This window comes from Rurimicrobium arvi, assembly GCF_039540495.1.
In the GTDB taxonomy this organism is placed as follows: Bacteria; Bacteroidota; Bacteroidia; order Chitinophagales; family Chitinophagaceae; genus Rurimicrobium; species Rurimicrobium arvi.
The window spans coordinates 355741-586426 of the sequence record NZ_BAABEZ010000022.1 but is presented as its reverse complement, the minus strand read 5'-3'; the positions used below and the strand labels follow the sequence as shown (position 1 = coordinate 586426).

Sequence of the window (230686 nt, the reverse complement as noted above, 5' to 3'; positions counted from 1 at the left end):
ACTAAGTACATTTTTTTCATTCACTTCAAAAAATGCTGGAATACACAAAAAATGGTGAGGATGGGAAGCTATATCAATGGATAAAAAATATCAGGTGGGTATCAGGGAAAGACAGTGTGTTTGAATACACCAAAGGCGCAAACGTTGTTATTGGTCACAGATCTTGAAAGTTAATAAAACGAAATAAAATGGAAAATTCGTATTTGTCTTTTGTCAAACAGAATGGCAGGCAATTGTCAGAAATAAATCCAGGCAGTGAAGAAATAGCATTAGATATTAAGAACGCTCTGAAAGCATTAGAGTTATTGAAAGAAAACCAAATTGCTGTTTTAGGTGGTGATATACTTACCGAAGAGAATGACGAACTAATTTATGCATATCAACTTTGGGGCGGGGAATATCAGTATTTGAATTGGTACTGTGATCAGAACCCTAATGAAAGCGACGAGGAGTATTTGCAAAGGAGTTATGCTAAATCAATAGAAGGCATAAGTGATGCAGTTAAAATCGCAGATAAGTTCAGAGCGAAATGTTATATAGTCTTCGTAACTGCATAATTGTTTTCTCAAATAATTATAGAGAGTTGGCAAGCATTATTTTAAAACCGTGGCCAGAGTAACGATTAACTATGTACGATAAAAGCGATAAACGGCGGTTATATTGGCTTATTGACCAATATCTGTCAGACAACCTTGATGAAACAGGCTTTTGCGATGAGTTTTATTATTCTTATGATTTAGAAGTGGATCGTAAGACCCTAACGGATATTGAAAAAATAGCTTTCGCTTCTTTAAGTAAAGTTTCGGATCGATTTTCTCCGTACGAAGAAGATCATAAATTAGATCCAAGAGCATTTTCAACAGTAAAAGAATTGAAAGAGAAAATAATTGAAACTAAAGCTATTTTACAGAAACAAAACACTTAATGGCGGCTGTCGCATATTTTCAAACGTTTACATCAAAGTCGCTACTAAGAGCCTTGTTAACAACATGAATTTATTATAAAAAGCTCGTTTATATGGTTTGCTTTAAAAAGTTATTACAACCAAATTGTCATTCGATAAAAGCAATTATTTTATTTTTATCGATATTTAGTTTTTATGGAGCATCAGCCCAATCCACCTGTAAAATCCTGTACAGTTACGATCTGGGTGGCAACCGCATTCGTCGTGAATTCAACTGCGATGCTCCTCCAAATCCGTGGGACAATCCGGTAAGGCCGGATCACACCTTACTTTCTTCCCTAAGTCCTAATCCGACAAGTGGAGGATTGACAGGCGTGTTTACCGATCCCGTACCTACAGCCACCGTACAAATAACCGATATGGGAGGCGCGGTTTATTTCACGCAAACTTTCACACAAACTACGTCCGTTTTTACCATGGATATTTCTCCGGCCGTACCGGGAACTTATCTTGTTACAATTTGGGCATTAGGTATTGTTGAAGGTTACACAATTATCAAAATGTAGGGATGAACAGATTTTTCTCCGGTCTGATGTTCGCTATTGCAGCATTGCTGTCGTCTTGCAAAACATACCATCTCACAACTGACAGCCTGCTCCAACAGTTTGCAGATGTAAAGCCCGAAACCAAAAGGAATTATTTTGGCGTATTTCCTTTGCTTTTTCAAGGAAGTGTTACAGGTAATTCACTAAGGCAGATAAAAGTATTGGACAAAAACAACAAGGTGCGGGTGTTGCGTATAACGAATCATACAGGAATTAAGCTAACCACGCTGGACGGAAAAAGCAGGATATTTGTTTTCGATACCCTCCTCATTAAGGATAGCACCATCACCGGTAACCGCTCTCACATCTTCCTGCTGGATATAAAACCCGTGAAACTTGCAGACATTGCGAAAATTGAAATACAGCGATGACCTGTTGTTTGACTCCAATTAAAAGATGATCAACATTTAGATAATGACTCCATATTTACTCTTTCTGCTCGTAATAGCTGGGCTACTGCTGTATGCCCGCAAAACTTATTACCTCACAACTGACAGCCTGTTACAACAGTTTGCAGATGTGCGGCCGGAAATCAAAACACATTCTTTGGGTTTGCCTCCTCTTTTTATTCATGGTAGCGTCACCGGTAATTCTTTGAAACAAATAAAGGTGTTGGATAAAAGTAATAAAGAACGGGTATTGCGTATCACCAATCATACCGGAATTAAACTAACTACCCTGGATGGAAAAAGCCAGATATTTCTATTCAATACCCTGCTCATCAAGGATGGTATGATAACGGGTAAGCGCTCACGTCTTCTTAAACTGGATATCGAGCCGGTAAAGCTGACGGATATTGCCAAAATGGAATTACAACGCTGATACATTTTTTAACCTGAGCAACAAATGAAGTTTTCTGTCTGCATGGCGGCAGTCTTATTCCTTTGGGTACTGCAACCTTCATTTGCCCAATCGCCGAAAGAAGGTGATCACTACAGCAACGATGCTTTTTTTATCAACTTTGAAAAAGGCGATACGCTTTCATTTGCATTACCAAAGCTCTCTGGACTGGGTACGGTTACAGTTGCCGGAAGAGGCAGGTACACGATTAATCGCAAGAAAAATTGCATTACCGTACAATTATTATTGGGGTACATTCCTACTCGAAATTATAATGAAATATATAAAGTTTCAGGTGAAAGGTCAGATGGTTATACCGAGTTTATATTTGATAGTACTTCTGCCGCACTATTTCCTAACATTTCATATTTCGATAAAAGAAAAAGACCTCATTATTTCAAAATCGATTCCACAGGCCGTTTAGTAGTTGAGATAAAAAGTTCTGTTTATGGAGGAATTGTTGATATCACTGCAGCAGATGCAGACGAACTTGTTTTGCCTGCGGAACAAATCGTGGGAAAATCTATCTATATCTCTCTTGCGAAAAGTTCGCCTAAAACACTTTCTTATAGTAGTATTATTGCTCCCCCGCTGATTTACCACATTAGTTTCATTCTGCAAAGAGATTCTATGAGTGTAAATTTTGTTAATAAGGAACCTATTGTACTCCTGGTCAAAAATGCCAATTAATCCAGTAAGGGTAGAATACCGTTGCTGACTGTCGAAGGCATTTCCCTTAACCGAAAGACTCAAACAGATCCAGCATGGTTTGCAGGGAGTGTTCGGAGTGCATACGCTCGCCATTATCCAGCGACTCCTGCGCTATTTTCGCTGCACGTTGACGCATCTGCATTTCATACGCTGCAATAGCCTCCTTAAGATTGCTGTGGTTTGTTTCACAAAGGCACTCGCTCAGCTCCAGCGCATCCAGCATGGCCATATTCACTCCTTCTCCTGCGAAAGGGGGCATCAGATGAGCCGCATCGCCGAGCAGTGTAAGGTTGTCCTGCGCCTGCCAGTTCTGATCCGCGGGCATACAGTAAATAGGGCGCGGGATCAGCGGTATTTCTGTCGCCTGCAGCAGCTCCTGCCATAGCGCTCCCCATGTGTCATATTCTTTGCGAAACCAGGTGCTCAGCAGCTCCCTGTCGGAGCAGATCGTTTTGTATTCCTGTAGCGTATGTTCCTCCGCTTTAAATGAGATGTAAAAGCCCATGTGTCCGCCGCCCTTGGACCCCATCAGCAGACTTTTATGTTTCCCGAACGCCATGATCTTGCCTCCCTGCATCAGTGCATGTATCCGGGGTGCCGTCTGTGCCGTATCGTGTATCAGTCCTTCGAGCATGATAATGCCCGTATAAAAGGGGCGGATGTCCGTAAGATAAGGCCGGATCTTTGAGTTGGCCCCGTCGGCGCCAATCACCACATCTGCATAGTCGGTGCTGCCGTCTTTGAAGCGCAGCAGCCATCCGGTGCCTTGCTTATCCATAGACAGGAAATGACTATTCCATACCACGGTATCCGGGTTCAGCGCATCGAGCAGCATGTTGCGCAGTGGTGCACGATCGATCTCCGGTCGGAAGTGCGGGTTGCCGAAATCGGCTTCCGGTTTTTCATGATGATCGTTCAGGCGGATGTTGCCCTGGTTGTCGGTGATCAGCATCCTGTCTGCACCCGGGCGGTAGTGTTGTTTGAAGGCGTCCATCAATCCCGCTTTGCGCAGCGCTGCCAATCCCGACCCGAAGTGAAGGTCCAGCGGAGAGCCCACCATGCGGGAATTCCGGTCGATATCGCGCTCGTATACTTTAACCGTTACCTGGTGAAGCTGCAATAATTTAGCGAGCGTGAGTCCGCCCGGTCCGCCGCCGATGATGGCGACTTTTTTATCTGTGAGTAACATAATTCTGTATTGATTTTACAGGGCAAAATTATTCACGCGCTATGGCCGATAATAGAATAAATCGGTCGTTTTGATTTCTGAACAGTTCTTTGGGGATCACGCCGGAGAATTTTTTCACTTCGCGGATGAAATGCGCCTGATCGGCAAAATTGAGTTCCGGGAACAACCTGCCTCTGGCAATATGCTCCAGCGAAGCACGGAATCGCAGAATGCTGCAATATGCTTTCAGGCTGATGCCAAACTGCTGATTGAAGTAGCGGTTGATCTGCCGGCTGCTCCAGTACACCCGTTCCGACAATGACTGCACACTTGCTGCACCATGGGAAGCATGAATCAGCTCGTGCAATCTGCGTTTCCGCTCGTCCATGCTTGCGGGCAGCAATGCCAGCAGCGATTCCTGCGCTTTGACGCAGAACGCATCAAAATCATCCAGGTCTTTCTGCCCGAATCCCATAAAATCTTCCGGCATCTGCCGTGCTGCATCGGGTAAGCCGGCCACATCCGCCTGCAGCAGGTATTCGGCTCCGGGCAACCGGAAACTGATCGCAAACATAAGCCGTCTGGGAGGGATCACTGCTTCCACCGCGTGTGTACCCAGCCCGATCAGGATGATGCCGAACGGTTCTGTGGCAGATTGCGACAGGAATAAATCGATCCTTCCGTCAGGAAGACCCATTACGGGTTTCGCCTCATCCGATGCATTGTACAGCATCCAGAATGAGTCGACGAACTCACGGAGAGCGGGGTGGGGAGCCACCTGCCTGTATTGCAGATCCTGATCCATAATGCGTTTGCAGCAATATTAATGTCCAACTTCTTCTGCAAGCCCTATGAGCAATCCGTCTGCACTGCGGACGTAGCAGAGCCGGTAGCTATTTTCATAATTGACTACCTCGTCCACGAGTGTTACCCCCAGAGCGTAGAGCCGCGTAAGCAGATTGTCCAGATCTGCCACCGTAAACATCAGTCGCAGGTAACCGAGCGCATTTACCGGCGCATTGCGATGGTCGGCTATAACATCCGGAACAATGAAGCGGGACAATTCTATGCGGTTGTTCCCGTCCGGAGTTGCCATCATGGCGATCTCCACCTGCTGGCCATGAAGGCCGGTTACTTTCCCGGACCAGTCGCCTTCTATGACGCTGCGCCCTTCCAGCTTCAGCCCTATCTCGGAGAATAATGCTATAGCATCGTCGAGCGAGGCCACTACGATACCCATGTTATGGATTCTGGGAAAAAGACTATTGTTCATGCCGTTTGTAGTTATGTGTTATTAAATGCTATTCCGAAAACGCTTTAAAGTCTCGTCCATCGTACCGGTACAGACCACAATTGCGCGTACCGAACCAAATGTTGCCTTTACTGTCCGCCAGCATACTGAAAACAAAATAATCGCTCATGCCGTCTTTGCTGCTGAAATGGGTAAAGACCGGCGCTTTGTAACGCCATATACCATCTTTGCTGTTTACAGTGGATAACTTTTCTTCACCATTGAACCAGATATTACCGGATGCGTCTGCCAGCAATGCATTGCCAATACCTGATCCGGATGTGAACGGCTGAAACCGGCTTCCGTCAAACACGAAATTTCCGTGACTTCTGCCTCCCAGCCAGATTTTTCCGGATGCATCCGAAAGTATATTTCTGATCCACCCGTCTCCGTTTGGTCTGGATGCAGAAAGCGTTTGCCGCTCCAGCCGGATCAATCCCTCCATAGCCGGCGGACCGGAGCCCATCCAGATAACCCCGCTGTTGTCTTCCAGCATACACTGAACGGAAGCCAGACTAAGGTGCTGCGTGTTTTGAATAGATGTATCATCAAGCACCCTGGAAAAATTACCGGATTTGTAACGATACAGATCCTTTGATGTGGCGATCCAGATAACACCATTTCTGTCGCGCAGCAGCGACCATACAGGATCATGATCTTGCTGTGCTATCATTGATATACCACCGGCGCGGAATACGTTGATTGCTACCGGTGAAAATTTTTCCCCGTCAAAAAGGCTCAGTCCTTTATCGGTGCCGAGCCATATATTCCCCCGGGCATCCTCCAGCATGCACCACACAATATTACTGGCAAGTCCGTCTCCCGTGGTGAATTGGGTGAATACGCTGCCATCATAGCAAAATACACCTTCCCCGGTGGTGCCAAACCAAAGATTGCCTTTACTGTCCTCGAGCATACAATGTACATTCTGTTCTTTGCCGCTGCCCTGTGTTTTCCGCAGCATATTGCCCTTTGCTGTAAAAGAAGCAGTATGGCCCAAACTGCTTTGTGCATCGCAGGAAATGACGCTGAGCAGAAGAGAGACTGAGCAGTAATATAAAATGGCCGATAGTCGCCCGGGCTTCATAAGGAGTAGGATTAGATACGGGAAGATACGTCTGAAAAAGGACTTCCTGCACGGGCAAACTGATCCCGCTTGCTTACATTTGGGTTGTGCGATTTGATACATTCCTCCCGGTTCCCGAACTGCGCCCCTACGTGCGGCACTTTGTAGTGTCGGAGAGTGGGGAAGCACGCAGCTACAGGGTATTTCCGGAGACAGGGCTGGTAATGGGATTACAATACCGCGGATCATTGTTTTTAATGAATGGTTCGGAAGAGCAGTCCCTGCACCGGGCGGGTATTACCGGGATCACCGATCGTTACCGCACGTTCCGGAATGCTGCCGGCATCGGTACCATACTTGTATATTTCACGGAGACGGGCTTTGCATCTTTTGGTACCACTGCCACGCATGAGCTTTATAACCTCAGTACATCGCTGGAGGATATTTTCAGGCGTTCTGTGATCGCAGCTACGGAAGAACACCTCAGCGAGTGCAATACAGATGCCGAACGGATATCGGTGACAGAGCGTTTCCTGCTGTCGCAACTACAGCGGCGCGAACCGGACAGACTCGTTGCGGAAGCTGTCCGCCTGATCCGGTCATCGGGCGGGACGATCCGTATCCGGGAACTGAATGAAAAATTATATATCAGTCAGAGTCCGCTTGAAAAGCGCTTCCGCAGTATCGTGGGTACCAGTCCTAAAAAATTTGCTTCCATTGTGCGCTTCCAGTCGGTACTGCGGCAGATCCGTACTGCAGGCACACTTACCGATATGGCATATGAGCATCACTTTTTCGACCAGGCGCATTTTATCAAAGATTTCCGGCGTTACACAGGTGACAGCCCGGAGCATTTCCGCAGCCTTTTGTAGAAAAACGATTTTTTACAATTCCGGATCACTTCCCCGGAGCACTTTTGCGCTGTAACCGGTAAGCAATGGTGCCTGCCGCAATTTTAATCAAAATCTATAACATGTTTACAGTAGCACAGCTCAAAGCAGCACACAGCAAAGTACGGTCAGGCGCGGATTTCCCCGCTTATATACGCGAGATAGGCAAGCTGGGTGTCCGTTGGTACGACACATTTGTCATCGATGGTAATTCTATTTATTATGGCGAGGGGGATCACGCTGTGCCCACCGGCGCGCGTTATGCATCCATCAGCATTGCCGATAACTGCGACGCGGCTCAGTTCCGCGCAGATCTGCTCGCGCATCAGCAGGGCAAAACGGATTTCTTTACTTTTTGCAGCGACTGCGCGCGCTCTGGTGTAGACAAATGGGTGATTTGTATGGATGCACTCACCTGTACCTATTATGATAAGGCGGGAAATGAAGTACTGGTGGAAATGATACCGCAATAGGGTGGATGCGGTTTTATTTGCAGAGCAGTAGTGGAGCGCAGCAAAGAACCAGACTGAGACAGATGACTATCTGCAGCAAGAGCTTTGCCCGTAAAGGTCACCGGTATGTATGCTTTCCGGTGATTCAATTGGGCGGTAAATGGCTATACGATCAGGGATTTCGCAGCGGCCACGTGATTGATATTTTGTACCAAACCGGGGAGATCGTTATCAGAATCTCCGATATGCAGCGTTTTGACGGACTTGAATAAGAACAGGGAGTCCGGATAGAGGAGCGTTTACGGCGATAGACCACCCGCTGTTCCGGAAGGCTTCCCGCCGGTGGTGGCGGGTTTGCCGGGGAAAATGCAGCAAAGCCACCCTGTGAGGAGTGGCTTTATTTTGATTGTTAATCGTTTAAGAAGCTTATTTATAGCTCAGGTTTCTTGCCTTCAGCTCCGCTTCGAGCAACTTTTTGTTTTTGCTGCTGCGTGTCAGCAGATACACGAACAGAAGCGGGAACAGGGTAAAGAAGGTAATGCCGTTCTTCACCGCTCCGAAGATCACGATGCCAAGAGATACGCCAATGAGTACGGCGTTCATGATGGTATTGGTCTTTTCTTTCCGGTAGGTCAGCAGCAGGGTTTCGTCGTTTAGTGCACTGTAATTCATTTTATACGATTGGTTTGTTGGTTTGCGGCAAATGTAGGTCATTGACGCAATTGATCGGTTGTTGCATGGCACAGATTATCAGTGATTGGCGTACGCAGCGGTATTCAGGCAGGATAGAGTACCAGCTCCGACGATACAGTTAAGTACTTGGCTATTGCGCTGATCAAAGCGAGGTAAACATAAAATAAGTAAAAACCGCGAGGTTTATGTAAAATCTCGCGGTTTTGATCGGATTCGTAAGATCTGAAGACCTTCAAAGGCCGGAAGGTCTGGGCAATCCGGTATGTGACGCAATGTTCTATCCATAAAAAACCACCCTGTGCAGGGTGGTTTTTACGCAATTGGGGTATTGCAGTTCTATTCCAGGTCGAAAGTCTCGGTAAACTTCGTGGTGAAGTCACCGGCTTTGAATTTTTCGTTGCGCATCAATTGCTGATGGAACGGAATGGTTGTTTTAATTCCCTCGATCACATATTCGCTCAGGGCGCGCTCCATGGTGCTGATCGCCTCCTCACGTGTCTGCGCTACGGCAATGATCTTGGCGATCATACTGTCGTAATAAGGAGGGATGCTGTATCCGGCATAAATGTGTGAATCTACGCGCACGCCATGTCCGCCCGGTGTATGCAACACCTTGATGAGTCCCGGACTCGGACGGAAGTCGTTGTACGGATCTTCGGCGTTGATACGGCACTCGATGGCATGCATCGTTGGTTCGTAGTTTTTACCGCTGATGGGGATACCTGCTGCAATCTTGATCTGTTCTTTGATCAGATCGAAGGTGATTACTTCTTCGGTAACGCAATGCTCTACCTGGATACGGGTATTCATTTCCATGAAGTAGAAGTTGCGGTATTTGTCTACCAGGAACTCAATCGTTCCCACGCTTTCGTAATTGATGGCCGAAGCGGCTTTGATGGCAGCTTCACCCATTTTCGCACGCAGCTCCGGAGTCATGAACGGTGAGGGAGATTCCTCCACGAGCTTCTGGTGACGGCGCTGGATAGAGCAGTCGCGCTCACTCATGTGGCATACGGTACCATATTGGTCGCCGGCTACCTGTATCTCGATATGGCGCGGTTCTTCCACGAACTTCTCCATATAGATACCATCGTTCTTGAACGAAGCCGCAGCTTCTGCTTTGGCCGTATTGTATGCTTTTTCGAGTTCGGAATCATTCCATACCACACGCATACCTTTTCCGCCGCCGCCGGCAGTGGCTTTGAGGATTACAGGGTAGCCCACTTCGGGTGCGAGCTGCCGTGCATGTTCCAGGCTTTCGAGCAGTCCGCCGGAACCGGGAACACAGGGAACGCCTGCGGCCAGCATTGTTTCTTTGGCGGTGATCTTATCGCCCATTTTGCGGATCATCTCGGGGGTGGGACCGATAAATTTGATGCCGTATTTACCGCAGATTTCCGCGAAGTCGGCGTTTTCGGCGAGAAATCCGTAGCCGGGATGAATACCATCGGCATTTGTGATTTCTGCCGCAGCCATAATGGCCGGTATGTTCAGGTAAGATTCACCGCTGGCGGGTTTTCCGATACAAACCGCTTCGTCGGCAAACTTTACGTGCAGACTGTCTTTGTCGGCAGTAGAGTAGACCGCTACGGTTTTGATCCCCATCTCACGACAGGTACGGATCACGCGCAAGGCGATTTCCCCACGGTTGGCAATGAGTATTTTCTTAAACATTAAAGATTGTTTTGAGACCAGTAAATAATCCGTGTACGGGGTACGATTAGTTCATTTCCACGAGGAACATCGGCTGATCGTATTCGATCGGGGAAGCATCATCTACGAGTACTTTCACGATCTTACCGCTTACTTCGGATTCGATTTCATTGAACAGTTTCATCGCTTCGATGATGCACAGTGGCATACCCGGCTTAATCTCGTCGCCTACGTTGGCGAAAGACGGCTTGTCCGGCGATGGGCTGCGGTAGAAAGTTCCGATCATCGGAGATTTAATGGTGTGCAGGTTTTCGTTGCCTGCCGGAGCAGCAGCCGGTGCGGATGGTGCAGCCGGAGCAGCAGACTGGGCCGGAGCGGCAACAGGAGCAGCCATTGGAGCCTGCATCATGGCAGGAGCAGCCTGTGCTACATATACGGGGGCAGTACCTGCGGTACCTTCCTGTTTGATAGTGATTTCGAAATCACCGTTTTTAATGCTGAGTTCGCTGATATTGGATTTGTTGATCGTTTTGATCAGCTCTTGTATTTGTTTGTATTCCATCTGGAAATGTTTTTCTGTTTTTAAAAGGCAATTAACGGATGGTGGGGATATCAGGCTTTTACGCGCTCTACGTAGGAACCTGTTTTCGTGTCGATCTTGATCACATCTCCTTCGTTTACGAACAGCGGTACCATTACGGTTGCGCCTGTTTCCACTGTTGCAGCTTTCAGTGTACGGGTAGCTGTATCTCCTTTCATGCCCGGTTCTGTGTAGGTGACAGCCATGGTTACGCTTGGCGGCAGCTCAATCGTGAGCGGCAATTCTGTTTCCGTGTTGACGAGCACGAAGCACTCCTGTCCGTCTTTGAACAGTTCAGGACGATCGATCATTTTTTCATCGATGACGATCTGCTCAAACGACTCATTGTCCATTACATTGAAGCCGGTTTCATCTTTATACAGGAACTGGAAGTTGCGGCGTTCCACGCGAACCGGGTAGATCGTTTCACCAGAGTTCCATGTTTGTTCGATAGTGCGGGTGTTGTCTACACCTTTGAGCTTAGCCCAAACTTTAGCTGCCGCGCGAGCGGTTTTGTTTTGTCCGAATTCGATTACAGAATAAAGGCTCCCGTCAATTTTCAGGATCAAGCCGTTGCGCATATCTGCTGTTGTAGCCATAAAAGTATTTTGCTTAGGTAAGAAAATTGTCGGCAAATGTAATGATTTACCGGATAAACTGACCATGGAGTACTTAAAATGATACCCTGTCCCATAAAAGAGTGTTTTTTGCTGAAAATGAGCTGAAAGCGTGTGCCGGCGCGATTTTTATCTGCATTTTCGTTCTTTTTATCATATGTAGCTGTACCTTTGCAAAAATTTTAAATTCCCCTATGAAAAAGACAGCAGCAATTATGTTTGCATCAGTGGCATTGTTTGCTACATCCTGCAAGAAGGACAAGAAGAACAGTGAACTCGTTGGTTCCTGGAAAGAGACTATGGAGCGTGAGGTAACCTTCCGTAATGGTGTACAGGAGTCTGATGACACTACGTTGAACACCGAAACCGTTTATCAGTTTAAAGATGATAATACGGTTAACATAAGCGGCGGCGGTCTCTCTTTCTCCGGCACTTACAGTGTTTCCGGCAACCAGCTCACAATGACAATTTTGTCTATTCCTATTGTTTCCACGTACACCGTATCAGGAAGTAACCTGGAGTTTCACAACGAAGATGTGACTACAGAAGGTTCCGACCAGGTGAAAACAGTTACGTACACTTACGCTACAAAACAATAAGTTGCAGCGCATTATTGAAAATAATAAAGCCCGGAATATTCCGGGCTTTATTAATATATGGTATGGCTGGTATTAACCTTTAGCCAGTTCCAGTTTAGAATCCAGGGTTACTTCGTTACCCAGCATAGCGCTTTCTTCGCCCACTCCGAAATCGGAACGTTTGATCACACCGCTTACTTTAAATCCTGCCATTGTTTTTTTGCTCATAGGGTTTTCGCCTGTACCGTTCAGGGTAGCGTTGAGGGTAACCGGTTTGGTAACACCGTGCATGGTCAGGTTGCCGGTAACAGCATATGTTTTAGCACCTGTTTTCTTGATAGAAGTGCTTTTGAAAGTCATCGTTGGATATTTCGCTGCATCGAAATAATCTGCTCCTTTGATGTGATTGTCGCGCATATCGTTGTCTGTGTTCACAGAGTTGATGTCGGCAGTAAGCTCGATCACCGCGTCTGTAAAGTCAGGCTTGGCACTGGTTACTTTCACGTCAAAGTTTTTGAACAGTCCGTCTACTTCGGAGATTTTCATGTGTGTGATGGAAAATCCGAGTTTGGAGTGAGCTTTATCCAGAGACCAGGTCTGTGCAAAAGAAGCGGAAGCTGTCAATAAAGCGGTACCGCAGATCAGAAAGAATTTTTTCATTGTAGAAGATTGTTTTACGATTGAGGATGCGAAGTTAAGTAAATAGGTTTCCATTTGATACTCCTTTCCTAAAGTATACCGGTTTCTGTAAGTAAACTGAATAGTCTAATTTTATCCTTTAAACAATCAAACACATGGATCAAGCCGGTATTTTAACCAAAGAAGAGTGTACCAAATCGCTTTTGCCGATAAAAGATGCACTGGAGGTGATCAACGGAAAATGGAAACTGCATATTATAGGTTCGCTGCTGCACGGTGAAAAACGCTTTAAAGATCTGCAAAGAGATATAACCGGCATTACTGCCAAGATGCTGTCGCAGGAGCTGAAAGCGCTCGAAATGCACGAGCTCATCAGTCGCACGGTATATGACTCTTCACCGGTGGTGGTGGAGTACGCCCTCACTGAGTACGGACACACGCTGAAACGCCTGATGGATGAACTGCGTGTATGGGGAAGTAACCACAGGAAACGTATTATGAAGAAATCGGATGCGGTATAGTTAATTCCTTATATTTGTCGCCATCAGTCAAGAGAAAATTAAATTTCGATGAAAAAACTTTTATGCGCAGCGGCGCTGGCATTCTTTTCCATGGTTGCAAAGGCAGCTCCCGGAGACACAACATGGGTTCAGGCTCATTATGGCAAATGGCTGGACTACTACAACAATTTTGATACAACCGTAAAATTCCCCGACGGGACGACTAAATACCGTAAAATTATTATGGTGTTTACGCTCGGTAAATATGCTTGTCCCGGTACGCCTACCTATTGCAGCGACTGGGATTACACCGTACAGACTTTCCTGATGAATAAGCGCGGCGACTCCCTGGAGCTGGGCCGTCTGATCACACCTTACGGTAAGGGAAGCCGCATGGGGTCTACCGTTACCTGGAATCAGCCTTATTACTTTGACGTCACCGATTTTGCGCCTGCACTCGTCGATTCCAATACCATCCGCATATTGTATTCCGGCTACTCGGGAGGCTTTACAGCCGATATCCGCTTTGCGATGATCGAGGGTACACCGGAACGTAATGTACTGGCTGTGCAAAAACTGTGGGCGGGAAGCTTTGCCTACGGCAGCACCACCGACCCGATCGATAATCACTTCCCGTCCAAAACACTGAACCCTCCTGCCGGTACCGATAAGGCACGCCTGGCGTTCAATGTTACCGGCCATGGCGCAGATCCTAATTATTGCTCTGAATTCTGCTCCAAATATTATCGTGTGATGAAGAACAGCACTATGCTGGCGGAAAAGCAGATCTGGCGTGATAATTGCGGTTTCAACAACCTGTATCCGCAAAGCGGCACCTGGGTGTACGACCGTGGTAACTGGTGTCCGGGTGCGCAGGTATATACCATTTATCATGATATCGCAGCCGCAGGAACGAGTCCTTTCGATCTCGCGATCAACTTTGAACCGTATTCCTCTTCCGGTTCGGCTTCCTACACCACCTATGCAACCGCTATCTTCTACGGCCCGATGAATAAGACGCTTGATGCTTCTCTGGAAGATATCATTGCTCCGTCTGACGATCCGAACCATTTCCGTGCGAACGTCCGTACCGGGTATACAACGATCAAACTGCGTAACTCCGGCAGTACGGCCATCAGTTCCGTAACATTCGAATATGGAGTGACCGGCTCACCTTTGCGTACTTATACATGGACTGGCAGCCTGGCTGCCCAACAGGATACGGTAATTGACCTTCCTTTTGTAAACTCATTGTTGTCTGCAACCGGAACCACGCTTCCTTACGAAGTAAATATCCTGAGTGTAAACGGCGGAGCGGATGGAGATGCGACGAACAACCGCTTCACCAATACCTTTACTCCTGCCCCGGAGTGGCCGACTTATTTTGTTGTAAACTTCCAGACAAATGCCTCAACGGTAGGCGCTACCAGCGAAACCTCCTGGCAGATCACGGATATGGCGAGCAATGTAGTTGTCGCTTCGCGTACGGGTGCTGCTCCCAATACTTTGTATAATGATACCGTAAGATTAGGTACCGGTGTTTATAAGCTGAATGTAAGTGACGCAGGATGCGACGGACTCAGTTTCTGGGCAAATCCTTCTGCCGGATCCGGATTTTTCCGTATCAAACCCACACCGTTCACCACACAGGCGGTTGGCGGCTATTACGGCGGCGATTTCGGTTGCGGATTCGATCAGTATTTCCGCGTAGGGGTGCCTACTGCAATAAAAGAACTGATGAGCGGGGCGACAAGCGGAACGATGTCCGTTTATCCTAATCCGGCCAATGCGCGCATTTCTGTTTCGCTGGATCTGACCGGCGCTGTAAACGGTACGCTTTCCGTATGCGATTATACCGGAAGGGTAGTGTACAGCCGTCCTGTAAACCAGCCCAATACGGAACTCGATGCGTCGGGACTGACAAACGGAATGTATTTCGTTAATTATGTCCCTGCGGAAAACGGAGCGCAAAAGCTTCAGGCTAAAGTCGTAATTTTAAGGTAAATCCGAACATCATGAATATCCGTTTTGCTGTGTGTGGCCTTTTTCTGTCGGCGGGACTGCTCAGTTCCTGTACGAAGAAGAACGGTGAGAATCAGAATCTGGACCCGAACAACAACCAGACCTTCGATATTATGTCGACAAAATCAGGTTCCTGGTGGCTGTACAATGCAGACGACGGATCGGTGTTTTACAGATATGCCACAGATAAGGATACTTCGAAAGACGCGATCCTGTATAAGTATTACTTCCGGATAGACACTACATCGCGCCTCAGGGAGCAGATACCGGAATTCTTCGGTAAGAACTCCGGAAAGTATATTTCGCTGATCGACCTGGACGGTAAACAGAAGAATTATATTACTTATGTGATCCTCAAAGAAGGAGCTTATGTAGGGCAATCGTGGGATAATACAGAGCGCCGCAAGATAGAAGGTGTGAATGTGGATATGCTGATAGAGAGCGAGGTGAAGAGCGTCTCGGATGTACTGGTGCTGAACGGTCATACTTATGATTCGGTGATCCATGTGTATAACAACCTGAAAGCTAAAATTGTGGGAACACCCTTATATACCGATTGCGGGGATTTGGATGTATGGTTCCGCATCGGAGTCGGGATTCTAAAAGAAAATGGTAATATAGATATTTCGCCTGCCGGCGTGTCGCTGCTATCGAAGACCTACAAAGACTATCTTCTGGAATTCCACGAGGAGCCATAGAGTAAAAAAAATAAATATTTTTAGGGGAATTGAAAAATTCCCCTTACTTTTGCGCTCCAATTCTCAAGATTGCTCTTATTATAAGTTTGCATTTGGGAGATTTGTTTTATACAATTCGTTAACACCAAAAAAGAAAGAAACATGGCAAAAGAAATTACAGGCTATGTGAAGCTGCAATGTAAAGGCGGCCAAGCAAATCCGGCACCTCCAATCGGTCCAGCACTGGGTTCCAAAGGGGTGAACATTATGGAGTTCTGCAAGCAATTTAATGCGCGCACACAGGACAAAATCGGGAAAGTACTTCCTGTTCTGATCACTGTATATGCAGACAAATCATTTGATTTTGTAATCAAAACTCCTCCTGCAGCTGTTCAGCTGATGGAATTGTCAAAAATCTCCAAAGGTTCCAAAGAATCCAACCGTCAGAAAGTTGGTAAAGTTACATGGGCACAAGTAGAGGAAATCGCTAAAGACAAAATGCCGGATCTTAACTGTTTCACCCTGGAAAGCGCTATGAAAATGGTGGCTGGTACTGCGCGCAGTATGGGTCTCACAGTTGAAGGTGCAGCTCCCTGGGCTAACGCTTAATCCTGAACGGTATTCCTTATCTTAAAAACATTGTAACAATGGCAATCACTAAAAAAAGAAAAGCCGTAGAGGCGAAAGTAGATAAAAACAAGTTCTACTCTCTTACTGAAGCTAGCACTTTGGTAAAAGATCTGAACTGCACCAAATTCGACAGTTCTGTTGATGTTCACATCCGTCTGGGTGTAGATCCTAAGAAAGCTGACCAGGCATTGCGCGGAACAGTTTCCCTTCCTCACGGAACAGGTAAAACAAAACGCGTATTGGTTCTGTGTACTCCTGATAAAGAAAACGAAGCAAAAGCTGCTGGTGCAGACTTCGTGGGTCTGGATGAGTTCGTTCAGAAAATTGAAAGCGGATGGACTGATGTGGATGTAATCATTGCCACTCCTTCCGTAATGCCTAAAATCGGTAAACTGGGTAAAGTACTGGGTCCCCGTAACCTGATGCCTAACCCTAAAACCGGTACCGTTACCAACGATGTTGCTAATGCAGTAACAGACGTTAAAGGTGGTAAAATCGCGTTTAAAGTAGACAAAGCTGGTATCATCCACGCTTCTGTAGGTCGTATCTCTTTTGAGCCTGCTAAACTTGCAGAAAATATCCAGGAATTGATCAACACGCTCGTGAAAATGAAACCTGCAACCGCTAAAGGAACTTACCTGAAAGCTGTGAGCCTGGCTACAACCATGAGCCCCGGTGTACCGGTAGATACAAAATCTGTAGTCTAAGCCGCGGTCGTTTCAATTATTCCTAAACAACAAAAAATTTAAAGCAATGACAACTGCTCAAAAAACAGAAGCAATTGAACTGTTGAAAGAAAAGTTTTCTCAATACAGTAACTTTTATATCACCAACACCGAATCTCTGAGTGTAGCTCAGGTGAGCAAGCTGCGTCGCGTTTGCTTTGAGAAGAACGTGGAAATGAAAGTAGCTAAAAACACCCTCATCAAAAAGGCTATGCAGTCTCTGAACGATGAGAAATATGCAGGTATCTATGATGCACTGCACGGTGTAACCGCTCTGATGTTCTCCGACTCTCCGAAAGAACCTGCTGTAATCATCAGCTCTTTCCGTAGCGAAGAGAAAAACGAGAAACCACTCCTGAAAGCTGCGTTTATCGGCGAAGATATCTTCATGGGCAACGACCAACTGGACAACCTGAAGAACATCAAAACCAAAAACGAACTCATCGGAGAAGTTATCGGTTTGCTGCAATCTCCTGCACGCCGCGTAATCGCAGCATTGCTGCATAACGCAGAAAAACAAGGAGAAACCGCAAGTGCAGAATAATCTGCATTTGCCCTTAATCTGGCTTCCAAGCTCAACTATATTTTAAAAATCATTTCGAAACAAACATTAAAACATTATAACAATGGCAGACATTAAAGCATTAGCAGAACAACTGGTTAACCTGACTGTAAAAGACGTTCAGGAACTGGCAGACGTACTGAAAGCTGATTACGGAATCGAACCAGCAGCAGCAGCTGTGGTAGTAGCAGCAGGTGGCGGCGCAGGTGCAGGTGCAGCAGCTGAAGAAAAAACTGCTTTTGATGTAATCCTGAAAAATGCAGGTGCATCTAAACTGAACGTTGTAAAAGTAGTTAAAGACCTGACTGGTCTGGGTCTGAAAGAAGCGAAAGAACTCGTTGACGGCGCTCCTAAAGCTCTGAAAGAAGGCGTAAGCAAAGCTGAAGCTGAAGATATCAAAGCTAAACTGACTGAAGCTGGTGCTGAAGTTGAGATCGCTTAATTATTTTCTCTTTTACAAAAAGCCGGTGAACATGATTGTTTACCGGCTTTTTCTTTTTACCCTTTTATTGATAAAAGCGCTGTACTTTTGAACGACCAATCATACAGAAAACAACCTCTTAATGAAACGATACTCTGCCGCAGAAGTAAGCCTTTTATTACCCGATTGGGAATACAGCAATGAAGGAATCGAACGCGAATTTAAATTTCAGAATTTCAGCGAAGCATTTGCCTTTATGACGCGTGTAGCCATGCTGGCCGAATGTGCGGATCATCATCCTGACTGGAAGAATTCGTATAACAAAGTGCATATCCGCCTGACCAACCACGCCGAACAGGCACTTACCGAAAAAGACCTGTTGCTGGCAGGAAAGATCGATCTGCTGCTGATGGGTAAATAATGCAGTCTGCTCTGTCAGGATTCTTCATCGTGATGATCCTGAATAGTGTAGGATACTGCCTTGTTGGCCGGTCTGATAGGTCTGCCTGTAAAGTCGCTCCACACTTTCGTGAAAGCTGCCCCGAAATACAGGATCATGGAAGAATAGAAGACAAACAGCAACACAAGCACAAAAGAGCCTGCCGCACCGAATACCCGGTCGATATTGCTGTTGACCAGCAGTACTTTTAAAATCCATTTGCCCAGTGCAAACAGTAATGCCGTCAGAATGGCGCCCGTTATGCCCGGTTTACGCTCCGGCCGTCCGTCCGGCACATAGAACAGTAATACGCCAAACCATATGGTGGTTACGCTTACCGATATCAGGAACGATACAAAGCCTGTGAATACAATACCCGTACCGGGTATAAGCTCATCAATGTTGCGCCCGAATAGGAGCTGAAGGCTCTCCAGAAGTCCGCCCGCAACGAACAGAACGCCCGTCAGCAATATCAGTATCAACGAATGGAAACGGCTTGTAAGCGAACTTGTAAACCGTTGTCCCGGTTTCAGCCGGATCAGCCATAATTCATTCATCGAATTTTTAATTACGCGGAACAGGGTGGTGGCGACAAAGATCATAAACAGAGATCCCAATATCATTTCCAGCGGCGTATTCACCAGACCGCGAAAGCCGCGCACTGTCGTTACCAGTTGCGACATTCCTTTTTGTCCCAGAATTGCCGACATCCGGGTGAAAAATTCATGGCTTATCGTCTTCCGGTTTATTACAAGACTCAATACCTGCACCAGGATAATGAGGATAAACGGTAATGCGAATGTTGCGAAGAAAGCGGTTGCGCCCGCCAGACGCAGCGGGTCTTTCGACGAAAGAAGCCGGAACGCCAGCAGGAATTGTCTGGCAGCGGATTTAATGGAAACCTGCATGCCGCAAAAATAAGCAAAACCATATGCCGTACCATGTACACCGGCATAATCGTACGTGAAAATTGCCGCCTCTGAAGGTATATTTGTATATTGTTACTTATGTTTTTTAAAATGAACACGTAACACCGCTTATTATCATGAACAGAACACTACTTTTTACGCTGTTTTGCTGCTGTATGATGCAGAGTGCCGTAAGCAGTGCTCAGATAGTATCAGGCAATTGCTATATGATGGGCAATTATGTGCAGACAAGCATTTCGGGCAATGGCCGGTTATATACCGCAGCAACCCCTCCCGCAGGGTATCAGTCCTCTTATGATGGCGGATTGGGTTGGGTGATCGACCTGGATAGAGATGGCTGGACAGTGGGTAATCCGCCTTACTTTGGTGATTGGTTCCGTTGTGGAGCTCCTGTAGAAGAATGGTACCTTCAGGTCGGGAGTACGGTGTGCCATCCTGATGCCTCGGATTCCACCATCACACCGGGTGCCATTAAAGGGGAAAACTATTATTTTAAAGCCAGCGGTTCCGGCATAGTCGGCAAATGGCGTGCAACGCTGGGGGATCTGTTGCTCGAGCAGGATTATACATTACCTGCCGACAGCTTTACGATACAGACGCAGGTTCGCATCCGTAACACAGGATCTGTAACACTTAAAGATATCTATTACATGCGCGTTACCGAAATAGACTTTCCAGATCCGCGTTACCCATTTACAGGAAAGGAGTTGATTTCGCATAACAGAATCAAGCAGCAACCCCCTTCCGGTAAGGGATTGGCATGGGTTCAGGAAACTGCCGATACCGGATCTCGCGGACAGATGAATATGTTCACCGTAGATTGCCGTGCAAAAGCGTTTATTATTTTTGATGCTTTACTTCCTTTTACCAGTCCCGATACGATTTATCAGGGTATAGGAGGCGCCTCGCATTATTACTATACTGCCGGTGATTATGTGTACAATGACCTGGGTATGGGATTGGTCTTTAAGATCGATTCGCTTCGTGCAGGGGAAAGCACTTCCCTGTACTTTGTGTATAACGCCGATTCCCCGGGTGTTGTTTCCGGTACATCCGGAACCACTTTCCGTCCATCCTGGAATATTATGGGTAAGAGCTATAAAAGCCGCGACACGGTGGGAGCCTGTCCCGGAACGATCCTGACAGCGACGATTGGTCTGCCGGGCAGCAGCGACTGGACCTGGGATGCGGATCCCACACTTGCGTTCCGTACCGGTGTTTCGAATAATATCAGTGTGGGCAAAGATACCATTACCTATCGAGCTATCCGCAGCGGATCGGGCTGCGTGGATGCCGACACCCTCATCGTTACGATTGCACCTTTTATCGTGGACAAGCCGGTTATTATGCGGACGGGCGACCGTTTAACGACTACCAAAGCGTATAAGTTTTACCAGTGGATACGCAATGGTGTGGACATCCCGGGAGCTACAGCCTTTCATTACGATATTACTATGAAGGGGTGCTATTCGGTGAGAGTGACGGATGCAAATGGTTGTATGTCTACTTCGGATACGTTGTGCGATGGCTTGTCGGTGGAAGATTTCAATATGACAGGTAATCCTGTTGTTTATCCGAATCCGGTTTCGGATAAGCTGATGATCCGTTCGTCTGTGCAGCTGAATGCCGCAATTGCCGATATAACCGGGCGTATACTGATCACCCGCGAGCATGCGTCCGAGATAGATATGCATCTGCTGAACGAGGGAGTGTACCTGCTTTATCTTTATACCGACGATGGCAAAGAACGCAGGGTATTCAGAATCCTGAAGGAACATCAGTAGCGTTACTGAAATCTGGAACACAATGGCTGCGGAATGTATCCGCAGCCATTTTTATTTGGCGCGGTGAAGCAGAAGTGATCGGTGCAAAAAAAAGCTGCCTCGCAGGGAGGCAGCTCTGTATTATCAGTAAACAGTACTTCAGGATTACTTCATGATATCCATTTCCTCGATGAGGTTGTGGGCGCCTCCCAGCTTATCGATCAGGAACAGGATAAAACGTGCATCACATACGATCGTGCGTTTGTACTTTTTGTCGAAAGCCAGATCTCCGCTCATCGCTTCCCAGTTGCCGTCAAATGCGCAGCCTACAAGTTCGCCTTTGGCATTGATTACCGGACTTCCTGAGTTTCCGCCGGTGATGTCGTTATTCGTGATAAAGCAGGTATGCAGGGATCCGTCCTGATCTGCATATACACCGTAATCTTTCTTTTTGTACAGGCGGATCAGATCCTGAGGCAGGTCAAATTCGTCATCACCCGCTTTATATTTGGCCATCATACCATCCATGGTTGTGTAGAAATTGTAGGAAACCGCGTCCTGTGGCTGATAGGCGAGTACCTGACCGTAAGTGATACGCATGGTTGAGTTGGCATCGGGGTAGAACAGTTCATTGCGGTTCATCTGCATCAGCCCTTTTACATACGCCTTACTCAGCGATTTCTTTTCTTTCGCCATTTCTTCGTATTTCGGCATGTAATAGGTCTCAAAATTATTCACGATGCTCGCTGCGTATTGTACAGCAGGATCGTTCTCCAACGCTTCAAGGCTTGGGTGTTCGCAGAATGCATTTACTTTCTTTTCGTCCATCAGGAACGTTTTTCCATACACATAGTTCGCATACGCCCTGAAAGTCTGATCTGCATTTTCATTGCCGTATTTTTTAAAGATTACGCGCTGGAAGATGTCCGGATGTTGTGATTTGGGCACTTCTGTATAATACAGGCGTGTCATTTCCGCGAAGAGTTCTTTGTCGGTAGCCTCATCGTAATCTTTAATGTTTGCTTTGAAAGCTGCCTGTAATTGTTTGGTGTACTTTTCGATAGAATCTTTTTCCGGTGTTTTTGTCATTACCTTCAGCAGCGGAACGGCAGCAGATGCAATGCGTGCGAGATTGGTCGCCTTGAATGCTTCGGAATAATACACAGTGTGCTTTGCGTAAGGCTTATAGTCGGCATACATGTTCTGGTAGTCATTCATCAGACCGTCGAAACCTGCATCGTTTTTTGCGTTCCATTTCGCAAAAGCTTTTTCCTCCGCTTTCTTCTGATCCACCACGTTCAGGCGTTTCAGTTGCTCCGTCTGTCCGATATAGTATTTCCAGTAGTTGGCAATACTTGCATAGCGGGAAGTCAGTTTCAGATAAACGGACTTATCCGCATCCATATGACGCTTCATGATTTCCAGTCTTTTGGTACGGATATCAACAACGGCAGGATTCGTTTCTTTGATAGCGAGGTCAATACCATAAGAAACTTCATAGCGGTTGGTGCGGCCGGGGTATCCGAAGATCATCGCGTAATCTTTTTCTTCCACGCCATTGATGGAAACAGGCAGATGCCATTTCGGGCGGAACGGTACGTTGTTTTTATTGTAAGCGGCCGGTTCATTGTCAGCGTCTGCATACACGCGGAAAATAGAGAAATCGGCAGTGTGGCGCGGCCACATCCAGTTGTCGGTATCCCCGCCGAATTTGCCCAGAGATTTCGGGGGAGCGGCTACGAAACGAACGTCTGTGTATTTTTTATAAGTGAGCAACAGGTATTGGTTCCCGTTAAAATACTCCTTTACATTTGCCACAAGCTTACCGCCTTTGGACGCTTCTTTTTCAATTGCCTTGATCGCTTCTTCGCGCAGGCGGTTGGCCTTATCTCCTTTTGCATTACCTACCGCATCATTCAGCTCTCCGGTAACATCATCTATACGTTGCAGGAACAGGGCCGTAATGCCTTCGGCAGGCAGCTCTTCCGCCATGTTTTTGGCCCAGTACCCGTTATCCAGGTAGTTTTTCTCCACGCTGCTGAGGGCAGCAATAGCGCCGTATCCGCAGTGGTGGTTGGTCAGCAGCAGACCTTTAGACGAAATGATCTCACCGGTACATCCGCCGCCGAATTGTACGACTGCATCTTTCAGTGAAGCTTTATTGATGTTGTAGAGGTCATCTTTACTCAGTTTGAGGCCGAGCCGTTTCATTTCCTCGTAGTTTTTTCCGATCAGGGAAGGAATCCACATTCCCTCGTCGGCACGCGCTATATGCAGCGACAATACCGTACAGAAAAGCAAGAACAGTTTTTTCATTGTTTGTTTGCGAAAAGTGTTTAGAAGAGTGCGAAGATATTAAACCCGGTCCAGATTTGAGGGGTTATGGGGTGGGTGATTTGCCGTTCTGTAAATCTTCTGCATAAAAAATGCCTCCCCGGAAATGATCCGGGGAGGCGTTTTTGAGTATGTGTATCATCAGAGATTGAACTGAATACCCTGTGCCAGTGGAAGGGTGGTGCCGTAATTGACCGTATTGGTTTGACGGCGCATGTAAGCTTTCCAGCTGTCTGAACCGCTTTCACGGCCACCGCCTGTTTCTTTTTCGCCACCGAAAGCTCCGCCGATTTCCGCACCGCTTGTACCGATATTTACGTTTGCGATACCACAATCGCTTCCTGCTCCTGAAAGGAAGCGTTCAGCCTCACGGATGTTCAGCGTCATAATGGAAGAAGAAAGTCCCTGCGGCACACCGTTCTGCAGCGCGATCGCTTCGTCCAGATCCCTGTATTTCATCAGGTACAGAATGGGAGCGAACGTTTCATGCTGAACAATTGCCCAATGATTTTCCACTTCATAAATGCAGGGTTTTACATAGCAGCCGCTTTCAAAACCTGCGCCCTCGCAAATGCCTCCTGCAACGACTTCAGTGCCGCCAGCCTTTTTCACTTCGGCTATTGCATGCAGGTAATTATTTACCGCGTCTTTGTCGATCAGCGGACCCACATGGTTGGCTGCGTCCAGCGGATCGCCGATGCTGAGCTGTTTGTAAGCCGCCGCAAGCTTCGCCTTGAAATTGTCGTACACCTTTTCGTGGATGATGAGCCTGCGGGTGGTGGTGCAGCGTTGTCCTGCCGTTCCCACTGCGCCGAACACGCAACCGATGATGGCCATGTCCAGATCTGCGTGCTCAGAAATAATGATGGCATTATTGCCGCCGAGCTCAAGTATCGAGCGGCCCAGACGCGCCGCAACTTTTGCCGCCACATCTTTACCCATCCGGGTGCTGCCCGTAGCGGAAACGAGCGGAACACGTGTGTCATTGCTCATCAGTTCGCCAATATTGCGGTCACCGATCACGAGTCCGCTTACGCCTTCCGGCACATTGTTCTCGCGGAAAACTTTAGCGATCAGTTTCTGACAGGCTACGGCTGTGAGTGGCGTTTTTTCAGAAGGTTTCCATACGCAGGTGTCGCCGCATACCCACGCAATAAAGCTGTTCCAGCTCCATACGGCAACCGGGAAGTTGAATGCGCTGATGATACCCACAACACCCAGCGGATGCCATTGTTCGAAAAGACGGTGCTGCGGACGCTCGCTCTGGATGGTAAGTCCGTAGAGCTGGCGGGATAATCCTACTGCAAAATCCGCGATATCAATCATTTCCTGCACTTCGCCGAGCCCTTCCTGCAGACTCTTACCCATTTCATACGAAACCAGTTTGCCCAAAGCCGCTTTATGTTCGCGCAGTACATTTCCGATCTGGCGAACGATCTCGCCGCGTTTCGGGGCCGGCCAGTTGCGCCATTCTTTAAAAGCCGCTTCTGCCGCATTTACAACCTCATGGTAATCGGCCTCGCTTCCGGCTTTTACAGATGCGATCAGTTTGCCATCGGTAGGAGAGTAGGAGTCGATATTGCTGCCTTTTGCGGATATCCAGTTGATTCCGGTAGACGCGCCGTCGTTTATAGTCTGAATGTCGAGTTCTTTCAAAAAGTCGAGCATAATTTCGTGTTTTTTAGATGCTGCAAAGGTAAGCCAGTCTGCCCAGATAAACTGCCGCATAAAAAAAGAAGCCATCAGGCTTCTTCTTTTATTTTTTGTGCTTTCTGTTTGATTTTCTTTGCCGCAAACCGAAGGGCAATGTTTAGAGCCTTCCATTTTACATATCCGAACGCAACGTCCTTCAGCACGACTCCGGCAACCTTTCTGGCTCCCGTCTGCAGGCCTCTTCTCAGCAGAAAAGGAACCGCAAATTTCGAAGCCATTTCCACTACCGGGGCCAAAGCAGCATTGCCGGTGAGTGCTCCTGAGATAAATCCGATACCCTCCTGCAGCAGACCCGGGCGTTGTTCTTCGCGTTTGCTGATTTCGGCAGCCTTGCGGCGCGCTTTCTTTTTTATTTTAGCCCTTTCGGCCTGCAAGTCATCGAGACTATTCAGTTGTTTTCGGTAAAACATAGGAGAGATATTTCAGAATGCCTTATTTCGTCTTGTTTTTGGAAGGAGTACCTTCTTCTTCGTCCTGTTCTTCCTCGTCATCATCGTCTTCCTTACGCTCTGTAAGTACGGAGATGAAAACGCTGGTGAATTTGCGCAGTATTTTTTTGCGCATTGCAAACAGTATCAGCAGCAAAGCCAGATAGAAACCTGCTACTGACATATATCCGGAGATATAGCTGTGCATCAGCTCGGAAAGCATCTCTGCAGTGCCGAGTCCGATAAACAGAAATACACCAAATCCCAGTAACAGCAGTAATACTGAAAATATCAGAAAACTCATTGCTCCCGAAGCGCGCTCGATAAATTCGAGTTGCAACAGGCGAAACTTAGTTTCTACCAGATTGGTGATCCTGTCTTTCCATTTTTGAACGAAGTCGAGCAAAGTGCAGTTATTTAGGCGTTAAAAATATCCTCTTCGAGTTCTTTACCTTTTTTATTCAGTTTACTTTTAAGATCGTTGAAACGGTCTTTCAAACCTGCCATGTCTTCAGCACGTTTGTCTTTGTCTGTTGCGAGAACATAACCGAGCGCTGCTCCGATAGCTGCTCCGATAATAAGCGTTGCGATTGTTTTTCCTGATTTTGCCATTGCTAATGAATTTTGATAAGTAAATGATGAAACGAAGGTAGTATGCACCCGTATATATTTAAAGCGTTTAATGTTTTCTTAAGATATTCGTGTTATTGAAAGCTATTCACCTGTATATACCTGTTTTGCAAAAAACCTCCTTTGCATTTTGATAATAAAAAGGCTATTTTTGCTCGCTTTTTAAAAAACACTTCAAACAATGGGCGTATTAGTCAATAAAAATTCCAAAGTAATCGTACAGGGTTTTACCGGTACTGAAGGTACATTCCATGCTACACAAATGATCGAATATGGAACAAATGTGGTAGGTGGTGTTACTCCGGGTAAAGGAGGATCAACGCACCTCGACAGACCCGTGTTCAATACTGTAAAGGATGCTGTGGAGCAGGCTGGTGCTGATACGTCAATCATTTTTGTACCGCCGGCATTTGCTGCGGATGCGATCATGGAAGCTGCTGACGCCGGTATTAAAGTGATCATCTGTATTACAGAAGGTATCCCGGTTCAGGATATGGTGAAAGCGAAAGCTTTTGCTGCTACCAAAGATTGCCGCCTGATCGGTCCTAACTGTCCGGGTGTAATTACGGCTGAAGAAGCAAAAGTAGGTATCATGCCTGGTTTCGTATTCAAAAAAGGCCGTATCGGAATCGTTTCCAAATCCGGTACCCTCACTTATGAAGCTGCCGATCAGACTGTTAAATCCGGTATGGGTATTTCCACAGCGATCGGTATCGGCGGAGACCCGATTATCGGTACTACCACCAGAGAAGCGGTGGAATTGCTGATGAACGATCCGGAAACAGATGGTATCATTATGATCGGCGAGATCGGTGGCGGAATGGAAGCAGAAGCCGCACGTTGGCTGAACGACAACATGCGTAAGCCTGTTGTTGGGTTCATCGCAGGTCAGACTGCTCCTGCGGGACGTCGTATGGGTCATGCCGGTGCAATCGTTGGCGGAGCGGATGATACTGCTGCAGCTAAGATGAAGATCATGTCTGAGTGTGGCATCCACGTTGTGGCGAGCCCTGCGGACATCGGAAAAACAATGGCTTCCGTACTGAACAAATAGTTTTCAATTTTTATACAAAAAATACGAACAGCCGCACTAACAGCGGCTGTTTTTCTATCAACCAAGGTTCAAGGTCATGGTGTATCACGTAATCGGTCTGATGTCCGGAAGTTCTCTCGACGGGTTGGATATCTGTTATGCGCAATATGAAGAGATACGAGGTAAATGGAGTGCTCAGATCCTCGCTTCCGAATGTGTTGCTTACAGCGAAGAATGGCAGCGGAATTTACAAGCGGCAACTACTATGGCCGTTCCGGATTTCCTCCGTTTGCATACTGCTTACGGCAGGTATACGGGCGAACAGGTACGTGCGTTTATTGAGCGTAACGATCTCGAACATAAGGTGCATTTTGTGGCTTCCCATGGTCATACCATTATGCATGATCCGCTTGCAAAGACCAGCTTCCAGCTGGGGGACGGTGCCTCTGTTGCGGCGACACTCGGCCTGCCGGTAATTTCTGATCTGCGTGCTATGGATGTGGCATTGGGCGGACAGGGTGCACCCATTGTGCCGATAGGGGACAAATTGTTGTTCGGTGATTATGCATTACTGCTGAACCTGGGTGGTATCGCCAATATCACATTGAATGAAGGACAGCGCCTGGCTTTTGATATCTGCGTGGCAAACCAGGCACTGAATGCAGTGGCGGCGAAAGCCGGACTGCTGTATGATGAAGGAGGTAAACTGGCAGCATCCGGCAAATTAGTGAGTTCTGTATGGGATACTCTTTGCGCATACGATTATTATTCCGCGGAAGCGCCGAAGTCACTCAGCAACGAACAGGCGATGGAGATGGTTGCGGCATTTACCAATAGTAATGATCATAGCATTGAAGACCGGCTACACACGCTCGTGCAATTAATTGCAGCGCAGATTACCGCTGCTGTTACACGTATATTGCCGGATACCGATATACCTCGTCGCATGCTGGTAACAGGTGGCGGCGCGTTTAATGAATACCTGATCTCTGTACTGCAACATCAGTTGGCTCCGCTCCGCGTAGCGGTTGAAATTCCCGACGCGGCCGTAGTGCAGAATAAAGAAGCGCTGGTAATGGGCCTGATTGGTATCCTGCGCTGGCGCGAGGAGGCAAACGTAGAAGCATCCACTACCGGCGCAAGCCGGGACAGTATCGGCGGCGCTTACTGGATGGGCGCTTAGTACTGTCCGGTAGACAACAACACTAATGTACAGGCTTCCATCGTTTCGATGCCCGCAGCATTTGCGCGCGCTTCCAGATCAGGATTTTCTGTGCCCGGATTGAAAATGATCCTTTTGGGGTGCAGCTTAATGATGTAATCATAATACGCCTGTTGATTGCGCGGGTTCAGGTACAGCGTTACTGTATCTATATGCTCAAAGGGTTCCGTTTCTTTCTGAATAGCCACATCAAGCACCTTCCCCTCTTTATTACCTATCGCAAGTACTTCATGCTGATGCGCCCGTAACCTGCGTATTGCCATATTTGAGTAGCGGTCAGGGTTCTCAGAAGCTCCCAGTACAAGTGTCTTTTTTATCGTATTCATACGGCATGATTATATCTGCTAAGTTGCGGAATTTTCCTGTCAAATATTGCCAGTGATTTGATAAAGTCTGTTTGATCGTCGCTTCACTGATCCGCGTGTTAAGGCTAATCTAAGGAAAGAGTCCGCTGTCTCAATCTGCATTAAACCTTAAACGTTTCGAACGATCTTTAGAGATGAAACCAAAAAACTGACGATTATGAAAAAGGTAATTTTCGGTCTGCTGCTGCTGAGCAGCATGACGGCCGGCACGCAGGCAGATGCACAGGGACGGGGTCACGGTCGTGGCAGGGGAAACGGGCACCGTCGTCCCGCTAATGTTACCGTTATACAGACTTTACCTCCAGGTGCGAGGGTGTACCATTATCAGGGAGCGGATTATCATTATGTTTCCGGTCGTTATTACCGTCAGGGACCTTCGGGTTATACCGTGATCGGAGCGCCGCCTGTAGGTTTTGAAGTGGACTTTGTTCCGACCGGTTACCAACGCAGGGTATACCAGGGAGTACCATACTATTATTCCGGTAATGTTTATTACCGCGAGGCACGCCCCAACGTATATGTTGTTGTGGGACGTCCCTGGTAATTGTAAAGGCCGGAGCGATCCGGCCTTTCTCTTTACTCAAATGCAGCGGTTGTTTTTATAAAAGCCGCCTTTATCTGTTCATTACACAGATTGCCGATGCTGCCCTCATGCGTGTGCTTTACGGTCCGGTTTCCGGGCTGAAAGGTACCTTGCTCCACTTCCTGTCCCACCATCTTATAAGCGTCCCGGAAGGGGATGCCACTCATCATCAGTTCATTTACGCGCTCAACCGTAAACAGGTACGCGTATTTCGGTGCTTCAAGAATACCCGTTGTCACGAGCATATGGCTTAACAACAATATTGCTGCTTCCATGCAGGAGCGAAGCTCTTGTATCGCGGGAAACAACATCTCTTTGGTGAGCTGCATTTCCCGGTGATAGCCGGATGGGAGATTTGCCAGCAGTAAGGAAAACTCGTTGGGCAGCGCCTGTATCCTGTTGCATTTGCCCCGGATGAGCTCGAATACGTCCGGATTTTTTTTGTGCGGCATGATGCTGCTGCCGGTTGTATATGCATCCGGGAAACCGATAAATCCGTAATCCTGCCCTGCATAAAGACATATATCCATGCTTAGTCTGCCCAGCGTGGCGGCGATGGCGGCGATGGCGACAGACACCGTCTTTTCGGTTTTCCCTCTGCTCATCTGCGCGTAAATACTGTTATAGTGCAGATCGTCGAATCCGAGCAGTTCTGTGGTGCGCGTTCGGTTGAGGGGCAGGGAAGATCCGTATCCTGCTCCGCTACCCAAAGGATTTTTGTTGGTGATACGGTATGCAGCAAGTAACAGCAGCATATCATCGGATAAAGCTTCGGCATAGGCGCCCAGCCAAAGTCCGAACGAGGAAGGCATTGCGACCTGAAGATGTGTATATCCCGGCATCAGCACTTCTTTATATGTTTCACTTTGCTGTTGCAGGGTTTCAAACAATTGTGTGCTCAGCGCTTTGATTTCCAGCAATGCCTGACGCAGGTACAATTTGATGTCTACTGCCACCTGATCGTTCCGGCTGCGGCCGGTATGTATCTTTTTCCCAGCTTCGCCGATACGCTGCGTCAGCATCCATTCGATCTGGGAGTGGATGTCTTCGCAATCTTTTTCAATACTGAAATTGCCGGCCGCTATTTCCTGCGCAATCTCTGAAAGGGCTTGCCCGGCCAGCAGAAAATCCTGTGTTTCGAGCAATCCGCATTCGTGCAGCATGCGGATATGGGCAAGTGTTCCCTGAACATCAAAGGCCGCCATCTGGAGATCAAATTCCCGGTCTCTGCCTACGGTAAACTGCTCGATCTGCGCGACTGTTTCGGTATTGTCTTTTTGCCAGAGCTTCATAGTACTTCGTTTAAGAGTTGTATGTAAATGTCAATACCGTCCGTTATTTCTTGCGTGTAAATGAATTCATCTGCGGTATGACTGCGTGCGGAATCTCCCGGTCCGATCTTTAAAGCGGGGAAAGGCATCAGTGCTTTATCCGACAGGGTTGCGGAACCGATAATATTACGGCCGATTTTTTTACCTGCCTGTACAAGCGGATGCGATTCCTCCATTCGGGATGGTTTCAGACGCAGACTCCGCGGTGTCACTGTGGCACTGATGTTTGCAGCTATTGTATTCAGTATGTCTTCGTGGGTGTAGCAATCATTCACACGTACGTCCACTGTGAACTTACAGGTTGCCGGAACCACATTATGCTGTACACCTGCCTGAATCATTGTTACGCTCATTTTTACTTTCCCCAGCAAAGCAGATACCTGCGGGAATTCGTAAGTGCGGAACCATTCGATGTCTTTAACCGCTTTGTAAATAGCGTTTTCCCCTTCCTCACGAGCCGCATGTCCGCTGCGGCCGCTGCATTCGCAGTCGAGTACCAGCAATCCTTTTTCCGCCACGGCCATTTGCATCTGCGTAGGCTCGCCAACGATTGCATAAGTGATGTTTCCCAATTCAGGCAACACAGCTTCCACGCCATTAGTGCCGGAAATTTCTTCTTCGGCTGCAGCAAGCAATACCAGGTTGGCTTTCAGGTCGGTTCTTTCGTAAAAGTGCAGGAATGCCGCGGTCAGGCTCACGAGACAACCGCCTGCATCATTGCTGCCCAGCCCGAACAGTTTGCCTTCGTCCTCTACGGGATTAAACGGATTGAGCGTATAGTCTTTGTTGGGTTTTACGGTATCGTGGTGCGAACACAGCAGAATGCTTGGTTTACGCGGATCGAAGTGCTTATTGGTTGCCCATACGTTATTCATTTCGCGGTGAGGATTGATACCGTGGCTTTGCAGGAAGCTCTGCAGCAATTTGGCAGTTCCCTGTTCTTCCCTGCTGAAGGAAGGAACGGTGATCATATGTTTCAGGAGCGTGATGGCGTTCTGGCTGAGTTGAGAAATATCGGTCATATTATTTGTGTTCCTGTTTGAGCGTTGATTAATTCGGAAAGATGCTGTGCGTACCCGATACTTACTTTGGTTACGCCACAGTCAATTGCTTTGAACGCATTGTCCAGCTTGGGGATCATACCCCCGGAAATAACGCCTTCTGCTTTCAGTTCTTCATACTGGCTGCGGTTGATTGAAGGTATTGCGGATGCTTCGTTCGCCGGATCGCGCAATACGCCCTGCTTTTCGAATCCGTATACCAACTGCACATTTGCGGATTGTGCGAGCGCCTGCGCTGTCTCCCGTGCAATGGTGTCTGCATTGGTGTTGAGTAATTGACCTTTCCCGTCGTGTGTGATCGGGGCCAATATGGGACAGATGCCATTTTGCAGCTGTTGTATCAGCCAGGATGTATTCACTCCATCTGATCGGATGTCCCCTGCGAAGCCGTAATCAATCGAAGCTGCCGTACGCTTTTGCGCGAGCAATATATTCGCATCCGCGCCACAAAGTCCTATCGCATTACATTGCCTCGACTGAAGCGCTGCAACAAGCTTTTTGTTCACGAGTCCCGCGTATACCATTGTTACCAGGTCAAGAGTTGCTTCGTCTGTAATCCTGCGCCCTTCGTGGTACACCGGTTCTATACCCATCGACTTTCCGATAGCGCTGGCGATTTTTCCCCCGCCATGCACCAGTATCTTAGGTGCATCCAATGCTGCAAAAGCGTCCAGCAGCTGGTTCAGACTGTCCGGGTGGTCGATGATATTGCCTCCGACTTTGATGACGAATATGGTTTCCATTATAAAGATTTTAGTATAGAAGCAATAACGGCCTGAGCTGCCCAGACCCGGTTTGCCGCCTGAAGCGGTACGATGCTGCGCGGACTATCGAGCAATTCATCACTCAGTTCCACGTTGCGTCTTACAGGAAGACAGTGCATGATATGTGCAGCAGGTGCATGAGCCAGAGACGAAGCGCGCAATTGCCAGTCTGACTGTACAGCGGGCATTGCACCATAATCGTTATAACTGCTCCAGTTTTTTACATACACGAAATCTGCGTCTGCCAATGCTTCCTGCTGATCGTACACTAATGTTGCGTTTCCCTGGTATTCCGGGGCGAGTTCATAGCCCTCCGGATGGGTGATCACGAAATCAACATCCCGATGCAGCACATTCATCCATTGTGCAAAAGAATTCGGCACGCACTGGGGTAATGGTTTGATATGCGGTGCCCAGCTCAACACCACTTTGGGTTTGCGACCCGGAACCGATTTTTCGCGGATGGAAATTGCATCGGCCAGGCTCTGCAACGGATGCAGTGTAGTGCTTTCGAGGCTGATCACTGGTTTGCCGGTATGCCGGATCAGGGATCGGATCATCGTATCTTTTTCGTCTTCTTCCTTATCGGTAAGTGACGGGAAGCTACGTACGCAAATGATATCAAAATAGCTGCCCAGCACGGGACCCGCATCTTTGATATGCTCGACGGTACTGCCGTTCATCACCACGCCATCGCCTGTTTCCATTTTCCAGCCGTCTTTATCCAGGTTCAGTACAATAGCATCCATGCCCAGGTTTTGCGCCGCAATCTGGGTGCTGAGACGGGTGCGCAGGCTGGGATTCATAAACAGCATGCCAATCCTTTTCCCTTCACCCAGCAGTTTGTCGGCCCGCGGTGATTGCTTATAGTATAATGCGGAGGAGATCAGCCGGTCAATTTCGCTGGCATCCGGTGCGGCAATAAAATGTTTCATTTGTTCTGGTTGTTTTGGATTTCGCTGATAACAGTACGGATTGCGTGGAGTAATAAATCAGCTTCCGTACGGCTTATATTCAGTGCAGGCAGGAGCCGGATCACAGACGGTTTTGCCTCCCCCGTAAAGATGCGGTAATCATCCAGCAGTGTCTTGCGTAACGTCTTGTACTGTTCCGGAACATCAAATCCGATCATCAGGCCTCTTCCGCGTACATGCTGCAGCGCATCGATGGATTTTAACTGTGTCGTCAGGTAGTTGCCGATTGTTTCGGTATTTTTGATAAGGCGTTCCTTTTCCATTACCTCAAGTACAGCAATCGCGGCCGCACAGGCGAGATGATTGCCGCCGAATGTAGTGCCAAGCATGCCGTATTTCGCCTGTATATGTGGTGCTATCAGTATACCTCCGATCGGGAAGCCGTTTCCCATGCCTTTCGCCATTGAGTAAATGTCTGCCTGAATGCCAGCGTGGTCATGCGAAAAGAACTTTCCGGTACGGCCGTAACCGCACTGCACGCTATCCGCAATGAAAACCGCGCCGTACTCGTCGCATAAAGAACGTATGGTCTGAAGAAACGAAGGGGTAGCTTCGATAATACCACCCACGCCCTGGATGCCCTCCACAATTACGCCTGCAATGTCCTGCCCGTTGGTGCGAAAATATGCGGACAACCGTTCCTCATCATTGAACGGCAGGAATACGATGTTCTCCGTAATATTTACCGGTGCGGAAATGGAAGGATTGTCTGTTGCACTTACAGCCAGAGAAGTGCGTCCGTGAAAAGCTCCGCTAAAAGCAACGATCTTTTTACGACCGGTATGGAAAGATGCAAGCTTCATGGCGTTTTCGTTGGCTTCCGCCCCGGAATTACACAGGAACAGTTGGTAATCCTGTTTCCCGGATACCGCTGCAAGTCTGTCCGCCAATTGCTGCTGGAGCGGGATACGGATCGAATTGGAGTAAAATCCGATATTGTCCAGTTGCTGCTTTATTGCTGCAACATAATGAGGGTGTGTATGACCGATGGAAATTACGGCATGGCCACCGTAGAAATCGCAATAGCGGTTGCCGTGGTCGTCCCAGACATAGGAGCCCTCACCGCGGGTAATGGTTATATCGTTGATCGGGTAAACATCAAATAATTTCATGTCAGAATGCGCTTGCTTTTAAGTGAAGTCCGGCTGTTTCTTCGAAGCCGAACATCAGATTCATATTTTGTACGGCCTGTCCCGAAGCTCCTTTCAGGAGATTGTCGATGCAAGCGTGGATTACAATTTTATCGCCCACCCGTTCCGTGTAGATCAGGCAGTTGTTGGTGTTTACAGATTGTTTGAGATCAATCGGCGAATCAGACAAATGTGTAAACGGATGATCCGCATAGAATGACCGGTATTGCTGCATTGCTTCTTCCTGCGACCAGTCCGAACGCGTGTATGCCGTGAGATAAATCCCTCTTGCGAAATCACCTCTCACGGGTACAAAATTGATGGGCGGCACATTGGTCTGAAACGTTTCCAGGGTTTTCCCGATCTCATACAGGTGTTGATGCTGCAATGTTTTGTAAGCCTGTATGTTATTGCTTCTCCAGGAAAAATGGGAGCTGGCCTGTAAGGACTGACCCGCTCCTGTTGCCCCGGTGATGCCGAACAAATGAACTTCCTGCATACACTGAGCTGCCGCGAGCGGTAACAAAGCCAACTGGATCGCCGTGGCAAAACAGCCGGGATTCGCTATGTGCTGTGCTTCCCGTATTGCTGCCCGATTAGCTTCGGGCAATCCATAGCAAAAAGTACGCCCGTCTCCGGTGCTTGCCCAGCGATGATCCTGCGACAGGTCGATGATGCGTGTGTTTCCGGGGATTGCGTGTTCCGAAAGCCATTTTTTCGCTTCACCATGTCCTACGCAGAGGAACAATACGTCCACATCATCCGGCAGCTCACTACTGAAACGGATATCCGGCCAGCCAAGCAGATCGCGGTGAACAGAGCTGACTGCCTGTCCGGCATGACTACGGCTGTGCACAAACCTGATCTGTACAGCAGGATGCTGCAAGAGGATGCGTAACAGTTCTCCGCCCGTATACCCTGCGCCGCCGATAATGCCTGCATTTATCATAGTGTTATTCATGATTCCTGGTTCTGACGTTGTGTGGATTGATAAATACCTATCTGGTTACCGAATATCTTCGCGAAAGATTTTACGTCTTCGCCATTCCAGGCTCCGTTCATTTCTCCGTAAGTGCCGAAGCCTGAATTCATGAGGTCGTAGGAAGATTCGATGCCATTCAGGATATAGCGATGTGGCGCAAGGGTGATAAATACCTTACCGCTCACATGTTTCTGTGTGTCAATGAGGAAAGCCTCTATATTGCGCATAGACGGATCCAGCATCAATCCTTCATGAAGGAAATTGCCATACCATACCGAAAGCTGGTCTTTCCAGTACAGTTGCCATTTTGTAAGTACATGCTTTTCCAGCAGGTGGTGCGCTTTGATGATCAGTATCGGCGCTGCAGCTTCAAAACCTACGCGGCCTTTGATCCCTATAATTGTATCACCCACGTGAATATCTCTGCCTACACCATAGGGTTGCGCGATCTGCTGCAATGTCTGTATCGCAATTACGGGATGCGCGAAGGGCTGCCCGTCAATAGCAACCAGTTCCCCCTGTTTAAATTCAAGCGTAATGTTCCGCTCGCCGGTTGCCGTAACCGGCGTGGGCCAGGCTTCTTCGGGAAGGTATCCGTGAGAGCTGAGTGTTTCCGCTCCGCCTACAGAAGTACCCCATAACCCTTTGTTGATGCTGTATTTGCTTTTGCTGAAGTCCATTTCCACACCCTTATCTTTCAGGTAGGCGATTTCCTGTTCGCGGCTAAGGCGCTGCTCACGGATAGGTGTGAGTATCTCCACCTCAGGAATCATACCCTGGAATATCATGTCGAAGCGCACCTGGTCGTTACCAGCCCCAGTGCTGCCATGCGCTACGCAGTCGGCCCCGGTTTCCCGGACATAGTTTGCGACGGCTACAGCCTGTACCATCCGTTCTGCGCTTACACTAAGCGGGTAGGTGTTGTTTTTCAGAACGTTTCCGAAAACCAGGAAGCGGATAAAATCTTCATAATAATTGCGCGTAACGTCCAGCACTTTAAAAGATGCGACGCCCAATGCTTTTGCCCGCTCTTCAATTGATGAAAGCTCTTCTTCGCTGAATCCACCTGTCTGGACGGTCACGGCATGCACCTCCAGTCCGAGGCTCTTCAGGTATATTGCACAATAAGTGGTGTCGAGTCCGCCACTGTATGCCAGTACTGCTTTTTTCATTGGGGTTCGTTTATTTTAGAGATTTAGAAGAAGATTTGTACTGTGCCAGACGGGGTTTCTTGCCGCTGCGGGAACGATGTTTTGCTTCCGGGGCTGCTTTCTGAACGGAGACCGGTTTTTCTGAAGCATCATAGAGCATAGCCGTGCACAGGCAGTTTTTACGCTGTTTGCTCACAAGAATGTCGTAGTTCACACAGCTTTTGCAACCGTTCCAGAAAAGCTCATCCTGTGTGAGCTCAGAATAAGTTACCGGTTCATAGCCCAGTTCGCTGTTGATCTTCATCACTGCGAGTCCGGTTGTAAGTCCGAATATTTTTGCATGCGGGTATTTCTCCCTGCTCAGTTCGAATATTTTCTGTTTAATGAGTCTGGCGAGGCCATACTTCCGGAATTGCGGCGCGACAATCAGGCCGGAATTGGCCACATATTCGTCATGGCTCCAGCTTTCAATATAGCAGAAGCCGGCCCATTCGCCCTGTTCATTCAGAGCGATCACCGCCTTGCCTTCCGTCATTTTCGCTTCCAGGTATTCGGGAGTGCGACGTGCTATCCCGGTGCCACGCGCCTTTGCCGAAGAGGCCATCTCTTCGCAAATGGCCGCGGCATGACTGATGTGGTCGCGCGTAGCAACCAGCACCTTAAATGCTTGTTCCATTTATGTACCAATAAAAATATGAGAGTATTACTGCAGACTGTCCGTTGGGCAGTTGCAGCTCATTCGTGTTTTGAAAGCGTTACGCTTCATCAACGGCCTCGGCCGAAGGAATAGCAAGGTATCAACGTCGCACCCTGTAGGATACAGCAGTGGAATAAAAACCTGATCCGTTTAAGGATTCAGTAAAAAACCCGCATCCGTAAACAGTAACCCGTACTGCCATAGTGGACGATATGAGGGAGGTTTTTTTCATTTTCGTTGTTACGGTAAATAAATTGTGTCTGAAAAATTTTTACAAAGAAAAATCATTTCGAACAATTGCCGGTGTTTTTTTTATGTTATCAATCCGAAGGAAATGCTAAAGTGCTTTGCAGTGGCGGGTTTTAAGATAAAGGGTGCTTTTTTTAAGGTAAGTTGCCTTTTTCCAGCGGGGAAGGTGGTATATTTAAAGACTGAACCGTAGGCATGACAACAATTCTATCCGAACAAACTTTCATTTTTATTACAGATGCTGAGTTCGGCATTTTACAATGTTCGGCAGCAGCTGCACAATGGTTAGATCAGCTGATACCGGGTTGTGACGGTGATTTACTGTCTGTTCCTGCAATAGCGGAAAATACAGATAACATACGTGTCGCGCTCGCCAACGGAGCGCAAGCCTCGTTCAGTTTCTCTGCTTCAGGCAGGCAATACCATGTTGTTTGCGCAGCAGTTGGCGCCTGGATCCAGGTGCAGATACATCCTTCAGAGCCGATGCTTACCAACGAAGATTATAAGAAGGCACTCGAAGTTTCAACGAACGCAATCATTATTCTGCATCCGGTTTTCGACGAGTCGGGCACGATAGTGAATTTCGTTTTCCGTTACGGTAACCCGACATACCTGAAGTTTAAGGGGATTACGGAATGTGCCGGAATGCCTGTGTTTTCCGGCGATGTTTTTTCCAATAGTCACTTTCACGTCTTCCGGAGTGTGGTGGAGACAGGTGTGAAGCAGAGCTATGAATTCGACTACCTTTTTGAAGGAGATGTACATGTGTTTTCCGCGCGTGTGATGAAGATGGGCGAAGGGTTACTGGTAGCCAGTGAAGATATTTCCGAAAGGAAACATGCGCTGACTGAATCCCGCCAGAATTCGGAGTTCATCCAGTCTGTGTTCGATACGAACCTGGTGCAGATGTCCGTGATGAAAGCGGTCAGGAACGAGTCGGGTGAGATCGTGGATTTTCAGATCACACTGGTCAATAAGGAAGTTGTAAGAGAAACAGGAAGAGCCGATCTGGTCGGGAAATTGTATGTGGAAGAATATCCGGGCGTTAAACGTACCCGGATTTTTGAACAGATGGTGCAGGTGGTGGAGACGGGTGTGCCGATACAGGACGAATATTATTATCCTTACGAAGGATTCAATAAATGGTATTCCTGCATGTTCGTTAAGTTCCACGACGGGGTGGTGGCCACTAATCTGGATGTTACACAACGTAAGCATGCAGAAGAGGAGCTGTATAAGAATTTTTCTTTACTGCAGTATGCGGAAGAGCTTGCGCATTCAGGCTCCTGGGAATATGATATTGTACGGTCTTCATTTACCTGGTCTGCAGGCATGTACGAATTGTTTGATGTGCCGGAAGGCATGAATATACGTCCCTCTTCATTGCTGCGGCTTGTTGTTCCGCAGGATCGGGAGAATGCAGCGGATTTTATCCATAATCTCCGGGAGGTGCATCAGGATTCCGAACATACTTTCCAGGTAGTGCACAAAGGAACAATCAAAAGTGTGCGTGTGTCCAGCCGCGTGGAACGGAACCATAAAGGTGTCCCCGTGAAGGTGCTGGGCATCGTGATGGACATTACAGCTGCGCTGCGCGCGGAAAGAGAACTGAGGGAGCTGAATGCGATGCTGCGCGAGCAGAACCGTACGCTGGAGATCAAGAACAATGAATTGGCGTCGTTTGCATTTATTGCCAGCCACGACCTGAAAGAGCCTCTGCGTAAGATCATGTTTTTTTCAAATCTCCTGCGCAGTGGTAACGACATCGGCACGATGTCTCCCAAAGGCCAGCTGTATCTGGAGCGGATGGAAACTTCCGCCCGCCGCATGTCGTTCCTGATTGACGATGTACTGGCACTGTCGCGTTTGCAGGTGTACCGCGACGAAAATGAATGGGCCGATATGACCGCCGTTATCGATGATGTATGCACGGAACTGAGTGAAGATATAGCACAGGCAGGCGCCGAGATCCGGTACGATCATTTGCCGAAGGTGTTCAGCAGTACCAAATACCTGCAATATCTGTTTAATAACCTGCTCGGCAATGCATTGAAATTCCGTCATCCCGACCGTAAACCGGAGGTCAGTGTGACTGCCTCCGAGGAACGGCACAATCTGGACGACCGCGGAATACGCTCTTTCCATGTTGTACGCGTTGCCGATAACGGTATCGGATTCGAGCCCGAATTCAACGAAAAAATATTCCGGATCTTCGAACGGCTGCATACCCAGGAAGAATATCCCGGCAGCGGCATAGGCTTGTCTATCTGCCGCAAGATCATGGAAAATCTCGGCGGTTCGATCCGTGCATCCGGTTATCCCGGTGAAGGTGCGTTGTTTACCTGCTATTTCCCGTTGCCCTGACGAAACAGGCTCCTTTGTGCCTGTTTACGGTATATTTGTGTTCAACTGTATTGACCATCCTTCTCATCCTTCCGGTTTATGAGCGACCACGCTGCTGTAACAGCTTACCTTAATCAGTATTTCCCACAGTTCGACCAGAGTCTGCGCGATATCATTGCAGAACGTTCTGTGCTGCGGCATTTTGAGGCCGGAGAAGTGATGATGCATAAGGGACAGTATATCCGTTCGGTTATGCTTATTGCAGAAGGTCATGTAAAACTCTATCGCGAAAGCGAGGACGACGGCAGTGAGTTTTTCGTGTATTATCTGGAACCCGGCAATGCCTGTGCTCTGTCTATGGTGTGCGCTGCACGGCAGGAGACAAGCGAAGTGATGGCCAGAGCTATCGAAGCGACTACCGTAATATCGATACCCATTTCCATGATGGACGATCTTATGCGCCAGCATCGCTCCTGGTACTATTTCGTGCTGGAAACCTATCGCAACCGTTTTGAGGAATTACTGGAAGTGGTCGATAATATTGCATTCCGGAGTATGGATGAAAGGCTTGAATTCTACCTGAAAAAGCAGGTAAGCGAACTGGGTTCCCGTCAATTACGTACCACCCACCAGGAAATTGCCAACGACCTCAACAGTTCCAGAGAGGTGATATCCAGATTGCTGAAGAAAATGGAGCATCAGGGCAAGGTGCAGCTCAATAAAAATTACATCGAGTGGATCGCTTAATGTGATCAATGTTACCATGTAGCAGATTGCGGGAGCTCACCTTTGCACGAAATCTGTTATATGCTTATACCTGGTTATGCCGCTGCCTTACTGATTGGTGTCTCCCTCGGCCTTATCGGTGGTGGCGGTTCAATTCTTACCGTTCCCGTACTGGTATATCTTTTCGGGGTAGAACCTTTACGCGCTACCGGCTATTCTCTTTTCATAGTGGGCGTTTCGAGTCTCGCAGGGGCCGTCAATAATTTCCGTAAAGGATATATTCATCTCAGAACGGCTTTCCTGCTCGGCATTTCTTCAATAGTCACCGTTATCATGGTGAGGCGTTTATTGCTGCCTGCTATCCCTGAAATATGGTTCACTAGCGGATCTCTGGTCGTTACCAAATCACTTGCAACGATGATCGTTTTTGCGGTATTGATGTTGTTTGCATCCTTTTCCATGATCAGGACAAAAGTTCCGGTTGTGACCAATCACGGCGTGAACCGCCTTAATGCAGCCGGTTTGGTGCGTCTCGCCGCGTATGGTGTGCTGATCGGTATGGTAACCGGATTTCTGGGCGCCGGTGGCGGTTTCCTGCTGATTCCCGCACTTGTTTTTCTGGTAGGCCTGTCGATGAAAGATGCGATCGGTACATCGCTGCTCATCATCGCTATGAATTCGCTGATCGGGTTTGCCGGAGATTGGGGCACTTACGCCATACAATGGGAGCTTTTACTCACAATAACGTTCCTCGCGATTGCCGGCATTATTATCGGTGGTATCCTAGGGCGGCATATAGAGGGCGCAAAACTGAAAAAAGGTTTTGGCTGGTTTGTGCTGTTCATGGGAGTGTTTATTATCGGTCGTGAACTGCTAAAATAAAGGTCATTATGTGACTAAAATCACTCTTTCCCTGTTTTTTTCGCGCCAATTTTGCTTTTACAAACACACACAAATAAGAACAGTTATGCAAATAGAACAAATTTACACCGGTTGCCTTGCGCAGGGTGCTTATTATATTGAAAGTAATGGAGAAGCCGTAGTAATAGATCCGCTCCGCGAAACGGAACCTTACCTGAAACGGGCAGAGAAAGATAACGCCAGAATCAAATTTATTTTTGAAACACACTTTCATGCCGATTTTGTGAGTGGTCATCTTGACCTGGCAAAAAAGACCGGAGCGACGATTGTGTATGGTCCTACAGCGCACCCCGATTTCGATGCTCATATAGCTGCGGACGGAGAGCAACTGAAAGTAGGAGATCTCACATTTACCGTACTGCATACCCCCGGGCATACAATGGAAAGCTCCTGCTTTCTGCTGACCGATAAGGATGGAAAAGACGTCGGATTGTTTACGGGTGATACCTTGTTCATCGGCGATGTGGGACGTCCGGATCTGGCACAGAAAGTGGTGGCCGATCTTACCCAGGATAAACTGGCCGGACTGCTGTACGATTCGCTGCACATGAAAATTCTTCCGCTTGCAGACGATATAATCCTATATCCGGCACACGGCGCAGGATCGGCCTGCGGCAAGAATATGAGTAAGGAAACGACAGATACACTCGGACATCAAAAGCTTACCAACTATGCATTGCAGCCGATGAGCCGCGAAACTTTTATCAAAAAAGTAACCGACGGACTGATGCCGCCTCCCGGATATTTCCCGATGAACGTCATGATGAATATTCACGGATATGACAGCATTGATACGGTACGTGAACGTGGACTCAGAAAGCTGAATCCTCCGGAATTTGAAGCCGCTGCAGATGCGACAGGTGCTGTTGTACTGGATACACGTGATCCGCTTGTGTTCGGAGCATCTTTCGTGCCTAATTCGATCAATATCGGTATCAATGGAAATTTTGCACCCTGGGTGGGCGCACTCATACCCGATATACAACAACCGATACTTATCATTTGTGAGCCTGGGCGAGAAGAGGAAGTAGTGACAAGACTGGCGCGTGTGGGATACGATCAGACGATCGGATACCTCGAAGGCGGAATAGAGGCATGGAAAAAAGCGGGTATGGAAACGGACAGTATTGTCAGTATAAATGCTCATGAGCTGAAACAGCGCTCGGAGGCGGATCCCGAATCGACCATCCTGGATGTGCGTAAACAAAGTGAATATCTTTCAGAACGCGTGATCGGAACGGAAAACGTGCCACTGGATTATATCAATGAGCATCTGGCAGAACTGGACAGAGATAAAAACTACTATGTACACTGTGCTTCCGGTTACCGCTCAATGATCTTCTGTTCCATCCTTAAAGCACGGGGCTTCGACAAGCTGATAAATGTGGAGGGCGGATTTAAGGCATTGAAGGAAAGCGGTGTTTTCGCAATCAGCGATTACGTATGTCCGACCACCTTACTTTAATAAATCAAACAATCAATATGGGATTTTTATCTGCAATATTCGGGAGATCTACAGATTCCGTGAAGCTCAGCGAATTGCTGCTTCAGAAGCCATTTCTGGTAGATGTTCGTACGCCAGCGGAATTTTCGTCCGGCAGTGCAAAAGGCGCCGTAAATATTCCGCTGGATCAGATTCCGGCTAAGATCGCCCGGTTCAAAGGAAAGTCGCGTGTCGTCGTTTTCTGCCGCAGTGGAAACCGCAGCGGACAGGCCAAGGCATTGCTGGAGAAGGCTGGCATTTCCCACGTAACCAACGGCGGTTCACTCGGCAATGTGATCAGCGCCCAGCGTATATAAAGAGATTCAAATGATACGCCGCTACACCGGCGGGTGAGCGCGCCGGAACGACCTGTTCCATTGGGGGCTTTGGACGGGGAGGGTAGCGGCGTATCGTTTTATAAAACATAAGCGTGTGCAGTAATACACCGGAATTCAGAAATGGCCTTCCGGTGTTTTCATTGAACACTTAAGGAACCTCCGGTGGATGAGAATGACGGCAATAATAAGTTTCGTAAATTTATACCCGGACCTTCAGACGGGAAAGACGGATGCTACATATCGTGTGTAGCATTTAATCGCCCGGAAGTGTTGCCGCATTCTTCTGCGCGCTAAGATTAAAACCATACTGTTATGACATTTCAGGAAATGATACAATCGGAAAAACCCGTGCTGGTGGACTTTTTTGCCACCTGGTGTGGCCCTTGTAAAATGATGGCACCAATTCTCGACGAGGTGAAAAAGAAAGTGGGTGACAATGCTCACATCATTAAGATAGACGTAGACAAAAATCCGCAGGCAGCGCAGGTATACCAGGTAAGCGGTGTTCCAACCCTTATATTGTTCAAGCAGGGGAAAGTGCTGTGGCGCCAGTCCGGTGTGGTACCCGCACGCGAACTTGAAAGGCTGCTGCAGTCAAATGCATGATTTTGTCCGGCAACTATTTATCAAGATTCCGTACTGAACGGAACGGCTCGCCCTGTTACAATTACTAATCGGGTCATTCGGCTGCGTCCGCCCGTTCTGCTTTTCTCACAAGCATACCGAAACTGACGCCCAGATGGATGCTCGGTAGCAGGTCGTAATGGTGATCTGAATAAGGAGTGTAGGATGAATACCGATTATTGTAATAATCTGCCATTCGGGTTGCTCCGTCTTCATTGATCCATTTTACACGAAAACCTAATCCGACGAATAGATTGGTTATGGTGCCGATACGGCGCTTGCCCTTCGATGCGGATGTCACACCGAACAGCAGTTTTGTGCCCAGTACATGATTGCGCGCACTGGTGTTGTATTCCGGGCGTGGAGCAGAACTGCCGCTATAGTTCACCTCTTCATAAAATCGTGTGTTGTGCCACCAATACCTGTAGAAAAACTGGGCATCCAGGTAGAGATCCTGCCGTTTGCTTAAATAATATTTCGTGTTGATGCCCAGCGTAACCGCTTTAAATCGCGGTGTGGTAAAGCCGGGAGTTGAGCCGGCAAAGTAACCGACCATATGATTGGGATTGTCCGGACGGCTGGCGTCTGAGCGGTAGCCTAATGTGAGACCTACGGTATGTCTTTTATAGAAACGCTCTACGGTAACAGGCAGGTCGCGGCACAATAATTGTAAAGGTTGCGTGGTAATCGCCCATCGGACATCAGATCGGGCGTATACAACTGCTGCTTTAAATGTTAAACAGATGGTTAGGATGGAGATGAGTAGTTGGCGCATGAGGTGAGCATTGACAGGTGAATAAATATCGGTTATTTTGATTGAGTTTGGGACAAATATGGCTGATAAGTAACCGTGGCATTATAGTCATACCTGCTGTTTGGTGAAGCCACTACATCCGTAATCCGTTCCGGCACAGAAATTCACAAAGTTGCTGATCTGGTGCCTGCCCCTATGATGAGTACGATTTTCTGATTCGCAACTTGCATCCCAGCGAATCGTTGAATGCGGCAGTTGTATATTCATAGTTCCGATAACGGTGGTATAAGCTATAGCTGCATATATCATACCGCCACTAACGCAAAACAGCTGTGCAACAGGGAATACGATATTACATTTGTTCAGGTGCCGTTTGCTGTTAATGCCCGGCAGTAAACGCCTGACATGCTGAGCTGCGAATCTGCGAAGTACAGTTTCCAGTAGTTTTTAAGACATATAAGTAGATCAATAGCCGAAGTCTGCTTTATATCTGAATATGCACCAGCCTATGGCATTTATATAGGTTATTCTGCGCTAATACATGTCTTCAGCACGTAAGGTAGCAACTGGTTTTTCGTTCAGAAAGCAATAGCTTCTCAAATATGAAGGTTACATAAATACGGCTTTGATTTAATAAATTAATGTTTCAGGAAAGTAACTATTCTTAATTACGTTAAATGTGAGGTGATGTTATTTCCCTTTTCAAAATTTAAAGGACATTTGTTCGGGATGGCTAACGGATATTGTTTAGGGCCTTGCTAAAAACGGATGCCGATTTATTGATAACGCAGTTGATCAATTAGTGATTTTTAAAATTATTCTTATAAAATAATTTGTTTATCAAATTAAAGTAATAATTTGCAATACCGTATAAACCAACGGTATACAACTATGAAGCGAATATTGCTTAGTCTAACACTATCTGGTATAGGACTATTTTGCAGTCCTCAATCGCAGGCCCAATCAACTTATTGGGGTTTTAATTACTCCGATATTTTTCGAACGACAGTTCCTTCGGCATCGGTAGGTACGATGCCTACCCACAGTGTTTCCGGAGGGACGGATTGGCAGAATACCTGTCAGCATTCTATATTTGATGCATCAGGAAATCTTATCTTTATGGTGGATATAAATGGATTTTTTGATGCGTCCGGTGCGAACATTGCTCCATTGCTCGGTTACCGGGGTGAACTGCACAGCGAAATTGAAGTATTTCCTAACGGCAGCGCCTGCGATAACTATTATGTGATTTGCGCGCAAACTGATTTTCCATTTAATTATGTGCTGAAAATCTTCAATGTGGATGCATCCGTCCCCACCGCAATTTCCGTTACCGCCTTACCTGACCTAATTAGCTGGTATGGTAATCCTGATTTCACTTCTGATCCCGCTCATTATGTACATACATGGAACAAACAAGGAGTAGGGTACCCGGTTGTTACGTCTCCGGTTAAATCTGACGGTTCCAGAATTTTTTATACCGTTTGTCGTAACAACGACGGACTTGATGCAGTCGGCAACCCGATAAACCCCAGACTATGTGTCCGGTCCTGGCGGTTTGCGGCAGACGGAACTTACGCCGAACAGCCTGAGGTGAGGCTGGTAGAGCAATCCGGGGCGGCTCCAAATGATGCAACTGCCCACATGACCATTGCAGATATCAGTTCCGATGGAAATAAGATCGCGTATCCAGGGCCTTACGGTTTAAACGTTTATAACGTTATCACAGGCACTGTGATGAATTATCCTATACCTGATTTGTATAATCGTTCTGATCTGGATGTTGCAAGTATTACCGGCATTGAGTGGCTGCCTCAGTTTAATCGTTGGTATGTGTCTTATGTTCACTTGCCTGTTGGTGCACCAAAAGCTGTTGGAAATATGATTTACTTCAACGACGGTAGCACCACAATTAACTCGGTCGGTTTTACTTTACCCGCCGGAACAGGTGCTTCGGAAATAGAATTAGGAAAGGATTTCCGTTTGTATTTTGCCGGCTGCCCCACATGTTCGCTGCCGGGTAGTACACACTTTGTAATAGGTGGCAGTTATGCTCCGGCAGGAGGCAGCCCCGTTACCAGTCCCGGAACGCTTTACTCTTTCGACCCTGGTAATCCTTCGCTTGGTTTCACTTCACACCCCACTTTGGTAAAAGGAAGTACATATAATGGATTTTATTACTACATTAATAACCAGATTGACGGAGAAGATCTGAGTTATTGGAGCGGATCATCATCCAGTATTGTGGCTGATGCAACCATCAATAATCGGGTTAGTCTCACTTCACCCGGGCTTTGCTATCCCGCATCTTCATGGGGTCAGTTACAGATCCTGGACAATAGTTACCTGATCATGGAATTTAAGGACCTTGCCGGTAATCCGGTAACGCTTTCTCCTAAAGAGGAGTATTCTATTTCATGGGAGGAGGTTAATCCATGTGGTTATTCTTCAATTCCCGGATCTGCCTTAAATTATTCGGACACCTGGCACTCAGGATCCGGGCCGATCAATTTAAGCAGCTATGGATCGGGAGCTTTAGGCAGCATTTCTAATTATGGTAAGTATATAGGTGTAGAAATCAAAGTACGAAATAAGTGTAATCCGGCTGATATTCAATCTTATAAAAGTTTGATCATGCTGGACTCCAATGCGCTGGATTGCGATGCCAATTTCAGATTCGAAATGTCAATTCAGTCTTCCGGTACCCCTCAACTGCTTGGAGATATCGTGCCAAGGAAAAACCATCCCGGTTCTACCTATACATTCGATTATGGATTCACCACAACCTCTTATCCTGTTACGAACGTCTACACACCCGGAAGTTATACGGTTTGTCTCACTGAAAATAAAGCCGACGGTTCAAAATGTACCAAGTGTATTGATGTTTGCTATGCTGATCCGTTTCCATCGTCAGCTCCTGCTGCAGGAACTCCCGATTGTAATTCAAATTTTACATTCAAATACAACTATGCCAGTGACGGGTCTCCGGTTGCCAATGGTTCTGTGTTCCTCGATAGCTACCATCCCAGTTCCACTTATTCTTACAACTGGGGCGATGGGACAGTAACCTCAAACCCTATAAGTAAACATTATGCGCCGGGAAATTACACAATTTGTGTTTCTGAATATCCCGCCGCACCAATGAGCTTGCCCTGCATCACTTGTATGGATATCTGCATCAGTGCGGGTGGTGATATTATGTCAAGAACTACGACAGAGCCGATTGCAAAGGGCAACAGCATCCTTGAAGATAAAATGCTGATCAGTCCTAACCCGGCGCGAGATAACACTGATTTGACTATCGAACTGTCTGCTGACCAAATGGTGCAAATTACAATGGCAGATATTATGGGCAGACAAGTAAGCTCAATCCATAAGGGCTACCTGCAAAGCGGTCAGCATAAGTTTAAAATAAACACTGAAAATCTGTCTTCAGGTATTTATCAGGTGCAGCTCACTACCGGAAATAAGGTAAGTACTCAAAAACTTTCAGTCGTTAAATAGAAGTATACGGTTTTATCCGTTTTATTACTGCCCGCCGTATGAATACATCATATGGCGGGCAGTTTTTTTCGCCATTCATACAGATTCGCATAACTCGTGCATTATTTCGTTTATACGGTAATGAACATTTATCGGATAACACGCCGCCATCGTGCAGTTGCTTACCTGCTGTTCTTCGTCGTCGTAGTCGGAATCCTGCTGTATGCAGACGAAGGAGCCTGTCGCATCGACCTGCCACGGCTACAGCCGGAGGAACGGAGACTGTTACTGCTGGAATGTGCATGTTTATGGGCAGGTTTGCTTACTGCCGACCATTTCCTGAGGGTGGTCCGCTATCGCATGCTGTTGGCATTGCTGCCGGGAATGGTAATCGGACTCGTTTATACCGGTGTGATACTGTTGTTCCTGTTCGGGATAACAGCTTTGCTGAACTAGCGGTGTATTGGGAAAATCACCTTATCGTTTGCTGCGCAAGAGAACAAAAGCGGCCAGTGCGATAATGCCGATTACGATTACACCTATATGGATCAGTCAGGTGTGCTTGTACAAATTGTTTTGCGTTTAATATGAAAAGCGTAACTTAGAATTGTAAAACCACGCTTTATGAGAAAACTTATGTTCTTCCTGGCAATGCTGATGTGCTGTACCGGCGTGCGCGCACAATTGGGCTGCTCCGGCGCGTCTATTGTAGTATCTGGTCGTGTGCTGGAGTGCAATCAGAAAATGTACGCTTACCGCTGGGTAAATTGTGCTGATCTTACGAAAGAGCTGACCGATGCATTCGGACAGTCATATTACGTGACGGAAGACGGTGACTATGCTGTAATCGTCACGAAAGATGCATGTACCGATACCCTGGCATGTGTTTCCATATCTGTTTTAGGGATAACCGAAAATAAACAATCACCGCAGATCAGCATTTTTCCCAATCCGGCTTCCGGAGTCCTGCACATACAAAATGCTCAGCTTCGGGGTGGTGTGACCGCTGTTGTGACTGACCTGTCCGGGCGTAGTATATATCAATGCGAAGCATTATTTACAAATGGGGCTTCGTCGTTGCAGGTATCACTGCCACCCGGCAGTTATCTGCTTCATTTGCTCAACCCGGAAATGCAGCAAGCAGTGATTCCCTTTATGATACAGTAACGGCATAGACCGCTAAGCCTCTCAAAATGTAGTTTTTGTTATAGCCAATTCATGCTTTAAGCATAGCGCTTTATATTTAGCTATCCGTCTCTGAAGGAAAAGATGCGGATCATACATGAAGCAGACGTAAAAAGCGTAGAAATTGTCTGTTCAGGAACAGTAAATCGCATAAAAAAGGCACCGACATTAACTCGTCAGTGCCTTTTTTACTGTGTTTTCGTTCAGAAAGCAGGTTACTTTTATCATATCTTTCTATCGCGATCAGCTATGTATCAATAATCGTGCCAAAGCTTGCTAATCAGGCATCTATAATTGGGAGTAATTGTCTTAAAAATATAATTTGTAACTTCTATCTTGGTTTTGAACATGTTAGACTATTCTAAGCATTAAAATTCGATAAGCAGAAAAAATTTTATCGTAAATCCGGATAGAAAAAAAATTAATTATAGCGATTATCAAATGTGATCCAAATATATTTTGAAAATTACACAGTTTATTCGGCTGCATTTAAACGATTCTCTTGTCTGAGGCGCAGTTTTTTTTGTCAAACGAGTGTTTAAATTCCAGCAAAAGATATCATTGCTGCTCCATTTTTTTATGTGGATCCTCATCCCATAGCTCCTGCATGTTTTTGCAATAGCGCTTTACCCAGTTAAGCACAGACACATGACTTACATGGAGCATCTGACCTATGGTTGTCACGCGGAGCCCTTCCAGATATAGAATCAGGGCTGTTCTTTTTTTGTCCGGGGAAATCGCTGTCGACTTGCGTTCTACCGTAAAATTATAGCCGCATATCTTACACTTGTACCTTTGGATCCCTTTTACTATACCGTTTTTGGTATAGTCTTCACTGTTACATTTTACACATTTCATTATTATTTCGGTTTGGCTTGAACTACAATTTAAATGGGATTTACCAGAAAATCCCCATCGGCGCCATATACGTTAAAATAGAGTCTATAGTTTCTTACTAATGATAAAATATAGTATAGATTGATTTTTGAATTTTCAAAGTTACTACATAGAAATCTATTATGCAGTTGAATTATTGCTAATAATTTCATTTGATCCTAATTCGTCTTGCCGGTATTTTCGTTTCACACAACCTGAATGCTTGTGTATTCAATTGAAAACCATAAAATGAACGATTATGATCAAAAATTACCCTCTCCACTTACTCGGACTCCTGCTGCTGTTGCTCCTGCGGCTACCTTCGCAGGCACAGGCCCCGGTCTATGCCGACCAGCTTATCAGTAACAGCTCCGACTTCCAGTTCCCGGAACGCGCCGTTGATGCCAGCCGGACGAACTACGCCTACATTTCCAATCTCCTGACCGTACTCCCGGTGAGCGACATCCGTGTACGCTTCCCGGAATACGGTTACGCAGGGGATGTGGTCAACGTAACGGTACAGGGCAGTGCCGGATTGCTCAGTACCGGTGTGCTGGACCGGCTCACAATTAAGCTCTACGACTCTGCCGGCACAACACCGGTGGCCACCGGGAGCTCGGGAACGGTGCTTTCACTGAGTCTGCTCAGCAATGGTACCTACCAGTACAATGTGCAATTTGTCACAAGCATTGCCGATAACTACAAATTTAAGGAGGCAAAACTTGAGATCAGCAATCTGCTCAGCGTTAGCCTCACTTCTTTCCGCGTGTATGGTTTTCAGATCCAGAAACCCTGTCCGCCCGTTTACGCGAATACGGTAATCGAATCTTATGCCACACCTTTACTCGCTTCCGTAGATAATGCGGACCGTATCACCGACTCCAATCCTAATAACTATGCGTCTTTATACACTACTATCAGTCTGCTTACTATCGGATCGGCAAGGGTAGATCTGGGCTTTCCCGTTTCTGCACGTGCAGGTGACTATGTAGGGTTTACTATTGCTTCCACAACCGGTTTACTGGATGCGGATGTACTTGGCGGACTGACACTGATCACTTACGATGCATCCGGAACCGCACGCGAAACAATTTCCGGAGCAAGTCTGTTGCAACTGAAACTGCTTTCAGGTACGAGTGGCAAATATACTGTAGGTTTTAAAACCAGCCCCGGTTCTTATCGTATTGCCAAAATACGCCTGCTGAAGACAGCGGTGGTGGGCCTGTTATCCACGATCCGGGTGTACAACGCTTTTTACTATTCTCTGAACCGTCCGCCCGTAACCGTATCCGCTTCCGGTCCGCTGAACTTCTGCGAGGGCAGCAGTGTGACGCTCACCGCATACGATTCGCTCGGCGCGGGCAATTACGTATGGAGCAACGGCGCTACCGGCAATTCCATCACTGTTACAGAATCCGGTACGTATTATGTTTCTGTGGAAGATTCTTTCGCATGTACGCGCAGTTCCGTTCCTCTCGAAGTGATCAAAAACCCGTTACCTAACCCCGTGATCACCGGTGATACCGTTCTTTGTGCAACGGGATCCGGTACGATCGGCGTTGCCGCATATTTTGCTTCAGCGCTCTGGAATACCGGCGCTACCACAAAAAGCATATCGGCATCCGTTGGTCGCTATTACGTAAATGTGACTGACACCAACGGTTGTAAAGCTAATGATACGGTAGACGTACGGCCGAACAGGCTGAATATTACGGCCTCGCTAACCCAAGCCACCTGTGCCGGTGGCAGCAACGGTGCAATTGCTCTTACCGTTTCCGGTGGCAGCGGTGTTTATAGCTATCAATGGTCTACCGGTGCATCAACTGCTTCCTTGTCCGGATTACGCCCCGGATTATATTCCGTTAACGTTACCGACAATGTTTATTCCTGTACGTATCGCAGAGACTTCACCGTTACTGCGGCCAATACGCTGAGTCTGCAGCACAGCATCAGCGCTACATCCGGTTGCGGTAAAAGTGACGCTAAGATTTCACTGAACGTGATTGGCGGCGGCGGCTCTTACTCCTACGCCTGGAGCACCGGTGCCACAGGATCGGCTTTATCCTCCATTCCGGCCGGACTTTATACCGTGACTGTTACAGATGCTGCGTCCTCCTGCGTATTGCGTGACACGTTTGGTGTGGATGATGGTACGGCAACGCACACGGTTACCCCGAGTACAACCGCTAATACTTCTTGTGCGGCGCCGAACGGCAGCGCAAGCGTGTCGGTATCCGGAGGCAGCGGAAGTTACTCTTACCTCTGGAGCACGGGTGCCACAAGCGCTTCTGTAAGCGGGCTGCGTCCCGGTAACTACTTCGTGGCAGTCAAAGATGTTACTGCTTCCTGTGTAAAAACGGTGCGTATAACCATCGCCGATAACGCGGCGCTTACGGTAAATGCTACTGTGAAAGCTGCTTCCTGCGGTGTGGCCAATGGTTCTGTTACCATTAACTCTGTAAGCGGTGGTTCCGGTTCCTACACTTACGCATGGGCGGGTGGAGCCACAGGTGCAACGCTGACCGGTTTGCGTTCCGGCGTGTACAGCGTTACTGTTTCCGATGGTGGTTCGTCCTGCACCAGTCAGCAGTTATTTGCTGTAAGCGACAGTTCGGGTCCGGCACTGAGTGCCAGTGTCACACAACCGGATTGCGGAACCAACGGAAATGGCGCTATCAGTGTGGCGTCTGTGCCTTCTAATACCGTTCTGCGATGGTCGAATGGTATTACAGGCAGTTCTGTTTCCGGACTGAAGCCGGGTACCTATTCGCTTACCGCGACAGATACTGTCACACAATGTACTTCCGTGACTTTGTTTGAGCTCCGTGCAAAAACGCCGGTTTCGATCAATGCAACGCCGGTGGCGAATACTTCCTGCCTGAGCGCTCCCAATGGTCGTATCAACGTAAGCATACTCGGTGGTCTTGCCCCTTACACCTATTCCTGGTCTTCCGGAGAATCCACACAGAATCTCAGTGGAAAGGCAGCAGGTAACTATACATTATCCGTAACAGACGCCAATGGCTGCGGTGCAAACATTACCCTGCCACTGCTTACGGATTCTTCCCGCCTGTTGCGTGCTGCTGTGGCTTCGATCACCAAAGCCAGTTGTAATACATCGGCAAGCGGCGCGGTATCTGTAAATGTGAGCGGCGGTGCCACACCTTATACCTACAACTGGTCACCCGGCGGTGCATCTACCAAAGATCTGAGCGGTGTGGTGCCTGGTGTGTATAACCTTACAGTGACAGACGCCTTGGGCTGTACCGCAAATCTCAGTGCTGCGGTAACCATCGATTCGCCTGCGGCGCTTAAAGTGGTGCTTGACTCTACCAAAGCTTCGGGTTGTTCGTCCAGCGCAACGGGGGCTATTTATATCACGGCATCTGCAGGTACGGCTCCTTATACGTACGACTGGCGTAAATCCGGTGTGTTTGTCTCTGCTGCTGCCGACCTCGTGAATGTAGTTGCAGGATCTTATACTGTTACTGTTACCGATGCTTCCGGATGTTCGGCTACATTGAATGCCAGTGTAGGCGTATTGCCCGGAACGATAAACGTAGTTCAGGACTCGGTGAAACGTCCTACCTGTACCGTAAGTGGTGACGGAGCTATTTACACTTCTGTTTCCGGCGGACTCGCTCCTTATACATATTCCTGGTCTTCCGGTCAGACTACCGACGACATCACCGGTGTGAATGCCGGCACTTATGTGATCACGGCTACGGATGCGAATGGTTGTCCCGGTCAGCTGATCGTTACCCTGAACTACGATACCGCAAAAACGGTTAAAGTGGTGACCGACTCACTGCGTGGTGCTGCCTGTGCAGCAGGTACAGGTGCCGCCATTTACGTAACGGCTTCCGGCGGAACTGCGCCTTATGCTTACGCCTGGAGTAGCGGTTCTTCCATGGAAGACCTGATGAACGTTCCGGTTGGTGCCTACCGCCTCACGGTTACCGATGCGAGGGGCTGTAAGGTAAACCTGGATGTGAATACGGCGGTGGATACAGCCCGCTCGCTGCGACTGATTGTAAGCAGCACTGAAGGAGCAGCCTGTATCGGCAGTAAAACCGGCAGCATTAATACGGATGTTACACGCGGAACTGCTCCCTATACTTTCCTTTGGTCTACCGGTGCTGTGGGTAAAACGCTTACGAATGTGGCCCCCGGCAGCTACACCGTTACTGTAATGGACGGAGAAGGCTGTTCTTCTTCGCTGACGACTTCAGTGGGAATTGATACCGCGAAACGCGTACGCATCGCTTCCGATTCTATGCGTGGTGCCGGTTGTGCCGCAGGTAATAACGGCGGTCTCTTCGTAAGTGTGAGCGGCGGTACTCCCGGGTACACGTACTTGTGGTCAGACGGTAGTGTTATGGAAGATCTGGTAAATGCAAAGCCCGGATTATACAGCCTGCGCGTACAGGATGTGTACGGTTGCACCGCAGAATACAGCGGCAATATAACCGTTGATCCCGCTAAGGCGATCAATGTAACCACTGCAACCATTACCGATGCAGCCTGCAGCGGCAATGCTTCCGGTGCGATCGATATCAATGTAAGCGGCGGTCAGGCTCCGTACAGCTACGACTGGTCGAACGGCGCTACTACAAAAGTGGTGAGCGGGCTCGTGCCGGGAAGTTATACAGTGAAAGTGACCGATGCCGCCGGATGTACCGGTGAGCTGAGTGTGAACATTAAAGTGGATACGATGAATAAGATCAAGCTTTCTGTATTGAGTCAGACCGCAGCCCGTTGTACGGGAAGTGCTTCCGGCGCCGTTACCGTGAAAGTGGAGGGTGGCCTTGCCCCGTACAGCTATAGCTGGAGCAATGGCGCCAAAACAAAAGATCTGTCTTACGTGAGTCCCGGCAGCTACCTGCTGACGGTTACCGATGCACAGGGTTGCTCGGCAGATCTGAGCGTGGTGATCGGGATAGACGCATCCAATCCGGTGAAAGCAGTCATTGATTCTGTGAGAGGCGTAGGATGCGGAGACACACTTTCCGGTGCCGTATATGCAAGTGCGTCCGGAGGCGTGCCGCCATACAGCTACCTGTGGTCTACAGGTGCAATCACGAAAGATCTCGTGAATATTGCCAAAGGCTCTTATATGCTGACTGTTACCGACGATGCCGGTTGTTCGGCTGCGGTAAGTGCGGTTGTAGCGCCTGTCTCTGCATTACAGATCTCTGCTTCCGTAACACCGGTGGATTGCTATGGCAATGCAAGCGGTGCGGCAACGGTGCTGGCTACAAATGGCAGCGGTAATTATACCTATATGTGGAGCGATGGCGTAAGCGGTGCTGCCCGTGCAGGACTCAAAGCCGGATCTTACAGCGTTACCGCCACCGATCAGCAGACCAAGTGTACAGCAGACACGAATCTGCAGATCACACAGAATGATTCCCTGATGCTGTCTCTTAGGGTTCAGTCGGATTCCTGTCTGCCCGGTGCAGACGGATCGATCACGGTGCATATCAGCGGCGGAACCACCCCTTACAATTTTGCATGGAGCAACGGATTAGTGTCTCAGGATCTTCAGGGACTCGAAGCCGGAAGTTATACGCTGAATGTTACAGACGCACGCGGCTGTGTTGCGAGTGCTTCCGCTCAGGTAGCCGCCATCGATTGCAATACAGACCTGGTGGTGCATGATGTGCTCACGCCTAACGGCGATGGTATGAACGACGCATTCTTTATTGAAGGCATTGTTTTCTACCCGCAGAATAAGCTGCAGATCGTGGACAAATGGGGCGATCTGGTATATGAGAGAAGTCCGTATGATAACAGTTTCACCGGTATGAATTCTAAAACCGGAGATGCGTTACCAACCGGAACCTACTACTATATCCTGCAATTGAACGCACCCGGCAAAACCAAAGAGCAAAACACCTTTAAAGGAGCCGTATTGCTGAAACGCTAAGTATGCATCCCTCAATCATTAAACGGAACAAAATGAAAAAAGCAAATCTCTATATAGCGCTGGCAGCTTCCCTGATGGCAGCTCCGGCCCTGGCGCAGACAACAGTTGCGCCGCATTATACCATGTTTATGTACAATAAGCTGCTGTACAATCCTGCGTACGCAGGCAGCCGCGATGTGCTTTCGGTGAACGCTTTATACCGCGCCCAGTGGGTGGGTATAGACGGGGCGCCGCGAAATATGGCTATTTCCATAGATGCCCCCGTAGGCAGTTACATGAAGCCATTCCGCCACGTAGCACTCGGGCTCTCGGTATCCAATGAGTCGGCAGGCGTATTGAACAACACAAACTTCATGGCTTATTATGCCTACCGTATAGCACTCGGTAAAACGATGTTGTCCCTGGGGCTGCAGGCCGGCGCTTCGATGATGAGTGCAAAATATGGTGATCTGAACCCCATGCAACAGGGGGATGCCTCGCTCAGTAATAATTTCAAAAACGAATTCCTGCCCAATTTCGGGGCAGGAGTTTACTGGCGTGGCGACCGCTTTTACGCAGGTGTATCGGTGCCGCATATGCTGGAGAACTATTACGACAAGGACAATAAGGTGAATAATGTTCAGAACAACCGGCAGGTGCGCGGGTACTATGCCTCTGCGGGATACGTGTTCAAAGTATCCGAATCGGTGAAGCTGGAACCCCAGGGACTCTTCCGTTATGCGGGTAACGGCAAATACCAGCTGCCTGCCACCGCCGATCTGAACCTTTCCGCAATTTTCTACGACCGGCTGATGTTCGGTGCCACCTGGCGTACAGACAACAGCATTGCGGGTATCGTTCACCTGCAGGTTGCACAGCGCGTTAATGTGGGCTATTCGTACGACTATGCTACAAAGGTGCTGAATGGTTTCACCGGAGGGTCGCACGAGTTTACCGTAGGTTTCGATTTTACCCGCGATCAGAACAAATATGTTCATCCGCGTTTTGTCAGCATGTTTTAAAGTTCACTCCTAAAACCGAAATTTTATGAAATCAGCATATATATACAGTGTGCTTGCCGGGGTGATGCTTTCTTTCCCCGTACAGGCGAAATCGGAAAATTCCGATCTGACCAAAGCCCGCTATCTTTATAATCACCTCGCATTCCACGATGCGATCCCTCTTTATGAAAAGGCAGCCGTTGCGCAGAATGATGCACAGACATACGCTGCACTGGCGGACTGTTACCGGCTCACCCGCCAGATGGAAAAAGCGGCGGCGAGTTATCAGAAAGCCGTGGCAACATCCAACCCTGATCCGATGGTGCGGATGCACTATGCCCAGGTATTGATGAGTCTGCAACGCTATACGGAAGCTGCCGACCAGCTGAAACTATATCTGCAGCAGAACCCCAATGAACGCCGTGCTAAAAATATGCTCCTCGCAGCCGGCAACGCCCCTTCCCGCATAAACGGTATGCCGGAAGGAACCGTAAAACTCGCTGCCTGTAATACGGATGCAAATGAATTCGGCAGTACACTGCGCGGAAAGGAGCTCATTTTTGCTTCCGATACGGTGTTGTTCGGCAAAGACAAGACCGACCATCACAGCGGCAACTCTTTCGTAAACCTGTATGCAATGGATTGCAGTAGCCAGGGCGACTGTGCCGGTCAGGTACACAAAGTGGGCAATAAGGTGAATTCGAAATTCCACGACGGGCCGGCCTCCTTTACCGCAGATGGGAGGGATGCCGTATTCACCCGTACCAATTTTGTGCGTCGCTTCCTCGGAGATGATGTGCAGGAAGATGCGCAGGATGTGGTGCACCTGGAGCTGATGATGGCCAATCAGTATGATTCCGCTTCACAGCAGTTTGGCAGCATCAAACCGTTTCCGTTCAATGATAAGCGGTATTCCAACGCGCAGCCTGCTTTAAGTCCTTCCGGGAATACGCTGGTGTTTGTGTCGGATAAGCCGGGCGGAGAAGGAGGAAGCGATCTGTACTGGTCTAAGAAAGATGCTTCCGGCAACTGGTCTGTTCCGGCAAGTCTGGGCAGCATGATCAATACGGAAGGCGAAGAGCTGTTTCCGTACATGCAGGATGAAAAGACCCTGTATTTTTCTTCGGACGGGCATCCGGGAATCGGGGGTCTGGACATTTATTATGCACAATGGGACGAATCGCGCAGCGCGTTTTCCGAACCCCAGTTGCTGGGCATTCCGTTCAATTCTTCTTACGATGACATGTCTCCCGCATTTTTTGCAGATGGCGCATCGGGTTTCATGAGTTCCAATCGTCCGGCTGCAAAAGCGGGTGACAATATCTTTTATTTCAACCGCAGCACGCTGTTTCTTGCTTTGGATATCGTGGATGAGAACGGAGAAGCTCCGGTGGCGGGTGCTATGGTACAACTGCAGGCAACGGGTGACAAGCGCGAAATGAGCAGTGGCATCGACGGGCATTTACTTACGTCCCTGTACCCCCAGACGAATTATGTTGCGCGTATCCAGCGAGACGGATATGAGCCGCAGGAACTGGCGTTTCTGGCAGCAGGCGCTCGTCCCGTCGATACGATCAGACGGCGTATTGTACTTAAGCCAACAGGCGGTGTGCCTTATCACGGTATTGTGATGGATCGCGCAGGCCGTGTGCCCTTGCCGTATACGGATGTGGTGGTGAAACAACTGGGTGCCAATCCCCATACCGACACCTTACACAGTGACGCGGGCGGCGGGGTAGACACACGCCTTGCGGAAGGGTCGGACTACCAGATATTTGCATTGAAAGAAGGAATGTACAGCGAAGAACGGCTGGTTCCTTTGAAAAATGTACGCCGTGGAACACACCAGCCCCTGAACGACACCATCTTTATGAGCCGTCTGCAGGTGGGCGCTGTGATCAGGATCGAAAATATCTACTATGATTATGATAAGGCAAATATCCGGGAAGATGCCAAGCCGTCACTCGAACGCCTGATCGACGTGCTGAAAGCCCATCCCGGAATGGCGATCCGCATCAACGCACATACCGATTGCCGCGGGGCGGATGCTTACAACCAGAACCTGTCGCAGCGTCGTGCCGCTTCTGTGGTACGCTGGCTCACGGAGAACGGCATCGGTGCAGACCGTATGGAATCTAAAGGGTATGGAGAATCCAATCCGGTTGCGGACTGTAAGTGCAGCAATTGTACCGAAGAGCAGCACCAGGAAAACCGACGCACCGAATTTGAAATACTGAAAATGTAAATAAGATAGTAGTGTGAGAGGAGTAAAAGACGGGCAGTGCTACGGCGCTGTCCGTTCTTTTTTGAAAAAGCGCACAAAATTTCCGCGAAAGAGCTTTTGGGCGTTCCGGCAGCGTCGCCGCAGGGGTGCGGCAGGCAATCCGGTGTTCCGGCAAAGTTGCCGCAGGGGTACGGGGAGCTTTCCGGTGTTCCGGCAAGGTTGCCGCAGGGGTGCGGCAGGCAATCCGGCGTTCCGGCAAGGTCGCCGCAGGGGTACGGGAAGTAATCCGGTGTTCCGGCAAGGTTGCCGCAGGGGTGCGGCAGGAAATTCAGCGCTTCACACGCCGGTATTATGGTGCTTTGTAATGAATTCCCTGAAATTTACCTGAAAATACAAACAGGCGACCGGATTGCTCCGATCACCTGCTGTTTTGTCCACCCTATACATAAAAAGGATCTTTATCCCGTAAGTTCCCCGGTCAGGAGATCCACTTGTCCACTATATTCCTGAAGGTTTCGCGGTATTGCTCACCCACGGGTATTTCTGTTTTCTGAATGAATAAAGAATGTTTTCCGATACTGCTGATTTTATCCAGTGGTACAATAAAAGAACGGTGAATGCGCAGGAAGCGGGAAGCGGGGAGTCTTTCTTCCAGTGCTTTTAAGGATGTAAGGGAGAGCAGGGGTGCCTCGTTGCCCGCAAGGTGGAGTCTGACATAGTCTTTGAGGCTTTCTATATACAGGATATCCTCGTGGCGCACCCTTATCCATTGGTATTCCACTTTGATAAAGATAAAATCGTCGTGCAGCGAAGCGGCGGGCGGTGTTTCGTCTGAGGTTATGAGCTCACGCGCACGGGTGGCTGCCGCCAGAAATTCATTGTAGTCAAAGGGTTTCAGCAGGTATCCTACAGCCTGCACCTTATATCCTTCTATCGCAAAATGCTCATAAGCGGTAGTGAAGATGATCCGTGGCGGATCCTGTTGCCGGGCAAGCAAATGTGCAAGCTCCATGCCGCTGAAGTTGGGCATGTTAATGTCCAGAAACAGGAGTTCCGGTTTTAATTCCGGTAAAAGCTTCATTACCTCAAGTGCGCTGTCGCAGCTTTTCTGCAATTGCATGAAAGGCGTCTGGCGGATAAACGTCTCCACCAGTTTCAGGGCTAATGGTTCATCGTCGGCGGCGATACAGCTGATGTTTTTCATGCGTTCAGATCAATTAACAGGTTCACTTCATAATCTCCGGCAGCATTGATGCCGGTCTGCAGGCTGTGCCGATCCGGATAAAGCAATTGCAGCCGGCGGCAGGTATTGGTGAGTCCGATGCCTCCTTCATCCGTATGCGGATGGTGGTTGTTGTGCACAATGCTGTTGATCACCAGCAGGTGCAGCTTTTCAGCGGACAGGTTCAGCCGTATGTCGATTTCTGTTTCCGTCAGCGCATCCACACCATGTTTGAACGCATTTTCCACAAAGGGTAACAGTACCATCGGTGCCACATAAGATTCCGGAAGGCTTTCGGGCAGCTCGGTATATATTTTCAGTTTGTCGTTCGACCGGATACGCATCAGCGAAATATAATCCTTCAGGAAGGCCAGCTCTTTTGCCAGCGTGGTATGCTCGTCCCGGGAATTGTAAAGCAGGTAACGCATCATGCGGCTCAGTGTGTGCAGGGCCTTACGCGAGTCTTCCACATCGAGGAAGGTGAGCGCATAAATGGCATTTAGCGAATTGAAGAAGAAGTGCGGATTGATCTGCGCTTTAAGCATAGACAGCTCGGCCAGCGTTTTTTCCTGTTGCCATTGCTGCTTGAGTTTTTCGGAACGCTGCCAGTGAATGAGCAATGCCCAGCTGGTGCTGAGCCCAAGTACCAGCAGCGAGATCAGAAAAATAAAATTGTCCGGGAAGCGGGAATGATGTCGTTTGTCGCCCAGTAGAGCCCTCAGTTTTGAGTCGAGCCCCGTTTCCAGTCGGTACACATAGGCAACGAGCTGGATCAGCAGCAGTGCGGCAAACAGCCAGCCGACAAATTGCCCGGGTCGCTTGCGGATGATCGTATGCGGAACGATGATGCGGGCATTGGTATAGAAAAGTGCGATCATCATCAGCAGCACCACCACCTGCCATACCCAGAATGCGGCAGGAATACTTACGTGCCACGACAGCGGAACATAGAACAGCATCTGGAAGCCCAGCAGGAGCCATGCCAGTATGTGCAGCCCTATAGAAAAACGTGTCCTGGATTGTGCCATCGTGCAGAAAAGTAAAGCAATTTACCGCATATCGCACGGTTTGTCGAAAAGGAATCGGCGGGGAAGCCGTTTTAAACCCTGTACCGGCTGTACGGGTCGACGAACGCGCAAATGGTGTTTTCTCTGCACCGATGCACTTGGTCGGCGCGCATTTCCGCTTCATAGATTTATTATGCGGTTTTGTCGGTTCCTGAAGCTGATTGGTCTATTGCGCGGATTTCCGGTGTTTTCCTGTAGTTGTTTTGCATTCAGATCATGCTAAACAAGCGTACTATGAAGTATTTACCTGCCCGGCTGCCTGTAGCCGGCATACTGATAGCAATAAGTGCACTGCTGGGCGGTTGCCGGGGAGCTGCAAAACCCGACCGTAATACAGCCACTCCTCAATTGCCCGTGAGTGAATTGTCCCTGCAGGATATAACCCTTTCCGAGAACTATCCTGCCACCATTCAGGGAGAGGAAGTAGTGGAAATACGGCCTCGTGTGGAAGGCTATCTCGAGGCCCAGTATGTGGATGAAGGCGCGCGTGTGAAGGCCGGACAACCTTTATTCCGGATCAGCAGTCCGCAGTATGAGCAGGAATTGCGCAGCGCCGAAGCCGGAATACTTTCGGCGCAGGCAAATGTGAATGCGGCACAGATGGCCGTAAACAAAACCCGTCCGCTGGTGGAAAAGGAGATCATCAGCAAATACGAACTTGAATCGGCAGAATATACGCTGAATGCTCAGAAAGCGGCGCTTGCTCAGGCTCAGGCCACCCTCGCCAATGCGAAGGCCAATATCGGGTACACGCAGGTGGTGAGCCCTGCCGATGGTATCATCGGTACCATACCTTACAAAAAAGGCAGCCTCGTGAGCGGCAGCTCTGCAAACCCGCTCACCACGCTGGCGGCCGACAAAGATGTATATGTCTATTTTTCGCTCAATGAAAAGCAGTTGCTGCAATCCGGGAACGACAGCAATCTGAGTAACCGTATCGCGCAGTTGCCGGAAGTACAGTTGTTACTGGCCGACGGATCGCATTATCCGCATACCGGCAGGATCCACGCGGCAAGCGGTATCCTGAACACCGCGACGGGCTCCGTGTCCGTCCGCGCGCGTTTCCCGAATCCGGACGGTCTGCTGCGCAGCGGTGGCAGTGCCACTTTGCAGATACCCCACACATACAGGCAGGTAATACTGGTGCCTCAGAGCGCCACTTTCGAACTGCAGGATAAACGCCTCGTATATGTGCTTAAAGACGGCAATCGTGTGATGAGCCGGGCAATTACCGCGATTCCTACCGCAGACGGCCAATCTTTTGTGGTGGAATCAGGGCTGCAGGCAGGGGAGCGCATTGTGACGCAGGGCATTACCGGACTCAAAGACAGCATGACCATACAGGTGCTCGGACATTAATCATTTTTCAAACAACTGATATGGAGCAAAAAACCACCGTATTAAAAGTGTTTATCGAACGACCGGTTCTCAGTACGGTTATTTCGGTACTGATTGTGCTGCTGGGTATATTGGGTCTTGTGGGCTTGCCTGTGGCGCAGTATCCGGACATCACACCACCTACGGTTCAGGTATCGGCATCCTACGCGGGCGCCAATGCCGACGTGGTGCTGAAGAGCGTGATCGTTCCGCTGGAAGAGCAGATCAATGGTGTGGAGGGAATGACGTACATGACTTCCAGTGCCACTAATGAAGGAACCGCCACGATCAGTGTCTATTTTGAAGTGGGTACCAATCCCGACATGGCGGCAGTGAATGTCCAGAACCGCGTTTCCACCGCTACCAGTCTGCTTCCGCAGGAGGTGACGCAGGCAGGGGTGACGGTGCGCAAACGCCAGAGCAGCAACCTCCTGATCACGGCGATCTACAGTGATAATCCCGCATACGACCAGAATTTTCTGCAGAACTATGCCGAGATCAATATCCTGCCGCGTCTCAAACGCATTAAGGGAGTAGGGGATGCAGCCGCTTTCGGCTCACGCAATTATTCCATGCGCATCTGGCTGAAACCCGATGTAATGGCCGTCTACGGTCTTGTGCCATCCGATATCAGCGATGCACTCAGCGAACAGAATATAGAAGCGGCGCCAGGGAAATTCGGGGAGAATGGCGGACAAAGTTTTCAGTATGTGATCAAATATACCGGCAAGCTGAAGTCTGTTTCAGAGTTTGAAAATATCATCCTGAAGGCAGATGCAAAGGGACAGATCCTGCGATTGAAGGATGTTGCAAGGGTGGAACTTGGTGCGCAAAGCTACAGCAGCATAACAGTGGTGAATGGTAAACCCTCGGTGAATATATCGGTAAACCAGGTTGCCGGAGCGAATGCGCGGCAGGTGATCGAGGAGGCGACCCGGGTGCTTGATGATGCGGCCAAAACTTATCCCAGCGGCTTGCACAATACCAATATGGTGAACATCAATAAATTTCTCGATGCATCGATCGAAAAAGTGGTACATACGCTGATCGAATGTTTCCTGCTGGTGTTCCTGGTGATTTTTATTTTCCTGCAGGATTTCCGCAGTACGCTGATCCACGGCATCTCCGTACCGGTATCTATTTGCGGTACCTTCTTTTTCCTGTACCTGTTCGGGTTCAGTATCAATCTGCTTACATTGTTCGCACTGGTGCTGGCAATCGGCATTGTGGTGGATGATGCGATCGTGGTGGTGGAAGCCGTGCATGCCAAGCTGGAAAGCGGCTACACGTCACCTCGTAAAGCAGCTATTGATGCGATGTCTGAGATTTCCACCGCTATTATATCGATTACACTTGTAATGGCGGCTGTTTTTGTTCCGGTTGCATTTATCGGAGGATCAACCGGTGTTTTTTACAGGCAGTTCGGTATCACACTTGCGGTGGCGATTGTGATTTCTGCAATCAATGCGCTCACGCTTTGCCCGGCGCTCGCGGCCTTATTTCTGAAGCCGCCTGCACATGTGTCTGCGGATGAAGCTGCACAGAAGGGCTTTCTTTACCGCTTTGGCGTAGCTTTCAATGCCTCTTACGACCAGCTGCTGGGCCGGTATAAGCGCGTCCTGCAATTCCTTTCGGCACGTAAATGGATCGTTCTTGCCGCGGTGGCCGTCTTTGCTGTCGGATTCGGCTGGATGATGAAAGCAACGCCTTCCAGCTTCGTTCCTTCGGAAGATATGGGCACCATATTTGTGAGCACGAGTATGCCTCCGGCCACTTCGCTTGAACGTACCACTGTTGTCGCAAACCAGATAGACAGTGTTACCCGTTCCATTCCGGAAGTGAATAACGCCCTGCGCATGGTGGGTCAGAACTTTATGGCCGGGTCGGGGAGCGCTTATGCAATGGAGATACTGGAACTCAAACACTGGAGTAAACGTAAGGGCGTGAGCAATGAAGATGTGATCAGCGAGTTGAGACAGAAAACAGCTTTTATCAAGGATGCGAAGATCTTTTTTATGTCGCTGCCGACGATAACCGGTTTCGGAACCAGCGGAGGCTTTGAATTTCAGTTGCAGGATAAGGGCGGGCATACAGCGGATGACTTTTATAAAGTTGCTACCGGCTTCCTGGATGCCTTGAACAAACGTCCGGAAATACAATATGCCGCCACACCTTTCAATCCTGGGTTTCCGCAATATGAGTTACAGGTAAATGTGGCGCGCTGCAAGGAGGCCGGGGTGAGTGTGAATGCCCTGCTGCAGACGATGCAGGTATATTACGGTGCATCCTATGCCAGCAATTTTAACCAGTTTGGAAAGCAATACCGGGTAATGGTTCAGGCAGATACGAATTTCCGTGCCACTCCCGAAGGACTTAATAACATCTATGTGCGCACACAGGATGGTACGCATATGGCTCCGATCACGGAATTCGTCACATTGAAGCGTGTCTATGGCTCCGAAAGTATTTCCCGTTTTAATCTGTTCACTTCAATCTCCGTAAACGGATCTCCCAAACAGGGATTCAGTACCGGCGAGGCCCTGCGTGCCATACAGGAGGTTGCTGCACAAACGCTTCCTGCCGGTTACGGCTATGAGTTCTCCGGTATCAGCCGTGAAGAGCAACAGGCCGGATCGCAGTCGGTGTATATTTTCATGCTCTGCCTGGTATTCGTATACTTCCTGCTGAGTGCGCAGTATGAAAGCTACCTGCTGCCGCTGGCTGTTATCTGTTCGCTGCCGGTAGGCTTGAGCGGGGTATTGCTGTTCATTAATCTCTGGGGTATTGATAATAATATCTATGTGCAGATCACGCTGGTCATGCTGATTGGTCTGCTCGCGAAGAATGCGATCCTGATAGTGGAATTTGCACTGCAGCGGCGCAGGCACGGGTTGTCGTTGTTTGAGGCGGCGTTGCAGGGAGCGGAAGCACGTTTGCGCCCGATCCTGATGACCTCTTTCGCATTCATATTCGGATTGCTCCCGCTCGTATTTTCAAGCGGAGCGGGTGCTAACGGCAATCGTTCCATTGGGGTTGGATCTGTAGGCGGTATGCTTACCGGAACCTTGCTGGGGGTGATCGTTATCCCGGTTTTGTTTATGATCTTCCAGGGTTTGCAGGAGCGCATCAGCGGTACGCCGCAGGAGCGTGAGGCACGCAGGCGTGCAGAGGGTATATAGTTTTTCGTATACAGTAAAGATTATGAAAATGGCATCTATAAAATGCATAAGTGCAGCATTTGTTTTCCTGACATTGTTGGGCTCCTGTGATGTGCTGCATCATTATAAAAGACCGGCTGACCTTCAGACAGAACATCTGTTTCGCGGTCATAACGATCATGATAGTTCCGGAATTGCAGAAATGCCCTGGCGGGAACTCTTTACGGACAGCCGCCTGCGGCAATTGATCGACGAAGGTTTGCAGCGCAATTACGATCTGAAAATAGCGGTTGCCCGCATGGAAAGCGCTGCTGCGTCAGTACAGCAAAGTACTTTAGCACTCCTGCCGAGTCTCTCGGCCAATGCCCAGATGACCCACAGCAAGCCTTCTACCGCTCAGGTGCGGGCAAATGGGGTAAATGTGAGCAGCATTCCTTCCTACAATGTGTATGCGCTCACAGGCACCAGCAGCTGGGAGCTGGATATCTGGGGTAAATTGCGCAGTGCGCGCAGGGCAAATCTGTCGGCCTATCTGAAGAGCGATGCATACCGCAGGGCAGTGCAGACACAGCTGATCGCTACAATTGCAAACGATTATTTCCAACTGCTGGCTTACGATGAGCAGATCCGTATTGTGGAGGCCAGCGTTCAGAACCGCAGTAAGGAAGTGGATGTGGTGCGCGACCTGAAAGAGGCGGCTATCGTTACCGGTGCAGACGTGGTGAACAGTGAAGCAAATGTGTACGCAGCTTCGCTGCAACTACCCGACCTGAAGCGCAGTCGCCGGGAACTGGAAAATGCGCTCAGTATCCTGTTGGCGTTGCCGCCGGACAGTATTGCGAGGGGCAGCTTCGTAGAACAGGCAATAACTGCCGACCTCAGAACAGGCGTTCCTGCAAAACTACTCGCCAACAGACCCGATGTACAGGAAGCGGAATATGCTTTCCGTAATGCATTTGATCTGGTAAATGTTGCGCGCGCGTATTTTTACCCGGCGCTCACCATATCCGGTACTGCGGGCTTTGCCACGGCCAATACGCTGCAGCACTTTTTTGACGGCACTTTCTACGGAAGTATTATCGGCGGCCTTACGCAGCCGATATTCAATCAGGGACAGAACAAAGCCCGGTTGCGTATTGCCAGGGCCACGCAGCAGGAGGCCTACTACAATTTTCAGCTTTCTCTGCTTACAGCGGGTAAGGAGGTTAGCGATGCGTTGTACGCATATGATATGGCAAAGGAGAAGCAGGCACAACGTGGCGGACAGTTGGCTGCATTGGATAAAGCAAGTGATTTTACCAAAGAATTGCTCAAATACACATCCAATACCAATTATACTGATGTGCTTACCGCTGAACAGAACCTGCTGACGGCAAAGCTGAGTGCGGTAAACGATAAGCTGCAGGAGTTGCAGTCTGCTGTAAATCTCTATAAAGCTTTAGGCGGAGGCTGGCGGCAGTAACAGCCGGCGATCAGGCGAGTTTCTTTCGTCCGGCGATCAGTGCCAGGATCAGCAGTCCGATGCCCACACCTGTGATCAGTCCTTTAATACCGTCCGGAACAGGACTCTTCAGAAGTGCTGTTCCGGCTGCCAGCATTGCCAGTCCTGTGTTGCGCAATACAAGGACGGTTTTCGGTTTTTGGTTCATTGTAAAGAATATGGATGCAAATATAGGTTGCAGTTTTTGTGGGGCAAACAAACGAATTTTGACATTAAGCTCCGGAAGCGTTGTCCCGCGCTTACTTCGAAAAGCCGGATAGGGCAGAGTGACCGGAATCGTGAAAATAAAACCGGATTGTTTCGTTACTTTATAGGATGAACCCCGATTTTCATCCCCTTCTTGAAGACGAAAAAGTATTGCTCCGCCCGCTGACGCCCGCCGATTTTGATGCTGCGTTCTCAGTCGCTTCGGACCCGGCTATATGGGAACAGCATCCCCACAAAAACCGGTGGCAGGAACCTGTGTTCCGCGTTTTCTTCGAAGCAAGCCTGGCCAGTAACGGCGCGTTTCTGATCATCGAGCGCAGCAGCGGTGAAGTGATCGGTGGCACACGGTTCTACGAATACGATCAAGTACAGTCTGCAGTAGTGGTAGGAGGCACGTATTTTGCCACGCGCTGCTGGGGCACCGGTGTCAACCGTCGTGTGAAGCAGCTGATGCTGGACTATATATTCGGCTACCTGAACACGGTCTGTTTTTACATAGATCAGTATAATATCCGCTCCCGGACAGCCATTACGCGTCTGGGTGCCACCTTTTGCGGCGAAAAGCCGATGGGGGAGGGTATGACAGATTTCGTGTACCGCATCACGCGCGAAGACTGGCGCATATTGCGAACCCAGCCGCTTTAGGAAGGCACTGCTACAGCCGGGTGCATTTCCAGTTTGTGCCTGAATTTCCGAACCATTCCTTTTATCGCGAGCCTGAATTCAAGGTCGTCAAACTCCTTTAATTCGGCTCTTATAAGTTCATTTGCTGCGGTTGTGAATTTGTCGATGCCGAGCATATACGCATGTAATTTTTTCTTGCCTGCGTTGCTGAGCACGGGATGCAGTATTGTATCGAATAAGTGATCCAGTTGTCGTTCCAGTTTAATAAGTCTTTCCTGCATGGTTATATTGGCTAATCGGGGCGCAATATAGAACGGTATTGTTGCGGGAATATGAAAGAATACGTTAACAACGAACGACTTAAACAAAAATTAAAGAAACAGTCAGAGATTTCTTTTTTTGATCTCGGCCTGGAGCTCTTTATGGGTACGCACATTTACCAATACGATCGGTATCAGCGCAAACGGAATAGCAATCGTGGCCGTAAATCCCCGCCTGGTAAGCAGTACGATCTGTATGAGCAGCACGATGAGGAGTGCAACGGACAATACATAGATGCCTGTTTTTACTGCTTTTTCCTGTTTCAGCAACGTTTCGTCGCTCATTTCCGATGGTTTCATGGTTTTCATTACTGTCGCTTTTACGCGCAAATATCCTTTCTCCGGCTCAGATAACAAGTTTTACGAAGCAGTTTTCTGCACGCTTATTGAATATAGACGTGCATTGTCTACTGGAAAGGAATTGCGCTGTATGCCCCGAAATATCTAAAATCAAATATAGGTTTTATACAGCGTAAAAACTTCATTTCTATCTGATTGTAAGGCTCTATAGATATAAAATTAATAGTTAATTTTTTTGTTTTTTTGATTTGTTTAAGGTTACTTTTGGTCCGGATGTTTTACAGTTCCTGTACTACAGATGTGAGCCGCACAACTAATAGATGCCCGTTATGATCATTGTTAGCCGCTACATCTTATCTACCGCAGCTGAAAGCATTGTTTTCATTGTTCACATTTATCGTATGTTTTATGAAACAAGAAACACTAAACCAATCCAGTTTGTGGAGCATTTCTGGTCTCAAACGCTCCCGCATGTTTTTGTTCTTTCTTTTATCGTTCCTGCTTGCCGGTTTGCCGGACCTGAAGGCGCAGATCTCCGGCCCGGACACGGTTTGTTCCGGGGTGCCGAATCTGTTTAGTCTTGCCGGTACACCTTCCTCTGCTTACACGTACACCTGGACTGCCACGCCTACCGCACAAGCGACCGTGCTGGCAGCCTCAGGTTCGGGAAGCACGGTGCAATGGACCTCTACCGCCGCTACCAGCGGTGTGGTGACGGTTACTATTGTGCGTCCTTCTCTCCCGACTCTTGTATGGACTAAAAATGTAACTGTTTTACCGGAACCGGATCCCCAGATCACTACGAACACCATAGTTGGTTGTCAGGGTGTGAAAGGTGATCGTGAAAAAGGTAAAGTAGAAGGCGATATCATTGATGATGGCGCCTGCATCAAAGTCTGCCAGCGTTCTCATGTACAATACACTGTTGTCGGCGGACAGCCGGGCAGCACATTCCAATGGGCACTCGACATTACCAAAGGCTCTTTCAGCGGACCTTCCACAGGTACTTCTGTTTGGGTTGACTGGGGTTCGAACGTAGGTTTCACTTTTATCAAAGTAAAAGAAACGACATTGGCCGGCTGCGTAAAAGAGAAAACAGTTTGTGTTGAAATTATCGAAAGTCCCGATGCTAAATTCAGTGTAAACGGAGACCTGTATGGTCCCGGTGGTCCCGGAAGCTGCTTTGCTTCCTGTACCGGACAACTGAACCAATTTGCTGATCTTACTCCTGTGTCTCCAACATCTCCGATCGTGTCCTGGCAATGGGATTTCGGAGACGGCGTTTATTCTTCCCTGCAATTCCCTTCTCATGCATACGCTTCTTCCGGTGTTTATACGGTGTTTCTGAAAGTAACCAATCAGTGTGGTTGCGTAGGTGTGTACAAAGTATGTATTGAGGTGAACGATCCGGATAAGCCGCCAATGGAAATTTCCTGTCCTTCTATTATCTGCGGAAAAGGTATTGGCTTCTATACGATCAACAATACATGTCCCGACCTCGTATGGCAGGTAAACGGTGGAACGATTATCAACAGTACTTACAACAGCGTTGAGATCGACTGGAATATGGTAGGTCCTTCCGGATTCGGAGAGATCATCGCCGACCTGTCTGCCTGCGGCGGCAAATGCAGCCCTAAGGTAACAGCCCAGGTTCCGATCATCCAGACAACAGGTACCATTGTTGGTCCTACCACTATCTGTACCGGTAAACAATACCGCTTTGAATTACCCAAATGGCCTGCAACCAATTTCTCATGGTCTGTGTCTCCTTCAAGCGCAGCTACCATTGTAGGGTACAGCCAGAATTCATTTGAGGTATATATTGTAGCGAACGCTCCTTTCACTTTACATTGCGATTACACGAATACACTGATGCTGTGCGGCGGTTCTGCCGACCTGGCCATCAATGTTGTAACACCGCTTACGCTTTCTGCTCCGGAACGTGTTTGTAAAGGAACTTCGACTTCAGTTGTAACCACTGTTCCATCTGCTTCCGGTACATCCTACACTTTCATCGATCCGAACGGCGTGACTTCTTACTCCGGATCGTTTGATGTTGCAGGGGTATGGACGATTCAGGCTTCCAATCCTTCTTATTGCGAGATCGATCCGATTTCCATTACAGTAGTGGATCCTCCTGCTCCGTACACTTCCATTACCGGCGAAACAAAAGTGTGTTTCAATACGCCTTACGTGTACGCTGCGCAAACTTCTGTTCCGAATACCATCGGCAACTGGAGCGTAAGCGGCGGCACACCGGCAAGCACTACCGGTAATTCTGCAACGATTAAATGGACTTCTGCAGGCTCCATAAGCCTCACGCGTTCATGGGCAGATCTTCCCGGCTGTACAAGCACTCCGCTTACCCTGTCCGTAAATCCGGCAACGCCAAGTATCAGTATCAGCGGAGATGCCACACCATGTGCGAATACCACCAAAGTGTACACGGCAACACTTACCGGCGATCCGCTGGATAATATCACCTGGAGCGTAAGCCCTGTAAGTGCGGGTAGTGTCTCTGCCGGTCAGAACACAATGACTCCGACTATTACATGGAACAATACCACGCTTACTTCTGTGGCTTGTACCCTGGTGGCGGTAATAACCAAATGCGGTAACAACGCTACCGTAAACTATCCGGTTACCGTATATGGTATCCCTACAGTAACCGTTACTGCATCCAACTACAATCCTTGTTCCGGTGTGCCGGTTACGTTCACCGCAACGCCTACTCCTTCCTCTGCGTCCATCACATGGGCACTTACAGGAGGAAGTCCATCCAGCGGAAGCGGTACTTCGGCCACTACAACGTTTACCAATCTGGGAACCGGCGACCAATCGTTTACCGTTACTGCAACGGCAACGCTTTCGGGATGTCTGATTTCCGGTACGGCAAACAGCACCGTATTGGTGAAACCGCAGCCGAACATCAATATGTCTCCGGGTGCAGGTTCTTCCAGCACCATCATTACGTGTCCTCCTATCAGCATTCCATTGCTGCTGAGCACGAATGCCACGACTACGATCGACTGGTATTACAACTCTGCGTCTACTCCGTTCCTGAGTGGCTCTACGGCAACGTCGTACACTGCTACAGCTGCGGGTACTTATCGCGTGGATGTGACCAACTCGTCCGGATGTCTGTCCAGTGTTACACGTAACATCGTTCTGGATCCAAGCTGCGGACCTGGTTGTACGCTGCCTGCCAGCGCCGGTGTAAGCAGCAAGAACCATTCCATCACCACCTGTGCCAACAGTGCAGGTCAGGCTGTTGTGGATGTGAACTTCAATGGTGTATGGGGTACTTATATGAGCATGGGCAGCGGAATGAACATCCTGAGCCTGAATGTTACCGGTGGTAACGCTTACTGCTCACTGCCTCCTATTTCATACAGCAGCTTCCCGAATATTCCGATCAGCGGCATCACAATTTCCAAACCCGGCGTTTATCCGATCACCCTTGTTATCGGATATGAAGTTTCGCCTGGCGTTCCATGTTACAAATTTGTAACGGAAAATGTGATCGTTCCGGTAATTGCGGATTTCGACTATGCAACCAATTGCGTCCCCGGAGGCTATACACTTACCCTGAATGAGCAATCTCCAATCCTTACAGGCTACAGCCCTGTTTCCGGTGGCTCTATCTGGAAAGTGAATGGCACTGTGATCAGCTCCACTACGTTCAGCCTGAGTTCTTATACTCCGGGCAGCACGATCACCCTGGAGCATATCATCACTGTTTCCAACGGCAGCAGCTCTTATACCTGCAGCCGCACAAAAACATATGTGGTTCCTGCGGTATTGACGCCTGCATTCAGCATTGCCACTACAGATCCTACCGGTCTCACCAGCAGCAGCTGTGCGGGAAGAGAAGTAGTGTTCACCAGTCTGAACAATACCGGTGTTACAAGATGGACATGGGCTTTCGGTGATGCTACCGGATTCGTGTCTACTTCTTCTGTTACCGCTTCTCGTACGTACAGCAATCCGTCTTCCACTACCACAGTGAATGTGGTGCTGACGCTTACAGATGCTTACGGATGTACGTTCAATACCACTAATTCGTTTACGTTATGGCCGAATACCTTTACCGTAACTTCTCCTTCCACATATTCGCTGGCTGAAGAGATCCGTTGTCAGGGATCTCCGTCTACAGTGACACTGGTGGGTGTAAGCGGTGGCTATGGATCGAATACGTACAATTGGTTTGAGCAGCAAACACCTCTTGCAGCAACCGGAAACCCGATCAGTGTACTGACCGACGGTCAATACTGGACAATGGTGACCGACCTGCATGGTTGTCGTGTTCCTGCGAATCCGACTCCTGCCAAACGTGCCTTCCAGCCGCTGCCTGACGCAACGGTGATGGGCGAGCACGATTACTGTCCTAATGAAGCGATCAAGCTGAACGGTATCAACGGTGGTACTGTTGGCTTCACGTATCAGTGGCAGCAGTTGATCGGTGCAAGCTGGACGAATATCTCCGGTGCTACTGCCGGAATCCTGAATTACCCTTCAGGTCTGCCGGTAGGAACTTACCAGTTCCGCGTGGTGGTGACACAAAGCCTGCCTTCTCCTTACTCAGGAGCCTGTCCGGCTACTTCACCTGCCTTCACGGTAACGGTTCACGGACTGCCAAACATTCCGTTCATCTCAGGTCCTTCTGTCATCAATTGTGCAGACTACAGCCTGAAGCTGAACGTAGCTTCTCCGCAACCGGGTGAAGTGTACAACTGGAGCAACGGAACAGCAGGTAATGCAACTGTGATCAATCACGGCGGACCTTACCGCGTTTGGGCAACCAATATCTGGGGTTGTAAAAACCATTCTGATATCGATGTGCCGATTGAGCCATCCGCTTACTTCTGGCGTTTCCCTCACGGTTGTTACAGCTTCTGTCCGGAAGAACTGCCAAGACGTATCGACGGACCTGCCTATGTAACCTTTGCCGGATGGGATTGGTTGCTGTATGGCAGCGGACTGCCTTATCCTAACGGCAGCTGGGCCAGCTCAGGTACCGGTGTTGTAGATCCGCTGAACATTAACCTCGATCCGACAATGGGCGGAGACGGTAATGGCTCCGGAAATTACTCATGGCGCCTGAACAACGGTATCTGTACTCAGGTATCCGATGAAATGTCCATAGACATGAAAAAACAATGCTGCCGTCTGGATGCCCGTCTGGCATACTTCAATTGCGTATATCCTGCCGGCTCAAGCACACCGGTATATTACGGAGGTATCGACATATTCGGCGGAAAAGACTGCGACATGGCGTTCTACACGATCTATGCTATCGATCCGGCAACCGGACTGGCTGCGGGCACAGTAACGCCTTCATCAGGACCGTTTACGCCCGGTACAACGCTGGCGTTTACCTTCGATCCGTTCCCTGGTGTAACCAGTGTTCAGTTCCAGGTGATCATCAACTGTAACGGACAGAAATGTATCGCTAACGTTGAAAAAGTAGATCTGCAACAGATTCCTTGTAAAGACATCTCCGATTGTCCGATTGACGCTAAATGGGAATACTTCGACTGCAAATGGCCTAAAGGAGCAAGCTCTCCGACATTTGTGGCAGGAGTGGGCGTGAGCAATCCGCTGGGTTGTGCCGCTACTTCATTCACCATTACAGCTGTTGATCCTGCAACAGGATTGCCGAACGGAACTGTTTACACTTCCTCATCAACAATTCCTCCGGGATGGAGCTCTATTTACTTCACTTACACTCCGGCATCAGGCGCAACCGCGGTTCGCTTTATGATCACGTTTGTATGTGATGGCAGAGTTTGTGTGGCGAGATTGGGTGAATTCTACCATATCGACGATCACAGTGTATATCCATGTACAGATTTCGGCAGAATCACAGCAGAAGCTGCTGCGGCCGGAACAGGTGCTACCAGGATGTTGCTCGCGCCTAACCCGGCCAGCGATGAAGTACAGATCTCTTATCAGATCGCCAACTGGAAACAGAGCGATGTGTATCAGGTGTCTGTAGTGAACCTGCTCGGAATTACGGTCGCTACTTATAATGTGCCGAATGCTCAGGGTGTATGGAAATTACCTACACAAAACCTGGTTAGCGGAACGTACATCGTAAGAATGGTGAAAGCAGGTAAAAAAGTAGATGCTCAGAACCTGATCATCACACACTAATTCCTGTGAGTACAATAGCTCAGGCTATTGCAAAAAGCGCCCCGTCATCAGACGGGGCGCTTTTTTTTCTGTATGATGCCGGCAGATATGGTCTCTGTGTCCTTCTGCACTTTTGCGGCGGCGCATCAAATGTTTCGGAGGACAGATCAGGATTATTGTACTTGCCGCAATACCCTTAAAAGATTGATTGATGAACGGATGCACGCAGCTGCGCGCAAGAGATAATTCTGTTACGATACTACCGGACGGATAGCTTTTTACAAGCACAGATCAGCAAAAAAAGTGGCGGTACCTGGTACCGCCACTTTTCAGAGGTTGAAGCTTACAGCCTAATTCTTCAGCACTTTCTTCACGCAATATTTTCCGTTACCTTCCACACGCAGCAGATAAAGTCCGGCAGGTACATTACTCAGGTTGATCTGAGTTTTGCCCGAAGCATTTACTTTGCCGGTACTGATAATCTGGCCTACGCTGTTCAGGATCGTGATATTGCCGGATGACCATTCGTCAGGCGTGATCAGGTCGACTTTGTTTGAGGTGGGATTAGGTACCACCTGTATGTCTTTTCCCGAAACGGCAAGGGCATTTTCCATTGTTTTACGTGCATAGCCGTTTTCTGCGCTGTCGCAGGAAAGAGGACATGCCAGTGGGCCTCCGTAGATTGCGATATCGTCGATTATACCATTGAAATAGTAGGGGTATAAGCCGCCAGGAACGTTGTCTGACGATCCTATGAACAGATCGTCCATGGTAGGCGCTCCGTATTGGTTCGGCCAGATGAGCGACACACGCAGGATGCCATCCACATAAACGTCAAGCTTACCTGTTGGTGCATCATAGCTGACCCATATGCAATACCATTGTCCGGTGGTAATGCATGGATTCGTAACACACGGTGTGGCACCCAGCCAATCGGAACCTGAGCCGGGATAGAATCCTGCGGGGAAGCCGGCAGACACTTCGCCGGTGGGAGTATAGGTATAGCAATCGCTATCCATAGCATTGTCGAATATAATCATAGCATAAACACTGGAACTATATTGGACACCTCTCCAGATAATCGCATTACCCTGGCATGTTCCGGAGTAGAATCCCTGTGGTTGTACCAAAGCCGTAAGCGTCCAGGACTGCAGATCCAGCAGCGTGTTTGAAGGAACCTGAATGTAGCCTGATGTCCCGTCAAACTGGAATGCCGTATTCGGAACACCCAGAAGTCCTGCAGCAGGCGTTACACCGCCCATACGTACACCGGTCAGGCCATTTGCGTCGTCTACGAGGCTACTGTCCGTAAAGTTCCAATGCGCAATAACAGGAGGTTTAGGAGCAGAGCACGATGAACACAATTCTACTTCGTCCAGCAGACCCACCCTCGCAGTGTACAAGGTATATGAATTGAAACTGTAAAGGTTATCATTGTTTTTGTCGGAAAGGAAGCCGGGTCCGCGGCTCTGATAAGAATCCTGAAGATCATATTCACAACCTGTTTTCCCGTTAAAATCTGCTTTTACAAGCCAGAGATCTGTAGATCCGAGCGGCGGTACAGGCTGAGGATCATGATAATTGGTTCCGTAAAGAGCTATGCCGGGTCGCGCGGAAACATTATCGTAATCAATACGCATGACTGTCTGCGCATCTTTTGTTCCGTAAGTGAATTGACCTCCTGTGACGCCATTACCATTCTGGTCCGTACGAATTACCATTGCATCATTGCCTGTAAATACGCCGTTATCGGTATATCCAGCGAGATAATATTCATATCCTCCTGAACCGTTTGCTTCCACGATGTCGCGGCAGTAATCATTGTTGCCTGTAGGACCGCCATTGCTGTAATCAAAACTGTTTGTCCAGGAAACGGCTCCGCTCTGCTGCAATGCCACGAACCAATAGTCTGCATTCACAACTCCGGAAGATGATGTGTTTTTGTAATGTCCGCCAAGCACATAACCCGATTGCATCGGATCCACACTAGGATTTGCCGCATTCTTGATACAGCTGAATCCTTCATCTGTTTTTGCTGTTCCGTAAAATTGTACCGGATTAATCATATTTCCACTTGAATAGTCAATACGCAGCAGGAAGCCATCTGCAAGACCGCCCGCTTTCTGATAATGATCACCCACTACCATCACCTCATAAGTGGTGTTCCGCATGGTGGTTGATTCCACGATATCGAAAGGTATGTCTGTATTTGTGGGAGAAGAGTAATCTAACCGATAGATCTTAGACCAGATAAGCGTACCGGTCTGGCTGATACGCAGCACGAATATGCGGTTGTATCCGCCTGAAATTTCCGTTAGTGTTCCCAGAATGTAAAGATCTCCGGGGGATTGTGCGGAATTGATAATTTTATTGACACGGACAGAATTGTAGAGCGTGGATGCGGGTGCCGCAGCATAATAGCCGGATGCCGTTCCCATCAGGTTGCCCGACTGATCTAATTGCTGATAAAACACTCCGATAGTGGTGCCGGACGCCGCATTGTCTATATATCCCCCGGCTAAGCCATACGTATTTGTTCCGCTTATTTCGACGGATTTTACTTCCCGTATCCGGCTTCCCGTACCTCCGGGTGTAGTGCTCAGTTGGTACACATTATTGAAGAAAGAAGAGGCATTGCCTGATGCATCCGTTCGGGTTGCGGAAAAACAATTGACGGCAGTTGCGGACGGTGCAACAAGAAAGTGACCATCTTGTCCGCCCGCGGATGTATTATGGCCGTCTGTCAGGACTTCACCATTTGTGGTTCCGTATAAGTGTTGAAAAAGCTGGGCCGACGCATGCGTATAGCCCAATGCCAGCATGATTGCTGCGAAATAGATTTTTTTCATTTTATCATTGGTTTTTGAATGTTACAAAAAGGATCCTGCCGCGGTCCGGTAACCGCGGTTTTAAGGGTGAGCAAAAAGAATAGCATTACAAATAGATAAAGAAGTTTCGTTAATTGAAACAGCAAATATTTGTATGCACTTTGCTACCGTATTGTAACATAGAGGGTAAGTGGCTTACAACTAATTTATAGGGTTATTATATTTTTATCAGTACGATTAACACCGATCCCGGTCGCGGTCTGGACTGGCAATTGTGTTATCGCTGTTCGGAATTTATCCGGCTCGCTTTACTGATATGAGTATGGATTTTTGTAAGCCATTTTAATGCGCTGTTCATCGTAGCTGTTTTATTTGAGAACAATGCATTGTAAAAGCTTTCCGCTGCTGTGTGCTTTGGATCGTTGCTCACAAACAACAGATATTTACTGGCCTGCCTGGCGAGTTCTTTTTTCGAACGTACCCTGATCGCTCCGCATTCAATCAGTGTGTTTACAAGTAAGGCAAGTTCCTCGACGGAGAGATAGCTGAATACGGGATGATCCTCTTCCGGTGCGATCATATCCTGAAACTGAATCTCAAGCATGAACTTCAGCTGTTCCAATACGTTCAATAGCAGTGCGGTGTGGATCTGATGCTCATAAAGCAGTGTTTCTATAAGGCAGTTCAGACTTCTGTAATGATGCGTCACATAGAGGCGCAATGAAGTGCTGTCACTGATGCTTTTACGAATGCTTCGGAAATGCCGGGTTAATTCCTGTTTTTTCCTCGACAGTTGCTCCTCCCATTCGCTTAGCGGCGGTAATATATCAGGATCATATTGAAGTTTGGTAATCCATTGGTCGAATGAAGAAAACTGGTATTCCATTGTATAGACGGTTTGAGCAGGTTGCACGCATTGGTTCGGGTATATTCAGGTCGAAAGGGTTTATTTATTTCAGAGATACTAAATTAAACAAAAATATATTTATATGAATTGTATTTACAGAATTACCGCACAAAAAAAAACTGCCGGTTTTCGGCAGTTTTCAGGGAGATGATACTTTACGGGCGCAGGGTCAACACCCCGACGTCCGTTACAGATCCGAATTTCACCGCCACACCCGGAACATCAAGGGTCAGTGTGGAAGCCGTTTCTATATGCAGTGTGTAATTTGCTTCCGGCAAACCGCAGAACATAAAGCTTCCGCTCTTGTCGGGATAGGTGCTGAACGTATCGGCGCCGTTTATTGCATAAACGATCGTGCCGGGATACAGGAATGAAAAATAGCCTTTTATCCTTCCGTCGGTAAGCTGCGTGTAAGATCGGATCACAGGCTTCAGCATATATTTACCCGATCCGGTTTCCACCACCGATTTACCCGCATCGAAATCCAGCCAGAAACTGTAAGCGGTGTTGGCATCCAGGCTCTGATCCACATTCAGTTTCAGTCCGCTTTCTTCCGCAGACGGCGTGTTCAGTTCGTAGACCATCCCTTTTACCATTACCGTATTGCCGGAACCCAGGGTAAGCCGGATCTGGTTGATCCGTCCCGGAGGAATATCCCCCTGGCAAAGCAGTACGTCTGTGCCGTTTCTTAAATCCAGCAGATTGTACATGCCCGGACGCTGAACCGGGATGTCGATCCATCCTTTTGTTTCATGGTTTACGGAAATGCTCTGGATGTTCACATTTACAGCGTCATAATCACCCGGTGCATCCGTGAGCCGGATGGACATCTGTGCATTCTGAGCACTGCTGCCATTATTGTTGTTGTTGTCTTTTTTACAGGATTGGAAGAGTATGCCTCCTGCGAGCGCTACTGCTACAAATAACTTTTTCATACGTTCCGTTTTAGCGTGAATAATGATACGAAGCTAGTAACACGCTATACAGGGTAGGGTAAACGTTATCTTAAATCAATGGACAAAAATTAAAGCCATCCCATATCAGGACGGCTTTACTGTTGGTAATTTAGCCAGGGTGGCTAATAAAAGAGAATGTCCTATTTCACCAGCTTCAGCGTCTCCACATTTCCCTGACCGAAATTGATATTTACCAGATACATTCCGGCGGGCCAGTTGCGTGCGGGCAGCTTTTCGGTAACTGTACCCTGGCCTCTGCTTTCATGATGATATACTTCCTGTCCCAACACATTGACCACGCTTATGGCAACAGTGTTGCTGCCATTATAGGTAAAGCGCAGCATTGCATCTCCATCCTCAACCACGGGATTGGGGTACACGGAAGCTTGCCGGGCAGACGGTGTTTCTTTAATCCCGGTAAAAGTTTCATAATAATAATTGGTACGGTTGCTGATCGGATCGAAGCCGCCGCCTGAATTCAGGTAATAAGGTATTTCACTTACCAGCGATCCCGCGCCATTGTAGGCGTAATCATAGAAATAGTATACCTCCCATTTTGAGGTAGTGGTATTCCAGCGGAGTGCCCCGGATTGTGTGATCGCTCCTCCCGTGTAGCTGTAATAATAGATGTTGTACGCTCCCCAGTTGCCTGTGCCCGGGTCCCAGTAATACTGCACATATTCCGAAATAATGCCGGCACTGTAGATTACCTCGTTTTTGCTGTAAGGTTCCCAGAGTCCGGTGCCGGTATTCCATCTGTAAATACTGTCATCGGCATAAGGGCCGACAGTTGAAATTTTGTATCCACGGCGCAGCGAATTTACCCAGCTGCCCAGTGAAGTGTTCCAGATCTTTGTGATGCTGAGCGTGGAATCTGTGCCGGTATAACTGATATCTGTAAGAGATTGCTTCGTCCAGGAGCCCGCAGTTGCATCCCAGCGTTCGTTTTGCATTTGTATCAGCAGGTCGGAGGCATCCCAGGTGTAAAGGATGCGGGAAGTATTGACCCAGGTTGTGGTCACGCCTGTTGAAGTCTGAATGGTGGCGGAAGCAATATGTACGCCTGTATACGTATAGCTCGTTTTTTGACGCCCGATCCATTTTGCTGCGTAATACAGCTCGAGCGTGGAGTCCGTAAGCTGCGTTCCCGAATACGTCATGGTGGTTCTGGATGCCGTATCCCATTTGCTGCCGGAACTGTTCCAGCGGAACCGGTAAGTTGCATAAATTTTACCGTCGCCATCAAAATAGTTAATGGTTTTGAGATTGGGTACCGCAGTGCCTCCCGAATTCTGGTAATAGGTAAGCACCGATGCACGGTCGTAACTGATCAGCGGCGCGGGCAGGTATTCAGATTTGGAACTGTTGGTCCAGTTCCATTCCATTGTGGCTGAATCGGTAAAAGTATAACCAGTGCCGCTGTAATAATCGAGCTTGGTCCTGGCAATAAGGCGTTCTCCGCTTGCTGTTGTCTTTGCCGTGTGGGTGGCTCCGGGTGAAAACGGAATCGAGGGGAATTGGGCATATGCCTGATGCATCGTAAAGAACAACAGGGACAGAACTGCTTTCCGTAATATTTTCATATAAGGGTGGAATTAGGTTTGCAAGATATACGATTTTCCTTGCTTCTGTTTTGGATATCTATTGTTTTGTGTCGTTAGCGGGTGGTGCCGGCGAAACAGCCCTTCTTGCACCCACTATGTCTATCGATGAGGATTCCGAGGAAATACGCGCTACTTCTTCAGGAGTCAGGCGGATTGCGGCTGCCGCGAGGTTTTCTTCCAGCCGTTCCATACGTGTGGTTCCGGGTATGGGAACAATCCATTCTTCCTGTGCGAGCAGCCAGGCTAGAGCGATCTGCGCGGGGCTTGCGTGTTTTTCAGCCGCGATGTTACGCAGGTACGCAACCAGCTGCTGATTGGCCGCCCTCGCTTCCTGACTGAATCTTGGTACACGGTTGCGAAAATCTGAAGCGTCAAATTCGGTGTCTGCAGTGATGGCACCGGTCAGAAAGCCGCGTCCGAGCGGACTAAACGGAACAAAACCGATCCCAAGCTCGCGCAATACGGGAAAAACTGTTTGTTCCGGTTCCCGCCACCAGATGGAATATTCGCTCTGTAAGGCCGTTACAGGCTGCACTGCATGAGCCCTCCGGATCGTCGTGGCATCTGCTTCGGAAAGACCGAAGTATTTTACTTTCCCTTCCCGCATCAGGTCTTTAACTGTTCCTGCTACGTCCTCAATAGGTACTTCGGGGTCCACGCGATGCTGATACAAGAGGTCGATCGTGTCAATGTTGAGTCTTTTCAGCGACGCTTCTGTCACTGCTCTGATATGTTCCGGCCGGCTGTCGAAACCAGCATAGGCGTTGGCATTCCGAAATCCGAATTTTGTAGCGATCACCAGTTTGTCCCGGCGTCCGGCTATTGCTTTGCCTACGAGTATTTCATTGGTGAAAGGTCCGTACACTTCTGCCGTGTCCAGGAAATTCAAACCCAGATCTGTCGCCCGGTGTATCAGGCGGATCATCTCTGACGGGTCTTTCGGCTGCCCGTACGCATAGCTCATTCCCATACAGCCCAGGCCCAGTGCAGAAACGATGGGGCCGTTGCTTCCTAATTGTCGCATGTTCATACTTGGTCGTTTGTACAAATATCCAGGTAATTTTTCAGTTCCGCAGGATAAATGCCTGCATAGTACAGCAGTCATATTCCAGGCCGCTATTTTCAGTATTTATTAAATTATTAATTGGCTTTCTTTCGCCCTCAGGAGACTAATTTTGCGCCGTACAATCAACAAAAACATGAAACAATTATTCACTATTTTTTCGCTCGGCGCATGCTTTGCGCTGGCGTCCTGCGGTAACAACGCAACCAAACAAGAGTCGGAAACTCCTGAAGACACCACTCAGGTAACCGTTCACACGCTGAAAACAGAAGAGGTCAGCTACCCGGAAGACACCACCACTGCAAAAAGTTACATTGCATACGAGGAAGGTCATGCGGGTAAACTGCCTGTGGTGATTGTGGTGCCCGAATGGTGGGGCATGAATGAATATGCTAAACGACGTGCGCGCGAACTCGCCGGACTGGGTTACTTTGCTGTTGCAGTCGATTTATATGGCAATGGTAAGGTCGCAGATAATCCGGCAGATGCCAAAGCGTTTGCAACGCCTTTTTATCAGAATCCGCAGCTGGCCCTGGGGCGCATACAGGCAGCCCTTGCCAAAGCATTTTCGTATGAAGTGGCCGACTCTTCCCGTACGGCGGCGATTGGTTATTGCTTTGGCGGCAGCATGGTGTTGAATGCAGCCCGCCTCGGTCAGCCGTTCAAAGGTGTGGTTTCGTTCCATGGCGGACTGGCCGGTGTGCCGGCGTCTCCGAAGCTGACAGCACGTGTGCTGGTGCTTCACGGCGGTGCAGATAAATTCGTGTCTGAAGCCGAAGTGGCGGGTTTCCGTAAGCAGATGGATTCGGTAAAGGCAAATTATATCTTTAAAGAATATCCCGGTGCGACGCATGCATTCACTAACCCGGATGCCACAGAAACCGGTAAAAAGTTCAATATGCCGATCAGCTACAACGGAGCAGCAGACACAGCTTCATGGCAGGAAATGAAACAATTTCTCGGTGAAGTGCTACAGTAATATCTGCAACTTTGCCGCATAAAAAAATCCCCGGCTCCGGGGATTTTTTTTATGCGGTATGAGATTCTGCTACAAGTGCATTTTATCTTTCTTAGCCAGCAGTTCTTCCACTGTTTCACGGTACATTTCATCGGGAACACAGCAGTCTACAGGGCATACGGCAGCACACTGAGGCTCTTCATGAAAGCCCTGGCACTCGGTACATTTGTCGTGAACGATATAATAAACATCATTTGCAACCGGTTGGTGTTTTTCATGAGCTTCGGTAACGGATCCGTCAGACAGGGTATAAGCTCCTTTTACACCTGTACCGTCTGCCATAGTCCATTCCACGCCACCCTCATATATTGCATTATTCGGACATTCGGGTTCGCAGGCACCGCAGTTGATACATTCGTCGGTGATTTTTATAGCCATTGGAGAATATTAGTTTGTGATTTCGGCGCAAAGTTACAATTTCGCAGGAAGATTACGAATTTATGGCCGACCTGAATAAAAAAATTGATGCACTCGTTGCGCTCGGAACGTACATGCATGCAAACGAAGCATCCTTCCAGTCTGCCCGTGAGCATGCCATACACGCAAACTCCTGGTTTACGGACGAACATATAGGTATCGCAGCAGCAAATATCTGCCAGGCATTTCTGGACAGGGAAAAGCTCATCAGCTGGATGGCGCAGTACAAACCGGTGGAGCATCCGGTAACCGTCGGGATTACGATGGCGGGAAATATCCCGATGGTCGGCTTTCACGATTTTTTGTGCGCGTATCTTTCCGGTAATCATGCCAGGGTTCGGTATTCATCCAAAGATGCGGTGCTCATCCCGCACATGATGGAGGTAATTGCCGATACTGACCCCGATATCCGTTCCCAGATCGTTTCTGCTGAACAACTGAAGGGTTGTGATGCCTATATAGCTACCGGCAGCAATAATTCGGCACGTTATTTCGAACAGTATTTTGCGAAATATCCGCATATTATCCGCCGCAACCGTACGTCTGTCGCAATGCTCGACGGATCGGAGACAGAGGAGGAGCTGCATGAACTGGCAAAAGATGTATTCTTGTTTTTCGGACTGGGATGCCGCAACGTCACACAGGTATGCGTGCCGCGCGGATACGATTTCGGAAAGCTGTTCCGTGCATTTGAATACTGCTCGCACCTGATGCATCACCACAAGTACCGCAATAATTACGATTACCATCTGGCTGTGTACCTGTTAAACAAAGTGCCGTATCTTACAAACGATTTTCTGCTGATGGTTGAAAATGAATTACCTTTCTCTGCCGTATCCGTTTTGCATTACCGGTATTACGACGATAAAGATGCGCTTGCAGCGTCACTGTCGGCCAGTGAAGACATACAATGTATCGTCGGTAAGGGTCATGTTCCTTTCGGAAAGGCACAACTGCCGGCTCTGGATGATTACGCTGACGGGGTAGATGTAATGCAGTTTTTGACTCATATAAAATAATCTCAATAAGATGGACATATTTACTATAGGACTATTACTGCTGACGGTCGGGGTATCGTTCTGGGCATTTACCGATGCGCACATTCTGAACAAGCTGATTCTTTATCCGTATGTGATGAAGCGTCCGGCAGAATACTACCGCCTGCTCACATCGGGTTTCATTCATGCCGACTGGACGCACCTGATCTTCAATATGATCACGCTGTATTTTGTAGGCGGATATGTCGAATATTTCTTTGTGCAGACCGGCCAGCATGCGATGTTCCTGCTGCTTTACCTGGCAGGTGTGGTGGTGGCTTCGCTTCCGTCGTTCTTTAAACACCGCAACAATCATTATTATCGTTCGCTGGGGGCTTCAGGTGGTACGTCAGCTGTTTTGTTTTCGATGGTGTATATCAGTCCCTGGACGAAAATCACCGTTTTCGTATTCCCGGTATGGGCGATCTTATTCGCTGTATTATATGTTGCCTATTCCATTTACGCGTCTAAGCGCGGACAGGATCATATCAACCATGAGGCGCATCTCTGGGGTGGGGTATTCGGATTCGTATTTACCTTTATTTTTGATCCCACACACGGCCAGTTGTTCCTGCAGCAGATAATGAATCCGGTATTATAATTCCGGATGCCTGGTTGTGAGTCATTTACCTCCGCTGCCGGTATCGTTGGAATGATATCGGCATAACAGATCAGGCAGGGGAATGCCAAATATGATTTTTTTGTTAATTTTACTTTTGCGGGTAGAATATCATACACAATAATTAAACCCGGAGAAAAAAATAGTTGAAAAAATTTTGTTTGGTTTAAAAGAAAGGTCTTACCTTTGCATTCCATTTGAAATTTACATCAAGAAAGAATAATGCCTACAATACAACAATTAGTACGTAAAGGCCGCGAGCAAATTCGCGCTAAATCTAAATCCCGCGCATTGGATGCTTGTCCTCAGCGTCGTGGTGTTTGTACTCGTGTGTACACAACAACTCCTAAAAAACCAAACTCAGCGCTGCGTAAAGTAGCGAAAGTTCGTTTGACAAATAAAGTAGAGGTTATCGCTTACATCCCGGGTGAAGGCCATAACCTGCAAGAGCACAGTATCGTACTGATCCGTGGTGGTCGTGTTAAGGATCTTCCTGGTGTTCGTTACCACATCGTTCGCGGTGCATTGGATACTGCCGGTGTGAAAGACCGTAAACAAAGCCGCTCTAAATACGGTACCAAGAAAGAAAAAGCAAAGAAAAAATAATTCCTAAATCTGTATAATTCTATAAAAGAATATGAGGAAGGCACAAGCCAAAAAGATCCCTTTAGCTCCGGATCCAAAATTCAATGATAAACAAGTAACACGTTTTGTTAACTGCCTGATGTGGGGTGGAAACAAATCCGTTGTTTTGGGTGCGTTCTATGATGCACTGGATAAAGTTTCTAAAATCACAGGTGAAGACGGTTACGAAGTTTGGAAACGTGCTTTGTCTAACGTTACTCCGGCTGTTGAAGTTCGTAGCCGCCGTATCGGTGGTGCTACCTTCCAGATCCCTTCTGAGGTACGTCCCGACCGTAAAATTTCCCTGAGCATCAAATGGTTGATCCGTTTCTCCCGCGAGCGCAACGGTAAAACAATCGCTGATAAACTGGCTAACGAGATCGTGGCTGCTTCTAAAGGTGAGGGTGGTGCAGTGAAAAAGAAAGAAGATACGCATCGTATGGCTGAGGCAAACAAAGCGTTCTCTCACTTCAAAGTGTAATAGCTGATTCGCTATAAACTGATTTCAATATGGAAAACTCCGGATGTTCTCATCCGGAGTTTTTTTATGCCCTCATATGCTCGTTACTTTATGATCGCTATCATCGGTTTTGTATATCTAAGCGCAAATGGCAGAGAAACCTTTGCCGGATAAATGGAGTAACAAGTAACTATGAAAGCAATCAAAATAACACTTCGAATCATTGCCCTCGTTGGGATGCTGGTCGGAGCCGATTTTATTATCCAACGCTACTTCTACGGCCGATCTATTTTAATTGGGAGCATGATTTTGTTTCTGCTTACCTGCTTTTTTCGTTCGAAGCACTCATCCGGATAGTTTGCAGCAGGTTTTTATCCTGAGCATGGCAACTTACGCCGGAAACTACGATATTGCGCAAAAAAAACAGACCCTCAAAGGTCTGTTTTTATACATGTGACCAGTGTCAATTTAGTCTAACGTTACTTTCGCTGCAGCCTCTTTAGCCCGTTCTACTACCGATGCAATATCCGTACCGGCATCATCATAACAAAGCGCCACTCCCATTCTTCTGTAAGGCCGCGTACTGGGTTTGCCGAACAGACGGAAATCCGTTTTCGGAAGCGATGCAATCGCCGCTAAGCCACTGAAAGTGGGCTGCTCCCCGGTATGATGCGCGAGGATCACTGCGCTGGCACCTGCCCGCTCCAGATGAATACCGGAAATCGGCAGTCCTAGTATTGCACGCAGGTGCAATTCAAATTCATTGAAATTCTGCGTGCCGGCCAGTGTAACCATACCTGTATCGTGCGGACGCGGTGATAATTCAGAAAAATACACGCCGTCCTTCGCAAGGAAAAACTCTACGCCGAATATACCGGCGCCGCCCAAAGCTTCCGTTACCTTTCCCGCCATCATTTTAGCTTCTTCCAATGCCGTAACATTTACCAGTGCGGGTTGCCAGCTTTCCTGGTAATCACCGCGCTCCTGACGATGCCCGATAGGCGGACAAAACAGGGTAGGACCCTGATGTTGCGTAACGGTCAATAAGGTAATTTCAGATTCAAAATTGACAAACGCTTCCACGATCACTTCCACCACATCTCCGCGGGATCCCTCCATTGCATATTGCCAGGCTCTGGCAATATCGGCTTCCGATTTTATGGTCGACTGGCCTTTGCCGGATGAAGACATCAATGGCTTTACCACGCAGGGCATACCCACCTCGGATACCGCCTGCTGCAATGTTGCTTCAGACGTGGCATACCGGTAATTGGCCGTACGCAATCCAAGCTCTTTTGTCGCGAGGTCGCGTATCGCTTTACGGTTCATGGTAAAGTTGGCCGCTTTTGCCGACGGGACAACGGTAATGCCCTGCCGCTCATAATCATAAAAGCGCTCGGTACGTATTGCTTCGATCTCCGGAACAATAAAATCCGGACGGTGCTTTGCCACGATTGCGTCTAAAGCCGCACCATCCAGCATATTGATCACCTCGAAGCCATGGGCAACCTGCATTGCCGGCGCGCCCGCATAACTGTCTACCGCGATCACGGTTTGTCCGATTCGCTGTGCTGCAATCACAAATTCTTTTCCGAGTTCTCCCGAACCCAGTAACAAAAACTTCTTATTCATGTGCCGTAATTCGCTGCGTTTTAAAGGGTTTCTTTCAGCCATCCGAAGAATTCACGTTGCCATACGATTGCATTCTGCGCGCGCATGATCCAATGATTTTCGTCCGGGAAATAAAGGAATTTACTTTTCAGTCCCTTCAGTTGCGCTGCCTGGAATGCCTGCTGTCCCTGCTCGATCGGTACGCGGAAGTCTTTTCCTCCCTGGATGACCATAATCGGAGTGTTCCAGTTCTGCACGTAATTGCTCGGGCTGAATTTATTGTAGCTTTTAGCTGCTTTACCGCTCCAATAGTCACCGCCGATATCCCAGTTGGCAAACCACAGTTCTTCCGTAGTGCCATACCAGCTTTTCAGGTCGAAGAGTCCGCAATGGGAAATAAAGGTTTTGAAACGGTTATTGTGGATACCTGCAAGCATAAATACGCTGTAACCGCCGTAGCTCGCGCCTACGCATCCGAGGCGGTTTTTGTCCACATACGGTTCGCGGCTGATATCATCGATTGCAGACAGGTAATCGTCCATCGGCTGACCGCCCCAGTCCTTGCTGATATCAGCATTCCATTTCACACCCCATCCCGGCATTCCGCGGCGGTTAGGTGCGATCACGATATATCCCTGCGCGGCCATCAGCTGGAAATTCCAGCGGAAAGAATAAAATTGGGATAATGCTCCCTGAGGTCCGCCCTGGCAATATAGCAAGGTCGGGTATTTTTTCGCGGGATTGAAATCCGGCGGATAGATCACCCAGGCGAACTCTTCTTTTCCGTCAGTCGTTTTAATGAAGCGCTTCGTGATTTTGCTCATGCGTATGCTGCTGTACACAGCGTCGTTCTCATGAGAGATCTGGCGCATGGCCCCGTTTTCCTTATCCACCGCAAAGATTTCCGCCGCGTGGTTCCAGTCGGTGCGCGAAACAATAATTTCGTTCTTCGTCTCTCCGACGATTCCCGATATGTCGAAATTGCCATTCGTTACCTGGTCGATCACAGGGAGATTACGGCTCATCAGATTGCCCGGAACCTGTACCTCAAATAATTGTTCCGTGCCTTTCCAGGGAGCAGTGAAATAAATGCTGTTGCCGCTTTCCGACCAGCGCAGACTTCCGACCGTTTCGTCCCATTGCGCCGTCATGTTACGCTTGTAGCCGGTGGCCACATCCATTACAACGACATCATTTTTATCCGCTTCAAAGCCATCTGTCTTCATGCTGGTGAACGCCAGGTAGCGACCGTCGGGACTGAACAACGGGTTCATATCATAGCCCATTATACCTTCTGTAAGATTTACAGTGGTATTCGCAGAAACAGTATAGGCATAGATATCGGTATTGGTGCTGATCGCATAAGCTTTCCCCGACTGTTTTTTACAAACGTAGAGCAGTTTCCTGCTGTCGGGAGACCATACAAAATCTTCCGCTCCGCCATGCGGTTTCTGAGGACAGTCGAACTGTTTGCCTTCCAGCAGATCAGTTGCTGTACCGTCATTACCGACCGGTTTTACAAACAAGTGAGAAAAAGTGCCATTGCCCCAGGTATCCCAGTGGCGGTAATTCAGGTCGGTGTAGATCTGAGCGCTTGTCTTGCTCATATCTTTATAAATGTCTTTCCCGAGTGTCGGTTTAACCAGTACACTTTTGCTGAATGCCAGATATTTCCCGTCGGGAGATACTTTCATATTGTCGGCATCGGGAACGGATGGTCCTATCTTTTCCCAGTTATTACCTTCATCTGTACTGCGATAGAGCGATTGTTCGTCGGATGCATACCATACGGCAGCATCCTGCTGGAAGATATTTTTATCTCCTGCTCCGTTGTAAGACGATTTTTTCCCTCCCGTAACAGGGATAAAATAATTGCGTGTGGTTCCTTTTTCCGTGCTGACATCGTACCTGCGCGAACTGATCAGGACACGTTTCCCGTCGGGACTTACATAACCGGCACTAACGCGATTCAGACTCCATAATAATTCAGGAGTCATTTTTTGTGCATGCGCAGTAGCACAGCACAGTGCTGTGAGGAGTAATAATCTGCTTTTCATTATTGTAAAAAAAAGATTGGATAAGACAATTAATATTCAGTTCCCTGGTAATAAAATTTGAACAGGTTCGTACCTACCTGGTACATGATCACATCATAATTGAGGGACCATGTGTTGTCTCCGGGAGAAAGCGAGCTCGTTACCTCGTACACTTCGCCGTTTGAATACAACTTCAATACATTAGTTCTGTCGAAATACGCGACTGAGTGGTATTGAACGCGGTAGTTGGAGGGCATATAAGGCTCAAGTGTTGTGATGTTACCGTCCTGGAAAACCTTACTGTACCCGCTGGGGTCTGAATAGAGGCAGACGAAATCGGTCACGGTGTAATCGGGGCGGAAATAGCCTATTTTGTACACTTTCCCTTTGTGGAATATGTTGAAATTCCCGTCAACGCTTACATAGGCCACCATATCGCATCCTACGGAATACGAAACAGGGGGGAATGGTTCCAGTATCTGGGTGTTTCCGTTATTAAAAACTTTAAACTGGTTTCCGGCATCGACGTAAGCCACGGTATTGCGTCCGGCTTTGAATGAGCTTACGGGGTAAACTTCCTGTGTAAACAGATTTCCCTGGTAAAAGATACGGAACTGCCGGGCGAAGTTGACATAAGCGGCGATATTGCTCTGAACATCAATCTGTGCGATAGAACTGTCCGCTACAAAACCTTCCATCGGTACCACATTCCCGTTATAGTATGCGCTGTATTGCTGGTTGCGGCCGTCGGCGAATACAATAATGCTGTCTCCTGCATAGAATGCCTGGCAGAGACGTGTGAGATTTTTGATCTGGCCCCGGTCGAACACATTCAGGGAAGTGGCATTCAGATAGGTAACGATGCAATCGCTGGACTGGTATCTGTTCGTAATTCCGGCAGTAATTTTCTGAGCACCACCTCTGTAATATATTTTAAAATTCTGTGAATTGTCGATATAAGGAATGGCAATACGTCCTACCTTCACCTCCATCGGCGGGAGGTAATCTATTTTCCTGATGACGCCGTTGTCCCATACCATTACCTGGTTTTGAACATCTGTATAATAGGATAATGGTTGGGCTTTAGCGGAAAAACCAAATGTCAGGCAGGCGAGAAGGGAGGCTTTGCAAAGGTTCATGCAGGAAATTTGAGACAAGATAAGTTTTTTTTAGCAATTCGACATCCCGAAGAAGACTTCAGCCTGCCAGTAAAACGAAAGCACCAGCAGTGGATAGTTGATTTTTAGGGAATAGTGGTTTCTGATTTATTTAATTCATAAGAATGACATTGCTAAACCCAATCGTATTTTGAAAATAAAAAATTTGATTTTTTATTCATTTTTAGCGTCCGGTTTAATAAAAATTTTATTCGGTGTATTTCCTGAAAAAGCTTTTTTTCTCGGCCCGGAACCCTTATCTTTGTGTCAAGTTGTGAATTTAATGGGTTAGTAAGTGAGCCGTCCTAATATCTATTAGGATGGCTTTTTTCTTTTCCGGAAACGCTGATTTTTTCCGCTGGCATAAGCGGGTTTACTGATTCCTGCACAACAATATGTTTTCCCACAGCACATCCGCTGCTTTTTCCCAGGTGTATCGCGCCGCCTCTTCTTTTGTTTTTGAAACAAGTTGTTCTCTCAGTTGCTCATCCCGGTACAGCATGCTCATCTTCTCTGCTATATCGTGGTAATCGTTCGGGTCTGCGATCAGTGCTGCTGCGCCCGCCACTTCAGGCATACTTGATGTGTTGGAAACGATTGCGGGTACACCACACTGAAACGCTTCCACGATCGGTATACCGAATCCTTCGAACAGGGAAGCATACACCAATGCATATGCTCCTGCAGTCACGCGTGCGAGTTCATCTATTTCCAGATAGCCCGGCCATACTACGTCTTCTTTGAAGGGCATGTGCTCTTTCATATCGGCCACCTCTGCATAATTCCATGCGAGTCTGCCCACAATCACAAGTTTCATGTTGCTTCCGTTCCGCTTTTTGAAACGGATGAAAGCTTTCAGGAGATTCACAACATTCTTACGCGGATGCAGTGCGCCGGTGAACAGGAAATACTCACAGCCCTGCGCATATTGTTGTTTGATCTGCTCGCGTTCCTGCCAGGAAACCGGATGGTAGGCATCATGAGCGGCATTGTTGCTTACCGCAATTTTATCCGGGTTGATGTGATACCGGGATGCGATATCCTGCTTGGAAAATTCGGAAACGGTAACAATCCGTTTTGCCTTGCGTGCAAACTTTGGCGTGAAATGTCTGAAGTAAATACTATGGCTTTTCTTCTGATGATCGGGGAAATGCTCAAAGGCAAGATCGTGGATCACGAGGCAGGTAGGCACTTTTGTGGTCATCGAGGCAAATCCGTCGGGACTCAGAAATACATCCGCTTTGTACTTGCGGAGCACATAACTCACGCTCCAGTCCAACCATAAATAGAACAGAACCGGATGCCTTGCCGGAGGACCGATCACTACCGGTGTTACGTTCTTGCCGAAAATAAATTCATCGGAGTAGGGTCTGTCGAAGATGAAGATAAACTCGTGTTCGGGATGTCTGGCCGCAAGAATTTTCAGCGTCTGGTAACTGAACCATCCGATCCCTTCCAGTTTTCCTTTGAGCAATAATCTTGTGTTTACGGCTATCTTCATAATAATATTGCGTGCAAAAGTATATTTTTACTTCCTGTTTTCTTAGTACTTGTCTTAATCCTTTCTGAAATTATCGTGAGCCGGCAACTGGTCAAAAATGTGTTATTCGTACTGTTTGTCAATCTGCTCATTAAAGCGGTCTGGATCTTCCTCATCGACAGGAATGTGCAGATCCGCACAGGTTATGAACAATACGGGTCTTACCAGGCGTTCTTCAATCTGGGTTTGATATTTCAGATATTGCTCGATTTCGGACTCACTCAATACAGCAGTAAGAAAATTGCCGCGCATCATACCCGTATCCGCTATCTGTTTTCGTCTATGCTGTGGCTTCGCATGATACTCGGCGTTGTGTACCTCGTCACCGTTTTTGCGTTTGCGTGGATGCTCGGATACCGGCAGGCGCAGTTGTACCTGCTTTCCGGAGTGCTGGTGATACAGTTGCTGAATTCCATGCTGGTATTTGTAAGAAGTAATATCGCGGCCTTACAATACTTCAAGACAGATGGTGTGCTGGCTGTTGTGGATCGCCTGCTGATGATCCTGGTATGCGGGTCGCTGCTGGTATTGCCGCAGGTGGCCGGCGGTTTTCGTATAGAGTGGTTTGTATGGACCCAGATTGGCAGCTATTTCGTTGCGCTGCTGGTGGCATTTATTGTTCTGATCCGTATCGCGCCGTCAAAGATTCATTTTTATTTCCGGCCCGGTCTGTTCCGGTCGGTTGCGCGCGAGAGCATGCCTTATGCATTACTGGTGTTGCTGATGTCGGTGTATATGCGCTCCGATACGGTGATGATTGAACGGCTTTGCGGTGCGCAGGGGAAATACCAGGCGGGCTTATATGCATCTGCATTCCGGCTGCTGGACGTATGTAATATTTTCGGACTCATGTTTGCGGGGGTATTACTGCCGGTATTTTCAGGGATGATCGCACGGAAAGAGGCCGTGGCTCCGCTGCTGCGGCTTGCAGTAAATATCATGATGCCCGTGGCATTCACCGCATCGGTTATCGCCTCATTCTGGAACGCAGATATCATGAATATGCTCTATCATAAGGGTATGCATGCCGGGGATGGAATGTTGTTCGCGGTGCTTATGTGGGCATTTCCGCCGTACTGTCTCATGTACATCTATTCAACTTTACTGACAGCGAATGGCAGCACCCGTCAGCTGAATGCGATCTCTGCGTTTATTGTCGTGCTGAACCTGTCGCTGCATTACCTGCTTATAAGGCATTTCCTCGCTTTGGGCGCCGCGTGGACCGTATTGATTACCGAGTGGCTGGTGGCTGCCTGTGTGATCATAGCGGCGCACCGCACATTTGCCCTTCCGCACAATCTTCGCTGGATAGCCACGCACCTTTTGTTCCTGGGTACCCTGGCCGCGCTGGCTGCAGTTGTACGGCAGTTTATCCCGCAGTCGCTGCTTGCGATCGCTGTTACACTGGTTTTCAGTGTGTTGCTGCTGTTTGTATTTCGTTTCTGGACAATTTCTTCATTAAAGGCTTTAATGAGCCGTCGTGATGCGTGAAGCATCTGACATTTTTATTAACTTTGGAAGAAGTCTAAACGAATCATTCATGAAATTTACCTTTACACTCCCTAAAACAAAATCCGCTACATCGGTCGGATTGATATTGCTGGCATTGTTGTCAGCGGGCCCGATGCAATCTCATGCGCAGATCAAAAAGAAACTGCGGGCTTTGTTTATCGGTAACAGTTTTACCTACTACAATACGATGCCGTTACTGGTACAGGATATCGCCAACAACATGGGTGATACTCTGTTGGTAGACTCCTACGCTCCGGGCGGCTATACGCTGGAGCAGCACAGCACGGATGCCACCACACTTACCATGATCATGAAAGGCGATTGGAATTTTGTGGTGTTGCAGGAGCAAAGTCAGCGCCCGGCGTTTCCTGATGCGGATGTCACGGCAGATGTTTACCCTTATGCACATGTGCTTGACAGCGTTGTGCATAAATTCAACAATTGTGGCCGTACCGTTTTCTACCGTACCTGGGGGTACAAAAACGGAGATGCAGGCAATTGCCCTACCTATCCTCCCGTGTGTACTTATAAAGGGATGGACAGCCTGCTTGCGCGACGCTACAACCAGATGGCTGTAGATAATAAAGGTATTGTTGCCGCTGTGGGCGATGTATTCAAGCAGATCATTTCCACTGCGCCAGCTATCGAATTATACGACGTTGATAACATGCACCCGTCTGCTGCAGGAAGCTACGCGGCCGCTGTTACTTTTTATACCGTGTTCTTCCGTCAGAATCCGATGATGATCACGTTCAACTACTCCGTTCCTCCGGGCGATGCAAGCGTGATCCGTCAGGCCGTTTTTAATGTTGTATATAAAAATCTGCCGCTCTATTATGTAGACAGTTATGATCCTGCTGCAAATTTCACAGCCAGTCCTACCGGGTTGTCAGTTGTGTTTAATAGTTCAGGCACCACTAACGCTTCTAATTATTCCTGGGATTTTGGTGACAGCAAAACGGATGTTACCGCCAACCCCACACATGTGTACACTGCCGGCGGTACGTACACTGTGCGACTCATTGCGGATAACTGCCTGATCGCAGATACCATTACCAAATCGGTTACCGTTTCCGGAACAGCGATCAAAGAAGCGGGACTGCTCGCAGGAGTGACGGTGTTCCCGAATCCGGCATCGGGAGAAATCAGCCTGCAATTACCGGTGCCCGCCCAGCAGATCTCCGTGGAAATCAATAATACGATGGGACAAACTGTTTTGTCTCAGCATCTTTCATCCGATAAAATAAATATCCGTTTCTTAAGTTCGGGTATGTACTTTATTCAGGTGCGCGATAACGTATCCGGTGCGTACACCACACTGCGTTTTACGAAAAACTAAATTGAAATATTTTAAGGGAAGCCTCGCTCAAGCGGGGCTTTTCTGTTTGAAGGGAACAGAGAAAGCAATTCATTTTGCTATTTTTGCGTTTCTGAAAAGTGTACTGTTATCAATAATCAGGGAGACATATTAAGCACGCCTGTCGGCTACCTGAAGGGAGTGGGACCTCAGCGGGCCGAGCTTCTGAAGAAGGAGCTGGAGATAGTCACCTATGAGGATCTTCTGAATCATTTCCCGTTCCGCTACTACGATAAGACACGCATTACAAAAGTAGCCGAAATACGTCCGGACACAGAATATGTGCTCTTGTCCGGTAAGATCGTAAACCTGTTTGAAGAAGGGCAGGGCCGTAAACGGCGGCTTTCGGCGACTTTCTATGACGAAACGGGCAGTATCAGTCTGGTCTGGTTTCAGAATCTCAATTGGGTCACAAAAAATATCGAGGATTATGGACAGTATGTTGTGTTCGGAAAAGTGACTGATTTCAATGGCAGCTATTCGATCACACACCCCGAAGTGGAGCCACCTTCCGCAGCAGGCACGGCTCCCGGAATGCAGCCGGTTTACTCTTCCACGGCGCGACTTACCGCTATGGGTATCAGTAACCGTTCGTTTGCAAAGCTTACCCATGCGCTATTCAGTAAAATAACACCGCAGGCTATTCCGGAAATATTACCTGCATCTATATTGCAGGAATACCAGCTGATGCCACGTGCCACGGCATACCATCAGATTCACTTTCCTGCGGATGAACTGCAGCTGCAAAGGGCGAGATTCCGTTTAAAATGGGAAGAACTTTTTATCATGCAGATGCAGATAGCCAACCTGCGCCTGCAACACACGGTTCAGCCCGGTTTCCTTTTTACGAAAGTGGGGGAGTATTTCAACCGGTTTTATAACGAGAGTCTTCCGTTCGATCTTACGGGCGCACAGAAACGTGTACTGCGGGAGATCAGAACCGATACCACCACCGAACTGCAGATGAACAGGCTCGTGCAGGGGGATGTGGGAAGCGGAAAAACCGTTGTTGCGACGATGAGTATGCTGCTCGCGCTGGACAACGGCTTCCAGGCCTGCCTGATGGCTCCCACTGAAATTCTTGCACGCCAGCATTACCAGAGCGTTTCGGAGTTGCTGGAGCCTATCGGTATTAAAGTCGCGATTCTTACCGGAACGGTTAAAGGTAAAGACCGGAAGGCAGTGCTGAACGGACTTGCGGATGGCAGCATCCAGATCGTGATCGGAACGCATGCACTGATTGAAGACAGCGTGCGCTTTCATAATCTCGGAATCGCGGTGGTCGACGAACAGCACAAATTCGGTGTGGGACAGCGTGCGCGCCTGTGGTCGAAAAACACGAGGGCTCCGCATATACTGGTGATGACCGCTACTCCTATCCCCCGTACACTGGCAATGACTTTATACGGCGACCTCGAAGTCTCCGTGATCGACGAACTGCCGCCTGGACGAAAGCCGATCAAGACCATTCACCGCCCGGACCGGTATCGTGCGCAGGTAATGGGATTCTTAAAAGAGGAGATTGCCAAAGGGCGGCAGGTGTACATTGTGTACCCCCTTATCGAAGAATCGGAAAAGATAGACTACGAAAGCCTTATGGCAGGGTACGAGCAGGTGAAGTCATGGTTTCCGGAACATCTGTATAAAATAGCGATGGTGCACGGACGGCAGGATCCGGAAGAGCGGAAACGCAATATGGACCGGTTTGTAAAAGGCCAGGCCCATATCCTTGTAGCCACCACTGTGATTGAAGTGGGCGTAAATGTGCCGAATGCGAGCGTTATGCTTATTGAAAGCGCTGAGCGTTTCGGGCTGTCGCAATTGCATCAGTTGCGCGGAAGGGTGGGGCGTGGAGCCGACCAGTCGTTTTGTATCCTGCTTACCGGCAGCGGCATTTCGAAAGAAAGTGCGGAGCGCATGCAGATTATGGCATCGTCTTCAGACGGCTTTGTTATTGCTGAGAAGGACCTCGAAATGCGTGGTCCCGGCGACGTGTACGGGACAAGGCAGAGCGGCGTGCTGAAACTGAAAGTCGCCGATATTGTCAAAGATGTGCAGATCATGGAGCAGTGCCGGAATGCGGCCAGTCTTATCGTTCGCAATGATCCCAAACTGCTGTTACCTGCGCACGCTGCTTTGCGCGAAGCATTGAGAGCCGCGGCAGGCCAGTCGCACTGGAATAAAATCAGCTGATCGGTAAAGTTTTTTTTCAATCTCGTTTTTCCGGCGTCCTGAAAGGTGTCGGTTTTCATCTGTTTACTTATTGACAATTAAGCGTTTACAGGCACTATTGCTGAAACGCATACTTTGATAACAAAATATTAATTAAACGTTTGTTTAGATTTTCAAACAAGTGTTTAATTTTGTGTTGTCAAAATGATTAGTGATGGAAGCAAAATATAACGAGAAGCAGATTTCTATCATCAATGCCGCCGAGGAATTGTTTGCCGAAGCCGGTTTTGATGGTGCATCTGTTCGGGATATAGCAGGGAAGGCAAATGTGAATGTTGCAATGATTTCTTATTATTTCGGATCAAAAGAGAAATTATTACAGGCGATTTTTGAATACAGGATCGGTGCAACGACTTTGCAGCTGGAGCATCTGATCGCACGCCAGGATATCGACCTGTTAAAAAAGCTGGATATAATGATTGATCATTACGTGGAAAAACATTATCACAATCGTTGTTTTTTTAAAGTGATGCAGGCTGCGCATGTGGGCGGCCACCTTTCACCTGAACTGGATGAAATCGTTTTTCAGAGTAAACTTAAAAATTACCAGCTCTTCGGAGAACTGATCGGCGAAGGGCAAAAGCAGAATCTGTTCCGGAAGAATATCGACGTTTCGCTTCTCGTAAGCACACTCGTGGGTTCTACAAATCAGATCATGCAGACACAGAATAACTATCGCCGTTATCACGGGATGGTAGAAATGGAAAATGAACGCTTCGCGTTGCTGCTGAAGCGCCGAACCAAAATCTTTTTAAGAAACGCCTTTAAAGCAATCCTGACATATGGAGTATAGAATCATAAAAACTGCCGGTATCATCGGTTTTCTGATGGCCGGTTTTGTTGCCCAGGCGCAAACTTCCCGTCAGTTGAGTTTGTCGGAAGCAGTGAAGCTGGGTGTGGCCAACAGTAAAACACTCAAACAAAGTGCGGCGAAAATTGCTTCTTCAGAAGCGAGCCTGCGTCAGTTCAAAGACAAGCGTCTGCCTTCTGCGAGCATTTCAGGTTCTTACCTGCGTGTTACGCAGCCTACGATCAACATGCTGTACCAGAGCAATAGTGCGTCATCAGGTTCCGGATCAGGATCCGGTTCCGAGAGCGGAAGTTCTTTTCCTAAGGTAGACCAGGCGATGTATGCTTTGGGTAACGTCTCGTACACATTATTCGACGGCTTTGGCAACTCCGCATCCGTGAAGTCTGCAAAATACCTGCTCGAAGCTACGAAGCTGGATGCGGAAACCGACCGCCAGCAGGTAGTACAGAATATTACCCTTGCCTACAGCAATTTATATAAGGCAAGCCGTGCTGTGGATCTCGTGAAAGAGAACCTGAAGCAGGCGCAGCAACGTACCGGTGATTTCAAGCACCTTGAAGAAAACGGACTGATAGCGCGCAACGACCTGCTGAAAGCGCAATTGCAGGAGTCGAATGTGCAGCTTTCCCTGCTTGATGCAGAAAGCGATCTGCATGTAACCAACCTGAATATGAACCTGCTGCTGGGTCTGCCTGAAGAAACGGTGCTGCAGCTGGACTCCAACTCTTTCGCAACCGATATGGACGCGCATTCGCTCACCTATTGGGAAGATCAGGCGCGCAACAACCGGAGCGATTATAAATCCATGGATCTGCGTGTGAAAGCTGCCGAAGCCCACCTCAGATCGGTAAAAAGCGAGTATTATCCTTCTTTGTCCGTAACCGGGGGATATGCAGCGATCAACGTGCCGAAGTTTATACAAATTACGGATGCATGGAATGCCGGACTCGGACTCCGCTACAATATCGGATCTCTCTGGAAAACAGGAGCAGAAGTTAAGTCTGCTAAAGCGCAGATCATGCAGCTGGATGCGACCAAAGGTTTACTCGATGATCAGATCAAGGTACAATTGTACCGTTCCTATGAAAATTACCTGGTAGCACTTAAAAAGCTGGATGTACTTGCTATCGCGGTGGAACAGGCGAATGAAAATTACAGGATCCTGAAAAACAAATACGATAACAGTCTCGCTACCGCTACCGATCTGCTGGATGCCGATGTGCAGCAGTTACAGGCACGACTGAATGCAACGTATGCAAAGGCTGATGCTGTGGTCGCATACAACCAACTGATGCAGGCAGCAGGTGTTATCCCTCAATAATCTTCAACTAAAATTTACTAATAACATTAATTAAATATACAATGGAAGCTCAAAACGAAGTTCAGGAAACCAAAAAGACCAATAAGAAATTCATATTCATTCTGGTGGCGCTGGTAGTATTGGGTGGCGGCTACGGAATCAGCAAATACGTACACGCAATGCATAATGTGGATACGGATGATGCACAGCTCAGTTCCGATATCAGCCCGGTAATCCCGCGTATCCAGGGTTTTGTTACTGAAGTGCGCGTAAAAGATAATCAGATTGTGAAAAAAGGAGATACCCTCGTGCTGCTGGATGATCGCGAATTACGCAATAAAGTACTGCAGGCTGAAGCCGCGCTGGAGAATGCAAAGAGTTCGCTGTCCGTTACAGAAGCAAACGCTCTGGCTGCAAATGCTTCCGCACAATCTTCTGCTGCAAACGTATTATCTGCTGACGCGAATATCGAGGCTGCTAAAGTAAATGTGTGGCGTGCCAATCAGGATTTCGACCGTTATGCGAACCTGATCAAAGATCACTCTATCACACAACAGCAATACGATGAGGCTCTGGCTGCAAAACAGCGTGCCGAAAAGCAACTGAATGTGCTGAAAGAACAGAAAAATGCAGCTGCGAGCCAGGCCAATGCCGTTCGCTCACAAAGCGTGGCTACAGGTCAGCAGACAAGTGTTGCCAGCGCAACAATCAAACAACGTGAAGCAGACCTTGCCAACGCGCAACTGAACCTTTCTTATGCTGTAATTCTCGCGCCCGCAGACGGCCGTGTTTCCACCGTAAGTATTCAGCCGGGTCAGACGGTGCAGCCAGGACAACAATTGTTTGCTGTCGTACAGGAGAACAGCATTTGGGTGGTTGCAAACTTTAAAGAAACGCAGCTCGAAAAAATGAAAGAAGGTGATAAGGCTACGGTAAAAGTGGACGCATTCCCGGGTCATGAATTCGAAGCTCAGGTTCAATCTTTGTCTCCTGCCACCGGCGCACGTTTTGCACTGCTGCCTCCGGATAATGCAAGCGGGAACTTTGTAAAAGTAGTACAGCGCATACCGGTTAAAATCACTTTCTCCAAAGCATCTGACGGTTTGCTGAAATCTTTGCGCCCCGGCATGAATGCCCTGGTGGAGGTGCACCTGGACTAATACTTCGCGTGAGTTTTGTCTCTTATACCGTTTTAAACTAATTAGTATGTCATTTGCAACATCAGAATCGCTGGTAGAGTACGGAAGCCGCAGGGCGATCATCACGATCACTGCCATCTTCTGTGCGCTGCTTGAGATCGTCGATACGACGATCGTAAACGTGGCTTTGCAGACCATGAGCGGTAACCTGGGAGCTACCATATCTGAGGTAAGCTGGGTGATCACGGCTTATGCCATCGGAAACGTAATCGTCATGCCGATGACGTCCTGGCTGGCCCAGCAATTTGGGCGCCGTAACTACTTCGCAGCATCGATCATCATTTTCACGGTTTTCTCTTTTCTCTGCGGAAATGCGAATTCAATCGGTGAACTGATCCTGTTCCGTTTGCTGCAGGGTATGGGCGGTGGTGCATTGCTTGTCACTTCGCAGACGATCATTACCGAAAGCTATCCGCCTGAAGACCGTGCGAAAGCCACTGCGCTGTATGGTCTGGGTGTGATCGTAGGTCCTACCCTGGGCCCGCCGCTGGGTGGTTATATCGTGGACAATTTTTCCTGGCCGTTTATTTTTTATATCAACATTCCTATCGGTATCATTGCAGCGATCCTTACGATCCTGTTTGTACGCAGTCCTAAATATGCCGAGAAAACAAAAGCTGCGGATGTGGATTGGATTGGTATCGGCTTGCTTGCCATATCCGTCGGTTCACTCCAGTATGTACTGGAACGCGGACAGGAAGATGACTGGTTCTCGAATACGGCTATCCTCGTATTGTCTGTTGTCGCCGTGTTCGGAATATTCTTCTTTATCTGGCGGGAACTGACTTACCGGAATCCCATTGTGGCCTTTAAGGTATTGCGCAACCGCAACCTCCGTGTCGGTACCATACTTTCCTTCGTGTTGGGATTCGGGCTTTATGGTTCTACTTATATCATTCCGCTGTACACACAGCAATTGCTCGGATGGACGGCTTTACAGTCCGGATTGCTGATGGTGCCTGCGGCTCTGGCTACCGCGTTTATGATGCCGATAGTCGGTGCCATTCTTAAAAAGGGCGCCCCTCCGCAGTACCTGCTTGCAATAGGGATGACGTTGTTCACCATGTTCTGTCTGGCAGGTTACTTTATCCTGACACCGGATACCGGAAGGGATTCGTTCTTTGGTATGCTGATGCTGCGTGGGGTGGGACTTTCACTTCTGTTTATCCCGATCACCGCCGTATCCCTGTCCACGCTCAAAGGGCAGGAAATCGGTCAGGGAGCGTCATTTACCGGATTGATGCGTCAGCTTGGCGGATCTTTCGGGGTGGCTATTATCAATACATATATGTCCCGACGTAATGCCCTGCATCGTTCAGATCTGGTAGCTCACCTGAATATGAACAGCGGAAATGCGGTAAACAGGGTACAGCAATTACAGCAAGGGTTAATGGCCAAAGGCGTTCCTGCCGATAAAGCCTTACTCAGCAGTTATAAGATCATGGATATGTCCGTGATGAAACAGTCCAGTGTACTTTCCTACATGGACGTATTTATGGCGCTTGCGATCATGTTCATGGTGTGCGTTCCGGTTGTTCTGATATTTATCAGGAACAGGAAGAGTGCCGAGCCGGTGGATCTGTCCAGCGCTCACTAACTAAGGGTGTGTTTTAGTGATGTATAGGCCTTTGCTTCGTTTCAACGGAGCGAGGGCCATTTTTTTTTCAGCATTTCTATACTGCGGTAGTCGGTAAGATCGAACTGTACGGGAACAATCGACGCGTAATTATTGCGCAGTGCGTAGATATCCGTATCCTCCGAGAGGTCTTCACAGATAAAGTTACCTACCATCCAATAGTAGTCCTTGCCGTATGGATCCACGCGGTGTTCAAAGCTTTCTCCCCATTTGGCATTTGCCTGCCGGCAGAAGCGTATACCGTTGAATTCCTCTTTGCTCACTTTCGGGATATTCACATTCAGCAGTGTATGCGGAGGCAGGGGTTCTGCCAGCATTTGCATCACCACTTTACGGATCACCTCTCGCGCCACGCTGAAGTCGGCTTCAAAGCTGAAATCCGCCAGTGAGCAACCCACGGACGGGATACCTTCGATCGCCGCTTCCATCGCCGCACTCATTGTGCCGGAATAGATCACGTTGATGGAAGCGTTGGTGCCGTGATTGATACCGCTCACACAGATATCCGGCTTGCGGTCAAGTATTTTATTTGTGGCAAGTTTTACACAATCAACAGGTGTTCCGCTGCATTGATACGATTCCACGCCGGGGAACTGATGCAGTTTATTCAAGCGCAGCGGACGGCCGATTGTGATTGCATGCCCCATACCCGATTGCGGGCTGTCCGGAGCCACCACTACCAGTGTTCCGAGTCCTCTCATCGCCTCCACCAGGTTTTCTATGCCCGGTGCGGTAATTCCATCGTCATTCGTAATTAAGATCAGCGGTGTTGTTGTACGTTCTTCCATGCGGCAAATTTAGGCGATTCGTTTTCTAATGAATCGGTAATTTTGGTGCATGATCCGCATTGGAAAAATAGTGGCCACCCATGGTCTCCAGGGAAATGTAATTCTCACGCATATCGGCGGCAAGAACGACTGGCTGCATGTGGATGAAGCCATATTTGTCGCGATGCAGAAAGGAAGCCGCATACCTTATTACCCCACCATGGTGAAGCGTGTGAATGACGAGGAATATCATGTACGCTTTGATGATGTCACAACGGTGGAAGCCGCTAAGCGACTGATCGGCAAGGAAGTGTTTGTGCACCAGGAAATACTGGGTGCAGCCACGATTGATAATCCTCTCTTATGGATCGGGTTTAATGTGGTGGATGCGGAAAAAGGCGGACTCGGACCACTTGCGGATATTGCGCAGACAGGACACCAGTGGGTAGGCACCATACATTATCAAGGCCGCGAAGTATTGCTGCCTATGGTAAAGCCTTTGCTCGTTGAAGTGAATTTACGCAACCGTTACATCAGGATGAATCTTCCTGAGGGACTGCTCGATATTTAAACGATCAGTAACCCTGTCTGCCGGATAACGATGCCTTGTTCCGATTCGAGGAATTGTTCCAGAGATTCCCCGAATTGTGCCGTAAACTCCGCAGCAGATGCGCCCATTAAGGGTAAAAAATCATTTGAAGGTGCTGCTTTATCCATCAGATCAGCTATCCACTCTGCCTTTGCCTCGGGTAGGTACAGCTCTACTGAAGTGCTGAGATTATGCAGGATCAGCGAGAGGTAGCCTTCTTCCGGTTCTGACGACAGCACAATATCTGCACCCGTCCATACAAAGCGGTCCTGACTTTTCCAGCTGCGTTCGCGGTATTGTGCCAGTTCCTTTTCCAGGTGGGTACGCGGTATCTGTGTGGCCGGTATTTTAAAGTCAAACCATTCCTGCAACGGAAAATCAAAGCACATGCCGTGCATGTAATTAAACAGCGACTTGCGTAAGCCTTCCGAAAACAATTCATGTTTCGTTCCGGAAGGGTCTTCATAAGCTACTTCATTATTGGCAAAAGTGCCAGCTGTCTGTGTGATCCTTTTTACGCCGAAACGTTCAGGCTCCATACCCGTAGGGCTGTGCGCCGTCATTGCGAATCGGTGCCAGAAGCCAGATTGTACGATATTCTTTTCAAAAAGCTGGCGGACTATTTCGAGGGAATCGATTGTTTCCTGGGCAGTTTGCGTCGGAAATCCGTACATCAGGTAGGCATGTACCATAATGCCGGCTTCGGTGAAATTGTCCGCTACTTTGGCCACCTGTGTTACCGTTACTCCTTTGTCTATAAGTTTCAGCAGCCTGTCTGAAGCCACTTCGAGTCCGCCTGATACGGCAATACAGCCGCTGGCAGCAAGGAGTCGGCACAGGTCGGCATGAAAACTTTTTTCGAAACGGATATTCGTCCACCATACTACCGTGAGATTGCGTCTCAGGATCTCCAGTGCCAGATCCCGCATGAGTGCAGGAGGTGCCGCTTCATCTACAAAATGGAATCCATTGCTTCCGGTCTGCATGATCAGCGTTTCCATCCTGTCGGCTATCAGTGTGGCCGGACTCGCTTCGTAATGCCCGATATAGTCGAGCGAAATATCGCAAAACGTGCATTTGCCCCAATAGCAACCGTGCGCAAGCGTGAGTTTGTTCCAGCGGCCATCGCTCCAGAGACGATGCATCGGATTGGGAATTTCGATCACCGAGAGATATTGATCCAGCTTCAGCCCCGTGTAATCCGGTGTGCCGGTGTTTTTTTGAGCGATATCGCCGATAAGCGCACCGTTCTCATACACCACGCCGCCTGCACGTCTCAGGAAGGTTCGCTTCAGTAATGCTTCGGGCAGTTTTCCTTCTATATGCTGACAGAGCAACCACAGGGGCGCTTCTCCGTCGTCCAGAGTGATAAAATGAAAATAGTCGAATACACGTGGTTCCTGAAGCGTACGCAGTTCGGTGTTCGGATAGCCGCCGCCCAGTGCGGTTTTGATCTGCGGATAATGTTCGCGCAGCCATTTCGCACAGCGGAAGCCGCTGTACACATTGCCCGGAAACGGCGCCGATATGGCCACGAGGTCCGGCCTGAATTGCTTTATATAACGTTCCAGCACTTCGATCGTAAGCAGATCGATAAATCCGGGTGCAGCCTGCAGGCGCGCATGCAGTTCATCGAAACTTGCGGCACTGATACTCAACCGCTCGGCATACCGTGTAAATCCGAAAAACGGGTCCACCGAATCGACAATAAAATCGGAGAGATCCTCCAGGTATAAGGTAGCCAGGTGCTTTGCTTTATCCTGAAATCCCATAGCGCCGAAAGCCCACTCAAGATCGCTCAATTGCGTAAAGCGGGAACCTTCTGGAAGAAAATTACCCGTACAGATCAGGTTGGCCAGCGCCGGGTTTTTTCCCTGCAGGAAATTACGAACGGCATCTATCGTACGCAGGTAGTGCTGCTTCATACTGTACACCCGTTCTGCGCGCTCACTGAATGCCTGTTCTGCAGCTTCTGCCGCCGAGAACATACGTTCGAGCCCGCTGCGGGAAAAGAGCAGGTTAATTACATCTATCCCGAGATCGGCCTGATCTGCAACGATACCTTTGGTATTCAGAAATCCTTTCAGGTAGGCCGTAGCGGGGTAGGGCGTGTTGAGTTGGGTAAAAGGCGGGGTCAGCAGGAATACGCGTGTGCTCATGAGTGGAGCTCCTCCCAGTACTCTTTTGCTTCTCCCACAATGAAGAAGCTGCCGGTGATGAGCAAAGCATCTTCCGGACCGGTTGCCTCCAGAGCCGCAGCGAAAGCTGCTGCGACACTGTTGTAATGCTGTCCCTGCAAACCTTTTCCGGCAGCCGCTCTGTGCAGCTCTTCTGCCGGCAGCGCTCTCGGCAATTGTGCATTGCAGTAGTAGTAACTATTGTCTTTCGGAAACTGATCGAGAGCGGCATTAATGTCTTTGTCTTTCACAAACCCCACCACAATATGCTTATGCTTTGCGCTTAGCTGGTTCCACTGTTTCATTACCTCCTGTACGCCTGCCTGGTTATGGCCCACATCCGCAATGATCAGCGGTTTCGCCTGGATGATCTCCCAGCGGCCGCCGAATCCGGTACGCTGCTTCACCTGAGATAAAGCTGACAATGCATCTTCCAGCTTCAGATTCCAGCCGAGTGTATGTAATACTTCCACGGAAGTCAGTACCGTTTTGAAATTATGCAGCTGGTAATCCCCCAGGAGATCGGCTTTCAGGTCGAACATCTCTTTCGTTGCAGGCTTTACCGCTTTCAGGTATTGGTACGATGCGTCTTTGCCGGTGCGCACCAATGCCCATTGCGCATCTGCGTAAAATGCGGAGCACTGTTTATGGATGGAGTGTTCAAAGAATACCTGTTCTGTTTCCTTATCACGCTGGCCGATTACAAAAGGAACACCTTTTTTGATGATGCCCGCTTTTTCTTCCGCTATTTTGGCAAGTGTGTCACCCAGCAGGTCCATATGGTCGTAGCTGATATTGGTGATAACGGACAATACGGGCTGAATGATATTGGTACTGTCCAGTCGCCCGCCGAGTCCGGTTTCAATCACCGCTATATCACAGCCCTGTTCGGCAAACCATGCGAATGCCATGGCTACCGTTACCTCGAAGAAGGAAGGCTGTATCTGTTCAAAGAGTTCTTTGTGCTGCTGTGTAAAGCTGGTCACCCATTCTTTGCTTACCATCCGGCCATCGATTTTGAGGCGTTCACGGAAATCGGTGATATGCGGAGATGTGTACAGACCGGTCTTGTAGCCTGCCTGTTGCAGTACGGCCGCAAGCATATGACTTGTGCTGCCTTTGCCGTTGGTGCCGGCTATGTGTACCGACTTAAATTTCTGTTGCGGATTATCGAGTGCATTGCATAATGCAATGATATTATCAAGACTGTTTTTGATGGCCGACTTGCCATATTTGGAAAACATCGGCAACTGCGCATACAGGTAGTCGAGTGTTTCTTTGTATTGCTGATCCAAAACGGACATGCTTATTTGTGTGCTCTGGTTTTAAATACAAAGGTAATGTCTCCGAACTGTTCCGGCGGCGCCGTAGTGCTTTTATTGAATCGTACATCGTTCAGCTTTTGCAAAGCAAGTTTGCGCAGTTCATTGGACGACGCGGACTTGATTGATTTTGCAACGATCTGGCCGTCGCGGTTTACCGTTACGCGGATCACTACTTTGCCGCCTTCGCGGAACTCAGCCGCGGGGTCGGGGCGTGCCACCATCTGTCGGTCGGTGAAGCTCCATCCGATGCCGCTGGTGCCGTTTCCGGGAGATCCTGTATAATTGTCAGAGCCGGGAGTGCCGCCGGGTACGCCTTTGTCGCCATTGCCCTGGCCATTTCCTTCGCTTCCGCCGGACTGGTTCATGGAAGAAGCATTACCGCCGTTCCCGCTGGCAGCGGGGAACAGCATTTTAGGTTTGGGTTGCGCCGCAGCTGTTTGCAGTTTGTGCTCATTCTGTGCGGCTTGTTTGCGCTTGTTGTCAACTGCCGGCTTAATGGTCGGAGCGTCCGCATCGTTTTCATCCGTAGCGAGATTTGCGGGAGGGTCGGCTGTTTCCTGTTGTCTCGAACGAACGCTTTCTTCCGGCTGGTAAGCAGGGTGTTCGGTTGAAAAAGCCTGGTTATCACCACTTCCATCGTCACTGTTACCGAGGTTTACTTCCATGCCCAGCTCTTCCGTGGTCTGATTGCTGGCAGGAAGCGTATAGCCAATCAGCATACACAACAACAGCAGGGCGATGTGTGCTGCTATCGTTACGGTCGCTGCTTTTTTATCGATTTGAGTGTTTTCTTTCATGTAAGCAGAATGCAAATCAGTGCTTAAAGATAGAGAATAATTGCGTTTCCATAAGGAGAATCAGCAAGTGATTTCAAAATGAGAAACAGGAGAGATTTTTTATCATTTTACCCGACTCATCAAATAATAAAAGCCGCTCCAACATTCTGGAGCGGCTTTTGTTTATAGCATTAAAAGTCGAAAGCGACAGCTTAGTCCTGGATGGCTTTTTTACCGGATTTAGCGATTACTTCAGTCTCAACGTTTTTCGGAGCCTGAGCGTAGTGGCTGAATTCCATGGTAGAGGAAGCACGTCCGGAAGACAGGGAACGCAATTGCGTTACGTAACCGAACATTTCGCTCAGAGGAACTTTTGCTTTGATCACCTGCAGGTTGTTACGGCTGTCCATACCTTCCAGCATTGCACGACGACGGTTCAGGTCACCTGTAACGTCTCCCATGTATTGATCCGGAGTCAGTACTTCCACCTTCATGATCGGCTCGAGCAGAATTGGTTTTGCTTTACGGCCAGCTTCACGGAAGCCGGATTTAGCACACAATTCGAATGACATTGAGTCAGAGTCCACGTTGTGGAAAGAACCGTCGAAGATACGGATACGCATGTGCTCAACAGGGAATCCCGCCAGTACACCGTTCACCATAGATGCTTCAAATCCTTTCTGGATAGCAGGGATGAATTCGCGTGGGATTGCACCTCCGAAGATATCGTTGATGAACTGGAACGCGCCTTTACCTTCTTTCAGGAATTCTTCATCAGCAGGGCCGATTTCAAACTGGATGTCGGCGAATTTACCGCGACCACCGGTTTGTTTCTTATAAGTCTCACGATGAGAAATCATCGCAGTGAATGCCTCTTTGTAAGCTACCTGAGGTGCACCCTGGTTTACATCAACCTTGAACTCACGGTTCATACGGTCGAGGATGATCTCCAGGTGAAGCTCACCCATACCGCTCAATACGGTCTGACCGGTGTCTTCGTCGGTTTTTACGCGCAGGGTAGGATCTTCTTCTACCAGCTTCGCAATCGCCATACCCATTTTATCAACATCCGCCTGAGTTTTAGGCTCAACAGCGATAGAGATTACCGGCTCCGGAATGAACATGTTCTCCAGGATGATCGGATTTTTCTCATCACACAGGGTATCTCCCGTTTTGATGTCTTTGAAACCAACCGCTGCTCCGATATCACCTGCTTCGATGAAATCGATAGGGTTTTGTTTGTTCGCGTGCATCTGCATGATACGGCTGATACGCTCGTTTTTACCGGAACGTACGTTCAATACGTAAGAACCTGCATCGAGGTGACCAGAGTATACGCGGAAGAACGCCAGACGGCCTACGAAAGGATCGGTCATGATCTTGAACGCCAATGCTGCAAATGGTTCTTTTGCATCTGGTTTGCGGATCAGTTCTTCTTCTACGTTGTCCGGATTTGTTCCTTTGATCGCTTCTACATCCAGAGGAGAAGGCAGGTAGCGGATTACGCAATCCAGCATCTTCTGAACGCCTTTGTTTTTGTAGGAAGAACCACACAGCATCGGGATGATGCTCAGGTCCAGGGTTGCTTTACGGATCGCTTCGTGGATTTCGTTCTCAGAGATTGAGTTCGGATCTTCGAAGAATTTCTCCATCAGTGTATCATCATATTCCGCAACAGCTTCTACCAGCTCAGCGCGGTATTGCTGTACTTCGTCCATCATGTCTGCAGGAACTTCACCTTCAGTGTAAGTCATACCCATTGTGGAATCATCCCAAACGATAGACTTCATGGTGATCAGATCCACCACACCTTTGAAGTTGTCTTCGGCGCCGATCGGCAATTGCAGCGGTACTGCTTTTGCACCCAGCATGTCGCGCACCTGCTGTACCACCATCAGGAAGTCGGCACCGATACGGTCCATTTTGTTTACGAAACCGATACGCGGAACGCGGTAACGGTTAGCCTGACGCCAAACTGTTTCAGACTGAGGCTCAACGCCGTCAACCGCAGAAAACAGGGCAACCAGACCATCCAGTACGCGCATAGAACGCTCTACCTCGATGGTGAAGTCAACGTGACCCGGAGTATCGATGATGTTGAATTTGTATTTTTTAGATTCCGGAAGTGTTTTTCCCTGCAGGGTAGGGAAGTTCCAGAAGCAGGTAGTAGCTGCGGAAGTGATGGTGATACCACGCTCTTGTTCCTGAGCCATCCAGTCCATGGTTGCGCCTCCTTCATGTACTTCACCGATTTTATGGTTCACACCGGTATAGTACAGGATGCGTTCTGTTGTGGTGGTCTTGCCCGCATCAATGTGTGCCGCAATACCAAAGTTGCGCTGTAAGCGTAAGTCTGCCATTGTAATTTGATTATTTAAAAAAATCTTAGGTTTCCAAAAGGATTGCAAATGTAGGTCATTTTATGCAATAAATAATTTCGGGCTGCGGGAAAGTATAAAATATTTTTATGACATTTTCGACGCATCGCAGACCTCTGTTTATTCCGGTTGGTTTCCAGCTCCCGGCATATCGGATTATTTGGCTACATTGCTCCCAAATTCGTTACATGCATACCGGCGAAGACATTATTTTCGGGGACAAACTGACTGAACAGGGAAAGAGGTATCTGCAGGAAACTGCCCGCTGGACCCGGTTTCTGGCGATCATTGGATTTGTCGCAATCGGATTTATGGCGCTCGCGATGCTGGCTTTTGTGCTCACCGGTGCCACGAAACAGCTTTTTTCAAAAGATGAGGCCTTGTCTGTGTCTCTTCTTACCGGGCTGATCGCTTTGGTTTTCATGATTTCCGTGTACTGGTATCCGACGCTTATGCTGTTTCGTTTTTCGAAATATATTAAGGCCGGAATTGCCGATTCAAACCCCGGTCAGCTTGAACTGGCCTTTCGTTGCCAGCGCAATTTTTTCAAATTCTGCGGTATTATCATCCTCATTTTTCTTGTTTTGTATGCGCTGGTGTTTTCCATCGGTGCTTTTGCCACTTCGTTTTAATTTTCGTTCCCCCAGATGAGTCAACACCATTTTGACGCAGAAAAGACCCAATATCAAACGATAACGCTTGCCAACGGCTTCGAGCTTGCCTATCTCGATACGGGCAAAGGCGCCCGAACCATATTATTCATCCATGGCCTCGGCACCTATTCGGGTACCTGGTTCCGGAACATGTCCGTGCTCTCTGACGATTTTCGCTGTATCGCTGTGGATCTTCCCGGTAACGGATTTTCAGACAAGCGCAGGCAGGCCTTTGGCATGCAGTATTTTGCGGCGTGTATTTACGACCTGCTGCAGCAACTGCAACTTCATGAAGTGACTGTCTGCGGTCATTCGATGGGCGGACAGGTTGCGATACACCTGGCGCTGAATGCTCCCGAGCTCGTGAGCAGCCTGATCCTGTGTGCTCCGGCAGGTTTTGAAGTGTTCTCTCCCTGGGAACGAAGCCTCTACCGCTCCATGCTTCAGTTCTGGGGGATGTTTTCCAACAACGAAAGCAGTCTGCGCAGCAGCATTTACAGCAGCTTTTACGAAAATCCCGCGCAGGCAGATGAACTGATCCGCGAGATGGTGCAGATCATGCGCTCTTACGCTTCTGACGACTATCGCGCGATGGCGGACGCCTGTATCGACGCAATGCTTGAGGAGCCGGTAGCGGACAGGCTCGGGGAACTGAAGATGCCCGTTCTGGTCGTGTTCGGTGAAATGGATGCGCTGATTCCCAATCAGATGCTGCATCCCGGAAGCACGAAGGCACTGGCGCAACGCGCGGTACAGCGGATGCCCAAGGGGCAATTGGTAACCATACCGTTTGCGGGCCACTTTATACAATGGGAAAAAGCCGCGGAAGTGAATGCGGCGATCAGGCGTTTTATGAGTGAAACAGCTTAGCCCTGTTCAGTTGCAGGTACTGCAGCAGTACGATCGTTTTGGAATCCTGAATCTTCTGTTTGTCCAGCAGGTCCAGCGCTTCGTCGAGCTGCATTTCCACCACTTCTATCTGTTCGCCTTCTTCTTCCAGTCCGCCACCGCCCGCTTTTTTAAGTTCCGGGCTGTAAGGCGCCACAAAGTAGAAGATCTTTTCGGTAATCGCACCTGGTCCGATATATGCTGCCGCAATCTGTAGCGCATCAGCAATCACATACCCGGTTTCTTCCTCCGTTTCACGGATAATGCACACTTTCGGATCTTCTCCGTCCAGGCGACCTGCGCAGGCTTCCAGTAGCATGCCATCTGCATGGCCGTCCACATAGGTGGCTACCCGGAACTGGCGCGTAAGAATGATATTGCCGTTATCCGGATTATAAAGAATAATTGCTGCGGCATCACTCAGCACATACACATCGCGGGACTGTTCCTTCCAGCTGCCGTTCCGGTGCTTCAGTTCAAAAGTGCATCTTTTCAGCACGCCGCGTGCGGCTTTAAATAATTCCTTCAGGCTCAGATTGCGGATGGGTGCATTCATGGTTACAGGTATTGTGCGGTATAACTTTCTTTGATCTTCTTCAATCCGTCCGGGGCACCCGCGTACAGCAGGTTTCCGCCGCCCGCACCTCCTTCCGGTCCCAGGTCTATGATCCAGTCGGCACTGCGGATCACGTCTGTATTGTGTTCAATGATAATGATAGAATGACCTTTTTCAATCAATGCGTTGAATGACTGGAGCAACTTGCTGATGTCATGCGCATGAAGGCCAGTGGTCGGTTCGTCGAAGATGAACAGCATTTTGTCTTTTGCCGCACCCTTGCCAAGGAACGAAGCCAGCTTGATGCGCTGCGCTTCACCGCCGGAAATCGTATCGCTGCTCTGTCCGAGCTTGATATATCCGAGTCCAACATCTGAAAGGGGCCGGATGGCGTCTGCTATTTTCTTTTCGTCTTTAAAAAACTCCAGAGATTCGTCGACGGACAGTTCCAGTATATCGCTCACATTTTTGCCACGGTACGTCACTTCCAGCACTTCATCCTTAAAGCGCTTTCCTTTACAACTTTCGCATACCAGGTGCACATCTGCCAGAAACTGCATCGATACCACCACTTCACCGTCTCCTTTGCAGGTGTCGCACCTTCCGCCGTCGGTATTGAAGGAAAAGTGCTTCTCCGCAAATCCGCGCATTTTGGATAAAGGCTGTTTGGCCAGCAGCTTCCGTACTTCGTCCCATGCTTTGATATAGGTCACGGGATTGCTCCTGGAGGATTTTCCGATGGGATTCTGGTCGATGAGCTCTACTGCGGCTATCGATTTTATGTCGCCTTTTAATTCAGCGTGCAGACCGGGCCGGTCGCCGCTTTCACCGAGTTCACGCAGCAGTGCGGGATAGAGGATCTGTTTTACAAGTGTGGTTTTTCCGCTGCCGCTTACACCGGTTACCACACAGAGCAGACCCAGGGGAAAGCTCACGTCAATGCCTTTCAGGTTATTCTGACTGCATTCAGTGAGTTCGAGGTAGCCATTTGCTTTGCGGCGGACCCGCGGTGCTTCGATCTTCAGAGCACCGGAAAGATATTTGCCGGTAAGACTCTGCGGATTGTGTATAATCGATTCGTAATTTCCTTCGGCGATCACCTCACCTCCGAGGTGACTCGCGAGCGGTCCCATATCGATAATATGATCTGCTGCTTTCATCACCATGTCGTCGTGCTCCACCACGATAACGGTATTGTCCAGGTCGCGGAGATTTTTGAGTACATGGATGAGCCGGTCGGTGTCCCGCGGATGCAGTCCGATACTCGGTTCGTCGAGAATATATAAGCTATCGCTGAGGTTGCTTCCGAGGAAGCGGGTGAGCTGTATGCGCTGGCTTTCTCCTCCGCTCAGCGTATTGGCAGACCTGTTGAGCGTAAGGTATCCGAGACCCACGTCCAGCAAAGTTTTTACACGTTGGTTCAGCTCGATCAGTATACGGCTGGCAATCTTTTCCTCATGCGGCAACAGTTGCAGCTGCTGTAACCACTGGTTCAGATCCGATGCGGGCATATGCATGAGTTCGCCTATATCCGTATTCTGTATTTTCACGTACAGTGCATCTTTCCGCAGCCGCGATCCTTTACAGGAAGGGCAGGTGGTTTTTCCGCGGTAGCGTGCCTGCATGATCCGGTACTGGATCTTGTACAAGTTCTGTTCCACCATTTTGAAGAAGTCGGCAATACCCTCTATATGCGGCGTGCCGTCCCAGAGAATAGACCATTCGCGGTCGCTGAGTTTGCTTACGGCTTTATGGATCGGGAAGTCGACCTTTGCAGCCTGGCGCATGAAGTTTTTCTGCCATTCGCTCATCTTTTCTCCTTTCCAGCAAGCCACTGCTCCTTCGTACACACTGAGTTTCCGGTTCGGGACCACAAGTTCCGGGTCGATGCCCAGTATCTGGCCGTATCCTTCACATACGGGACAGGCTCCGTAGGGGTTGTTGGAGGAAAAAAAGTTGGGGCTGGGTTCTTCAAACTTGATGCCATCGAGTTCGAAGCGGTTATTGAACTGGCGGATCTGGTCGTCATCTATCTCGAGGAAGCAATCGCCCTCGCTTTCATAGAATGCAGTCTGGATGGAGTCTGCGAGCCGGTGCAGATCATCTTCGTCAAAGTCTTTGGTAACGATCCGGTCGATGAGCAGGTATATTTCCTTCGCCGGTATTTTTTTCAGAGAATCGGGGTCCGCCAGCATATCTTCAATACGCAGCGGGCGATTGTCGTTCATGCCGCGTACATACACACGCGAAAAACCTTTCTGCATGAGTATGTCGAGTTCTTCGTGCAGCTTGCGGCCAAAGCGTGTCGTCAGCGGGACAATGATCTGCACTTTGCTTTTCAGCGGTAATGCTTTTATATAATCGACCACATCGCTCACCGAATCCTTTTTTACTTCATTTCCCGAAACGGGCGAAAAGGTGCGCCCGATGCGTGCATACAGCAGGCGGATATAGTCGGCGATCTCGGTCATAGACCCTACGCTGGACCGGGGACTGCGGGTGGTTACCTTCTGTTCGATGGCAATTGCAGGACAGATGCCGCTGATGTAATCCACATCCGGCTTGTCCATACGCATCAGGAACTGGCGGGCGTAAGCGCTGAGACTTTCCGCGTAGCGGCGTTGTCCTTCCGCAAACAGCGTATCCATAGTAAGCGAAGATTTACCGCTTCCGCTCACACCGGTTACCACAATAAGTTTATTGCGCGGAATGCTTACATCAATGTTCTTGAGGTTGTGCATCCTCGCACCTTTAATGAAAATATCTTCCTGCTGGATTCCGGGGGCTGGTGTCTGTTTCGGGGCTTTTTTAGGAGCTGCTTTTGCCATATCACAAAGCTACTCGGAATTGAGCGATTTGCCGGACAGCTGCTCTTAAAATTTTACATAACAGAAAAAGTATCAGGTGACCTCCCTGCGGTACAGGATATAGGCGAAGATTCCGAAAAGGAAATTGGGTATCCATGCCGCAATGAGCGGGTCCAGTCCTGCTTTTACAGAGAAAGTGGTGGATAGTTGTAAAGCCAGCATATAGAGCGCGCTGATCAGGATGCCGATCGCAAGATGCAGACCGCTTCCGCCGCGTATCTTCCGGCTTGCGATACAGGCTCCGATAATACAGAGGATGAATCCCGCTGCAGGCTGTGCGGTACGACGGTGCTTCTCCACGTAATATAAATTGAGACTTTCCCGGCCCCGCAGCTTTTCCTGAGCGATCAGCCGGTCCAGTTCCGGAGTGGTGAGCGCATACGCCATATCTGTATTCTCGTACAGATCGGAAGGGTGGAAGGGGTAAGGGCGGGTGAGCTCCGGCAATATCTGCAGTTTTTCCTTAATGCCGTCATTCGTGCGCAATACTACGTTATACAGGTGGTATACATTTTTCGCACTGTCGTAGGAAATGCGTTCCGCAGTCAATTTTTCGAGCAGCAGGGTCCCTTTTACCCGTTCAGATGAAAACCGGTAACCGGTATTTACGGAGTAATCGTAGTTCTGCAGGAAGATATAAAGTTCCGGCGACAGCCGCAGGTGCACATCATGATCTGAATATGTTACCTTTTCGTGGACATACCTGTCTTCAAATTCAATACGGTTGCGGTTCGCACGCGGCACCACCCAATGGTTCAGTACAAGGAACACACCGCAGATGACACCGCCTCCGATAAAATACGGACGCAGAAAACGGTTGAATGAGGCGCCTGATGCGAGAAACGCAACAATCTCCGATTTATAAGCCATCTTGGAAGTAAAAAAGATGGTTGCAATAAAGATAAACAGCGCAAACAGCAGCGCGAGGATATGCGGGATGAAGTTTTCATAATACCACAACTGCGCAGAAAACGGCGCATGGTGCTTTACGAAACTTTTCACTTTATCGGAATAATCGATCACGCTGGCGATCAAAGCCATTACTGCCAGGGCATACACGAATGTGCCCCAGAACTTTTTGATAATGTACCAGTCGAGCTTTTTGATCATTGCTTATTATTAGAGCCTTTGCTTCAGTTGCGGGATCATATTGTCCTTCCAGGATTTAAAATCGCCCTGCAGAATATGCTTCCGTGCCTCGGCAACCAAATGTAGGTAAAAGCTCAGGTTCTGCACGCTCGCAATATTCAGCGCGAGGAGTTCGTCTGCAACGAACAGGTGGCGCAGGTAGGCTTTCGTATAACAATTACTGGTGGCACAATCGAGGCCTTCGTCAATAGGGCTGAAATCATTTTCCCATTTCTTGTTCCGGATATTGATCACCCCTTTTGTGGTGAACAGCATGCCGTTGCGGCCGTTCCGTGTGGGCATCACACAGTCGAACATATCCACCCCGAGCGCAATGTTTTCGAGGATGTTCCAGGGGGTGCCCACACCCATCAGGTAGCGGGGTTTGTCTTCGGGCAGGATATCGCAGCAGAGGGCCGCCATTTCGTACATCGTTTCTTCCGGTTCGCCTACGGATAAGCCACCGATGGCGTTTCCGTCACATTCCATAGACGCGACGAACTCCGATGAGGCTTTGCGCAGATCGCGGTATGTGCTGCCCTGTACGATCGGGAATAAAGCCTGCTCGTAGCCGTAAGGACATTCCGTTCCGGAGAGATGCTGCACACAGCGGGCAAGCCAGCGGTGCGTGAGTTCCATGGATTTCTTTGCGTACGCGAAGTCTGAGGGGTAGGGCGGACATTCATCAAAGGCCATGATGATATCGGCGCCTATTTTTCGTTGTATGTCCATCACCTTTTCGGGAGAGAACAAATGCCGCGATCCGTCAATATGAGATTGGAACAGAGCCCCTTCTTCACTCAGCTTCCGGTTGCCGGACAGCGAGAATACCTGGTATCCGCCGCTGTCGGTCAGTATCGGCCGGTCCCAGTTCATAAAGCGGTGGAGTCCGCCCGCCTGCTCCAGGATGTCCGTTCCGGGACGAAGGTAGAGGTGATAAGTATTGCCCAGGATGATCTGTGCTTTGATCTCCTCTTTGATCTGCACCTGCGGCACGGCCTTTACCGAGCCTACGGTGCCTACCGGCATAAAAATAGGGGTTTGAATCTCGCCGTGCGCGGTGGTAAGGGTGCCTGCACGGGCACGGGAGTGGGTATCTTTTGCGGCTAACTGAAAATCCATTGCGGCTGCAAATTACGGCATAAAACGTTGTAATCGGGAAGCAGGCCGGCTGGTATCCGGAACTTTCTGAACCTGCTTTTTTAAACAAAACGGCAGGTGTCTAAAGAACTGACAAATAGTGCGTAAGGTACTTGTGAAATTTCAGTTTTACGAAGTGTATTTATTTTCTTTTTTATATTATTAATCTTGGTTTTACAAATTATATTTTGCTATTATTTTATTCTTTTTATTTTTGGCTTTATTATTCACCGGAATTAACATTAATACTCATGAAGAAGCGGATACTGGTTCATTGCTCCTTATACGGCCCGGCCATAGAGGTATGTTCGGCAGGCGGCACATTACCAACGTGTACCGGAAAAAGGAAACTATGCGCCGGAAGACGGCAGCAATTTGCCGTTAATAAAACAACGGTACAGTAAAAGTGAATTTGTCAATTTTTTTTTAGCACATATTTTTTCACCATTATTAAATAAAAAGCAAAATGAACAGATTTTTACGGTATTGCCTGTATGGCATATCTGTCCCACTTTTATGTGGTTTTGGCGTGAAACAGGCCGTTGCACAGACGGCCGGATATCAATGTGAGGGCCTTAGGTCTTCATCGGCATCCACCTCTTCTTATCCTTCTGCCACATCTCTTCCATGCGTTCCTTCGGTAGGCGGCACATTCACCAACCGGTATCAGAAAAAGGAAAACTATGCTCCGTCAGATGGCAGCGTCAGTGGATTGTACACGCATAAGAAAATAAAAATCAGGATCAAGGTATTTCAGGAGATTGTCGGCGCAGTAAGGAATTACACACCTTCCGATGAGTATATGATTATTAATTTTATAAATAAGGCAAATGAATACCTTGCCAGTGTGCCCGCGCCTTCCGATCCGTTATGGATCGGCGGACGTAATCCGCACGTTTCAGACAGTCGCTTTCAGCTGGAGCTCGCTACTCCTGTCGAGTTCTCGAAAGCTGAAGAAATATATAAGGAAAATGTAGAAGGAGGTGTGGGGATTGACGAGTTTTATAAACCCGACGAAATTCTGAACATATTCCTTGTATTCAGTGAACCTGATGCCGATATAATTCCCGGAGGAATTGCGTTTGACGGACCGAATGTAACTGATATCCTGAATGGCCTTAATGAAGGATATCCGCATATCGTTCTTAAGAATTTCTATAAAGATCCGGCTACGCGCGGACAGGACGAAAAGTGTGCGACTTATCTCCTTCATGAAATAGGACATTTGTTTGGCATGTGCCATACGTATTGCAAAGACTGGGGCAAGCCAACCGGTACTGCCTGTTCAAAATCGCCAGAGTTGGGTATTGAAGGGCATTTCGATGATCTGACCGACGTGTTTGGCATTACAGCCAGTCCGGCCGGGCGTATCTTCCCGCGCCCTTACGATTGTGGATCTTATCCAACCATAAACCCTTTTACAGACCCGGCAAGTCCTACTCCTGCCAATGACCGGTTTACCAATAATTTCATGGGCGGTAACAATAAAGGACATTATATGTCTCCATTGCAACTCGGCCGTATGCACCGCAATGCACACTTTACCGCCATCCGTAAATATCTGTATCCGCTGTATCCTGAAAATCGCAATCACGATCATGTCGGGCAGGGACAGCTATATCCGCTTGTGATTACCGGTAATGAAAACTGGGATTTCGACATTAAGATGTATTCGGATATCGTGGTGAAACCGGGTGCAAAGCTCACGATTACCTGCCGCGTCGCAATGCCTTACCATGCCAATATCATTGTCGAACCCGGAGGAGAACTGGTGCTGGACGGCGGCACTATCACTTCTGACCGCAATGACGACGAGTATTTCTGGTATGGCATTTCGGTATTAGGTAAATCCAATCGCGCGCAGACAACCGCATACCAGGGAAAAGTACGTGTAATCAATGGGGGAACTATCAAGAATGCCCTGCACGGTATTGTCGCCGGAGACGAGGTATTCGGAACCAGCAACAGCGGAGGCGGTATTATCGAGGTGAACGGCGGTCAGTTTGTCAACAATAAGCGCTCCATCGGTTTCTGGCCCTATCATGACCGTTATTCCATGCCGGGCTTTAAATGGCCGTCTCACTGTTTTATACTGAACTCCAGCTTTAGCTGGGACGATAATTATCATTTGAATTCAAAAGTAATAGACCGTCGTCCTTCCTGCGGTATCAGTCTTTGTGATGTGGATATGGTGCAGATCAGGGGTTCCGTCTTTAAAAACAATATGAGCGTGACGAAAAGAACTATCATCATGGATATCGCAGCCGGCCTGCTTTCCTGGACTGCCAGTTACAATACTTCTGAAAATACATTTTACAATATGCTGGAAGGAATCAAGGCGGAAGGTGTTCGTTCAGAACCGGTGTATGTGAATAACAGCGACTTTAATTATAATATTAGAGGTATCCTGGTTAACGGAACCCTGGGTGCCCGCATCCTTAATTCCCGCTTCAACGTCTATGGTTTGGGATACGCTCCGTCTCCCCATAATTCGGCAGTATGGTTGTATGGTGTGAATGCCTTTGACGTTGGTTACAACAGCTTTTTCAAGACATTGCCCGATGGCTCAACAACAGGACCCGGTACTTTTGCCAGCGGCTATGGTGTACGCGTGGACCAATGCTCTCCGGGCAATAATTCAGTGCACCACAACTCTTTTGCGCGGATCAATACGCATTGTATGTCTTACGGAAGGAATACGAATGGAACTTATCCGTTAGATAAAGACAATACCGGACTCGAATTCCGCTGCAACCTGTTTGATAAAACGGCGAAGAAAGATCATTACGCGGATATTTTCGTAACGGGCAGCAATCCGGCGACAGACGGTATCCGCACTGTGCAGGGAAGGTATGATCGTCCGGCAGGCAATGATTTCGCGAATAGCAAAGGCGTCTTTACAAGCTCTCCTCCGAGTACCACCAACATTCTGATGCAGGAGACGGGATCGGCTCCCGGTGTGACAGCTGTAAATAAATACTATTACAGTACTACAGATCCGGGTCGGATGTTGCCTACAAAATACACAACGTCATTGGTGACCGTAGTTCCGCTCGCTTTATCCTCCGGTTGCGATGCCCCGACTTTCGGGCCGGGCGGCACCGAGGGTACTATCGGCGGTGCCGGCAGCACCACCACGCTTACGATGCTGAATGCCGCACTTACGGATTCTACAGGAGATCGTGTAGCGCTGGTGGCCAATGCCTACAATGGTATGAAAAGCCCGTATGCCGCGGCCGAGCTCAGCTTCTTCTACGTTGGAGAAGGGATGGTGCAGCAGGCCCAAAGCACTTACGCATCTGTTTTTACAAGCACGGACTGGACCTTGGATCTTGCGGAACAATCTGAATTCCAGATGGGCGCCATACTGCTGCGCATGGCGATTGCGCACAGCATTGACTCCATACCCGATAATCAGCTGGATTCTGTCGAAACAGACAGCCTGCATTACATCACCGCGAATGCCCAGACCTGGCCGCGTGCAAAAGCCTGTGGCTGGCTGCATTTTGCCCTGGGTGAAGAGTGCGATATGTATGATCCGCAGATACCGGATAATACCGACACTGCCGGTTCCAACCGCTTCGGAGGCGCAGTGACAGATAGCGAGCAGGATGCGTTTGCGATCCACCCGAACCCGGTTGGCGGACAATTCACAATAGCGTGTGCCTTAGACAAAACTGCGCGGCTGCAGGTCAGCGATGCTTACGGACGCCGTGTATTGGATTTGGAAATTAAGCCGACCGATCGTAACTTGAATGTGTCCTCTGCTTCCTGGACACCGGGCATGTATTTTTATCGGTTGGTTCAGGACCGCAAAGTGATCCGCTATGGAAAAATATCGAAATTATAATCGTTCGCACAGCAGCAGGATGTTCCTGCTGCTGTTGCTGTTTTTCTGTTCGGCGGCGCAGGCACAGTCTTATTTCAACCGTCTGTATCCGAACCATTCTACCGGTACGATCTTTTGCGCGAGCAGTGCGCAGGGTAGGAGCGGCTTTATGAGCGTGGCGATGGTGGTAGACAGCAGCAGCGGTAAGAACGGTTTGCGTTTTTTCCGCTTTGATGCTGCCGGAAATGAGCAGGCTTCTTCTTTCTTTGAGATGCCGGATACCTATCCGGCGGGCTTTTTCTTTTATGTGTTCCCGGGTTGCATGACGCGTGTAGACGACAACCGGTATGTGATCTTATCGGAGATGGAAAGCAGCGTAAATGATCCGATTGCCTGCCTGATTGCGATAGACAGCGATTGCCATGTAACCGGCTTCAGGGAATTGCGTAATCCGTACCCCGGCGTTACGGATAGCTTTATGCGTTCGAACAGCATAGGCTTCGACGGCACGAACCTGGTTACCGGTCACTTTGCTTATTACGGCTCCAAGACCAGCCGTTTTATGCTGATGAAGCATGATACGGCGCTGCATATGCTGTGGGCGAAGACCTATGCTGTAGGTCCTAATACGAATTGCAACAGCGGAGGGCTTGCGGTTTCTGAAGACGGTTATGCGCTTGCGGGTGTTTCGGACAACCTGCTTTACGATAATGACCCGCGTTATGCGGCGAGTGCGGTGGTGTTTAAGACGGATACTTCGGGCAGTAAGCTGTGGGAGTACATCTGCCCGGAGACGATCAGTACGAAGCCCGAATCGATCGTGCGACTGGATGACGGAAGTTACGTGTTCGGCACAATGGGCAATGTCCATTTTGATCGCACAGGAAAATTCAAATCTTTTGTGGGTCAGTTCAAGGTATTTGGTGTTAGTAGTTCAGGAGTTCAGATCTGGGATACTCTTTATGACTCTTCCATCGGCTCGGTAGGACCTTGTCCCATCCGTTTTTTAGAAGGCACAAAAACCACTTTTAGAACTTTTATTATAAATTTTGATGTTATTTCTGCCGACGAAAATAAGTTGCTACTTTTTCTTGAAACTAGAAACTATAGTAGTTTAGGGAATATGTTAATGTGTCAGAAATACTATGCTCCCAATGCAAAGGATAGTATATATTATTCGTTGGGCGGTTTTAACGGTCCCTGCCGTACGCAGGATGGTAGTGCTTTAATCTGCGGTTATTTCCAGGATATGCTTGGCAAAGCGATGTCCCCTGCTCAGCAGGGCTGGATCATCAAGCTCGATACGAACGGCTGTATGGGAGCGGGCGATCCGCAGTGCGTACCGGTATCCGTGCCGGAGCAGGCAACAGATGTTCCGGTAATCAGCGTTTATCCCAACCCGGTACAAAGCGTATTGCATATAGGCATCGGTAACGGTATAAAAGGCAACTTTGAGATACTGGATATACGCGGTATGCGCGTGCAGAGTCGTTTCCTGGATGGTTCTTCCCGGGAATACAGCCTGGATATGGGCACTGCAGCAGCAGGCTTGTATTATTACCGTTTCGTCAGTACGGACGGAACACCCGTGAGCGGGAAATTTGTTTATGCACCGTAGTTAAAATCCGTTTTTATTGCTGTTAAGAGAACCGGCAGCGCCTGTACTTACCGTTAATAAAATAGAGATGCCGTTGATAAAATAACTGTTTCCTGTGTTGGTTTGTTTATGGAACCTTGATGCGGATTTAACCGTAATCAAATGTTTCACGAATCGTATTTCACCCTTATTATTGATGCTTTCCGGGTATTGTTCGGATCATATTCGTGCTATTTTGTGTTTGTTTTATTTCCACCGCTTTATGAGAATTACAAGGATAGATAATACTGCCTGGCGTCTGTTTTGCAGTACGGTATTAGCAGCAATTTTGATGTGCGGTGCCGCAGCATCTCATGCACAGACCCTATTCTTTGATTGTGCGGGACACGCTGTCTCTGCGGTGTCCGGCTCTTCGTGTAAACCTTCGGTCGGAGGAACTTTCACGAGCAGGTATCAACCCCAGGAGCATTATGCACCGGTAAACAGAAGCGTAACAGGTTTGTATACGCATAAAAAGATCAAAGTCTTTGTAACGGTTTTTCAGGAAATAGTCGGTCCTGCCCGCAATTACGGCCCGGCAGATGAATACAGGATCAGGAATTTCATCGATAAAGCAAATTATTACCTGGGTAACGTACCGGCTCCTTCAGACCCTCTTACCATCGATGGACGCAACCCGCATGTGGAGGATAGCCGTTTTACGCTGGAGCTGGTCAATATCAATTTTACACGCGCCCATGAAATATATGCTGCCGAGGCTTTTTCCACGGGAATTCCCAAAAGTCAGTTTAATGATCCTAACGAAGTATTGAACGTTTTTCTGTTATTCAGCGAGTCCGAATCCGACAGTATTCCGGGAGGAATTGCCTTTAATGGAACAGGCCCCAATGACTTGCAGGATGGCGTAACGGACAATGGTGCGGCCTATATCTGTCTGAAAAACTTCTATAAGAATGCTTCAGTAAGGGAAAGCGATGAAAATTGTGCGGCGTTCCTCCTGCATGAAATAGGTCATTTATTTGGGTTGAACCATACCTATTGCAAGGGATGGGGCAGCGTTTCTGCCGGTAAAGATTGTTCGGTGAACCCTGAACCGGGCAATGAGAGCGATTTTGATGACCTGAAGGATGTGTTTGGGGTCACTGGCGGTGCCGCAGGTCGTATTTATCCCCGTCCCGCAGATTGCAGCACTTATCCGACAAGCTTTCCTTTTTTTAATCCGCTGAAAAAAGCAACTGCCAACGATCAGTACACCAACAACTTTATGGGAGGTAATACCCTTGGACACTATATGTCTCCCATGCAGCTCGGTCGTATGCACCGCAACGCACATTTTTCTGCAATACGCAAATACGTTTATCCGCTGTTCCCGGAAAGTCGCGCACACAACCGCGAAGGTCAGGGGCAATACTTTCCGCATGTTATAACAGGTAAGGAAGTATGGGATTTCGATATTAAAATGTACTCCGATATCATAGTGAAAGCCGGTGCGCAGCTCACCATCAAATGCAAAGTAGCCATGCCGTATATGTCTAACATTATAGTTGAACCCGGTGGGGAACTTGTGCTTGATGGAGGAACGATCACATCCGATCGCAATGATGCAGGATACTTCTGGTATGGCATTTCTGTTTGGGGACGATCCAAATTGCCGCAAATAGCATCCGCGCAGGGAACGGTTCGCGTAATAAACGGGGGGACGATCGCAAATGCAATAGATGGTATCATAGCCGGTGACGGTGTATTCGGCAGCACGGCGCGCTACGGGGGAATCGTTGTTGTTGATGGAGGTCGTTTTATCAATAACAGACGATCCATTGATCTTGCATCCTATCATTATACTTATCCCTTTACCACAAAGAAGCTCCCTTCAGCATGTTCGGTACAGCGGGCCCAATTTATCTGGGATGATGATGACCATCTTGATGATTATACATTTTACCACGGGTCGGATTATGCTATCAGGCTGTCTGAGGTAGACAATGTGCAGCTGAAACATCTTTCCTTCAACGATAATATGAGCAAAGCAAAGCGCCTGAAGATAGGGGAAGGAGGAACGGCGATTTTTTCCTGGCAGGCAAGCTACAATATAGCGCACAGCACCTTTAGCAATACAGTTATAGGTATGCGTGCCGGTGGTGTGCGCTCAGAAGCGATATCGGTAGACAGCTGTGATTTTAGTTATAACAGGTATTCCATTCTGGTTTCAGGAACCGTTGGGGTAAGCGTTCAGCACAGCAGATTTAATGTGTATGACCTCGGGTTATCTTCCTCTGCTTATCAATCTGGGATATGTATGTACGGTGCAAACGCTTTTGATGTCGGATACAATTCTTTTTTCAGGGCCGCACCGGACGGGACCACTTCCGGATCTGATGCCCAGGGATATGGCGTAAGAATAGAGCAGTGTTCACCGGGGAATAATTTGGTGCATCATAACAGCTTCTCAAAACTCGATATTCATTGCCTCTCCAGGGGTAGAAATACGAACGGGAAAAAAGCAAGTGATAAGGAGCACACAGGGCTCGAATTCCGATGTAATCAATTCGATAAAATAATCAGCAGCAAGCATACCGCGGATATACTGGTGCTGGGTTCAAATGCTGCAACAGACGGAATCCGTTGTGTGCAGGGGAGGTCCGACCAACCGGTCGGCAATGACTTTTCCGATCATATCGCGAGTACGGAAATGAATCTGTGTCTGCAGGAATCGGGTAAGCCCGTGCAGGTACTTCCGATAAGCAAATATTATTACAGCAGCTCTGACCCTGGCAGACAGGCGCCTTCTTATTATTCGTCAGGCGTGGTGACGCTCGTACCTGTTGCGCTGTCTTCGGGATGTATGTTGCCTGCGCTTACACCGGAAGTCACAGCCACGATTGGCGCGGCAGGAAGTTCCACCACATTTAAGGCGCTCTGCGGCGCCATGAACGACACGACCGCTTCACGCCTGAATTTAGTGGAAGATGCTTACAGGAATATGAAAAGCCCATATGCTACAGCAGAACTCAGCTTTTTTTATTTAGGGGAAGGAAGGGTCGAAGATGCCACGCGTGCATACGCTTCGATCTTTACGAGTCAGGAATGGAATATTGATAGTGCTGAATTGTCCGAATTCAAAATGGGAGCGGTCCTGTTGCGCATAATGGCCGCTCATGTTATCGACTCGATTCCCGTCAACGTGCTCAGTGAAAAGGAGACAGACAGCCTGAATTACCTTACTGCTAATGCGCAAACCTGGCCGAGGGCAAAGGCCTGTGCCTGGCTGCACTTTGCCACGGGAGCGGAATGTAGTCGTTTCGAACCAGCGTATGCTGGTAACGATAATTCCGGAAATGATACAACCATATTGCATGTGTCTGAAATGAACGATATGGGAGACTTCAGTGTCCGGCCTAATCCGGTAAATGAATTGCTTACCGTATCACATACACTCCGGCAGACGGCTTTACTGCGGATATATGATGCATTCGGAAGAACTCTGTCAGCAGTTGTGATCAATCCTTCAGAAAGCAAATTAACGGTGCAAACGGCGGCGTGGACTCCCGGCTTATATTTTTACCAGTTAATTCAGGACGGTAAAGTGACGCGTGTTGGAAAAATAGCCAAACAATAAACTTCTGTTACGCTTTAAGCGCACTTCTGTTCTTTGCACAGCAAACGATTACAGAAAACGACATGCGTTTCCGTAACTCATAGAGTCGTTCCTTTGTATTTTATACATAATACAATTTTACTTATGGTAAAATTATTTTCAATTTTGTCATCGCTTTTGCGGTAATGTACTGTATCTTTATCGGAGTAACCGGTAGTCGTTTGCCGGTTGCCCGGTTCCCTTAACGATAGATACACTATGTTGAATATTTGTATTGAGGATATGAATACCGTTCAAAGCTTCTTCTGTTTCCTGAAACAGAACGGGCTTACCGTATCGCTTCATGCTGATATTGATTTCCGTGATCTTATTGCCGGCCACAGATTGTCCTCCTTATCCCTGCACCAGGCAATGTACCTGAATGACTTGCTCACGGCAAGCTATGCCGTCTGTGAGCGTTTCGGAGCGGATATCTATTCGGTTTTCCAGGCAGAGTGTCCCACTTCTTTTCACTTGTCCTGACAACCGTTACAGGTCGTCTGTGAAGTGCCGCCTGTCTTTTTCCTGTGCAAATTTCCGCGCATTGTATCCGGCTGATGCATTACGTGGGATGGACAAAGATTCCCAGTCGGAAGCAAGCATTTTAGCGATATGCACGATCTGGCCTATATGATACGGGTAATGTGCCAGTTGCCTGTTGTACGCTTCCGTTACCGTGTGGCCATCGTTCCTGATGTAAATGATCCGATCCAGGTCCTGTTCCGTAATCCGGCCCAGCGTATCGAAGAACAATGCCCAGGCCTGATGCCAGCGATCCATTACTGCGGCACGGTTGCCGGTCGGCTCCTCAAACTCTGCATCCCTGTTGCGCCAGGGTTTTTCCCCGTCGCTGTTCAGAAAATCGGTAAACCGGGACAGCATATTCCCGGCTATATGGTTCACGATGATTGCTATACTATTCGTTTCGGCATTGTATTGCCAGAAAAACTGTTCGTCGGATATTTTGTCCATTGCTTTTTCTCCGAGCGACTTGTAGTATTGGAATTGCTTGGTAATGCTTTGCAGGTAGCTTTCCATAATTTCGTTTTTAAGCGGGGAAATGATAATGAGCACGCACTTTCGTCACCAGCCCCTGTTCGTTCAGCTCCATGTATTCTGCCGCTGATGCGTTCAGCACGCTCTTATAATACAATACCACAGAGCCGGGACCCTCCAGTGTAAGATAATGTTCGAAATGTAAATCGGGATACTTCTCCAGTGCTATGCGGAAATAAGCGCTCAGTGCGTCTTTTCCCCTGATCTTTCCTTCCGGATCTATGCCCATTTTTGCAATAAACGGGGACCGGAAATCAATGTCTTTATCGTAATGCGCCATGATTTGGTCCAGCTCGTGGCTGTTCCAGGCATTGATCCATTCCTGCGCAAAGTCGCTGTAGTTCATGATAGCTGTTTGTCTAAAATTACTGATAAGTGTTGAATCAGGCTTCAGCTGCCGGGTCTTCTGCGGCACTTTTTGGCTGCCGCGGTGATTTTTTTCCGGACAATTGCATCATCGTTACCAGAGAGGTTGCTGCATGCGTTTCGCCTTCCGGCCCCGAGGCATAGATATCAGCACGTACCACGCTGATCACTTTGCCGTTTTTGATCACCGAAGCGCGCGCAATAAGCGATTCTCCGATTGCCGGGTTCAGGTAGTTCACCTTTAGTTCCACTGTGGTAAAATAACTGTCCACCGGTTTTGCAGAAGCTGCTGCATAACCGGAAGATACATCCACCAGCGATGCGATGACCGCTCCGTTGAACATACCGGCCGGCCGGGCCATGAAGTCCTGCCGTGGAACAATGATCTCGCAAAAACCGTTACCGATCACCTGCAACTGTGCGCCCAATAGCTGCATCATGCCGGAGCGCGAAAATCCTTCCCTGAGCTGTTGCTGTCTTTCCTCATTCATCTTTCATGATTGTTGCTGCAAGGTACGTTGAGAACGGATCAGTACAGATGGAAATTGCGTCCGTATATTCTGTTTAGCAGTTTTTGCGCTGCGGGTATGTTCCCGCATTCTACCTTTGCGCCGTTCTATGATTAACTTTATCCTGATTGCCTTGTGTCTGTCGCTGGGCGTGTTTTTCCGGCGTTCCGGCAAGGTTCCGAAAGACGCGCACAGAGGTATCAATGCCTGGCTGATCAACGTGGGGTTGCCCGCGGTATCGTTCAAATACCTGCCTTCGGTATTCTTTACGAGAGATCTGCTGATGCCTGCCCTGGCTCCGGTGCTGGTATGGGCGATGGGATGGATGTATGTGCGCATCTATACAAGCAGGCACCCTCTCAGTCGTCCTGCTTCGGGTGGCTTACAACTGTCAAGTTCCCTGAGCAATACTTCGTTTGTTGGGTTCCCGCTGATCATGGCTTATTTTTCTGAAGAGGCGATCGGAGTTGGCATTATCTGCGATCAGGTGACATTCCTGCTTTTGTCTACCGTAGGTATTATGACCGCTATGCGCGCAGCTCCGGGTCATGCATGGAGCTTGTCTTCGCTGGTCCGGCGCCTGCTCAGCTTTCCGCCGGTATGGGGTTGTGCACTCGCGTTGCTGTTGCCGCGCCTCATCGATATCCGCCCTGTTTATCCGCTCGCTAATGCGCTGGCCGCAACGGTTGCGCCACTGGCCTTGTTCTCGATCGGCTTACAATTGCGGCTGGATGGCTGGCGATCTGAGCTGAAGCGTATCCGCGTTGCCTTGCTGTACAAACTATTGCTTGCACCGGCTATTGTACTGCTGTTCGCGGTTGTGTGCGGTTTTAAGGGACTGCCGGCCAGGATAGCCGTATTTGAAGCGGCAATGCCCACTTTGCTTACATCCGGCATTATCGCAGATCAGTATGAGCTCGATCCGCGTATGGTCAACCTGACGATCGGTATCAGCATCCTGCTTTCATTGGTCACTACATGGATCTGGTATACTGTGATCAGCATTCCCGGTTTGCTGTAATATCCATAAAAAAGGAGATGCCATTTAAAGACATCTCCTGCAATTCAATTATCCTCAGATCAGAAGTTGTATTTCACTCCCAGCTGCATCTGGTAGCGGCTGGAGATAGGGTCTACCGTGTAATACTGCCCGTTGAACGGAGGTTTCACAAAAGTATAGGTTGGATCGTAATTGGCTTTGCCGGGCGCCGTTCCCTTGGCATCCGTTACGGCGGTGAGGAAATTTACCGTATAGTTGTTCACATTGGTTACAAAATACTGATGTCCCCAGGCGTTGTTCAGCAGGTTCAGTACATTGAAAATGTCGAGACTCAATTGTACTGAATTGCTTCTGTGCTCGCTTACGCGGAAGCTCCAGGTATGCATGAGCTTCATATCCAGTTCGTGGTTCCAGGGCGTGCGCAAGCCGTTTCTTTCGGCATATTCACCTCTGTGGGCGGACAGGTATTTGTCTCCGTTGATAAACTGCTGCAGGTCGGCGGACTGCTGTGCAGCGCTGTAGGTTACATTTCCTGATGCGTCTTTGATGTCTGCCAGCCTGATGTCTGAAGCATCTTTAGGGATATACACAAGTGTTGCATTGCTGGAATTATTGAATGCATTCGGGCTGGATGTGTAGATCATCGAATAGGGAGAACCCGATGTGCCGGAATAGAAGAAACTCAGCGAGCTGCTGTTACGTTCGTTCCATTTCAGGGATGCGGAAGCAACGGATACAATACGGTGCCGGATATCAAAATTTGAATACGCCAGGGTAGGGTTTTCCGGAGATACTGCAGGGTTCACTTCATAGTTGGACTGGAACGAGTTGCGGATACCGTTTGCAATGTCGCGGCTCTGTCCGTAGGTATAAGCGGCGCTGGCAAATATGTTCATAGGATGATTGCCCAAGCGGACATCAGACCAGGTGCGGGACAACTGCGCAGATACATTATAGCGGTAGCCCTGTGTGGTATTGGAGAGCAGGTATACATTGGAGTACTGGCTGCTTTCCTTGCCTCCGAGATATACGGGTGTCTGAGAAGGGCCGGAACCCAGTGTTGTGAAGGTATCTTTGATGTTGATCTGCTGAAATTTCACATCGTAAATGGTCTTGGTATACATCACATCCACCGTCAGCTTATAGCCTTTACCCAGTTTAATATCCGTAGCCACATTGGATCTCCATACGGTGGGCAGGTGGAAATTATTATCGACAAGATCCAGCTCACGTGTCGCCGAAGCGGAAGATCCTCCATATTTACCCACGGTGTCGCGCAGGTCGGACGGATTCATTGACAGGCCAACTGTTTTTCCGCCGGGTTTATAATCAATAGTGCCATAATTGGCCCCTGATAATGTGTACGCATACCCCAGCCATGCAAAAGGCATTCGGCCGGTAAAGATGCCGCTTCCGCCTCTTACAATAACTGATTTATTCCCTTTTACGTCCCAGTTGAAGCCGACTCGTGGTGATACCATCACATTATTGAGCCACTTATTGCTGATCGACGAAAATGGCGTGTGTGTGTAGGAGCTTTGGCCGCTGGCGCTGATAAACTCCTGGATGTGGGCAATGCCGGTATCGGTGGATGGCTGCTTGGGAAGCCCTGCATAATCGATCCGCAGTCCGGGTGTGAGCTTAAGATTTTTTGCGAGCGATAATTCGTCCTGCGCATACGCGCTCATCAGGTTTACATTGAAGGTGCCGCCAGGTGTGATATTGTACAGGTCGCTGCGGCTGTTGTCCGACGCGTCGAAAGAATAGGCTCCCCTGATCCGTGAAGGTTGATCGGCCAGGAATGCGTTCAGGTTGGCATATTCCCAGCGTCCGTTCCACGAATTGATGAACCCGTAATTGATTTTGTAAAATTCGTTGTGTGTACCGAAGGTGAATTTATGAATGCCCTTGATCCAGGTTGCATTATCCGTCAGTTCGATCGTCTTTTGCCGCATATTATAAATCGATGCTTCACGCCAGGTACCCAGCCACACCTGTCCGCCGCCGATATCGATGAACGGAGCCAGTTGTCCCGGGAAATCGCGGTATTCGTGTACATTGACATAAGACATGATCAGACTGTTGAACAGATGGTTGTTCAGGGTGCTTTTCAGTTCTGCCACCGTGTTCAGGTTTTTCGTGTGTTGCGTGAAATCGGTGCTGGAAAACTGGAAATTGGTGGTGGTGCGCTCGAGGTTCTGGCCGCTTCCATCCGTGTAAATGGTGCGGAACATCAGCGTGTTCTTTGAATTGATGTTGTAATCCAGACGCGCAAATACCTTGTTGGAATTGGTCTGTATATTGGTTGCATTGTATGTGCCCGGATCGTAATTGTATTGAGACTTCAGCTTATCCACGATCTTTTGTGCATCTGCTACAGAGATCGCCGAACCCGGATCTCCTGCATTGTAAAAGGTCGGTTCCTGCCGGCGTGTGATCTCGCCATTCAGAAAGTAAAACAGTTTGTTTTTCACAATTGCCCCGCCTACAGATGTCCCGGACTGATAATCATAAAATGAAGAGGGAAGGCTTGTCTTCCTGGAGTCGGGACTTTTACCTACTATTGCTGCATTACGGCCATAGGAATAAACATCTCCCTGAAATTCATTTGTTCCGCTTTTGGTAACCGCGTTTACCGAACCTCCTGTGAAGTTTCCGAGCTTTACATCGTAGGGTGCGAGCTGTACCTGTACTTCCTGGATCGCATCCAGCGAATAGGGGTTAGTCCTTGTTCCTGCTCCTGCCGTTCCTGCCTGTCCGCCACCGCTTTGTCCGCCAAATGAATTGGAGAAACCGATCGCGTCATTGTTGATGGCACCGTCCATCGTGATATTATTGTACCGGAAAGAAGTACCGGCAAAAGAGTTGTTGTTCGACTGTGGCGTGAGGCGTGTGAAATCCCCCAGACTACGGCCCAGCGTGGGCAGCACCGCTATCTGTTGTCTGGAAACCGTGGTGCCGCCGCCTGCGGCTTTTCTTCCGGAGATCTGCACCTCTTTTAGCTCCTTGCCCATTGTGCTGTGCAGCATAATGTCCACAGGTGCGTTTTCTCCCAGGTTCAGCGTCAGGTTTTCGACGCGTTCTTCGTTATGTCCGAGATAGGTGATCTTGAGCGTATAAGGACCTCCGGGTTTCAGGTTCGGAATGATGAAATTTCCGCGGTTATTTGTTTCACCGTCAGAAACCGTTCCTGTCGGCTCGTGGATGAGCAGGATAGTCGCCGCTTCTATTGGTTTTTTCTGATCGTCGCGGACCGATCCGGAAAGGGTTGCCGTTGTTTCCTGTGCATATGCAGCATGGTGTGCTATAAACACCGACAGCATGAGCGCTGTGAGTCGTATAAAGAATTTCATTGTTGTTTTTTGGATGTTTGTTGAAAAAGGATTCCCTGTCCGGAACCTTAAGGGTACCGGAAATAAGCTGCCTGGTTATTTATTGTATCCCGCTGCGTTTTGGTAAGCAAGCGCATCAATACAGTTGGTCAGGCGGTTATACGTTTTCTTTTTCGGGAGGCGGGACGAGTATTTCTGTTACTCCTTTACGTACACGCCGGTCGTTTACAGGTTCGTAACGGCGGCTTAAAGTTCCATACCCGGAAATTCGGGGTATGCAGTCATTTATCGTAAGTGTGGTACGGGAAAAAGTATACGTGTGTATATGATGGGTAAGGTTGAAGAAGTGCGCGCGATCGTCGTCATGATCTGTTTCGGGGGAAAACCGGCAATCTGTTATCAGCTCACCCAGCAGCTGTACCAGTGAGTTGATGTCTCCCACCTGCCTTCCGGATACGTCGTACATGTCCACTTCATCCACCACCGGAATGAACAGGGAGGTATTAATATGGAGTAAGAGAATGAGCAGAGCGGTTAGACGACGCACGATCTTTCGGACTTGTCAGCAAATGTATTACTGCAGTCGGCAGAGACGAGCATTCAGGCGGTTATACAATTATTACGTTAGGCTTAAAGTTTTTTAAGGTCTGCTTTTTTACCCGAATGGAATGTTATGTCGTTTGCAACCGGAATTATGTCGTTTGCAACATTATGAGATGTTTTCAGATGTTCGTACGGAAATTAGAGATACAAACGATCCTCCTATGATAAGTAGTAAAAGCGCAGGCCCGCATCTGTTAATGACAATATTCCTGTCACCCTGTTTTCTCCTGATTTCCGTATCCCTCCATGCGCAGAGCACCTGGCTGCGGCTTTCCGGTGGTACTGTGACGGAAACAGGTAAATACTACGAATCGAAGATCAGCGATACATCCGGTGTGTTGGTAACAGGAAAAAGTAATTATACCTTGTCGCATTCGTCCGTATTTAAAACGGGCAACAGCACGCGCATCGACTCCAGCAGCCGGAGCGGACAGAATGCGGGTGTGCTGGTGGAAAAGAACAGTATTGCTGTATTTGACCATGATACGATTGTAACCGACGGCGCCGGCGCAAATGGACTGTTCATCACAGGATCGGCTACCAGCACTTCTGTTTCAAACAGCATCATCACTGCGTCAGGCGTTCATGCGCATGGTGTGGATGTAACATACCTGGGCACGCTCAGTCTTTCTTCCGTATATGTCAGTTCTACCGGTGACACCGCGCCTGCGCTCGCAACGGATTGTGCCGGGGGCTATATCAATTTCGATCGAGGTACGATCATCGCCTCAGGCCGGCAATCCAGTGGCATTTATTCCACCGGAACCATTACTGTTGCGAATGCGGGAATCACGGCTTACAACGATCACGGAGCAGTGATTGATGTGGACGGTATCATCAACCTGACGGCAAGCAGTGTTGTAGCGGCACAGAGCGGACTGATGATTCATAACACTGTCGGATCTTCAAAGGTTGCAACTGCAGTTTTTGCACAATGCGATATCACTGCTAACGGCGGTCATGTTGTTTACGATACAGCAGCCCGTCTCACACTGACATTTAATGGAGGTAACCGCACCCGCAGCAGCAGCGGCAACCTGATTTATGGCGTAAAAGGGGCAGTGGTTAACGCTTTCGTCAATACAGACTCTTTATCCGGCAATGTAATGGCGGATGCTTCTTCTGTCATAAATATCACCCTTTCCGGTAAGAGTTTAATGGAATCATCTTTTCAGAATGCAAGTCTTACGCTCAATCCTGGTAGCGAGGTTTCGCTTACTGCCGACAGTCATCTGAAAGCATTCAAAGACTCTGCATCTGTAGATGCAGTTCTGCTCAGTGTATCGAACGTGACCGGTAACGGCTTTAACCTCTACTATAATGCGGCTCTTGCAGAAAATAAATGGCTTTCCGGCCTGAGCTACGGGCTCAAAAACGGAGGGTGCCTGCTTCCTGAAGGTGCTACCTGCAGTTCCGTATTGTCGCTCACGGCGGTCAATCGAAGCAAAGTAAATCTGTACCCGAATCCTGCCGGTAATTTCATACAGGTACAATACGCCATTGCGGGCAGTAATTACGAGATATCCGGCGCTGACGGAAGGGTGCTTGCATCCGGTACGATATCATCGGGTCGTCTGGATGTGCAGCAGCTTCCTTCGGGATTTTATGTGCTTACGCTTGTATCATCCGGAGAGAAGATGTATTTTAAGTTCTGTAAGGAGTAGGGAAAATCAGTAGACCGTGATGAATACCTGGTACCACTCCTTGCCCGTTTTTAAAATCGCTGATATGACGAAGGGCCAGGAGCAAAAATTACGTGTGGCGTTGCATATCGTTGCCTGGATCGTTTTTCTGAATATTCCGGCTGCGTTCAACACCCGGCGTACAGGGGAGGGGGTATCCCGTTTTGCGGAAGACATCATGGAACTTCCGCGATGGACGAATGCCCTGCTCTTACTGTGTATTTTTTATGTCAATATATTTTATGCCGTTCCGCGTTTATACCTGCGTCAACGCTATATTTCATTTGTGCTGTACCTGTTGCTTACGGCTGGTGTATTTGTATGGCTGAATGATTTTGTTGCGCCACCGGAGGCTCGGATGTCGCCATATTTCACACCGCTCGGCAACAGCTTCAACCTGTTTATGTACATTATCGTACACGTGGTTTCTTTTGTGCTTTGCCTTTATCAGCAATGGCAGCAGGTAAAGCTGGAGAAGCTCACCACACGCATCTCCTTTCTCACCGCACAGATCAATCCGCATTTCCTGTTCAATACACTGAACAGCCTTTATTCGCTGGCGATCAAGAAGTCGGATAAGACGCCGGAAGCAATTGTCACCCTGTCTAAAATGATGCGTTATTCCATAGACGAGGGCAGCCGGCCGCTGGTGATGCTGAATAAGGAGCTGGAGTATATTGAGAGCTATATGAAACTGCAGTCATTGCGGCTTACCCCGGCTACCAGCGTAGCGTACCAGGTTTCCGGGGTAACAAATGAAGTAAAGATTGTTCCGTTCCTGCTTATTCCTTTTGTGGAAAATGCATTTAAATATGGAGCAGACAGTGAGCACCCTTCCGTTATCGAAGTGTCGATCGTTATCCGGGAACGTACACTTCAGGCGACCATCACGAATTCCAAAATGTCGGAACTCGCGATAAAGGAAAAAGGAACAGGGCTGGGAATTCAAACCACCCGGCAACGCCTGGAACTTTTGTATCCCGGGGCATATGAACTTCATATCGGCGATACGCCCGATCGCTTTCTTGTAACCCTTCAATTGCAGTTATGACCATAAACGCTATAGCAATAGACGACGAACCGCTCGCGCTGGATGTGATCAGTGCGTTTGCTGCTCAGCGCGAAGAATTGAACCTTATACGCACCTTTACAAATGTACATAAGGCGCTTTCCTTCCTCGGCGAAAACAATGTTGATCTGATATTCCTGGATATTAATATGCCGGGCATGTCGGGGTTACAGCTGAAAGAGCAATTGTCACCGGAAATGCTGGTGATCTTCACGACCGCATACAGCGAATTTGCGGTGGAAGCGTTCCGGCTGAGTGCACTTGATTACCTCCTCAAACCATTTGAATCGGACCGTTTTAATAGCGCGATTGATAAAGTGCTGGAGTTCAAAAACTACATGAACTCCAGGACGGCAGAGGCGAACCCGAAATATATTTTTGTGAGGGCTGAGTATAGCGTTGTGAAAATTGCGCTTGCGGACATTCTTTATGTGGAATCACGCGACAATTACGTGAAGATCTATCTGGAGTCGGCTGCACCGGTTCTGGTGCGTATGGCCATCAAAAATTTTGAACGTCAGCTGCCTGAGCACGATTTTTTAAGGATCCACCGCTCTTACATCGTTTCATTGCCAAAAGTGAAAGCTATAAGGAATATGCTGGTATTGCTTGCAGGTGAGCTTGAGCTGCCCGTCGGCAGGCACTACAAAGACGTTTTGAAGCGAATCTCTCTTTAAGATAATGATGCCGTAAAAAAGAAAAGCCTTCAGACAAATGTCTGAAGGCTTTTCTCTGTGCCCCAGGCGGGACTTGAACCCGCACTTGCATTGCTGCAAACAGGATTTTAAGTCCTGCGTGTCTACCAATTTCACCACCAGGGCCTGCCGTGTAAAAATAGACTTTTTACAGACATGGCTTAAACAAAAAATCCAAACCGGGTCAGGTTTGGAAATTTTTTGTTTTGGAGCGGAAGACGAGACTCGAACCCGCGACCCCAACCTTGGCAAGGTTGTGCTCTACCAACTGAGCTACTTCCGCATTTTTTGCTTTTTTTTTAAAGAGCTTTTTTGTTTGTTTCCCGTTGATTGGGATTGCAAAGGTAGTAAACGTTTTGAAACTTCCAAATATTCTTCAAAAAATCCTCACATTTTTTTGAATAAAATATTGATTGCTAAACCGGAATGAGCCAAAACCCGCATCAATAAAGAAGGCCGCCCTTTTTTGAGGACGGCCTTCACAATCTGAATTTTTCTAGTGTGCGATCGTGATCGGACGGGTCTGAATTGTAGATCCCATTTTGATCACCAGGAAGTATTGTCCCGGCACCATATTGCCTGTTTCAATTGCATAATGCGAAGCTCCTTTCGTAACCGCTACTTCGGCTGCTACTTTACCCGTAAGGTCGAAGAATTGAATCGATGTAGCATCGGTATTTCCGGGCAATACTATCTGCAATGTACCGGAAACGGGGTTAGGGTAGATGCGTGCAAGATCCACTTTCGTTTCATCAACGGAAGAAAGATCCGCGCCTTCGTAAATGATGAAATCATCGACCGCAGCTTCTACCAGCGAATTGCCGGTGCTTGTGGACCCTGATTCTTTCGCGATAAACAGCAACTGCACTTTATTGGTTGTGCTGAACAATTCGCGGGGTTTGAAGATGCGTCTTCTCCAGGAATAATCAGGTTGGTTGGTGTTTTCTACCGGAACCGAAAATGCAGAACCTGCAGACAGGTTCACCCGCCAGCTGTCTCTTTTCGGAAATTGTCCGCGGTCGTTTCCGTACCAGCGGTAATATTCAATTACCGGAGTTGTGTAAGAGCTGATATCAAACAAAGGTGTGGTAACCGTGGTAACGCCGTTTTTCACACTTGCACTGGACGCGCTGGCCCAGGTAGATGTGGCATTCGCCGTAACGAGACAGGAACCTGTGCCTGAGGTATGATCATTTCCGGTTTGAACAATATTGCCGGATACTTTAGAAGAAATAGGTACCGCTCTTACCCACCTGCCGGAAGTGGCATTGTCGGTAGCAATACCAATCTGCCAGTCGGAACCGGGATCTGTTTCGAAATCAAATATTTTGCTTGCAGTCAGTCCTACGCCAAACTGGTAAGGAATGTTCGACTGGCTCTCTGCGAGAATAGCAGGAGGGTAGAAGTTGGACGGGAAGAAAATACCCGTCTGGTTTACGATATCCTCAGCAGCAAAGTAGTAATCTACCAGCGTTCCGGCATCCTGTCCCGGAATAGTGGCCGTAAAATTCATTGCACCCAGGTCTGTCATTGCCACAGTATCCCATGGAGCACCGGCCGCGCGGGAGGTGCGGTAAACGAGATCCAATCCACTGAAGAACTCAGGATGACTTACCGTAAGCGTTGCATTAAACGTGATGGACGCTCCTTTTGCCTGATGGCCGAGTTCGGTATGCGCGAGATCCGCATCCTGCAGCAGATAAATGCCATGGCGTGCAAACGCTTTTACGAGCGGGAGGAAATGCGGGGTTCCGTTAGAAAGATCTCCGTCGTTGTCATCATTTATAAGCGCGTCAATCAGCATTTCAAAATAGACGTCTCCTTCGGTTCCGTTCGGTCCGTCCGGCTGATCCGTCAATGTGAGCGAGAACAGTTTGCTCATTGAATCCACGCTGCCCACATTCTTTCCGTAATCCCACCATGCACCGGCAATGATCTCTCCGTTGTCGTGCACTTCGCCGGTAAGGTTCACCGGAAACACTTTCGGTGTTCCGTCGTAGCGCCGGATAAAGCTGGTCGGTGCGCCAATGGTGGAACCTCTTGCCAATACGGAATCTTTCGTGATGCTCAACGCCCAGACGTCCGCCTGTCCTTCATTCAATCCTCCGTTAGTCATTCCGGAAGTGTACAATTTGCTCACGATGGCATGTCCGTATTCGTGGTACACCACATCACGTACTTCCGCGAAAGAAACACAACCGCCGCCTGAAGGGTAAAAATTGATGGACGATCCGCCGGTTCCGGTAAAGAATGCATTACATATACCAGTCGCATCGACATTTGTCGTGAGCGCATAATCCATTCCGGTAAATGTGGTGCCGTACAGCGATTTCATGAAATCGTGAACGGTATTCACATGGTAGTAGGCATTGATGTGACGGCTCGTGGCAATCGAAGAAACAGGAAAAGAATCAATAGCGCCAGTTGTTGTCACTACAGACGTAAACGTGGGTGTTGTTTTTCCATCCGGCACGGAAATCACATTCGACCATTTACCGCTCAGGCTTACCTGGAAAGTGGTAGGTGAGGTAGGGGTAGTGGAGGTAAGGAGGCCGGTGTCGTTTGCCAGCAGCATAGTGGGCACACCAACGTCAGCTTTGATGTAAGGAAGTCCTTTGAGCGAACTCGGAAGCGTGAATCCTTTATCGTAGACACGTCCCACAACGTGCAGGTCTGCGGCATCTTTCACTTCATTGTCACGGTACAGCAGATCTCCGTTGGTCGCATCCACATAGCCGTAAGCATTCAACGGAACACTTCCGCCTTGCTCGGTTTTGCCCGTAAGCGTGAATTTATAGGCAGGATGCAGCTGATAACCTGCTGCAGACGGGATCGGGAACCATTGCCAATCCCCCTCAATATTTTGTGATGTAATATCGGCAGTTTCCATTCCGGCAACCGCCTTAGCTAAAGCTGCTGCTTCGGCAACAGACGGGCTCAGAGACAAGTCGGGAACTCCGTAGCTTTTCATATTGATGCGGGCAAGTTTCTGATCTGGGGTAAACCGTACATGCATCTTAGCAAAACTTACGGTATGACCGCCAACTTCCTGCTCAAAAGAAAGAATAGTAAATCCTTTTGTATTGGTGCGTGTATCCACCAATTTCCACTCCGCCTCATTGAGGCCAACCACAGCCAGTTTGGATCGCATAGCATTACGCGCTTTCTCCTCGAGGCCGGAACCTGGGATGCTTAGCGCGGGTCCGTTCAATTCTGTAAAACCGCCGGTCCAGCGATCAGTACCGATATACCAGCCGGGAAATGCCGCCAGTAATTTAGCTCTCGTCCCCGCATCTGCCCGGTGGGTCGGCTTCAGGGTATGACTGCCTTCAAAAACAGACACACCAAATTGGTTTATGTGCTGTACCTGCTGCGCCATACCGCTGAAGGATAAGGCTGCGAGACCGCACAATAAAGTGACTTGCTTCATTATTTTTCGCAAAAATTTAATATACAATGAAGCAAGTTAACGACTTTTGGTCGTAAGCACTATAATCTGTTGCTATATGGAGATATCCGGGGGCGAATTAAATTATCTTCTTTCCGCGCATCGCTTCCTTGAGTGCAATATCCATCACTCTTTCGGCAAACGGGCGGGTGATTTCATTCAGTAATTCGGTTTCTTTCTGGATAGCGTCTTTTGTTGCGTTTTGTATGCTTTCCTGAAGCACAGCGAGTTGGCGCCTGGTTGCATCCGTTTCGTCGGCGTTCAGCAATGAGGCGTTTTTGCTCAGAAATTTTTCTACCGTATCGCACATCTGCCTTGCCTCCGTCTGTGCTTCCACCAGCGCACGCGTCTGCATATCTTCCTTCGCATGCGTGAGGGAGTCCAACAGCATCTGCTCCATCTGTTCGTCAGTGAGACCATATTTCGGGGCTACTTCGATCGACTGGCTGATACCGCTTCTCAGTTCCACGGCACTCACCTTCAGAATGCCATCGGCGTCTATCAGGAAGCTCACTTCCACTTTCGGCAATCCGGCGGGCATTGCAGGGATGCCGCTCAGGTTAAAACTGGCCAGCGCACGATTGTCCTGAACGAGGTCTCTCTCTCCCTGGAAAACGGAGATACGCATACCGCTCTGTCCGTCTTTCTGGGTAGTATATTGGCGTGATGCACGGTTGGGGATCTTTGAATTCCGGGGAATCAGCACATCCATGAGCCCGCCCATCGTTTCCAATCCCAGGCTCAGTGGCGTCACATCCAGCAGCAGCATCTCGGTGTTGTTGCCGGCAAGGATGTCGGCCTGTATGGCGGCACCTAGTGCAACCACCTCGTCGGGATTCAGGAAATCGTTCAGGGTGTCTTTTCCGAAAAACGCTTTTACTGCATTTTTGACGACCGGCATTCTTGTCGATCCGCCCACCATCACCACTTCGTCGATATTGGTAGTGCTGAGTTGCGCATCGTTCAGCGCATTTTTCGAACAATCGAGACTTTTTTGGATCAATGGTTGCACCAGTTCTGCAAATTCACCGGCAGTCAATGTCAGTGCTTTCCCTGCAAACGAGGAACTGAATTGATCGGTGTCTGACAGTGTCTTTTTCGCTTCTTCTGCTATCAGACGAAGCTCCGGCTGATAGTCCAGTCCGTGTTGGCGTATCCAGTGGTCTGCGATCGCTTTGTCGAAATCGTCTCCACCGAGGTGGGTGTCGCCATTGGTAGATAATACCTCGCAGATGCCATTATGAATATGCAGGATGGAAATGTCGAAGGTGCCCCCCCCAAGATCATATACCGCGATCGTTTTTTCTTCGTCTGCCTTAATCCCCATACCGTAGGCGAGACTCGCTGCCGTAGGTTCGTTGATGATCCTTAATACGTCCAGTCCTGCGAGTTTTCCGGCATCGCGTGTGGCCTGGCGTTGTGTGTCATTGAAGTAAGCCGGCACAGTGATCACGGCTTTCCCGACCGGCGTTTTCAGAATATGCTCCGCACGCTGTTTCAATTCACGGAGAATCAGCGCAGACAATTCAACAGGGGTATAGAATTTATCGTTTACCTGGACTTTTACCAGCGAATCGGTATTGTCATCAATTACCTTATAAGCAAAGAAAGCGCTCTCCGTATCTACGTCTTTATAGGATTTTCCCATAAGACGTTTTACCGAATAGATGGTATGCTGAGGATCTGTGATCAGCTTTTTCACTGCTTCCACACCGACACTCGGATTGCCGTGTTCGTCAAAATGAACGACAGACGGCACTAAAGTCAGACCATCAATTTCCCTTAGTGCAATGGGTTGTCTGCTGTCTTCCCGAACGATGCTGATAAGGCTGTTGGTCGTACCCAGATCGATACCTACAATAATGTCCTGTTTTTGAATACTGCCGGTGGCTATGTTGATGGAGATTTTACCCATGAATTACGGTTTGAGGCGCGAAGGTAAACAGTAAATAATTATTGTGTTATGCGTTTAGCCTGCAACTGCTATTAATTTCGCTTATATTCTGCCGAAGATTTCTTTCATCCGAAGAAACAGGGTGGAAGGCAGTTCTTAGATTTGGTCATTAATTTGTTATTATTAATTGTTAACTAATTATTTAGTTTGACTACCTAAAGTAAATTGTTAATCGGATTTTTACGTACACGCAGCGTAAGATGAGTGTTAAAGAGTTCAGAATATCTCCGGCAGGATTTGTCAGGACAGACTTTTTAGTTGAAGTGATACTTTAGATGGTCGCTGATTATGTTTGGTTTGTTTTAGAAATGCGATTTTTTATTTTATCGTATGCTCCTAAGGCGGCAGTTGACTAGGAGTTAAGGTATATTTTAGTTTAGATGAGTATTGTAATATGCTTAATTTCATTTGTTTACTTTGTATTAAAGTAGTTGTTCTGAAAATATTGTTTGATAAAATGCCGTGTTTAGTACATTCGTGATCCAAAAAATCAACACATGACACTGCTTACTGATTTACAGGATGGAATCCTGATCATCACGATCAATCGTGCGGAGAAAATGAACGCACTTAATAAAGATGTAATCACCGATCTGGGAAATGCGCTGGACGAATGTCTGTCCAATCCCGAGGTTAAATCTGTGATTATTACCGGTTCCGGAGAAAAGGCTTTTGTTGCCGGTGCGGATATTTCAGAGTTTACAGAGCTGGACGGAAAGGGTGGTGCGGCACTTGGCCAACGCGGTCAGGATCTGGTATTTTCCAAAATCGAGAACGCACATAAACCTATTATAGCCGCTGTGAATGGTTTTGCACTCGGTGGCGGCTGCGAACTCGCAATGAGCTGTCACTTCCGTATCGCAAGTGAGAATGCCAAGTTCGGTCAGCCCGAAGTGAACCTCGGCCTGATACCCGGTTACGGCGGTACGCAACGACTTACCCAACTGATCGGCAAGGGGAAAGCAATGGAACTGATTCTTACCGGCGACATGATCGGCGCGGAAGAGGCAAAAAACCTGGGTCTGGTGAATCATGTGTTCCCGATCGGTTCCTTGCTGGATGAGGCTAAAAAGATACTGACGAAAATCAACGGGAAAGCACCGCTGGCTGTGGCGAAGTCTATTGCCCTCGTAAACCAGGCGGCAAAATGTGATCCGAACGGATTTGCAAATGAAGTGACCGCATTCGGAGAATGCTTTGATACGGCAGATAAAGCAGAGGGAGTTGCGGCTTTCCTGGAAAAGCGCAAAGCGGCGTTTCAGGGTAAATAAGGCATTGTAACTTTTTTTCAAATTTCTCTCTCAAAAACTTTTATTAAAATCAAAGTTTTATATCTTGTACCCAAATTCGGTTATAAGAACATGAAGACCAAACTCATCAGTTCATTTTGCACAACTGCCTTAGCTCTCGGATTTGCCTTTTCAGCTTCGGCCCAATTAGATCGTGAATACATCGAGCGTCGTTGCTGGTCTTTGGGTGTGAAGGTGGGAACCGGCGATTTGTGGGGCGATGTGGGCACCAAATCTCCGATCGAACACTTTAAAAATTCCAACTACAGCAGTTATATTCAGCCATTTGGCGGATTGTACGTTCGTTATTCGTCCTGGCCGGCGCTTGTAATGCGTACCGGTATTTCATACGGCATTGTAAGTGCCGGTGATAAAATGAATAAAGACCTGGCTGAAAAAGAAACCAAATATGAAACCGATGCGGTGCAACGTTACCAGCGTAACCTGGACGTACGCACCACCATCTGGGAAGGTTCTTTCATGTTTGAGATCAATCCTTTCCGTATTTCACCGCTGAGCCGCGCTGCAAAAATGCACTTCCAGCCTTACCTGCTTGCAGGTATTGCAGGTTATCATTTCAATGCGAAAGGCCGTTACGTGGAAAAAGACGGTAGTGCCGGCGCGTCTACCGGTGAGTGGATCGACCTGTATGATCTGCACGTGGAAGGCGACGGATTTAAAGAGAGCGGTATGCCCAAAGCTTATTCTCAATGGCAGCTTGCTATTCCTTTGGGTATCGGTATCAAATGGGATCTAAGCCCGTCTTTCGGTATCGGTGCGGAATGGGTTTATCGTAAATGCTTTACGGATTACCTCGATGGCGTTAGTCAGAATTATATCGATCCTGCGTTATATGCTCAGAACGGACTGACACCTGCACAGGTGAAACAGGCCACTGCCATGAGGGATAAATCCTGGGAACTGGATCCGAACAAAACCCACAAGACAGGAGAAATGCGTGGCAGCAACAAAGGTCCCGATGGATTTTCGAGCTTTTCCATTACCTTCTTCTATAAATTCAAGACCCGCGCGGAACCTTGGTGGGAAGAATAACTTACTTTTAAAAAAAATCCAAGAGCGACGTACCGGTTTACGTCGCTTTTTTTTAGCTTGCACGCTTCGGCAACCAACACCACCCTATGTTTGCTTATCTTGAAGGAAAGATTACCCATAAATCACCTTCCCTGCTGTTTATTGATGTAAACGGCGTTGGGTATGAGGTGCATATAACATTACGGACTTTTGACCAGATCCGGCATCTTGAGCAGGTGCGGCTGTACACCCATCTGAAGGTGAGTGAGGACGGCTGGACACTATTCGGCTTTTCAGATACCTATGAAAAAGACACCTTCCGCCAGCTTATTGGTGTAAATGGTGTAGGGGCAGGTACCGCCCGCATGATCCTGTCGGCATTAAGTCCTTCGGAACTGGAACGTGCAATCGTCTCCGGTCAGAGTAACGTATTGGAAAAGATCAAGGGAATAGGAGCAAAAACCGCTCAACGTATCATTCTGGAACTGAAAGGAAAACTATCTGTTCCTGCCACCGTTGCGGGGTCGGATAATTCTGCACCGGTGCACAATACAAATGCTAATGATGCGTTAATAGCTCTAATGAACTTAGGTATTAACAAATCCGCCGCAGAAACTGCTTTGAAAAAAGTGAAAGACGGCGACCAGCTTCCTGTGGAAGAACTGGTTAGAGAGGCGTTCCGGAATTTGTAATGACCAACCTTATCTACAAGTAACCATTGAAGGACAATCAACAGATGCATAGTTGCGGTGTGTGGGGCTATCGGATGATGCTGGCTTTAAGCCTGCTGTTGTTGCTATGTTCTTCTGCATCTGCACAGACTCCCGGCAGTTCCACAGATTCTTTAAAATTCCCGCTCCGCGATAAGGAATCTTCCATCGATTCAAAACCCGGTTCCGTGGATCTGAACGATCCCGGCAACGTTAAGAGAACGGTGGAATATGATGAAAAAGAAGACAAGTTCTATTTTGTTGATAAAGTAGGAGATCAGTATATCCGTACGCCTACCTACATGACGCAGGAAGAATACCAGCGATATAAGGCGGAGGAAGACGAGCGCAGCTACTGGCGCCGTCGTATGGATGCGAATACAATGTTCAATAAAAAGCCGGAATTACCCACTATGTATAAAGAGGGTATGTTCGACCGTATTTTCGGCGGAACGGGAATTCAGGTGCGTCCTCAGGGAAATGTGGATGTCACTTTCGGTGGCAACTGGCAGAATATCAAAAATCCCGCGCTGACGCAACGTCAGCAAAAGTTCGGAGCTTTCAACTTCGACCTGCAGATGAACATCAATTTGCTTGCCACCATCGGTGACAAGATGAAATTGAACATCAGTAACAATACCAAAGCCACGTTCGACTTCCAGAATATGCAACGGGTGGAATATACCGGTAAGGAAGACGAGATCATCAAAAAGATAGAGGCCGGTAACACAAGTTTCCCCTTAAAAAGCGCATTGCTGAGCGGACGCCAGAGTCTGTTCGGACTAAAAACGCAATTGCAGTTCGGTAAGCTTTGGGTAACGACCGTTCTTTCCCAGCAGAAATCCAAACAAAACAGTCTTACAATACAGGGAGGTGCACAGACGCAGCAATTCAATATCAAAGCCGACGCATACGAGGAAAATAAGAACTTTCTGCTTGCGCATTACTTCCGCGACAATTACAATAAAGCGCTGAAGAACTTTCCGGTAATCAACTCGCTGATCTCGATCAATAAAATCGAAGTCTGGATTGCTAACCGTACCGGTGCCGTTACCGGTGTACGCAGCATCCTTGCATTTATGGACCTTGGGGAGAGCAAGCCGTATAATAGTACGCTGATACCAGGATCAATACCGCTGAATCTTCCGGATAATAACGCCAATGATCTGTATTCGCGATTGCTGCAGTTGCCGAACGCGCGTTTGCAAGGTGGTTATGCCCTGGCGATGCAGAGTCTTGGCCTTACTCAGGGAGTTGACTTTTCTACTGTTACCGCCCGTAAGCTGAATCCATCCGAATATTCATTCAATGCCCAATTGGGATATATCTCCCTGAATACACAACCGAACCCGGATGAAGTGGTCGGAGTGGCATTCCGGTATACCTATAACGGTAAAGTATACCAGGTGGGTGAGTTTTCCGAAGACCTCACACCCGATTCCACCAATCAGCGGATGATCTTCCTGAAATTGCTGAAAGGTACGTCCAACTCGCCTAAGCTCCCGATCTGGGACCTGATGATGAAAAACGTTTATGCGATCGGAGGATATGGAATTTCTAAAGAAAGTTTCCGCCTGAACGTACTCTATCAGGATCCGGGAGGAGGGGAAAAGCGCTACCTGCCCGAAGGCGAATCTGCCGGACTGCCGCTGCTTTCCGTACTGAATCTCGACCGCCTGAACCAGCAGAATGACCCTTCTCCGGACGGGGTGTTCGACTTTGTGGAGGGAATTACGATCAATACCCAGCAAGGCAAAGTCATTTTCCCGGTGCTCGAGCCTTTTGGGTCCGACCTTATTCCGGCTATTGGTCCGGATCCTGTTCTGCAACGCAAATATCCTTACCAGATACTGTACGATTCCACGAAAACGGTAGCGCTTCAGTCGCAGCAGAACAACCGTTATATAATGCGCGGAACGTATAAGTCGTCTTCTTCAAGCGAGATTTCGCTCGGTGGATTTAATATCCCGCAAGGTTCCGTATCTGTTACCGCGGGTGGGCAGCGCCTGGTTGAGAATCAGGATTACCAGATCGATTACGGACTGGGTAGAATTAAAATCCTCAACTCCGGTATTCTAAACTCCGGTATCCCGATCAATGTGCAGTATGAAGACAATGCCACATTCGGTTTCCAGCAGCAGAATTTCACCGGCTCCCGGTTTGACTATATTCTGAATCCCAAGCTGACGCTGGGTGGAACGTTCATGCGTCTGACCGAGCGTCCGTTTACACAAAAGACGACGATCGGTGAAGACCCGATCCGCAATACCAATCTCGGGCTGGACGCGAGCTACCAGTCGGAGTTCCCGGCGCTCACACGTGCACTGGATAAACTGCCGATCTATTCCACTACCGCAAGTTCCTTTATTACCGCATCCGGTGAGGTTGCCGGTTTATTCCCGGGTCACTCGAAAGTGATCGACGGAGTAGATCCGGGCGGTACTGTTTACATCGATGACTTTGAAGGTACCCGCAGCTCTTATGATCTGAAAACACCGGTTCAGAACTGGATGCTCGCTTCCACGCCCACACAGGCTATAGGTAAAGACGGCTCCATACTTTTCCCGGAAGCAACGCTCGACACGCGTGCCTACAACAGCAATCGCGCGAAGCTTGCCTGGTACCAGATCGAGCCGACACTGGTAGACCCTACCGGCGGAACACCGGGTTATGTGAAAAACGACCCGGATCAGCACTATATCCGTATGGTGCAGGTACAGGACGTATTCCCGCAAACGTCGAATAATACGCTGCAGAATTCGCTGGCTACTTTCGATCTGTCTTTTTATCCGCAGGAAAGAGGACCCTACAACTTTGATGTAGACAATATTGACCCGCTAACCGGTAAGTTGCTGAATCCCAAACAACGCTGGGGTGGTATTTCACGCTATATTGACAATACAGACTTTGAACAGTCGAATGTAGAGTATATAGAGATGTGGATCCTGGATCCGTTTATCAACAACCGCAGCCTTTCTTCCGGTGGTTCGCTGTACGTCAATCTCGGAGACATTTCCGAAGATGTGATGAAGGACCACAATATGGCTTACGAGAATGGTATCACGAATCCCAAAGACACTACCAAACTCGTCAGCACTACCTGGGGGTATGCACCGTCGTTCGCGATGCAGATCACCCGCTCATTCGATAATGATCCCGCAACCCGCGCGATACAGGACGTGGGCTTCGACCTGATGAACAATGACGAGGAAACGCAGAAGTTCCAGGATTACCTGGACGGATTGCGTTTTAAGGTTGGTGCTACTTCCCCTTCGTTCATACAGGCGCAGAAAGACCCGGCGAACGACGACTATCACTATTTCCGCGGCGACGAATACGATAATGCATACATCCTGCAACGGTACAAGCGTTACAACAATACACAGGGTAACTCCCCGATAGCAGACAATTCATCTTCGTTCTCATCTGCAAACACCACTTATCCGGAATCGGAAGACCTGAACAAGGATAATACGCTCAACGAGGCAGAGAATTATTACCAGTACCGCATCGATATCACTCCGAACATGAAAGTCGGAACGAACTTTATTACCGATCGTTACGACAACCCTGGTGTAACTTTACCCAACGGACAGAAGGAGCCCGAAACCTGGTATCAGTTCAAAATTCCGATTGCCGAGTTCCAGAATAAGGTCGGCAATATCAACGATTTCCGTTCTATCCGTTTCATGCGTATGTACCTGAGCGGATTTGAAGACAGTGTGACCGTACGTTTCGGAAGGCTTCAGCTCGGACGTAACACCTGGCGCCGTTACATGTATTCGCTCCTCAATCCCGGAGAGAATGTTCCGATCGATAACTCCACAACAGACTTCACGTTGCTTTCCGTAAGCGTGGAGGAGAACAGCAAACGTTCTCCCATTCCTTACGTGATTCCTCCGGGTGTTACGCGTCAGCAGCAGGCCGTGAGCAATGGTCAGACCATTCAGCAGAATGAGCAGTCACTGTCCCTGCAGGTTTGTAATCTGAAAGACGGCGATTCTCGTGGTGTGTTTAAATCTCTGGGTTCGACAGATATCCGTCAGTTCGATAAGCTGCGTCTGTTTGTGCACGCGGAAGCGCAGGTAGGGAAATCATCTCTGCAGAACGGAGATGTGCAGATGTTCATGCGTATAGGAAGCGACTTCACCAATAACTATTATGAATACCGCCGTCCGCTGAATGTAACGCTTGCCGGTGCCAGTACACAGTCGGATATATGGCCTTCTTCCAACGAAGTTGCCCTGACACTTGATGATCTCGTTGCCGTAAAAACGCATCGTAACGATAAGGGTCTTGCGAGCTATGTCCCTTACCAGGAGACAATGAGCGACGGCTCAATAATTATGGTGGTGGGGCAACCGAATATCGGAGATGCCAAGAACGTGATGCTGGGTGTGGCGAATCCTAAAAAAGACAATACACATCCTTCCGATGACGGGCTTCCGAAATGTCTTGAAGTATGGTTTGACGAATTGCGTGTAAGCGGCATCACCACCACACCCGCTTATGCAGCAGCAGGTAAAACCAATATACAACTGGCAGATCTCGGGAGTGTACGCCTTTCCGGATCTACCAGCACAGCTGGCTATGGAAGTATCGACCAGAAGGTAAACCAGCGCTCTCAGAACAGTATTTATACCTACGATGCGTCGTCGAATCTCCAGTTGGGTAAACTCATGCCGAAAAACTGGGGTGTATCACTTCCGTTTTTCCTGGGTTATTCCCAGAACGTGAGCAATCCGAAATATAATCCTTACGACCTGGATCAGAAAATGGAGAACCTGCTGAACGCCACTGCAGATCCCGCCAAACGTGATTCGCTGCGCCGTGCCGCCCAGGACTTCACCTCCATCACCAGCTTCAATATCGCCAATGCCCGTATACTCGGTAACACAAAAGCAAACAGCAAACCTAAATTCTACAGCATTAAGAATTTTGATTTCAGTTATTCCTACAACAAACAGTTCAAACATAATTCCCTCATCGAAAGTGATGATCTGGAAACGCAGACGTTCGGACTGGGATACACGCACAATTTCAAGTCGAAGCCGATTGAACCGTTTAAAAAACTGATTCACAGCAAATCGAAGTGGTTCGGACTGGTGAAAGATTTTAATTTTAATCCGGTACCCGTTAATTTCTCTTTCCGCAACGATATGAATAAGGTGATGGAGGAAACGCAGGTACGTGTGATCGGAGACGGAGACTATAAGATTGCTCCTATCTTTTTTAAGAATTTTATCTGGACGCGTACCTACAATATGAGGTGGGAACTTACGCGCTCCCTTTCGTTTGACTACAGCGCGATCAACCGTTCCCGTGTGGACGAACCCTACGGCAAAATCGATACAAAAGAGAAACGCGATTCGCTCTGGACTGCCATCAGGAACCTTGGACGGAATACCCAGTTCAGTCAGAACTTCAACGCGAGTTATAATGTGCCGCTGGCCAAAACACCGCTTACCGACTGGACCAGTCTTAAGGTTACCTATGGCGCTACCTACACCTGGACTGCTGCATCGCAGCTGGCAAGAAACCTGGGTAACACAATTGCGAATACCAGCCAGAAGCAGATAAACGGAGAACTGAATTTCGCGCAGTTATACAATAAGCAACGCTGGCTGAAGGCTGTGAATGCACCCGTGATGCCGAAACCGGGAGGAGCCATGATGGAGGCAAGAGGTGCACCGCTCCCCAGCGGGAAGACCGGCGGAAATACTGTTTTGCAGGGCGGACCGGGGGGGATGATGGATCTCAAACAACCCGATGCAACGGCTTCAAATCAGAAGCCTGCAGACGATAATAAAAAGAAGAAAAGCAAATACGAGGTGAAGCCCTATGTGCCTAAAGTAATTGATCTTACCGGCTATACCGATGCCCAGATCGATTCGGTAAAGCAGGTGCAGAAAGCGGAAGAAATAGCACACAACAAAGCGGAAGCCGCGAAGAAGAAAGCTGCCAAAAAAGCGGCAAGGCTTGCGCGTCGTAATTCCGTTCCCGAAATTTCCAGGGCAGAGCGATTCGGTGGGAAAATGATCACCATGCTCAAGCGAGTAACAATGAACTATACCGAATCGGGCGGAACCACACTGCCTGGTTTTATGGATTCCGCAAAATACCTGGGTGTAAGTTCCACGGGATCTCCCGGCCTTGCTTATGCATTCGGCTACCAGCCGCAACTGGCCTGGCTGGATCAACTGGGTAAGGATGGTAAGCTGAGCCGTGATACATTGTTCAATTCCCAGTTTTCACAATCCTACAGCCAGAACATCAGTGTTACGGCGCAGGTGGAACCTATTGCCGATCTGCGTATCGACTTCTCGGCTAACCGCACATTCTCCAAAACATTCAGCGAACTATATAAAGACACCTCCTACCAGTCTACTCCGGAATTCAATAACCTGAATCAGTACCATACCGGTACATTTTCTCAGAGCTATATCGGACTCAAAACGATGTTCAAGCCATCGTCTTCGCGTTCGGGTACCTTCCTTGAATTTGTCAATAACCGTGTCACGATCTCATCGCGCCTGGGTTCGGCAAATCCTTATACCAGAAATGTATCCGACCCGAACGATCCGAGCTATAAGAAAGGTTATACCGCTTATTCACAGGAGGTGCTGATACCCGCTTTCCTGGCCGCTTACACGGGTCAGAGCGCCAGCAGTGTGGCCTTGCTCGATTATGATAACCGGAATAAGCTCAATTCAAATCCGTTCCGTTTTTACCTGCCGGCGCCCAACTGGCGGATCACCTACAACGGTCTTACGAAGATTCCGGGCTTCAAGATGATCTTTAACAACATCGTTATCAGCAGCGCCTACACCGGTACTATGGCGATGAATGCCTTCAACTCGGCGCTCACTTACCAGGATTTAAGAGGAGTAGGGTATCCTTCGTTCATCGATTCGAACACAGGCAACTACATACCTTATTTTCAGGTGCCGAATATTACGCTTACCGATCAGCTGAACCCGATGTTTGCCGTGGATGTTACCATGAAAAATAACCTGACTTCAAAATTTGAGATCCGTCGCAACAGGGTTGTGAGCCTGAGCCTCATTGATTACCAGGTGAGCGAGACCAGGAGCTTTGAATATGTGTTCGGGCTCGGATACCGCGTACGGGGTATGCGCCTGCCTTTCCCAATTGCGGGTAAACGTGTGCTGAAAAATGACCTGAACATTAAAGTAGACGTAGGTATCCGCGATGATAAAACCACGAATACCTACCTGTCTCTGATGACGGATGTAGTGAGCCGTGGCCAGAAGGTGATTACCATTGCTCCCACTGTTGACTACCTGATCAACCAAAGCTTTACGATACGTTTCTTCTACAACCGGAGTCAGACGATCCCGTACGTAACCACCTCTTATCCGATCACCACAACCAGCGGTGGCGTCACCTTACGGTTTATGTTCGCTCAATAGTATATTGTATTAATCTCAATGGTGCTGCAGCAAACCGTATGCACATTCGGAACCGCATAGTACGCGAACGATATAAGAGCCTGAGGCAAACGTTTCCAGAGAAAGGATGTTTTCTGATTCGTTACGGATCAGGAGTCTTCCCTGCATGTCGTATATCTCTACGGTATATTGTTTCCACGAAACAGGTAACTGCAGTTGCACGCGGTCTTTACCGCCAGAAGGGTTGGGGGAAATCTGCAGTGTTTTTATTCCTTCAGTATAAGAGGGCACCGATGTGGCGATGCGTTTCGTGTCGCGATAACGTATCGTGTTTACCGTCTCACTGCCTCCTATTACAGTAGCGGTTACCCATACGGCAGGATAATGCTCGCCGGACACGAGAAATTTATAATCCACCGTTGTGCGCGGAAGTCCCACGGAAGAACCTAAAATATTAATGGAGTCCACTTCATGTATTTCCTGACGGATGCGCAGGCACGGGGTGGCAGTCGTGAAGTAAGGTGTCTTGATGGTACCCCAGCCATCCGCACGCGTGATGCGGTAACCCGCCTGTTTGATTCCTATTGTTCCTGCAATAGAGAAATTGAGCAGGTAAGTGGAACTGTCTGTTCTTCCGTAATTGAGCGGGAGGAAATAGATCTCATCTTCGTCGCTGTAATTGGCCGGAGTAGGAATGCCGCTGAGGTTTGCTGCAAATGCCTCTGCTATGAAGCGCGAAGGCGTACTTTTTTTATTGAAGAAAGTATAGACATCTTTTGCAGTAATAGCCGCGAAGGAACTTAGTCCCGGAATGCTGTCCGCCACCTTATACCCATATGCAGAACTGGAAATAGTGAGCGCATAGGAGAGATTGACTGCTGATGCCTTTTTATACGTATCCACAGCTTGAGCTGTGACACCAAGACTACTGAAATCCCAGCTTTTTGCAGTGCCCGAATCTGCCGCACTGAAAACGGTGGATGGACCTGTAATACTGTAACGAAGCGTATCTCCGGATACCGGCATGTCGGTGTCGAGAATGGATATCTGTGCAGATGCCTGAATGGCCACCGACCATAATGCAGCCAGCAATACAACTTTCTTCATATTCCTTTTTGTTTTAAAGTTATAACCGCTTTCGGGAAAAATCAAGCGTGTTTTACATCTTTCTTAACCAAATGATGCGGAATAATATAAGGAACGGGATAAATCGCGTAAAAGCTATGCGCCATTTCGTTCGGATTTTTGACATAGATAATAACCATTTAAAACGACTTACAATGAACGAGACAATCAATAATAATAAGGACTGGCAAAACCTGCCCTCCGGAGATACTGCTGATATGAAGACCCTCGCGTCTTGTGTTACTAAACTTGATAGCCTCGGTTACACCACTCAATTCAAAGCCGGCGAAGGATTCCTTCAATCCCTTTCTACAGAGAAACAGTTCCGCCCCGAAGAAGTTCATATTGTGAACTTTTACCGTTTTGAAGGCGCAAGCAGTCCCGAAGACAATGCAATATTATATGCAATCCGCACAAAAGATGGTGAAATGGGCACGCTTACCGATGCCTATGGAGCTTACAGCGATACAGAACTGACCACTTTCATTCAGGAGGTAGAAAAAATACAGAAAAAAGTAGATCCCGAAACACCAATGGGGGATCTGTAATTATTCACCTTTAAAAATTGAATATTATGAAACGTATAATCATTATTGCCGGTGTTGCAGCAATAATCGGTTCCTGCGGTAACCATGAGCAGGAGGCGCAACAGATGGCACAGCAGAGAAGCCTTGATTCATTAAAATCGGCAGTTGCGGCCCAGCAGGCTGCGATGGAGCGTCAGCGTGCGCTTGACTCAATGACGAGGGTACTTGAAGAAAGAGAACAACAGGTTGCAGCAGCTAAGGCTTCCCGCCATAGCACGTCTGTAAAAAATGTGTACTATACGCCTTCCGGAACGGCAAGTTCCACTTCCGGAAATGCAGCGCAACAACAACGTAAAGGATGGAGCAGTACTGCCACCGGCGCCGTTATCGGTGCAGGTGTGGGAGCTGTATCCGGCGCGTTGATAGACGATCGTAAAGGCAGGGGCGCTATTATCGGCGGACTTGCCGGAGCGGGTGTTGGTGCCGGTACCGGTGCCATCATCGACAACAATAAAAAGAAGAAAGAAAGCCAACGATAGACGATTAGAAGTTGAATAAAAAGGACGCCCGGGATTTATTTTCCGAGCGTCTTTTTTATATCCGCAATCATCATTTTCAGTTCGTCGAGATCGGTAGCGCGGTCAGGAATATCTTTGCTGATAAAACGTTCGAACTGCCATATTTCCAATACGTCTGATACCTGGACAGTATAAGGCGCATAGGCTTCATTCAGCGATTCCAGCAAAAGCGTCCCGTCTTTCTGAAAGCTCACTTTTTTGAACACAAAATCCTGTTCACCGTTCAGGATCACCACGCAAAGTGTACCGGCCCGGATGCCCGACCAGTCCTGCACATAACTTGTGATCAGGTCGCTGCCCGCCGGTATCGGCAACATCGAATCTCCTACGGTGGGAAACATACGGTAGGTGGCATTGGGCGACAAACCGGGAAAGCTGTACTTAGGAAGATCTGCGATAAACTCGGGATCGTTGTATGAGGAACGATAGCCTGCGCGCGCCTTTACAGGAACATATTCGATGTTTTCTTTATTGTCTTTATTGACCGTGATCGCGAGTACCCGGATGTTTTTTCCTGCGGTGTACACATCATTTCCGGCTTCCAGTTCGCGCAGTTTCAGCTCACCCAGTTTTGCCATTTCGATTTTCAGCAGGCTGTCGATGCTGATCTTAAAAAATTCAGATATCCGGATCAGGTCTTCCACGGGTGGATTCACCGTATGACCGTTTTCGTGTGCATTCAACTTGGAACGGCTGATTCCCAAGGTTTCAGCCATAGCTTCCTGGCTCATTTTTTTGCGTTGGCGTAAAAATTTTACATTTTCTGCCCAAAATATTTTTTGTTGTGACATTTTCTTTTGTTATTATTGGAATCTTCGTTGTGATATTATTAGTGTCAAAGTTAGCAAATCCATTTAAAATAACAAATATGGAACGTCACATTGTTCATTGCGACCTCGATACGTTTTTTGTTTCCGTTGAACGCCTGCAACGGCCCGATCTGATCGGTAAGCCGGTGCTGGTCGGCGGTAGTGCAGGGCGGGGTGTGGTCGCTTCGTGTTCTTATGAGGCACGTCAGTTCGGGGTGCATAGCGCCATGCCGATGAAACAGGCGCTGCAACTGTGTCCTGAAGCCATCCTGGTACGGGGTGATCACGACAAATATGCACAGTATTCGCGCATGGTTACGGAGATCATTGCCGGATCTGCGCCGGTATTTGAAAAGGCCAGTATCGATGAACATTATATGGACCTCACCGGCATGGATAAATATTTCAGCTGCTGGAAATGGGCGCGTGAGTTGCGTCAGAAGATCATACGCGAAACAGGATTACCTATTTCATTCGGGTTGTCTTCCGGTAAAACCGTTTCCAAGATTGCTACGGGATTGGCCAAGCCCTGTGGCGAGCTGTATGTGGTGCCCGGTGAAGAAAAGACTTTTCTCGCTCCTTTGCCGGTGAAGAAAATCCCGATGGCCGGTAAGCAGACCGTGCAAAAGCTCGCGCGCATGGGCATTCATAAAATAGAAGCGATCCAGAAGATAGATGTCTCGGTGATGGAGCGGGCCCTGGGCGTACATGGCGTGTCGCTCTGGAAAAAGGCCAACGGACTGGATGATGCCCCGGTAGTGCCGCACGGGGAGCGTAAGAGTCTGAGTAAGGAATGGACTTTTGAGCAGGATCTGTCTGACCAGGACCAGTTACAGCAATATGTAAAAACAATGGTGGATGACCTAACCTTTTCATTGCGCAGGGAAGGCCGTCTTTGTGCCTGTGTGACGCTGAAGATGCGCTATTCAAATTTTGAAACATTCACGCGCCAGCTCACTATTCCTTATTCTTGTTCTGAACGCGTGATTGCGCAGAAGGCATTGGAGCTGCTGCAGCAGGCTTACAAACCGGGAACGAAGATCCGCCTGATCGGTATCAGGCTGTCCGAGCTGGTCAGCGGGAGCTACCAGATCGATCTGTTCAATGATGTGCTTACCGATATCAACCTGTCCAAAGCCATGGACGGCATCCGCAATAAATACGGAACGGAGCTTATCCGGCGCGGTCAGCGCGTACAGCGCAGCCGGAAAGACGATGCGCAGCGCGTCAGCGCTTAAAACAAGTGTTGTTTGCCCCTATATAAAAACAAAGACCCTGGCACAGACGTGCCAGGGCTTGTTACACCACCTAACACACACTATGAAACGTGCATCTTTGACTTCCGGTTGAATACCCAATAAATAATCGGGAATACCAGAAGTGTTAATATGGTTGCGGTGATGAGTCCACCGATAATGACAATTGCAAGGGGTTTCTGGGATTCCGATCCGATACCCGTACTGAGTGCGGCTGGCAGCAGTCCTATGGAGGCCATTAAAGCCGTCATCACCACCGGACGCGTACGCACTTTCACGGCTTCGAAAATGCCGTCTTCCAGGCTCATTCCCTGCCGTACGTTTTTGTGGAATTCCGATATCAGGATCACCCCGTTCTGGATACAGATGCCGAACAGCGCAATGAAACCTACGCCTCCGGAGATACCGAAGTTGGTACCGGTAAGATGCAGCGCCAGGATGCCGCCCACAATGGCAAACGGTACATTCGCAAGCACCAGCAGCGAATCCTTAATATTACCGAACATCACGAACAACAGTACAAAAATGCCGATGAGGCTTACGGGCACCATCTGCGCGAGCCGACCGGTGGCGCGTACCTGGTTCTCAAATTCACCCGTCCAGCCGATGCTGTAACCAGCCGGCAGCTTGATGTTTTTATTGACCGCTTTTTGCGCGTCTGCAATAGTGCTTCCGAGATCCCTGTCGCGTACGGAGAATTTCACCCCGATAAAGCGTTTGGTATTGTCGCGGTAAATAAATGCGGGTCCTGTAACCTTGCGCAGGGTAGCTATTTCTTTCAGCGGGATCTTCACGCCGGAGAGGGTAGGCACTTTGATGTTCGCCATGTCGTTCTCATCTTTCCGGTATTCCTGGCTGTAACGTACCCGCACTTCAAACTTTTTCTCTCCTTCAAACTTCTCTGTGGCAGTTTTACCTCCGAAGGCCATTTCCAGTACCGCCTGCGCATCGGCTACCTTCACACCGTAAGCGGCCATTTTCTCCCGGTCGAGGACTACCGATATTTCGGGCTGACCGATATTGCGCAGGATACCCACATCTTTAATGCCCTCAATATGGCTGATCTGTTTGATCACCTGAGTGGCCAGTTTATCCAGCTCATTCAGGCCATCGCCGTATATTTTTACCGCGTTTGCCGCTTTGATACCCGCAGCCGCTTCAGCCACGTTATCGATGATCGGTTGTGAATAGTTGTAGATGATCCCCTGGTATTGCGACAGGTTATGATCTATTTCGCGGATAATGTCTTCTATATTCTTTCCATGCCATTGGTCTTTCGGCGCGAGATCTACCTGGAATTGCAGGAAGTTAAAGCCGTTCGGGTCGGTACCGTCGTTCGAGCGTCCTTCCTGGAACAACACGCCATTTACCTCCTTCGTCTTTTTGATCTCTTTGGTAATGATCTTCGCCCAGGCAACTGAAGGCTTTTGTCCATAGCTGATCGGCAGTTCGGCCGTCACCCAGAGCGCGCCTTCATTCAGCTGCGGCAGGAATTCCGTTCCGAGAAAACGGGCTGAGAAAAACGTAAGCAGAATCAGCGAAGCCGATGCGATCAGCGTTTTTTTCTTGTTGCGGAACGTCCACGAAAACCCGTTGCTCACGATACGGTTCCAGAACTCCACGAAGCGGTTGTGCTTTTCCCGAACGTTCTTGTTCAGCAGGATATGGCATAATACCGGCACGAGCGTAAGCGTGAACAGAAGCGCTCCCATTAATGCAAATCCGAGTGTATAGGCCAGTGGAGAGAACATTTTTCCTTCCACCTTCTGGAATGCGAATATGGGCAGCAACGCGGTAATGATGATGAGTTTCGAGAAGAAAATGGCTTTACCCATTTCTGCGCCGGTCTTTTTTACCGTGCTGCCAATTGCAAGCTTATTGTATGTTTCCATACCCCGCTTATGCGCAATATGATCCAGCGTCACAAAAATACCTTCCACCATGACAACGGCTCCGTCGATGATGATCCCGAAATCCACCGCACCCAGCGAAAGCAGGTTGGCGCTCATGCCCTTCAGCTTCAGACACAGGAAGGCAAACAGCAGGGAAAGCGGGATGATAATAGATACAGTTACCGTGGTACGCCAGTCGGCCATAAACAGGAACACGATTACCGTCACAAACAGGATTCCTTCCAGCATATTGTGCATTACGGTATGCGTGGTGTATTCCATTAGGTTGTCCCGGTCGTAGAAGGTTTCCATCTTCACATCCTTCGGGAGGATATTGCCGTTCAGATCCGCTATTTTCTCCTTGATGCGGGTCAGCACTTCTTTTGGATTTTCGCCCTTGCGCATGACCACGATACCTTCCACCACATCGTCGTTGCCGTTCAGGCCCACCTGTCCCACACGCGGTAGTGATCCTTCGCGCACATCAGCCAGGTTTTTCACAAGGATCGGGTTGTCACCGGCATCATCCACAATGATATTCTCGATATCCTGTATAGAGCCCAGCAGTCCCACACCGCGTACTACATAGGCCTGATCGTTTTTCTCGATCACATCACCGCCCACGTTCACATTGCTCTGATTGATCGCTTCGAATACCTGGAGCGGGGTTATATTATATTTCGCAAGACGGCTCGGATCCACACTCACTTCGTAAATCTTCTGCTGGCCGCCGAATGCGACGATGTCCGCCACGCCCGGTACCTGACGCAGCTGCCGGTCGATTACCCAGTTCTGGATCGTCAGCAGATCGCGCGTGTCGCGGCTTTTGCTTTTAAGTACGTAGCGGAATACTTCACCCGTCGGGCCGTAAGGCGGCTGCACATCGGGAGTCACTCCGTCCGGCAGCGATACGTTGCGCAGCTGGTTGTTTACCTGCTGCCGTGCAAAGAAATCATCTACATCATCTTCGAAGATGATCTTTACCACAGAAAGACCGAACATGGTAACACTGCGCACAGAGGTCTTTTTCTGCACCGAGTTCATGGCCACCTCGATAGGTGTGGTCACAAAACGCTCGATTTCCTCCGCACTGCGGCCATTCCATTCGCTTACAATGACGATCTGCGTATTGGTAACGTCCGGGAACGCTTCGATGGGCATGTTCCGGAACGCAATAAAACCGGATATCACCAGTACCGAAACCCAGAAGAAGGTGAACGGTTTATTGCGCAGCGAAAAAGCAATTATGTTTTTGATCAGTTTGTTCATGGCTTAATCATTTAGCGCATCGTACACGAGGAGCTGGTTCGTAGTCATCACTTTTTCGCCTTCTTTCAGGCCGCCGGATATATAGCTGGTATCGCCTACCTGACGATATACTTCGATCTGCCGCGTTTCTATATTGCTGCGATCTTTGAAGATCATCACAAAGTATTTGCTCTTATCGAATACAATGGCTTTCGAAGGGATTGCGATCATAGAGCGATCTTCCGAATACGACATTTTGATCGTAGCGCGCATTTCCGGCTTAAGCATGTTGTCTGCATTGTTCAGTTTGATGCGCACCTTCATGGCTTTTGTTTCGGGGTCGATCACATTGAAGATCTTATCCACTTTGCCGGTGTATATTTTATCGGGATAGCTCAGTGTGGTCACCGATGCATCGATGCCGAGCCTTACTTCGTTGATATCGCTTTCGTTTACATTGGCGATAGCCCATACATCGTTGATGTCTGCTATGTCAAAGATATTGTCGGTCTTGTCACTGCGCAGCAGCATACCTTCGTTGATGTTCTTCTGGATTACGTAGCCGCTGATCGGTGCATGCACTTCGTAAGTGGCTCCTTTGCGGATGTTGTAGATCTGGTACGTTTCGCGGATACGTTGTTGTTGGGAATTTGCCTTCTCCAGCTGGCTTTTGGCCTCGATCACGTCACGTTCGGAATTGAGTTTGCCCTCGTACATCTCCTGTGTTACCTTCAGGTTGTTGCGTGCAACGAGTACATCGTTGTTCGCATCTTCCATTTCCTTTTCGAAGCCGGCCACTTCCGTACTGCGTATGGTTGCCAGTAATTGGCCTTTCTGTACATAATCGCCCAGTTCCACATACACTTTTGTCACATTACCGCCTACAACCGGGAAGATCTCGATCATTTTATTGGCATCTGCAGTAATCTTTCCGTAGAAGTTGAGTTCGTTTTTGAGGGGGAGATCGCCCGCAGTGGCCGTAGTGGTGGAGGTGAGCATTTTAGGACTCAGCACAAAACTGGTTTCTACTTTTACTTTCTCTTTGCCGGAATGGCATCCCGCAATGAGCAGGGCAAGCGCGAGGAAACGGTATCTGATGTGGTGGAACATGGTATCTGTATGCTTGATTGCTTTATTCGAAAATGCTTTCATTTGCCAGGTAGTTTAGGGTTTCTTCTGAAAAGAGCAACTGCTTCTGCATGTCGCTCAGCGAGAGCAGGCTTTGGTTGTAGCTCTCTATAAAGTCGGTGAAGTCGAGCAGGGAAATATTGCGTTTTTGGAAATTCTGCAGGATACCGTTGTACACAATTCCGAAGTTGGCACGGCTGGTGTCTGAGAATTGCAGGTACTGGTTCCGCGTCTGCTGCCAGTTGGCATAGGTGGTTTGTATCTGTGCGCGCAGCTCGGCCACTTTATAGTCTTTGTTCAGCTTACTTTGCTCGAGTCCTGCTTTAGCCGATCGGATATTACCTTTATTACGGTTCCAGAGCGGGAGCGGCATACCCAACGTCACGTTTACCTGGTTGTTGAATGCACCGCCGCGCTGATCGTAAGCGCCACCCAGCGTAAGGTCCGGTACGGACAGCGATTTTTGCCAGCGCAGCATCAGTTCGTTATTCTCGATCAACGTCTGCGTATAGAGAAAATCCGGATTTTTCTGAACTGCTGATTGCAGTATATCATCCGGTGTTTTCAAAGTGATATTGCGGAATCTTTGCTGCAAAGCACTGCTGTCCAGGATGGGTTCGATCACCTCACTGGTGCCCGTGATCAGTTGCAGTTTAGCCTCTTCTTCATTAATACTCTGGCGGAAATCCAGCAGGTCTTTCTTCAGTTGCAGCGAAAGCGCCTGCAGGCGTACCACATCGCGCAGGGAGATATTGTGCAGGTCCGACTGCTTATTGTAAGCGCCGACGAGCGAATCGAGATTGCCTACCTGGAACTCCAGCATGTGGATATTCTGGCGGTCGAAGTACAGCGTGTAAAAACTCTGACGGAGCTGCAGCTTCAGGTTGCGGATCAGGTCTTCAAACTGAAGTTCCGCAAGCTGCTGGTTATTTTTGGCAAAGGCAACTTCATTGCGCTTCTTGCCTCCGAGGTATATGAGCTGACTTACGGCGGCTGCTTTCTGACCCTGGTTACCGACATCGAAATAGCGGTTTGCTCCGGGGTTGATCGCATTGAACTCACCGGAAAGATAAGGCTGGTCCCAGATGCGTGCCTGGATCACCTGCGCTTTTGCCTGGTCTATGTCGTATTGGGCGGCAAGCAGCTGGAGGTTATTTTTACGGAAGGTCTGCTCACAATCGCCGAGTGTCATGGAAACCTGCGCATGGACAAGGCTGCCGCTCAGCAGGCCGATGGCCATAAACAGGGTGCGTGGTAGTGACATTTGTTAGGTGGATGATTCAGACACAAAGGTGCAATCCCCACCTTAAGCACGTCTTAAGCACAGCTTAAAAACAGCTTAAAAAGCACGTTTTCAGAAAGTAATAACAAACTCGTTTTTCTGCGCGCCCGCTATATAGCGGATCTCATAGTGATAAGCACCCAGTATACGCTGTACCATGCGTAATCCCAGACCGAAACCCTGTTTCTCAGAAGCGTTCGCACCCCGCATAAAAGGCTGGAACATACGGTGCTGCTCTTCCTCGGTAAGCGTCGCTCCGGTGTTTGCAATAGACAACTCGATGTGCGTGCCGGCTTCGCGGATCGATATAAGCGCCTGACGGTCTTCGGAGTACAGGTAGGCGTTTTTCAGCAGGTTGCCGATAGCGATTTCCAGCAACGCCTGGTTTACCGGAAGGGAAAGCAGGTTGCTGTCTATGGCTGCATCCACATCCAGCGATACTTTCAGATCGGGATATTGCTGATGCACCTTGTCCATACTGTTGAATACGGCCTCATCTATGCGCGCATGCTCCTGCTTGCGGTTGCTCAGCGACTCGAGCCGCGCGAGCAGTAACAAAGAATCAATCAGCTCTTTTAGGGCAAAGAGGTTACGGTTGATCTGTGCGATCTGCTGTTGCCCGGCCTCGTCCGTCTTCGACTTCAGGTTTTCCAGTTGCACGGTCATACGTGCGATGGGGGTGCGCAGCTCATGCGAAGCCTGCGCGGTAAATTCCTTCTGCTGCTGGTACGCTTTCTGGATGCGCCGCATCATAAAGTTGAATTCCTTGCCGATCAGATCTATTTCGTTATCACTGTTTTCCCGTACCTCCAGCCTTGTTTCGAGGTTGTGCTCGTTGATGGAACTGATGTTTTTGTGGAAGGAGTCGAGCACCCGCACCTGTTTCTTTACGAGCCAGAAGGTGAGGAGCCAGGCGAGACCCGTAAATACGATGTAGGAACCGGCCAGCAGGTAGGTCAGGAACTCCAGCTTTCTTTTTCCATAGTTGTCGTTGGCAGAGATCAGCGCGTAGAAATCCTGACTGTTGGAGTCGTAGAAAACGCCGTAAATCTCGTTGCCACCGTCGCGTTTGAAAAAAGTCTTATGGCGCTGCAGGTAATTCAGATCGTTTTCCGTCCATTTTATTTTGGTGTCATCAAGACTGCTGTAGATCAGCTCGTGCCGGTTGTTGAATACGAGCGTTTTTTCATCATACAGTTTGTTGATGGAATTCTGGTCGATGATCTTAAGCATCTGCTTATCTACCTCTTTTACTTCCAGCAGCAGACGGATGGTGGTAAGCGCTTTCTCTTCGAGACGTTCCCGGAATTCCTGTTTACGGAAATCCGAATACAGCAGCACCACCAGCGCAGAGGTAGCGCCATAGAGCAGTGTGAAGAGGATGCTGATGGAAAGGGCCAGCCGCAGTTTTAAGGTCATTCTATTCGCTTTTCAGGTAATAACCGAAACCCACTTTCGTGTGAATGAGTTTTTCGGAAGCATTTTTATCTACTTTATTGCGCAGAAAATTGATGTACACCTCGATGGTATTCTGACTCGTTTCTATATGGTAATCCCATAACCGCTCGGCGATCTGCCCTTTGGACAGTACGCGGCCCTGTGCCTGTGCGAGGATGCAGAGCAGCTTATATTCCTTCGGAGTAAGTGGTATTTCCACTCCCGCACGCTGTACTGTTTGTTCGTCGAGGTCGATGCTCAGGTCGGCAATGTCTATTTTCCGGTGAGCGGCCTGCGGAGTTTGTTTTCTCCTGATGAGCGCGTTGATCCGCAGCAGCAGTTCTTCCAGGTGATACGGCTTCACCAGATAATCATCGGCACCGCGGCTGAAGGCATCTACTTTATCTTCTATCTGATCGTAAGCGGTGAGCATCAGTATGGGAGTGCTTTTATCCTCGGTTCGGATGCGTTCGCACACGTCCAGTCCATTGATTCGCGGCACGTTTATGTCCAGCAGGAAGATATCGTAGGAATTGTTGCGCAGTTTCCGGAAAAACAGTTCTCCGTCATACACAGTATCGCAAGTGATCTCATGAGATTCAAGGAAGTTTTTTACCTCCCGGGCAATCACCTCGTCGTCTTCCATGAGTAGTGCTCTGATCATAATGCTGTTACTTGCCCTGCGAAGCTAATAAATCGCAACGGTTCTTCCGATTTTTTGATGCTAAGGCGGCAGACTCCCAATCCGGTGTTCCGGCAAGTGCGCCGCAGGGCTGCGGGAAGGTTTCCGGTGTTCCGGCAAGTCTGCCGCAGGGGTGCGGGAGGGTTTCCGGTGATCCGGCAGGTAAGCCGCAGCTATTCCGGAAGAAATTCCGTGTTAGTTTGCTCCATCAATATCTAAACGGATAATTCCTGAATAAGGAAGAATGGACGATCCTCATTTATCTCGTCAGATGATTGTAATAATTGTATTTACTTTTTAAAGTGACTAATTTTAAATATGAAATTATTTGTTAGTTTAGCTGTATGAAATCAATATTTTTAATCAGTATGCCGAGCGGCGGAGAGTGGTTGGCACTCTTGATCATTTTAGTTCCCTTACTGTTTATTTTCAAAGCGGGCCAATGGTATGGGCAAAGCAGAGAACGTAAACGAAGGGAATACTAGTCGTTTTTAAATATAATCGGGAGCCGTTTTGCGGGCTCCCGATTATTGGCAGATGACAGGGGATACCTGCCTTATTTCTTTTTCTTCGCCGGCACTTTTTCGCCGGCTTCGCGTGCTTCTGATAAGCCGATCGCTATTGCCTGTTTACGGCTTTTCACGGTCTTGCCGGAACCGCCGCTTTTGAGCGTTCCGTCTTTAAACTCATGCATTACTTTTTCCACCTTATCCTTGGTGCCTTTTGCTGCCTTTGCCATTTTTTACCGATTTATAGTTAATGATAAATTCCGGAATGCTCCGGTGCCTTGTTCAAATTTCGGTGGCAATAGCGACTGAGCTTGTCAGCGTTATCTTAAAGCGGAGGAACTTTTGATATTGTTATACGGAGATCCGTTCCTTGCATCAGCATGATTGAGGCGTTACTGCTATTCCTCCTTTACAAAAGTACCCTGACCTATTTGCTGTTTTTCCTTATCGAACAGGGTAAAATAATAAGAACCGGACGGAAGACTATGTATATCTACAGGGTGCCTGTTGACTCCTTCTTCGTGCAACAGGAGCTGACCCGCGGCATTGTATATAAAGCATTCGGCTTCGTGTTGAAGATCGGATATACATATCTCAGATGATGCCGGGTTAGGGTACACGCTGACGCACTGCTGTCGCGGGGAGGCGATGTTCGGCGTACTTAAAGGGTTGCCGCTTGCAGAGTCCAGGCGCACAACATAAATGCTCTGTGCCCTGGCATCCACGTCCGTAAATGCAGCTGCGGAATCCGACAGCGCATTCACCATGACGGAGCCGTCTTTACACAGGTATATACTCAATGGCAGGAAATTATGAACGGAGTCGCTCAGTCTCCGGGTCCATTTAGGGTTGGCATTGGTGTCGTAGCAACAGACAACGATGCTGTTTTTATATGCATACCCGGCGGTAAATGCCAGTGTATATACCGAATTGCCCCGTGTGGCGATATCCAGCAATGCGGTGGGTCGAAGTTTTGCATTATAAGGATCGCTGAATACGGGAAAGCAGCCGAAGCGTTTGATCGTTTTGGTTTGTTTGTCAAATTTGGCTACTCCCCAGTGGTCGTCCAATCCGGAGTACCTCAGTTCAGCTATAGGCCCGATAATCATACTGCTGCTGCTGATGTCTATACCTGTTGCTGCAAATTCTCTTATAGCCGTGTCCCTTGATATTATTGTCGCGAACGTTGTATTCATGTACACGGAATCGATCAGGTTAAAATTGGTGTCAATTGTAGTGAGGTATCCATCCATAACGCCGATAAAATTTAAAAACCGATTGTCGGCGCTGACGGTTATAGGGCTTAAGCCCATAAGATCTTCATGGCTGTTTCCATAAAAGTTGGAATCGAGATTGCGGGATAGTGTAATGTCGCCGGATGCATTCAGCTTCACTAATTTGACGCGCAGAGGAGAGGAAATATCCGAAAGTTTATAAGCGACATAACCGTAATAACTGCTGCCGATTTTGGAAAACATACTGCACGACCATAAACTGGTATCAGCATTGGTAAAAGGAATGACCTTCATATAGGAAACCTGCAGATTGGAGTCGATGCCGGCAAGCCATAAATCTTTTCCATCGCCGAAATCCCTCATCGTTTGTCCGATCAGTACAATCTTATGGTCGTTTTCGTAAAAGCAACTTACCGGCATAAAGTCGAGCAGGTCTGATTTGGGAAACAGGTGGCGCTTGGCCAGAATATTGCCTTTACGGTCTGTCTTGAATACAAATGCGGTAGAATCGTCGACCCATTGGTCACCTATGAAAATAAAGCTGCCGCCCGCGAGCTCGCAGCAATGGTTGACACGTTCGAATTTTACAGTGTCGCTGCTGATCGACTTGTTTACAAAAGGGTCCTGTGCATGAATGAATCCGGGCAGTAAAAATGTAAAAAAAAGCAGGATTGAATTTTTCATAAAAAATGGATTTAGTTTTGGATGCAGACGGTAATTACAGCCTGCATCCAAAAGGTTTAGAAAACGGAAATGATGCCGGAAACCGGTGTGTATCTGGATAATGGTGGTGTTGAAAGACGATCGTACACATTCGCATACGTTGTATACATGGCATAGCTACTCGTCATTAATGTTGATATTAAACCTTCGTCAAATGTCAGAGAATACAAGGATTTACCTAATTTTACCTCTTTGTCACGTAATACCCATTCGTTCCACGTGATCATATAATTTAGCAGGTCATCGGTAAGCGGATCGGGAAAAGGCAAAAATGGCGGAGTTTTTGCATGAGGTGCCATATTAAAGACAAGCGAGTTATAATCTTTCAGGCATACTGGCATACCCGAAAGGGCAACCCCCCAGTGTTTCAACAGCCAGGGGTTTCTGGGTGCGGATGAGGGTAAGTCAGCTTTTGAATCCCAAGCTCCGAATCCAAAAAACACATCTTCAATGTTAGATACAAGGAACCTAGAATATTTTGATTTTGGCGTTGCTCCTTTTAGGAAGAGGTAGCCTCCATAATTGGCTCTCAATACCACACTTACAATTTCCGGCGCACCACCTGATCCGAGTGGATCTACGCTGGTGATATTATTTCCTCCCATAGACCCGAAGCGCGCCCACTGTCCTGACGGTACACTTATAGCTGTAGCAGACGGTACTGCTGTAGTCGCGTCAAAATGCCATTCATAAGTGCTCGTCAGTTTTAGGCTTAGACTTCCGTTGTTTGAACTTACCAAGTCTACGTCTACCACACGAAGCACTTTTTCATCCTCCGGACAGGCCAGATTCAGATATGTCTGTTTGACATGGTTATAGGCTTCAATAAATTTACTGGCAAGCTCTTTCATATTTACCTTGCCATTCACATTCTTCGGAAGTGTGATAGAAAAATTGTCGATGTATACTTTTTGCAGTTGATTCTCTTGCAGTGCATAAGTAAAATTGAAAGCGTTTTCCAGGTATCGAATTGCGTCTTCATCACTTATTTCCGAGGGGAGGGTACCGGGTAATTGGCTGTCCGGGTTGTTGGCAACTGATTCTACATAAGGCAGGAAGTTGTTCACTTCTGTGATGAATCCGTTTACCTCTGTAGTGGTCAGCGTTTTTGCAGTGCTGTTTTTCGTCGCGTCAGTCCTCGTGTTGGTTGCTTTTGGCCCTGCATTGTCTTTTTTGCAGGATTGCATGGTGCATGCGATGGCTACTAATCCCGTAGCCATAATTACGAAACGTATTTTCTTCATTGTTGTCTATTTTACACCCTGGCAAATGCCTTTCGCGGGGTGTTTTCTGCGCCTTCTGGCAACAGGCATTTTTCAGAGCCGGTCAGTCGCATGGAAGGGGATTTTGTTGCAGCTCTCTGCATTGGGATTGCTCAAGTCGGGCTATTGCAGCATAGCCCTGAATCAGCGTTTCCAACAAAACACCTACCTTTATTGCCTTCTACCGCGAAAAAGGAGTGTGTCTCTGGTAACAGATTCCGGTCCGGCCATAGGCCATTTCGCAACGAGTAGCATTAGTGAGTGAGGTATATCTGGTAGGCTCCTGCAGATGCCATTTTATACCTTACTCCTATGCTGCCTGTCTCTGCTGCTCCCGCCTGATATATGGTAATAGTTGAAGCTTTAGTGTCTCTATTAAATAGGATAAGGGTGTTGAACGCACTTATCGGATATACTAATCCCAATGGGAATATTCGTTATTGCTCTCAGTCGCAGGAATACATTGGTTACCGTACGTTGCCTTGTGTTACCCATCTTCAATATTTTTTGTGTGTACTCTTCTGTTAATCAAAAACTATTCCGCAATTTTGACAAGCGCAGGTTTACTTGCGGTGAACCATATAAAACAATACAAATGTTAGGGTAAAATGAGGGCGAACCGCAAGTAAAACTTGCACTTCATGGGAACAGAAAATCTGTGGTGAACGGAACATGCGGCAGAAAGTACAAAGAGACCGCCTCCGCCTATCGAACAAATTGGATACAGCATCCTTTGTGCGGACTCATTTCCTTTAGTCTGTTTGATGTAGTTTTTTTGTATATTTATACTGAAAACACCACCCCTATGAAACATGTATACTTATGGTGCAGCCTGCTGTGTTGCAGTTTTACTGTTTTTGGTCAATCCTACATCCCTTTTCCGTCAGAAAACACGCGCTGGCTGGTGCGTCATGGTAACGGAGAAGCTTGGCCCACCTGGTATTACTACGGTTTGAAGCAGGATGACACTACTATTATGGGCGTTACCTACCACAAGGTGTATCGCAGCGACGACACTTCTTTCTCGCCGGCTGAAGTATATGGCGGTCTTCGGGAATACAATAAGCAGGTGTTTTATTTTGACCCGCGCCTGAACAGGGAAAGGATTCTGTATGATTTCGGTGTAAAAACAGGCGATACCGTTCGCTATACAACAGGTTCCTCTGTCGATCCGTTCTACCTCGTACAGGCCGTCGTATCCACCATCGATACTTTGATGATCGCGGGTATACCACACCGCCAGATCCATTTCCACCAGTTTGGCAGCACCAGCGACTGGCCCTTCGGTACCTGGGTGGAAGGCGTCGGAAATATTGCTACGGGCGGCTTTCATAAGTCCGTGACACAATTGGCAACCTGCGACTGCTCCGATAAACTGGTATGCTTCAGCGGACTGAATACCTGGGCTTACCAGAATCCGGAGTACATAACAGTGGATTGCGATCATCCGCCGACTGTAGGTATTGAAGAGCAAACGGCTTCATCCCGGAAAGCGATTGTGTTTCCTAATCCGCTGCCGTCTGGCGTGCGTACATTGCAATACCGGATACCGGAACAAGGTATAGCTCTGAATCTGTATGCGTTCAACGGAGTACTGATAGAAAAATATACCCTTGCGCCGTATTTACAGGAACTTAATTTGAAAGATTATCCGTCCGGAATGTACTGGTATCGGATTGAGGGACGCTCTGGAAATGTATATTCCGGTTCTCTGAACATCTGGTGATATTCCGGCTGATTTTTTTTAAAAAAAAGCTTGAGACATAACTGCCTGAGGCTATGTCCTGTACCTATTTGTTGTATTTGGATAATCTATTTGTAGTTACTGTTTGTTGTTGAATTTATGTGTTTTGTGTCGTAACATTGCCGATACTTCATTTAAATTAAACAAACAATGAAAAAAAATTACGTGATGCTTGCGTTGATGGCGCTTAGCTTGTTTTCTGCCTGTAAAAAAGACGATAAAAAGTCTTCTTCATCATCCGGCTCGGCTTCAGCCAATCTGATTGGTAAAAAATGGAAATTGACGGCTTACCGTTATAATTATTCAGGTGTTGATGTAGATGGCTATTCAACACTGTCTGACTGTGCCCGTGATAATTATTCCGAATTCAAATCCGGTGATGTGGTGACCGCTTACGAAGGCGCTACAAAGTGTGACGCAAGCTCCCCTGACAGCCAATCCGGTAAATGGAAACTACAGAGTTCAGATACCGAAATTCTGCTCACTGATTTTACTGCTGTTTATGGCGTCAGTTCATTGGTGATGAAAATTGTAATCCTGAATTCCACCACGCTTAAAGTAACTTATACTACCACAGTAGGTGGTCCTACTATTTTTAATACTGCTACTTACACTGCAATGTAATTATCCTCTTTTCAACTCCCTTAGTAAAGACCTGCCTTGTGCGGGTCTTTTTGCTTCGGTATGCATCAGCATAGGGTTTGCTCTCTCAGGATTCACCGATCATTCTTTCGGTTTTACCGAATAGAATTTTTCCCTTCGCTTTTCCTCGTCGTATTTTCGCGCCATATTTACTTCGTTATATGAATCTACTGCTACGCCTCTTTTGTTGTTTATTGCTATTCCCGGTTATCGCAGATGCGCAATCTTTTGTGATCAGCGGTAAGGTACGCAATGACAAGGGCAAACCTGTGAAAGGCGCGTCCGTGTCTATTGACAATACCATCGACGGAGCCACAACTGATAGCACCGGCTCTTTTGAGTTTACCACGGAAGAAAAAGGAATGCAGTTGCTGGTGATAACAGAAGCCGGGCATGAAGATCTCAAAACAACAATAACGATATCAGGCGACCTGCGCAAGCTGGAACTGGTAATGCGTAAGACCAACCGATTGAGCGAGGTAGTGATCTCTGCTGGTGCATTTGAAGCAAGCAACGACCGCAATAAGTCGGTACTGAGCACGCTGGATATTGTTACCACAGCGGGTGCCAATGCAGACGTTGCAAAAGCCATTCAGACACTTCCCGGCACGCAGCAGCAAGGTACGCAAACGGGCTTGTTTGTAAGGGGAGGGGATGCAAGTGAAGCTGCCGTGGTGGTCGACGGACTCGTAGCCCAGAACGCCTTCTTCAGCGGGGCACCGGGCGTAGCGACCCGCAGCCGGTTCTCTCCTTTCCAGTTCAAAGGTGTGAGCTTCAGCAGCGGGGGATACAGCGCGCGTTATGGTCAGGCTTTGTCTTCGGTACTGGAACTGAATACGCTGGATATGCCGGATAAGACCACGGTGAATGTGGGTTTTAATATGGCCGGATTGTATGCCAGCGGGGCAAAGCTCTGGAAGAAAAGTGCGTTGGAACTGTCTTTATCTTACAACAACCTCGCCCCTTTCTACAAACTGGCTACCACCAATGTTACTTACAATAAAGTGCCGGAAGGCGTCAATGCTTCCGGAAAATATTCCTGGAAGCCGAATAAAGACGGACTCGTGAAGCTGCTCGTAAATGCTTCCTACTTTACCAGCACAACAACCGTGCAGGACCCCGACTCCGTGAGCAGTCCGCTCTTGTTCGGTTTAAAAAGCCAGACTTATTACGGTACGCTTTCTTACCGTCAGTTGCTGCGCTCAAAATGGACGATGTATACGGCACTTGCTTACAGTCACAACCAGGATAAGATCGATTTCAATACCAGTTTCTCTGATTTCCATTTTACCAATACGGATCAGCGCCTGCAATACCGGCTCGAAACCCGCTACGACTGGTCTGCGAGGGTAGGTATCACTGCCGGTACGGAGCTGCAGCATTTTTCGTTCGAAAAGCTGATCGATTCGAGTGGTACGCAATGGAAGCCTGCATTTGCCGAAAACGCGGGAGCACTGTATGCCGAATTGGAATGGAAGCCGAGCAAGCTTGTTGCCATACGACCCGGCGTGCGTGCCGAGCATAGTCAGTTGCTGGCCCAGACTGCAATCGGTCCGCGTTTGTCTATGGCTGTACGTGCAGGTACTTACGGACAATTCGGGCTTGCCGGTGGTGTGTTCTACCAGAATCCAGACAATTTATACCTGCTTTCAGGCTATCGTCCGCAGATGCAGTACGCCGTGCACTCCATTCTCAATTACCAATGGAGCAAGCAGGACCGTACGCTCAGAATGGAAATATATTACAAAGACTACCAGAAACTGGTACGGGAAACCATGAATGCATTTAACCCAAGCCAGTACCGCAATTACGTTACGGGTCCGGTGGATAATTCCGGGCACGGTTATGCCAAAGGTTTTGAATTGTTCTGGCGCGACCGTAAGTCCGTGAAAAATCTGGACTACTGGCTTTCCTACAGTTATATCGATACCCGCAGGTTGTATGCAAATTATGCAGCCGAAGCCACGCCGACATTTATTTCAAATCATAACCTGAACCTGATCGGCAAGTATTACATCGAAAAGCTGCAGACACAGATCAACGCTACTTACAGCTACGCAAGCGGGCGTCCTTATTATAATGCTGCCAATCCTGAATTTCTCGGAGACCGCACCCCCGACTACCATAATCTTTCTATGACCGTGAACTATCTAACGCACATTAAGAAATGGTTTACCGTAGTGTATGCCGGAGTGGATAATATGACGAACCAACACAATATCTTTGGCTACCGGTATTCCACCGATGGCAAAACGCGTACGGAGATCAAACCTGCCTTGTACCGCAGCTTCTTCGTAGGTGTGAACTTTTCCCTTACCGAATTCAATAAAGACGAATTATAACAACAAAACTTACCTGTATGAAAAAAAGTTTCCTGATGGCCGGAGCAGCCCTGATGCTCAGTGTATCTGCAATGGCGCAGCAATTCACCGACGTATTATCGAAAACATTTGAAGCTTTTGACACCACACGCGTGCAGGAGAAAAAGCTTGAGGCCAGCAACAAGCTGAACCTGATCGCGAAGAAATTCGATGGCGAATGGCTGGCTGCCTATTATGCCGCGTATGGCAAAGTAGGACTTACCTACAACGAATCGGATGGCGCAAAGCGCGATCTGTGGCTGGACGATGCGGACACCTATATCAGTCAGGCCGTAAGCGTCCTGGGTAAAGACAACGATGAGACGTATGTGATGAAAGCAATGATCGCGAATGCGCGTTTGGGTGTGGATCCCAAAAGCCGCTGGCAGAAATACGGCAAGGTATTTGAGGAAAATCTTGATAATGCAAAACAACTGAACCCCGATAATCCACGCATTTATCTCCTGCGCGGTATTGCGAAGTTCTATACACCGGCCATGTTCGGAGGGGGTAAGAAAACGGCATTGCCTTATTTCGAAAAGGCGAAAAGCCTGTTTGCGGCCCGTACAGACACTGATATCACAAAGCCATACTGGGGAGCTGCAACCAACAATTACTTCCTCGGCCTCGCAAGCACGGAGGATAAAGAATAGTTTTTGTTTTTTTCTGGTAGTACACGGAAGTCCGCCTTTACGGGCGGACTTCCTTTTGCGCTGCAGCAGCCATTTCTGCGCAGCGTTCTCCGTCTATCGCGGCGGAGACAATTCCTCCGGCATAACCCGCTCCCTCAGCACACGGGTATAAACCGGTGATCTGCGGATGCTCCAGCGAGTCTTTGTCACGCGGGATACGTACCGGACTGCTTGTTCTGGATTCGGTGGCTACCAATACCGCTTCATTGGTATAGTAACCTTTCATTTTTTTTCCGAAGCTCTGCACACCTTTCCGCAGACTGGCGCTTACTTCTTTGGGAAGGATTGCTGCGAGCGAAACGCTGGTGATGCCGGGAATATAGGAGCAATCGGGCAGTGTGGCCGAACTTTTATTGTTGGCAAAATCCACCATGCGCTGTGCCGGAGCTATGAGTCCGCCACCGCCGGCACGGAAGCATTCCTGTTCCACCATCTGCTGGAAGTACATGCCTGCAAGATTGCCTTTAAAGCCGTAGCGTGCAAAATCCGGGAGGTCTACAGCCACCACGGTTCCTGAATTGGCAAAAGGATTGTTGCGTTTGGAAGGGCTCCATCCGTTCACCACCACTTCTCCGGGTGCAGTGGATGCCGGAGCGATGATGCCGCCCGGACACATGCAGAAGCTGAATACACCGCGGCCGTTTTCCTGACTCACGAGTGAGTAAGAAGCCGGGGGCAGATGTTCGTTGCGGTAGGAGCAATGGTACTGAATACTGTCGATAAGTGCCTGCGGATGTTCGATACGAACACCCAGTGCAAAAGGCTTTGCTTCTATAAGAATACCTTTTTGGTCGAGCAAAGTAAAAATATCCCGTGCGGAATGGCCGGTGGCCAGAATGAGCTGATGTCCTTCAAAATATCGGCCATCGGCGGTGCGGATGCCCTGTACGGCATTGTCTGCAAGATGAATGTCTGTGAGCCGTGCATCGAAATGTACCTCGCCGCCGCACTCGATGATCTGCTCGCGCATAGCGGTGATAATATCCGGCAGTTTGTTGGTGCCGATGTGCGGATGAGCATCGATCAGAATTTCCGGGTTGGCTCCGAAATGCACGAAAAGGTTCAGGATCCGTTTTACATCGCCGCGTTTGGTGGAACGGGTGTACAGCTTGCCGTCACTGTAGGTACCCGCACCTCCTTCGCCGAAACAATAATTGGATTCGGGATTCACGCTACCGGTACGGTTCATATGTGCCAGATCGCGGCGCCGGCTTCGTACATCTTTGCCGCGTTCGATCACTATTGGCTTCAGACCAAGTGCTATCAGCCGCATGGCGGCGAACAGGCCCGCCGGTCCGGCACCGACTATAAGAACGGGTGCAGCCCTGCTTACATCCTGCCATTCCGGATCAAAGGAGCCGGGCTCCTGATGCGGTTCATCGATGAAGACGCGCAATAACAACTGTATCCTTACGGATTTGCCTCTTGCGTCTATGGATCTGCGTATAATGTGATAGCCACCTATACGGGCGGCGGACAGGCCGGATTGTCGTTCCAGGGCCCGCTGAACGGATGTCTCGTTTGCCGCCTCTTCAGGCGACAGCAGTAATTGTATTTCCTGTGTCATTGTTAGGTGTTTATCCTAAAAAACGATCTTCCCGGTTAAGGGTTCAATTCTTTATACTTTGCTTTTACCGCGTCCAGATGTGCGATGAACTTGTCGATATTCGGATCATAGGGATAGCCTTTCTCCGCCAGCTGATGATCGTCGACATCAACAAAGAAATACAATGGTTGTGCATTGGAGCCGAAACGTGTTACCTGGTAATCAGCATTTTTGTTGCCTACCGTCGTGATCTTGGAACCCGATTGTGCCACGTACCGTTGTGCTTCGGGAAGCTCCTCATTGTTGAAATCCACGTAGAGTGAAACCACAACGAAGTCCTCTTTCATGCGCTTCATCACTTCGGGGTCGCTCCACACCTGTCCTTCCATCTTGCGACAATTGATACAGTTGATACCCGTGAAGTCCAGCATCAGCGGCTTCTTCAATATTTTCGCTGCGGCTTTCGCTTCTTCAAGATCATAATAGGTTACAAGACCGAATTTTTTTGCGGCTTCCGGTTCATAGATCTTCAGTTTCTCAACATACTTTGAAGGGGCGGTAACACCTTCCGCAACAGCATGAGCAGCAGGAGCCGATCCGCCCGTTGCAATGAAATCCTGGGTGCCCATTGGCGGAACGAATGAACTCACGGCTTTGAGCGGCGCACCCCACATGCCGGGTACAAGATAAATCGCAAAACTGAAAGCACTGATCGCCAGCAGCAGTCGCGGAACAGATACGTACGGAATGCCGAACATGTTTTTCGGTAAATCGTCGTCATGGCTGAACCGCAGTTTACCCAAAAGATACATACCCAATAAAATAGAAAGTACCACCCATATGCCGATGAAGATCTCACGGTCGAGCAGACGCCATCCTTTTGCGAGGTCGGCATTGGAGAGGAATTTCAGAGCGAGTGCCAGTTCTATAAAACCGAGCGTCACTTTCACCGCATTCTGCCATCCGCCGGGTTTCTCCAGGTTTTTGAGGTAAGAAGGGAACATGGCGAATAAAGCAAATGGAAACGCGATGCCAAGTCCGAAACTGGAGAATCCCACCAGGGGTCCCCAGAAACCTCCTTTTGCAGCAAGCACCGCAATACCTCCGATGAATGCGGAAGTACAGGAGAAAGATACAATCACCAGCGTCAGCGCCATGAAGAAAATTCCTGAGTAGCTGTTCGTATTCGCTTTGGAATCCACCCTGCTCGTCCAGGAAGAGGGTAGCGTAAGTTCAAACGCCCCTAGGAATGAAAATGCGAATAACAGGAAGATCGCGAAGAAAATCAGGTTCGGGATCCAGTGTGTGGACAGACTATTTAACGCATTGGCACCGAATATGGCGATGATCGCCATACCAAGGATTGCGAAAATGAAAATGATCGAAAATGAATAAACCAATGCATTGGTGATACCCGTTTTCCTGTCCTTGCTTTTTTTCGTGAAGAAGGAAACGGTAATCGGTATCATCGAATAGATACAGGGAGTAACTACTGCGGCAAGACCCGCACCTAATCCGCCGAGGAAGATCAGCCAGAGTGATTCCGGCACCGGATTACCCGCTTCTTTTTTATCTTCGGTGCCCGCTTGTTTTGCGGTATCGGCCGGTGTGTTGCCGGATGGTGTTGCCGGCGCCTGAACGCTTGCGACAGCCACATTTCCGGTATCGTTGAGGACCGTGCGGGCAGTGTCGGCGCTTGCCAGTGCGGGGTCATCGATCGTGAAAGAAAAATCTTTGGTGGTAGGAGGCAGGCACATGGATTCGTCGCATACCTGATAGGTCCATTCCCCCTTTATCATTCCGTTTTTGGTGACTTCAACCGTTTGAATGTAGTCTACCTTATTCAGGAAATAGCTCACAGGACCGTCCACGCCATCCATTGTTTCCGTAATCCGCTTTCCGGATTCGCGGATCTTGCCGATCAGTTTTACAGAAGGATCTTTTTTGAACTTGAAACTTGGAGGCAGCTGCAGGCCGTCTCCACCGGGATTGATCGACCATATATGCCAGTGCTCTGAAAGTTTCAGGTGAAACGTGAGCTCATATTTACCTTCAGATTTCCTGCTTACCTCGAACGTCCAGGTAGTAGGATCTTTTACAATCTCGGCCATCCCGTTAAGAGACAGCAGTAGCGTCAGCGCAAATGCGCAAAAGCGGATTAAACGGGTCATTATAATCGTGAATGTTTGTACAATAGGTTTTTAAAGATGATTATGGCAGTTTGATGGTAAAGGGGATTGTGGTTGGGGGGAGGCAGATCATATCGTTGCACACCTGATAGGTATGTGTTCCTTTGACGATATTCCCTGCTTTGGATCTGATCATTGCGCTATACGTAACCGAGTCGCTGTAAAATGCAACAGGCTTATCGATACCCTCCATGGATTCCAGATGCTTTTTGCCCGTTTCCTTGAAAACAGGCGCATCCTTTCCGTCGGGTCCGCTCTCTATCTTAAATGTAGGGGGTATCTGCATGCCGTCTCCCTGAGGGTCGATTGCCCATATATGCCAGCCCTTATCGAGTTTCAGGCTGATGCGTATTTCATAGGTACCCTCACCTTGTTTCACCGCTGCATATTCCCAATGCGTGGGATTTTGGATGCCTTGCGCTCCGGCCCGTACAGCCCAGAAACAGCAAAACAGCAATAAGGCCCGGAAATGCAGTCGTTTAAACATTAGTTTGTGCGATTTGAGGGGCTAAATGTACTGCAAAATCTTATCTTTGTGTAAAATCTGATTGCAGTAGATGCCTGATATATTTGTTAAAAAAATCGATGAATCTGTACAAGGGACTGCCATTGCGCCCGATTTGTCTGACGAAAAGTCCTATTCCAAAAAGTTTTACATAGAGAGTTATGGCTGTGCGATGAACTTCAGCGACAGCGAAATTGTTGCTTCCATTCTGAAAGATGAAGGATATGGTGCCACAATGGAAATGAAAGAAGCCGACCTTCTGCTGATCAACACGTGTTCTATCCGCGAAAAGGCGGAGCAGACCGTGCGGAACAGGCTTACCGCATTCCGTCATGAAAAAAACAAACGCCCCGGTATGCTGATTGGTGTGCTGGGATGTATGGCGGAGCGGCTGAAAGCGAAATTGCTCGAGGAGGAGAAATTAGTGGATATGGTGATTGGTCCGGACGCTTACCGTGCGCTGCCTTCCCTGATACAGGAGGCGAGCGGCGGACAAAAAGCAGTGAATGTATTGCTGAGCCGTGACGAGACCTATGCGGATATTGCGCCGGTGCGACTGGACAACAACGGCGTATGTGCGTTTGTAAGCATTATGCGTGGTTGCAATAATATGTGCACCTTCTGTGTAGTACCGTTTACACGTGGCCGCGAACGCAGCCGCGATGCAGACAGCATCGTTGCAGAATGCCGCGAATTGTTCGAAGCAGGATACCGGGATATTACACTGCTCGGTCAGAACGTCGATTCCTACCATTACACACCATCTGAAAGCCTGGATCAGAGTCAGGCGGTAACCTTCGCAGCTTTGCTGGAGCGTGTCGCGCTGATCGATCCGCGACTGAGGGTTCGCTTCAGTACCTCTCATCCGAAAGACATTACGGATGACGTGCTGTTCACAATGGCGAAATACGAAAACATCTGCAACTGTATTCACCTGCCGGTGCAAAGCGGTAACACCCGTATATTGCAGATGATGAACCGTACCTACACCAGGGAATGGTATCTGAGTAAATTCAACCGTATCCGGGAGATCATTCCGGACTGCGACATTACTACCGATATTATCAGCGGCTTCTGTACGGAAACGGAAGAAGATCATCAGGATACCCTGAGTCTGATGGAATACTGCAGGTTCCCGCTCGCCTATATGTACAGTTACAGCGAACGCCCCGGAACATTGGCTGCGCGCCGTTATGAAGACGATGTAACCGATGAAGTGAAGAAAAGACGCCTCGAAGAGATCATTGTCGCTCATCGCCGTCATTCCCAGGAAGACCATCAGCAATGTGTGGGTAAAGAATACAAGGTGTTGATCGAAGGTGTGAGCAAGCGCAGCGACCTGAGCTGGAACGGACGGAACAGCCAGAACAAAATGGTGGTGTTCCCGAAAGAAAATTATCCTTTACAGAAAGGAGATTATTGCACGGTACGCATTATATCAGCCACATCAGCCACGCTGATCGGCGAGATCGTGCGTCTGTAAAATGGTGCATTTATGGAATTGCAAAGTATTAAGAATCGTTTTGGTATTATAGGTAACTCGGCTGGTCTGAACCATGCACTGCATGTGGCAGAGCAGGTGGCGGGCACCGATCTTACCGTTTTGATAGTCGGCGAAAGCGGGGTAGGTAAGGAGATATTCTCCCAGATCATTCATTCGCTTTCGGCGCGCAAACACAATCCCTTTATTGCTGTAAACTGCGGTGCGATCCCCGAAGGGACGATCGACAGTGAATTGTTCGGGCATGAGAAGGGTGCCTTTACCGGCGCGGTAGATAGTCGTAAGGGCTACTTTGAAACGGTGAACGGCGGTACGATTTTCCTTGATGAGATAGGGGAGATGCCGCTCGGAACACAGGCCCGACTGTTGCGTATGCTCGAAACGGGTGAGTATATCCGGGTGGGTTCTTCCAAAGTGCAGAAGGCGAATGTTCGTGTGATCGCCGCAACCAATAAGGATCTGCTGGATCTTACCCGTCAGGGAAAATTCCGTCAGGACCTGTATTACCGACTGAGTACCGTACCCATCAGGGTGCCCGCATTGCGCGAGCGGCAGGAAGACATTCCGGTTTTGTTCCGCAAGTTTGCAACGGACTTTGCCGAAAAATACCGCACCAAGGTCATCCAGCTGGATTCCGGTGCCAATCAGCTGTTGCTGAGTTATAAATGGCCGGGTAATATCCGCGAGCTGAAAAATATTGCAGAGCAGATATCGGTCCTCTCGGAAGAACCTGTTGTATCTGCAGATGTATTGCAGCGATTCCTGCCAGCTGCGAATGATCACAATACCGGTATGGCGCTGATGCCTGCTGCGGCGGCGGGAATTCATCACTCAGAACCGCTTACCGATACGGAGCGCGATATTTTCTACAAACTTTTCTACGAGATGCGCAAAGACCTGAACGATCTGAAGCAACTTGTGTTTGAATTGTCGCGGGGCCAGAACGTAAACCTGAACGCAGAAAGTTTTGCTCCTGCCGGAACCACTACATTTACGCATCCTGCGGAAAATGTAACCCCGATCATTGCAGGACCTTACCTGCCTGCCAATCCGCTTTACTATCCCAACGCAACTGATACGGTGGATCATCATGAAGAGGTGGAGGAAACCCTTGCTTTAAGTGATCGCGAAAAAGAGTTTATTATCAAAGCTTTGAAAAAGCATAAAAATCGTCGCAGGGACGCGGCACAGGAGTTAGGCATATCTGAGCGCACACTTTACCGAAAGATTAAAGAATATGATATTAAAGACTAAAGCGACTGCTTTGCTTTGCGCGGCGATGCTGGCTGTCAGCAGCATGATGTTTGGCGCATGCGGCGTATATAGTTTTACGGGAGCAAGCGTAGAGGGTAAAACCATTAATTTTCACCCGCTCGAAAATAGTGCACGCAATGTGGAACCATCGCTGAGTGCCACACTGAACAATAAAATACGGAGCCGCATACTGTCGCAGACAGGCCTGGCACCGGTTTCTTCGGATAATGCGGATTACGATATTGCGGGAGTGATCACAGCGTACGATGTAACGGTTTCGGGAGCACAGAATTCACAGACTGCATCGCTTAACCAGCTTACAATCAGCATTTCCGTCGAATTCAAAAACCGTAAAACCCCTAAATCAGGTTTTTCCCAGACCTTCACCCGCTTCTCGAATTTCCCGGCCTCACAGACCCTTCAGTCGGTGCAGGCAAAACTGATCGACGAGATTGGCACGCAACTTGCTGATGATATATTTAATAAGGCATTTGTGAACTGGTAACGGAAGTATCCGTAATTTTGGCGCCCCGTACGTAATTCGATTATGACTGTAGAAAATGAACATATCCGCTTTATAACTGAATGGCTGGACCAGCCAAGAGCTCTGAATGAAAAGGAGTCTGTACTGCTGGCCGGACTGTTACAGCAGTATCCTTTTCTGATGCCTTTGCGTGTGATGGAATTGTCGCAGCAGATGAAACAGGAACAGGTGGCGGATGAGTCATTTGCCAACAGTCTGCTGTTTGCGGGCAACTGGGTTCAGTTCCACAGCCTGCTCACCGAAGCGCTCATGCGTCCGGCACAGCAGGAAAGTGATGAAGCCGGGGTAGTGGTGGAAGTACAGACAATTGACGCAGAGCCGGAGATCGTGTCCGAACCATTTGCTGTTGCCCAGGGAGCTGAAGATACAATACCCCTTATACAACCTTTGTTTACCGAGAATTACTTCCAGCATCAGGGAATTGATGTTGCCGACACTATTCCGGAATCAATGGAGGAAAGTGAAACAGAAACTTCTTCAGACGGGAAATCACTGCTGGTGATGATGCAGTTTGAAGACTGGCTGCAGTTCCTGAAAAGAAAAAGTGAAGTGAAACGCAGTGAGGAAGAAGACCGTGCAATGCTGCGCTCTATCTGGCAACGCGAAAAACTTGCTGCGGCGGTAGGAGAGGAAGATGACAATATTCCCGAAGCGGTTTTCGAAATGGCCATCAGCTCTATCGACAAGCAGGACCTGCTGGTGAGCGAACCTTTAGCGGAAATACATATCCGTCAGGGACATTACGAAAAAGCTATAGAAATATATCGTAAATTAAGTTTGCAGAATCCTGAAAAAAAGACTTACTTTGCCGACAAAATTAATACTTTAACAAAGGACCACTCTATATGATCACCCTTCTTACCGTTATTATTATCCTCACCTGTGCTGTGCTGGCTTTCTTCGTGCTGATCCAGAATCCAAAAGGCGGTGGCCTTTCCGGAAGTTTCGGAAGCATGAGCTCCCAGATCATGGGTGTAAAGCAATCCAGCGATGTAATGGAAAAAGGCACCTGGTATGCCATGGCTATTATTGCTGCTTTGTGCATCGTAAGCGTTACCTTTTTTGAAAAACCCAAACGCGTAAAAGAGCCTGCTAAACAAGCGCAGACCACACAGCAGCCAACTAACGGTGCGCAACAGCCTGCCGGTAAATAATAAAACTATTTTTTTGATAAAGCCGTTGCATAAAAGCAACGGCTTTTTTGTGTCTGTGACACTGTATTTATATTGTATATTGCCTGTGATTTTCCGCGTTTATGTGTGCTAAAAGAAAGAAGAAGTCGGCAGCAGCCAAAGTACTGCGCTTGTTGGGTTTATTGCTGATCATCTGCGCATTGGTTGCCGCCTGGGTTTTATTCAAGCCGAATACAGGAGCGTTCTTTCAGGGGCATTATCTGTACATCCGCACCGGATCCACTTATGATGATGTAAAGCAGGAACTCAGCGCCCAGGGATTTGTAAGCGATATCCGCAGTTTCGATCTGCTGGCACGTCGCAGCGGTTATACCGGTAAGGTAAAGGCCGGTAAATATGAAATCCGTAAGGGAATGAGCAACTATCAGATCATCCGGATGCTCGGTTCAGGACGGCAGGTACCCGTAAAGCTTGTAATTAATAAGCTGCGCACACGTCAGGATTTCATCAACCTCATTGCCCGCAATCTGGAAGCAGATACGAATGTATTGAAACATATGCTGACCGATCCTGTTTTCCTCGCACAGTACGGACTCGACAGCAATACCGCCATGTGCGCTGTGATGCCGGATACTTACGAGTTCTACTGGAACAGCAATGCGGAAAAGGTGTTCCGGAAAATTGCAAGCCAATACACGAAGTTCTGGACAAGCGAGCGCATTACGCAGGCAAAAAATCTTGGACTTACGCCGCAGCAGGCGATCACGCTGGCTTCGATCGTGGAAGAAGAAAGCAATATGAATGACGAACGTCCGAAGATCGCAAGTGTGTACCTGAACCGTCTGCACAGCGGTATAAAACTACAGGCAGATCCTACCGCACGGTATGCTTACGGCGACTTTATGATCAAGCGTATCACCGGTGTACAGACAAGCCTTGCTTCTCCGTATAATACATATTACGTTACGGGTCTTCCTCCCGGACCGATATGCACGCCTTCTCCACGCTGCATAGATGCGGTGCTCCATGCACCAAAAACTGCTTATCTCTATTTCTGCGCAAAAGAAGATTTCAGTGGCTACCACAATTTTGCAGCTACGTTGCAGGAGCATTATGATAATGCGAAACGTTACCACGATGCACTGAACCGGCGCGGAATCCGTTAGTGTCAAACAATGAAATCTGCTGCAGCTTCTTTTCCAATGCCCGGAAAAGTGTGCATTGAATTCCGCTTACATGCATTCATAAAATAATCTCGTCGGAAGACCGGGGAGTGTCCGGACAGGTGTTTTTCGTATGAATTCGCTGCGGTGTATTCTGAAATTATTTGTACTTTCACCCGCTATACTAATTAAACATGAAACAGGAGAAAATATTGATTTTAGGGGCTTGCGGACAGATAGGTGTAGAGCTGACTCTGGCTTTGCGCGCACGGTTTGGCGACAGTAATGTTGTGGCCAGCGACCTGCGTCCGGAAGTACATCCTTTACTGGCCGGAACCGGTCCGTACTATACCGTTGATGCCACCGATATAAAAGCTGTTGCCGACATCGTAAACAAAGAAAAGATCACACAGATTTATCTGCTCGCTGCGTTACTTTCCGCCACCGGTGAGAAAATGCCGTTAAAGGCCTGGGATATCAATATGAACAGCCTGCTCCAGGTATTGGAGCTCGGCGTGGAACAGAAGCTCACAAAAATCTACTGGCCAAGTTCTATCGCTGTATTCGGCACGACAACACCGAAACAGGATACTCCGCAAAAGACAGTTGTGGAGCCGACAACCGTTTACGGTATCAGTAAATATGCCGGCGAATTGTGGTGCCAGTATTATAACCGTCGTTACGGACTGGATGTGCGCTCGCTGCGTTATCCGGGTCTGATCAGCTGGAAATCGGCTCCGGGCGGCGGTACTACGGATTATGCGGTGGAGATTTACCACGAGGCACTGAAGCACAAAGCATACACCAGCTTCCTGTCTGAAAATACCTACCTCCCGATGATGTATATGGACGATGCGATCCGTGGGACGATCGAGCTGATGGAGGCTCCCGAAGAGCAGATCAAATCGCGTATGGCATACAATCTGTCTGCCATGAGTTTTTCTCCTGCAGAAATTGCCGCCTCTATTCAGAAACATATTCCCGATTTTTCGATCAGCTATGCACCGGATTTCCGCCAGGCGATTGCTGACTCCTGGCCTTCCAGCATCGATGATGCCGCGGCCCGTGCAGACTGGCACTGGAAGCATGAGTTCGATCTCGAAAAGATGACCGCCGAAATGCTGCAGCATCTTTCCGCATAAAAAAATGCCATCGTGAATACGGTGGCATTTTTGTTATAAGTGCTTTTCGCTTGTCCATTCCCGCCACAGGGCTATGCCTGAATAGATGAGCAACAGCGCGGCCCCGCAGAGGAACATTGCATTGATGCTGAGCGACGCAAGCCGAAGCAGATAATAATAAATAGTGAAGCAGGTCAGTGCCAGCAAAAGACGCAGTATAAGAGTACGGAAAGGCACCAGTTTGCGCACGGGAATGCCGCTTATATCGGATGTCTGACGCAGGTAATATGCAGCCTGCCAGTAGGTGCTCAATACAAATGAAAGCGCCACACCGGGTAAGCCCAGCAACAGGTATAACGGATACATAGCCACACACGCAATTACAAAATCCCAGACAGCGCCGCGTGTGATAATATCTCCTCTTTTGTGGCTTTGCAGCATGCTGGTAAAAGGAAATGCCCTGAGCGGAAGCACCAGTTGCGCACAGACGAAGATCCATACACCACTTGCATAATGCGCGCTGAAGAGCGTGGTCAGAAACTCGTTCCGGAACAGCATCAGAAATGCAAACAGTGGGAAAACGATTGCTGCAAGCAGTCGCGAAGCCTGATGCAATACGGAAAGGCTATCCCTGTTTTCCGGTTTGCCCGAAGCCCAATGCTGTACGGCCGCACCCGTCGCTGCCGCAAACAGTATGGGCAGAAACGGAACCTCAATACTGGCATTTACATAGACTGCAAATATTGCTTTCATCAGTATCAGCGACAGAATAAATTTATCGATCCAGCGGAACAATACCTGTATCGTATCGTTGAGCGCGAGTTGTTTCCAGAGCGTCTGATGTCCCGTAAGGTCCAGTCCGTGTTCTTCGTAGGCATGCCGCCTGTGTATCCTGTGCAATACCCACAGTCCTGCCGTTACACGGAATGCGAGAGCAATTGCTATGCCGGCGCATAAGACCGCGAGTGGGTAGGTGTTTTCCAGCAAATAAACGTGTACCGCTACGAGCATTACTGCGTAAATGCCATTGATAAAAATAGCAGGGCGGAATCCGCGTAGAGCCAGTAAAAGCGCTTCCACAAAATTGCAGGCAACCCAAAGCAGCAGTGTTATTGCTGCGGCAAGGCTAAGCCCGTCGTGATGTTGCAGTGCCGCGAAGATGAGTGCAGCCAGTAATACGCAAACTATGTATATCAGCAGGTGGTTACGACGTACAGACCGGATGATCTTTATGGCTGCATCGCCCGGGTAATTGAAAATGAACGTGGGAAAACCCAGGCTCACTACTGTAGAAAGCGTACTGAGCTGTATCCAGAAACTCTGGTACACGCCATAGGTGGAAGCATGCAGGTAACGCGAAGCGACAATCCAGCAAATAAACAATGCCAGTGCAGGAAACAATCGAGCAAGAAATAACGCTGCGGCATTTCCCGTAAACGTATGTTTATGTGGCTTTGTTGGCTGCAAATTCAAGACATTCTTGTTGATTAAGATCTCTTATTTTCCGCGCAGGATTTCCGGCAATCACGCAATACCCTTCGGTAAAACTTTGCGTGACCACTGCTCCGGCACCCACGATTGTAAAATCGCCGAGGATCACTGAAGGTAGTATATTGGCTCCTTTGCCGACCCAGCAAAAGCGACCGATGCTGATGGGCGCAGCTTCCTGCGGCCTGTCGTTATCAATGAAATCGTGGTTCACAGAAAGCAGTCCCACATCAGGACCAATATTTGTGTAATCTCCGATGCTGATACCGTTATAGGCATTGATGTACACACCGGGAGAATCGCCGGGATATACATTCCTGCCGCGCTTTATTTTCTCCGGCGAGTGAATGGTGCTGGTGTGGTGTATTGCCCAGCTCACATTACTGTTTTGCCGCAGTATACGGCGGAACAAAAAGTCGGTGAGGTAAAAGCCAAAGCTCATCTCTTTGCGCAGACGCATCCATTTCCTGATCGTATATCCCAAAGAGTGAGCCAAGGCCGGTGAATTATTCTATGATTTTGCTGTAGCTCCGTTATCCGTCTCCGTCGCATTTTTGCCCTTCCGGAAAGACGCTGCCAGCGCAGCGGCGAGCAATACCAGCACCAGCAGGCTGGAGATCATGGCATAAGTATTGTTCTTATAGAAAGAATCCGGATGGAAGCGGAATTCTATCTTATGTGTGCCGGCCGGAATTTTCAGCCCACGCAATACGTAATCGGCCCGCACGATCGGAGTTTCTTTGCCATCTATGAAGGCTTTCCATCCTGCATCATAATAGATATCGGAGAATACAGCGAAGCCGTCGTGGCTGTTATTGCTTACGAAGCTGATATCATTCAATCCGTATTTATCCAGCTTAACAGATGCTGCGCTGTCCTTTACAAAAGTCTGTGCTCCGCCGGTCTCTTTCGAGAATGTCTGGCGTACAATTGCTGTCTGCGTGGCGTGCCACGAACCGGGCATCTGAACCGTATCGCCGATACCGGGTGCTTTCATGGCTTCCATTTCGGCTTTGGCGTCGTTCACGTATTTTATGTTATTGACAAACCAGGCATTGCCTGCCGCCCCGGGATTAGGCTGATAAGCCGGCGCACCGTTAGGACCTCCGCCGAAAATAATATATTTCGTGTTCAGCATGTTCAGCACTTCGCTGTTGAAGGGGCCGCTCAGGTGCACATCGATCAGATCCTGGTATGCTTCCATTTTTACCGCGCTGTATCCGCCCACAAGTTTATGATGATACGCAAGAGTAGCGTCGTTATATACATCCCTGGTAATATCCAGCACGCGATAATAAGGATCTTTATCTTTCAGGATTTCGACATCCACCGGACGCGGGTTGAATTGCGCCTCATATTCGGAAATGTCCATAAAGTTATCGCCGTTTAGGTATTGGTGTGCCAGCGGAATGAGATCTAGGGCAACCAGTAATGCGATACCACCGATAGCGACCTCTTTCTTAATACGGTCTTTCAGGAACAGCCACAACAGGGCTGCCGCCGCTGCAATAAAAAATGCGCTCATGATCCCGCTGGTCATTGCCATAGAAGCGCGGTCATCGGCAAGTGCTTTTACAACACGTTGTCCCAACTCCGCATTTCCCTGGAATTGCTGCATCAGTTGCTCATCGGTATGGTTCAGGTCATATGATTTAAAATCAAAGAACATACGTCCGCCCAAGCCTAAGATCAATGCGAGTCCGCCGGTGATGCCTGCAGATAATTTGATCTTCTTCCACAGTTCTTCTCCATTTACTTTTTTGGTGATAATATCATTCAGCGCCCATACTGCCACCATCGGGAACAGCAATTGCGGAATCACGAGGATCATGGACGGTACGCGGAATTTATTATACAACGGCAGATGATCAAACAGGAAATAGTTGAGCCCGGGCAGGTTTTTCCCGGTAGACATCAGTACGGCGATCACAGACACCGCCAGTATCCACCATTTGTAGGAGGAGCGGATAATGAACATACCCAGTACAAACAGGAAGCAGATAATGGCTCCGAAATAGATTGGACCTGCCAGGAATGGCTGTGGTCCCCAATAGGTAGGGGCGTTGTCAACGAATTGCTCTGCAGAAGATTCGGGAACCCCCACACTGGTCATTGTTTTATACATTTCCGAACCCGTGCCGAGTTTCTCGCGACCTCCGCCTCCGTATAATTTAGGAACGAGGATACAGAATGTTTCGCCGATACCGTTGCTCCAGCGGAACGCATATTCCTTGTCCAATCCGCCGTTTACTTTTTGCTCGCCGCCATTCAGTTTTTTAAGTTCACTGGCGCCTCCGCGCATTGTGTATTCGGTGTATTCGCGCGTTGCCATCACTACCGGTAACGAAGGCCCGAATGCAAGCGCGGTTACAGCAACGGATATTGCCGCACCGATGAGCAGATTTTTGGTCCGGCCGTTTTTGAATTCGCTGATTGCAATACCAATACCGGCCACGCCTAATATAATCATCATATAAAAGACCATCTGGAAATGCGCGTGGCCAACCAGTAAGGTCATGAAAAGCGCCATCACCGCAGCTCCTGCGAGTCGTCTGCCATTGAATATCATCAGGAAGCCAGCCAGTACACCAGGCATATCACCAACTGAGTACATTTTAGTGATGTGCCCCGAGGCGATCAGTTCCGGGTTATAGGTTGCAAAAGCATAAGCGATCGCACCCAGTGCTCCGATCCACTTATTGATGCGTAAGGTGCAGCAAAGAATGAAGAAGCAGAGCATCGCATGGAAGAGCAATGATGCGGGAAAGGGCACCACTTTTTCAGCTGCAGACTGTATATATGATACATAGTTTTTTACTCCTGTCACATAAATATTATAGGTAGGCATACCTCCGAACATCGCATTGCTCCAGAGCGGGGAAATACCGGTTGAATCTTCATAGGCCTGCAACTGATGTATAGAGGATTCCCAGGAAATCCCGTCGTGCATGTACAGTTTTTTTCCCTGGAACTGGGGCATGCAGTAAAGGAATGCGATGAGGATAAAACCGATGACGATTCCGATCGTCTGGCCATTGCGTTTCAGAAAGGATGCTTCTTGCATATTGGGCTTTTTAGCGAGGCAAATATAAGTGAAATGAAATAGGCTTCATACGTTTAGGCACGTTTTTTGAAACCATAAAAAACCCGGTTGCGTATGTGCAACCGGGTCGCTGATTACGTTTACCTGACCTAGGCCATTTCAGGGTAGAGTGGGAATGCAGTCATAAATTCATTGACTTCACCGCGTACCCGGGCGATAACGGTTTCGTCATCGGGGGCGGTCAGCACCTTATCCAGCCATTCGACTACCTGTGTCATATCTTTTTCTTTCAGTCCGCGTGTGGTGATCGCAGGTACACCCACCCGGATGCCGGATGTAATGAACGGAGATTTGTCATCAAACGGAACCATGTTTTTATTCAGGGTGATATCCGCTTTTACCAGCGTATTTTCCGCTTTCTTACCGGAAATATTTTTATTACGCAGGTCAATGAGCAGCAAATGGTTGTCGGTGCCGCCTGAAACGATGTTATATCCTTTATTCAAGAATATTTCAGCGGCAGCCTGAGCATTCAGTTGCATTTGTTTTGCGTATGATTTGTATTCATCCTGAAGGATTTCAAAGAATGAAACTGCTTTTGCGGCAATCACATGCTCCAGCGGTCCGCCCTGAATACCAGGGAATACGGCCAGGTCCAGCAACTGGCTCAGCATGCGTGTTTCTCCTTTCGGACCCACGGCGCCCCAGTTGTTTTCGAAATCCTTTTTCATCATAATGATACCACCACGGGGTCCGCGCAATGTTTTGTGCGTGGTGGAGGTAACAAAATGACAATGATCGAACGGTGAGTTTAGCAATCCGGCTGCGATCATACCTGCCGGATGTGCAATATCTGCCAGTACGAGTGCACCAACTTTATCGGCTGCTGCGCGGATGCGGGCATAATCCCAGTCGCGGCTGTAAGCGGAAGCTCCGCAGATGATCAGACGTGGTTTTACTTCCAGCGCCTTTTGCTCCAGTGCATCATAATCTACACGACCGTCCTCGGCACGCACACCGTAATGATGTGCCTGGTATATTTTACCGGAGTAGGTAACCGGTGAACCATGCGTGAGGTGTCCTCCCATGCTCAGATCCAGGCCGAGGATCGTATCTCCTGGTTTTAATACGGCAAACATTACAGCCGTATTAGCCTGCGCGCCGCTGTGCGGCTGAACGTTTACATATTCAACGCCGAACACCTGTTTGGCGCGATCTATCGCGAGTTGCTCACTTTTATCCACTACTTCGCAACCACCGTAATAGCGTTTGCCGGGATATCCCTCGGCATACTTGTTCGTCATTACGTTGCCCATGGCCTGCATCACCTGCAGACTGGTGAAGTTTTCAGAAGCAATCAGTTCCAGACCGCGGCGTTGGCGCTCCAGTTCTTCGCGGATAAGTCCGAATATTTCTACGTCTTGTTTCATCTGTTGAATAACAAAGTTGTTTTTGTGGTCGCTAAAGTACTAAAAAACGCGCATCCGTGTGTCTCCCCGGCTCTTAATTAGTCGATACGCTTACCGAATGGCATCATAGACACCTCCACTAATTTGAAATGCTGCCTTGCAAACGGAATGCCGATAATTGTGATCGCCAGCAGAATTCCCCAGAAAATGTGATTCAGCGCGGTCAGCAGTCCGCCGCAAACCAACCAGATAATATTTGCAAAAACGGTGAGACATCCGAAGCTGCCACTACCGTAGCCGATTTTGCGTCCGAAAGGCATCAGCACGAGTCCTGCCAGCTTAAAGCATTGCAGTCCGAACGGTATGCCGATAATCGTCACGCAAAGTACGATTCCCCCGACGAGGTAGCCGACTGCGCTGATCAGTCCCCCGCAGATGAGCCAGATGATGTTTCCGATGAGGTTCATAATGTATATATGGTATTTATGCTTCTTTGACCATCGATTGGGCTGCGATCCAGGCACCGGTCCAGGCATTCTGGAAATTAAAGCCGCCGGTGATCCCGTCCACATCCGTGATTTCCCCGGCAAAATACAAAGACGGGTGTTGCCGGCTTTGCATGGTTGCCGGATCGATATCCTTAAGCCGCACGCCGCCGCAGGTCACGAATTCTTCTTTAAAGGTAGTCTTTCCTTTTACGGTAAAGCTTTGCCGGAGCAGGTTTTCTATCATTTTATTTTGCGGAGCAGCAGTCAGATCCGCCCAACGCGTTTGTTCGGGAACGCCGGATTCCTGCAATAAATATTCCCAGAGACGCCGCGGCAGGCCGAAGGGGCTTTTATGATCGATCAGTTGTTTGCCTTCTTCCGTACGAAGCCGCTTTATGTCGGTGCGTAATGTGTCGTCGTCTTTATCTTTCAGCCAGTTGATCAGCACGGTGAATGTGTAGTTGCGATCGTGCAGTTCGCGCGCAGCCCAGGCTGAGCAGCGTAACACCGCGGGTCCGGAAAATCCCCAGTGAGTGATCAGCAACGGACCCTGTTCCCGGATTTTTGTTCCGGCTATTTTCAGGGAAACTTCCGCAGCGATACCCATTAGTGAGGTCACCGGGTTGCCGGGAAGATTAAATGTAAAAAGAGAAGGAACGGGTGTTTCAATTGTCTGGGGGATAGCCCTGAGCCATGCATACTGTTCGTCTTTCGGGAAACCGCCGCAGGCGACCAATACCTTATCCGCCTCGTAAGTACTGCCATCCGCGAAACGGAGTGTATATCCGCCGGGCCTGCTTTCCAAAGCGTTCAGCGATTTGTTGTATTGCACCTGCACGCCATTGCGCATCATTTCCTTCCAGATACAGTCAATAATGGTCTGGGAGTCGTCGGTAACCGGGAACATACGTCCGTCAGATTCGGCTTTCAGCTGCACACCCCGGCTTTCGAACCAGCGTATCGTATCGGCAGGCCCGAACCGGTGCAGTGTTTTTTTCAGAAATTGTCTGCCTCTCGGATACCGCGCGGCAAGTTCTTCTATGTCGAAGCAGTTGTGTGTGACATTGCAGCGTCCGCCACCGCTCACCTTTACTTTCTGCAATGCTTTGCCGGTCTTCTCGAAAACACGTACCTCATGCCCTGCGTTTGCGGGGATATTGGCGGCTGCAAAGCATCCCGCGGCTCCGGCTCCGATGATGGCGATCTTCATTATCCGAATACAGGATTTTGTTCTTCATATTCAAAACCCTGATCCACCAGCCAGGGGCCATTATCGGCGGCGGCGGTAGCCAGTGCATCGCAACGGTTATTCATTACATTATCCGCATGGCCTTTTACCCATACGAGCTTTATATTATGTGCCACAGATAGTCTGTGGTATTCTTTCCACAGATCTGCATTTTTTTTGCCTTTGAAATCGATGCGCAGCCAGGATTGCAGCCAGCGCTTTTCCACAGCGTTCACGACATAGCTCGAATCGGAATGGACGACGATATTCAATCCGGTTTTGGTCAGCGCTTTCAGCGAAGCGATCACTGCCATGAGCTCCATACGGTTATTGGTCGTGCGGCGGTATCCCTGAGATAGTTCCTTTCTTTTTTGTCCCCAGATCAGCACCGCACCATAGCCGCCAGGGCCGGGATTCCCGCGCGAAGCACCATCTGTATAGATAATCAGTTTCTCTGTCATTGTCTTTCTATCCGCTATGGCAGACTATATTTGCGCACAAATGTAACCTGTTGGCAGACAAAATAAAAGTTGGAGCTGTTAGCTACCTCAATACCAAACCCTTGTTGTATGGACTTTCCCGTCCTCCCGTAATTGATTATATCGAACTCAGCACCGCTTATCCTTCCCAGCTTGCCCGGCAATTGCGGGATGGCGAAATAGATGTGGCCTTACTGCCCGTGGCAGCAATGCAGGAGATCCCCGGTGCGCATATCGTAAGCGATTATGGTATTGCAGCCGAAGCAAATGTGGTTTCCGTGGCCGTATTCAGCCAGGTGCCGATGGCAGAAATTGAAGAAGTGATCCTGGACTATCAGTCGCGTACTTCGGTGCGGCTCACACGTTTATTGTTTGAAGAACACTGGAAAAAGCCGGTACGTTTTATTCCGGCGTCCGAAAACTTTATCGGAGAAATCCGGGGAAACAGGGCGGGGGTGATCATTGGTGATCGCGCCCTGCAGCAATTACCTAATTTTCCCTATAATTACGATCTCTCTAAAGCCTGGACAGAACTGACAGGTCTGCCTTTTGTGTTTGCGGCCTGGGTGGCGAATAAGCCGTTACCGGAAGATTTCATCGACCGCTTTAATGAGGCGAACCGTATGGGACTGGACCATATCGACGAAATTGCGGATCAGTATGCCGTTCCGTATTACTCGCTGAAAACTTACTATAATGATAATATTTGCTATCGCCTTGATGCCGAAAAGCGGAAAGGCTTAGCTTTGTTTCTCGAAAAAATTAAAGAGTAGCGCCATGCAACATACACCGCTCCGACTGGTGGAATGCCCCAGGGATGCCATGCAGGGATGGAACCATTTTATCCCTACAGATAAGAAAATAGCCTACCTGAATCAACTATTGAAGGTGGGATTTGATGTGCTGGATTTCGGGTCATTTGTATCCCCGAAGGCAATTCCCCAGATGGCAGATACGAAGGAAGTGCTGGCCGGATTGAAACTCGATGGCACACGGAGCAAGCTGTTGGCGATCATTGCTAATACAAGGGGAGCCGAAGAAGCCTGTGCATTCGATGAGATCACATATCTGGGATTTCCTTTTTCCATCTCCGAAACCTTTCAGAAGCGCAATACCAACAAAACAATTGCCGAGTCGCTCAGTCAGGTGGAAGAAATCCAGAAACTTTGTTTACAGCATGGGAAACAGCTTGTAGTCTACATCTCCATGGGTTTCGGAAATCCATACGGTGATGAGTACAATGCACAGATCGCTATCGACTGGGTGCAGCGACTGAGCGGACTGGGTATCGGCGTTATTTCTATGGCGGACACGGTCGGTGTTGCGGAGCCGCAGGGGATCAATTACATATTCCGGCACCTGATACCGGAGTTTCCGCAATTGCAGATCGGGGCACACTTTCACTCTGCTCCGGACAACTGGCGGGAAAAGCTTGATGCGGCTTATGCATCCGGGTGCCGCATGTTCGACAGTTCCCTGAAAGGCATAGGCGGTTGCCCGATGGCTAAAGACGAACTCGTAGGTAATATTGCTACGGAACAGCTCGTACACTGGTGCGAACAGATGGAATTACCGGTGCAGCTTGATCGCGCGGCATTTGCCGAGGCTATGATGATGGCCGGTGAAGTATTTATATAAACAGGGGGTGAGCTCCGGTTATATCAGCGCTTATCGAATGGCCATTCGGATAAGCGCTTTGCTTTTATAAGATATACGACCATACCTGTTCCGATCACGATGATACCCGACAGAATCAGTTTTAAACCCGTGGAAATAAGTATACCTGCCCAGAGCACTATCGCAAGAATGACGGGAATCGGGTAGAGTGGCATTTTATAAGGAAACACATGCTGTTTTTTCCGGCGCAGCATCGTCAGGCCTATCGCCTGTCCGATAAACTGGATCATGATGCGCATGGCCAGTATTGCAGAGATCACCTCTTTTAATTTAAACATCAGGCTGAAGCAGAAAGCGACAATGCCAAGGGCCAGCAGGGAAATATGCGGGAATTGCCTCGTCGGATGCAGTTTCGCGAATATCGGGAAAAAAGCGCCGTCCTTTGCGGCGGCATAAGGAATGCGGCTGTAACCCAAGGTGGCGGAAAATACAGATGCAAACGCCACCCAGAGGATCAGACAGGTGAGCACAGTGGCAGCCGTATCGCCTGCCAGTTGCTGCATAAACAGGCTCAATACGAACTCACTGTCTTTGGCTACCTGCCACGGAATCACACTTGCGACACTTATGTTCATACTCAGGTACAGTACGGCGATGCCCGCAATGGATAAGAACATAGAACGCGGAATATTCTTTGCAGGGTCTTTGATCTCTGCTCCGAGATGACACACATTGTAATAACCCAGATAGCTGTATACGGTTTTTACACTTGCAAAACCGAGCGATGCGATGAACGCATAATTCAGTTGCAATCCTGAATTCATTTCTTTCAGTGGGGCCAGGAAATTGCCATGCGCAAGTCCGCCGCCGATAATCCAGAACATCGTGGCCAATACGCCGATCCAGAGTGCGACGCTGATCTTGCCGATCGACTGTATATTGCGGTAAAGCAAAAGGACGATCAATATCACCACCGATCCGCTTACGGCCTTGGCCTGAAACGGCGAAAGCGGAACCAGAAACGAGAAATAAGAGGCGAAGCCGATAGCTGCAGATGCGATTACGAGCGGAGCCTGGATCATCGTCTGCCACACAAACAGAAAGCTCATCATCTTCCCGGCTTTTTCGGCATGGTAGGCGCGTTTCAGGAATTGATAGGATCCTCCGGCTTCCGGGAACGCCGCTCCGAGTTCGCTCCACACCATTGCATCTACAAACGACAATACAGCGCCCAATATCCATGCATACAGGAAATAAGGGCCATTCATCAGTGCAATCACCATCGGCAGGGTAATAAACGGGCCTATACCCACCATATCAATCATATTGATGGCGGTGGCTTGTGCGAGTCCGAGGCGTCTTTGCATCTGGCTTTGTTCCATTGGCTTGGCTTGTTTGGCTGTAAAGATGCGGTATTCTTACGGCACCTGCAATCAATTTATCTTATGAACCTCACGCAGCCGCCGTGCCAAAAGCGATATATTTGCTATATGGAATTTGGAAAAGTTGCTGATCCTTCGCTGGTGGATTTCACATTGCCTGCAGATCATCCCGCCACGGTAAAATTGCTCCGTACACGTAAGATAAAAGAGCCACTGCAGGCCTATGTGGGGTGTGCAAAATGGAATCGTGCAGATCTGAAAGGCTTTTACCCGAGAGGTACCAAAGATGAACTGCAGTATTATTCCACGCAGTTCAATTCCATTGAGCTGAACGCCACTTTTTATGGTATGCCGGATGCTGCACAGGTAACTACCTGGAAAGAAAAGACTCCTGCCGGGTTCCGGTTTTTTCCGAAGATCACGAACACCGTTACACACTTCAAGCGACTGCTCAACGTTGCGGAACCGCTGGAACTGTATTGCGATGCGGTAAGCCATTTTGAAGAAAAGCTGGGTATGGTGTTTATGCAATTGCACGACAATTTCGCACCAAAAGATTTTGACAGACTTAAAGGCGTATTGGAAGCTTTCCCGAAAGGAATTCCTTTAGCGGTGGAAGTCCGTAATGCGCAATGGTTTTCCGATAAAGCTGTGTTTGATGCGTATTGCGGTTTACTGGAACAGCTGGGTACTACCAATATTATAGTGGATACGGCCGGACGCCGTGATCTGCTGCATATGCGACTCACCACTCCGGTTGCTTTTATCCGGTATGTGGGCGCCAATCACAGCAGCGACAAAGAACGACTGGATGATTGGGTGGAACGTCTGAAAATATGGAAAAAGGAAGGGTTACAGGAACTGTACTTTTTTGTGCATCAGAATATAGAGGTAGAGTCGCCGCTGCTGGCCACGCATTTTATCAGCAGGCTGAACGAAGAACTGAAACTCACCTTAAAAGTGCCGGGAAAAGAGCAGACGCTGTTCTGATGATTTACTTGTGATAAGCGATCAGGCCCTTCATCGGATTTTTTTCGATCGTGCCCAGCTCAAATTCATACTGATCGCAAAGGTTGCGGATCACATCTGAAAAGGTGTAAGCGATAGAACCTGTAAAATAAATGGGGTTGCGCCAGCTCTGGCGGTACTTCAATAAATGATGATGGAAGAAGTCGTTGAAACAGTCTTCGATAATATTTTCCACCATGAAATGCCCGCGGTTGTCGGCCAGCAGCGGAGCAAACGAAGCCAGGTAACGGTTGGGGAACGGTTGTTTATACAGGTGGGTGATGATTTCATTGAGATCGTTGCCGAAGTGTTCTTCAAAATACTGGCGTAGTTCGGCATCGAAAGTATTGTAGGCGTAGTGTTGCAGAATCCGTTTGCCCATATGGTTGCCGCTGCCTTCATCGCCGGCAATGAATCCGAGTGACGCAAGCTGCTCCCTGATCTTTTTCCCGTCGTAATAGCAAGCGTTCGATCCGGTGCCCAGAATGCAGACCATTCCTTTCTTATTTGCACAGAGCCCGCGTGCTGCCGCAAGAATATCATTTTCAACGGATATTTTGGTCGTATGAAAGAAAGCCTTGAGTGCATTTTTTACGAGCAGGCCGGTAATGCGCGAATTGACGCCCGCCCCGTAAAAAAAGATTTCGTCCGGCTTATGCTTCAGCTGCAATTGCTGTTGCAGTGCGGCAACGATATCGCCCGCTGACTGAAGATTCGGATTGAAACCATCTGTCTTGATCTGTTCGAGGATTTTTCCATTACGCAGGAGCACCCAGTCCGTTTTGGTCGACCCGCTTTCAGCGATCAGCTTTGTTGCCATAATACTTAGTTTATCGTCGAACAAATCTAGGGGTTTCGGGTATAAAAAAGCGCACTGCAGGAGTGCGCTTTAACGAAACAGAAAAATCTTTACCGCTTACTTCAGCTTGTCTTTAAATACTTTTTTAAACTTTTCAAGTTTGGGCTGTATCACCATCTGGCAATAGGGTTGCGAACCGTTCTGATTGTAATAATCCTGGTGATAATCCTCTGCAGGATAAAAAGGTTCTTCGGCCGTTACTTCCGTAACAATCGGCGAAGGATAGGCATGCTCGTCGTTCAGGGCTTTGATGTAATGCATTGCCTTTTCCTTTTGCTCTTCGTTGTGGTAGAAAATGGCGGAGCGGTATTGTGTTCCGTAATCGTTACCCTGACGGTTCAGCTGGGTAGGGTCGTGGCTGACGAAAAAAGCTGCCAGCAGTTCATCATAAGATACTACAGACGGATCGAAGGTTACCTGTGTTACTTCCGCATGGCCGGTATTGCCGGTACATACTTCTTTATAGGTCGGATTTTTAACGGTGCCACCCATGTAGCCGGATACGACTTTAGTCACTCCTTTCAATTGCTGGAATTGTGCTTCCGTGCACCAGAAGCATCCGGCTCCGAAGGTAGCGATGGAAGTGTGTGCGGCATCATGGTTTGGGTTGGCTTGGGATTCGTTCATTTTTGAGAAAGTTTTAGATTGTTCAACATGGTTTTTCTGACCGCAGGCGGCAAGTTGTAACAGCACACATGCGGCGGCAAGCATCTTTTTCAGCATAGCAATTGTTTTAGAAGCATATACGGCAAATATGACCCAAAGGTGTGCAGGAAAGGCTTATCACAGTGTTAAAAAACATGAGGGTGAAAAATATATGGAGAAAAGCGGAAAAAGATTTTGTAAATCATTCTCGTTGATTACTTTTGCAGCGGAGAGATGGCAGAGCGGTCGAATGCGGCGGTCTTGAAAACCGTTGACTGTTACAGGTCCGGGGGTTCGAATCCCTCTCTCTCCGCCAGCTTTGAAGCCCGACTATGGTCGGGCTTTTTTGTTGCCATACAGACAAACTCGTAGTCCGTTCAGGACCTTACGGATCATTCCGGTTTCTGCAATGCAGATGTCCCATCGCCTATTTTCTTTTTGTTTTAAACAGCTGTTAGCCAGTTTTATAGGTCATTGTGTGCGGCATTTTTGGCCGGATAACCAATTGATTTAATGAGAATTGCAAAAAGAGGTAAACATATATTTTTGTAGTCACTTTCAGATTTTTAAAATTTTATTTCCAGGAATATTTCCTGAATCATACGGTTACTGCAAGTAGCTAGCGTTTTCAATGTCAAATAGTTTTAAAAGCGTATATTATATTCAGTAAATGTTTTATATAACAGCATTAATTATGCGATTTTAAAAATATATAGGTATTCATTTTGTGCTGCTTAAAGAGTGAGTTTTCTTCTTATACATTTGTCGCGATAATTTTTTTGATCACCAAATTTTAGAAGAATGAAGAGAAAATTTATGACTTTTCTGGCGTTTGCGGCGGGCTCCTATGCCCTGCATGCGCAAAAACCGGTAGTGACGTCGGTAAATCCGATGACCGGCATTACAGGCAGCACTGTTGTTATCAGCGGTAGCGGATTCAACACTACCGCCAGCCTGAACAAAGTGTGGTTCGGCGCTACGGCAGCAACACCTGTTTCCGCCACCAGTACCTCGCTCACCGTGAATGTTCCGGCTGGTGCCAATTACAGTCACATCGCCGTGCTGAACCAGGGCTCCGGATTACAGGGAGAGCATGCATTCGGGTATTTTCTGCCCAGCTTTACCGGTAATGCAGGAAGCGTGGATTTCCAATTGCCTGCAAGTTTCACCGCATTGTCTTCGGCCAAGACTTTAACGGCTTCCGACCTGGATGGCGATGGAAAGACAGACCTCGTGTGTATCAATGGAACAACTATTTCCCTTTTCCGGAATACAGCTGCCAGCGGTTCGTTGACAGCCTCATCTCTGAGCGGGAAGTCGGACATTGCTATGAGCTCGTCGTTGTCCGGTATCGCAATTGCAGATATTGACGGTGACGGAAAGAAAGACCTGCTGGTAATCAACAATACCCTTAACAAATTATCCGTGTTCCGTAATATCGGAACTCCCGGTTCACTGACTGCCGCATCTTTTGCAGCAAAGGTGGACTTCAACACAGACGGGTATCCGGCGGGCATTACCATCGCCGATTTTGATGGTGATGGTAAACCGGACGTTGCCATCCGCAATGCGAGCACTTTTTCCGTATTCCGCAATACAGCATCAGGCGGCGCGATCAGTTCTTCCTCTTTCGCTGCCCGTGTGGACTATGCTATCGGTTCACTGCCTGAAACAGCAATCGCCAGTTGCGATCTCGACGGTGATAACAAAGCTGAGATTATTGTACCCAATTACAGGTTAAATACCGTATCTGTGTTTCGTAACACCGCTTCCGCAGGCAGCATTAGCACTTCTTCTTTCGCGTCAGCAGTGGATTTCGCTACAGGCGACGGTCCGAATACCGCCATCACCGGTGACATTGACGGGGACGGGCGTCCGGAGCTGATTGTCGCGAACCAGGTATCCCAGTCGATCTCGGTTTTGCGGAATACAGCTACTGCAGGCGCTATTACTACCGGTTCGTTTGCTGCCAAGACCGACTTTGCGCTGGGCAGTGCACCTTACCGTCTTGCTATCAGCGATGTTGATGGTGATGGTAAAGGTGATATCGTATCCACTCACTATACCGCGAATTCATTATGTGTATTGATGAACAATGCAGGCAGCGGAAGCATCAGTGCGTCTTCCCTGTCGGTACGCAGCAATTATATTACTGCGAGTGAAGCCTACGGATTATATGCCGGTGACCTGGACGGAGATGGCCGCGGGGACCTCGCTGTGACAAACTATTCATCCGGTACCCTCTCATTGTTACGCGCGAATGATGTGCCTTTCATCAGTGGTATCACACCGCTTACGGGGAAGGTGGGCAACACCATCACTATTACCGGTACCGGTTTCAACGCGAATCCTGCCAACAATAAGGTATGGTTTGGCGCCACGGCGGCGACACCTGTTTCCGTTACCAATACATCATTGACCGTAAATGTTCCTGCAGGAGCAACTTACAGTCAGGTAGGTGTTTTAAATAGTGCTACCGCGCTTTCCACACAATACACTACCGCGAATTTTATGCCTGCGTTCACCGGGGTTCCGGGCCTGATCGCACTGACGCAGAAGACGAAGTTTACCACAGGAAACAACCCAACCAATGCACTTGTCATCGATCTCGACGGCGATGGCAAACAGGATGTGGTAACGAGCAATGTGGATGGTAAGACCATTTCTATCTTCCGCAATACCCATACCAGCGGAAATATTGCTGCCGGTTCTCTTGCCGCTAAGGTAGATCTCGGACTGTTCCTGGCGCCTCTTATTGTAACTGCCGGCGATCTGGACGGCGATGGTAAACCCGAATTGATTGTTGCAGACGGACTGGGCAGCAAGGTTTCTGTCTTCCGTAATAACTGTACACCCGGATCAATCACTGCTGCGTCATTCGCTACCAAACTGGATCTGACTGTGTCTTTCCCGACCGATGTGACAATCGGCGATCTGGATGCGGATGGTAAGCCGGAAATTATTGCTACAAAAGCATACGATATGGGCATTTCTGTATTCCGCAATACCATGGTCAAAGGTACATTCGACAGCAGGTCATTCGCTGCCCCGGTAAGTTTCGTAACCGGTGCCTTTCCATTGCTTGTTGCTGCAGCCGACCTTGACGGCGATAAGAAAACGGATGTGGTAGTCGTAAACAGGGATCAGAAAACAGTTTCTGTATTCCGGAACATCGCTAACGGTGCCTTTACAAGCAGTTCGCTGGCGGCTAAGGTCGACTTCGTTACAGGAGATCAGAAAATGGCTGGAATGGCCATTGGTGATCTGAACGCCGACGGAAAGCCTGAGATGGCTTTTCATGGCGAAAAAGACTCATTGATCATATTCCCCAATACTGCTGTTGCGGGAAGTCTCACCGCAAGTTCTTTCGGAACTAAGGTACGCCTGTACTCTCCCTTGCCTTATACCGGTGTGAAAATTGCAGACATGGACGGTGACGGTAAAACGGATCTGGTAATTTCCACAATCAGCTCTGTTTCCGTATTCCGTACGACTACTACCGGTACGATCACTCCTGCATCATTTGCAGCGAGGCTTACGCTTCCACTGGATATCAGCCCGGGCTTCCTGTCTGTAGTGGATATGGATGGTGATAAACGTCCGGATATCGTTGCTCCCGGAGTTAAATCCACAACCCTCATGATCATCAGTTGGGATGTGGCTACTGCTACCGGGCGCATGATCGAAGGTGATGCCACTGATGCATTGGCATCTGCCGATGGATTTACACTTGAGCAGAATGTCCCGAATCCATTCACTGCCAATACGAGCATCAGTTATACCCTTTCCGGAAATGCGGCCGTAACACTGGAACTGTATGATGTTACCGGTAAAAGAACGGCGTCCCTGGTGAACGCTCAACAGGAGCAGGGAAAATATACGGTGAATATTGATGGTGCAAACCTCACAAGCGGCGTGTATCTCTTTGTACTGAAAGTAGCGGATAAAGTGTATTACAAACGTGCAGTTAAACTGTAATTGCCGGATATAATTTCATTAGTCAGGCTGTAAGCCGGTGCCTGTGAAAATACAGGTGCCGGCTTTTCCTGTGCGCACCTTTGCTGCGAGCTACATCGACGGACTACGCCAATAAAAGCTAACCGAAGAGAGCCTTTATAAACCGAAGCCATTTATTGACCAAATTTTAAAAAATATGAAGAAGCAATTTATGATTTTTCTGGCGCTTGCAGCAAGCGCTTACGCGCTCCATGCGCAGAAGCCGGTAGTAAGTTCTGTAAGTCCGGTGACCGGCATTACAGGTAGCACCGTTGTTATCAGCGGCAGCGGTTTTAATACAACTGCGAGTCTGAATAAAGTATGGTTTGGCGCTACGGCTGCGGTTCCTGTGTCTTCCACCGGAACCTCACTTACGGTAAGTGTTCCGTCCGGAGCGAATTACAGCCGTATCACGGTGCTGAACCAGGGTTCGGGTTTGCAGGGGCAGCATGCATCCGGCTATTTTCTGCCGGGCTTTTCCGGTAGTGCGGGAAGTGTGGATTATCTGTCTCCCGTGAGCACTATGGGGCCATTGCTGCCCAAAGCAGTAGCATCAGCCGACCTGGATGGAGACGGCAAGCCGGACCTGGCCAGCATCGGTCAGTCTGCAATTGCACTTTACAGGAACACGTCTGTCAGTGGCTCATTCACCGCTTCTTCTTTAAGTTCGAAGTCGGAGATTGCCATGAGCACATCATTGTCCGGTATCGCAATTGCGGATATAGATGGAGACGGGAAGCAGGACCTTATTGTGATCAACAGCATTACCAACAAGTTGTCTGTATTCCGCAATATTGCGACGGCAGGATCACTTACTGCGGCGTCTTTTGCACCGCGTATTGATTTTGCTACTGACGGTTCTCCGGGCGGGATTACAGTTGCTGATTTCGACGGTGACGGAAGGCCGGATGTTGCAGTCCGCAACTGGAGCAGCTTTTCTGTGTTCCGCAATACAGCCTCGGGCGGCACGATCAGCGTTGCTTCTTTTGCCTCGCGGGTGGATTATCCTGCCGGATCTTATCCTGCAGCGGGTTTGACGAGCTGTGATCTTGATGGCGATAACAAAGCGGAGATTATTGTTCCTAACTATAATGCAAACACGATTTCGGTGTTCCGTAATACGGCTTCTGCGGGAAGCATTACCGCCTCTTCTTTTGCATCGGCAGTAGATTTTGCCACGGGCAACGGTCCATCTTCTGCGATCACTGGTGATATTGACGGAGACGGTCGTCCGGAACTGATTGTTGCGAACCAGGTATCCCAATCAATATCCATACTTCGGAATACGGGTGCTGCGGGCGCTGTTACTGCCGGTTCATTTGCAGCAAAGGCCGACTTTGCATTGGGCAGTGTTCCGTATAATGTCACTATTGCAGATGCAGACGGCGATGGCAAAGGTGATATCGTAACCAGTCACTTTGCCTCAAATTCACTGAGCGTATTGCTCAACAATGCGAACAGCGGAAGCATCGGCGCCTCTTCTCTGTCGGTTCGCAGTAATTACCTTCGTGTGAACGAAGCGTACGGATTGTATGCAGGTGACCTGGATGGAGATGGTCGCGGGGACCTGACCGTCACGAGTTATACATCGGGTATGCTGTCTGTATTGCGCTCAAACGATATACCTTTTATCAACTCGATCGCCCCGCTCAGCGGTAAAGTGGGCAGTACCGTTACCATTACCGGCAAGGGATTTAACGCGATTCCGTCTAATAACAAAGTGTGGTTTGGCGCCACAGCAGCGACACCGGTTTCCGGCAGCAATACATCGTTGACGGTTACAGTACCGAAGGGAGCTACATTCAGCAATATACAGGTGTTGAACACGGTGTCCCGGCTTTCGTCCCAGTACACTTCGGCTTTTGTGCCGACTTTCACGAATACACCGGGTACGATTGATTATAGCAAACAGGCAAGCTTTGCAACAGATCCATACTGCTATCAGGCTATCGTTACCGATGTGGATGGCGACGGCGCCTCAGATGTGATCATCGGTCTGGTATGGAATAATAATTTTGTTGTGTACCGGAATATTCACACCGGCGGCAATATCTCTGCGGCTTCATTTGCCCCTCCGGTTGGTTTTGGGAGCATGGTATCTCCCACCAATCTAGCGAGCGGAGACCTGGACGGGGATGGCAAGCCGGATGTGGTAGCTACTTTTGGGCAGGCGAGCAGGTTTTACATTTATCGCAACCAGAGTACACCCGGAACGATTACATCTTCATCTTTTGCGGATAGAATTCAACTCCGAGGTGGTGCAAGGACACCTTTAGGTGCAGAGATTTCCGATTTAGACGGGGATGGCAAGCCGGAAATTATTTTGGTAGATGAAAAAGACTCTTGTCTTGTGATCTACCGCAATGGCGTTAACGGAACGATGGACAGCAGTTCTTTCGGCGCGCCGTTCAAATTCCGTACCGGAAATGGTCCGGTGAAATGTGCTGTCGGCGATCTGGACGGGGATAAAAAGCCGGATATCGTTGTTGTTAATGAGGCGGGTCAAAACATTTCCATATTCCGTAATGTGGGCAACGGGCGTTTCAACAGCACTTCGCTGGCTCCGAAGATAGATATTTACACAGGAATAGCACCTATGCACGGTGTTTCACTGGCCGATCTGAATGCAGACGGGAAACCTGATATAACGCTTACAGGTGACCTGAACGATTCCATATTTCTGTTCCGGAATAAATATGTATCCGGCATTTTTGACAGTAATGCCTTTGCACCGCGGGAAAGAATATCCGGCTATCGGGCTTTGGCAGATGTAGTGATCGGTGATGTTGACGGAGATGCAAAGCCGGATCTGATAGTTCCTTCGTGGTATTCAATGTCGATTTTTCGCAATATATCTACGGGCGGGACATTAAACGCAAGTTCGTTTGGACCCAGAATTGATATACCTATCAACAATTATCCTACTTACTCAGCAACTGGCGATATTGATGGCGATAAACGCGTGGATATTGTAATTCCCAGCATGGACTGGCCGTGGTTTTTAGTCCTGAGCCGGGATGTGGCTACCGCTACGGGACGTATGATTGAAGACGATTCCACAAATGTGCTGACATCTGCCGATGGATTTACGCTGGAGCAGAATGTTCCGAATCCATTCACAACCCATACGAGCATCAGTTATGCTCTCTCCGGAAATGCAGCCGTAACACTGGAACTGTATGATGTTACCGGTAAAAGAACGGCGTCCCTGGTGAACGCTCAGCAGGAACAGGGAACCTATACGGTGAACATAGACGGCACCGGTATGACAAGCGGAGTGTACCTCTTTGTACTGAAAGTAGCGGATAAAGTGTATTACAAACGTGCGGTGAAACAGTAATCGTTGAATATAGCAGTTCATGAGGAAGCCGGTGCCTGTGATTATACAGGTGCCGGCTTTTTTGTGCTTTTAAGTCAATGAAATCGAAAGGGCTGAATGTTTTACCATCGAATGAGTATACAGCATTGTCATTCATAACACCAGCGGCAGTTCCCCTACAATCCTTATATGCCCGCTGCCGTAAGCGGAAAAAGAATCCGGAAATAAAAACAGTGCATTACTAAAAGGGACAGATTATTCCGGACAGGCGTTGCTTTTACCACGATAGTTTATATATTTGAATATTCTATGTTTGTTACATAACCCTTAAGCCAGAGCAATGAAAAAATATCTACTGCTGGTTACATTATACCAGATAACCATTGCTGCTACCGGCCAGACACCCAAACATATATGGGCCAATAGTATTGATGCAAATTCTTACGGCGAATCCCTGGCCTCCGATGCGCATGGAAATGTTTACCAGACCGGGGTCTTCAGGGGCGCAGTCGATTTTGACCCTTCGTCGGCAGTATATACGATGACTACCGGTGACAGTCTGGACATATTCATTGCTAAAACAGATCCGGACGGAAATTTTCTCTGGAGCCAGCAATTCGGTGTCGCAGCTAAAAATGATATCGGTAATTCTGTGACTACGGATCATAAAGACCGTATATGTGTTACGGGGGCATTTAACGACACCGTTGATTTCGATGCCGGTCCGTTAGTACGCGAGTTGAAATCCGGTTGGGCGGGGCGCAGTGCATTTGTGCTGCAGTTAGATAGCAACGGCGCCTTCAACTGGGCCAGGACGTTTTTCGGTAATATCACTACCCGGACGATCGGGACCGATGCGGACAACAACATATATGTGATCGGCCAATACCGCGATTCGGTAAGTTTTGATCCATACGGGCCAGGTGCACGGTTTTCCGGATCGGGCAATTTTCTATTGAAACTCCGGGAAGACGGTTCGTTTATCTGGGTAAAAAGGATCGGTGCACTCAGCGCAGCATCTCTGCTGTCGTTTGCGGTAAATAAATATGGGGAAGTGTATTGCTGCGGTGTTTTCAGTGAAACAACTGATCTCGATCCGGATGCAGGTGTGTTCACAGTCAGCGGTAGCGGAGTATTTGTAGTTAAGCTGGATGATAAAGGCGCATATAGCTGGGTAAAGCAGATAGACAGATCAGGTGCAGCTTCGTTGGTGGTATGGTCGGTGGGGCTGGATGCTGCAGGCAATCTTTATGGTACAGGACAATTTGCTGATTCAATTGATTTTGATCCCTCACCTGCTGTATCCGCCCTTAAGACGGCATCTTATAAAAGCGCTGATGCGTGTGTGTTCAAATGGGACAGTTCCGGAAATTTTTTGTGGGTCAGGGGTGCAGGCGGCACCGCAGTATCGAATCTTTCCATGGCGGTGGATTCGCTGGGTAACAGTCATGTGCAGGGATCTTATTCAGGTTCTGTAAATTTCGATCCACCCGGTACTACATATTTGTTTTCCAGTCCCGGTACGTCGGATATTTTTGTCGCATCATTTGACCCAAATGGTAAAACGAAGTGGGCAAAGAGTATGGGCGGGTATAGCGACGACTTTGCCGGAACGATTATTGTCGGTCCCGGCAATACACTCTATAATTCCGGGAACTTTATTAATGATATTTTTTTTGACACATCGGTGTTGTCTTCCGGCACCAGCATCAGTGGATTTTTTCTGCAGAAGATGCAGTTTATTCCGCTTGAGATCAGAGAGCAACCCAAAGGCCGTCTTTTTTCATTACAGCCCAATCCTGCAACAGATGTCGTAACGATTACACTCAATTGTACTGCCGGACAGAACTATACGGTGATGGTGTATGATATAACAGGTCGCCTCGTTCTGAACAATGACTGCGTACAGGTGCTCACGCAACTGGATCTGCGTTCACTGCTTCCGGGTAATTATCTGGTATGCGTTCGCGACGAAGTTCAGTCGCTGGGTGCTATGATGCTACAAAAGCAGTAACATCAATATCTCATCGATGTGTCTCTGAAAGGTTCAGAAAGGAATTTGTCCGTAAGCAGGTTAAATAACGCAGGATTGGTTTTAGGCACTTCATGTTTTTCACCGGGCAGAAAGCAGAGGTCGGCGTAACGGATGCTTTTATAAATAAACAAAGTGTGTTCCTCCCTGATCACATCCCGGTCACCTGATATAACCAGCACCGGAACCGCTATTCTGCCCAGATCCGCTGCGGTAATGTGCGGTTGAAACTCCATCAGCCGCATACGTTGCCGCACCATTTCCCAATTATCGCTTGTGTCTTTCTGACGGATTTTCTCTTCGGCTGCAAGGCGGTCCAGGTGTATTTTATGAATAACGCTATCGTAAAGTGCAGTGGAATCCGGCCATAAATTGGCGCTGAAAGCTACTATTTTTTTGATGTGGGAAGGGTAATAAATTCCCATCAGAAGCGCAACAATCGCACCATCGCTCTTGCCGATAATATTTACAGAATCAAGATGCATCACTCTGATAAAAGCGGCCATATCTTCAGCCTGCTGTACGTAGGTGAGTGTATCCGTTCCCATGTCTGATTTGCCACGCCCGCGGCAATCGACAGCATACACAGTGTACTTCTGAGCAAAATAGGGTATCTGTGTTTTCCATCCTTTGGTGGCAGTACCATTGCCATGAATCAGCAGTAGTGCGGGACCTGCGCCATAAGTCTCGTAGTAATGCCGTATCCCGTTGAGTACAATATATTTTCCTGCTGCCGGATTATTACCGTAAGGAATTTCCTGAGCATGCAGGTGCAGACTTGTAACCGATAGCCATATCAGCAACAATGTAACTTTCATCAGGGAGTTTGATCGCATGGGTTTACAGATGGACTGGTTTGGAAAGAAGATGCAGACTTCCCGATAAAAATACCGATAGAATGGCAATTTTTATCCCGGGGGGATGATAAGTCTTTTGCCGACCGGAACAATTAACTGAAAGTCGCACAGATTCAGACTGCAACATACTTACCGAAAAAACGCAATCTGTATATAGCTATACTTTTTTTAATGCGCATTAGTGACATCGCTAATTTCAGAAACGATAGCCGTTTATTTTGCTCAAACCGCTCGTCGGGGAATGCAGCTCCGGATGTGTTCGATAATTGGTTCCATTGTCAGCTATGTTTATATAAACTAATTGCTATTTCTTGGGCGTTGATAAACATACTTATCCACATTGTGGCGAACAACAAAATATCGTTTTTCTTCTATTGTCATCTATGTATAAATTACTGTATAATAGTGAATTAACGATCTTTAACAAATTTAGAATATTTACTAAGTGTATAGCGATATTCACCATTTTTGGCACTTTATCAACAGAATTTGCAATTAATCGTTCTTAATATAATTATTACTGGTTTTGAATTTTCCATGTGCGATTGTATGTTCGCATATCCAAATCGTCAACACTTTGTTAAAAGCTATAGCCTTGACAATACTGCTATACTTGCCTGTGTGCACCTACGCACAGTGGGAGCGGGGAATCCGTCTGGTGACAGACTTTCCTGAGTATAGCCGTAGTCATGGTTTTTCGCAGCGTATATCCTACCAGAGTGGTATAGATACTGTTTTGGAAGTGCGTATTCGTTGCTGGCAGATTCGGGATACGGATTCCGTTCATTTGTACAGCTATCGTTTTTCAGACGTAAAGCTTCGTAAGGGTGCTCATTTTGCGGATCTGCGGTATCGTGACGGTGTGGAAGAGGGTAGGTCGAACGCTTCTTTTTCAGAGGTGATCCGCCAGCTGCGCACGGTGCCTGCAGGTGCCTATTACACCGAAGTCAAGCTTCTGGGGTCAGACGGTTCTGTGTATTACAGCACGGGCAGTACGGAATACATCGACACGCTGCTTCCGGAACGTTCGGGACTGAAAGCTTCGCTGGAGCATCAGCTGAGCCGCGGGGTACAGGCGGCAACTGCAAAAACAAGCCGCAAAGCCAATTCCCGGCAGATAGAAGCGAGCCAGCGCAAAGTAAACCGCAGCCTTCGTCCTGTGAAAGGGATGGAGAGCCGTACGGTGCATGAAGGGGATAAGGACTATACACAGATCTACTACAAAGAATTCCTGATCGGTAAATATGAGCTGTCCTCATTAGGCGACCTGAAGGAGAAGATCAGCAATGGCCGCCGGCAACTTGAGCATGTGCCGGGTGCAGGTGTGGCTACAGACCTGAACAATTTTTCGGGTGTAAGTGCACAGATGCGGGAACTGGGTAAGGGCGTGAAGAACGAAAGCCGTTACAAAGGCTACATCGATGTGAGTACGAACCGTGCCAATGCACAGGACCCGCAATCGGTAATCGACCAGAACTACTCGGAAGTACAGGGCAGCCTGGATGTGGAACTGATGGGCGTTCCGTTCAATGTGGAAGGCTTTTATACGAGCCAGGACGCGAACCGCAAGGCCAAAGCCAGCTACCTGCGTTTTCATTACGATGTACAGACAGCAAAGGAAAAGCTGCAGCAGCGCCTGAATGCATACCAGTCCAAGCTGAAAGAAACCATGGGTAAAGGCGCGGGAATGGAATCGGTGTATGGCAGCTACGCAAACAGTCTTCGCGGTCAGAAGACGCAACTGCTGCACCGGCTTGTAGCAGAGAGCGGGATCGACAGCGGGACGCTGAGCCGCCACAACGGGGACCTGGAAAAAGCCTACGCGGAACTGGAACAGAAGGGTAAAGACAGCCTGGGCAATGGTGCAGACAGCAGCACAAAGTTGAGATACCAACGCCTTCAGGAACGCAAGGAAAAGACACTGGCGCGCAAAGCAGACTTTGAAAAGCGCTACCGTTCACTGGAAGACAACGTACGCAAAGCAGAACATTACGAGCGCCTGCTGGAAAACTACCGCAATAAGACAATGATCGACTCTGCGATCATGGCGGAACGCAGCAAATACCTGGGCAAAGGAGACCCCTCCTATAAAGACCTGTCCAAATCTGCTGTAGGTATCCTTCCGGAAGGCAACACGAAGAAATTTTTAACCGGTCTGACGCATTTCGATGCGGGGATCATCAATAAATACGAATCGGCCTACACAATGTCGGGCCAGAACCTGAAGGGGTTCAGCGTGGGCTATGATGCAGGCGCAGTGCGTACGGGTCTCACATTAGGCAGCACGGAATACGTATCCCGCGACGGGAATGTGGATCATTATTCAACCATGCTGTTGCGCGTGGATAACCACACGGCACAGAACCATAAGTTCAGCCTGCTGTACAACCTGACGATGCCTGCCAAAACAATGATGAGCGACAACCAGTTCATCGGGAAGAACGGGGCTACCTATCCGTCGTTCCGTTCGCCGACACAGATCCCGTCTTTTGTATACGACGGCAAGCTGGGCAAATACCTGACACTGCATACGGAAGCAGCCACTTCGATCAAATACCGGCAGCAGCAGGTGTTTGATATGGAACATTCCGCCATCAACGGGCAGGCCGACTTCCAGGTACCGAAGACGAGCATATTGCTGAAAGCAGGCTGGGAGCACCTGGGTCGCTCTTTTGAGAACAATACGCTGCCGTATATCCGCAGCGGAACGGAACGCTATACGCTCGGCACCTCTTTTGACCTGTTCAAAGGCTTTTTGTCCACGAAGCTGGATTATAATTTCCTGGTACAGCAGAACCTGTCCAGTAATGCTTACAGCCGCAAGTGGGGTATCGACCTGAAAACACATTCACGGCGCTACCCTTCAGTTGGCATCAGCTATAAACCTTTTTCTACGTTCCGCTCGGCTTCAGATACACTTTCGGTACCGCAGCGGCCGGTACAGGGAGAGGTTTGGACGGTAAGATCGTCTTACCAGATCAAGCGCCATAAGATCGTGCACCGCTTTACGGCATTGTGGAACCGGAACAAGAGTACTGCCGATACACTTCAGTATGTATCTGCAACGCTGCAGCTGGGTTATGTGCTGAGCCTGCCGAAGTTCACCATGAATGCGAGCCTGGGTCGGATCGACCAGCCGGCGAACTATGCGAGCGGCGACGGGGTGATGAGCAGCTATACGGCAATGCTGGGAGTGCAGCAGCCGATCGGCAAACAGTGGAATGTAAACCTGGGTCCCTCCATAGCCTGGACAGACTGGGGCGTTCAGCGCCTGGCCACGACAGCGGGGGTGAGCTGGGCGATGCAGGCTAAGCCACTGACGGTCCGCTTACAGATGCGGTACAGCCGTTACCGGATGAACGCAACAGAAGCATCGCAGGAATTGTACGTAGGGCAGTTGGGTATCAACTATCGCTTTAATGGCGTGTACCGGAAGAAATCAATGATTGAATCACAATAAAACAAACGGAAAGCATATGTCTGAACAGAACATCCGGATAGTAACCAGACCCAGGGCGGGGAGCAGCTTGTTGCTGTTGCTGCTGCTGTGGTTATTGAGCCTGCAGCCGCAGGCGGTACATGCCCAGCAGACAGGTTTGGGCGTGGACCTCTCGCTGATCGACGGGGTGGAACTCACACCGGCAAATATCTTCAATTACCGGCTGGAGAACCGGGGTCAGCAGAGCCAGAACGTATTGGTCCGGGGCCGGGTGTACTACCGGCAGTCGGCACTGAACTTCACGTATGAGTACCATATCAGCCTGCAACCAGGGGTGACACAAGTCAGCCGCGATATGATCAGTGCTCCCGTCTGGAACTTCTCCAGTCCGGGATTAAAGGAATTGTTCCAGCAGTACAACAAGTTGCCTCAGGGTACGTATGAGTATTGCGTGAGTGTGTATCCTCCCGGTACGAGTCCTGAGTATACCCCCGGAGATGAGCCACAGTCGTGCGTATACCAGACGGTAGACGACCTGTTCCTGATCAACCTGCTGAGTCCGGACAATGATGCGAAGATCTATGAGTACAACCCGATGCTGAGCTGGGTGGTGAACTACCCGTTTGCGAGCGAGCTCACCTACCGGCTGAGGGTGGCGGAGCTGAAGACAGGACAGAATCCGCAGAACGCGATCACACGCAACAACGCGATGTACCAGGACAACAACGTAATGAGTACCTCTGCGGTGTACCCGGTTACGGCGCGTCCTTTACAGAAATGGCAACCCTATGTGTGGACGGTGGATGCGTATTACAAAGGTATCCTGCTGGGCGGAGCCGAAGTATGGAAGTTCACCATTATTGATGATAGTGAATATATGGCGGCAGATGTGGAACAGTCTTACTATGAGTTTGACAGACATAATGGTGATACGCGCATAAATGCATATGGGTCACTTTGCCTGAAGTATATATCAGAATTGAATGCGGATACGCTCAACGTAAGCATTGTAGATAACGATGGATCATTCACGGCTTACAAAGACAAACCTTTACCGGTAAAACTTGGTGATAACCGTATAAAGATTGAACTCGAACAACAGGTTTCGCTTAAACATGAAGGAAAATATACCGCAATTGTTTTGCACGGACAGAACAAAAAATTCATCATTCCTTTCACTTATTACAATCCTCTTTTCCTTAAAAATAAACAATGAAAAAATTAGCTGTTGATCGAATATTTATTGCGATAGCGGTACTTGTCAGCACCGTTGCTTTAATAATATCCATTTCTCCTTCTAAGTCGGATGGACCAGTGTATATAGATATCGGGCGCTTAGTGGGAGGTTACAAATTCAAAAAAGATATGGAGCTGGAGGGACAGTCGAATCTTTATAAAATACGCAACACTGTAGATAGTCTTAAACTGATAAATCAGACTAACCCTTCTCCTTTACTGGCAACTCAACTGACAAATGCACAAAATGCATTTGATAAATACCAGGCTTATCTGGAGCAGGATATGACTGCGAAAGTATGGGAACGTCTCAACCCGCAACTCGAAGAATTCGGAAAGGAAATGGGATACAGGATAATTATTGGTGCAAATGGCAGGGGTACCGTTTTGTATGGAAGTTCAAGTATTGACGTTACGGAAAAAGCAATTGAGTTTGTAAATCATAAATATGAAAAAGGTAATTAGCTTTTTGGTACTTGTTGCTTTGTTTGCCGCTTGCAAACCTGCAGACAGATCGCCCGGGGATTATCTGCAGTATATGAGCGATCCGAAGAACGGATATCTGATAGAGCATAAGATAGGACATCATGAATATGCAATACAGCTGGCCACACCGGAGTATATGGCATGTCAGGAGCAGTCTGACAAGCCTTTTAACGAAAGTATATTCCGGGCCCGCGTTGCGGAATTAAAAAATGTGGTGTATTTCCTGATCCGGATGAAGACACTTTCAGCCGCGTCCGACGAAGTGATGCGGCCCAGAACACTTTCCGAGGCGGATGCAGCTGTTGCCTACTATGCACAGGAAGCAATGCAGGACATTAAGCTGAAGGCGGGAGAAAAAACGTTCTCCCCGGTGGCATACGAGTATGAAAATAATTACGGATTGAGTCCTTATAATACCATACTAGTGGCGTTTAATACCGGTTCGTCATCTGAAGACCTGCTACTCACTTTCGACGATCGATACCGGCAGGCGCCAGCCATAAATTCATCCTTTAAGCAGTCATTGTTGTCATCAGCGCCTGGTGTACAACTCAAATAATTTTTCAGAATCATTATCTGTTCGTTATGAAAAGAAAGAATGCGCTCAAATTAATAGCTCATGTGACAATATTGTCTCTGACATATCAGCTGGTATTTCCCGCATGTGCGTATGCGCTTACTTCCGGACCAATGCAGCCGGAGGTTCAGTCGTTTGAGCCTGTTGGCACTACGGAAATGGTTGATGTGTTTACCGGAGACTTCAACTACAATATACCATTGATAGATGTGGAAGGCTATCCCATTAATATTTTCTATCACAGTGGCGTTGGTATTGAGCAGGAAGCCAGTTGGGTGGGGCTGGGATGGAATATCAATCCCGGAGAAATCAACAGAACTGTCAGAGGTTTGCCGGATGACCTGAACGGGGAAACCATCGAAAAAGAAATTCACATTCAGAAAGAGAAAGATATACGTATCGGTTTAGGCGTAGACGTCGCAATCGAAATATTCGGTAAAGAGCTTCCCGATCAAAGCCATGAAACCCAGTTGGCGGTCACCGGAGGAGGGCAGATTTACGTTGCGTACAATAACTACAGGGGACTCAGCACAGGTGTGAGTTCATCACTCGGGTTGCAATCTCCGATGGGTAGTGTCGGAATAGGCATGGGTATTGGCACCCAGACCGGCGCGGATATTGATGCATCCGCCTCTTTCGTTACAGATAAACTCATGGGCAAATTACCTTTTGGTGCCTCTTTCCAGGCAGGAGTTGGCATGAATTCCCGAACAGGAGTTAAAGACATATCGCTGGGCATGAGTACTTATGCACGTATTGAACTCAACGGAGTAAGTACAAAAGATCCGGACAGAGCTGTACACAGGACATCCCGGATTGGAGTACAGGCGCAAAAAACAATACCCGTTGGAATGCAGAATTATGTGCCCGTTATCGCCAATAAGATGACGCAAACCGGCCAGATAGTACAACGGAAACTTGGCTTTTCTGTGACGGGAACTACCATAAGCGCCTTTGTTTCGGGGCAATATGTAGAATCTGAATATGAGACGGATGGATCACGTAAGGGATTTGGCTATTTAAATATGCAAAACAGCTCTAAAGAAGATATGCTGGATTTTACCCGCGAAAAAGACGGTCAGTATAACAAGACTATCAAAAATCTTCCGATGCCCTCCCTGACGTATGATGTGTTCTCTGTAAACGGGCAAGGTGTCGGAGGTATGTTTCGCGCTCATAGAAATGATCTTGGTACCGTATTTGATCCTTACGTAAGTGCTTATCCTCCGAGTGAAATCCGTTCCGGCCAGAAGGAAGTCGGTGTGCCGGGCGAGGACTATGGGGAAGTAGGAGATGATGCTACCAGGATAACGACTTATAACATGAGCGGAGCCTGGAGTTTGTTGCCATTCGCAAAGAGAGTTGACGGAAGTTTATTCGAGCCGTGGTATTTCAAACAAGCGGGCGAACTAACATATGATCAGTCTCAGGAAGTAGAAGGACTTTTTAATGCAGACCCTTACATTGCGGATACTACGTTCAGCATGTTTTCCGGAAAAGGAAATCGCTTCTTTCCCTTTCCCGGCAATTATGTATTTAATAATGTAACTGCGGGTCGTGCTCTTTCCGGATCATCCGGTATGGACAGGTCTTCACGTGCAACCAATATTTCTGCATTAACATTCGATGAAATACAGAAAATACCGGAAATGCCTGTAAAAAAGAAAACGCTCAGCTATTCCGGAAATTTCCCTAATCCGACTCTTTCGGCGAAACCGCAGAATGAAATTTACAAAGGTTCGAGCCTTGCTTATAAGGCTTCTGGCTCACAACTCGCACAATTGACACAGACGATGCCCGATGGTCGCCGCTATGTTTACGGATTGCCTGTAATGAATAATGTAATCAGGGAAGTCACTTTCTCCGCCGATGAAACGAGTCCCTCAAAAATAGATCTGAATAACAGGTATGTAACCTACGATGCGACAGAGTTCAGTTCTTCAAATCCTAATGGCAGAGATCATTTTTATTCATCCACAGTTACCCCGCCTCATGCGGGAAGCTATATGCTTACCGAGGTTTTATCCAACGACTATGTTGATATCCTCGGTGACGGGCCCACCAATGACGACCCCGGTACATTTGTCAAATACAATTATGAATTAAAAAATGATGACTATCGTTGGAAAGCTCCTTATCAATCCAATAAAGCGCACTATGACCGCGGATTTGTTGTAGATACTAAAGACGGGAAAGGCAACGTGGTTATGGGGTCCCGTCAGTTATGGCACGTGAAATCCATCGAGTCCAAGAATTACATAGCAGAGTTTTACACTTCTCCCAGGCAGGACGCGCATGGTTCTATGGAAGCTGTTTTACCTTCTAACAGTAAATATCCTTCTGTTTATAAAAGTGCAATCTCCAGTTATGCGAATACAGCTTCGTACAAACTTGACTCTATACGCCTGTTCAATAAGCATGATCGTTTTCTGAACGGAGATGCTGCTATTCCGGTTAAAACGGTATTCTTTCAATACGAAACCGGCACCAATACTTTGTGTAAAGGTCTGCCGAATGCGGAGTCGGCTACTGCCGGTAAGCTAACATTGAAACGCATTTATATCGGCTATGGAAACTCTCACAAAAACATGCTGAGCCCTTATGAATTTACTTATCATGCATCTAACCCGGATTATAATTATGCTGCTAAGGACAGGTGGGGCAACTATAAACCGGCAGTGGCAGGTCAGAATAATTTCGATTTCCCCTATTGTGATCAGGACCCTGCAGCAAAGTCTACCCAGGACTATTACGCTGCATCCTGGAATCTTACGGATGTGAAACTACCTTCTGGCGGTAAGATTCATGTGGATTACGAAAGTGATGATTATTCTTCGGTTCAGAATAAGCGACCTATGTCTATGTTTAAAATATTTGGAATAGGAAGTACATCATCTCCAATGCCTTTAAATTATCTCTATAATGATAGGGATAATATTAACCGCTTTGTGTACTTCAAAAGGAACATTGGTGCGGAAGTTACAGGATCAATGCGTGACAACTATTTTCAGAACGAAACCTATTTGTATTATTCATTTGCTATTGATGTCGGATGCAATAACGTCTTTGATGATATAAAAGGCTATGCTAAAATAAAGGACGTCGGTGTCTGCCCGGGTTTGCCGGATTATGGTTATGTGGAATTGGAATTGGAGAATGTGAACGGACAAAATATCCATCCTGCAACACGCTTATCCATGAATACCGGACGCTATTATCTGCCTCAGTATTTCTATGACAATTATAATATCAGCGCGACTGATCCGGCAGGTATATTGCTGGCCCTCGCAGGACTTATTCCTGAGTTAACCAATACGATTCTTCAAAAAAATCCATTCAAAACTTTCCTGAATAAAGGTAAGTCAAAGGTAGTTGCACTTGATCGCTCGTTTATCCGACTTCAGGTACCCGGTTTAACCAAGCGCGGTGGAGGTATTCGTGTCAAACAGCTGACACTTTCTGATAGCTGGGACAAACAGGCGGGAGGCCAGGCAGCGACTTACGGTAAATCCTATGATTACACGATGAACGATCCGACTTTCGGAATTGTCAGTAGCGGCGTTGCATCTTATGAACCAATACAGGGAGGAGATGAAAATCCATTCCGGCAACCGGTTCCGTATTCGGCGGAAGTATTTAAAGGTATGCCGTCTATCGATTTTTTCCAGGAAGAACCATTTGGAGAGGGGGTCTACCCACCTGCTGCTGTCGGGTATTCAAAGGTAACTGTCAGAAGTATACATCAGAATTACGGAAGATCGTCTCAATCGTATGAAGAATATGGGTTTTACACGGCCAGGGACTTCCCGATTATTGTGAATTACACAGACAAAAACGCCGATGAGACCCAAAACGTTGATTTCGGAGTCCAGGAAAATGATGCGAGGGTGACGCAGGGGTATTCAGTGATATTGAACGATATGCACGGAAAGCCTAAATACACGCGCAATTATGTTGTTCATAAAACGGCATCCGGAAATCCATTGCCGGAACTCATATCCGGTCAGACTACAAAATACCGTATAAATAATAGCGGGAATCTGAGTAATAATGTAACTGCAGTGGTCAGAAAACGTGGTACAGAAAATTTCTACGAGCTGAAAGAAGTGATTCTGGGACAGGATGTGGATTACACAATTGACAGCCGTTCGCGGGAAGGATCCACCACCACTAAAAAGAAAAAGTATAATCTGAATGTGATACAAGGGGCTACAATACCCATCCCGGTTCCTTCCTATTTCAAAAGCTCAGATCTTAAGTCCAATAGATTTTACAGTCTCGTTACCTCCAAAGTAATACAACAATATGGAATTGTTCAGTCGGTGGAACAAACCGATCATCATGCTGTAACGACTACCGAAAATCTCGTTTACGACGCGGAAACCGGAGGTGTGCTGCTTTCGAGGGTAAATAACGAATTCAATAAATATAATTACAGCGTCGTACATCCTGCATACATGGCTTATGAGGGTATGCGTCCTGCTTACACCAATGACGGTTACCAGGAAGTAGCGGATTTCTCCGTCAATACAAACAGGGATGGATTCATTTATACAAAAAACTTCGATCGCTTTAGTCCCGGTGACGAACTCCTTGTAACAACAAGAAGAAACGGAACATTCAAAGTATGGGTAATGGGTGCCGGAGTTGATCCACTTGACCCTCCCGGGAATGGTGATGTAAGCGTGGCTCTCGTTAAGGATAATAAATATTGCACCTTCCCGTCTGAGACTGCTGCATTTACGATCAAAAACAGCTCCGGCGTGATCAAAGCTACCGGTACGGTAAATAAATCCGTAGTTACTCCGGGTAATATCTGCGGCGCAGATTATGCGTTCAATACAACATTGCTGGAGGGAAATTACACCTGCGAGGTCAAATATGCAGGATCTCCTGTTACGTCAACCAAATCGTTTACGGTTGTAAAAGGCAAATGTACGCAGGTGAAGATTTTTGCGGATTGTCCACCAATGGGAAATTTGCAGGTAAACGGTTCGTTAAAAAAAGGAGGCACTACCAGCGAGAATTGTTATATCGATATGATATCTTATCCTACAATAATTTCCGTTCGAAGGCTGAATTCAAATACAGCCAATGATTTCAGTTCGGATAATTCTGCGAATGGTTTCAAACCAATTATAAAATTTGATTACTATTTCCTGGACTCTAGACCAGACATTGTTAATTTCCCGTTACCCGATGGATATTATCAGGTGAATGCCATTCCAATAATGGCCTACGTTTTCAATTTGGTACATCCCGGCAAAATTTATACCTCTGTTTACAGAGTAGTTAAAATAAATGGCGGGAAAACCTTGCCTTTAATCTTTTACCCGACAACATGTAATCCTATCGGACTAGATACACTATCCGAGACAACCTATATATCCTCGCCTGGATCTTCCGGTACTGACGATGGCAGCGGCTCTTCAAGCTCTGCACCCACTACCGTAAAACCCTGCGGCATTATGGTATCTCCGAGATTTAAAGATCAGTTCGACGCCAGCTCTGTTAACGTTAGCACATGGCCGCAGGAGTACAAAATGATCCGCAATGCAAGGGTAAAAGTGATCCGGTCAGGTAGAAGGAATAATCTGGACAAAACCGTTCAAAGCACACATTATATAGACGATGCAATTGATCCGGGAAGCCTGGGTATCACTGACCTTTTCAATCGCAAAACAGATCTGCTCGACATTAGCGGCAATACGTTCACAGACGAAGCCCAGATGTACGAAGGATTCCTGAATTCAGCATCAATACCTGGTGATTACAGGTACGAACAATTCAACCCTTACGTATTGGGCACCAAAGGAACCTACCGCACTGCCGCAACCTATATGCCGTTAGCAGAAAGGAGCTATGTCAAAACCTATACAGGAACGGATGGGCTCTTCAGTCTTACGACACTTTTATGGAACCTCAACAACGGTAAGGTAGCTGCGACAGGTGTATGCGATGGTCCGACCGATGTTTTAGAGCCCGTACTTTCTCTGAGTCAGTCCTGGAAGCGTGCGTCGCTGATAACACGCTATGATATTTTTGGAAATGCACTTGAAGAGAAAGATGCGATCGACAATTATTCGTCTGTGCAGTACGGTTACAACAAATCGCTTCCGGTCGCGGTAGCATCAAATGTCCGCTTGCAGCAGTTTATGTTTGAAGGTTTTGAAGACTACACAACTCTGCTCGCTCAGACGATTGCGCAATTGTTCCTTAAAGGAGATGCGTACAGCGCGTTCGGACTCCTGTTCGGAGACAGGCGAACAGATGCCGGTGCCACTTTCACTATGTACAACCAAACCTACTATAAGCGCAATCTGGCCCCTGTCTTTGGCGGTGGAATGGAAGTAAGCAGTGATCAGGCTCATACCGGTTTGTATTCGCTTAAGACTAATGCAGCGCTGAATTTCGGATTTGATGTGGCGGATCCGGGCGCTACTCAGCTGGCCCGTTTCAAATTTGCCCCGGGTAAGAAGTATCTCGTACAGGTGTGGGCGAAAGGAACACTCGCTGAAACAGGAACCGGTGCTCTGAGACTCAAAATCGGAAGCGGTGCGGATATTTATCTGAAAGCGCAGACCGGCAACATAGACGACTGGAGGCTGTATTCCACTACGCTTGACCTGAGCGGTACAACCGCCGGATCTGCCGTCACATTGTCCGGACCAAGCGGTATCTACCTGGATGATTTCCGTGCACTTCCTATGGAATCAAATATGAAGTCGTTTGTGTATGATCCGGTGAGTATGCGCCTGATGGCCCAATTGGATGAACAGAATATGGCTACATTCTTTGAGTATGATCAGGAAGGTCTGCTTGTAAGAACCAAGAAAGAGACAAGCAGGGGTATAGTAACGATCAGCGAAAGCAGAAGAGCGAATGCTAAAAAATAGAAACATGCGTAAACTTTTTTTACTGAGCGTGCTTGTGCCGGTATTGTATGCACACGCTGCATCGGGGCAAACATTGCTTGACAGAATTTTTACTGCTAATACAGCAGATTCGATGCGCTATGATTATGTGATGGCCATACGCACAGGGGGTAAAGTAGAGAAGCAGCTTCACGGAAAACTGCTTACAACTCCCGGCTTTTATTGCGACAGTAATCAGCAACAAATTTCCGTGCGTAGCGGCAACGGTTATTTTCAGGCCGATTACAGCAGCAAAACGGTGTATGTAGGCTTCGTAAAACCAGATACGAATCAGCGGAGTGCACAGTGGATGCAGAAAATGCGCAACACCTTACTGGGTATTGCGGGAAGCTACGTAAAGATCGACTCTTCGGACGCGGATTTTTATAAGATCAATGTGCATTTTGGCATCGGCGAAATCTCGGATTTCAAAGTTGAGGCGAATAAACAAACATTAAAAATGAAATCGTTTGAAGTGATACAGCGATTTACCGTAGAAGATAAGAAGTACGAATATGAACTATCCGCTTACAATGTGGATACGGATATCCGGGCGGATATGCTGTCGGCGGACCGCTTCTTTTACATTAATAACAAACATATCAGACCTGCTGAGGCCTGGCATACTTATAAAGTTGAATACCTCTAATAATCTATTATGAAAAAGGTGTCTTTGGTGCTTGCAGCACTGCTCATACTCATTTCTTCGGTAAACGCTCAGGATTTCCGTTTCATGCCGGATGCAATGAGCCAGCGAAAGTCCTGGTCGGACATCATCGCTTCGTTCGGTACGGGTCCGCATAGCTGGCCTTATACAGTTCCGAGTGTAGCCAGTGCGGAATTTAATGATCTTGCCGCACACTCGGGTTCGGTAAGTACTTATACTTTTAAAAGTGTCCGGGATAAAATTACCATAGGAGTTGATCCTTCGGTGGGTTTCGTCCAGACCGCTTATAAGTATAAGGTTCAGATCACTGTTCAGCCCACGTCCCCTGACCCTTCGGAAACAGTTGTCCCGTTCAACGTTGAGCTGGAACTGTCTTACAATCCTGACTCTCTACAAAAATACCAGGACCTGGCCAGCTATACTTTCCAGGGCAGGCATAAATACAGTGTCCAGATAAACCAGGTATGGAAACTGACATCCGGTATGTGGGTTGTAGTGTCTCCGGATCAGCTCGCAAAACACTTCTTTATCCAGACAGAGGTAATTACGCAGCGATACGACCTTGTAACCCGGTATGTAAGTCACTATGCCACTTCCGGAAGCCGGTATTGGCAGGTAAATGGTTTCTTGTCAGCTTCGCCAGGCGGAGCTACACCATCCGGCTCAGCTATTGCGGGACTTGAATATAAGCCTGCGTTGTATGAACTGGAATGGACTTATGTGGACGATTACCAATTCAACCGGTCTACCGGTACTGCTTCATACGCATTTCCCGCGAACAGCGTAGTGTACAATTTTAAAAGAAATGCAACAAGAATACAACTGGATCAGCCACTATTCAAGATACCTGTCATCTACGAGCACGGGGCATTGGTGCATCGCTGGCGCCTGGTTCGTCCGAGCCTGACCGATTTTTCCCGACTGGAATACGGCCCCTGGTCGCTGCCTGACCAGGGAACACTGTCTCCGGTTTCTACCTCATTTACCAATTATGCACTTGTTATCGATAATCCCCACTCGGGGGATAGTCTTAACTGGCAATATACCATCAACTTTGCCGAGCAGGGCAAGTATAAGCATGTTATCAATTATTTCGACGGCACACTGAAAGACCGGCAGACCCAGACCCGCCTGAATACCAATCTCGATCAGGTGATAGGCGTGGATAAAGTGCTGGATTATGAAGGACGTCCGGCCATTGTTTCTCTGCCTACACCCATATCCCAGCAAAGTCTTTATTACAATCGTTCCATATTATTAAACAGCAGCACGTCCAATCCATACCAGGCTTCGGATATCGATCAATTGCCCGGGTGCAGTCGTCCGGGTGCATTTCCCGCACTGGCCGCATCGTCTGTAGCGAATATTTACTATTCCTCTGCCAACCCCGACAAAAGCGGTATGCAGCAATTTGTGCCGGATGCAGAAGGTTATCCGCTCGTGCAAACAGTTTATTCGCCTGACAACACAAACAAAGTACTGTTCCAGGGTGGGGCAGGTATGAGGCAGCAACTGTGGAACGGACATGGAACCCAATATGAGTATACCTCTCCGCTTCAGCCGGAATTGGATAAATATCTGGGGAATGAGGCCGGTAAAGAAAGTTTTTACACAAAGCAGATCGTTACCGATCCTAACGGACAATCGAGCTACTCGATCCTCAATCACCAGGGAAAGGTTACCGTCAGCGGGTTACAGGGAGCAAGTCCGTCAGCTTCCTTATATCCCCTGTCGCCGCTTGCCAATTTTGTTACCGGAGAAACCGTCTGTACCGATCTGCTGAAAAATGCACAGCAAACAAGAGAAAACGGTGCTATCAGCAGTTTTACCACTATCTATAACGACGACAACTCGGGAGGCAACACACTGGAATACCGCGCAAAGACCTTCGGTTATCTTGCCTGTATAAACAAATACATCTTTGCCGATGCGAATGTGGATATCAAGGTGTTTGATGATTGTGGCGTATCGTACCCCGACCTGGCCATTAACGGCTCTTTCGGTGCCCCTGAACCGGCTTCTGTTGGCGGAACTACGGGCTTACGTCTTTATTCAAGGTATCTCACGTCTCCCGTAAGAACGTATAATCTTCCGAAAGGGAAGTTTATGATCGAAAAGCGGCTTTCTTTTTCTGAAAGCCAGATCACCGATAAGGTTAAAACCTTTATTAAGGAAAATGAATCGATCTGTTATAAAGATGAAGACTATTTCATACGTGCTGCGGTTGAGCAGGCAAATTTCCCTTGCCGGACCAACCCCAAAGCTCCCAGCGATAATGAGTGCGATAAGAACAAGCGTGAAATGATGAGTGAATTGTACCCCAAAGCGAAGTATGGCCCTTACCAGGCCAATGCAGACGGGTCGTTTAAAGATCAATTGCCGAATTCTATCTTTTCAGTTATAATGGAATTAAGCCCTTATTGGACCGATAAGTCAAAACTGACACCCGGAACAGCGTCTCCATGCGCTGTAAAATGTACGTCTACACCGGGATCCTGTGATGATGCTGATAATGCCTGCGGATGTACGGATAAGCATATGTACTCTTCTTATTGCTGTACAGAATGTCTGTTTAAAAAGTGTTCCTGCATTATGTTCCCGCTTGCTGAAAAAACAAGCGTTGTAGAAGTTCCAAAACATAGGGACGCATATTGTAACCCCAAAAGTTTTACCAATCCGATATTAGCCGCCCAGGCTCCTTTTTGCCCGTCATCTGCTTTAGAATGTGACGGAAATGAATTTTCAAACCCAGACAGGGTTAATCACTGGAATGCAGATTTTATAAGACCGGACGGAAGTAAGGGCGCTTATGAAGTGTATACAGCGATTCTTTCGGTTTGTGATTGCGGTGAATATGAACCCGGCGATACAATATGGCATGTGGAGTACTATTCAAAAAATCCTATTCATGGAGGACGCTTTTATACGCATGACGAAGATCCGACCATTTACCTGATACGTGAGCGGGATTTAAATACTACAGCCGGAATGACCTGGGGACACCATTATTGCGACCATGTGTATTACGAATCTGAAAATATTACAGAACGGTTTAACGGATTGACTACCTATTACCGTTACCAGAGCCCCTGTCTTCACTACCCGGATATCATGATTGGCGGCGTTTTATACCATGACGCAGATATCAAAAACATGGATCCGGAACAATTCCGGATGATATTCAACGATCAGATAGCGGAAGCACTGCTGCCCTTGCACCCCGAATACTGTAAACTGCTTGCCTGCGGTGTGGTGAATACAGATTTTGAAGAACAATTCAGTGCGCTTGAAAATGTACAACAGGCAAAAGCAAAAGGTATGTACAATCTCGCGGATATTGTAGCCAAAGATCCGCTTGCAAATGCCAATTCTTTGCTTGATGCCGTACTGAATTACACGGAATTCTTATCCCCGACGGAAGCCGGAATCAATCCGATCCGGTATTTTCCGCTTAATCCGCTGGCGTTGGGCGGTATGTTCCGCGCGCTCAACGACAGGATGCAGATGGATCACCTGGCAATGATCGATGCATACTGCGGGCTGGGAAAACAGGACCCCAATAATATATGTGCCGTAACCTCCTATGCAAGTGAGATATGCGGTAAGATATTTACGTCTCCTGAAATAGAAGAAAATTATTTTCAACGTCTTAAGGGGTATTACTTGTCCAATCATAACATGCTGAAGCAGCAGATTTTTGATAATATGGTTATGCCCGGGAACTGTAGTCCCTGTCTGCAAAACAGAATGACGTTTGTAGAGCCCGCTGTATTTTCTGCATTTAGCTTCCAAAGTGCGAGCGCTTCGGGCGCCATCTATCCGAAGGATGACGAAGATCTCGACGCCATGGGAGCAGACCGTAAAAAAGCTTACCTGGATGCACTTAACGGCACCAACTCTTTAGATCAGGCTGCTTTGAGAGATGAGTTTAACGAGGTTCAGGCAGAGCTGCAGGGCGCGCAGGTAAGCGCCTTGCTGACAGCCTTTGCGAATTGCGGAATGGATATCGCCAAGGAGGATATATTCACAAGCCAGATACAGTCGCAATTGGCAAACGGAGCACTTTTAAGTCCCGAGGTAGTGCGGAATGCGCTTATTGCCGCATTCGGTTCTTACAGCAGTGCGGCCAGTCATATGTGTCATCCGTTCCTGTATGCTTATGGTCTGCAACCGGATATAGAGAAGTCTAAGCGCGAGGCGCAAAACTTTACCTGCCGATCTGCCGACCTGTATACCGGCCTGAAAGATTTCATGAACGATGCGGGCGTAATATCTGCTATACGCGGTGCAACGTTAGGAATAGGAAGCGCCCCCGGTACCGGAACTGCTTCGGTATCATTCCCGGGAAACGCATTCACCGATCAACTTGCTGCTGTTCTTTCCATCCCCGTTTCATCTCCATGGCCTCCACCCGGCGGTCCTATCGGGGTTGCATATCCTATAGACGTAACGGCAACTTTGCGCTTCTTACCCGACAACCGGATCTATTGCGGCGCCCCTTCCTACGATCCTAATTATTTTATTGATGGTACGGAACGTCGTTACCTCGAGCTAAAGCTCAGCTATTTGTCTAAAGTCACTTATCTGCGTATTCACCCCGATAACGCGGCTGCATTCCAGAACCTTCATGATTATGTAGCAACGTACGAGGATGCTTCAGACCCTGTAACCTTTACCAAAGGGCTATGCCTCAACGAGTCGAACCCCGGCGGAAGATGGGGAGTGATAGGAGGCCATACCGCGATGCTGTATGCAAGATGCTCCACCTGTACGGAAGATGCAGGCTTTTGGGTAATGGCAAAAGATATCAATTTCATGGATCCTGTGGCGGACGCGGGTGAAATGGATGGTGCGATTACCTGTCTCGATATCAAAAATGCGATAAACCAGTTCCAGACAACCGATAAAACGTACTGGGGTTATGGAAACGAGGGGATAGCTGCGAACCATCCTCTGTATATGCGTACGCTTACCAATTACCTCAACTACCATTTCAATAAGCAGTATCAATATGACGACTATGTAGACCTTATGAAGGGATGTGCATTATCCGATTACGTTACCGCACCTAAAGGGTTAGGTACCGTGAGGGTGGAAGTATTGAATGCATCGGCAGATGACTTTGAAACAAAGATAAAAGCTTATTGCAAACCTGGTCCGGACCTGTTCCGTTATGTAAAGGGAACAACCTCTTCAGGCCCCATCGGAAACACAGTATTTCTGATTGATATGAGATCTGTCTCCCCGGTTTGGGTATTGCCTTTATGGAATTACATCAATGGAGTCTCTCCATTTCCGATTATATCACCTACAACCGTTACGGGGGTAGTGAACGTCGCCTGGAATTACCACACTGCTGCCGACGACAACCTGTTGTTTACTCCTGCAGGATGCACTTATACGCTTCCGGCCGGAACCAGTTCCACCGATGAGGATGTACTGGTAAGACTGAACGGGACTGATTATCCCTATAAGCTGCGCAGTTTTCACCTGAGCGCTTCCTCGCCTGCTGCAAAAGATAAAGCTGATCTTCATGCTGCAGTGGATGCCGTACTGCATGGTACATCCACGGCGGATGTCTGCAGCGGATTTGCTTACTGGACGGATGAGCTGTACCGTGCCGACGACTATGCCACCAATACTTTGCGTCAGCAATACCTCTCGTATGTATACAGCCTGTCCGGGCTTTCGCGACCGGCAATGCTGGCCGCTATCGCACCGTCTTCGCTGCCGCCGTATCTCGGCTCATACGGCAGCTTCGATCTCAGTTACAGCAATCCATATCTGCAAAACAGTCAGAACAACCTGTATGCTTATGTTGCAAATCCTTCCGGTGCATTGCCCGCAGGATATGCACTGCTGAAGAACACGATCTTGAGCGCCATTAACACGAAATATTCCAATAAGCCGTTCCCTGAACTGCTGTTTGAAAATGTGCCGGTAAGCGTGAGCGGTGCTGCTCTTGCCATTGCGCAAAAAGCGAATGGCGTTTACTGGTACCGCTATTTCGACGCAGACGATCATATGTACAATGTGTATCTGAACGTGCCGGATTTCCGTCTCGGCAGATCTCCGAAAGACTTTGTGTTTACGTCTGTAGAAATGGGGATGGACCCGCATTTCTTCACAGTTACACTTTCCGCACCGGCTACAGCGGGCGGGGCGGCTCTCAGTGGGGTGAAATGCCTGGGATATGCCGATTTTGTGCTCGGAGATGCCACCATAGCTTCCAATGTATTGCTGAACAAAACATCAGATGTGGTGTTTCCGTTTGATACATCCGACTGTGAGAAATCGCAGTTGCTTGAAGCAGTATACAACGGGAAGGCGGCTTACCAGTTGTATTTCGACTCTACGGTGAGGGAAACTTCCAAACTGATGATGAGCTACCTGCTGAATTATTCCAAAGACACGCTCCTGTACTGCGGTCGCCAGCAGCAATACCAGCAGACTCTATACTATTACGACCTTGCAGGTAACCTGAGCCGTACTGTTCCGCCGATGGGTGTGCAGCCGCTTAGCGGATTTGATCTCACCAGTGTGGACAAATACCGTGACGGAACCTATGTGTTCCCCGCAGAATACTGGTACACGACCATAGACATATACGGTCATTCCACGCTCGCATACTGGTTCCCGAATTACCGCCTTACCAACCATAAAAAAGTGTCTTACTACCGGTATAATTCGCTGAACCAGCTTATTTACCAGAAGACACCTGACGGCAATGTCACCTATTTCTTCTACGATGCCGCCGGCAGGCAGATATTCTCGCAAAACAGCAAGCAGCGCATCGGCGGATTGTATACGTACAACCTGTACGACGCACAGGGCAGGCCCGAAGAGAGCGGTGAAGTGCGGCTCGGATGTACCTACCCCGAGACGTCCACGGCAGATTTTGACCTCTCGCCCTGTAGTATCTCTTACAAGAAAAGGGATCTTACCACGGCTGTTAACTATGCCGCGCATCCGGACTTTGTGACCTATTCCTACGACAATGTCAGCTACCCTTACGATGATCTCCGGTATTTCATCCAGTCGCGGCAGCGCATGGATGTAGTGCGCACCATATACGACGATGCGCTTACCGATCTAAGCTCCGTATCCGGCGCTATGCTGCGCGCGCAGGAGAATCTGCGCGGAAGGGTATCTTCCATCCTGTTCTTCGATGTGCACAACCCCTCATGGGGATTGCCCGCCAGTACCTTTACTCCCACCTTTGCAACACATTACAGCTACGACCTGTCTGGTAATGTAAAGACGATC

The 230686-nt window shown here is 48.4% G+C and carries 174 protein-coding genes and 3 tRNA genes; 94 read left to right on the top strand and 83 right to left on the bottom strand.

Annotated elements, in window-relative coordinates:
• Window positions 1–188: 188 nt before the first annotated feature.
• The 6 genes from imm40 (at window position 189) to ABD846_RS09185 (ending at window position 3039) form a co-directional block, all read left to right on the top strand.
• Entirely contained in the window at window positions 189–557 is a 369-nt protein-coding gene (gene imm40, locus ABD846_RS09210) for an Imm40 family immunity protein (protein WP_344825641.1), read from the top strand.
• Between the two features lie 71 nt (window positions 558–628).
• The gene (locus tag ABD846_RS09205) at window positions 629–925 is read left to right on the top strand and encodes a hypothetical protein (protein WP_344825640.1); all 297 of its coding nucleotides are present in this window, start codon (window positions 629–631) and stop codon (window positions 923–925) included.
• A 92-nt stretch (window positions 926–1017) separates the two neighbouring features.
• On the top strand, window positions 1018–1470 hold the full coding sequence (locus ABD846_RS09200) for a T9SS type A sorting domain-containing protein (RefSeq protein ID WP_344825637.1): 453 nt from the start codon (window positions 1018–1020) through the stop codon (window positions 1468–1470).
• Window positions 1471–1472: 2 nt separating this feature from the next.
• Window positions 1473–1880, top strand: coding sequence for a hypothetical protein (locus ABD846_RS09195; RefSeq protein ID WP_344825634.1), 408 nt, complete (start codon window positions 1473–1475; stop codon window positions 1878–1880).
• A gap of 43 nt (window positions 1881–1923) precedes the next feature.
• Complete coding sequence (locus ABD846_RS09190) at window positions 1924–2331, top strand: hypothetical protein (RefSeq protein ID WP_344825631.1); 408 nt, start codon at window positions 1924–1926, stop codon at window positions 2329–2331.
• Window positions 2332–2355: 24 nt separating this feature from the next.
• On the top strand, window positions 2356–3039 hold the full coding sequence (locus ABD846_RS09185) for a hypothetical protein (RefSeq protein ID WP_344825628.1): 684 nt from the start codon (window positions 2356–2358) through the stop codon (window positions 3037–3039).
• A 46-nt stretch (window positions 3040–3085) separates the two neighbouring features.
• Here ABD846_RS09185 and ABD846_RS09180 read toward each other — a convergent pair whose 3' ends face one another.
• The 4 genes from ABD846_RS09180 to ABD846_RS09165 are packed head-to-tail and all read right to left on the bottom strand — an operon-like array spanning window position 3086 to window position 6483.
• Window positions 3086–4249, bottom strand: a complete 1164-nt coding sequence (locus ABD846_RS09180; protein ID WP_344825625.1) for an FAD-dependent oxidoreductase — start codon at window positions 4247–4249, stop codon at window positions 3086–3088.
• 28 nt (window positions 4250–4277) lie between these two features.
• Window positions 4278–5033 (bottom strand): helix-turn-helix domain-containing protein, encoded by a 756-nt coding sequence (locus tag ABD846_RS09175; RefSeq protein WP_344825623.1) that lies wholly within the window; start codon window positions 5031–5033, stop codon window positions 4278–4280.
• 18 nt (window positions 5034–5051) lie between these two features.
• Window positions 5052–5501 (bottom strand): VOC family protein, encoded by a 450-nt coding sequence (locus tag ABD846_RS09170; RefSeq protein WP_344825621.1) that lies wholly within the window; start codon window positions 5499–5501, stop codon window positions 5052–5054.
• Window positions 5502–5529: 28 nt separating this feature from the next.
• Window positions 5530–6483, bottom strand: coding sequence for a ligand-binding sensor domain-containing protein (locus tag ABD846_RS09165; protein ID WP_344825619.1), 954 nt, complete (start codon window positions 6481–6483; stop codon window positions 5530–5532).
• A gap of 209 nt (window positions 6484–6692) precedes the next feature.
• Between ABD846_RS09165 and ABD846_RS09160 the strand changes: the two genes are divergently transcribed.
• The 3 genes from ABD846_RS09160 to ABD846_RS09150 all read left to right on the top strand — a co-directional run bounded on the left by ABD846_RS09160 (window position 6693) and on the right by ABD846_RS09150 (window position 8199).
• Window positions 6693–7457, top strand: coding sequence for a helix-turn-helix transcriptional regulator (locus ABD846_RS09160; protein ID WP_344825617.1), 765 nt, complete (start codon window positions 6693–6695; stop codon window positions 7455–7457).
• Between the two features lie 101 nt (window positions 7458–7558).
• Complete coding sequence (locus tag ABD846_RS09155; RefSeq protein WP_344825615.1) at window positions 7559–7948, top strand: DUF1398 domain-containing protein; 390 nt, start codon at window positions 7559–7561, stop codon at window positions 7946–7948.
• A 62-nt stretch (window positions 7949–8010) separates the two neighbouring features.
• Window positions 8011–8199 (top strand): SymE family type I addiction module toxin, encoded by a 189-nt coding sequence (locus ABD846_RS09150; protein WP_344825613.1) that lies wholly within the window; start codon window positions 8011–8013, stop codon window positions 8197–8199.
• Between the two features lie 154 nt (window positions 8200–8353).
• Here the strand turns inward: ABD846_RS09150 and ABD846_RS09145 are convergent, their stop codons facing one another.
• The 4 genes from ABD846_RS09145 to efp all read right to left on the bottom strand — a co-directional run bounded on the left by ABD846_RS09145 (window position 8354) and on the right by efp (window position 11452).
• Window positions 8354–8641 (bottom strand): hypothetical protein, encoded by a 288-nt coding sequence (locus ABD846_RS09145; RefSeq protein WP_344825611.1) that lies wholly within the window; start codon window positions 8639–8641, stop codon window positions 8354–8356.
• Between the two features lie 315 nt (window positions 8642–8956).
• On the bottom strand, window positions 8957–10294 hold the full coding sequence (gene accC, locus ABD846_RS09140) for an acetyl-CoA carboxylase biotin carboxylase subunit (RefSeq protein ID WP_344825609.1): 1338 nt from the start codon (window positions 10292–10294) through the stop codon (window positions 8957–8959).
• A 46-nt stretch (window positions 10295–10340) separates the two neighbouring features.
• Complete coding sequence (accB, locus tag ABD846_RS09135; RefSeq protein WP_344825607.1) at window positions 10341–10835, bottom strand: acetyl-CoA carboxylase biotin carboxyl carrier protein; 495 nt, start codon at window positions 10833–10835, stop codon at window positions 10341–10343.
• A gap of 50 nt (window positions 10836–10885) precedes the next feature.
• Window positions 10886–11452 carry an elongation factor P gene (gene efp, locus ABD846_RS09130; RefSeq protein ID WP_344825605.1) on the bottom strand — a complete coding sequence of 189 codons (567 nt, stop codon included), beginning with the start codon at window positions 11450–11452 and terminating at the stop codon, window positions 10886–10888.
• 212 nt (window positions 11453–11664) lie between these two features.
• Here efp and ABD846_RS09125 point away from each other — a divergent pair, with 212 nt between their 5' ends.
• Window positions 11665–12069: a lipocalin family protein gene (locus ABD846_RS09125; protein WP_344825603.1), complete on the top strand. Its 405-nt coding sequence runs from the start codon at window positions 11665–11667 to the stop codon at window positions 12067–12069.
• Between the two features lie 72 nt (window positions 12070–12141).
• Here ABD846_RS09125 and ABD846_RS09120 read toward each other — a convergent pair whose 3' ends face one another.
• Window positions 12142–12708 (bottom strand): YceI family protein, encoded by a 567-nt coding sequence (locus tag ABD846_RS09120; protein ID WP_344825601.1) that lies wholly within the window; start codon window positions 12706–12708, stop codon window positions 12142–12144.
• 134 nt (window positions 12709–12842) lie between these two features.
• Here ABD846_RS09120 and ABD846_RS09115 point away from each other — a divergent pair, with 134 nt between their 5' ends.
• From ABD846_RS09115 to ABD846_RS09080, 8 genes are all read left to right on the top strand, one after another.
• Entirely contained in the window at window positions 12843–13208 is a 366-nt protein-coding gene (locus ABD846_RS09115) for a winged helix-turn-helix transcriptional regulator (RefSeq protein WP_344825599.1), read from the top strand.
• Window positions 13209–13256: 48 nt separating this feature from the next.
• The gene (locus ABD846_RS09110) at window positions 13257–15191 is read left to right on the top strand and encodes a peptide-N-glycosidase F-related protein (RefSeq protein ID WP_344825587.1); all 1935 of its coding nucleotides are present in this window, start codon (window positions 13257–13259) and stop codon (window positions 15189–15191) included.
• A gap of 11 nt (window positions 15192–15202) precedes the next feature.
• Window positions 15203–15907, top strand: coding sequence for a hypothetical protein (locus ABD846_RS09105; RefSeq protein ID WP_344825585.1), 705 nt, complete (start codon window positions 15203–15205; stop codon window positions 15905–15907).
• 141 nt (window positions 15908–16048) lie between these two features.
• Window positions 16049–16495: a 50S ribosomal protein L11 gene (gene rplK / locus ABD846_RS09100; protein WP_344825583.1), complete on the top strand. Its 447-nt coding sequence runs from the start codon at window positions 16049–16051 to the stop codon at window positions 16493–16495.
• 38 nt (window positions 16496–16533) lie between these two features.
• On the top strand, window positions 16534–17223 hold the full coding sequence (gene rplA / locus ABD846_RS09095) for a 50S ribosomal protein L1 (RefSeq protein WP_344825581.1): 690 nt from the start codon (window positions 16534–16536) through the stop codon (window positions 17221–17223).
• Between the two features lie 46 nt (window positions 17224–17269).
• On the top strand, window positions 17270–17785 hold the full coding sequence (gene rplJ / locus ABD846_RS09090; RefSeq protein WP_344825579.1) for a 50S ribosomal protein L10: 516 nt from the start codon (window positions 17270–17272) through the stop codon (window positions 17783–17785).
• 82 nt (window positions 17786–17867) lie between these two features.
• Window positions 17868–18245 (top strand): 50S ribosomal protein L7/L12, encoded by a 378-nt coding sequence (gene rplL / locus ABD846_RS09085; RefSeq protein ID WP_344825577.1) that lies wholly within the window; start codon window positions 17868–17870, stop codon window positions 18243–18245.
• 121 nt (window positions 18246–18366) lie between these two features.
• A complete protein-coding gene (locus ABD846_RS09080) occupies window positions 18367–18645 on the top strand; it encodes a 4a-hydroxytetrahydrobiopterin dehydratase (RefSeq protein ID WP_344825575.1) in 279 nt (92 codons plus the stop codon).
• Between the two features lie 14 nt (window positions 18646–18659).
• On the opposite strand, the gene ABD846_RS09075 is transcribed toward ABD846_RS09080, so the two are convergent.
• Complete coding sequence (locus tag ABD846_RS09075; RefSeq protein ID WP_344825573.1) at window positions 18660–19571, bottom strand: YihY/virulence factor BrkB family protein; 912 nt, start codon at window positions 19569–19571, stop codon at window positions 18660–18662.
• A gap of 137 nt (window positions 19572–19708) precedes the next feature.
• Here ABD846_RS09075 and ABD846_RS09070 point away from each other — a divergent pair, with 137 nt between their 5' ends.
• A complete protein-coding gene (locus tag ABD846_RS09070) occupies window positions 19709–21376 on the top strand; it encodes a T9SS type A sorting domain-containing protein (protein ID WP_344825571.1) in 1668 nt (555 codons plus the stop codon).
• A 144-nt stretch (window positions 21377–21520) separates the two neighbouring features.
• On the opposite strand, the gene ABD846_RS09065 is transcribed toward ABD846_RS09070, so the two are convergent.
• From ABD846_RS09065 to ABD846_RS09045, 5 genes are all read right to left on the bottom strand, one after another.
• A complete protein-coding gene (locus tag ABD846_RS09065) occupies window positions 21521–23671 on the bottom strand; it encodes a S46 family peptidase (protein WP_344825569.1) in 2151 nt (716 codons plus the stop codon).
• Between the two features lie 159 nt (window positions 23672–23830).
• Window positions 23831–25432: an L-piperidine-6-carboxylate dehydrogenase gene (gene amaB / locus ABD846_RS09060; RefSeq protein ID WP_344825567.1), complete on the bottom strand. Its 1602-nt coding sequence runs from the start codon at window positions 25430–25432 to the stop codon at window positions 23831–23833.
• On the bottom strand, window positions 25432–25812 hold the full coding sequence (locus ABD846_RS09055; protein ID WP_344825565.1) for a hypothetical protein: 381 nt from the start codon (window positions 25810–25812) through the stop codon (window positions 25432–25434). The genes amaB and ABD846_RS09055 overlap by 1 nt, the downstream gene beginning before the upstream one ends.
• Window positions 25813–25834: 22 nt before the next feature.
• Window positions 25835–26236, bottom strand: coding sequence for a phage holin family protein (locus ABD846_RS09050; RefSeq protein ID WP_344825563.1), 402 nt, complete (start codon window positions 26234–26236; stop codon window positions 25835–25837).
• Between the two features lie 11 nt (window positions 26237–26247).
• On the bottom strand, window positions 26248–26442 hold the full coding sequence (locus ABD846_RS09045; RefSeq protein ID WP_344825561.1) for a YtxH domain-containing protein: 195 nt from the start codon (window positions 26440–26442) through the stop codon (window positions 26248–26250).
• A 199-nt stretch (window positions 26443–26641) separates the two neighbouring features.
• Here ABD846_RS09045 and sucD point away from each other — a divergent pair, with 199 nt between their 5' ends.
• Together sucD and ABD846_RS09035 are read left to right on the top strand one after the other, a co-directional pair.
• Window positions 26642–27514 (top strand): succinate--CoA ligase subunit alpha, encoded by an 873-nt coding sequence (gene sucD / locus ABD846_RS09040; protein ID WP_344825559.1) that lies wholly within the window; start codon window positions 26642–26644, stop codon window positions 27512–27514.
• Between the two features lie 76 nt (window positions 27515–27590).
• Window positions 27591–28676 carry an anhydro-N-acetylmuramic acid kinase gene (locus tag ABD846_RS09035; protein WP_344825556.1) on the top strand — a complete coding sequence of 362 codons (1086 nt, stop codon included), beginning with the start codon at window positions 27591–27593 and terminating at the stop codon, window positions 28674–28676.
• On the opposite strand, the gene ABD846_RS09030 is transcribed toward ABD846_RS09035, so the two are convergent.
• Window positions 28673–29041 carry a CoA-binding protein gene (locus ABD846_RS09030; RefSeq protein ID WP_344825553.1) on the bottom strand — a complete coding sequence of 123 codons (369 nt, stop codon included), beginning with the start codon at window positions 29039–29041 and terminating at the stop codon, window positions 28673–28675. The genes ABD846_RS09035 and ABD846_RS09030 overlap by 4 nt on opposite strands.
• Before the next feature lie 196 nt (window positions 29042–29237).
• Between ABD846_RS09030 and ABD846_RS09025 the strand changes: the two genes are divergently transcribed.
• Window positions 29238–29624 (top strand): DUF6515 family protein, encoded by a 387-nt coding sequence (locus ABD846_RS09025; RefSeq protein ID WP_344825550.1) that lies wholly within the window; start codon window positions 29238–29240, stop codon window positions 29622–29624.
• Window positions 29625–29656: 32 nt separating this feature from the next.
• Here ABD846_RS09025 and argH read toward each other — a convergent pair whose 3' ends face one another.
• Genes argH through ABD846_RS08985 form a run of 8 tightly spaced genes read right to left on the bottom strand, consistent with a single transcriptional unit; the run spans window position 29657 to window position 37732 of the window.
• The gene (argH, locus tag ABD846_RS09020; RefSeq protein WP_344825547.1) at window positions 29657–30955 is read right to left on the bottom strand and encodes an argininosuccinate lyase; all 1299 of its coding nucleotides are present in this window, start codon (window positions 30953–30955) and stop codon (window positions 29657–29659) included.
• Window positions 30952–32016, bottom strand: a complete 1065-nt coding sequence (locus tag ABD846_RS09015; protein WP_344825544.1) for a M20 family metallo-hydrolase — start codon at window positions 32014–32016, stop codon at window positions 30952–30954. The genes argH and ABD846_RS09015 overlap by 4 nt, the downstream gene beginning before the upstream one ends.
• Window positions 32013–32798 carry an acetylglutamate kinase gene (argB, locus tag ABD846_RS09010; protein WP_344825541.1) on the bottom strand — a complete coding sequence of 262 codons (786 nt, stop codon included), beginning with the start codon at window positions 32796–32798 and terminating at the stop codon, window positions 32013–32015. Before argB ends, ABD846_RS09015 begins: the two co-directional genes overlap by 4 nt.
• Window positions 32798–33754 (bottom strand): Rossmann-fold NAD(P)-binding domain-containing protein, encoded by a 957-nt coding sequence (locus ABD846_RS09005; protein ID WP_344825538.1) that lies wholly within the window; start codon window positions 33752–33754, stop codon window positions 32798–32800. The genes argB and ABD846_RS09005 overlap by 1 nt, the downstream gene beginning before the upstream one ends.
• Complete coding sequence (locus ABD846_RS09000; RefSeq protein ID WP_344825535.1) at window positions 33751–34905, bottom strand: aspartate aminotransferase family protein; 1155 nt, start codon at window positions 34903–34905, stop codon at window positions 33751–33753. Before ABD846_RS09000 ends, ABD846_RS09005 begins: the two co-directional genes overlap by 4 nt.
• A gap of 1 nt (window position 34906) precedes the next feature.
• Window positions 34907–35884 (bottom strand): N-acetyl-gamma-glutamyl-phosphate reductase, encoded by a 978-nt coding sequence (argC, locus tag ABD846_RS08995; RefSeq protein WP_344825532.1) that lies wholly within the window; start codon window positions 35882–35884, stop codon window positions 34907–34909.
• A complete protein-coding gene (locus ABD846_RS08990; protein ID WP_344825530.1) occupies window positions 35881–37077 on the bottom strand; it encodes an argininosuccinate synthase in 1197 nt (398 codons plus the stop codon). Before ABD846_RS08990 ends, argC begins: the two co-directional genes overlap by 4 nt.
• Before the next feature lie 10 nt (window positions 37078–37087).
• Window positions 37088–37732, bottom strand: a complete 645-nt coding sequence (locus ABD846_RS08985) for a GNAT family N-acetyltransferase (protein ID WP_344825527.1) — start codon at window positions 37730–37732, stop codon at window positions 37088–37090.
• A 465-nt stretch (window positions 37733–38197) separates the two neighbouring features.
• Here ABD846_RS08985 and ABD846_RS08980 point away from each other — a divergent pair, with 465 nt between their 5' ends.
• The 6 genes from ABD846_RS08980 to trxA all read left to right on the top strand — a co-directional run bounded on the left by ABD846_RS08980 (window position 38198) and on the right by trxA (window position 44419).
• Window positions 38198–40366 carry a PAS domain-containing sensor histidine kinase gene (locus tag ABD846_RS08980; protein WP_344825524.1) on the top strand — a complete coding sequence of 723 codons (2169 nt, stop codon included), beginning with the start codon at window positions 38198–38200 and terminating at the stop codon, window positions 40364–40366.
• A 78-nt stretch (window positions 40367–40444) separates the two neighbouring features.
• Window positions 40445–41092, top strand: coding sequence for a Crp/Fnr family transcriptional regulator (locus ABD846_RS08975; RefSeq protein ID WP_344825521.1), 648 nt, complete (start codon window positions 40445–40447; stop codon window positions 41090–41092).
• Window positions 41093–41152: 60 nt separating this feature from the next.
• Window positions 41153–41953: a sulfite exporter TauE/SafE family protein gene (locus tag ABD846_RS08970; protein WP_344825518.1), complete on the top strand. Its 801-nt coding sequence runs from the start codon at window positions 41153–41155 to the stop codon at window positions 41951–41953.
• 85 nt (window positions 41954–42038) lie between these two features.
• Entirely contained in the window at window positions 42039–43457 is a 1419-nt protein-coding gene (locus ABD846_RS08965) for an MBL fold metallo-hydrolase (protein WP_344825515.1), read from the top strand.
• 17 nt (window positions 43458–43474) lie between these two features.
• Window positions 43475–43792, top strand: a complete 318-nt coding sequence (locus ABD846_RS08960) for a rhodanese-like domain-containing protein (protein WP_344825511.1) — start codon at window positions 43475–43477, stop codon at window positions 43790–43792.
• Window positions 43793–44125: 333 nt separating this feature from the next.
• Window positions 44126–44419, top strand: coding sequence for a thioredoxin (gene trxA, locus ABD846_RS08955; protein ID WP_344825508.1), 294 nt, complete (start codon window positions 44126–44128; stop codon window positions 44417–44419).
• 73 nt (window positions 44420–44492) lie between these two features.
• On the opposite strand, the gene ABD846_RS08950 is transcribed toward trxA, so the two are convergent.
• A complete protein-coding gene (locus tag ABD846_RS08950) occupies window positions 44493–45212 on the bottom strand; it encodes a hypothetical protein (RefSeq protein ID WP_344825505.1) in 720 nt (239 codons plus the stop codon).
• An 837-nt stretch (window positions 45213–46049) separates the two neighbouring features.
• Between ABD846_RS08950 and ABD846_RS08945 the strand changes: the two genes are divergently transcribed.
• The 3 genes from ABD846_RS08945 (at window position 46050) to ABD846_RS08935 (ending at window position 49841) form a co-directional block, all read left to right on the top strand.
• The gene (locus ABD846_RS08945; RefSeq protein ID WP_344825502.1) at window positions 46050–48695 is read left to right on the top strand and encodes a T9SS type A sorting domain-containing protein; all 2646 of its coding nucleotides are present in this window, start codon (window positions 46050–46052) and stop codon (window positions 48693–48695) included.
• Between the two features lie 120 nt (window positions 48696–48815).
• On the top strand, window positions 48816–49130 hold the full coding sequence (locus tag ABD846_RS08940; RefSeq protein ID WP_344825499.1) for a hypothetical protein: 315 nt from the start codon (window positions 48816–48818) through the stop codon (window positions 49128–49130).
• Between the two features lie 168 nt (window positions 49131–49298).
• On the top strand, window positions 49299–49841 hold the full coding sequence (locus ABD846_RS08935; protein WP_344825496.1) for a T9SS type A sorting domain-containing protein: 543 nt from the start codon (window positions 49299–49301) through the stop codon (window positions 49839–49841).
• 576 nt (window positions 49842–50417) lie between these two features.
• Here ABD846_RS08935 and ABD846_RS14760 read toward each other — a convergent pair.
• A complete protein-coding gene (locus ABD846_RS14760) occupies window positions 50418–50717 on the bottom strand; it encodes an IS1/IS1595 family N-terminal zinc-binding domain-containing protein (protein WP_425568027.1) in 300 nt (99 codons plus the stop codon).
• Between the two features lie 277 nt (window positions 50718–50994).
• Between ABD846_RS14760 and ABD846_RS08930 the strand changes: the two genes are divergently transcribed.
• From ABD846_RS08930 to ABD846_RS08920, 3 genes are read left to right on the top strand one after another with little or no spacing between them, the layout of a single operon-like run.
• Window positions 50995–56664 carry a T9SS type B sorting domain-containing protein gene (locus ABD846_RS08930; protein WP_344825493.1) on the top strand — a complete coding sequence of 1890 codons (5670 nt, stop codon included), beginning with the start codon at window positions 50995–50997 and terminating at the stop codon, window positions 56662–56664.
• Between the two features lie 32 nt (window positions 56665–56696).
• Window positions 56697–57665 carry a PorP/SprF family type IX secretion system membrane protein gene (locus ABD846_RS08925; protein ID WP_344825490.1) on the top strand — a complete coding sequence of 323 codons (969 nt, stop codon included), beginning with the start codon at window positions 56697–56699 and terminating at the stop codon, window positions 57663–57665.
• A 25-nt stretch (window positions 57666–57690) separates the two neighbouring features.
• On the top strand, window positions 57691–59889 hold the full coding sequence (locus tag ABD846_RS08920) for an OmpA family protein (protein ID WP_344825488.1): 2199 nt from the start codon (window positions 57691–57693) through the stop codon (window positions 59887–59889).
• 457 nt (window positions 59890–60346) lie between these two features.
• On the opposite strand, the gene ABD846_RS08915 is transcribed toward ABD846_RS08920, so the two are convergent.
• Both ABD846_RS08915 and ABD846_RS08910 read right to left on the bottom strand, forming a co-directional pair.
• Window positions 60347–61072, bottom strand: a complete 726-nt coding sequence (locus tag ABD846_RS08915) for a LytR/AlgR family response regulator transcription factor (protein ID WP_344825485.1) — start codon at window positions 61070–61072, stop codon at window positions 60347–60349.
• Entirely contained in the window at window positions 61069–62118 is a 1050-nt protein-coding gene (locus ABD846_RS08910; protein WP_344825482.1) for a sensor histidine kinase, read from the bottom strand. Before ABD846_RS08910 ends, ABD846_RS08915 begins: the two co-directional genes overlap by 4 nt.
• Window positions 62119–62391: 273 nt before the next feature.
• Here ABD846_RS08910 and ABD846_RS08905 point away from each other — a divergent pair, with 273 nt between their 5' ends.
• Genes ABD846_RS08905 through ABD846_RS08895 form a run of 3 tightly spaced genes read left to right on the top strand, consistent with a single transcriptional unit; the run spans window position 62392 to window position 68154 of the window.
• On the top strand, window positions 62392–63516 hold the full coding sequence (locus tag ABD846_RS08905) for an efflux RND transporter periplasmic adaptor subunit (RefSeq protein ID WP_344825479.1): 1125 nt from the start codon (window positions 62392–62394) through the stop codon (window positions 63514–63516).
• Window positions 63517–63536: 20 nt separating this feature from the next.
• Window positions 63537–66713 (top strand): efflux RND transporter permease subunit, encoded by a 3177-nt coding sequence (locus ABD846_RS08900; protein WP_344825476.1) that lies wholly within the window; start codon window positions 63537–63539, stop codon window positions 66711–66713.
• A 28-nt stretch (window positions 66714–66741) separates the two neighbouring features.
• The gene (locus ABD846_RS08895; RefSeq protein WP_344825474.1) at window positions 66742–68154 is read left to right on the top strand and encodes an efflux transporter outer membrane subunit; all 1413 of its coding nucleotides are present in this window, start codon (window positions 66742–66744) and stop codon (window positions 68152–68154) included.
• A 10-nt stretch (window positions 68155–68164) separates the two neighbouring features.
• Here ABD846_RS08895 and ABD846_RS08890 read toward each other — a convergent pair whose 3' ends face one another.
• Window positions 68165–68341 (bottom strand): hypothetical protein, encoded by a 177-nt coding sequence (locus tag ABD846_RS08890; protein ID WP_344825471.1) that lies wholly within the window; start codon window positions 68339–68341, stop codon window positions 68165–68167.
• A 167-nt stretch (window positions 68342–68508) separates the two neighbouring features.
• Here ABD846_RS08890 and ABD846_RS08885 point away from each other — a divergent pair, with 167 nt between their 5' ends.
• Window positions 68509–69045, top strand: a complete 537-nt coding sequence (locus tag ABD846_RS08885; protein WP_344825468.1) for a GNAT family N-acetyltransferase — start codon at window positions 68509–68511, stop codon at window positions 69043–69045.
• Here ABD846_RS08885 and ABD846_RS08880 read toward each other — a convergent pair.
• Window positions 69042–69305 carry a hypothetical protein gene (locus ABD846_RS08880; RefSeq protein ID WP_344825465.1) on the bottom strand — a complete coding sequence of 88 codons (264 nt, stop codon included), beginning with the start codon at window positions 69303–69305 and terminating at the stop codon, window positions 69042–69044. The two genes, ABD846_RS08885 and ABD846_RS08880, sit on opposite strands and share 4 nt — an antisense overlap.
• Before the next feature lie 102 nt (window positions 69306–69407).
• On the bottom strand, window positions 69408–69653 hold the full coding sequence (locus ABD846_RS08875; RefSeq protein WP_344825462.1) for a hypothetical protein: 246 nt from the start codon (window positions 69651–69653) through the stop codon (window positions 69408–69410).
• A gap of 399 nt (window positions 69654–70052) precedes the next feature.
• Between ABD846_RS08875 and ABD846_RS08870 the strand changes: the two genes are divergently transcribed.
• Window positions 70053–75800, top strand: a complete 5748-nt coding sequence (locus tag ABD846_RS08870; RefSeq protein WP_344825459.1) for a PKD domain-containing protein — start codon at window positions 70053–70055, stop codon at window positions 75798–75800.
• 329 nt (window positions 75801–76129) lie between these two features.
• Here the strand turns inward: ABD846_RS08870 and ABD846_RS08865 are convergent, their stop codons facing one another.
• From ABD846_RS08865 to ABD846_RS08845, 5 genes are all read right to left on the bottom strand, one after another.
• On the bottom strand, window positions 76130–78628 hold the full coding sequence (locus ABD846_RS08865) for a LamG-like jellyroll fold domain-containing protein (RefSeq protein WP_344825456.1): 2499 nt from the start codon (window positions 78626–78628) through the stop codon (window positions 76130–76132).
• Between the two features lie 256 nt (window positions 78629–78884).
• On the bottom strand, window positions 78885–79493 hold the full coding sequence (locus tag ABD846_RS08860; RefSeq protein WP_344825453.1) for a hypothetical protein: 609 nt from the start codon (window positions 79491–79493) through the stop codon (window positions 78885–78887).
• A 176-nt stretch (window positions 79494–79669) separates the two neighbouring features.
• The gene (locus tag ABD846_RS08855; RefSeq protein ID WP_344825451.1) at window positions 79670–80449 is read right to left on the bottom strand and encodes a DUF4382 domain-containing protein; all 780 of its coding nucleotides are present in this window, start codon (window positions 80447–80449) and stop codon (window positions 79670–79672) included.
• A gap of 161 nt (window positions 80450–80610) precedes the next feature.
• On the bottom strand, window positions 80611–82053 hold the full coding sequence (locus ABD846_RS08850; RefSeq protein WP_344825448.1) for a T9SS type A sorting domain-containing protein: 1443 nt from the start codon (window positions 82051–82053) through the stop codon (window positions 80611–80613).
• Between the two features lie 58 nt (window positions 82054–82111).
• Entirely contained in the window at window positions 82112–83098 is a 987-nt protein-coding gene (locus tag ABD846_RS08845) for an aldo/keto reductase (RefSeq protein WP_344825445.1), read from the bottom strand.
• Between the two features lie 175 nt (window positions 83099–83273).
• Here ABD846_RS08845 and ABD846_RS08840 point away from each other — a divergent pair, with 175 nt between their 5' ends.
• Window positions 83274–84116 (top strand): dienelactone hydrolase family protein, encoded by an 843-nt coding sequence (locus ABD846_RS08840; protein ID WP_344825442.1) that lies wholly within the window; start codon window positions 83274–83276, stop codon window positions 84114–84116.
• Between the two features lie 69 nt (window positions 84117–84185).
• Here ABD846_RS08840 and ABD846_RS08835 read toward each other — a convergent pair whose 3' ends face one another.
• Window positions 84186–84533 (bottom strand): 4Fe-4S dicluster domain-containing protein, encoded by a 348-nt coding sequence (locus ABD846_RS08835; RefSeq protein ID WP_344825439.1) that lies wholly within the window; start codon window positions 84531–84533, stop codon window positions 84186–84188.
• Between the two features lie 62 nt (window positions 84534–84595).
• Here ABD846_RS08835 and ABD846_RS08830 point away from each other — a divergent pair, with 62 nt between their 5' ends.
• From ABD846_RS08830 to rpsG, 4 genes are all read left to right on the top strand, one after another.
• The gene (locus ABD846_RS08830; protein WP_344825436.1) at window positions 84596–85591 is read left to right on the top strand and encodes an acyl-CoA reductase; all 996 of its coding nucleotides are present in this window, start codon (window positions 84596–84598) and stop codon (window positions 85589–85591) included.
• Between the two features lie 10 nt (window positions 85592–85601).
• Entirely contained in the window at window positions 85602–86210 is a 609-nt protein-coding gene (locus tag ABD846_RS08825; RefSeq protein ID WP_344825433.1) for a rhomboid family intramembrane serine protease, read from the top strand.
• Window positions 86211–86450: 240 nt separating this feature from the next.
• Entirely contained in the window at window positions 86451–86834 is a 384-nt protein-coding gene (gene rpsL / locus ABD846_RS08820; protein WP_344825430.1) for a 30S ribosomal protein S12, read from the top strand.
• A 31-nt stretch (window positions 86835–86865) separates the two neighbouring features.
• On the top strand, window positions 86866–87333 hold the full coding sequence (gene rpsG, locus ABD846_RS08815) for a 30S ribosomal protein S7 (RefSeq protein ID WP_344825427.1): 468 nt from the start codon (window positions 86866–86868) through the stop codon (window positions 87331–87333).
• A 447-nt stretch (window positions 87334–87780) separates the two neighbouring features.
• On the opposite strand, the gene purT is transcribed toward rpsG, so the two are convergent.
• From purT to ABD846_RS08795, 4 genes are all read right to left on the bottom strand, one after another.
• A complete protein-coding gene (purT, locus tag ABD846_RS08810) occupies window positions 87781–88944 on the bottom strand; it encodes a formate-dependent phosphoribosylglycinamide formyltransferase (RefSeq protein ID WP_344825424.1) in 1164 nt (387 codons plus the stop codon).
• 20 nt (window positions 88945–88964) lie between these two features.
• Window positions 88965–90980 carry a S9 family peptidase gene (locus ABD846_RS08805; RefSeq protein WP_344825421.1) on the bottom strand — a complete coding sequence of 672 codons (2016 nt, stop codon included), beginning with the start codon at window positions 90978–90980 and terminating at the stop codon, window positions 88965–88967.
• 29 nt (window positions 90981–91009) lie between these two features.
• Complete coding sequence (locus ABD846_RS08800) at window positions 91010–92098, bottom strand: hypothetical protein (protein WP_344825418.1); 1089 nt, start codon at window positions 92096–92098, stop codon at window positions 91010–91012.
• 391 nt (window positions 92099–92489) lie between these two features.
• Window positions 92490–93617, bottom strand: a complete 1128-nt coding sequence (locus ABD846_RS08795) for a glycosyltransferase family 4 protein (protein ID WP_344825415.1) — start codon at window positions 93615–93617, stop codon at window positions 92490–92492.
• A 99-nt stretch (window positions 93618–93716) separates the two neighbouring features.
• Between ABD846_RS08795 and ABD846_RS08790 the strand changes: the two genes are divergently transcribed.
• The 7 genes from ABD846_RS08790 to ABD846_RS08760 all read left to right on the top strand — a co-directional run bounded on the left by ABD846_RS08790 (window position 93717) and on the right by ABD846_RS08760 (window position 103664).
• Entirely contained in the window at window positions 93717–95147 is a 1431-nt protein-coding gene (locus tag ABD846_RS08790; protein ID WP_344825412.1) for an oligosaccharide flippase family protein, read from the top strand.
• A gap of 49 nt (window positions 95148–95196) precedes the next feature.
• The gene (locus ABD846_RS08785) at window positions 95197–96507 is read left to right on the top strand and encodes a PKD domain-containing protein (RefSeq protein ID WP_344825409.1); all 1311 of its coding nucleotides are present in this window, start codon (window positions 95197–95199) and stop codon (window positions 96505–96507) included.
• Between the two features lie 108 nt (window positions 96508–96615).
• Window positions 96616–98718, top strand: coding sequence for an ATP-dependent DNA helicase RecG (gene recG, locus ABD846_RS08780; protein ID WP_344827503.1), 2103 nt, complete (start codon window positions 96616–96618; stop codon window positions 98716–98718).
• Window positions 98719–98911: 193 nt separating this feature from the next.
• A complete protein-coding gene (locus tag ABD846_RS08775; RefSeq protein ID WP_344825406.1) occupies window positions 98912–99550 on the top strand; it encodes a TetR/AcrR family transcriptional regulator in 639 nt (212 codons plus the stop codon).
• On the top strand, window positions 99540–100889 hold the full coding sequence (locus tag ABD846_RS08770; RefSeq protein WP_344825403.1) for a TolC family protein: 1350 nt from the start codon (window positions 99540–99542) through the stop codon (window positions 100887–100889). Before ABD846_RS08775 ends, ABD846_RS08770 begins: the two co-directional genes overlap by 11 nt.
• Before the next feature lie 41 nt (window positions 100890–100930).
• Window positions 100931–102028: an HlyD family secretion protein gene (locus ABD846_RS08765; RefSeq protein WP_344825401.1), complete on the top strand. Its 1098-nt coding sequence runs from the start codon at window positions 100931–100933 to the stop codon at window positions 102026–102028.
• Window positions 102029–102074: 46 nt separating this feature from the next.
• The gene (locus ABD846_RS08760; RefSeq protein WP_344825398.1) at window positions 102075–103664 is read left to right on the top strand and encodes a DHA2 family efflux MFS transporter permease subunit; all 1590 of its coding nucleotides are present in this window, start codon (window positions 102075–102077) and stop codon (window positions 103662–103664) included.
• A 41-nt stretch (window positions 103665–103705) separates the two neighbouring features.
• Here ABD846_RS08760 and surE read toward each other — a convergent pair whose 3' ends face one another.
• On the bottom strand, window positions 103706–104491 hold the full coding sequence (gene surE / locus ABD846_RS08755; protein WP_344825396.1) for a 5'/3'-nucleotidase SurE: 786 nt from the start codon (window positions 104489–104491) through the stop codon (window positions 103706–103708).
• 49 nt (window positions 104492–104540) lie between these two features.
• Between surE and rimM the strand changes: the two genes are divergently transcribed.
• Window positions 104541–105041 carry a ribosome maturation factor RimM gene (rimM, locus tag ABD846_RS08750; protein ID WP_344825394.1) on the top strand — a complete coding sequence of 167 codons (501 nt, stop codon included), beginning with the start codon at window positions 104541–104543 and terminating at the stop codon, window positions 105039–105041.
• On the opposite strand, the gene ABD846_RS08745 is transcribed toward rimM, so the two are convergent.
• The 4 genes from ABD846_RS08745 to fusA all read right to left on the bottom strand — a co-directional run bounded on the left by ABD846_RS08745 (window position 105038) and on the right by fusA (window position 111697).
• Complete coding sequence (locus ABD846_RS08745; protein WP_344825391.1) at window positions 105038–107218, bottom strand: B12-binding domain-containing radical SAM protein; 2181 nt, start codon at window positions 107216–107218, stop codon at window positions 105038–105040. The genes rimM and ABD846_RS08745 overlap by 4 nt on opposite strands.
• Entirely contained in the window at window positions 107215–108531 is a 1317-nt protein-coding gene (locus tag ABD846_RS08740) for a bifunctional folylpolyglutamate synthase/dihydrofolate synthase (protein ID WP_344825388.1), read from the bottom strand. The genes ABD846_RS08745 and ABD846_RS08740 overlap by 4 nt, the downstream gene beginning before the upstream one ends.
• An 11-nt stretch (window positions 108532–108542) precedes the next feature.
• A complete protein-coding gene (locus tag ABD846_RS08735) occupies window positions 108543–109358 on the bottom strand; it encodes an energy transducer TonB family protein (protein WP_344825385.1) in 816 nt (271 codons plus the stop codon).
• A 191-nt stretch (window positions 109359–109549) separates the two neighbouring features.
• A complete protein-coding gene (gene fusA / locus ABD846_RS08730; RefSeq protein WP_344825382.1) occupies window positions 109550–111697 on the bottom strand; it encodes an elongation factor G in 2148 nt (715 codons plus the stop codon).
• Between the two features lie 206 nt (window positions 111698–111903).
• On the opposite strand from fusA, the gene ABD846_RS08725 reads away from it, so the two are divergent.
• Together ABD846_RS08725 and ABD846_RS08720 are read left to right on the top strand one after the other, a co-directional pair.
• Window positions 111904–112347 carry a hypothetical protein gene (locus ABD846_RS08725; protein ID WP_344825380.1) on the top strand — a complete coding sequence of 148 codons (444 nt, stop codon included), beginning with the start codon at window positions 111904–111906 and terminating at the stop codon, window positions 112345–112347.
• Between the two features lie 15 nt (window positions 112348–112362).
• Window positions 112363–113238 carry an alpha/beta fold hydrolase gene (locus ABD846_RS08720; protein ID WP_344825378.1) on the top strand — a complete coding sequence of 292 codons (876 nt, stop codon included), beginning with the start codon at window positions 112363–112365 and terminating at the stop codon, window positions 113236–113238.
• Here ABD846_RS08720 and ABD846_RS08715 read toward each other — a convergent pair.
• From ABD846_RS08715 to tgt, 4 genes are all read right to left on the bottom strand, one after another.
• Window positions 113219–113812 carry an NUDIX domain-containing protein gene (locus ABD846_RS08715; RefSeq protein ID WP_344825375.1) on the bottom strand — a complete coding sequence of 198 codons (594 nt, stop codon included), beginning with the start codon at window positions 113810–113812 and terminating at the stop codon, window positions 113219–113221. The two genes, ABD846_RS08720 and ABD846_RS08715, sit on opposite strands and share 20 nt — an antisense overlap.
• Window positions 113813–113814: 2 nt before the next feature.
• Window positions 113815–116640, bottom strand: coding sequence for an excinuclease ABC subunit UvrA (gene uvrA / locus ABD846_RS08710; protein ID WP_344825372.1), 2826 nt, complete (start codon window positions 116638–116640; stop codon window positions 113815–113817).
• Between the two features lie 72 nt (window positions 116641–116712).
• Entirely contained in the window at window positions 116713–117789 is a 1077-nt protein-coding gene (locus ABD846_RS08705; RefSeq protein ID WP_344825369.1) for an LptF/LptG family permease, read from the bottom strand.
• 9 nt (window positions 117790–117798) lie between these two features.
• Entirely contained in the window at window positions 117799–118929 is a 1131-nt protein-coding gene (gene tgt / locus ABD846_RS08700) for a tRNA guanosine(34) transglycosylase Tgt (RefSeq protein ID WP_344825366.1), read from the bottom strand.
• A gap of 484 nt (window positions 118930–119413) precedes the next feature.
• Between tgt and ABD846_RS08695 the strand changes: the two genes are divergently transcribed.
• The 4 genes from ABD846_RS08695 (at window position 119414) to ABD846_RS08680 (ending at window position 128490) form a co-directional block, all read left to right on the top strand.
• Entirely contained in the window at window positions 119414–122797 is a 3384-nt protein-coding gene (locus tag ABD846_RS08695; protein WP_344825363.1) for a T9SS type A sorting domain-containing protein, read from the top strand.
• Entirely contained in the window at window positions 122775–124394 is a 1620-nt protein-coding gene (locus tag ABD846_RS08690) for a T9SS type A sorting domain-containing protein (RefSeq protein ID WP_344825360.1), read from the top strand. The genes ABD846_RS08695 and ABD846_RS08690 overlap by 23 nt, the downstream gene beginning before the upstream one ends.
• 241 nt (window positions 124395–124635) lie before the next feature.
• Window positions 124636–127989 (top strand): T9SS type A sorting domain-containing protein, encoded by a 3354-nt coding sequence (locus tag ABD846_RS08685; protein WP_344825357.1) that lies wholly within the window; start codon window positions 124636–124638, stop codon window positions 127987–127989.
• A 261-nt stretch (window positions 127990–128250) separates the two neighbouring features.
• On the top strand, window positions 128251–128490 hold the full coding sequence (locus tag ABD846_RS08680; protein ID WP_344825354.1) for a hypothetical protein: 240 nt from the start codon (window positions 128251–128253) through the stop codon (window positions 128488–128490).
• Between the two features lie 6 nt (window positions 128491–128496).
• Here ABD846_RS08680 and ABD846_RS08675 read toward each other — a convergent pair whose 3' ends face one another.
• The 3 genes from ABD846_RS08675 to ABD846_RS08665 are packed head-to-tail and all read right to left on the bottom strand — an operon-like array spanning window position 128497 to window position 129920.
• Window positions 128497–129045 carry a DUF1572 family protein gene (locus ABD846_RS08675; protein WP_344825351.1) on the bottom strand — a complete coding sequence of 183 codons (549 nt, stop codon included), beginning with the start codon at window positions 129043–129045 and terminating at the stop codon, window positions 128497–128499.
• 10 nt (window positions 129046–129055) lie between these two features.
• Window positions 129056–129409, bottom strand: a complete 354-nt coding sequence (locus ABD846_RS08670) for a nuclear transport factor 2 family protein (RefSeq protein ID WP_344825348.1) — start codon at window positions 129407–129409, stop codon at window positions 129056–129058.
• Window positions 129410–129446: 37 nt separating this feature from the next.
• Window positions 129447–129920 (bottom strand): PaaI family thioesterase, encoded by a 474-nt coding sequence (locus ABD846_RS08665; protein ID WP_344825345.1) that lies wholly within the window; start codon window positions 129918–129920, stop codon window positions 129447–129449.
• Window positions 129921–130047: 127 nt separating this feature from the next.
• On the opposite strand from ABD846_RS08665, the gene ABD846_RS08660 reads away from it, so the two are divergent.
• Entirely contained in the window at window positions 130048–130959 is a 912-nt protein-coding gene (locus tag ABD846_RS08660) for an AEC family transporter (protein WP_344825342.1), read from the top strand.
• A 59-nt stretch (window positions 130960–131018) separates the two neighbouring features.
• Here ABD846_RS08660 and ABD846_RS08655 read toward each other — a convergent pair whose 3' ends face one another.
• Together ABD846_RS08655 and ABD846_RS08650 are read right to left on the bottom strand one after the other, a co-directional pair.
• On the bottom strand, window positions 131019–134291 hold the full coding sequence (locus tag ABD846_RS08655) for a TonB-dependent receptor (protein WP_344825339.1): 3273 nt from the start codon (window positions 134289–134291) through the stop codon (window positions 131019–131021).
• 136 nt (window positions 134292–134427) lie between these two features.
• Window positions 134428–134817 carry a hypothetical protein gene (locus ABD846_RS08650; protein WP_344825336.1) on the bottom strand — a complete coding sequence of 130 codons (390 nt, stop codon included), beginning with the start codon at window positions 134815–134817 and terminating at the stop codon, window positions 134428–134430.
• Between the two features lie 217 nt (window positions 134818–135034).
• On the opposite strand from ABD846_RS08650, the gene ABD846_RS08645 reads away from it, so the two are divergent.
• The 3 genes from ABD846_RS08645 to ABD846_RS08635 all read left to right on the top strand — a co-directional run bounded on the left by ABD846_RS08645 (window position 135035) and on the right by ABD846_RS08635 (window position 138301).
• A complete protein-coding gene (locus tag ABD846_RS08645; protein ID WP_344825333.1) occupies window positions 135035–136537 on the top strand; it encodes a T9SS type A sorting domain-containing protein in 1503 nt (500 codons plus the stop codon).
• A gap of 64 nt (window positions 136538–136601) precedes the next feature.
• Complete coding sequence (locus ABD846_RS08640; RefSeq protein ID WP_344825330.1) at window positions 136602–137606, top strand: sensor histidine kinase; 1005 nt, start codon at window positions 136602–136604, stop codon at window positions 137604–137606.
• Window positions 137603–138301: a LytR/AlgR family response regulator transcription factor gene (locus ABD846_RS08635; RefSeq protein ID WP_344825327.1), complete on the top strand. Its 699-nt coding sequence runs from the start codon at window positions 137603–137605 to the stop codon at window positions 138299–138301. Before ABD846_RS08640 ends, ABD846_RS08635 begins: the two co-directional genes overlap by 4 nt.
• 58 nt (window positions 138302–138359) lie before the next feature.
• Here ABD846_RS08635 and ABD846_RS08630 read toward each other — a convergent pair.
• The 4 genes from ABD846_RS08630 to hscA form a co-directional block, all read right to left on the bottom strand.
• Window positions 138360–138445: transfer RNA gene (locus ABD846_RS08630), tRNA-Leu, on the bottom strand.
• An 81-nt stretch (window positions 138446–138526) separates the two neighbouring features.
• A tRNA-Gly gene (locus ABD846_RS08625) sits at window positions 138527–138602 on the bottom strand.
• A 213-nt stretch (window positions 138603–138815) separates the two neighbouring features.
• Complete coding sequence (locus ABD846_RS08620; RefSeq protein WP_344825324.1) at window positions 138816–141749, bottom strand: T9SS type A sorting domain-containing protein; 2934 nt, start codon at window positions 141747–141749, stop codon at window positions 138816–138818.
• 97 nt (window positions 141750–141846) lie between these two features.
• Window positions 141847–143682, bottom strand: coding sequence for a Fe-S protein assembly chaperone HscA (gene hscA / locus ABD846_RS08615; protein WP_344825321.1), 1836 nt, complete (start codon window positions 143680–143682; stop codon window positions 141847–141849).
• 536 nt (window positions 143683–144218) lie between these two features.
• Here hscA and ABD846_RS08610 point away from each other — a divergent pair.
• The 4 genes from ABD846_RS08610 to sov all read left to right on the top strand — a co-directional run bounded on the left by ABD846_RS08610 (window position 144219) and on the right by sov (window position 154185).
• A complete protein-coding gene (locus tag ABD846_RS08610; RefSeq protein ID WP_344825318.1) occupies window positions 144219–144992 on the top strand; it encodes an enoyl-CoA hydratase/isomerase family protein in 774 nt (257 codons plus the stop codon).
• Window positions 144993–145082: 90 nt separating this feature from the next.
• A complete protein-coding gene (locus ABD846_RS08605; protein WP_344825315.1) occupies window positions 145083–146063 on the top strand; it encodes a hypothetical protein in 981 nt (326 codons plus the stop codon).
• Window positions 146064–146149: 86 nt separating this feature from the next.
• Entirely contained in the window at window positions 146150–146734 is a 585-nt protein-coding gene (gene ruvA / locus ABD846_RS08600) for a Holliday junction branch migration protein RuvA (RefSeq protein WP_344825312.1), read from the top strand.
• A 26-nt stretch (window positions 146735–146760) separates the two neighbouring features.
• On the top strand, window positions 146761–154185 hold the full coding sequence (sov, locus tag ABD846_RS08595) for a T9SS outer membrane translocon Sov/SprA (RefSeq protein ID WP_344825309.1): 7425 nt from the start codon (window positions 146761–146763) through the stop codon (window positions 154183–154185).
• 15 nt (window positions 154186–154200) lie between these two features.
• On the opposite strand, the gene ABD846_RS08590 is transcribed toward sov, so the two are convergent.
• Window positions 154201–155271, bottom strand: a complete 1071-nt coding sequence (locus ABD846_RS08590; protein WP_344825306.1) for a T9SS type A sorting domain-containing protein — start codon at window positions 155269–155271, stop codon at window positions 154201–154203.
• Window positions 155272–155444: 173 nt separating this feature from the next.
• On the opposite strand from ABD846_RS08590, the gene ABD846_RS08585 reads away from it, so the two are divergent.
• Both ABD846_RS08585 and ABD846_RS08580 read left to right on the top strand, forming a co-directional pair.
• A complete protein-coding gene (locus tag ABD846_RS08585; RefSeq protein ID WP_344825303.1) occupies window positions 155445–155837 on the top strand; it encodes a hypothetical protein in 393 nt (130 codons plus the stop codon).
• A 26-nt stretch (window positions 155838–155863) separates the two neighbouring features.
• On the top strand, window positions 155864–156355 hold the full coding sequence (locus ABD846_RS08580; RefSeq protein WP_344825300.1) for a YMGG-like glycine zipper-containing protein: 492 nt from the start codon (window positions 155864–155866) through the stop codon (window positions 156353–156355).
• A 35-nt stretch (window positions 156356–156390) separates the two neighbouring features.
• Here ABD846_RS08580 and ABD846_RS08575 read toward each other — a convergent pair whose 3' ends face one another.
• A complete protein-coding gene (locus ABD846_RS08575) occupies window positions 156391–157185 on the bottom strand; it encodes an XRE family transcriptional regulator (protein WP_344825297.1) in 795 nt (264 codons plus the stop codon).
• Window positions 157186–157262: 77 nt separating this feature from the next.
• On the opposite strand from ABD846_RS08575, the gene dinB reads away from it, so the two are divergent.
• Window positions 157263–158441, top strand: a complete 1179-nt coding sequence (dinB, locus tag ABD846_RS08570; RefSeq protein WP_344825294.1) for a DNA polymerase IV — start codon at window positions 157263–157265, stop codon at window positions 158439–158441.
• A gap of 80 nt (window positions 158442–158521) precedes the next feature.
• Here dinB and ABD846_RS08565 read toward each other — a convergent pair whose 3' ends face one another.
• The 8 genes from ABD846_RS08565 to ABD846_RS08530 all read right to left on the bottom strand — a co-directional run bounded on the left by ABD846_RS08565 (window position 158522) and on the right by ABD846_RS08530 (window position 169839).
• A complete protein-coding gene (locus ABD846_RS08565) occupies window positions 158522–161620 on the bottom strand; it encodes an efflux RND transporter permease subunit (protein WP_344825291.1) in 3099 nt (1032 codons plus the stop codon).
• 3 nt (window positions 161621–161623) lie between these two features.
• Window positions 161624–162751 (bottom strand): efflux RND transporter periplasmic adaptor subunit, encoded by a 1128-nt coding sequence (locus tag ABD846_RS08560; RefSeq protein WP_344825288.1) that lies wholly within the window; start codon window positions 162749–162751, stop codon window positions 161624–161626.
• Complete coding sequence (locus tag ABD846_RS08555) at window positions 162732–163991, bottom strand: TolC family protein (RefSeq protein ID WP_344825285.1); 1260 nt, start codon at window positions 163989–163991, stop codon at window positions 162732–162734. The genes ABD846_RS08560 and ABD846_RS08555 overlap by 20 nt, the downstream gene beginning before the upstream one ends.
• Window positions 163992–164081: 90 nt before the next feature.
• Complete coding sequence (locus ABD846_RS08550; RefSeq protein ID WP_344825282.1) at window positions 164082–165428, bottom strand: sensor histidine kinase; 1347 nt, start codon at window positions 165426–165428, stop codon at window positions 164082–164084.
• 1 nt (window position 165429) lies between these two features.
• Window positions 165430–166110, bottom strand: coding sequence for a response regulator transcription factor (locus tag ABD846_RS08545; RefSeq protein ID WP_344825279.1), 681 nt, complete (start codon window positions 166108–166110; stop codon window positions 165430–165432).
• Between the two features lie 574 nt (window positions 166111–166684).
• Window positions 166685–166867: a DUF6496 domain-containing protein gene (locus ABD846_RS08540; RefSeq protein WP_344825276.1), complete on the bottom strand. Its 183-nt coding sequence runs from the start codon at window positions 166865–166867 to the stop codon at window positions 166685–166687.
• Window positions 166868–167035: 168 nt separating this feature from the next.
• Entirely contained in the window at window positions 167036–168556 is a 1521-nt protein-coding gene (locus tag ABD846_RS08535) for a T9SS type A sorting domain-containing protein (protein ID WP_344825273.1), read from the bottom strand.
• A 56-nt stretch (window positions 168557–168612) separates the two neighbouring features.
• Entirely contained in the window at window positions 168613–169839 is a 1227-nt protein-coding gene (locus tag ABD846_RS08530) for a hypothetical protein (RefSeq protein WP_344825270.1), read from the bottom strand.
• 823 nt (window positions 169840–170662) lie between these two features.
• Between ABD846_RS08530 and ABD846_RS08525 the strand changes: the two genes are divergently transcribed.
• From ABD846_RS08525 to ABD846_RS08510, 4 genes are all read left to right on the top strand, one after another.
• Window positions 170663–171583, top strand: a complete 921-nt coding sequence (locus ABD846_RS08525; RefSeq protein ID WP_344825267.1) for a T9SS type A sorting domain-containing protein — start codon at window positions 170663–170665, stop codon at window positions 171581–171583.
• 168 nt (window positions 171584–171751) lie between these two features.
• Window positions 171752–172225, top strand: coding sequence for a hypothetical protein (locus tag ABD846_RS08520; RefSeq protein ID WP_344825264.1), 474 nt, complete (start codon window positions 171752–171754; stop codon window positions 172223–172225).
• Window positions 172226–172404: 179 nt separating this feature from the next.
• Window positions 172405–174585 (top strand): TonB-dependent receptor, encoded by a 2181-nt coding sequence (locus ABD846_RS08515; RefSeq protein WP_344825261.1) that lies wholly within the window; start codon window positions 172405–172407, stop codon window positions 174583–174585.
• A gap of 17 nt (window positions 174586–174602) precedes the next feature.
• Window positions 174603–175256, top strand: coding sequence for a hypothetical protein (locus tag ABD846_RS08510; RefSeq protein ID WP_344825258.1), 654 nt, complete (start codon window positions 174603–174605; stop codon window positions 175254–175256).
• 37 nt (window positions 175257–175293) lie between these two features.
• Here ABD846_RS08510 and ABD846_RS08505 read toward each other — a convergent pair whose 3' ends face one another.
• The 3 genes from ABD846_RS08505 to ABD846_RS08495 are packed head-to-tail and all read right to left on the bottom strand — an operon-like array spanning window position 175294 to window position 179517.
• A complete protein-coding gene (locus ABD846_RS08505) occupies window positions 175294–176862 on the bottom strand; it encodes an NAD(P)/FAD-dependent oxidoreductase (protein ID WP_344825255.1) in 1569 nt (522 codons plus the stop codon).
• A gap of 35 nt (window positions 176863–176897) precedes the next feature.
• On the bottom strand, window positions 176898–179012 hold the full coding sequence (locus ABD846_RS08500; RefSeq protein WP_344825253.1) for a protein-disulfide reductase DsbD family protein: 2115 nt from the start codon (window positions 179010–179012) through the stop codon (window positions 176898–176900).
• Between the two features lie 40 nt (window positions 179013–179052).
• Window positions 179053–179517, bottom strand: coding sequence for a protein-disulfide reductase DsbD domain-containing protein (locus tag ABD846_RS08495; RefSeq protein WP_344825250.1), 465 nt, complete (start codon window positions 179515–179517; stop codon window positions 179053–179055).
• A 70-nt stretch (window positions 179518–179587) separates the two neighbouring features.
• Here ABD846_RS08495 and miaB point away from each other — a divergent pair, with 70 nt between their 5' ends.
• From miaB to ABD846_RS08460, 7 genes are all read left to right on the top strand, one after another.
• Window positions 179588–181018: a tRNA (N6-isopentenyl adenosine(37)-C2)-methylthiotransferase MiaB gene (gene miaB / locus ABD846_RS08490; protein ID WP_344825247.1), complete on the top strand. Its 1431-nt coding sequence runs from the start codon at window positions 179588–179590 to the stop codon at window positions 181016–181018.
• A gap of 12 nt (window positions 181019–181030) precedes the next feature.
• Complete coding sequence (locus ABD846_RS08485) at window positions 181031–182290, top strand: sigma-54 interaction domain-containing protein (RefSeq protein WP_344825244.1); 1260 nt, start codon at window positions 181031–181033, stop codon at window positions 182288–182290.
• Window positions 182274–182795 carry an LPS assembly lipoprotein LptE gene (lptE, locus tag ABD846_RS08480; protein ID WP_344825241.1) on the top strand — a complete coding sequence of 174 codons (522 nt, stop codon included), beginning with the start codon at window positions 182274–182276 and terminating at the stop codon, window positions 182793–182795. Before ABD846_RS08485 ends, lptE begins: the two co-directional genes overlap by 17 nt.
• 42 nt (window positions 182796–182837) lie before the next feature.
• Entirely contained in the window at window positions 182838–183683 is an 846-nt protein-coding gene (locus ABD846_RS08475; protein ID WP_344825238.1) for a hypothetical protein, read from the top strand.
• Window positions 183680–183988 carry a preprotein translocase subunit SecG gene (secG, locus tag ABD846_RS08470; RefSeq protein ID WP_344825234.1) on the top strand — a complete coding sequence of 103 codons (309 nt, stop codon included), beginning with the start codon at window positions 183680–183682 and terminating at the stop codon, window positions 183986–183988. The genes ABD846_RS08475 and secG overlap by 4 nt, the downstream gene beginning before the upstream one ends.
• 101 nt (window positions 183989–184089) lie before the next feature.
• The gene (gene mltG, locus ABD846_RS08465) at window positions 184090–185133 is read left to right on the top strand and encodes an endolytic transglycosylase MltG (protein WP_344825231.1); all 1044 of its coding nucleotides are present in this window, start codon (window positions 184090–184092) and stop codon (window positions 185131–185133) included.
• 191 nt (window positions 185134–185324) lie between these two features.
• Window positions 185325–186272, top strand: coding sequence for an NAD-dependent epimerase/dehydratase family protein (locus ABD846_RS08460; protein ID WP_344825228.1), 948 nt, complete (start codon window positions 185325–185327; stop codon window positions 186270–186272).
• 33 nt (window positions 186273–186305) lie between these two features.
• On the opposite strand, the gene ABD846_RS08455 is transcribed toward ABD846_RS08460, so the two are convergent.
• From ABD846_RS08455 to rnhA, 7 genes are all read right to left on the bottom strand, one after another.
• Window positions 186306–187652 (bottom strand): lipopolysaccharide biosynthesis protein, encoded by a 1347-nt coding sequence (locus ABD846_RS08455; RefSeq protein ID WP_344825225.1) that lies wholly within the window; start codon window positions 187650–187652, stop codon window positions 186306–186308.
• A 43-nt stretch (window positions 187653–187695) separates the two neighbouring features.
• Window positions 187696–188235, bottom strand: coding sequence for an acyltransferase (locus ABD846_RS08450; RefSeq protein ID WP_344825222.1), 540 nt, complete (start codon window positions 188233–188235; stop codon window positions 187696–187698).
• Window positions 188236–188250: 15 nt separating this feature from the next.
• Window positions 188251–190803 carry a YfhO family protein gene (locus tag ABD846_RS08445; protein ID WP_344825219.1) on the bottom strand — a complete coding sequence of 851 codons (2553 nt, stop codon included), beginning with the start codon at window positions 190801–190803 and terminating at the stop codon, window positions 188251–188253.
• A 128-nt stretch (window positions 190804–190931) separates the two neighbouring features.
• Window positions 190932–192212, bottom strand: coding sequence for a serine hydroxymethyltransferase (locus tag ABD846_RS08440; protein ID WP_344825216.1), 1281 nt, complete (start codon window positions 192210–192212; stop codon window positions 190932–190934).
• Between the two features lie 77 nt (window positions 192213–192289).
• Window positions 192290–192658, bottom strand: coding sequence for a YccF domain-containing protein (locus ABD846_RS08435; RefSeq protein ID WP_344825213.1), 369 nt, complete (start codon window positions 192656–192658; stop codon window positions 192290–192292).
• A gap of 16 nt (window positions 192659–192674) precedes the next feature.
• Window positions 192675–193889: a BaiN/RdsA family NAD(P)/FAD-dependent oxidoreductase gene (locus tag ABD846_RS08430; protein WP_344825210.1), complete on the bottom strand. Its 1215-nt coding sequence runs from the start codon at window positions 193887–193889 to the stop codon at window positions 192675–192677.
• Window positions 193889–194368 (bottom strand): ribonuclease HI, encoded by a 480-nt coding sequence (rnhA, locus tag ABD846_RS08425; protein ID WP_344825207.1) that lies wholly within the window; start codon window positions 194366–194368, stop codon window positions 193889–193891. Before rnhA ends, ABD846_RS08430 begins: the two co-directional genes overlap by 1 nt.
• Before the next feature lie 50 nt (window positions 194369–194418).
• On the opposite strand from rnhA, the gene ABD846_RS08420 reads away from it, so the two are divergent.
• Complete coding sequence (locus ABD846_RS08420; RefSeq protein WP_344825205.1) at window positions 194419–195159, top strand: menaquinone biosynthetic enzyme MqnA/MqnD family protein; 741 nt, start codon at window positions 194419–194421, stop codon at window positions 195157–195159.
• 4 nt (window positions 195160–195163) lie between these two features.
• The gene (locus ABD846_RS08415) at window positions 195164–196024 is read left to right on the top strand and encodes a hydroxymethylglutaryl-CoA lyase (protein ID WP_344825202.1); all 861 of its coding nucleotides are present in this window, start codon (window positions 195164–195166) and stop codon (window positions 196022–196024) included.
• A gap of 23 nt (window positions 196025–196047) precedes the next feature.
• Here the strand turns inward: ABD846_RS08415 and ABD846_RS08410 are convergent, their stop codons facing one another.
• The gene (locus ABD846_RS08410) at window positions 196048–197385 is read right to left on the bottom strand and encodes an APC family permease (protein WP_344825200.1); all 1338 of its coding nucleotides are present in this window, start codon (window positions 197383–197385) and stop codon (window positions 196048–196050) included.
• A 108-nt stretch (window positions 197386–197493) separates the two neighbouring features.
• On the opposite strand from ABD846_RS08410, the gene ABD846_RS08405 reads away from it, so the two are divergent.
• Window positions 197494–198375 carry a DUF72 domain-containing protein gene (locus ABD846_RS08405; protein ID WP_344825197.1) on the top strand — a complete coding sequence of 294 codons (882 nt, stop codon included), beginning with the start codon at window positions 197494–197496 and terminating at the stop codon, window positions 198373–198375.
• 4 nt (window positions 198376–198379) lie between these two features.
• Here ABD846_RS08405 and ABD846_RS08400 read toward each other — a convergent pair whose 3' ends face one another.
• Both ABD846_RS08400 and msrA read right to left on the bottom strand, forming a co-directional pair.
• Entirely contained in the window at window positions 198380–199213 is an 834-nt protein-coding gene (locus ABD846_RS08400) for a BadF/BadG/BcrA/BcrD ATPase family protein (protein ID WP_344825194.1), read from the bottom strand.
• Between the two features lie 96 nt (window positions 199214–199309).
• Window positions 199310–199975: a peptide-methionine (S)-S-oxide reductase MsrA gene (msrA, locus tag ABD846_RS08395; RefSeq protein WP_425568026.1), complete on the bottom strand. Its 666-nt coding sequence runs from the start codon at window positions 199973–199975 to the stop codon at window positions 199310–199312.
• Window positions 199976–200125: 150 nt separating this feature from the next.
• On the opposite strand from msrA, the gene ABD846_RS08390 reads away from it, so the two are divergent.
• The 4 genes from ABD846_RS08390 (at window position 200126) to ABD846_RS08375 (ending at window position 209226) form a co-directional block, all read left to right on the top strand.
• A tRNA-Ser gene (locus ABD846_RS08390) sits at window positions 200126–200213 on the top strand.
• A 485-nt stretch (window positions 200214–200698) separates the two neighbouring features.
• A complete protein-coding gene (locus ABD846_RS08385; RefSeq protein WP_344825191.1) occupies window positions 200699–203875 on the top strand; it encodes an FG-GAP-like repeat-containing protein in 3177 nt (1058 codons plus the stop codon).
• Window positions 203876–204050: 175 nt separating this feature from the next.
• A complete protein-coding gene (locus ABD846_RS08380; protein WP_344825189.1) occupies window positions 204051–207233 on the top strand; it encodes an FG-GAP-like repeat-containing protein in 3183 nt (1060 codons plus the stop codon).
• 319 nt (window positions 207234–207552) lie between these two features.
• Window positions 207553–209226 (top strand): T9SS type A sorting domain-containing protein, encoded by a 1674-nt coding sequence (locus ABD846_RS08375; protein WP_344825186.1) that lies wholly within the window; start codon window positions 207553–207555, stop codon window positions 209224–209226.
• A gap of 2 nt (window positions 209227–209228) precedes the next feature.
• Here the strand turns inward: ABD846_RS08375 and ABD846_RS08370 are convergent, their stop codons facing one another.
• Window positions 209229–210062: an alpha/beta fold hydrolase gene (locus ABD846_RS08370; RefSeq protein WP_344825184.1), complete on the bottom strand. Its 834-nt coding sequence runs from the start codon at window positions 210060–210062 to the stop codon at window positions 209229–209231.
• A gap of 634 nt (window positions 210063–210696) precedes the next feature.
• Between ABD846_RS08370 and ABD846_RS08365 the strand changes: the two genes are divergently transcribed.
• The 7 genes from ABD846_RS08365 to ABD846_RS08335 form a co-directional block, all read left to right on the top strand.
• Window positions 210697–213561 carry a hypothetical protein gene (locus ABD846_RS08365; RefSeq protein ID WP_344825180.1) on the top strand — a complete coding sequence of 955 codons (2865 nt, stop codon included), beginning with the start codon at window positions 210697–210699 and terminating at the stop codon, window positions 213559–213561.
• Between the two features lie 16 nt (window positions 213562–213577).
• Window positions 213578–214756, top strand: coding sequence for a hypothetical protein (locus ABD846_RS08360; RefSeq protein WP_344825177.1), 1179 nt, complete (start codon window positions 213578–213580; stop codon window positions 214754–214756).
• Window positions 214753–215241: an OmpH family outer membrane protein gene (locus ABD846_RS08355; RefSeq protein WP_344825174.1), complete on the top strand. Its 489-nt coding sequence runs from the start codon at window positions 214753–214755 to the stop codon at window positions 215239–215241. The genes ABD846_RS08360 and ABD846_RS08355 overlap by 4 nt, the downstream gene beginning before the upstream one ends.
• Window positions 215225–215821 (top strand): hypothetical protein, encoded by a 597-nt coding sequence (locus tag ABD846_RS08350; RefSeq protein WP_344825171.1) that lies wholly within the window; start codon window positions 215225–215227, stop codon window positions 215819–215821. The genes ABD846_RS08355 and ABD846_RS08350 overlap by 17 nt, the downstream gene beginning before the upstream one ends.
• Before the next feature lie 26 nt (window positions 215822–215847).
• Window positions 215848–222735, top strand: a complete 6888-nt coding sequence (locus ABD846_RS08345; RefSeq protein WP_344825168.1) for a hypothetical protein — start codon at window positions 215848–215850, stop codon at window positions 222733–222735.
• 4 nt (window positions 222736–222739) lie between these two features.
• Complete coding sequence (locus ABD846_RS08340; protein WP_344825165.1) at window positions 222740–223402, top strand: hypothetical protein; 663 nt, start codon at window positions 222740–222742, stop codon at window positions 223400–223402.
• A 9-nt stretch (window positions 223403–223411) separates the two neighbouring features.
• A partial coding sequence (locus ABD846_RS08335; RefSeq protein ID WP_344825162.1) for an RHS repeat domain-containing protein occupies window positions 223412–230686 on the top strand: 7275 nt, incomplete at its 3' end.

What these genes read in the sequence shown, in the direction of transcription:
- ABD846_RS09155 (WP_344825615.1), top strand. Translation starts at nt 7,559, where the DNA reads ATGTTTACAGTAGCACAGCTCAAAGCAGCACACAGCAAAGTACGGTCA.
- ABD846_RS08435 (WP_344825213.1), bottom strand. Translation starts at nt 192,658, where the DNA reads ATGAACCTCATCGGAAACATCATCTGGCTCATCTGCGGGGGACTGATC.
- ABD846_RS08635 (WP_344825327.1), top strand. Translation starts at nt 137,603, where the DNA reads ATGACCATAAACGCTATAGCAATAGACGACGAACCGCTCGCGCTGGAT.
- ABD846_RS08875 (WP_344825462.1), bottom strand. Translation starts at nt 69,653, where the DNA reads ATGAAAACCATGAAACCATCGGAAATGAGCGACGAAACGTTGCTGAAA.
- ABD846_RS08400 (WP_344825194.1), bottom strand. Translation starts at nt 199,213, where the DNA reads ATGGCAACAAAGCTGATCGCTGAAAGCGGGTCGACCAAAACGGACTGG.
- ABD846_RS09055 (WP_344825565.1), bottom strand. Translation starts at nt 25,812, where the DNA reads ATGTTTTACCGAAAACAACTGAATAGTCTCGATGACTTGCAGGCCGAA.
- ABD846_RS08550 (WP_344825282.1), bottom strand. Translation starts at nt 165,428, where the DNA reads ATGACCTTAAAACTGCGGCTGGCCCTTTCCATCAGCATCCTCTTCACA.
- ABD846_RS09025 (WP_344825550.1), top strand. Translation starts at nt 29,238, where the DNA reads ATGAAAAAGGTAATTTTCGGTCTGCTGCTGCTGAGCAGCATGACGGCC.
- ABD846_RS09030 (WP_344825553.1), bottom strand. Translation starts at nt 29,041, where the DNA reads ATGAATACGATAAAAAAGACACTTGTACTGGGAGCTTCTGAGAACCCT.
- hscA (WP_344825321.1), bottom strand. Translation starts at nt 143,682, where the DNA reads ATGGGTAAAATCTCCATCAACATAGCCACCGGCAGTATTCAAAAACAG.
- ABD846_RS08660 (WP_344825342.1), top strand. Translation starts at nt 130,048, where the DNA reads ATGATTAACTTTATCCTGATTGCCTTGTGTCTGTCGCTGGGCGTGTTT.
- lptE (WP_344825241.1), top strand. Translation starts at nt 182,274, where the DNA reads ATGATATTAAAGACTAAAGCGACTGCTTTGCTTTGCGCGGCGATGCTG.
- ABD846_RS09070 (WP_344825571.1), top strand. Translation starts at nt 19,709, where the DNA reads ATGAACAGAACACTACTTTTTACGCTGTTTTGCTGCTGTATGATGCAG.
- ABD846_RS08930 (WP_344825493.1), top strand. Translation starts at nt 50,995, where the DNA reads ATGATCAAAAATTACCCTCTCCACTTACTCGGACTCCTGCTGCTGTTG.
- ABD846_RS08695 (WP_344825363.1), top strand. Translation starts at nt 119,414, where the DNA reads ATGAACAGATTTTTACGGTATTGCCTGTATGGCATATCTGTCCCACTT.
- fusA (WP_344825382.1), bottom strand. Translation starts at nt 111,697, where the DNA reads ATGGCAGACTTACGCTTACAGCGCAACTTTGGTATTGCGGCACACATT.
- rpsL (WP_344825430.1), top strand. Translation starts at nt 86,451, where the DNA reads ATGCCTACAATACAACAATTAGTACGTAAAGGCCGCGAGCAAATTCGC.
- ABD846_RS08540 (WP_344825276.1), bottom strand. Translation starts at nt 166,867, where the DNA reads ATGGCAAAGGCAGCAAAAGGCACCAAGGATAAGGTGGAAAAAGTAATG.
- rnhA (WP_344825207.1), bottom strand. Translation starts at nt 194,368, where the DNA reads ATGACAGAGAAACTGATTATCTATACAGATGGTGCTTCGCGCGGGAAT.
- dinB (WP_344825294.1), top strand. Translation starts at nt 157,263, where the DNA reads ATGGAACGTCACATTGTTCATTGCGACCTCGATACGTTTTTTGTTTCC.
- argH (WP_344825547.1), bottom strand. Translation starts at nt 30,955, where the DNA reads ATGAAGCTCTGGCAAAAAGACAATACCGAAACAGTCGCGCAGATCGAG.
- ABD846_RS08745 (WP_344825391.1), bottom strand. Translation starts at nt 107,218, where the DNA reads ATGAGCACACGCGTATTCCTGCTGACCCCGCCTTTTACCCAACTCAAC.
- ABD846_RS08680 (WP_344825354.1), top strand. Translation starts at nt 128,251, where the DNA reads ATGAATACCGTTCAAAGCTTCTTCTGTTTCCTGAAACAGAACGGGCTT.
- ABD846_RS08805 (WP_344825421.1), bottom strand. Translation starts at nt 90,980, where the DNA reads ATGAAAAGCAGATTATTACTCCTCACAGCACTGTGCTGTGCTACTGCG.
- ABD846_RS08990 (WP_344825530.1), bottom strand. Translation starts at nt 37,077, where the DNA reads ATGAAAAAAGCAGTACTGGCATACAGTGGCGGACTCGACACCACTTAT.
- ABD846_RS08405 (WP_344825197.1), top strand. Translation starts at nt 197,494, where the DNA reads ATGGAATTTGGAAAAGTTGCTGATCCTTCGCTGGTGGATTTCACATTG.
- ABD846_RS08830 (WP_344825436.1), top strand. Translation starts at nt 84,596, where the DNA reads ATGGCCGACCTGAATAAAAAAATTGATGCACTCGTTGCGCTCGGAACG.
- ABD846_RS08670 (WP_344825348.1), bottom strand. Translation starts at nt 129,409, where the DNA reads ATGAACTACAGCGACTTTGCGCAGGAATGGATCAATGCCTGGAACAGC.
- ABD846_RS08880 (WP_344825465.1), bottom strand. Translation starts at nt 69,305, where the DNA reads ATGCAGGAAAGACTTATTAAACTGGAACGACAACTGGATCACTTATTC.
- ABD846_RS09015 (WP_344825544.1), bottom strand. Translation starts at nt 32,016, where the DNA reads ATGACCGATATTTCTCAACTCAGCCAGAACGCCATCACGCTCCTGAAA.
- ABD846_RS08350 (WP_344825171.1), top strand. Translation starts at nt 215,225, where the DNA reads ATGAAAAAGGTAATTAGCTTTTTGGTACTTGTTGCTTTGTTTGCCGCT.
- ABD846_RS09170 (WP_344825621.1), bottom strand. Translation starts at nt 5,501, where the DNA reads ATGAACAATAGTCTTTTTCCCAGAATCCATAACATGGGTATCGTAGTG.
- argB (WP_344825541.1), bottom strand. Translation starts at nt 32,798, where the DNA reads ATGGAAACCATATTCGTCATCAAAGTCGGAGGCAATATCATCGACCAC.
- ABD846_RS08950 (WP_344825505.1), bottom strand. Translation starts at nt 45,212, where the DNA reads ATGCGCCAACTACTCATCTCCATCCTAACCATCTGTTTAACATTTAAA.
- ABD846_RS08960 (WP_344825511.1), top strand. Translation starts at nt 43,475, where the DNA reads ATGGGATTTTTATCTGCAATATTCGGGAGATCTACAGATTCCGTGAAG.
- efp (WP_344825605.1), bottom strand. Translation starts at nt 11,452, where the DNA reads ATGGCTACAACAGCAGATATGCGCAACGGCTTGATCCTGAAAATTGAC.
- ABD846_RS08495 (WP_344825250.1), bottom strand. Translation starts at nt 179,517, where the DNA reads ATGTTTAAACGACTGCATTTCCGGGCCTTATTGCTGTTTTGCTGTTTC.
- rplK (WP_344825583.1), top strand. Translation starts at nt 16,049, where the DNA reads ATGGCAAAAGAAATTACAGGCTATGTGAAGCTGCAATGTAAAGGCGGC.
- ABD846_RS08440 (WP_344825216.1), bottom strand. Translation starts at nt 192,212, where the DNA reads ATGAAACAAGACGTAGAAATATTCGGACTTATCCGCGAAGAACTGGAG.
- ABD846_RS08340 (WP_344825165.1), top strand. Translation starts at nt 222,740, where the DNA reads ATGCGTAAACTTTTTTTACTGAGCGTGCTTGTGCCGGTATTGTATGCA.
- ABD846_RS08665 (WP_344825345.1), bottom strand. Translation starts at nt 129,920, where the DNA reads ATGAATGAGGAAAGACAGCAACAGCTCAGGGAAGGATTTTCGCGCTCC.
- ABD846_RS08655 (WP_344825339.1), bottom strand. Translation starts at nt 134,291, where the DNA reads ATGAAATTCTTTATACGACTCACAGCGCTCATGCTGTCGGTGTTTATA.
- ABD846_RS08585 (WP_344825303.1), top strand. Translation starts at nt 155,445, where the DNA reads ATGAACGAGACAATCAATAATAATAAGGACTGGCAAAACCTGCCCTCC.
- ABD846_RS08640 (WP_344825330.1), top strand. Translation starts at nt 136,602, where the DNA reads ATGACGAAGGGCCAGGAGCAAAAATTACGTGTGGCGTTGCATATCGTT.
- ABD846_RS08580 (WP_344825300.1), top strand. Translation starts at nt 155,864, where the DNA reads ATGAAACGTATAATCATTATTGCCGGTGTTGCAGCAATAATCGGTTCC.
- uvrA (WP_344825372.1), bottom strand. Translation starts at nt 116,640, where the DNA reads ATGGCAAAAGCAGCTCCTAAAAAAGCCCCGAAACAGACACCAGCCCCC.
- ABD846_RS08690 (WP_344825360.1), top strand. Translation starts at nt 122,775, where the DNA reads ATGGAAAAATATCGAAATTATAATCGTTCGCACAGCAGCAGGATGTTC.
- ABD846_RS08525 (WP_344825267.1), top strand. Translation starts at nt 170,663, where the DNA reads ATGAAACATGTATACTTATGGTGCAGCCTGCTGTGTTGCAGTTTTACT.
- ABD846_RS08515 (WP_344825261.1), top strand. Translation starts at nt 172,405, where the DNA reads ATGAATCTACTGCTACGCCTCTTTTGTTGTTTATTGCTATTCCCGGTT.
- ABD846_RS08775 (WP_344825406.1), top strand. Translation starts at nt 98,912, where the DNA reads ATGGAAGCAAAATATAACGAGAAGCAGATTTCTATCATCAATGCCGCC.
- ABD846_RS09195 (WP_344825634.1), top strand. Translation starts at nt 1,473, where the DNA reads ATGAACAGATTTTTCTCCGGTCTGATGTTCGCTATTGCAGCATTGCTG.
- ABD846_RS08645 (WP_344825333.1), top strand. Translation starts at nt 135,035, where the DNA reads ATGATAAGTAGTAAAAGCGCAGGCCCGCATCTGTTAATGACAATATTC.
- ABD846_RS08840 (WP_344825442.1), top strand. Translation starts at nt 83,274, where the DNA reads ATGAAACAATTATTCACTATTTTTTCGCTCGGCGCATGCTTTGCGCTG.
- ABD846_RS08535 (WP_344825273.1), bottom strand. Translation starts at nt 168,556, where the DNA reads ATGAAAAATTCAATCCTGCTTTTTTTTACATTTTTACTGCCCGGATTC.
- ABD846_RS09165 (WP_344825619.1), bottom strand. Translation starts at nt 6,483, where the DNA reads ATGCTGCGGAAAACACAGGGCAGCGGCAAAGAACAGAATGTACATTGT.
- ABD846_RS08925 (WP_344825490.1), top strand. Translation starts at nt 56,697, where the DNA reads ATGAAAAAAGCAAATCTCTATATAGCGCTGGCAGCTTCCCTGATGGCA.
- ABD846_RS08485 (WP_344825244.1), top strand. Translation starts at nt 181,031, where the DNA reads ATGGAATTGCAAAGTATTAAGAATCGTTTTGGTATTATAGGTAACTCG.
- ABD846_RS08900 (WP_344825476.1), top strand. Translation starts at nt 63,537, where the DNA reads ATGGAGCAAAAAACCACCGTATTAAAAGTGTTTATCGAACGACCGGTT.
- surE (WP_344825396.1), bottom strand. Translation starts at nt 104,491, where the DNA reads ATGGAAGAACGTACAACAACACCGCTGATCTTAATTACGAATGACGAT.
- ABD846_RS08865 (WP_344825456.1), bottom strand. Translation starts at nt 78,628, where the DNA reads ATGAAAAAAATCTATTTCGCAGCAATCATGCTGGCATTGGGCTATACG.
- ABD846_RS08560 (WP_344825288.1), bottom strand. Translation starts at nt 162,751, where the DNA reads ATGAAAGCATTTTCGAATAAAGCAATCAAGCATACAGATACCATGTTC.
- ABD846_RS08380 (WP_344825189.1), top strand. Translation starts at nt 204,051, where the DNA reads ATGAAGAAGCAATTTATGATTTTTCTGGCGCTTGCAGCAAGCGCTTAC.
- ABD846_RS09190 (WP_344825631.1), top strand. Translation starts at nt 1,924, where the DNA reads ATGACTCCATATTTACTCTTTCTGCTCGTAATAGCTGGGCTACTGCTG.
- ABD846_RS09125 (WP_344825603.1), top strand. Translation starts at nt 11,665, where the DNA reads ATGAAAAAGACAGCAGCAATTATGTTTGCATCAGTGGCATTGTTTGCT.
- ABD846_RS09115 (WP_344825599.1), top strand. Translation starts at nt 12,843, where the DNA reads ATGGATCAAGCCGGTATTTTAACCAAAGAAGAGTGTACCAAATCGCTT.
- ABD846_RS08715 (WP_344825375.1), bottom strand. Translation starts at nt 113,812, where the DNA reads ATGAATGCACCCATCCGCAATCTGAGCCTGAAGGAATTATTTAAAGCC.
- secG (WP_344825234.1), top strand. Translation starts at nt 183,680, where the DNA reads ATGATCACCCTTCTTACCGTTATTATTATCCTCACCTGTGCTGTGCTG.
- ABD846_RS08800 (WP_344825418.1), bottom strand. Translation starts at nt 92,098, where the DNA reads ATGAACCTTTGCAAAGCCTCCCTTCTCGCCTGCCTGACATTTGGTTTT.
- rimM (WP_344825394.1), top strand. Translation starts at nt 104,541, where the DNA reads ATGATCCGCATTGGAAAAATAGTGGCCACCCATGGTCTCCAGGGAAAT.
- ABD846_RS08935 (WP_344825496.1), top strand. Translation starts at nt 49,299, where the DNA reads ATGAGAAAACTTATGTTCTTCCTGGCAATGCTGATGTGCTGTACCGGC.
- rplL (WP_344825577.1), top strand. Translation starts at nt 17,868, where the DNA reads ATGGCAGACATTAAAGCATTAGCAGAACAACTGGTTAACCTGACTGTA.
- imm40 (WP_344825641.1), top strand. Translation starts at nt 189, where the DNA reads ATGGAAAATTCGTATTTGTCTTTTGTCAAACAGAATGGCAGGCAATTG.
- ABD846_RS08915 (WP_344825485.1), bottom strand. Translation starts at nt 61,072, where the DNA reads ATGAAAAACATCAGCTGTATCGCCGCCGACGATGAACCATTAGCCCTG.
- ABD846_RS08510 (WP_344825258.1), top strand. Translation starts at nt 174,603, where the DNA reads ATGAAAAAAAGTTTCCTGATGGCCGGAGCAGCCCTGATGCTCAGTGTA.
- ruvA (WP_344825312.1), top strand. Translation starts at nt 146,150, where the DNA reads ATGTTTGCTTATCTTGAAGGAAAGATTACCCATAAATCACCTTCCCTG.
- ABD846_RS08965 (WP_344825515.1), top strand. Translation starts at nt 42,039, where the DNA reads ATGCAAATAGAACAAATTTACACCGGTTGCCTTGCGCAGGGTGCTTAT.
- ABD846_RS09005 (WP_344825538.1), bottom strand. Translation starts at nt 33,754, where the DNA reads ATGAAACATTTTATTGCCGCACCGGATGCCAGCGAAATTGACCGGCTG.
- rplJ (WP_344825579.1), top strand. Translation starts at nt 17,270, where the DNA reads ATGACAACTGCTCAAAAAACAGAAGCAATTGAACTGTTGAAAGAAAAG.
- ABD846_RS08530 (WP_344825270.1), bottom strand. Translation starts at nt 169,839, where the DNA reads ATGAAGAAAATACGTTTCGTAATTATGGCTACGGGATTAGTAGCCATC.
- ABD846_RS09110 (WP_344825587.1), top strand. Translation starts at nt 13,257, where the DNA reads ATGAAAAAACTTTTATGCGCAGCGGCGCTGGCATTCTTTTCCATGGTT.
- ABD846_RS09105 (WP_344825585.1), top strand. Translation starts at nt 15,203, where the DNA reads ATGAATATCCGTTTTGCTGTGTGTGGCCTTTTTCTGTCGGCGGGACTG.
- purT (WP_344825424.1), bottom strand. Translation starts at nt 88,944, where the DNA reads ATGAATAAGAAGTTTTTGTTACTGGGTTCGGGAGAACTCGGAAAAGAA.
- ABD846_RS08920 (WP_344825488.1), top strand. Translation starts at nt 57,691, where the DNA reads ATGAAATCAGCATATATATACAGTGTGCTTGCCGGGGTGATGCTTTCT.
- ABD846_RS08725 (WP_344825380.1), top strand. Translation starts at nt 111,904, where the DNA reads ATGCATACCGGCGAAGACATTATTTTCGGGGACAAACTGACTGAACAG.
- ABD846_RS08735 (WP_344825385.1), bottom strand. Translation starts at nt 109,358, where the DNA reads ATGAAAGAAAACACTCAAATCGATAAAAAAGCAGCGACCGTAACGATA.
- ABD846_RS08590 (WP_344825306.1), bottom strand. Translation starts at nt 155,271, where the DNA reads ATGAAGAAAGTTGTATTGCTGGCTGCATTATGGTCGGTGGCCATTCAG.
- ABD846_RS08910 (WP_344825482.1), bottom strand. Translation starts at nt 62,118, where the DNA reads ATGGCACAATCCAGGACACGTTTTTCTATAGGGCTGCACATACTGGCA.
- ABD846_RS09150 (WP_344825613.1), top strand. Translation starts at nt 8,011, where the DNA reads ATGACTATCTGCAGCAAGAGCTTTGCCCGTAAAGGTCACCGGTATGTA.
- ABD846_RS09120 (WP_344825601.1), bottom strand. Translation starts at nt 12,708, where the DNA reads ATGAAAAAATTCTTTCTGATCTGCGGTACCGCTTTATTGACAGCTTCC.
- ABD846_RS08370 (WP_344825184.1), bottom strand. Translation starts at nt 210,062, where the DNA reads ATGAAAGTTACATTGTTGCTGATATGGCTATCGGTTACAAGTCTGCAC.
- ABD846_RS08970 (WP_344825518.1), top strand. Translation starts at nt 41,153, where the DNA reads ATGCTTATACCTGGTTATGCCGCTGCCTTACTGATTGGTGTCTCCCTC.
- ABD846_RS08760 (WP_344825398.1), top strand. Translation starts at nt 102,075, where the DNA reads ATGTCATTTGCAACATCAGAATCGCTGGTAGAGTACGGAAGCCGCAGG.
- ABD846_RS08795 (WP_344825415.1), bottom strand. Translation starts at nt 93,617, where the DNA reads ATGAAGATAGCCGTAAACACAAGATTATTGCTCAAAGGAAAACTGGAA.
- ABD846_RS08860 (WP_344825453.1), bottom strand. Translation starts at nt 79,493, where the DNA reads ATGGAATACCAGTTTTCTTCATTCGACCAATGGATTACCAAACTTCAA.
- ABD846_RS08520 (WP_344825264.1), top strand. Translation starts at nt 171,752, where the DNA reads ATGAAAAAAAATTACGTGATGCTTGCGTTGATGGCGCTTAGCTTGTTT.
- ABD846_RS09045 (WP_344825561.1), bottom strand. Translation starts at nt 26,442, where the DNA reads ATGGCAAAATCAGGAAAAACAATCGCAACGCTTATTATCGGAGCAGCT.
- accC (WP_344825609.1), bottom strand. Translation starts at nt 10,294, where the DNA reads ATGTTTAAGAAAATACTCATTGCCAACCGTGGGGAAATCGCCTTGCGC.
- ABD846_RS08360 (WP_344825177.1), top strand. Translation starts at nt 213,578, where the DNA reads ATGTCTGAACAGAACATCCGGATAGTAACCAGACCCAGGGCGGGGAGC.
- ABD846_RS09200 (WP_344825637.1), top strand. Translation starts at nt 1,018, where the DNA reads ATGGTTTGCTTTAAAAAGTTATTACAACCAAATTGTCATTCGATAAAA.
- ABD846_RS08410 (WP_344825200.1), bottom strand. Translation starts at nt 197,385, where the DNA reads ATGGAACAAAGCCAGATGCAAAGACGCCTCGGACTCGCACAAGCCACC.
- ABD846_RS08855 (WP_344825451.1), bottom strand. Translation starts at nt 80,449, where the DNA reads ATGAAAAAGTTATTTGTAGCAGTAGCGCTCGCAGGAGGCATACTCTTC.
- ABD846_RS08835 (WP_344825439.1), bottom strand. Translation starts at nt 84,533, where the DNA reads ATGGCTATAAAAATCACCGACGAATGTATCAACTGCGGTGCCTGCGAA.
- ABD846_RS08895 (WP_344825474.1), top strand. Translation starts at nt 66,742, where the DNA reads ATGGCATCTATAAAATGCATAAGTGCAGCATTTGTTTTCCTGACATTG.
- ABD846_RS09180 (WP_344825625.1), bottom strand. Translation starts at nt 4,249, where the DNA reads ATGTTACTCACAGATAAAAAAGTCGCCATCATCGGCGGCGGACCGGGC.
- ABD846_RS08620 (WP_344825324.1), bottom strand. Translation starts at nt 141,749, where the DNA reads ATGAAGCAAGTCACTTTATTGTGCGGTCTCGCAGCCTTATCCTTCAGC.
- ABD846_RS09000 (WP_344825535.1), bottom strand. Translation starts at nt 34,905, where the DNA reads ATGAAATTATTTGATGTTTACCCGATCAACGATATAACCATTACCCGC.
- ABD846_RS08720 (WP_344825378.1), top strand. Translation starts at nt 112,363, where the DNA reads ATGAGTCAACACCATTTTGACGCAGAAAAGACCCAATATCAAACGATA.
- ABD846_RS08575 (WP_344825297.1), bottom strand. Translation starts at nt 157,185, where the DNA reads ATGTCACAACAAAAAATATTTTGGGCAGAAAATGTAAAATTTTTACGC.
- ABD846_RS09205 (WP_344825640.1), top strand. Translation starts at nt 629, where the DNA reads ATGTACGATAAAAGCGATAAACGGCGGTTATATTGGCTTATTGACCAA.
- ABD846_RS08675 (WP_344825351.1), bottom strand. Translation starts at nt 129,045, where the DNA reads ATGGAAAGCTACCTGCAAAGCATTACCAAGCAATTCCAATACTACAAG.
- ABD846_RS08890 (WP_344825471.1), bottom strand. Translation starts at nt 68,341, where the DNA reads ATGAACCAAAAACCGAAAACCGTCCTTGTATTGCGCAACACAGGACTG.
- amaB (WP_344825567.1), bottom strand. Translation starts at nt 25,432, where the DNA reads ATGGCTTCTTTTTTTATGCGGCAGTTTATCTGGGCAGACTGGCTTACC.
- ABD846_RS09065 (WP_344825569.1), bottom strand. Translation starts at nt 23,671, where the DNA reads ATGAAAAAACTGTTCTTGCTTTTCTGTACGGTATTGTCGCTGCATATA.
- ABD846_RS09075 (WP_344825573.1), bottom strand. Translation starts at nt 19,571, where the DNA reads ATGCAGGTTTCCATTAAATCCGCTGCCAGACAATTCCTGCTGGCGTTC.
- ABD846_RS08565 (WP_344825291.1), bottom strand. Translation starts at nt 161,620, where the DNA reads ATGAACAAACTGATCAAAAACATAATTGCTTTTTCGCTGCGCAATAAA.
- rpsG (WP_344825427.1), top strand. Translation starts at nt 86,866, where the DNA reads ATGAGGAAGGCACAAGCCAAAAAGATCCCTTTAGCTCCGGATCCAAAA.
- ABD846_RS08850 (WP_344825448.1), bottom strand. Translation starts at nt 82,053, where the DNA reads ATGAAAATATTACGGAAAGCAGTTCTGTCCCTGTTGTTCTTTACGATG.
- ABD846_RS08985 (WP_344825527.1), bottom strand. Translation starts at nt 37,732, where the DNA reads ATGGAACAAGCATTTAAGGTGCTGGTTGCTACGCGCGACCACATCAGT.
- msrA (WP_425568026.1), bottom strand. Translation starts at nt 199,975, where the DNA reads ATGCTGAAAAAGATGCTTGCCGCCGCATGTGTGCTGTTACAACTTGCC.
- ABD846_RS09035 (WP_344825556.1), top strand. Translation starts at nt 27,591, where the DNA reads ATGGTGTATCACGTAATCGGTCTGATGTCCGGAAGTTCTCTCGACGGG.
- argC (WP_344825532.1), bottom strand. Translation starts at nt 35,884, where the DNA reads ATGAATAACACTATGATAAATGCAGGCATTATCGGCGGCGCAGGGTAT.
- ABD846_RS08475 (WP_344825238.1), top strand. Translation starts at nt 182,838, where the DNA reads ATGACTGTAGAAAATGAACATATCCGCTTTATAACTGAATGGCTGGAC.
- ABD846_RS08825 (WP_344825433.1), top strand. Translation starts at nt 85,602, where the DNA reads ATGGACATATTTACTATAGGACTATTACTGCTGACGGTCGGGGTATCG.
- ABD846_RS14760 (WP_425568027.1), bottom strand. Translation starts at nt 50,717, where the DNA reads ATGAAATGTGTAAAATGTAACAGTGAAGACTATACCAAAAACGGTATA.
- ABD846_RS08355 (WP_344825174.1), top strand. Translation starts at nt 214,753, where the DNA reads ATGAAAAAATTAGCTGTTGATCGAATATTTATTGCGATAGCGGTACTT.
- ABD846_RS08385 (WP_344825191.1), top strand. Translation starts at nt 200,699, where the DNA reads ATGAAGAGAAAATTTATGACTTTTCTGGCGTTTGCGGCGGGCTCCTAT.
- ABD846_RS08445 (WP_344825219.1), bottom strand. Translation starts at nt 190,803, where the DNA reads ATGCAAGAAGCATCCTTTCTGAAACGCAATGGCCAGACGATCGGAATC.
- miaB (WP_344825247.1), top strand. Translation starts at nt 179,588, where the DNA reads ATGCCTGATATATTTGTTAAAAAAATCGATGAATCTGTACAAGGGACT.
- ABD846_RS08940 (WP_344825499.1), top strand. Translation starts at nt 48,816, where the DNA reads ATGAACATTTATCGGATAACACGCCGCCATCGTGCAGTTGCTTACCTG.
- ABD846_RS09175 (WP_344825623.1), bottom strand. Translation starts at nt 5,033, where the DNA reads ATGGATCAGGATCTGCAATACAGGCAGGTGGCTCCCCACCCCGCTCTC.
- ABD846_RS08415 (WP_344825202.1), top strand. Translation starts at nt 195,164, where the DNA reads ATGCAACATACACCGCTCCGACTGGTGGAATGCCCCAGGGATGCCATG.
- ABD846_RS08975 (WP_344825521.1), top strand. Translation starts at nt 40,445, where the DNA reads ATGAGCGACCACGCTGCTGTAACAGCTTACCTTAATCAGTATTTCCCA.
- ABD846_RS08685 (WP_344825357.1), top strand. Translation starts at nt 124,636, where the DNA reads ATGAGAATTACAAGGATAGATAATACTGCCTGGCGTCTGTTTTGCAGT.
- ABD846_RS08555 (WP_344825285.1), bottom strand. Translation starts at nt 163,991, where the DNA reads ATGTCACTACCACGCACCCTGTTTATGGCCATCGGCCTGCTGAGCGGC.
- ABD846_RS08610 (WP_344825318.1), top strand. Translation starts at nt 144,219, where the DNA reads ATGACACTGCTTACTGATTTACAGGATGGAATCCTGATCATCACGATC.
- ABD846_RS08885 (WP_344825468.1), top strand. Translation starts at nt 68,509, where the DNA reads ATGAACCCCGATTTTCATCCCCTTCTTGAAGACGAAAAAGTATTGCTC.
- mltG (WP_344825231.1), top strand. Translation starts at nt 184,090, where the DNA reads ATGTGTGCTAAAAGAAAGAAGAAGTCGGCAGCAGCCAAAGTACTGCGC.
- ABD846_RS08980 (WP_344825524.1), top strand. Translation starts at nt 38,198, where the DNA reads ATGACAACAATTCTATCCGAACAAACTTTCATTTTTATTACAGATGCT.
- ABD846_RS08460 (WP_344825228.1), top strand. Translation starts at nt 185,325, where the DNA reads ATGAAACAGGAGAAAATATTGATTTTAGGGGCTTGCGGACAGATAGGT.
- ABD846_RS08845 (WP_344825445.1), bottom strand. Translation starts at nt 83,098, where the DNA reads ATGCGACAATTAGGAAGCAACGGCCCCATCGTTTCTGCACTGGGCCTG.
- ABD846_RS08765 (WP_344825401.1), top strand. Translation starts at nt 100,931, where the DNA reads ATGGAAGCTCAAAACGAAGTTCAGGAAACCAAAAAGACCAATAAGAAA.
- ABD846_RS08375 (WP_344825186.1), top strand. Translation starts at nt 207,553, where the DNA reads ATGAAAAAATATCTACTGCTGGTTACATTATACCAGATAACCATTGCT.
- ABD846_RS08430 (WP_344825210.1), bottom strand. Translation starts at nt 193,889, where the DNA reads ATGAAGATCGCCATCATCGGAGCCGGAGCCGCGGGATGCTTTGCAGCC.
- accB (WP_344825607.1), bottom strand. Translation starts at nt 10,835, where the DNA reads ATGGAATACAAACAAATACAAGAGCTGATCAAAACGATCAACAAATCC.
- ABD846_RS08870 (WP_344825459.1), top strand. Translation starts at nt 70,053, where the DNA reads ATGAAACAAGAAACACTAAACCAATCCAGTTTGTGGAGCATTTCTGGT.
- ABD846_RS08500 (WP_344825253.1), bottom strand. Translation starts at nt 179,012, where the DNA reads ATGACCCGTTTAATCCGCTTTTGCGCATTTGCGCTGACGCTACTGCTG.
- ABD846_RS08505 (WP_344825255.1), bottom strand. Translation starts at nt 176,862, where the DNA reads ATGACACAGGAAATACAATTACTGCTGTCGCCTGAAGAGGCGGCAAAC.
- ABD846_RS08770 (WP_344825403.1), top strand. Translation starts at nt 99,540, where the DNA reads ATGGAGTATAGAATCATAAAAACTGCCGGTATCATCGGTTTTCTGATG.
- rplA (WP_344825581.1), top strand. Translation starts at nt 16,534, where the DNA reads ATGGCAATCACTAAAAAAAGAAAAGCCGTAGAGGCGAAAGTAGATAAA.
- ABD846_RS08545 (WP_344825279.1), bottom strand. Translation starts at nt 166,110, where the DNA reads ATGATCAGAGCACTACTCATGGAAGACGACGAGGTGATTGCCCGGGAG.
- ABD846_RS08345 (WP_344825168.1), top strand. Translation starts at nt 215,848, where the DNA reads ATGAAAAGAAAGAATGCGCTCAAATTAATAGCTCATGTGACAATATTG.
- ABD846_RS09145 (WP_344825611.1), bottom strand. Translation starts at nt 8,641, where the DNA reads ATGACCTACATTTGCCGCAAACCAACAAACCAATCGTATAAAATGAAT.
- trxA (WP_344825508.1), top strand. Translation starts at nt 44,126, where the DNA reads ATGACATTTCAGGAAATGATACAATCGGAAAAACCCGTGCTGGTGGAC.
- ABD846_RS08785 (WP_344825409.1), top strand. Translation starts at nt 95,197, where the DNA reads ATGAAATTTACCTTTACACTCCCTAAAACAAAATCCGCTACATCGGTC.
- tgt (WP_344825366.1), bottom strand. Translation starts at nt 118,929, where the DNA reads ATGGATTTTCAGTTAGCCGCAAAAGATACCCACTCCCGTGCCCGTGCA.
- sucD (WP_344825559.1), top strand. Translation starts at nt 26,642, where the DNA reads ATGGGCGTATTAGTCAATAAAAATTCCAAAGTAATCGTACAGGGTTTT.
- ABD846_RS09080 (WP_344825575.1), top strand. Translation starts at nt 18,367, where the DNA reads ATGAAACGATACTCTGCCGCAGAAGTAAGCCTTTTATTACCCGATTGG.
- ABD846_RS08605 (WP_344825315.1), top strand. Translation starts at nt 145,083, where the DNA reads ATGAAGACCAAACTCATCAGTTCATTTTGCACAACTGCCTTAGCTCTC.
- ABD846_RS08905 (WP_344825479.1), top strand. Translation starts at nt 62,392, where the DNA reads ATGAAGTATTTACCTGCCCGGCTGCCTGTAGCCGGCATACTGATAGCA.
- ABD846_RS08705 (WP_344825369.1), bottom strand. Translation starts at nt 117,789, where the DNA reads ATGATCAAAAAGCTCGACTGGTACATTATCAAAAAGTTCTGGGGCACA.
- ABD846_RS09185 (WP_344825628.1), top strand. Translation starts at nt 2,356, where the DNA reads ATGAAGTTTTCTGTCTGCATGGCGGCAGTCTTATTCCTTTGGGTACTG.